Below are 230,686 nucleotides of genomic sequence, written 5' to 3' on the forward strand. Positions count from 1 at the left end.
AAATTATCTGGCTTATTTAAAGTTAGTCTTGTAGCAGCGGCAATGACATTAGCAGGTTGTGGTGGTGATATAGAAATTACACCAACGGTTAATGACAACAGCACCAGTACTGATAACAGTGTTAATAACTCAAATAATAGCAGCGGCGGTGGCACAAGCACTGAAGTTGAATGTACAAGCTATGAAACTGATGCAGGAACTGTTGAGGGTATATTCGATGGCCTAGATTGTTTATACAATGATTCATTTGCAAGCAAAAATATTCAAATCACTGCAAACTTAACGTTTAACGAATTACCAGGTGGTGGTGTTCACGTGTTTGATGATGCCCTGCTTTTTGGTCTTGATGGTGATACCTCTCAAGGTTTTGAGATCCCACAAAATGGTCCTACGCTTACAGTAAAACCTGGGGCAAAACTTGCTTTTAAATCAGGTGATGCAATTATTCGTGTTGCCCGTGGTGCAAAAATTCAGGCAATTGGTACTTTTGAAAAACCTATCGTATTCACTTCAGCTAAAGCCTTTGAGCGTTTAGATGCTGAAGGTAATGGTCCTCTTTATGCTGATTGGGGCGGCATCATTATTAACGGTAAGGGTATCACTAACGGCTGTACAGATGCAGAGCGTGATGCAGCCACGTGTAACAGACCTTCAGAAGGTATTACAAGTTATTACGGCGGTAATGATAACAGCGACTCTAGCGGTAACATTAAATTTGCAAAAATTTGGTACGCAGGCTCTGGCCCTAAAGTAGGCGGTGAGGGCGACGATTTAAACTCGCTCACGCTTAACGCTGTTGGTTCTGGTTCATTGTTTGAGTACATTCACGTTCACCAAGGTTACGATGATGGTGTAGAGCTTTTTGGTGGTGCAGCAAATCTTAAGCGCATTATAGTAACTGATTCACAAGATGACTCATTTGACTTTGACTCAGGTTGGCAAGGTAACGCACAATTTTTATATGCTATGCATGGCACTGTAACCCTTCCAGATGGCACTGTGGTTCATATGGGCAATGGTGGTTTTGAGGCTGATGGTATTAAAGGCGAAGCAACTGAGCAAGCACCTACATCAAACCCAACAATTGCAAACGTGACGGTAATTACAACTGATGGCTTATCAGTTCGTGATAATGACCCATCGATTGCTTTTAAATTTGATGACTCATTTACTGCGAATTACTATAACGTATTAATGACCAAAGATGTGGCAACGCAAACAAGCTGTATTAATTTTTCAAGTGATGGTGAGCGCCAAGCTGATAAAATTATATTTAACAGTGCGGTAATGAGCTGTGCATCAGAGTTTGCCGGTGAAGACAGCTTCGTTAGTGGCAGTGAGCCAGATTCACTAACTGCAACTACTAAAGCAGCATGGTTTGAAAGAGGCGGTATTAACCAACGTATTGGCGAAGGCGCTGATGTATTTGCTGAGAATGGTTTTGCAACTAACACTGCATCTACTGATATTACAATTGATGCTAACGATTTAAGCACATTAGATTCAGACTTCTTTGAATCAGCTCCTTATATTGGTGCGGTGTCTGATCAGGATACAGATTCTACTTGGTACAAATGGGTTGAAACGGCTGTTAATGCAGCACGTGCAGACTAATTAACTAACTAGTGTATCGATTATTCTGGGCGCCATTTGCAACTGCATTTTAGGCGCCCATTTTTTAACTGATTAGGGATCTGTAAAGATGTTAAATCAATATAGACTGCATAAATTGTCGTTGGCAATCGGTCTTGGTCTAGTGGCAGGTTCAGCTAATGTGAGCGCTGCCCAATTAGATCAAAGTGAAATAGAAGAAGTTGTTGCGGTAGGTACACGTTTACAAGGGAGTGCTGCTGCGGTTGTTGAAGAGCGGAAAAATCAAGCGTTTGTTGCCGATATTTTAGGTGCTGAGCAGTTATCTCGCACCGGCGACGGTGATGCGGCATCAGCACTTCGCCGTGTTACTGGTTTAACGCTAGTTGATGGCAAGTTCATTTACGTGCGCGGCCTAGGTGAGCGTTATTCAAGTGCGCGTTTAAACGGAGCGAATATCCCCAGCCCCGATTTAACCCGTAATGTTGTACCGCTAGATATTTTTCCTGCAAGTATTATAGAAAGTATGGCAGTGCAAAAGTCATACTCTCCTGATATGCCTGCTGCCTTTGGTGGTGGTAATATCGATATTCGTACAAAGTCAATTCCTTCTGAATTTACAGCGGGTTTTTCTGCGGGTATAGCCAAAGATACATCAGCAGATAAAGGGTTTACTTATAAAAGTAACGATAGTGATATCCCACAAATACTCAATGAGGCAATTGTAAAATACCGTGGTAATTTTAGTGTCAGTAATATTATTGACAGAGACAACTTGGTAGATACCGATTCAGCTACTCGCTCAGAGCAAGCAATCGCTATCAATAATCAGCTACTAAAATCTATACCGCGTGATTACACACTTAAAAATGAATCACTTGACCCAAGTTGGGATATAAAAGCGCATTTAGGTAATAGCTTTAATGAGCCATGGTTAGACGGGACTGTGGGCTTTTTAGTCTCAGGTGAATACGATAAAGAGTGGGATGCTTCAAATAGGCGCTCAGCAGTTATTGCACAAAATATCAGTGAAGACTGTGCCACAACGTTAGATACTGCAGAAGATGTTAGTACATCGTGTTTTAACACAGTGAAAGACTCTAAAGTAACGACCGAGAACGAGCGTTATAACGCAACACTGAATCTAGGTTACAAGCTAGATACCCACAGTGTTTCGTTTATGAGTTTATTTTTACGTGACATAGAAGATGAAACGGAAATTGCTACTTCGCAAAGCCCCGCAGGTAGTTCTGTGTTTACCATTGCTAATACTAACCAAGCAAACCGTACCCACGAGTTTATTTTAGAAGAGCGTACACTCACGGTTAATCAGTTACTTGGTCAACATACGTTTTTAGATTATTGGGGAATTGGTGCTGATTGGCAATATACACGTTCAAAAGCAACTACAGACATACCTACAAGCACAGATTTTAGGTTTCGTGACAATTACGATGATGCTGGTAATTACGTAAATTCGCAAATAACGGGTGATGACAATAGAGCTATATTTTCTTATATAGACATGGAAGATAGAGTGAACTCATACGGTGGTAATTTAACGCTTCCTTTAAGCTTTTCTGCTGTTGAAGTTGAGTTAAAAGGGGGTTTTGATGTCTCCGACCGCGCGCGTATTTATAACACCTCAAGCTTTGCGATGAATAACGGCACCGGACTTTCACTTGTTGTTGCCAATGACCCACTATTAGCAAGTAGCTATTTAACTGATGAGTTTATTGACGGTCAACGTATGTTGCTTGACTTTAATGAGCCTTCTGCGCCTGATGCAGATGACTATTTAGCTGGGCAAAAAATAGAGGCTGGTTACGGTTCGTTTGACATTATTTATGACAACCTGATTCGAGTTAGTGGCGGTGTGCGTTATGAAGAGTTTAAGCAAACGTCAATTGGTACATCAAGCTTAATTTTTACTGCGGATGATCTGAATAATTTTTATTCTGCGGATAAAATTGCAGCGGGTAGTATTCTTGAAGATGATTTCTTCACTGCACTTTCACTGACCTATTTAGGCTCAGAAAACTATCAGGTTCGCTTAGGATATGGTGAAACGGTAGTTCGACCTGACTTACGTGAGGTTGTGCCTGTGTCTTATTTTGACCCTCGTACAGATATTCGTACTTTTGGTCGCAGTGGCCTGCAAAGTAGCCCCATTAAAAACTATGACTTACGTTATGAGTATTATGGCGAAACAGGTGATTCGTTCTCTGTTGCTGCGTTTTACAAAGACATAGAAAAACCTATTGAAACTGTTTTACGTGTTGGCGATGAGGATTATTCTGCTACGTTTGTAAATGGTGAAACGGCAGAAGTGTATGGTGTTGAAGCTGAATGGCTAAAAGATCTTACATTCTTAACAGAAGGCTTATTTACAAGTGGTAACATTACGTTAAGCGATTCAGAAGCAAGTATTGATCCGGCGTTTGCGGGTAACTTAACTAATCCAACAAAGCGTATGACAGGGCATTCAAAGTACGTTGTTAACTTACAATTAAACTACGACTCAATGGATGGACAACACAGTAGTTCTTTAGTGTATAACGTCTCTGGTGAGCGTATATTAGCGGCGGGTATTGCAGGGCGAGATGATGCCTATGAGCAGCCCTTTAACTCATTAGACTTAGTGTATACGTGGTATCCTGATTTTAATTCTAACGTGAAGTTTAGAATTAAAAACTTACTTGATGAGCAGCAAGAGGTAACTCAGTCAGATATTATAGTACGCTCGAAAGAAATTGGTACTAGTTTTGATATTAGCTATAGCTATTCATTTTAACTAACTCTGGCCTAGGAAGGCGAATACAATAAAACCTAACGCCGATTAGCCCTATTTTACGATAGGGCTTTTTTTATCACTATGAAAAAAATTTAAGTTACAGTTTATTGACTAGTTTTAGTGTGCTGGTGGTGTTAGCTTAGGGCTGTAAAAATTAAATCTCACGCAATGAATTTTTAATTTTTAATGTATAGGCTCCTTTTATGAATCAAACAGTGGAACAAACAATGAAAAAAGTAGGATTAGTCGGATGGCGCGGCATGGTAGGCTCAGTGTTACTAGAGCGAATGAAACAACAACATGATTTTGCACATATCGACACCACCTTTTTCACCACCTCACAAGCAGGTCAGCTTGGCCCAGATTTAGCGGGTGCGGCCAAACCGCTTTTAGATGCCAGCGATATTTCTGAACTTGCAAAAATGGACATTATTGTTACGTGTCAGGGCGGTGACTATACCAATGCGGTGTATCCAAAATTACGTGAATCAGGTTGGAATGGCTATTGGATAGATGCCGCCTCTGCACTGCGTATGAGCGATGACAGTATTATCGTGCTCGATCCCGTTAACAAAGATGTGATTGAACAAGGGCTTGAGCAAGGCGTTAAAACCTTTGTGGGTGGAAACTGCACGGTTTCACTTATGCTATTAGCGCTAGGTGGTTTATTTGAGCACGACTTAATTGCATGGGTAAGCCCAATGACTTACCAAGCGGCGTCGGGCGCGGGGGCGCGCAATATGAAAGAGCTCATTGCACAAATGGGCGCTATTCATGCAAGTGTTGCGCAGCAATTAGATAACCCAAGCTCAGCGATATTAGAAATTGATAAAATAGTTAGTGAAAAAATGGCATCAAGGGATTTGCCTCAAGATCAATTTGGTGTGCCACTGGCGGGTAGCTTGATCCCGTGGATTGATGTGCCGATGCCAAGTGGGCAATCAAAAGAAGAGTGGAAAGCGCAAGTTGAAGCCAACAAGATTTTAGGCTCATCTAAACAACCGGTGCCTATTGATGGGTTATGTGTACGTATTGGTGCAATGCGTTGTCATAGCCAAGCGATGACCATTAAATTACGTGAAGACATTAGCGTAGAAAAAATAGAAGATATTTTAGCCTCGCACAATGAGTGGGTTAAAGTTATTCCTAATGAGCGCGACATTACCAGTACCGACTTAACTACAGTAAAAGTAACGGGTACGTTAAGTATTCCTGTTGGCCGCATTCGTAAATTGGCTATGGGACCTAAATATATCAGTGCCTTTACCGTAGGCGATCAGCTTTTATGGGGCGCCGCCGAGCCACTTCGCCGTATGCTTCGTATTATTGTTGACAATAAATATTAATTTTATTGTTAATTTAGGGCGTGTTGCTTTTGTGGATTTGAAATATGCTAATCCACAAAGGTAACGTGTGCTTAATTGGTATAGCCGCCTTCGTTTTTTCTAAGTTATATTGACACTTTAAATTTAGCGCTACGATTAAAGTGATTTCTAGCAAAGGTTAACAGGCTCTTGTTAGAGCGCTATTTTTATTAGGTTATTCCTTGCTCATTTGCTACCAACTTACTATATTCATAAAGGTTTCCTGTGGATTTACACTATGAATATATCAAAAAAATTAAAGCTCTCTTTTGCTTTGGCAATTGCACTTCCTTTACTTATTATCGCCGCTTTAGTGATATCGCAAACAAGGCAGCAAGCGCTGGATAATTTTGCTCAATTAAGTGAACGAGAGGCGCGTCAGGTCGATAATGCAATTACTATGTTTTTTGCTGAAATTGCAAAAAATGTTGATTATTTGGCCTCTCATAAAAATGTTATAAATGCACAGCGTGATGTAAAAACGCACATGGATGCCACTCGTGCTGTAATGCTAAATCATCCAAATCAAAGCCCAACAGAGCAAGCTGCGTTTAGGTTATTTGAACACTTTGGCCAAACACACCCAGGCCTAGCTTATATTTATATGGGTAACGAGCAAGGTGGTTATATTCAATGGCCAATGGGTGAGGTTAATGCAAATTATGATCCCCGTGAGCGCCCTTGGTATACCACAGCAAAAAATGCTAACGGTAAAACAACGCGTACAAATGCATATTACTGGGCTGCGGATGATTTAGTTATTGTGTCAACGGTTAAAGCGATAATGGATAATAATCGTTTTATTGGTGCTCAAGGTATGGATGTATCACTGGGCGGCCTAACCGATATTATTTCTAAGATCAAACTTGGCGAAACTGGCTACCTAATGCTCATAGAAGATAGTGGCAATGTGCTTGTTGACGTAAAAAACCCGAGTTACCTATTTAAAGATATTTCTTCTATTGCAGATGGTAAATATGCGCATCTGGCTAAAAATGCTAAAGGTTTATTTGATATAAATATTGATAACACGCAGTATTTAGCTAATATCTACACGTCAAAAAAGTTAGGGTGGAAGTTTATTGGGTTAGTTGAAAAATCGGAGGTTATGAGTGTAGCTAACACCATGGCTTATACAATTTTAGTGATTAGCGCTGTGCTGATCGGTATTTTTATTGCGATAGCGAGTTACATTTCTAAATTAATATCCGCGCCCATTGTTGAAGTGAGTGATGGTTTAACTGAAATATCACAAGGTGGAGGCGATTTAACTCAACGCTTGGCTATTAAAACTAATGATGAGACCGCTAAATTAGCCACTAGCTTTAATTTATTCTTGAACCTTATTAGTGAACTTGTTCAGCAAATTAATGACTGTGCGCAAAATGTGAGTAAGACCTCATCACAAACCTCATCACAAGCATCACAATTAACAAACTCTACCAGCCAACAGCAACAAGCATTAGAAATGGCGGCAGCGGCCATTAATGAAATGGCTGCCACTGCCAATGAAGTTTCTAGCAGCTGTGCTAATGCAGCAGAGCTTGCTACGCAAACTCAGCAGGCATCTGATTTAGGCCAATCGGTTATTACACAAACGGCCGAAAGTGTTATTAAATTATGTGAAGTTATTAATAATGCGTCTGCTGATATTAGCCAGCTTGACGCTGAAAGTGAAAACATCATGTCTATACTGAGTGTAATACGTGGTATTTCGGAACAAACTAATTTGCTTGCTCTTAACGCTGCTATTGAGGCTGCTCGCGCGGGTGAGCATGGTCGAGGCTTTGCCGTTGTAGCTGATGAAGTACGGGCATTATCGCAACGAACCGCTGAGTCTACAGAGGAGGTGGCTTCACAGCTTGATAAGTTGCGCAGTATGTCCTCTAAAGTATCTAAGGATATGGAGCGCAGTATTGAAACGACTAATAAAACCGTGGAACTTGCGCATTCGGCACAACACCAATTTAGTGAGATCACAGCATCTATAGTCAACATTAGTGATTTGAATACGCAAATAGCCACAGCTGCAGAAGAGCAACAACATGTTGCAGAAGATATAAACCGTAATGTAACAGAAATAAAAAATGCAGCAGATGAAGTGAGTAATATTGCAGTTACAACGAGTGAAAACGGCAATGAAATGAATCGACTGTCTTCTATACTGACAGACTTGGTAGGCAAATTTAAAGTATAAATAATAGGGAAGGTGAATACTTGCGCTTACTTTGGGTTGTTTAATCCGCATGAGGTTTGTAATTGTGCGGACTCGATAACGACTCATGCTCTTTATCACCCTTCATTTAGGCAACAATCGTTAATTGCTTTTAGGCAAAATCTTTCGAGCAGCGCCTGTTTGGTATTAATACTGCATTATTGTCTATTTATGGGAAATAACCATAAACTTAGCCTTGCTTAAATACCAAACAGGTTGCTGTAAATTTAACTTTGAAAGATAATTAGACTCTGACTTTTACTTTTTAAGTAATTGTTTTAACTCTGCTAATTGTATTTTTAGCTCCTCCACTTGCCCTTGCGTAGCCGGTAAGTCATCACTGTTTGTTTGCTCATCTCGAGCATTACGGTGCTCTTGTGACATTACCTCTAAAATAGTCCCTACCATCATATTTAAAAATATAAATGCGGTTAAAAAGATAAAGGTTAAGTAATAAATCCAACTTAAGTTATATACTTCCATTGTTTCGTACATCACGTCGGTCCAGTCTTCGAATGTCGCGATCCTAAACAAAGTCAGCATAGAAATAGATACATCACCCCATAAAAATGAATTTATATGAGCAAATAACATACTCCCTATAGCAGCGTAAATATAAAAGATAACAAACATAAGTAGCGCAATATAGCCCATTTGCGGAATGGCTTTTATGAGTGAGTTAACTAATAAACGCAGTTCTGGGATCATCGACACCAAGCGTAATACACGAAATATACGCAATAAACGCGCGATAAACACACTTGAGCCAGCAGCAGGGTATAAACTTCCGACTACAATAATAAAGTCGAATATATTCCAGCCTTTAGAAAAGAAATCTTTAAATCCTTTGCCAGCAAAATAACGAATAATGAGTTCGATTAAAAAAAACACCGTTATGCCCATGTCCATCCACTGCAAGGCACGTTCGGCTGTAGGATGTAAAGAATAGGTATGTGCGCCAACTGTTAGCGCTGATATAATAATTACAGCGATAACAAATGATTGAAAAACTTTACTTTTATCTATACGCTGAAACAGCTTTTGTAACTGCGACAACATCATAATTTACCCTTAACAGTTATAAATACAAAACCTGTGCAATATACAGCAAAAATAACGCAAGTGAGTAGTTTTCCCGTTAAAATATTAGGATTTTTGAATGTTAAATAAAAAGTTAAAATATCTACTCTCGCTATCGGTAATATTGCTTTTAGCAGCATGTAACAGTAATAGCCGCTACCATGAAATTCAATCAGCGCGCTTAGGTGAATGCAGTCACATGGCTGATAAACAATATCATGAATGTGTTAAACAACAGCAAGACAGTTACAAAGAATTTAAAGAACAACAGGTTCGCGAGCAGCAATAAACGATGACCAAAACCCAAAAGCAGCTAGATAAACGTATTCGTCAGCAGTTAACCCTCGCTTGTGAGCAAATAAAAGATACTGTGGAGGGCTTTAGCTTTCTTACTCACTCGGCTGATTTAAACAATCTACCTTCTAAGTTTAGAGTAAGCTGTTATTTTATTGATGATATTGCACTAGAGCAGGCTAAACAAAAAAATCAGCTAGATTACATCGAGCAGCTTATTTGTAATGCGTTAGCCAGCTTGAACATACATATTAAAGCCAATGCCATTTCATTTTCTAAGCAGCCATAATGTGTACGATGGGTTTTGTTTATTCTTCACATTAGCTTGAATTATGCATTTATAGGGCCTTTAAAAGCTTTAATATGGAGTGATTTTATTAAGCAGGCTATAATCCCAAAAAATTGTAATAGAGAAATAATATGGCTGTTCCAACACGTTCACAAATAACACCCGGTACTGAAGTAAACATTGTGCTTAAACAAGATCAACGCAGTGGCACTTTAACTAACGGTATCGTAGAGCGAATACTAACAAAATCGCCAAATCACCCGCATGGTATTAAAGTACAGTTAGAAGATGGCCAAGTAGGTCGGGTAAAAGAGATCCTTACATGAATGAACTTACCTTAACCGAGTTTTGGCAATTAGTGACGGTAGATGATCGAACGGCTGATCCAGACTCTGTTTGTCAATCGCTTAAGTTGGCACTGAGCGATTTAACCGATGAACAACTGATTGAATTTGATAAACAGTTTAGTATTTGTATGCGCCAAAGTTATACCTGGGATTTATTTGGTGCAGCATTTGTTATGGCTGGTTGTAATGATGAATATGGTTTTTCAGAATTTAGATGCTGGCTTATTTCTCGTGGTGAAGCAGTTTTTAAAGCCGCACTAGAAAACCCTGATAGCCTAGCCCAGTGCACCCCACTTTATTTTTTAAATGAGCAACCTTATCCGTACCTAGATGAATATGATTTAATTGCAGGCTTTTTATTTGAAGAGCGTAACGATGATGAGTTACCGTTTATCCCATCAGGGCTTGAACAACCTAAGGGTAAGCGTTTTAAAGATAAGCCTAAGTTTTTAAAACAAAGTTACCCGCAGTTATTTGCTAAGTACTGGCAATAATCGACCATCTTTGACTTTGAATGCATTACTTAGGGTTTATGGGTAATGCATTTTCTTTCCCTTTTATGTAATAAAGCTTACGCCTAGTTTAATCGTATTTGTTGTTAGCTACGTATTTTAAGTTAGTATTTACGCAGCTGCTTATAGTAAGACAACTTCACATCTTTTATAGTAAATCTCTGTTATAGTTAATATTATATAAAGCGACATAGCCAAGCATGGTGACAGTTGCTCATATTTGATACACGAGGATAGAGCCTATAATGAAACTTTTCACACTGGTTTTACTGACCATAAGCCTTTTTAGCTATCATGCCGTGGCAGGAATGAGTAATAAAGCTCGTTTCATTCCACTTTTAAAAACTAAACTGGGTAATTATGAGGTGACCTCCAGTAACTCTGGGTTATGTATTAATAGCCGATTGCAATTTAATAATGCGAATGACCCCGAACAAGGCTTTAGCTTAGGTAAAGAGATTTTATTTAACTCATTACATAATGGAACTCGCACTATTGAGCAGCCCAATTACTGTTTTATTACCAGTACGCTTAGGTATAAAACTGATGGGCTTGAGAATAGTTTAAGAATGAGCCGCTGTGATAATCCTATTCACGAAAAATCCATTAAACAAAGTATTACTTTTTTAACCGATAATAGGCTTAAATACACATTAGATAACCCAAGTGTAGAATGCGAATTTATTAAAGTGGCAGACTAACACTGTATTTTTGGAATATCGCGCCAACGAGTCGTGTATTGCGGCGATAAAAAAGCCCTGTTCATATGCCAATGATCATTTAGTTGGCTGCTCGCCACACTAAGCATTCCTTTACCGTATCTATGGTTAATAGCATCTAAACAGCTCATTAGCTGTGGGTTATCGGTTTGCTTATCAAATAAATGATGCTGCTGAAACTGCTGCGGGCTGAGCTCTAATGCGCCCACACCACATTTATAAAATCGAATTCCCGGTTGATATATTTGCTCAAAACTCTTTGATACCGCACCTGCTATAACGCGGGTATCGTTAGTAGGCGGATCAAATTGATGCATAACTGACTTTTTATAAAAGGCGTGTTCATGTGATGAGCTGGCCGCAAAAATATAAATACGATGAGTTAGCGATTGTTGCGCTCTTAATTTTTGTGCAACTACACTAGCATGATTTATTAGGGCGGTTTTAACTGCATCGGGGTCGCAAAGTCGCTGACCAAAACTACGAGTTGAAAAAATAGCTTGTTTATCTTGGCGTACATCATCCCAGTTTAAACAGGTAATGCCGTTGAGCTCGTTAATTGTGCGCTCAAGCACCACACTAAATTGGCGACGAATAGTTTTTGGGCTTTGTTCAGCCAGTTGCCACGCGGTATGAATGTCCATGAGAGCCAGCTTTTTAGCTAAACGTTTGCCTACCCCCCAAACATCTTGGCATTGCATTCGTTGTAAAATAGTGCGGCGACTTACTTCATCGTCAATCACTGCAACACCATTAAAGCCAGTTAGTTTTTTAGCTGCATGATTCGCGGCTTTGGCTAAGGTCGGTGTTGGCCCAAAGCCAACTCCAACAGGGAGTTTGGTTTCACGCCATACTGTACGTCTAATTAGCTGCCCGTATTGGTGCCAATCGGTAATTAATGGCTGATAACCATTAAAGTGTAAAAACGATTCGTCAATACTGTAAACATGCTGGGTGTCACAAAAGCGGCCAATTACACTCATCATCCGGTCGCTTAAATTAGCGTATAGTTCATAGTTACTAGAGCGCACAACCACATTGTTTTGTTCTAGTAACTGCTTAACTTTAAAATAAGGGCCAAATTTAGGAATATTAAGCTTACGCGCAATTGGGCAGACCGCACACACACAGCCGTCATTATTGGTAAGCACTACCACAGGCTTTGAGCGAATGGCGGGGTCAAATACTTTTTCGGCACTGGCATAAAAAGCAACCGCATCCACTAAGGCATACATGTTAGTAACTCAGGGCTTTGTCGATGCAGCCTAATCGAGCGTGTAACCACGCCTTCAAGCTGAAACTCATCAGACTCAGTCAATTGCACCGGCTTATAAGCAGAAGAGGCCGATAGCAGACGCGCATTGGTTTTATCAAGTAACTTACATACAAATAAACCATTTAAATTAGCTACAATAACATCACCATCTTTTGGTATTTCAGCGCGGTCAACCAACAGTAAGTCGCCCTCAAAAATACCAATTTCTTGCATAGAGCACCCAGACGCTATCCCAATAAACGTGGCATCAGGGTGCTTTATTAATAACTCATCAAGTGAAACGCCAAGCTCTGTATATTGTGCTGCAGGTGACTCAAATCCGCATACACCGGCCTCTATATAAATGGGAATAACAAACATAAAACAACCTAAAACGCATATACTGTATAAGTGTACAGTATATGCGTTTTATATAAGTTATGCCAAGTAATGGATCTGCGATCAATCCATATTTTTGATCATTTGCTGAGCTGTATCTAAGAAGTCATTGATTTGCTGTGGGTTTAAGTTTTTACACATTTGCGCATTTACATGCTGCTCAGCGTTTAATAATTTGTCGTAAAGCGTGCACCCTTGTGCGGTAAACGACAGAATAAAACAACGCTTGTCATGCTCACTGGCATTTTTATGAATTAAGTTTAGCGCGAGCAGTTCTTTCACTAATCGTGCTATTTGGGCTTTGTCGCGTTGGGTTTGATTCACAATATCGTTAGCAGTGCACTGAGGTGTCGCTGCAATAATATGCAGACAACGCACATGCATCGCGTTTAATCCAAGCTCACCTGCATTAATGGCTTCGCGTATGGTAACGCGATAATTTTGCATTAAAGCAAATAATGTATTGGCCAATGAAGAGTTCATAATAAATCCATAATGGTTGACAAAGTCAATTAAATTGCTATAGTTGATTTTATCAACCAATGGGGCGTTGTGCAATTCATCATTTTAGTGAGGTAAATTTATATGGGTAAAAAAGTACGCAAAGCAACCGTATTAAGCACAAAGCAAATAACCCCACATTTACAACGCATTATTGTCGGCTCAGATGAGTTTAACGACCTGAGTGCCCAATACATTGGTAACTACGTTAAGGTGCTTATTCCACAAAATGGCCGCGTTGACTTTAATATTAAAACTACGTGTATGCGTTCATACACTATAAGACATGTTGATGAGCACACTGGTGCACTTACCCTCGACTTTGTGATAAATATGCACCAAGGTCCAGCAACTAATTGGGCTAAAGAAGCAAAAGTAGGTGATAAACTAGGTATAGCAGGGCCTGGCCCTAAAAAGTTGGATAACTATGAGCACCCACATTATATATTGCTTGGCGATTTAACTTCGGTTAATGCAATTAAAGGCTACGTGCAACAATTGCCTATAAACGCAAAAATTGACGCGATTATCCATGCACCAACAGATGATGATGTGATCAGCTTAGAATCTTCGCGTGATGTAACTTGGATAATAACAAATAACCCCAATACAGATATGATACACGCATTAAAATCTGTATCGCTTAGTGAACAACCGCCTATTGTATTTATGGCACTTGAAGCCGGATTAGTCCGTAAAGCAAAAACTATATTAACTGATGAATTAGCTATACCGCGCAGTCAAATTGTTGCATCGGGCTATTGGAAAAAAGGGCTTGATTCAGAAGCCTATAAACTAAAGCGTCAACACGCTGCCGCTAAAAATAGCTAACTTAATTGTTGAACGCTATTTAGTTTTTAAAAGGCAAGGCGTCTTGAATTGACTGTAATGCACACCCATCTCTTACCGTAGACTCATTATTTATGGTTAGCGCGCATTGCTATTTAATCTGGAGGTGCTACTTTGTTATCAACCATTCCTTTTTCGTTATTAGAACTGGCGCCTATGACCAAAGGTGCCACTGTGAGTGACACCTTAAATAAAAGTACAGCCTATGCACAAAAAGCTGATGAACTCGGTTTTAACCGTTTTTGGTTAGCCGAGCATCATAATATGCCTGGGATTGTTTGTGCGGCTACTTCAATTTTGGTGGGGCATATAGCCGGAAACACTAAAAAAATACGAGTAGGGTCGGGTGGAATTATGTTACCTAATCATGCTCCTTTAGTTGTTGCGGAGCAATTTGGCACCTTAGAAAGTTTATATCCAGGTCGAATTGATTTAGGGTTAGGGCGCGCCCCAGGTAGCGATCCTGTGACAAGTCGTGCATTAAATAACGATATCAGCCGTGCTGAAAACTTTCCTAATGAAGTGAGCGAGTTACAAACATTATTGGGCCCTTATGAGGGAACTAAGCGCGTGCGAGCAATACCTGGTGAAAACACCAATGTTCCCATTTGGCTTTTAGGCTCAAGTTTATTTAGTGCGCAACTAGCTGCTAAAAAAGGCCTCCCCTATGTATTTGCGGGGCACTTTGCACCGCGTTTTGTGCATGATGCAATAGCCTTGTATAAACGAGAGTTTAAACCATCAAATGTATTAGCTAAGCCTTATGTCATGCTGGCATTACCTTTAGTGGCTGCAGATACAGATGAAGAAGCACAGTACTTATCAACTACATCCAAGCAGCGGGTGTTATCGTTAATTAGAGGCGACGAGTTGTGGTTAAAACCCCCAGTAGAAACAATGGAAGGTTTGTGGAGCGAACAAGAGCGCGCTCATGTTGAGAGCTTTTTAGGGTTAAGTGTTACCGGTGGACCAGCCAGTATTAAACACAAGTTAGAAATGATTGTAAATCCATTAGGGGTCGATGAGCTTATATTCACCAACGACTTATTTGATAATGAAAAACGCCATAAAGCGCTTGAAATTTTAATGCAAATAAAACACGGATAAGCATTTGGTTAAGCAAGCGTACACTCAACGCTTGTTATGCTGTTAAACAGATTAAAGTTAATTGAGTCGTGGCCATTTTACATTATTTTAAAAAGTGGCAATGAAAAAGTTTATTCTGTTTTTTCAATAGAACTGATTTAAACAATCAATTTTAATTATGAATATTGAACGATTATTATAAGGGTATGCAACACAATTCAGCTAAATAAATAGGAAGGTAAAGCGTGAAATCTCAAAATAGTACGACACTCCATTCATGCAATAACTCAGTGCAACCAAAAGTAGCGCTGATAGCAGAAGGTGGCGGACAACGAGGGATATTTACCGCGGGTGTACTCGATGCCTGGCTAGAGCAAGAGTATGATCCATTTGACTTATTTATTGGCACATCTGCAGGCTCTCAAAACTTAACGAGCTATTTGGCGCGTCAAAAAGGCTATGCTAAACGCCTGATCAGAGGCCTTTCGCGTCATAAACGTTTTTTTCAATTAGGTCGCGGCTTAATGGGTAAACATATTGTTGACCTAGATTGGTACTTTGATAAAACCACCGAAGTAAACAGAGCGCTTGATTTTAAAACTGCAAAAGCCAGTTTAGGTGACCGTGAGCTATTAATTACTGCAACCAATGCCCGTGATCGCAAACCTTATTTTTTATCCCCAACAGGGGAAGGCCAACAATGGCGAGAGCTATTAAAAGCGTCAAGTGCACTGCCATTTTTATATAAACAAGGTGTAAAGCTAACGCCATGGTTAAATGCATTAGCCGCAAATGAATTAGGTAAGACCGAGATACAGTCAGAGTCTGATTTTTACTTAGACGGTGGCCTTGCCGCACCGCTTCCTGTACGCGAAGCCTATAATCGTGGCGCACGCAAAATTGTGGTTATACGCACCGTTGATGAAGCCTTTCAGGCTCAATCAGCATGGATAAGTAAATTAAAATCATTTGTTGAAGTATCTGGCTATTGCCCAAAAACAATAGACTACTTATTACAGCATGAGCAAGCCTACGAAGATGAGTTAGCATTTATTGCTAACCCACCAAAAGATGTAGAAATAATTCAAATTTTTGCAAATCAAAAGCTTTATAGTAAGTTATTAGGAAGTTCAAATGATGACTTACGATTTGACTATAAACTTGGTTTAGCAGCAGGCCATAACTACTTAAAAAACCATCACCCAGATCAGGATGATTATAAACACAGCTACATAGCGTAGCTGTTTGTTTATCAGCAGCAAGATAATAAATCAGCATTTACTGTGTTCTCATGGCAGTCATTTAGCCGTGAGAAATATTCGGTTTTTTACCTCGAAAATAATGCGCTAACGGTTATTAAAGCACGCGACTAATTCCTTTCTAAAACATTCCTTTTACATCAGCAATTACACTGCAATATAAATTAGTTTGTTGGGTGAATTTATATTCACCAATAAAGAAAAATAATTCACATCTAATTAGCTTTATTATAAAGTGGCTAAGTCTCTACTAAACTTAAACACTCACGTCGCTAAATTAATAACGTGGCAAATAATAATAAAAAGGAAGCCTGATGTTCGACACGCTGATCAAAAGTGTAAATAGCCTTTTATGGGGCGAAGGCCAAGTACTCATTTACATTTTACTTTTTGCTGGCATATGGTTTTCTGTCCGCTTAAAAGCTATTCAACTCGTTAAATTTACACATATGTTTAGCTTGCTAAAAGGCAGCAGTAAGTGTGATAAAAATAACATTAGCTCTTTTCAGGCGTTATGTACGGGGCTTTGTGCGCGTGTTGGTACTGGTAATTTAGCCGGTGTGGCTGTTGCTATATCACTTGGTGGAAGTGGCGCCATATTTTGGATGTGGGTGATTGCCATACTGGGTATGGCGACTGGTTTTGCAGAAAGCATCCTTGGGCAAATTTATAAAATTCGTGATAGTAATGGCGATTTTAGAGGCGGGCCTGCCTATTACATTCAACAAGGTTTAGGCAGTCGTGGCTTTGCCATTGTTTTCGCTTTATGCTTATTTTTAGGTTACGGCTTTACCTTTAGCGCCATGCAAACCAACACCATTACCGATGCGCTTAATTATGCCTTTGAAATTCCCACACACTATTCCGGCATCGTGATCACTTTGTTAGCCGGTTCAATTATTTTAGGTGGATTTAAAGCCATTGCCCGTTTTGCTGAGCGAGTAGTCCCTGTTATGGGCATCGTGTTTGTGCTTGTTGCTGTGGTAATTACACTGATTAACTTTACCCAAGTACCCAGTATGCTAAAAGATATATTTTTATCCGCGTTTGGCTTACAAGAAGCAGGCGCAGGCGCCATGGGGGCGGCGATTAAAAACGGTATTCAACGGGGGTTATATTCAAACGAAGCAGGCGCAGGTAGTGTGCCGCATGCATCGGCAAGTGCCAGCCCCATCCCTAACCACCCGGTTACTCAAGGTTACATACAAATGCTAGGCGTGTTCTTTGACACCATTGTACTTTGTAGCTGTACCGCGGTTATTATTTTATTGGCCGATGTGAACATAAGCGGCGAAATGGAAGGCATTCGTTTAACCCAAAGCGCTATGACCTCACACTTAGCGCAAGGCGGCGTGTATTTTGTAGCCGCTGCCATTACTTTATTTGCTTTTACCTCGGTGGTTGCTAACTACGCCTACGCCGAAAGTAACCTCCACTTATTTAAGCTCGATAACAAAGTAGGGCGCGGTATTTACACTTTGCTTTATTTATCAATGATGTTGTGGGGCGCATCAGCCACCTTAAAACAAGTATGGGATTTAGCTGATATTGCTCTAGGGTTAATGACAGTAGTGAACGTAATCGCTATTATACTACTCACACCGACTATTTTGTCTGTTACTAACGACTACCACGCACAAAGAGACAAAGGCATAGAGCCTGAATTTAAGGTAAAAAACGTAAAAGTGCAGGGCAAATGTGAAGACGGAATTTGGGATTAAGATTAAAGTTTAAAAGTTATATATTGCATAAGTATTCATTTTAAGTTTGGTTTTAACAACATTAAACTGCGACTCTACAGGTAGTATTTTTAGATGATCGACATTTATGCAGGTAAAACTGCAGCAAAAATAATAAACGAACAAGGGTTTAAACCTGAGCTTTTTACCTCGTTTTTAGGGGCAAGTGGTGGCCCTAAATGGTTTACTTTATTTGGTTTAGATAAATATATATTTGGCGAATTTTTTAAACACCGTACTCAACCGCTTAATTTAATTGGCTCATCTGCAGGGGCTTTTCGTTCAGCCTGTTTTGCACAAAACGATCCAGTTGCAGCCATTAAGCGGTTAGCAAAATCGTATTCGCAAACCCGATACTCTAGTAATAAACCCACCCCAACTGAAATTACCACTAAAGCCCGCGCATTATTAGATGATGTATTTGGTGATGATGGCGTAAATGAAATTATAAATAATCCGGTATTTAAAGCGCATTTTATTGTCGCAAAATCTAACGGCTTTATTGCCAGCGAACATAAATTAATACAGCTTTTGGGTTTATCAAAAAGTTATATGCTTAACCGCATTAATCGAAAATTATTAGGTAGTCAGTATGAGCGTTTTATTTTTGGCTCGCCCAATAGTAATTTAAGTATTACCGACAGCTACAATTTTAAAACACAAAATATCGCACTCACACAAACAAATTTAAAAGATGCGTTACTGGCATCAGGTTCTATACCACTAGTAATGCAAGGCATAAAAAATATTGTAGGCTCGCCACAAGGTATGTATCGCGATGGAGGCATTATTGATTACCACTTTGATTTAAAAATTAATAATCCAGGCTTAATTTTGTATCCGCATTTTAATTCAGATCCAAAAGCAGGGTGGTTCGATAAAAATTTAAAACGAAAAGTCGCATCACAAAATTACGACAACGTGGTGATGATCACCCCATCAAAAGAATTTGTAGCAAGATTACCGTACGGAAAAATTCCAGACAGAAACGACTTTACTGATCTTGATGCCGACACGCGTATTAAATATTGGAACACCGTGTTTAGTGAAACAGAAAAATTGGCTGAGGCGTTTGATAATAAATTAAACAACACGAGGTTTGATTTATTATCATATTAGTTATTAAATGACTGACAACTGACAACTGACAACTGACAACTGACAACTGACAACTGACAACTGACAACTGACAACTGACAACTGACAACTGACAACTGACAACCCATAAATTACGTTATGTTAAATTGAGTGATTTAAATTAAAGTGGGCGTAATCCATAAAACTAGCCCACTTATAGTAGGGTTTTGAGGTTTTAATTTAGCTCAGAATCTACCCAAAATTTAGTACCTTTTAAAACGGCTTGCAGTGCAAGGCCGCTTTCGGTTAAAGAGTAAACAGTAACTTGGTCAGCAATAGCTTCGGCAACTAAAGCGCCACCTTTATCTTGGTATTTTGCAGCAGCATCGGCATTACCACCGAACGCCCAACCATGTTTAATAAATCTATTTAACGCTGCTTGATCGTGAAAAACCATCACAATATTGAAATCTTTAACACCTAAACCTAAGCCTAAACCAGCTTCACCCATGTTCATATAGGTCGACTTACCTGTTAAGTTGTTTTTTACTACACCATACCCGCCACCAAAACTGGCTAAAATAACGTTTACATTGGCATTATCAAATACAGCATAACCGGCAGAGTTTGCAATTTGAGTTTTAACATCTGGTTTTTTTTCGTATAGAGCAGTTAATGTATTCGATTTCATACTTTGTACTAAAGCACGTTTTTCTCCAGGGGAAGCACTGCCTGTAGTAGCGCAACCTGTTAATAAAACGCTAATAACGAACATGCTCAACAGAAGTAATTTTTTCATGATTTTTCCTTTAATAAGGTATATGGTTAATAAATCTGCGTTTAGCATAAATATCAAAAATTCATTATGTCCAATACTAGACAGTATCGGACTTTAAGGTTAACCTATAAGTCTATTATTTTCTTATATATTTTACTATTATGCTTGTTGCTCTGGTCGATACATTAAAACAATTACGTTATCAAATGGCTCATCTTGAAGATAATACACTCTCATCAGAATATCCAGAACTAGCCTCTTTTATACAGCAAGTCAGCTTGACTGTAACTGAATCAAAGGCTGATCTTAATTTTTTATACCAGTTTTTATATGTTTATGGCCGAAAATCTGAGGCAACCTATAGTCGTTTTCGTAATGAGTTGGAACGTTTTTATTTATGGTCATGGCTTATAGCTGAAAAATCTGTATTTGAACTTAAGCGTGAAGATATTGAAGCCTATGTTGATTTTATGGTTGAACCGGATAAAAAATGGGCATCTACATCTGTTCAATGGCGTTATAAAGATGAGCAAGGAATTCGTCGGTTAAATCAAAATTGGCGCCCTTTCATGTTAAAAGAATCTATTGCGAGTCAGCAAACATTATCGGCCATGTTTACTGCCCTCAATGTATTTTATAAATTTGCTATTTTAGAAGAAAAAACCTTTGCTAATTTTGTACCTGTTGTTAAAAAAAATAGTCCCTACTTGGTTGTGCAATCGCAAATACAAATCCCCGATACATTAAGTGATATTCAATGGGAATATGTATTTGGTGTTACCCGAGATATATGCGAAAAAAAACCAGAGTATGAAAGAAACCTATTTACCCTCGCCTGTTTAAAAGGACTCTACCTTCGAATTTCAGAATTATCAGAGCGACCACAATGGTCACCTGTTATGTCTCATTTTTGGCAAGATAATGATGGCTTTTGGTTTTTACGAATAATGGGCAAAGGAAATAAATTACGCGATGTAACATTAAGTGATGATTTTCTTGAGTATTTAAAACGTTATCGCTTGTATCGAGGCTTGCCTGCTCTGCCCCGCGTTGATGAGTCAGACCCGCTAGTTCATAAAATTCGTGGTCAGGGTGGAATGACCGTAAGACAAATTCGCAGATTGGTACAACAAAGTTTCGATATTGCGCAACAATCTTTACTTGATGATGGATTTAAAGATGACGCGGAACAATTAGAAGCGGCCACTGCGCATTGGTTACGCCATACGGGGGCAACGCATGACGCACAAACTCGCCCTTTAAAACATTTATCTGAAGACTTAGGCCATGCAAAAATTGCTACAACCGATCAAATTTATATTCAAACAAATATAAAAGAGCGGGCTAAATCTGGAATTAAAAGGAAAATTTAATGGAATACTTAGTGATCTCATTTATTGGCGTTTTATTTTTAGTTTATTCCTTAACATTTCGCCAACTAGAAAAAACCGAAGTAACGGGGCCAATGTTTTTTGTAATTGGTGGGATATTGCTTGCCACACTTTTACCTAACGAAAGTAGCAGAATAAAAACCGGCATAGATTTTTTACTGCCATTTATTGAATTAACACTCAGTATATTTTTATTTTCTGATGCGGCTAAATCAAAATTAGGTGTTTTAAGGCATAGCTTTCAGTATCCGAGTTTACTGTTATTTATCGCCCTCCCCTTAACGTTATTACTTGGGATTGCCGTTGGGTTATTTTTGTTTGCCGATTTATCTGTTATTCAAGCGGCGTTACTTGCAATAATATTAACGCCTACCGATGCGGCGTTGAGTAAAGGGTTATTGGCAAGTACGCAGGTACCTGAAAAAATTCGTGAAGGAATAAATACCGAAAGTGGTTTGAATGATGGTTTATGTGTTCCTATTTTTTTAATATTTATATTACTGGCAAAAAATCCTGAATCTGCAATCACAGCAACGCAAACGTTAAGTGTGTTTGGCAGAGAACTTGGTTTAGCCTTATTAATAGCCTTTACAAGTACCGCTATTTTTATTCCGTGTTTAAATTTTGCAATGAAGCGGCATTACTTTGCGCAAAACACGAGTCCTTTTTTATTATTAGGTTTTGCAATGGCGGTGTTTTCGATTACGCAATATTTTCATGGCAGTGGATTTATTGCGGTGTTTGTTGCGGGTTTATTATTTGATAAATACGCCACTACTAAAATAAGCAAAGAGTTGATAGAAGACTCAGAGCATATTGCTGACTTTACTTCTTTAATGATCTGGTGTTTATTTGGATTTGTATGTGCTTATTTAGTTTTACCTAAATTAAATTTAGCGATAATAACGTATGCATTATTAAGTACGACTTTAATTAGAATAATACCGGTTATGCTGTCATTGCAATTTACAGCACTAACAATTAAAGAGCGTTTTACATTTGCTTGGTTTGGGCCAAGAGGATTGGCCTCAATTGTCTTTACCTTAATGGTAATAGACACACAAATAGAAAACAAATTTCAAATTGCGACCATTGCCATGACAACAATTTTATTTAGTGTGTTTATTCACGGTGTTAGTACAAAACCAATTGCAGACAGTTTTGCTAAAAAAAACTAAATAAATATAAAAAATAAAAAGGCGTAACTTAATAATAAGTTGCGCCTTTTTATTTTGCAGCTTACTTAATTAAAATTATTAACCAAGCACTTTTGCCAGTAACTCTATCGGATGCTTGGGTTTAAACTTTTCATAACGTTTAACTTGGCTGCGGCACGAAAAACCCGTTGATAAAAGTTGCTCAGGGTTATTTTTATCAACAATAGGCTTCCAACTCATTTCGTAAAGCGCTCTTGAATTATCTTGGTTTTGCGCTTCATGGCCATACGTACCTGCCATTCCACAACAACCCGTATTTGTAGTGTTTAATGTTAAACCAAGTTCATCAAAAATAGTTTTCCAAACACTTGCCGCTTTTGGTAAAGCGGTTGTTTCAGTGCAGTGGCTCAATAATGTAAATTCAGTATTTAAATTTTGTTTAGCCGTTAACTGTTTAAACGATTGTGTTTCTAACCATTCATGGGCAAGTAGCACATTAAAATCACCACGGTTATTTTCTAAAATTGTATTATATTCATCGCGATAACACATCACCAAAGAAGCATCTAAACCTACTAATGGCGCATTGATTTCGTTAAGTTGATTTAGAAATTCTGCAGCATTTTTAGCTGTCACTTTAAACTCATGTAAAAAACCTTTCACATGTTGAGGCTTACCATTGGGTTTAAATGGTAACAACATGGGTTTTTTTCCAAGCTGTGTGATCAGTGTAATAAAGCTCTCAACCAATTCGGCTTCGTAAAAGCTGGTAAATGGGTCTTGAACAATGAGTACATACTCATTTTGCTCATTGGCGCTTAACTTTTTAAGTAAATTTAAATCAAATTTTTGCGCTTTGTTTATACGTTTACCGAGTGCCGGAATACTTAGCTGTGGGGTATCAACATAACCGACCGTTTTTTTAATAATACTACTAACCAATGATGTTTTTACAATTGAGTTAATAATCCGAGCAAACTTTGCCATTAACGGTGCGCTATTTTCGATATTACCCACTAAATAATCTTTAAGTGGACGCGCATAATAACTATGGTAATAATTTAAAAAGCGAGCTCGAAAAGTTGGTACATCTACCTTTATTGGGCAAGCGGTAGTACACGCTTTACATGCTAAACATTCGTCCATTGAGGCTTTAACTTCGTGAGAAAAATCGTAAACGCCTTTATTTTTTTCACGGCTATGAACAAAGCGTTCCCACCAAGTGATCACTTCACCTTTGTTTAGCTCTTTTTCTACTTCAAGCAAATTAACATCTTTTGACTCTTGAAGTCGTAACCATTCACGCATTAAACCCGCGCGACCTTTAGGTGAGTTACGACGATCGCCGGTCACTTTATACGACGGGCACATTGGCGAGTTTTCATCATAATTAAAACACAAGCCATTACCATTACAGGTCATTGCATTATTAAAACTGGTTTTAACATCAATAGAAATTTGCTTATCGAAGTAAGAACGTTTCTGCCCATCAACACTAACTAGTGAGTCTTTACTTTCAATAGGCGTACATATTTTACCGGGGTTTATTTTATTATTTGGATCAAAAACTGACTTTATTTTTCGTAATTGGGTAAATAAATGCTCACCAAAAAATTCAGGACCGTATTCACTTCGGTAGCCTTTACCATGCTCGCCCCACATTAATCCACCGTATTTTGCGGTGAGTTTTACTACCTCATCTGAAATTGTGCGTAGTAATTTTTCTTGTTCTGGGTCACACATATCCAGTGCAGGTCTAACATGTAATACACCGGCATCAACATGGCCAAACATACCATATTGTAAATTATGGCTATCAAGTAGCGCTCTAAATTCAACAATGTAATCGGCTAAATTTTCAGGCGGGACGGCAGTATCCTCGGCAAACGCGAGGGGTTTTTGGCTTCCTTTTACATTACCTAATAAACCCACTGATTTTTTACGCATTGCATAAATTTTTAGTATATCGCTTTTATCGCTGGTTAACTGATAGCCTATAACACCATTAGTTTGGTTTTCAACGCACTCATCTAATAATTTACATAAAGTGTCTACTTTGTCTTTTATGTCTTGTGGTGATACTGCGTTAAACTCAACCATGTTGAGTCCTTGCATATCTTTATTTGGTACATCGGTTATTAAGTCCGATACTGAATGCCAAATAATGTCTTCACGCGCAAGATTCAAAACTTTACTGTCAACGGTTTCAACCGAGGTAGCACGGGCATCAACCAAAAACGGTGAATGGCGAAGTGCAGAATCAAAACTGTCATATTTTATATTGATGAGTGTTTTAAATTCAGCAATGGGTGTTAAGTTAAGTTTTGCTTCAGTAACTATACCTAATGACCCTTCAGAGCCCGTAATTAATCGGCTCATATCAAAAGTTTGTAAGTCTTCACTTAGTACATGCTCTAGGTCATACCCAGTTAAGAAGCGATTTAATCGTGGGAATTTGGCTAATATAGCGTCGCGTTCACTAATTGAAATATCTAAAACTGTTTTGTATATTTGCCCAATTAATGAGTCTTGATCGGCAATTATTTTTGCTTTTTCTATGTCTATTGGGCTGGTAGACATTGCTGTGCCGTCGAATAAATACGTGGTTAGCCCTAAAACATGGTCGCTTGTTTTGCCATAAACTAATGAACCTTGGCCAGATGCATCTGTACTGATCATGCCGCCAATAGTAGCGCGGTTACTGGTAGATAAATCGGGTGAAAAGAAAAATCCATACGGTTTTAAAAAGTCGTTAAGTTGATCTTTTATCACGCCAGTTTGGACTCGTACCCAGCCTTCTTCTACATTTATTTCGAGGATTTCACGCATGTAACGTGATAAATCAACCACAATACCTGGGGTTAAAGATTGTCCGTTAGTGCCTGTTCCGCCGCCGCGCGGGCTAAAAGTTAAAGACAAAAACGGATCATGCGATGCAGTTTGTAAGGCAATTTGAATGTCTTTTTCGCTTTTTGGAAAAATAACACCTTGCGGAAGCTGCTGGTAAATACTGTTATCGGTTGATGCAGTTAGTCTGGTTGCATAACTGGCGTCTGTATCTCCAGTAAACCCTTGATTTTTTATGGTATTTAAGTAATTTGCAACCAGGTAGGTCGCAGCATCTTGTTGTGTAATCGTTGCTATCATGGCGGCGCTTTTTAATGCATTTGTGTAATTATATCATGGTGATGGCTAATAGAAATTGAAGATTTTACAGTTTGTACACTCTTTTTAGGGAAATCTGAGCTGCTGTAATTATATTCAAGTTAAATGCCTACATTGAGGTTTATATGGAAAAACGACTAAAGCAGATCAGCACAACGCAGTTTATTTTACTCGGATTATTATTTGCTACTGTGTCAGGGCTCGCGTTAATATTTTTTGCAGGTTTAGAGTGTGTTTCTATGTATTACCCTAAATTGAGGAGTTATTTAACTTGGTGTTTAAAAGCACTTACTCGTTCATGTGCTTATTTAGATAAAAAATTAGCAAAACACACATTTTCGGCCATAAAAAATGCCAGCTGTTGCTGGCATTTTTTAACGAGCTAATTTACTTAGCAAGTTTGTCTGCTAAATATAACCATGTTTCTAGTACTGTATCTGGGTTAAGTGAAACAGAATCAATACCCTGCTCTACTAGCCATGCAGCAAAATCTTCATGATCTGAAGGACCTTGGCCACATATACCTACATACTTACCTTTTTCTTTCGCGGTTTTAATTGCCATAGAAAGCAGCTTTTTGATTGCAGGGTCGCGTTCATCAAATAAGTGCGCAATTAAACCTGAATCACGGTCAAGACCAAGCGTTAACTGAGTTAAATCGTTAGAGCCGATAGAGAAACCATCGAAGTATTCTAAAAATTCTTCAGCCATAAGTGCATTTGAAGGAAGCTCACACATCATAATTACTTTAAGACCATTTTCGCCACGTTTAAGGCCATGTTCTTCAAGTAATTCAATAACGCGTTTACCTTCTTCAAGGGTACGTACGAATGGGATCATGATTTCAATGTTAGTCATATCCATAGTATTTCTAACGCGTTTTATTGCTTCACACTCAAGGGCAAAACAATCACGGAAATCTTCAGAGATATAACGCGCAGCGCCACGGAAACCAATCATTGGGTTTTCTTCTTCTGGCTCGTATTGCTGGCCGCCCACTAAGTTAGCGTATTCGTTTGATTTAAAATCAGACATACGCACAATTACACGCTCTGGTGCAAATGCACAACCTAGAGTAGAAATACCTTCAACAAGTTTGCCAATATAGAATTCAACTGGTGATTCGTAACCGGCAATCATGTCAGTGATTTCGGCTTTTAATGCATCAGTTTGTGCATCAAAATTTAATAATGCTTTAGGGTGAACACCAATCATACGGTTGATGATAAACTCAACGCGTGCAAGGCCAACACCTGAATGTGGTAAACGTGCAAAATCGAATGCGCGATCTGGGTTACCTACGTTCATCATTACTTTCATTGGCAGTTCAGGCATTTCGTCAACACGTGAAGTAAGTACTTCAAAGTCTAAGATACCTTCATAGATGAAACCAGTATCGCCTTCGGCACATGATACAGTAACTTCTTGACCTGCTTTAATTAAATCTGTGGCATTACCACAACCAACAACGGCTGGAATACCTAACTCACGTGCAATAATCGCAGCATGACAAGTACGGCCACCACGATTTGTAACAATCGCCGCTGCACGTTTCATGATAGGTTCCCAATCTGGGTCGGTCATATCGGTAACTAAAATGTCACCTACTTGTACTTGGTCCATCTCTTTGATTGAATCAAGAACACGTACAACACCGCTACCAATTTTATGACCAATTGCACGGCCTTCAACAACAACATTGCTGCTGCCATTCAGTTGGAAGCGTTCCATTACGTTAGTGTCTTCGTTTGAACGAACTGTTTCTGGACGCGCTTGAACTATATATAGTTTGCCATCGTTACCATCTTTTGCCCATTCGATGTCCATTGGACGACCGTAATGTTTTTCAATGATTACAGCTTGTTTGGCAAGGTTTTGCACTTCTTCATCTGTAATCGAGAATTTGTTTGAAAGCGCTGGATCTACATCAACAATTTCTACTTGTTTGCCGTGAGCTTTGTCTTGTGAGTAAATCATTTGAATGGCTTTAGAGCCAATATTGCGACGAACTACAGATGGCTTGTTTTTAAGCAGCGTTGGTTTATGAACATAAAATTCATCAGGATTTACCGCACCCTGTACAACCATTTCACCCAAACCATAGCTTGATGTAATAAATACAACATCTTCAAAACCAGATTCAGTATCAATACTAAACATAACGCCTGATGCTGATTTATCTGAGCGAACCATGCGTTGAATACCTGCTGATAAGGCAACACCACGGTGATCGTAGCCTTGGTGAACACGATAAGAAATTGCACGGTCATTAAATAACGAAGCGAATACGTGTTTGATGGCTGTCATTACAGAATCAATACCAACAACGTTTAAAAACGTTTCTTGTTGGCCTGCAAAAGAGGCATCTGGCATATCTTCAGCGGTTGCTGATGAACGAACAGCAAATGAAACATCTGCAGTTGTGTCGCCATGTAGCTGGCTGTATGCGTCGCGGATTGCTTTGTCTAGACTAGGTTGGAATGGGGTATCGATAATCCACTGGCGGATATCGGCGCCGACTTTGGCGAGTGTGTTTACATCATCAACATCGAGTGTATCTAAAATGTCATGAATTTTTGCGTTGAGTCCTGATTGTTCTAAAAACTCGTTAAAAGCGTCTGAGGTAGTAGCAAAACCACCTGGGACTTGCACACCTGCGTTAGCTAAGTTTGAAATCATTTCACCAAGTGAGGCATTTTTACCGCCAACTCGAGGAACATCTTGCATACCAAGCTCTTGATACCAGAGAACGTATTCTTGCACGGATCTTTCTCCAAAAAACAAATTGTAGTAGTAACTGTGAGAGTTAAGAAAGAAAACCTTTTATAAAGGTCGCCACCATTCTACACTGGCAAACGTCCCCACGTAAACCGTGATACACTGATTTTAAAATTAAATGCAATAAAAAAGAGGCTTTATGAGAACTGCGTTTTATATTTCAGATGGCACAGCAATCACATCTGAAGTGTTTGGTCATGCGACTTTATCTTTATTCCCTGTCGAATTTAATCATAAAACAATCCCTTTTGTAGAAACTGAAGAAAAAGCGCATGAAATAAAAGCGCTTATTAACGCCACGTCATCTAAGCAAGGTGAAAAGCCTTTGGTGTTTTTTACTTTTGTGAATCATAAGTTGTCTGAGATTATTCGCTCAGCGGATGCAGTTTCATACGATTTTTTAAGTACCTATAGTGAAAAAATTGAAAAAGAATTAAATGTGGCGCCAGTACCAAAAGTACACAGAACACACTCTATTCATGAAAAAAGTTATGATTTTAGAATTGATGCCGTTAATTACGCGTTGATGAATGATGATGGTGGCAACATTAAAAACTTTGCGGAGGCTGATATTATTTTAGTTGGCGTTAGTCGAAGTGGTAAAACACCCACCAGTCTTTATTTAGCGTTACAGTATGGCATTAAAGCAGCCAATTACCCGATCACCGAAGACGACTTAGAAAGCGAAGGTTTACCAAAATGCTTAGTGCCTTATAAGCATAAACTGTTTGGCTTAACTATTGATCCAGAGCGTTTGGCTGCAATAAGAGACAGACGCATGGCAAATTCAAAATACGCATCAATCAGGCAGTGTCGTATCGAAGTAAGAGAAGTAGAAATGCTGTATAAAAAACATAAAATTGCCCATTTAAATTCTACTCATCATTCTGTTGAAGAAATTTCAGCAAAAATCATTTCTGATACAGGCCTTGAGCGTCGTAAGTACTAACAAACTAATGTGTGATTTAAGCGCGTAATCACAGTTAATACACAAAAAAGCCGCTAAATAAAAGCGGCTTTTGGTATTTATGAGCGGGTATTATTTACGCGCATCTTTTAGTAAATCAGCTACTAAAAATCCAAGCTCTAATACTTGATCAGCATTTAAGCGTGGGTCACATTGTGTTTTGTAGCGCTGAGCAAGGTCATCGTCAGATAAACCGTATGCACCGCCAGTACACTCTGTTACATGTTGGCCGGTCATTTCTAAATGAACACCGCCTGCGTAAGAACCCTCCGCTTTATGAACAGCAAAGAATTGGCTAATTTCGCGCATGATATTATCAAAGCTACGCGTTTTGTAACCTGAGCTGGCTTTTTCAGTATTGCCATGCATTGGATCTGAGCTCCAAATTACTTTGCGACCTTCTTGCTGTACTTTACGCACCAGCGCAGGTAACTTCTCTGGTAATACATCCGCACCCATTCGCGTGATAAGTGTTAATCGACCTGGAATATTATCCGGGTTAAGTGCATCGATTAAACGGATAAGCTCATCTGGGTCCATACCTGGTCCAACTTTAACGCCAATTGGGTTTTTAATACCTTTAAAGAATTCAATATGAGCATGGTCTAACTGGCGAGTACGTTCACCAATCCAAACAAAGTGTGCTGAACAATCGTACCAGTCACCTGATAAATGGTCTCTACGTGTTAATGCTTCTTCGTAGCCTAGTAATAACGCTTCGTGTGACGTGTATAAATCAGTTTCTTTTAAGCTTGGCGCTATCGTTGAATTAATACCACACACTTCCATAAATTCTAACGCGTCTTGAATTTTGTCTGCAAGTTGTTGGTATTTTGCTTTTTGTGGATTAGCAGCAACAAAGCCCATGTTCCAACGGTTAACTTGATGTAAGTCGGCAAGTCCACCTTGTGCAAAAGCGCGTAGCAAATTTAGCGTTGCTGCACTGTGATGATATGCAGTCATTAAACGCTGAGGGTCTGGAATACGCGCTTCTTCAGTAAACTCAAAGTTATTTACTATATCACCACGATAAGATGGCAACGAAACGCCGTCTATTGTTTCTAAGTCGGCCGAACGAGGCTTAGCGTACTGACCTGCCATACGTGCAATTTTAACAACCGGGCACTTTCCACCATAGGTTAGTACTACAGCCATTTGTAAGATGGTTTTAAATGTATCGCGAATATTAGCGGCATTAAAGTCGTTAAACGATTCTGCGCAATCTCCACCTTGAAGTAAAAAGGCACGGCCTTCGCATACGTCTTCAAGTTGTTTAAATAAACTTCTTGTTTCTTCGGCAAATACTAAAGGCGGTGCACTTTTGAGTTGGCTTTCTACCGACTTTAATACGTCTTGATCTGGATACTGTGGTTGCTGCAGTATTGGCAGTTCTCTCCAGCTATTTGGGTTCCACGATTGCATGTTCATTCCTCATTCCTATTACCTGATGTAATGAAATTAACGTATGCAGTGTGCTTTGTTCAAGGAATAAATACACTATTTACCAATTATTTAGTTATTAGTTAAATTTTAATAAGATTTAAGAGGCTATTTTGAGTTACTTTTGATGAGCAAGTTTATAAAGTAAAAACAAATAAACATTTAAAAACAATAATCTAAGTAGGTAGAATGTGCATTATAATGGCTTGAGTAGAAGCTTAACATCTAAGCGATGGTAATACAGATAGTAATAGGAACACATCATACTTAATTTGCCCTAATGTAATCTTAACTTTACGGTTGATTTTAAAAAATAATGCTACTCAATTATGCGCTTTTAAATATTTATGCTAGCGCTGCACACAAAGCTGTGTGATCTAACTCCCCCCCTTCTATATACTTCCTTTAATTTAGTGTGTGAAAGCAATTAAATAAGCTATAAAGAACACATCATACTTAATTTAATTTTTGATATAACTTAGCAAAAGAATATAATTTAAATATATAACTACCAAAGAAAAAGGTTATTTGCGAAAATACCAGATAAGTAAGATGTGTTCTAGGTGAATAGCTAATGGTTACAAAAGTACAAATAAGAAGTCAGTTTGATTTACTCAATGAATTAACACTTTGCTTAATTGATGAGCTTAAAGAGGTTGGCTTTGCCAAAGCAGAGTATTTTCAATTACCTGAGATTAGTAGTACTGAAGAAAATATAATCCCTGAGTCTATAAACGTTTCAAAAATAACAGGGAAATTGGCGCATAAAGCAATTTTAAATGCTTTCTCAGATATGTATAAAAAGCCAGGGCTAAGCAGCCGAGTATTAAAGCGACACCCTGGTTTGCTAGTAATACAAGATGCGAATAAACAAGCCATTGTTGATCGCATAGCTCAAGTAAATAGTGCAAAAGCAGCTTTTAAAAATTGTATTTTAGCGATAGATAATAACGACGCGCGATTTGAAGCGGTGCATAATGCAATGCCAAATTTAATAACGCTTGCGGCGTATCGTAAAATTCATAGTGAAATTGAATCCCCTTTTTCTGTTCGCTTTACTTGGATGCATAAACACGCAACCAAAACACTTACAAAAAAAATGGCGCTTGAAATGTTAGAAAAATCGGCAGGCTATAAAAACCCGCGAATGATTGATCAGCAAAAATGGCAGTCACTGGTTGCACAAGAACAGGTTCGAGTAGCCAGTTTGGGTGAAAAAGAAAAATTGCGAATTAGGCGCCCTACTCGAGTTAGCCCTCAAGTTAATGTGAGGTACACTGCACAAAATCGCTATCATGTTAGTGCAGCTTTACCTTTTATACTAATTAACCCACAGCCCGACGTAAAATTTGGCGAACTACCGAGTTACCAAAAAACCTTATCGCATCCCCGAAAACGCGAATATGATTTTCTAGTGGACCGATTATATTTAGAACAAGTAACTAAATAAATTATGTTAAAAAGGCCACATTATGTGGCCTTTAATATATTTGTTGGTAAAAATGAATAGAATTACTTTTCTACAATTTCTTCCAGCTTATCTTCATCAATCAATACCGCATTTTCAACAATGCGTTTACCGCCTTGTATTTCAATACGCTTATTATGTTTATTTAATGCCAATATCTCATCACAAAATTGATCAGACGGATGCATTTCATAAGTGTAATCGACTATGTTGCCGGTTTTATCATCTTTAACATTGGTAATGCTATATTCAGATATTGCTCCTTTTTCAATTAAATCTTTCATCGTGGTTGTCATATCACGACGCAGTGCTTTTAATTTATTTTCGGTAATATCATCCGTTGAGTAAATAGAGCCATATTTTTCCATAATAGAAAGTAATCTAAAATGGTAGGTTTTTCCTGGTGCTGCATAACGCCATAAATGATATAAACGTAGCATCATCCAACGCGATAATCCGCGTTTTAATTCTTGTGCACTGTTAAAGTAATAACCTTTGTATTCAAGGTTATCAATCATGTTGTGTACAAATGCATTTAAACACGCAACACATTTTACGTTTCCGCCTTGGCCTTTCTTACCACTAAAGTGCAAAGACGATAAAAAGTTCATATTCGACTCGTAAAACGAATCATCAATATCAGAATTTTTAGTATCCGTTGCAGAATATTTAAAAGAAAGTTTAGAACCTTGCAATGCTTCAAGCGACTCTTTAATTTGAGGATATGGCATAGATTGACCAACCGCTTTAAGCTCTTGTGCTAATTCGTTCATAGAAAACACAACGGCATATTGAATACCGGACTTAAAATTAATTTTTACTATTTTACCTTTTGAAGCTAAACGAATAAGTGCACGCTCAACTTTTTCTTCTCTATCCGATGGCCAAACCAAATATTCTACATCTTCACCGTCTTTACGAGTACTGACCACAGCCGGTGTTATTTTTATCTCACCATCATATAAAATACCGTCTACTTTTTCAGATATTTTACGTGTAATAATGGTTTTTTTAGGAGCTTCTTCAAGTGGCAGTTTTTTATGTCCAGAGCGAACAAAACGTCCCCACAGATCATAATGGTTAAATGTGTTAGAGTAAGCGCGTAACCCATGGGCTGCATTTTCTATCGAAATTCGCACATCTTTATTATCTGTAAATAGTGCTAGGCTTTCGTTATCGATTGCACTTTCCACCCCGTGAATTTGGCCCCTAAGTGTATCAGGCAAGTTATCTACCGAGATGTTGACCTTTCGGCTCATGGTTTTTATTTCCGTTTTTATTGTGACAGCTAATAACAACACATAAAGCCACAAAAGTTAAATGTTTAAGTTAGTATAAAAGTGATCTGACTTCAAATAAAATGCTCAGATCAGTATTTTACTAAGGAAAACTTAAAACAGCGGTTTTCAGATCACATTTTTACTAACTGAGTGTTGATAAGCCAAATTTTTACTAACTAAATAATAATTTTGTCCATTACAAAGTGTTTTTTTTTATATTTTACACGACAAATTATATAAAAATTTTAAACCCCTGTGGATAAGCTTAGTTCGAGTTAGCATAGATCTGATCTGTACTTACTACAGATCAGATCTATACTAATTAAACCCTTCATTATCGCTAATGGCTAGTGCATAACTTTATAATTTACTTAGTAAAAATATGATCTGCATGGGTATACTTGTGAGTAACTCAGTGCTTAACCTGTGCGTAACTCAGGTCGTAAATTCTCGCTTAGTAAAAAGCTGATCTGCAAGTAGATAAGGATCTGATCTTAACCACGTACAATGCTGATCCACTATTTTTAATATTATTTATATAAATCATTACGTTATATATGTATTTTACACTCTTAGCCTTTAATACCTTATATATTTAACCATACTTAAACTTCTTTATTTATACTAAGCAATCTTAAAGGGGTAAAAATTATTTTATATGTCATGTATTTAAAAGACATGTCGCCTTAAATAGTTGTTTACAGCTAATTGAATGGACATTATACTAAACACCTAACTTTGAGGAATAAAGTATGTCTATCAATAAAAACGCGCTAGATACTTATCGACTTTTGAAAGCAACCGCAGAAGTTGCTGAAAAATCACTAGAAGGACGTATCCAACATTACCGCGCCCATCTTAAATCTGAAGAAAAAGAATTAAGAACTTACACCCAAAAAGCAGCAGCTGATTTACTTGGCTGTAATAATCGTACCTTAAAAAGACGCCATGACAATGGTGACTTTGACGATTTAAATATAAAACGCGGTGCAAACGGCCACTATGCCTACACCTTAGTTAATATTTTTGCTATGGCTGATATTATGGACATACAGCCTGATCACCGCGCATCAACAGACAAACTCCAAGTTATTGTTATCAATTCATTAAAAGGGGGTTGTGGTAAAACAACTAGCATGGTTAACATTGCTGCTGCGCTCGCTACAACCAACATTAAACGTTACCGCATTGGTATTATTGATTTAGATCCTCAAGGGTCATCATCAAGTTTTTTCCCATCTTCAGAGCCCGATCCAATTACCGTTGGTGATTTGATGCGTGATTGCATTGACCTTGATGAAGGTGAAACATGGCCAGAATTTGTGTCTAATTCTTTTTTACCTACACACATTCCTAATATTCGTGTTTTACCATCAGGTATGGATGACTTTTACTTTGAACACGAAACAGCAACATTACTCAAAGACACCTCTAATTATGAGCAAACACGCCATTACCACAAGCTATTAGAACGCGTGATAGAGCCGGTAAAAGATGAGTTTGATATCCTATTAATTGATACAGCACCAACGCTTAACTTTATGTTTTACAATGCATTAATGGCTTCAACTGCAATGCTTATACCGGTCCATCCGGAAGCGGTAGACTTTGATGCAAATAATAAATATTTAAAACGCTTAGGTGAGATTTATCATACTGTTGCCGCTCTTGGCCATGATGGTTGGGATTTCATGCAATTTTTAGTTACTAATTATGTGAAAGGCAATCACTCACAACGTGACATAGTTAAAGATGTTCGTAGTGCTTTTGGTCGCCAAGTAATGAGCTATCCTATTAATCATAGTTCAGCAATTACCGCCAGTTCTTCGTCGTTCAATACTATCTTTGACCAAAAAGCATCTGACAGCTTAGCAAGTAGAGAGTCATTAATGCGCGCACAAGAAAATATCAAAGATGTAGTTGATGAACTCGAAATGCTAATTCGTTCTAATTGGCAATCCACTCAATCTAAATTAAATACGCCTAAGTAAGGATGTTGACTAAAAATGGCTAAAAAACGTAAAAATGACACCCGCTTAGATCCCTTTGCAACCGCTGTTGGCAGTAGCAGCTTAGATGCCCTTTTAGAGCAAGCCAATGCAGGCGACGTTATCCGTATGCCTGCTCCTAGTGATCCTAACCGGGAAATAACGCTTGTTTGTAAAGTGATTGCTCACAACGAGATTGAAAACTCAACTCAGGTTTATGGTAAAAATCGTCGCGTACAAGCGCTTTTAAACGAAAAGTCAGTCGCAGATATTCTTCCTGCTATTAAAGAAGATGGCCGTAATCAGCACCCTGCCCTATTGTGGGAGCAAGGTGATATGAGCCTTGTATTAGCTGGCTCTAGACGTCGTAAAGCCTGTATTTTAGGTGGCGCAGACTACCTCGTATTGAGTTCTAGTGACTTTAGCGAGCAAGATGCCAAAGTACTTGCGGTTTCATCAGATCAATACATTGCCCCTAGTCTTTGGGAGTTGGGTCAAGCGTATCAGCAAACTAGAAACGATCTTATTCAACAAGGCAAAAAAGGCTCGTACCGTGAAATTGCTGTTATTGAAGGGGTATCGCATACAGCGATTGCTGATGCGATAAAAGCGTATGAGCAAATATCTGCAGATGTTATAGCCCTTTACCCAACAGCTAATCATGTTGGTAGAGAAGTTGCTAAAAAGCTGATTAACGCAAAGGAGCGCGATGAGGAAGCATTTAACGAGTTAGTTGTTGCACTTGCCAGCAATGATGAAATTAACGCCTTAGAAGCCGACGACAAGCGCGCTATGCTAATTACTAAATATCTAACTGCAGAGCCTAAAACAGCATCAAAACGTGAAGCTGTTTTAGAAAATGACTTTATTAGTGTGCAACGTAACCTTAAAAGTGGTGACGTTTCAATTAAAATAAATAATAAAGTGATGACAGACAAGCGCTTAGAGCAACTTACTAAGCTATTAAGTGCCTTTAATTAGTTAGTAATATCGTGATCTGTAAAAGGGGTTAGGTTAGTTAAATCATGATCCAGACCCCTTTGTTAGTTAGTAAAAATCTGATCTTTAGTGGCTTAAAAAGGCTAGAAACATGCTCTAAACCATCAAGGATCATATTTTTACTAACTAAACGGTCCCTTTTAATGCCATTTTGTACCTTGTTAGTAAAAACCTGATCTACGCTTAACTAAACTTCCTTTCAAAGTTAATTAGTTGTTTTTATTTTGTAATTTAAACGTGCTTTTTTAGTGAGCAAAATTAAACAATGATCGCCAATTCGCTATAAACCAATTTTTTACTAACCAATCAGATCCAACCAGTCTATTTTAAAAATAATATTGCTTTAGCTCAGCGCTGATAAGGCATATACTGGAAAAATTGTTTTTAAATTTTAATACTTTGAGTAACATGTCTGCTAACTTATCAAAAAATGATTTAATGGCTATTTTTGAAGAAATTAAAAATGAGCAGGCTACCCAGTTTCCTCTTTCTGAGCGATTCATAAAAAAATTGTTTAAACCTGCGGTATTAGCTAAAGGAAAATCTTATTACAAGAACGGTCAAATAAGCTGGTTAGAACATAACACTGATTTTTCTGTGATCGATTCTACCGTACAAGGTGATAAAGGCGTTGCCTTTAACCAACGAATTGAGATCAGTAAATTACCAACGGGTTATTCTATTGATACTCACTGCACTTGTAATCTCAAAACAAAATGCCGTCATTTAGCCGCTATTTTGTTAAAGCTCAAAATTGAGCACTCTGGTGAATACGGCGAAGACTATTTTATTAACGACTGGTTTAGTGAACTCAGTGCACTTAAAAATAGTAATCAGGCACAGCCTTCTCAAGTGCTACTTTTTGTATTAGACATTGAAAACAACAAGGTATTTTTAACTCCTAAAATTGCCAACTTTGACAAAAATAATAATTATTCATTAGGGCGTAACTTAACTGAGCAACAACTTAATAGCTTTGTTACACCAAGCGATTTGCTCGAAAGTGATTTTAGGTTATACAGCTGGATCCGATCACAAAATGCTGTGGGTAACATTGAACTAAAAGGTCAATGGGGGTTTAACGCCCTACAGCAATTATTAGCCACAGAGCGCCTGTTTTTACAACGTTCCCGAGTACCTATAAAAGCACAACCAGGCTTACCTCTTAATTTTATTTGGGAAAAACAAAAAGAGGTTACCCAGTTAAAAGTTCATCTAGATAAAATCCCTAATTGGGCGTTAATTAGAACCACCCCGCCTATTTACTTAGATCTAGATAATTTTAAGTTAGGTCGTATTCGTACGCCCTTAAGTGCTGACGAAATAGCTCATTTGCAAACAATACCTGCCCTGCACGATACCAATTTTGACCGAATTTATAAGCAGCTTGCTGATAACTTTGGCGCTGGTGTTATACCACACCCAACAAATACACCTAGTATCCCTGCTAAGTTGTTGAGTAATGCGGTGCTCAAAGTCAGTATGTCGGGTTCAGTTATGGCGATTTCGTTATTTTTTAAGTATAAAAATAAAAATTATTTAGCGGGTACGGCACCTGAAAATCTTATAAATAGTGCCTTTGAAAACACTGTTACTAATGAGTTAGTTAACTTAGGTTTTGATTTTTGTAAAGGGGGTTTACACAGCGAGTTTATTTTTAGTCAGGAGTCGGCTATTCATTTACATTGGCTAGTGTACGAGGTATTGCCGAGCTTTAAGCAACGCGGTTGGCAAGTATCGATGAGCAAAGTTAATATTGCTGTTACTAAAAACAAGGTGTCACTGCATGTTAATAGAGCGGCTGGTCATCAAATGCATAGCAAAGTTGTGCTAAATGATACCAAAGTTGCTGCGTTATTTAATGTAAATAATAAGCTGTATGAATCGTTAAACCGTCAAAGTGAATTATTTTATTACTATCCTGTTGGTCGTCAATTTGGGGTTATTGACAAAGCTGCGTTTAATTTACTGATTGAATTTAAACTGCGATTTGAATTTATTAAAACCCGTGACGAATTTAATATTCCGCTTTCATATTTACCTGAGTTAGTTCAGCACAGTGCAATTAATGTTGAGCTACATGACCCCTCACTAGAGCGCTACCTAGATGAGCTGAGCAACGACGCGCTACTCTCTCCTAATATTACTATTGATGGCTTAAACGACTCTGTGGTACTTAGAGAATATCAGCAAGAAGGAGTTGCCTGGCTTAATTTTTTAAAGCGTAATCAGTTAGGTGGCATTTTAGCGGACGATATGGGCTTGGGTAAAACCTTGCAGGTTATCGCTTATTTAGCAAGTTCATATAATACACCGCAAGCGGGGCCTACGCTTATTGTGTGCCCTACAAGTTTAGTGAGTAACTGGCAAAACGAAATTACCAAATTTGCTAAAAACTTAAAAGTGACGACTATTTTTGGTGCGCATCGCAATGACTCGTTACAGCATTTGGCACAAGCACAGTGTATTTTAACTACCTATCCTTTATTAAAGCGCGATATTGCCTATTACTCGCCACTTTATTTTGAAAACATTATACTTGATGAAGCCCAATATATTAAAAACGATACTGCTCAAGTGTCGCGTTTAGTAAAACGTTTAAATGCTGATTTTAAACTTTGTTTAAGTGGTACCCCAATTGAAAATAATTTATTTGAATTAAAGTCATTACTCGATTTTGCTATGCCTTCGCTTTTAGGTTCGCAGGCGCATTTTAAGCAACATTTTCAAGGCCCTATTGAACGCGAAAGTAACATTGAACGTGCAGAGCAACTTAAAGCGTTAATACTGCCGTTTATTTTAAGGCGCACTAAGGCTCAAGTTGCACAGGAGTTGCCGCAAAAAACTGAACTTGTAAAAGAGTTTGAGTTTGAACCTAAACAAAAAGTGATGTATCAAGGCATTACACGCGCGCTTGAAGAAAAACTCATTGATTTATTTGCCGAACAAGGTGTACAAAAAAGTAAACTTGCCTTTTTAGAAGCCTTGTTAAAGTTACGCCAAATTTGTTGCCATCCTGAACTCATTGAGCCTCAAACCGACGCTGCCAGTGCTAAACTAGAATGGTTATCGAGCCATTTACCTTTAATGTTAAGCCTTGGCCGTAAGGTGATTATATTTAGCCAGTTTACCTCTGCCCTTGATTTAATTGCTGAACGTTTAAATACGCAAAATATTAACTTTAGTATGCTAACTGGGCAAACGCGTCATCGCGATAAAGTAATAGACGAATTTACCAGTGGTAACACTTCCGTGTTTTTAATTAGCTTAAAAGCCGGTGGTACTGGGCTTAATTTAACCCAAGCCGATACCGTTATTCATTTTGATCCATGGTGGAATCCAGCTGTTGAAAAGCAAGCCACCGATCGTGCTTATCGTATTGGGCAAACAAATCCGGTATTTGTTTATAAATTAATTATGGCTAACTCTATTGAACAAAAAGTATTTCAAATGCAGCAAGATAAGCAAGCGCTTGTTGATGCATTATTTACTGAAAAATCAATGAGTTTTACCCAATTTGATGAACAACAAATGCTGTCTTTAATTAAAAATTAAAAATAATTTAAAAAATAATGACGAGCTTTTGAACTTATTCAAATTGTGGGCGTCTATTATAATGCTTGGTTAAATTGCAGTTTCTCCAAGTTTTCATGTTGATATCCCATATAGTAGTTACTAGACATAGTAATGATTAAGCCAGCCAGTTTAGCGCTGGCTTTTTTTTGCTTTATAAAAATTTTTTTAATTTTTTTGAACTAATCACACAGGGCATGAGTCTATTATTATGCTTGTAGTTGATATGTTGTTATACAAGTTTCATGTTGATTTCCCCGTTTAATTACTAAATTAGTAATGTTGAGCCAGCTGTTATAGCTGGCTTTTTTTTTAAATTATTTTGAACTAATTTAATTAGGCAGGGTCTATTATTATGCTTGTAGTTGATATGTTGTAATACAAGTTTCATGTTGATTTCCCTGTTTGATTACTAATTAAGTAATGTTGAGCCAGCTGTTATAGCTGGCTTTTTTTTGTGCTTAATTTAGTTCGTTACCCCTACTGCTAAAGAGCGTAATTCGTTATGATGGTATGTCTCTAAATTTTAAAAGTTTATTTTATGTTTACTTCGTTTTTATCTCATTTAGATTGGTTAAGTGTGAGTGTAGGTGCTGTAGCGGGCATAACTATTTGCACTGTTGTAGCAATGCAGTTAAGTAAAAAAATAAAGCGCCAATTGGCTGAGCAGCAGCAGCAATTATTGTTATTACAAAGTCAATATGAGCATACGCAAAAGCAATATTCTGCATTGGTTGAAGAGCACGACTTGTTGGGGCTCACCCATCAAGAGCAACGTGATCAGGCGCAGCATTTTAAAACACGTTTAATTGAGCAAGAAAAACAAAGCCAGCAATATAATCAATATTGGCGAAAAGCCGAAGCCGAGCTTACCGCTCTGCGTGAGCAATATAATCTACGTGATGTAGAGCTTAATAATATACGTACAACACTTGAGCAAAAGCAGCAACATTTTAGTGAGCAGCTAGCGCAGATAGAACAAAGTAAAGAAACACTAAAAAAAGAATTCGAAAATTTAGCTAATCAAATCTTAGAAGAAAAATCGCAAAAATTTAAAACATTAAATCAAGAGAGTATTGAACAGCTATTAAAGCCAGTTCAAGGTGAACTAAAAGGCTTTCGTGACAAAATGGAGTTGATACATGTTGAAGACTTAAAGCAACGTGCAGCGCTTAAAACTGAGCTATTACATTTACAAGCTAAAAGCCAGGCCATAACTGAGCAAGCCGATAAGCTAAGTAATGCGCTACAAGGGCAAAAGAAAACTCAAGGTAACTGGGGCGAACTCATGCTCGAAAACGTACTCGACAGCGCAGGCTTGCGTGCGGGCACTGATTACAAGCGCGAAGTATCGTTTAATACCGAAGATGGTCGTTTACGTCCCGATGTTGTGGTGTATTTACCGCAAGGGCGTCATTTAGTGATTGATGCAAAAACATCGTTAAATGCCTATACTCGCTATGTAAATGCCGAAACAGAGCTCGAATCTCAACAAGCCATTAAAGAGCATGTAAATGCAGTAACTGCCCGTATAAATGAGTTGGCCAGTAAATCCTATGACCGGTTACCGGGGTTAAACTCGCCTGAGGTTGTTATTATGTTTGTACCCATAGAGTCCGCCTTTGTAGAAGCACTTAAATACCAAAGCGACATATATCAACAAGCGATTGAAAAAAATATTTTGGTTGCTACCCCCACTACCTTACTAACCAGTTTAAATATTGTTAAACAGTTATGGCGTTTTGAAGAGCAAACTAAATACTCAAAAGAGCTGGCAAACCGAGCTGAGCGTTTTTATAGCAAGCTCAATGGGTTTTTAACCAGTATGGAAGGCGTGGGTAAACAGCTCGATAAAGCGAAAGATAGTTATGATAAAGCGTTTTCACAGTTATACCGTGGTAAAGGTAACTTAATTAAACAAGCCTCTGAATTTAAAGAGTTAGGGGTATCGGTGCAAAAAGAATTACCTCAAGAAAGTGTTGAACGCGCTCACTTGGAGCTTGATGAATAAACACCAATAATACGCTATAAGCACAGACGTTGTGCGTTTATGTAGCTAGTTATTTTAACTATGTGTAGGCATCATAATATAAATATTTTATTTGGAGCTTACACATGCAATACCCAAAGGTTTTCTTTTTATCTCATGGCGGTGGTCCATTACCGCTGCTAGGAGATCCAAGCCATACAGATATGGTGGAATGCTTACAAGTGGTTGCTGCTAAAATCAAAAAACCTAGCGCTATTTTGATGATCAGCGCACATTGGGAAGCTCAGCCTATTAGCATAACGGCTCACTCCTCACCGCCGCTTATTTACGATTACTATGGTTTTCCTGAGCAGGCGTACCAATTAACTTACCCTTGTGCTGGCCAGCCGCAACTTGCTAATTTAGTACAGCAAACGCTCAGAACACATAATATTGACTCAAAACTCGATTCACACCGTGGTTTTGATCACGGTATGTTTGTACCGTTAAAAATTATGTACCCGCAGGCCGATATTCCCTGTGTGCAAATATCCTTGCATCCAAGCCTTGATCCTCTGTTGCATATTGAGGTAGGCAAAGCACTGCAAAGTATAGACTACGATAATTTATTAATTATAGGCTCAGGCTTTACCTTCCATAATATGCGCGCGTTTGGTGTTACCCAGTCAAACGATATTAATTTGCAAAATCAGGTATTTGAAAATTGGTTGGTAAACACAATCACAGATCAAACATTAACCGAGCAACAGCGCGAACAGCAGCTATTAGCATGGTATAAAGCGCCTGCGGCACGCTTTAATCATCCCACAGAAGAGCACTTGTTACCGCTACATGTATGTTATGGCGCTGCTATGCGAGCAAGCAGTGAGGTATTTGAATTAAATATTGCCAATAAGCGAGCCAGTATGTATTTGTGGCAATAATAAAAAACACGCCAGACTTTGCTAGGCGTGTTTTTTGGTTCTACTGTATTTATTACAGGGGTTAAGCGTAAGCAATTACCATTTCATTTCGCCTTTATGAACTTTAGCGCCAATGCTCAGCGCCATAGGTAATGCAGCACTTGGGTATGTATTTGTCATTTTATCAATTAGTAGCTCACTGCTATTGCTACTTTGTTTAGCGTGTGCAAAATCCTTTAAATACTGGATTGCAAAGTCAATATTGTCAGCGTTTAGCTCAGTTCCTGCTTTCATATGCCCTGGGATCACAGTGATTGGTTTAAGTGCTTTCATTTCATTAAGTTGCTTTACCCATGCATTTTGCTCCGCTTGAGTTTGTGCATCGGCCATCCATAAATGAACATTCGCGTATACAGCTACATTCCCTAAAATGGCCTTGTTATCTGGGATCCATAAATAAGGACGATGGTTATATTCCCCTTTTGTGCCACGAATTTCTATCGTATGGCCTTCTATTTTTAAGCTATCACCATTAAAAGCCTTAGGTATAATAGGATTTTTGGGTGCATTTTCTCCCATTTTGGGCGTCCAAAAAGCAAGTTTACCCTGTAGCTTTGCCGCTATTTTTTGATGCACTGCGGGCGTAGTAATAACCTCTGCTTGAGGAAAAAGTTTTTGTAGTACTTCAGCGCCAAAATAATAATCAGGGTCGGCCTGGCTAATAAAAATAGTTTTTAATTGTTTGCCCGAATCAATTACTTTTGCAGCAATGCGTAGTGCATCGGCTTTAGTAAATCCGGTATCAATTAAAATTGCATCGGTACGGCCATAAACCAGCGTGGCGTTAACATGAAAGCTATTGCTGTCAGCGTTATACACATCAAGGGTTAGTGGGGTTTCGTCTGCAAGAGCAATATTGCTGGCTAATAGTGTACTTAATAAAAACGTGCGTAGGTTCATAGTATTCTCATCATTGGTTGCTAATGCGAGCATAATAAAGGTTTGATATGTTCAGAAAAACAACCAATAATAAGCATCATTATTTCATAAATCGTGCAAATACTATGGATAAACTCACCGCAGCGCAGGTTTTTGTGGATGTTGCCTACTCAGGCAGTTTTACGGCCACTGCCGAGCGCCTTGAAATGTCACGGCCTATGGTTACCCGACATATTGAATCGGTAGAAGCCTGGCTCAATACTCGTTTATTGCATCGAACTACCCGCAAAGTTACACTTACCACCGCCGGCGAGGCCTGTTTACCTGAAATAGAGCAATGGTTAGTACAGGCCAATCGTTTAGTTGAGCAAACAAAAAACCAGCAAGAGCTCTCAGGAAAAATACGTATAGCAACGAGTATGTCGCTTAGCTTTTCACAGTTAGCCCCTATATTTACACGTTTTATGAAACGTCACCCTAACGTGCAAATAGACATAGATCTTGAAGACTCAACCACAGACTTAATAGAGCAACGTGTTGATTTGGCAATACGTATTGCAGCCAATCCTGATCCTTCGTTAATAGGTAAACCTATTGCCGAGTGTGAATCTATTTTAGTAGCCTCAGCCGACTACCTTGCTGATTATCCGCCAATAACAACACCACAACAGTTAAGCGCTCATCAGTGTTTAGGCTATAAAAACTTCGACCGATATATTTGGCATTTACACAACGGGGATGAATTTCAATCGGTTGATGTTAAATGTAATTTAAGTGCAAACGAGGCCACCACATTACTCCATGCAGCCATAGCCGGTGGTGGTATTTCAGTACAGCCTACGTATTTGGCAAATCAATATATACTGGATGGTCGCTTGCAACGTGTATTAGCGCCATGGACATTAAACCCAATGAAAATATATGTGCTTTACCCTTCTCGTCAGCATTTATCGGCAACGGTAAGAGCACTAATCGACACGCTCAGTGAAGAATTTAAAAATCCAGCATGGTAATTAATTATAAAAGTTTGGGTTTAAACCATAGCTTTGTGCGTTAAGCATGCTGATATTATGTACGTTATTTTGTTACAGTAAATGTAATAAGCGCCTTAATCCATAAAGGTCAACAGACCCAAGGAACAATAACAATGAATCTGATCAAAACATCGGGCTTGGCACTGGCCATTGTTGCGGGCTTAGGCTTGCAAGCATGTTCAAGTACCAGCATAACAACCAACAATAATACAGCGATGAGTACCGTGAATAATCCATTAAGCCTAGCGCAAATTTATAAAGATAAAGAATTTAAAACCCAGCGTAGCACCTACTTTAAGTGGCTAGATGATGGTACTGGCTACACTGTACTTGAAGAGCGCGAAAGCGAAAAAGAAAAAGCAGATGATAACAACGCCGATGATGAAAAAGAGCACGGCGTAAAAGGCAACGACATTGTATTTTACAATGCTGACGGCACAGGCCGTAAAGTATTGGTTGAGTTTGAAAAGCTGTTGCCAGAGGGCGCAGACGAGGCATTGGCTATTGAAAGCTACCAATGGTCAAAAGACGGTAAATGGCTGATGGTATTTACCAACAGCGAGCAAGTTTGGCGTTCGCGCAGCCGAGGCGACTTTTGGTTACTTAACCTTGAGACAAACCAATTACAGCAACTTGGTGGTAAAGACGTTGAGCCAACTAAGTTAATGTTTGCTAAGTTCTCACCAGATAGCTCAAAAGTGGCTTACGTACGCGACAACAATATTTATATGCAAGCGGTTGGTAGTAACAATGTAACCGCGCTCACAACCGATGGTAACGCCACCATTGTTAACGGTAATTTTGATTGGGTATACGAAGAGGAATTTACCATTGCCGATGGTTTTCGTTGGAGCCCAGACAACAAATCAATTGCCTATTGGCAGCTTGATACCAGTGACGTTAAGTTTTTCACTATGATCAACAACACTGACGAACTGTACCCTACCCTAAAAGAATTCCCTTATCCTAAAGCGGGTGAAACCAACTCTGCCGTGCGTGTTGGAGTGGTAAGCCTTAGTGATAAACAAACCCGTTGGGCCGAGCTTGAAGGCGATAACCGCGACCGTTACATTCCCCGTATTAGTTGGGCAGGCACCGGTAATGAATTAATGATTCAAGATTTAAACCGCCCACAAAGCCATAACAAAGTCTGGTTGTTTGATTGGCAAAAGCAGCAACTGACTAAAATTTTAGAAGACAAAGACGATGCGTTTATAGAATGGTTTTATAAAGCCAACTGGTCAAAAGACGGCGAGTTTTTTATTTGGCATAGCGAACGCGACGGTTGGCGACATCTTTATCGTGTATCGCGCGATGGCAAAACTATTATCGACCTAACTCCAGGTGATTACGACATTATTGATATGCTTAGCATTAATGAAGATAAAAACGTGATGTATTTTATTGCCTCGCCAAACGATCCTGGTCAGCGTTATTTATACAGCACGCCGCTTGATGGCAGCAGCAAACCGGTACGAGTAACACCTGCTGAGTTTGAAGGTTCAAACAGCTATTACATGTCAAAAGATGCCTCATGGGCTATGCATACTTACTCACAATTTGGTACACCACCAATTAAGCAAATTATTAAAGTGAGCGATCACAGTAATGTAAAAACCTTAGTTGAAAATAACGAGCTGAAAGAAAAATTAGCTGAGCAAAGCTTACCAAAGCATGAGTTTTTTAAAGTAAACGCGCAAGATGGTACCGAGCTTGACGGCTACATTATGTTCCCTGAGAACATGGATAAAAGTAAAAAATACCCAATTGTGTTTTACGTATACGGCGAACCATGGGGTTCAACCGTGCAAGACCGCTGGGAAGGCAACAGTTACTTATACAAATCGTTACTAACGCAAAAAGGCTTTATTGTGGCATCGGTTGATAACCGCGGTACACGTGCACCAAAAGGGCGCGATTGGCGTAAATCGATTTATAAAAAAATTGGCTCCATTACTGTGCAAGACCAAGTAGACGCCCTAGATGCCATGGCTAAACGCTGGGATGTGATAGATACCGAGCGCGTTGGCGTATGGGGACACTCAGGCGGCGGTAGTTCAACCCTTAATTTATTGTTCCGCCATGGTGATAAATTTAAAGTAGGCATTGCCTCAGCACCGGTGCCAGACATTCGTTTGTACGACACTATTTACCAAGAGCGTTATGCGGGCAATCCAAATACCGATCCTGAGAGTTACGATAACACCTCGCCCATTACTTTTGCTAAAAACCTAACCGGTAAGTTATTGCTTATTCACGGCACAGGGGATGATAACGTGCATTACCAAGGCTCAGAGCGCTTAATTGACGAGCTTGTAAAGCACAACAAGCAGTTTGAGTTTTTCTCATACCCTAACCGCTCACATAGCTTACGTGAAGGTAAAGGCACCACCTTGCATTATCACACCATGATGGCCGATTTTTTTGAAAAGCACTTATTAAACAAGTAATCGCTTAAAAAAGTAAAACAATAAAAGGCGCACACTCATTAATAGTGTGCGGCTTTTTTAATCAAAATGTAACGGGGGTTTACAAGGCGTAAGTCGGAGAGAGTGCAACGAAACCCGACAATAATAAAAAATGACTTATACACTCAATGTCATCTAAAATAGCGAAGGCTCACCATGTTATTAGCCAGTTTTCAATTTCGATAACATCATCACGATCAAACACCATTAAACTTGAATGAGAGCGAGCATTAAAAGTTATTTTTTTTACTAACTCATTTTGTATAGATGAAAAGTAAGCCGGCGGGGATAGAGAGTCAACATCTGAGTTAATTAACAATACAGGCTTTTTAGTCTCAGTTAATTTAGGCAATAAATTTGTTTCTTGAATGGTTACTCCTGCCTCAAACATTGCTTGGTTAACAATATTATCAATCTCGCTATGAAAAAAATGACTAAGCAAAGGCGATTTATAAGGTAAGTACTCCTTAGCTGCAACGTCAAAACTCATCATTGGGGCAAGTAAAATAGCAGCGTCAACATATTCTGATGATAATAAGTTACTTGCAGTAAGTGCTCCCATAGAATGGCCGACTACAACAGTCTGGTTATTTGTTTGATTTAAAAGTGGTTCAGCAAGCAGTTCATTTAAAATGCCGTGCTCTTTTGCTGCAAATACAAATGCTTCAGTTGATTCACCATGACCAAAAAGATCTGGAATAATAACGTTCATACCAAGCGCTCTAAAATAGATAGCTGAAGCCATCATTGCTTCTTTACTGCCTCCATAGCCATGAAGTAATAAAGCAGTGCCTTCAAAACGATTAAATGTATCTGGTGTCATTCTGTGTGAAATTGTATTTTCTACATTATTACCAGTTGCATGAAGGTTGTAATAAACAGAACTCTCTTGCGAAAATTCGGCTGCTTGATAAGGTTCAGCAATCAGATATGTAATGCATTGAGTGGTACTAAAAGAGCAAAATTTTTGTTTTTCAAAGCCAATGTCGCTAGGTTTTGCTTTTATAAACTCCGCTTCAGAAAGATAGATACCGGGGTTTGACATGACGTAACTGCCAATTGAAGTACAGCCAGATAAAGAAAATATATAAAGTGTAACTGCTAATAGTTTGGTGAAATTTTCCATTTTCGCTTCATTAGTTAAACTTGAACATCAACACTTTAATTAAGCAGATAACGTCCTATGAGGTGGAGGAGGTTTTAGCCGTTAGTTAGGCATTTTTTTATTATTTCAAAGTACTTTAACAGTATCTTCTATCCACCTCAATTTTCTCAAGTAAATAAATCTGTTTGGCATTAGGTAGACACTTGCTTATTAATCAAAACCCAAATTTAGTGCTTAGTTACGACTTTGAGTTACTTTTTTATCTAAGCTTTATGGATTTAGGGGCTGAAATTTAACTCTCTTTTTTAATCAAAATGGTGCGGGGTTTTCAAAGGTTTTGTTTGAAATACAACAGCACCCAACACTAAGTATAGGAAGTCCATACTGAATGAAAAGTTATTTATCGAAACGGGCTAAGACGTTGTGTTTACAAGAAACTTTCATTAATCATCATTCCCTTGCTTTAACTCAACTTCCCAATCATTTCTTTAACTACTAAAAACTGCACTTGTCTTAACATTCTTAATTCCGCTGCGCGTACATCCGCAGGTGGCATATTTACAACTTCTTGGTATAAGTTATTAAATTCACTCTCTATATTATCTACAAAATAACTTAGCTGTTTTACTGCTGCAGAGCTAGGAATACCAAGCTCTTTTGCAAAAGCGATTACATCTGCTTTAGTAACATCACAAAAACGTTTTTTATTATTGATAGGAACTGACAGTGCTTCTTCTAGAGGGTTACCACCTTCTGAAACATAAATAATAGTGCTTAATAAATCATAAAATGGCGTTATTTGCGCAGACCCGCTTTCGTAGTAAAAGCTAATATTTTTTAAATGCGCATCCCCATTCCCGACTAATAAATTATAAATCACCCATTGATATAACTTGATGACCGTTGCCGCTTTAGGCCGTACGTTATTGAGTATTTTCTGGTATGTTTCAACCGTTGATGCAGAATATTTAGAGTGTCTGCTATAACTTAATAATTGGCAACTATCTATAATATGCTTGCGCTCTTGATCAGGATAACTTCCTACACGGTCAAAGCGCTCAACCAAATAGGCTGGCTCGGGTGTATAAATGAGCTGCACATTGGGTACATCAATTCCTAGGCGCTTGGCTAGTTTCATCATAAACCATTCATTGCATGTCGTTTGCCAATATTGGTCTGGCTCAGAGTGATCGGGTTTAAGTATATGAGTTGAAGGTGTGCCTTCATTTCCTTCAAATAATTCATCAGCGAGCTTAATAACTAGCATTTTATGCTGCGCGCCAGCAAGTGACATGCGGCTACTTTGGCGGATATTTAACGGTGCTCTGGGTAAGTTTTTAATTCGCCTAGATAGCTCGGCAAAGGGTAACGGTATTGCACTAGGGCTTGGAAAATCGACATGCTCTGGTAATAGCGTTAAAGCACCCGCAGACTCAATGCCGGATGCCGTAAGTAGAGCAAATGAATCCTCATGATCCACTTTCACTTCTTTTGCCAATAACTCACGTGCATTTTCTTCTGGCAGTAAATTATCAAAAAACTGCTGCACAGGCCGCGTAGTACCTGAATCTAAAATCACTTGCTCTTGTAATGGAATGCTGGGAGTTATTGCAAATTTATTAGCTGAGTTAAGCCAATCTTGATCGTATTTAAATGACCAAAAACCGTTACTATCTTGTAATTGGCCCATGAGCTGTTTGCCAGCATAAACATTGAGAGATCTATTATTCATGGCCTGCCACCATATTGCGGATTTGCGTTATTAATTTATTTTTAGCCTTTTCATCATGTTGAGGTATAACCACATCTATTTTTACCTCTAAACCTAAAGCTTCCATTAAATCGAACGCACGGCCGATTGATAAAGAGCCGGTGCCATTTTCAAAGTCACTGACCGTATTAATGCTGATACCGGAGAAGTCCCCTGCTGTTTTTTGATCAAGCTTTTGGCTTTTTCTCACAATACTTGCCAATTTACCTAATTGTTTTGCTGATTTTATCGTGACTTCCATTACCACCCCCCCTAATTCACAGTATTTTGTGAATAATAGATAAAACTGTTCAGAAAAGCCAATAATTCACAATATTTTGTGAATTACAAAAAGCATTAACTAAATAAAGAGTAAATTCACAGTATCTTGTGAATTTATTCCAAAGTAGACTTACAACCACCTTAATTCACAATAAACTATGAATTTAGGTAATTGAAAATTTCACTCTCTTTTTAATCAAAATGGTGTGAGGGGTTTACAGCTGAGGTCAAAGGTTAAAGGAACAAGGTCAAAGAATTTTAGTTACCGTAAGTTGGGTATAGTGAAACCAAACTCAACAAGGAAATACTGCTCAATAGGTAATAAGTGAATCGTTTATTGCTAAACATGGCTTGGAATTAGAGAGGCATTAAAAAAGTAGCATCCATGCCACTACAAGTGCGATATAAATAAAAACTAAGAGCTTAGTTGCGAAGGTTGATATTTATTAACGAGAATATGCTGCAAACTTTTAAGTGCTCGCTTTATCGCTTGCAGCATACTTCTTCCCTTTGTATTTACATTAATACTGGGTAGCCCTGGCAAAAGAATATTAATTTTGCATTGCTGCAAAGTGCCGTGGCGCTCACTCGAAAGATCATTTATTTGAATCTCAACTTTACGAATATTTAAAGCATGTTTTGCCAATTGGCTTTTTATCAACTTTAAAAGCGACATCTTTTCACTTGCGTTAATTATCTTATTTTTAACTGTAAGTTTTAGCTTCATGCAATTACACCTTTTAGTAGTAACTATGTTGCAGGCATGACTGTAATCTACTAACTTAGTGGCAAAGGAAAAAGCTGATTATTTCTTACTTTAAAACAGGTATTTTCGAATGATTACCAACATTAACTACAATCACTTATATTATTTTTGGCAGGTAAGTAAGCACGGCAGTATTGCAGCGGCGAGTAAAATACTTAATTTAACGCCGCAAACGGTCAGCTCACAAATTACTAACTTAGAGCAACGATTAGGAAAACCACTGTTTGTTCGCCAAGGCCGAGGCCTACAGTTAACGGAATTTGGCCATGTAACCCAGCAATACACCAATGATATGTTTGCTATTGCCCATGAATGGCTAGAAACCACGCAAGGTGATACCATGCAATACTCACGAACACTAAAGGTCGGTATTTCAGATGTGTTACCCAAATCACTGGTGTCGAAGTGGCTAGCGCCTTTAATTAATAACGACCGTATTTCAAACTTACACTGTATTGACGGCCAACAGGATGAGCTACTTGCACAAATGGCGATTCATAAGCTCGACTTAGTTTTAGCCGATAAACCGCTCGACAATACCTCGTCATTTAAGACGTTCTGCCATGAAATAGGCAAAAGCCAAATCGCTCTTTTTGGTAACGAAACATGGCATTCGCAATTACATAAGCAGTTTCCGCAATCTTTAAATAACAAGCCTTTAGTACTCCCCGCAAAAGAAAGCCCCGTTGCGCGGGCTATTTATTATTGGCTGCAAGAGCAAGAGATTGAAATGACAATAGCAGGCCATGTTGACGACAGCGCATTAATGAAGTCGTTAGGTGAGCAAGGGTTTGGTATATTTCCTGCGCCTATTTTGGTAAGAGCCGAGGTGGAGCGCCATTACGGCGTTAATTACATTGGTACAATTGATAATGTTTATCAGCATTATTATGCCTTTACGCCCGACAGGCTCATCAAAGACAGTATTTATGATGAATTTATAAAACACGCTCAAATGACGTAGATTTTAGTTAATCCTCTTAAGATGTTAAAGGTTAAAGGTTAAAGAGTTCGGACTCTAACGCTCAACACCGACGCGGGGTGAACCCGCTGCTACTAGTCGCTAATATTCTAGGTAGCAGCGGCTTTATGCCGCGTCTTTTTAAGGCTCATATAAATGCTCTTATCGAGTAAACATATTGATTGCCATTATTATTAATAAGCCGGCAAATATTTTCTTTATGGTTGAAACTGGCAAATAATGGGTGGCTTTAGCGCCGAGCGGCGCAGTAAACCATGAGGTGCATACAATACCCAATAAAGCGGGCAAATACACAAAGCCAGCAAACCCCTCTTTTAGGCTAAATAACTGGCTGCCTGAGCTGATATAACCCATTGAACCAAATAGTGCTATCACAATGCCTGAGGCCGAGGCGCAGCCAATGGCTTTTTTCATATCAATAGAAAAAAACGTCAGTAGCGGCACTAATACTGCCCCGCCACCAATACCTATCATGGCAGATAACCCACCGGTTATGGTCGTATAAACGCTTAGCAACCCTTTGTTTGGTAACGGGCGCGCTATTGCTGAATCATTCTTACCTGAAAAAATCATTTTTAGTGCAATTAGTACCACACTTACAGCAAATACCAAACGCACCACATGCTCGGGTAACAGCGCAGCCATAAAGCCACTAATAAGCGCACCAAAGGCAACGCCTGCCATAACCCAAGGCGCAATATCCCAGGGTACATTGCCATTTTTATGATGCGCAATAGCCGACGAGGTCGAAGTAAATAAAATAGAGGCCAGCGAGGTCGCAATGGCAACTACCACTACTTGTTCAGGTGGCAAAGCATTAAAGTGCAGTAATATCATGCTGAGTATGGGCACAATTACCAGCCCGCCCCCTATTCCTAATAAGCCTGCTAAAAAACCAACACCGCTACCTAATATGGCGCAGTATATAATTAACACTATTAAATCACTCATTCCTTTTGTCTCTTCTTATGTTAAGGGTTGTTATGCTCTGTGGCGGTGAGTTGCGTGTAAAAAACGTTTAATAAAACATCTAATCTCAGCAAGGTTTATTCGAGTATATCAACAACCGTTTATGTAAATGGCACTTTAAGTACCTATATGCATTGAATAATACTCACGTTTTGTATGAATAAATCACAACACCCGTAAAAACATCTAGAAATCTAGACTTCTAAATTGGCTTTTATGAGAGAAGCATAGGCCATTAGCTGACTTTACCCATTTAACTTTGTAAGAGAATGAATCTGGCTCATGTTTTACCTGAAATAATACCGTTTTTCTTCATGCTCTATTCCGCGTATAAATTTATTAACTCTGCACAGCACCATTACTGCTAACTCGTTAGTTTGGTTTAAACAGGCAGTAATAAAGCAGCAATAAATTTGATTGAAAGGAGACGGCTATGAGCACTGATCTTACATTTACTATTAAAAGTACTAACTTGGATGAAAACTACCATCCATCAAACAACACACGTATTACGACCAACTTCGCTAATTTAGCAAGGGGTGAAAGCCGCCAACAAAACCTGCGTAATACCCTAAAAATGATCAACAATCGTTTTAATGCAATGGCCAGTTGGGATAACCCACAAGGGGATCGTTACGAGGTTGAGTTAGAAATCATTTCAGTAGATTTAGATATTGCCGGCAGTGGCCAAGCATTTCCGTCAATTGAGGTATTAAAAACCAATATTATTGACCGCCAAACTAACGAGCGAATAGAAGGCATAGTGGGTAATAACTTTTCATCGTATGTGCGCGACTACGACTTTAGCGTGTTATTGCTTGAGCATAACAAAAGCAAACCGCAATTTAGTATTCCCGATAACTTTGGTGAGTTACACGGCAAGTTGTTTAAATGCTTTGTAAACTCAAATACCTATAAACAGCACTTTAAAAAGCCACCGGTTATTTGTTTAAGCGTGTCTGATAACAAAACCTATCAACAAACCGAAAACTTACACCCCATTTTAGGCGTAGAGTACCAGCCTAATGAGTCGTCGTTAACAGAGCAATACTTTAAAAAAATGGGCTTACAAGTGCGCTACTTTATGCCACCAAACAGCGTTGCACCGTTAGCGTTTTACTTTTTTGGTGACCTACTTAACGACTACAGCAACCTTGAGCTAATTAGCACCATTAGCACCATGGAAACGTTTCAAAAAATTTATCGCCCAGAAATTTATAACGCCAATGCCGTCGCAGGTAGCCGTTATAGACCGAATTTAAAAAATGACGACCATTCGTTAACGCAAATTGTGTATGACCGCGCAGAGCGAAGCCAATTAGCGGTTGAGCAAGGCAAATTTACCGAGCAGCATTTTATTAAGCCTTATCAATCAGTACTGCAGCAGTTCTCAGCAAGTATCGCGTAATCACACAACAAAATTAAAGGCAGCATTTATTATGAACAAACTATTACCCACTTCATCAGCAGGCAGCTTGCCAAAACCGTCATGGCTTGCTGAGCCCGAAACCTTATGGTCACCGTGGAAATTACAAGGTAGCGAGCTGGTAGATGGTAAACACGACGCCCTGCGTATTTCCTTGCACGAGCAACAAACTGCAGGCGTAGATATAGTCAGCGATGGCGAGCAAACCCGCCAACACTTTGTAACCACCTTTATTGAACACTTAAATGGCGTTGATTTTGAAAACCGTAAAACAGTTAAAATTCGCGATCGTTACGACGCCAGCGTACCCACAGTGGTTGGCCCTGTGTCTCGCACTAAATCGGTATTTGTTGAAGACGCCAAGTTTTTACGCCAGCAAACCAGCCAACCAATTAAATGGGCATTGCCAGGGCCCATGACCATGATCGACACCCTGTATGACGATCACTATAAAAGCCGCGAAAAACTAGCATGGGAATTTGCCAAAATACTCAACCAAGAAGCCAAAGAGCTAGAAGCCGCAGGGGTTGATATAATCCAATTTGATGAACCCGCTTTTAACGTGTTTTTTGACGACGTAAACGACTGGGGCATAGCCTGCCTAGAGCGAGCCATACAAGGGCTAAAATGCGAAACTGCCGTGCATATTTGTTACGGCTACGGCATTAAAGCCAACACCGATTGGAAGAAAACCCTCGGCACCGAGTGGCGACAATACGAAGAAGTATTTCCTAAGCTGCAAAAATCGAATATTGATATTATTTCGCTAGAATGCCAAAACTCACATGTACCCATAGAGCTACTCGAACTGGTACGCGGTAAAAAAATAATGGTAGGCGCAATCGATGTAGCCACCAATACTATAGAAACACCCGAAGAGGTGGCCAAAACCCTACGCGAAGCGCTTAAGTATGTAGATGCCGACAAGCTCTACCCCTGCACCAACTGCGGCATGGCCCCCCTGCCGCGTGACATCGCAAACGGTAAGCTCAACGCTCTTAGCAAAGGCGCAGAGCTAGTACGTAACGAGCTATTAGCAGGCATCTATTAGCAGTGAATGTAGCTTAATTTTAATTACAGCTGATGCCAAAAAGCCACACCTTCACACATGTTAAAATGTGGCTTTTTTAATCAAAATGTAACGGGGGTTTACACATCGAGGTTAAAGGTAAAAGGTGTTAGGTGAAAGGTATTAAGTTCGTTGAATATTGGTTGGGTTGAGTGCAACAAATTAGCTTAAGTAATCAAACCTAACCGAGCCGCTAGGTATTATCGATTGAGTGGAAAGTGCTATTTGGATGGCGTTAGGAGTTGCAATGTCTAAAGTCAAGATTTGAGCCAACTGGCTTCTTGAAAGCGTTTTCAGAAGCACACAAGCAGTTAAATAAGGATTGCCATGAGTGCTTGTAGCTTGGATAAGAAATGTGGGATTCCCTTAGAACTTGACCCAATTCATTCACTTTTTATTCTTATTTATTCCAATGGCAATTATCACTCGAGACAAAAAGCTTGTTGGATCTAAAAACTTTAAAGTCGAACGGGTAATTGTTTATATAAGCAGAAAACGTTAAGTAAAACACGTATTCGTCGCCTGATTTTAATTCAAACTCTTCATCATAAAAAACATCAAACTCTCGCTTTGAATATGGAGCTAGAACTAAACTCGTTACAGGTTCCTTACCTTCAAAACTAGAGAACTTGCTCTTTTTAGCATATTCCCAACGGGTGTAATGCTCTGAATATGATTTCTTTTGAACAACTTTAATGGCATTCGACTCCCAAATGCCGAGCTTGTTATTTGCACTTTTTATATTTACATAGGTACCAGTCATATTGTGAAACTTTACAGTAGCGTTGCCCTTAACCACTGAACAACTCACATCAATATAAACCTTATTGTACAAATCGATACTATGTTCAGCGGTCATGCTGAACATAGTGTGAGACGATAAAATAGCAACCCCCAACAGAATTAATTTCTTAGTCACTTATAACCTCTTATTTTGGAAAACAAAATCAAGTGTATAAACATTTTTATATTGAGCTGCTCTATCTAGCCTTTGACTGTCTAAAGAAGACAAAGTGGTCAAGACAAAGCAGTCACCCATTAGAAAGTTCCGGTCAAGCAGGCAGCTGTGTTTTCTTGATCTTTTTTATTCAAAAAACCAAATCTTGACTTCAGACATAAAGTTTATTGACTGACCCGTTATCCTCATTTTGCCTATTAGACAAAGTCTAAAGCAATAAGGTAAACCAGTAACCCCCTACTTTTAGCTATTACTTACTTTGATTGCTAATGAGCACTTATAAATTCAACAACGGCTATACCCTTCCTAAAACAACACGAATGTTCTTGATTTGAAAGCGCTGCTGATGTGTTACTTGATTAAAAACCACCTCGCCATGCGGTATTTTTAACCAAACCGTAACGGAGGTTTACAGTAACTGCTTAAAACGCGGTGCTTTTACTGTTTTTTATTAACTGATAAGGTGATTAAGCGAAGCAATAAAATTGCGTTTTAGTAACGATTTAAACAGGAGTCATTAATGGCAACTACACTGGCGTTTGATGTATACGGTACGCTTATAAACACTCATGGCGTGGTGTCGTTACTTGAAAATATGATTGGCGATAACGCGCACGCATTTTCAACTACTTGGCGTGAAAAACAACTCGAATACTCGTTTAGACGCGGCTTAATGCAAAACTACGTGCCGTTTTCGGTGTGTACTGAGCAGGCACTTAATTATGCGTGTTTACTGCACAAGGTAACTTTAAGCGATGAGCAAAAAGCACAGTTATTAGCACGTTATAAAACCCTACCCGCATTTGATGATGTAAAAGCAGGGCTTGAGAGCTTAAAAGCACAAAACTATCGGTTATTTGCGTTTTCTAATGGTGCGGCCAGTGCGGTAAATACCTTGCTCGAAGCGGCAGGTATAAGTAATTACTTTGAAGGCGTGGTGAGCGCCGATGACATTAAAACTTTTAAACCCAACCCCGGTGTTTATAGTCATTTTTTACGTCAGGCAAATTCAATCGGTGCTAATACCTAGTTGATATCGAGTAACCCGTTTGATGTTATTGGGGCGTTATAGCATGGTATGCGTGCTGCGTGGATACAGCGCTCAAGTGAGGCTATTTTTGACCCCTGGGAACTAACGCATACAATAACGGCGTGCGATTTACATGATTTAAAAACCAAGCTGGCCAGTAATAACCAATGATTTAGTGGGCAGGGGTTAAATTACACCAATGGAAGGCTAGGTTTGCGCTTACAAACCTAGCCGTTTTTTAGTCTTCAATTGCAATAGCGATTTCTATTTCGTTACTGTTTTTGTAATACTCAAAATCACTGGTGTAAGTACGCTCATAGCGGCAATCGTCAGAGCTGAAGTATTGCCAAATTTCGCCCCATAAATCGATTACTGCATCGGGCATTTCACCCTCACCTTTAAATACCAAATAACGCCCCGCTTGGGTGGTTACTTTTTTAGCTTCTGGAAGTGTAATTGATAAATTATCGCAGCAGGCAATTACGTCAAAGTCCCCAGTGAGATCGCTTTCGTAATTAGTATACACACCATACACTTTGGTGTTTTCTGTAAGGCTGTTGGCAAACTTTTCACTAAATTTTTGCCAAAGTTCAGCTATATTTGCAGTGCCAGCATTCATTTCATTGGCGTTGCAGGTTCTTACTTTTAAGCCAATTAAGTTCTGACTTGCTAATTGTTTTACTTCCATCATGACGTCCTTTAGCGTTAATACAAACACCAACGTAACAGAAAAACCGCCAATATTTTAAATTTTGTATTAAATATTTCATAAACAGTGATTATTAAGCTCAATTGCGTATTTATTGCTCATATTTAAATAGATTCCAATTTCTAAACACGGCTTTACGGGCGCTGATTTGGGTGCCCTAGCCTGCTTTTATTGCGTTAATAACGCTATGCATACGCTTTGCTAACGACCTATTTCGGTGATGGCACACATAAATATTTTCGCTAATTGGTTTGGTTAAATGATGTGTTTTAATAAGCGAAGGTTTATTAAAAGCACTTACTGCGTGTGCGGGTAAAACCGTAAAACCCAGCCCTAAACTTACCGGCTCCAGTATTAAACTTATTTGGTTAGAAAACCCCGTTTGCTTAATTTGATCAACATGTTCAAATTCTGGGAAATTTTCACTTAATAAAAGCTGTGCATGATGTTTTGCATCGGGGTGGCTAATAAAACCTAGTTGATTTAATGCGCTCCATGTTGGGTTTTTAATTGCGCCCGGAGTGACCAGTAGCAAAGGTTCTTGGCCTATTTTATGGCTGGTTACTTCGCTAAGGGCTGGCGCTTGAGTTAAAAAGCCAATATCGGCGCTGTGGTTTGCTATTGCTTGTTCAACACGGGTATTTGGAGCAAAGCGGTAATCTATAATTAGCTCCTTGTGCTCTACTTGCAGTGCTAATAGTTGATTGTAAAACTGCAGCCCGCAACTACCTGGCGACTGTATTTTAACTAAACCGCTGTATGGCGAGTCATCTTTTAATTGCTGCTCTAAAAATTGCCATTCTTTGAGTAACTGACTACCCTGCTGATATAAATTTTGCCCCTGTACGGTAAGGGTAAATTGTTTACCGTGGCGCTCAAGCAAGGCGCAATCTACTTGCTGCTCTAACTTTTTTATATGTTGGCTTACGCCTGACTGGGTCATATAAAGGCGCTCGGCGGTTTGGGTAAAGTGATTTACCTCAACTAAAGTACAAAACGTGTTTAACCAAGTAGGATTTATCATTACAAAATATACTTAAAATGATGATTAATGATAATTTTACTTAATGTTGGTCAGTTCGTAAACTCACTCCATCAACTAAACATAGTTAAGTAGGAGTATTTATTATGAGTCATACCTATCCACGTAGTTTTTCGCACATTGGTATTTCAGTTCCTGATGTTGAAAAAGCCGTAGAGTTTTACACCAAAGTAATGGGTTGGTACACCATTATGGAGCCGACTGTGATCACTGAAGATAACAGCCCAATTGGCGAAATGTGTACCGATGTATTTGGTCCAAATTGGGAAAAATTTAAAATAGCGCATCTTTCAACAGGCGACCGTATTGGGGTAGAAATTTTTGAATTTAAAGACCAAGAAAACCCTAAAGACAACTTTGAATACTGGAAAACCGGTATTTTCCATTTTTGTGTACAAGACCCAGATGTAGAAGGCTTAGCAGATCGTATTGTTGCTGCAGGTGGTAAAAAACGTATGCCAGAGCCACGTTACTACTACCCTGGCGAAAAGCCGTACCGCATGATCTACATGGAAGACCCGTTTGGTAACATCCTTGAGATTTACAGCCACAGCTACGAGCTTATATACAGCGCAGGCGCTTATTAAATTGCAACAGATATAAATCTAGCTTACTTAAGTAAAGGCCGCAGTGTCTATAACTGCGGCCTTTTTATACCTAAAAAGAGTACCTTGGGTTGATGTATTAGTGCTTATAACTCAGGGTCTTTGCTTATTAATAGTTTCCTACCAGTCAACTTAGTGTTCAGTAAGCTGGGCACAGGGTTGTAATGCTAACTTTTTCAGTTGTGTAATACAGGTAAGTATTAGGTCGCCATGCTGTTCTTCATTAAACAGTTCATAGAGCAGGTCAATAGAGTGCGCTAATGCACTCGCTGCTGCGCTTTTTTCGTTTAAAAAATGAAGCGTAGTATAGAGGCATTCTGTTAATGAAGTAATTTGTATCAATTGGTCTTTATCGACACATTTGTACATTTGCGCTAGCAGAGAAATGCTTTCAAGTGCAGTTCCTAAATACGGCAATGCTTGAGCAAATTGATAGCGTTTAAAAAGTGCTTCACCCGTTAATTGTGAATTTTGAATATCTATAATTGCTTGTTCTGGTTGACATAAAACATGTTGTTTGTGTCGAGCACATAAAAAAGGTAAGGCCATGGGACGTTCCATATCTGTTTATTTTTTAAGACTGTAAAACAGAAATCTCTAAACATCAAATGATAATTGTTTTTATTTGTATTTGTGGGTTTAAAGCAGTTTGTTGTGTATACTAATGTCATTGTTTTGATCCTTATTTTTATAAAAACCGATATGAAAAACCCATTTTTAGCACTTGTTTTACTCAGTGGATTATCAGGCTGCAGTATCAACACAGTATCAGTATCTCAAAATTCATCCTTGTATAATTATGGGCTTTATAATGCAAAGGGTCAGCGAGTTAATTCAATATTGTCAGAATCCACGCTTTTGAATGCCGATGTTGTTTTAGTTGGTGAATGGCATACGCATCCTGGCGTACATTTATTTCAGGCTGAGCTATTTCAGCAATTAAGCACACAAAGTAAAGCGCTTGCGCTATCGCTAGAGCAATTTAGCCGCGCTGATCAGCAAACGCTAAATCTCTATGTTGAAGGAAAAATAGGTGAACAATACTTAATTGATAATACCAACGCATGGCCTAATTATCAGAGCGACTATCGTGCGCTAGTTGAGTTAGCAATTGTAAATAATGCAGCGGTTATTGCGGCAAATGCACCTAAATATGTTGTAACCTGTGTTGCTCGCCAAGGTATTAATTACCTAGATAAGCTCGATGCGCAACAGCGCAGTTTTATTGCAAAAGAGATTGATATTTCGCCGAGTCCTTATAAAGAACGTTTTATGCAATCAATGCATCATGGAACGCCAAGCCAGAACGAAAATTTTTATGCTGCACAAGTTATATGGGACGAAACAATGGCTGAGTCTATTGTTGATTATATTAAGGAGAATAAAGGCTCGCAGGTTATGCATATAGCGGGTGATTTTCATGTTAAAGAGGGTCAAGGCATTGCCCGTGTAATTAAACGTTTAGCGCCAGAGCTTAATGTAGTATGGATATCGCCGGTTATAAAAGTAAAACCGCAGCATAGTGGCTATCAGTTACAGGTTAACCCCTTGCCTATACGTTATGTGCAAAAAGCGCATCAACAAGCGGCCTTTAAAAAACTCAGTAAACGAGGCGAGCAAACACAGTGCCGATAATAGGTTGACACTGTGTTTGTGCGATACGCTTTTTAATATTTACTTAAGCGTAAATGTGCCTTTCATCATGGCAAAGTGCCCAGGGAAAGAGCAAAAGAAAGTATAGTCGTTTCCTGCTTTTAATTTACTGGTGCTAAATGTAACTTCGGTGGTTTCACCGCCACCAATCACTTTTGTTGCTGCAATCACACGGGAGTCGTTAGGCTTTACATAATTGTTGCTCAGCCCAGCTGCGTTGCCGTCAGTTATTATACCTTGCATGTTTTGCTCGGTAGAAAGCACCCAGTTATGGCCCATAACATTGGCAGGTAATTTACCTGTGTGATTAAGTTTAACAGTGACTTCTTTGCAGCTTTTAGGTGCACTGAGAGATTTAGTCGAAAACTGCATCATATCGTTTGAATCTAGGCTTAACTTGCACTCGTCTGCATAAGCTATATTTGCACTTAATAAAAGTATGGCACCGGTTAATAACGCTGATTTTTTCATACTGTTTCCTCTAAATTATTGATGCTATTTCTAGCATGATTGGTTAAAGCTACGAGCGATTTTCGCACTGCTAATGGGCTATCGCACTCGGTTGTAAAATTAATAAAGTAATTGCGTTTTTGGCTTTGTATGTAAAAACCGTGAGGGAGTAAACCGCTCATAATAGGTTTCTTGTTAGATACTTTGTAATGCTGCATTAAGATCAGTGACATCGCGTCTTGATGATCTTCGTTCATATGTTCAATCATGCTTTGCTGCTGGTTTTCGTCCCATTTTTTTGGCGCACATTGCCACTCTTTTTGTTCGAGCCAAAATATTTTCCCAAAGCCGCCAATATAACGCACACGCACTACATCTAATTGCCATAAATTAAAATCGTGGGCTTTGCGATAGCTTGCAGCCTCTGGATACAAAGCGATATATTTGTTAATTAGCACTTCGGTTTGCTCCTTTGGCACTACACTACCATCGCCTACAAGCGTTACACGGCCATGTTCGTTTTGATCGCCATACTCTGCTGCATCAAAAATAGTGAGACTCATGCGTGAATCGTGTTTTAGGTTTTTAGTATGCTGGGCTATATCGCTAATAAAAAAGTAAACGCGGCCTTGCTCGTCACACATATAGGGCGTAACCGAGCCAAATGGATAACCGCGCAAGTTGTTTGAAATAGTCGACATAACACCTGTACTGTTTTTAAAAACCAGCGCTCTTGCTTCGTTTAATGCGTGTTCTCTCATAAAAACTCCTGACGTTGAGAAAAAACCATAGGTGCATTGTTATATGGATGAGCATTAACATGCAGTTTTATGGCGTACATTTGTTGTAAATTAGATTCTGTAAGTACCGTGTTTATTGGCCCACTATCGAGTACTTTCTTATCGTGTAATAAAATAGCGTCAGTGGCATAAAGGCTGGCTAAATTTAAATCATGGATTGCTATAATGGCGCTATTTCCTTGTTCAACAAACGCACTAACACAGCTTAGTAATGTGTGCTGATGACGCATATCTAACGCCGATGTAGGCTCATCAAGTAGCATCAATTTTGGTTGAGTTGAGTCGGAAAAAGCATTGAGCTGAGCCAGTGTACGTGCCATGTGTACCCGCTGTTGCTCACCGCCAGATAGTGCACTCATTCGTCTTGTTAGGTAATCAGTTAAATCCATTAGCGCAGCATACTGCTGCACTTTTTCGGCTTGCATTTTAATAGATTCAACATAGGGATAACGGCCCATAGCAATAAGTTCAAATACGCTAAAGTCAAATCCTATTTGGTTGCTTTGCATCATCACAGCACGTTGCGTAGCTAATTGATTATTTGTGAAAGCATGTAATGGTTTGGTATTAAAAAAAATGTCTCCATCAAAGTGATGCATACCCGCTAATGTATGAAGCAAAGTAGATTTACCGGCACCATTTTCGCCTATCAGAGCAACAAGTTGGCCTTTGCCAATGGTATTACTAATATTTTGTAAAATAGTGTGGTTTCCAAAGGCCACGCTTAGGTTATTAAATGTGATCATGACCAACCTCGCTTATTTTTAATGATTAAATAAATAAACAATGGCGCGCCAAGTAATGCGGTTATAATACCTATTGGGAGCTCCGCGGGCATAACAACTAAACGTGCTAACCAATCAGAAAGCAGTAAAACAATAACGCCAAGCACCATACAAAGCGCAAGCATATTTCGTAAATGAGGCCCCACCATTAACCGAGCAATGTGTGGCACCACTAAACCAACAAAACCAATTAAACCAGTTAAAGCAACAACAGCACCTACCCCTAAAGCAACTAATATGATTACATGTAGTTTAAGCTTGCTGGTATTAACACCCAAATACTGTGCTTGTGATTCGCCTATAAGCAGTAAATTCATTTGATCTTTTAATCGCCAAAGGCCTATTAAACTGATCAGCAGTAAAGGAATAGCTTGTACTATTGCGTTCCAGCTTGCTCCACCTAATGAGCCCATTGTCCAATAGTTGATTAGGCGTAACGCACTATCGTCGGCGTAAAAACTCAATAAACCAATCACGGCAAATGCTAATGCGTTGATTGCCACCCCCACTAAAATAAGGGTGGTTATATTAATTTGTCTTTGCTGTTGTGCTATTAAATAAATTAAAAAAGTGACTGATAATGCGCCTAAAAAAGAGGCATAAGGTAAATATTGCTGAGCATTAAAGTTAAATTGCTCACTTAATGCTATAAAAGCCACTGCGACCATCGCGGCGCCTGCACTAATACCAATAATAGAGGGATCAGCAAGTGGGTTGCGGCACAGAGCTTGTGTCGCTGCCCCTGTTTGTGCAAGCACTAGGCCTACTAAAACAGCCAACACAAAACGAGGCAGGCGTATTTGCATAACCACATTAATTTGTAGTGCGTCAAACTGCTTAAAGTGTTCAGGGGCCAGCCATGCAATAGCTAAACGCCAATCCCACCCTGCGGGCCCATAGCCGATGCTAAGCAGAGTTAACGCAAAAACACAGGTATAAGTTAACACCATCCATTTTTGTTTTTTACTTAATACCAAAGGGGTAAAACGGCTAAAAGTTAACGTGCTCATAAGCTTGACTTGTATTCATTAAGTTCGTTAATTGCAGTGGCTATACGTGGCGACATGCCAAGCGAAAGTAAGCTATCCATTACAAGTAAATGGCATTGCTGGGCGGCGGTTAATAAGCGCAACTGTGGTTGCTCGCAAAAAGCCTGCTTGCCACCCAAACTAGAAACAACGTGTGCAGGTGCCACTAAAAAATCAGACTGTTGTACTGCAAGTACTTCGGTATTGATGGCTTTAAAGCCTGAGTGTATAGCGGCTATATTGGTAATACCAGCATAATTAAATAATAGGTTAGGCACGGTTTCTTGGCCTGCTGCAACGAGCCCACGCTCATTGGCGGAAAGTAAGAAAAGTGCACTGTGGCTATCATTTTGTGATGCTTTTGGTAGTGATTTTTTGATTTCAGTAATGAGCATGTTCGCATTTTGGCTTGCGTTTAAATCTTTTCCAAGGTGTTTAATGAGTAAAAATAGTTCATCAACCGAGGTTGGTTTTTTATACTCGATAACATGAACACCTGTAGCTTCTATTTGTTTAAGTGCTTGTTTTCGTCCTGCACCTTCAAGTACTAATAATTTACTCGGGCGCATAGATAAGACGCCTTCAGCAGCCAGATCGCGGTAATAACCTACTTGCGGTAGTTGCGTTGCCTGCTGAGGGTACATACTTGACTGATCGACACCAACCAGTAATGTTTGTTTATCTAAAGCATAAATTATTTCTGTTAAGGTGCCCCCGGCACTTATTATTCTTTCTTTTGCAATCACAGGGTGAGTGAGCAAAACAAGCACACAAATGAGGTATTTCATAACGAACTCCAATTTTATTTTTAACGCATTATAACCAATTTAATCTAAATGAAAATGGTTATCATAATCATTTGATCTTATTTTTAGTTAGTTGTACTATCCCCTCACTAAATAATAACTATTATCATCTGGAGTGGAGATGACCCCTTTTCCTTTTAAACTTACAGTTATAGCAACCTTGCTAGCTGGCTCTGCCAATGCATTTGCTGAAGAAATTATTGGTGATCATATTGTTGTTAGTGGCTCGCGTTTTGAACAAAAACTAGAGGATGTCACTGGCTCAGTAACGGTTATCACTGAGCAAGATATTGAGCGTCAATTAGCAGTAGATTTACAAACCATGTTTAAATATGACCCGAGTATTTCAACTACTGGGAGTGGTTCTGGTGCACAAACACTCACTGTTCGTGGTGTTGGTGGTAACCGAGTTGTATTTATTAAGGATGGCCGACGCACTAATGATGGTTATGCAGGCGGAGGTGGATACCTCGTAGGTCGTAATTACTTTGATGTTGCAGGTGTTAAACAAGTTGAGGTAGCCAAAGGAGCTGCATCATCACTTTATGGCTCTGATGCATTAGGTGGTATTGTAGTAATAACGACTAAAGACCCTAGTGATTATCTAACAGATCAACAAAGTTTAGTTAAAGTTGCTCTTGGTTACCAAGGGCAAAATAATCAGCTAGCTGCTGATATTACAGCGGCAAAAAACATCGGAGATCTTGCTGTTAGCGCTGTTTATAGTCACCGTGATAGTGAAGAGGTACAAAACTTTGCAGAGGACTTACCAGGCTATGATGCGCGCTCTGATGCGTTAGTATTTAAGCTTGAACAACAATTTGATGAAAAGCGTACACTCAAATATACCCTTGACTACTTTAGTCAAACGATAGATCAAATAATCACCCCTGCCAGTCAAGAAACACAAGATAAAGATACAAACTGGTCACTTGCGCTTGATTATGATTCAACGATGAAAACAGCAGCCTTTGATAAATGGCATGGGCAAGTATCATTTAGCCGCTTCGAGCAACAAAGCGATCAAGTAAGTGCTGGTCGAGGGTATATTGATTATAACGATTACCGTTTCAATCAAGATATTCTGGGTATAAAAGCCGTATTTAATAAGCAAATCGAAGCGCAAAGCACGAATCATGAGTTAGTTTATGGCGTTGACTTAGATTTGTACGATACAACACGACCGCGGTTCAAAACACGTATCCTAGCAGATGGCACTGTTGATTTTACTAATGAAAAACAAAAAGCATTTCCTGGTGCCGATACCTCTTTAATTGGTGTTTATATGCAAGATAGTATTGCGTTTAAAGATACCGACTGGTCATTGGTTGCAGGTATTCGATATGATTATTATGCACTTGAAGCCAAAAAAGACACGCTGTATGAGGATGCAGGGCTTGATGATATTACTGAATCTGCGTTTTCACCGAAATTGGGTGTTATCTATCAAGTAGATGATAATTTATCATGGTATGGCCAATATGTTCGAGGCTTTAAAATTCCACCGCATGACCAAGCTTATCAAAGCCATGGTGTTGAGCCGTTTTATCAAATACTCCCTAATGCAGAGTTAGATCCTGAAAGTAGCGATTCATTCGAACTTGGTTTAAGGTATGCAAGCAGCGATGTAAGTGTAAATTTAAGTGCATTTTATGCTCAATACGATGACTTTATTGAAGCGGCTATCGCAGGTGTTGAGCCAACCTACATACCTAATGTGAATAAAACACTTTATCAATACCAAAACATTAGCGAAACCAAAATTAGTGGTATAGAGGCAGGGGTTGCTTTGTATGTAGCTGATGATATTTTATTAGAGGCTAATATTGCCTATGTTGACGGTGAAAACAAAGAAACAGATCAGCCACTTACTAGCATTAGTCCACTAAATGGCTCTGTACTAATTACCACTGAGCTAGGGGATATTAACTGGACTGCCGCTTGGCGTTTTGCAAAATCACAATCAGATGTTGTGCTTGATACTAATGGCAACAAAACAACACAGGGTCATGGTTATGGTGTGGTTGATTTATATGCAAATTATCAGTGGCAGGCATGGCAAATGAACGTTGGTTTACTTAACGTATTAGATAAGGAGTATGTGCCGTTTGAGCTTATTGCTGGCCAATCAGAAGGAGCAGATTTTAGTCAATACACTCAACCAGGACGCAATATTTCAGCGAGTATTAGTTATCAGTTTTAGTTAAAAAACAAAGCCGTATATAACTCCATTAATCTGCTTAAATAGTTGAACAAATCTAACGAATTAGATTTATCTCTAAGCAGATTGATATAAAAAGAGCACTAAGTAACCTGAACTTTGAATAATAAATCTATCTCAAGCAGCTATTTTCAGCGCTAACTGCGTTGAATCTAGCTGTTGGCGAGTATCGCCTTGTTTTTACTGGAAATCCCTGGCTTGAGAGAATAAGCATAAATATTACTTTTGACTCAATACGTTAGGATCTGTTGACCAGAGTTCAGGTTAATAATAAAAAAGGAGATAGTTAGCTCGCACAAGTTATGTTGCTCATATCAAAAGTATGCGTTAAACCGCTTGGGTTTTTATCAATGACCACGAGATTGTTTTTTTCAATGTAAAAAGTGTATTGGTGCATCCAGCTAAATTTAGCGATTTGTTTTAGCTCATAACGGCCGAAAGCAAGTGGACAATTTAAATACGCATAATGATAAGCCTTCCCCATTGCCCCTGGGTCTGCGGTGTAAATATAAATAGTACGATCATCAAATGTGCTTTGTTTATGAATATAATCAAGCCTTGATAGCGAAGTGCCGTTGAGCATAATACCTAAACACAATAAAGGAATTTGTACCACAGCAACGAGTGTGAAAATGATAAAGAACAGCCAGCGTGCTATTTTATTTTTGATTATGCTTTTAATTTTTTCAGGTTTGACGAAAAGCAGTATGAAACCCGTAATTACCAACACCAATTTTATATAAAGTAGATTATGGCTTAATGTATCCATAAGCCGTGGAGAGTGCCAATTTAAACCCCAAAGCACTCCACCATGCATGCTCTCCAAAAAGGGTAATAATAAACATGCTGAAATAAGTAAAATAACTAGCCAGCTATTATTGCTGCTTTTATCCATTGATATTTGTCCTTTAAATCTGACTGGATCGCTTGAATAGAGTGAGATATTTATAACATGGTTTTAAAATGCACTATAACTAAAGCGTCATAACACTGAGTTTATTTAACTGTAAAGGGGGTTAACAGCGACTTTGTATTAGCCAAAAAAAAGCGCCTTAACCACTACATTAAGACGCTTTGGATGAAAAGCTAAAATAGCTAATCGGGACTATGAAATTGTTAGAATTGATAGGCCAATGACATCTTAAATTGAGTAGGCGCACCCGGGTAAACCCATAATGCGTTGTAGCTACTTTGAGCATATTCTTCATCAAACATGTTGTTAACACTGATATTTAACTTTGTGTACTCGGTTAAGTTTAATTGGCTAAAAATACCAACTATCTGATAACTAGGTAAATTAAACGTTAAATCGGCGGCATCGCCTAAACGTTCACTGATATACTGATAACTGGCGCCTAGCTCAAGTTCTTTTCCAAGAATAGCCGTTTGATGGCTAAGCGTGAGGTTTAAGTTATTTTTAGGCACATTCACTAATGGGCTACCTTTTTGTATTGGTACGCCCCAATCAGCATTTATAATGTCGTTTGCAGTGCTAGCATCTATATAAGCGTAAGATAAATTAAACTTTGTAGTATCAGTGATATAAGTACTTAAATCGAGTTCAACACCTTGACTGTTTGCTTTACCAATAGGCGCTGAAAAGCCAACATTGACAGGGTCAGCCACTAACATATTACTCTTAGTGGCATCAAATAATGCAAGGGTGCCCTCTATACTTTGGTAGTTAAATTTAGCGCCAACTTCAATTGAGTCACTGTATTCAAAGCCAAATGGGTCGCCACTTGCATCTGTGCCACTTAATGGTAAAAAGCCTTCTGAATAGCTGCTGTATAAGGTTACAGCGTTGTTTAGCTCATATACTAAGCCTACTCGTGGGCTTATCTGACTCTCTGAGCTGCTTGAAAGCACACCGCTTTTGGTTTCTAAAATGTCTTGATCTACGCTATCGAATCTAAGGCCAACTAATAGCTTAAACTTATCAGTTAGATCCATTTGATCTTGAATGTATATACCATACGCTTTTTGTTGTTCGTTATTTTCATACAGTAAACCCACTTCAGGACGGGCAACGTTATAGTTAGGCTGATAAATATCAAGGGTATAGGTGCCATTACCGCCGCGATAACGTGAAAGTGCGGTGCGTAAGTCGTATTTATATGCGTCGGCTCCTATTAATAAATGATGCGTAATACCAGCGGTATCAATGTGCCCGCTTAACTCAAATTTAAGGCTGGTGTCATTCACTTCGTAATCACGGTAGCGCTGCTGGCGGGTAAGCGTACGGCCATCATTAAATAATGATTGGCGCGATGGTGAAAGTTCCGCATCAGATGAAAACCCTGTAAGAGTAGAGCTTTGATAATTAGCACCTAATACTAATGACCATTCATTGTTTATAGTCTGGTTTAAAGTCACTTGGTGACCACGTGAATAGACCTGCGTGTCGCCATCATTTGGGTTACCTAAATAGCGCGAGCTAGGGACAGTATTAAAATTATCATTAAGTACAACAATACCGCGGTCAAACAGCTGTGCTAAATCAACGTATTCAAATTCATAAGTGATGCTAGTTGATGAGTTTATTTGATGATAAATCGACGGTGTAATCACTTTTTTATGCGTGTAAACATCATCCCTGTAACTGTCGCTATCTTGCCATGCGCCATTTACTCTCAATGCGGTTGTATTGCCAATACTGTTTGTATAGTCACCTTCAACGCGATTAAAATTATCACTCCCTAAGCTCAGCTTTAGCTCACCCTGTTGGTCAAATTGTGGTTTTTTAGTCACGATGTTTACAGTACCACCGGGTTCAGAACGCCCGTACAGTGCAGAGCCTGGGCCTTTTAGTACTTCAATGTACTCAATGTTTGATACATCACGTGGGCCGCTAAAACCACGGCCACCACTAAAGCCATTAATTAAATAGCCCGATGGCATGTTTTCGTTACCCGATAACCCACGAATAGAAAAGCTATCCCATAATGCGCCGCTGTTATTTTTACGTGAAATACTGGCTGAAAAATCTAGTGCATCTTGTAATTGAGTTATTCCTTTTTGATCAAGTACTGTGCTATCGAGGATTTCAATTGATTGCGGCATGTGTTTTTGAGGAATATCGCCTCGGTAAGCTTGTTTATAGGTAACCGCAATTTTTTCTATTTGTTCATTTTGTTGTGCGATGCTAAGCGCACTCGAACTTAAGCAGGCCAAGTAAATCAATGAATACTTCATAAAGGTGCTTTTGGTAATGTTATAGTATAACTAAAATTGTAACATGTGTTACTTTATAACAAAATGTTTTTTTAAGAAACTACAAGCTATTTTTACGGTATTTATTTGGTGTCTCAGCAAATAGATTTTTAAAAGCATGTATGTATGCAGAGTCTGATGCATAGCCTAAATCAAGGGCTATTTCTTGAATTGATTTATTGCTCGCAAGTAACTGTAACGATAAAACCAGTTTTATATTTTGTCGCCATAGGGAAAATGACTGGTTAAATTCTTTAGCACAAATTCTTGAGAGTGTTCTTTGAGATGCACCGACTTTAATTGACCAATCTTGTAATGTTAATTTTAAATCTGGCTGTTTTTGTAGCTGACTGAATATTGTCATAAGTCGTCTATCTTTGGGGATCAACAAAGGGATTTCGTAACTATGGGTGATGGCTATTTGATCTCTAAAAACAGTTAGCAAGTTTGTTAATTCTTCTGCTGATTGTTTAGTTTTATTGAATAATAGTAAGATTAACTCTTTCACAAACGGAGTAAGTAAACATGACTTGGGTTCATTACTATATTTAATCGTACTATTAGGATTAAGGTAAACCGCTAAAAATTTCGTATCTGTTACAGCTATAGATTTATGAACGGTATTTGCAGGTATATATAGTAATGCATTGTGAGGAACTACAATGCGTTTGCTGCCAATACTTGATTGCAGTAAGCCACTATAAGGAAAGATTATTTGATGCCATGAATGGGAGTGATAGTCATCAACATAGCTAGAGGGCATATCAATTTTTTTAGTGATAAATTGGTTAGTGGCATTTTTTTTAATTAGCTCATTTGCATTCATGGTTGGCGAGTTATCAATGTTTTATGGCTAGTAATATAAAATAAGCCAGCCCAGTTTGATATAAAATAGTGAGCAAATAATGGTTAACAAGCGTTAAAAAATGCATATTCACTTTATTATTCATGAACATTTTGAAGCGCCAGGCGCTTATGAAGTCTGGGCTAAAATGAACGGCCATACGCTGTCTTACACCCGTATTTACTTAGCTGAACCCTTACCAAAACATGCCGATGATATGGACTTTTTAATAGTGATGGGTGGGCCACAATCACCCGCTACACAGCTTGATGAATGCGCCTATTTTGATAGCAAAAAAGAACAAGCCTTGATTGCCAGCGCCATTAGCGCAAATAAAGTGGTGTTAGGCGTTTGCTTAGGAGCCCAATTAATTGGTGAAGCGTTAGGTGCGGCTTATCAACCTAGCCCAGAAAAAGAAATTGGTAAGTTTGTGATTACTCTCACTGATGCGGGTTTGCATCACCCACTATTTAACCATTTTGGCACTGAGCTTAATGTAGGGCACTGGCATAACGACATGCCAGGGCTAACAAAAAGCGCCAATGTAATCGCATACAGCGAAGGTTGTCCAAGGCAAATAGTCGCTTATAGCGATTTAGTATTTGGTTTTCAATGCCACATGGAATTGACCACAGAGGTGGTTACCCTCCTCATTGCCAACGATGATTTAACCAATGCCCAAAACCATCGCTTTGTTGAAAAGCCCGAAAAGCTCTTAAGTCACGACTATAGTGAAATGAACAATAAGCTTTATACCTTCTTAAACAAGCTTGCTGCGCACTATTTATCTAAATAATACTTATTTACGTGAAAGTAAAATTCCAAATATTTACTTAGCCTGCTAACTAATGCTAAAATTTGCTGCATATTAACAAGCAAGAGTTCTTATGAGCAGCACTATTCCTTTTCATGAAACACTCGATTTAACCTTATGTGGCAATATGGGTCGAGTGCATCGCTTATGTCGAGAAGCGGTAACACTGGCGGTTGAGCCGCTAGGTTTAACTCAATCACGTTGGACGGCAATGATCCACTTAGACCATTTACCCTCAGGGGCAACACAGCAAGCGCTGGCTACCAGTTTAGGTATTGAAATGCCCTCATTAACGCGCACCATTAAGCAATTAGAGCAGCAAAATCTGGTTATTCGACAAGTTGATAAGCACGATAAACGTAGTAAAAAATTGTACTTTACCGATGAGGGTATAAAGTTATTAGAACACTTAAAAGAGCTAACAAGCGATATTAAACAGCGTTTATATGCCGGTTTAAGTACTGAGCAACTTGATGGTATGGCGCACAGTTTAGTGCAAATGGAAGAAAACGCGCGGCGTTGTATTGCAAACTTATCTGGAGATAAATAAGCATGACACCCGATCAAAAATTTGCCCGCTACGTTAAAGTTTCGCTTGTTGGTTTTATTGTTGTCTTTTTTTATTATATTGTTGCCGATGTATGGTTGCCGGTTACGCCACAAGCACGGGTTTATCATCCGGTTGTGCAAATATCGCCGCAAATAAATGGCCGTGTTACCCATGTATTGGTCAGTAATAACCAAACGGTTAAAGCGGGTGATGTATTATTTGAAATAGACAAAAACACTTACCAACTAGCACTTGAGCAAGCCCAGCTTGCCCTTGACGATGCCAAACTACAAAATAAACGCCTTGATACCAATGTAAAAGCGCTTGAGGCACAAATAAGTGCAGCTAACGCTAAATTGCATGAGCAGCAGCTATTAAAAAAGCGTGGCGAAACACTCTACAAACAAAACTCTATTTCGGAGCAAGAGCTTGAAAGCATTCGTGCTAATTTTGCCGCAAGCCAATCTAATTTAGCCGCATTTGAAGCACAATTGGCAGAAGCTGTTTTAGCGCGTGGCGACTCAGGAGAAAATAATTTAGCACTGCGTCATGCGGCCAATCAGTTAGCCCAAGCTGAGCTTAATTTATCTTATACGCAAGTGCGCGCTTTAAGTGATGGCGTTGTAGCCAATTTACAGTTACTTGAAGGTTCCTATGCGGTTGCGGGTAAGCCATTACTTGCTATTGTGGCAAGAAAAGCAGATTTAGTGGCTGATTTTCGTGAAAAGTCACTATTAAATATGCAGCCAGGCAGTTTAGCAAAAGTAGTGTTTGACAGCCGACCAGGTGAAGTGTTTGATGCTAAAATTGAAACCTTTGAAGCAGGTGTTAGTGACGGGCAACTTAGTGCGAATGGATTACTTAGCACCACCGAAACCAGCAACCGTTGGGTTCGCGATGCTCAGCGCCAACGTATTCATTTAGTGCTGCCAAATAACTCTCAGCTTATAAATAATATGCCCAGTGGCGCGCGTGCTACCGTGCAGTTATTACCGCAATCAGCATTTGGTCAATGGCTTGGTTCAGTACAGATCCGCTTTATTAGTTGGTTACATTACATTTATTAATGGGGCGAGTAATGACACACCAAGTTAGCCAAGCGCCACAACTCGATTCAAATGGCTTACGCCAAGCGCTGCGGATTGCCGGTGGCTGCACTATTGGTTTTACTTTATGTAAGTTAATGAATTGGCCAAATGGGATATTTTTTACAGTTTACCCTATGTTATTACTGGGTTTAGTGCCAAGTATTAACAAAGGCGTGATCCGCCAATTTGTTGCCAGTGCCGCTTACAGTGCTTTTATTGTGCTTATTTTGCAGGGGTTATTCTCGCATTTGCCAGTATTAATGACGCTCATTATTTTTGCTAGTTTTTGCATACTTTTTTATTTAATGAGTACCGGCGGTGCGTTTTTATTTGGTGCGTTAGGTGCGGTGAGTTTATCGATTCAGTTACATTTTGCCAGTTATGTTGATCAAGGAAGCAGCATTTACCCGCTTATTTTAAGTAATGGTGTGGCTATTTTTATTACTATTATTATTGCGCTCTTGATGCATGGCTTGTTTCCTGATGTGACAGCGCGACCCATGCGCGCTGTACCGCACAAGGATAAAGAAAGTATTCGTCACGAGGTGTTGTTATGCGCTAGCGTTGCGACTTTGTCGTTTGTGGTTTTTCAGGTACTTGATTTACAAGATTCAATTTCGGCGCAAGCTGCGTCTATATTAATTTTGTTTTCGTTGTGCTTTAAGGCTGCGGGCACTGCAAGTTGGCAACGTATTATTGGGACATTAATAGGCTGTAATGCCGCACTGGTTTCACAATTATTGTTATATAACCATAGTGATTTTTTGTTATTTCCAATGGCGATATTATGGATTCTCTCTTTTATATTTAGTCGATTTCATATTTTAGGCGGCGGTCCACCGGGTGTGGGGTTTGGCGTATTAACCACCTTTGGTATTTTGTTTGGTCAGTCGTTAGGCCCAGGGCAAGATTTAATATACAGCGCCATGTATCGATTTAGCTCGGTGGCCGTTGCGGTTACGGTAAGCTTAAGTGCGGTGTATGTAGTGCATCGAATCCTCAACCGATTTAGCGTTACCCGCCACCATACCTATGACTAAAACATCTTAAAGGCTGCGTTTGCAGCCCTTTAATCTGCTAAATTTTAATATTACCGCGTAGGGCTTTGGTTTGGCCGTGTTTGGTTTTTTTGTCCATGCGTTTACGCTGTGAGTTACGGCTAGGTTTGGTGGCACGGCGTGCTTTATTAACCTTAGTGGCGCTTAAAATTAAATCTTTTAGCCGTTTTAGCGCATCTTCTCTGTTGAGCTCTTGGGTGCGATGGCTTTGCGCTTTTATAATTAATATGCCCTCTTTAGTGATCCTTGAATCGTTTAAAGCAAGCAGCCGTTGTTTATAAAAATCAGGGAGTTTAGAGCGGTTAATATCAAAGCGTAAATGAATGGCACTGGCTACTTTATTAACATTTTGCCCGCCAGCGCCTTGCGAGCGAATAGCGCTGAGCTCTACTTCCCATTCATCTATGGTGACGGTATTTGAAATAGTTAACATTGTGCTCCGCTCTTTTTACAAAAAATGTATTGTATCATCACTATATTGAGTTGTACTAAACTCAGTTTGTAAATAATGATGTATCAACTTACGCTTAATATTTGCTGTAACCGTTTTTTAGTTCTTATATTTGGAGAAACATAATGAAAAAATTACTACTATCGCTGAGCTTGTTAGTAATGAGCTTCTCAGGTTTTGCACAAGATATTAATGAAGGTCAATTACAAAGCTATATCAAAGCATTACCTGCGGTTACAAGTTGGGCAAGTAATCAAGAGTCGTTAAAAGGCTTAGATTTAGGGAGTATGCTTGGCGCATCTGCAGATCAAACGGTTACTGAGCAAAGCTCGTTGGCTAATAGCGCACTTAGCATGATCAAACAGCAAGACTTATATAAAAGCTTTGCCAATGTAACTGGTCGATATGGTTTTACTCCAGAGCAATTAATTGCTGTAGGGACGGAAGTTTCAATGGCCTACATCGAAAACCTAAAAGCAGGTTTATCTGATGAACATAAAGATACCGCCAATAAATTATTAGGGGGGTTACAAAGCATGCAAAGTAGTAAAGATAAAGGCGTTAGTTCCTTAATGGGCTCGTTTGGCAATGCATCAAGTGCGGCACAATCGACAGAGCCTGTAGTCAGTGAAAACAACCTAGAACTTGTAAGTAACTATATGCCACAGCTGAAAAAGTTGTTTTCATTGCTGTAAACGTGATTGTGAATAAGGTGGCACTGACCACCTTTTTTCATGCTTACTTTTCTCGTTAAGTTTATACAATTGCTTCAGTTTTAATGTTGTAAACCCCCTTTACGATGATTTATTCATTGGCGCTAAAAATAAAAAGTAATAAATAAACCAAAATTTTACTAACGTTAAAGCTTCGCTTTGTTTAGCTGTTATTCTGTTTTTATCGGTTAATCGGATCAACCATTTACCAACTTAAGTATTGAATGATGCAATATTTGCGTTTAGTTAGCTTACCTTTGGTTGTTTATTAGCCTTTTTTTAATTTGTATCTGGCTGAGTTAGTAAAAAATCGGTTTATTTTAGCGATTTCAATAGGTAGTTAGTAAAATCATGATCTTTACGAGATTTAAAAAAACAACTAAAAATCATAAGTTTAAATTTATATTTAAGGAGCTACAATCCGTGTAACCATAATGGGAACTCGTGGTAATCGCTAATAATAATACTAAAACAACTTTATAAAGGCGTTTTGAGGCAGATATAGCCGTTTGTTTAGGTGCTTGTTTCAGATCACTATTTAACTAACAAGATTAAAGCCTTCTTTATGCTAATACAAATAAGAACTACTATCTTTTGTATTTGTTAGCGTTATAATACCGGCCATCTTTTTTAGCTACGTTTAAAAGGAATTTGCAGTTTATGCAGGCCTCAAACCGTCTTTTAGACTTTCCTAAACCCGTTTTTTCACTGTTATGGCAAGTTATACAACGCTTTAGCTACGAACTAGCGGTTTTATCACGTTTTTTTATTGCCATTGTTGGCGGGTATTTTTTTACAGCCGTCTGTGTGTCGCTATTAAGTGCAGTGGTGCCTGTACCTAAGGCTGATGCCGTGCTTTTAAGTGTGTCTGCGAGTATTTTAATTTATGCCCTCGTGTTTATTTATAGTTTTTATATTCATTCATTAAAAACTGTATGGATCAGTATTTTACTAAGTATTGCGGCGCAACTTTTGGTGTTGTCGTTAATGAAGGGGTGGTTATGAAAGGGAGTTTTTTTCGGTCAATGACGTGGTTACATACATGGGTCGGTTTACTCGTGTGTTGGTTACTGTATTTAATATTTTTTGCGGGTACTATTAGCTTTTATAGAGATGAAGTGAGCTTATGGAATCAGCCAAGTATACATAATATTGCGCCTCAAGTAGATCGTGTTGGCGCGCAAAAGCAACAAATAGCATCGGGCATTGAGTATTTGAATGCGCAAGCACCCAATGCACCAAGTTGGCGTATGACGCTTCCTGAAGAGCGAGTACCTTATTTAACTTATGGCTATGCTAAACCAAAAGAGCCTGGGCAGCGCAGAGCCTCTTTTGAAAACACCCGTTTAGATCCAAACACCATGCAGCCTTTAGCACCTTTTGTAGAGACGCGAGGGGGAAACTTCTTTTATCGTCTGCATTTTGATTTGCATTATATCGATGTAATAACAGCGCGCTGGATTGTGTGCCTTGCTAGTTTATTTATGCTAATTGCACTGATATCTGGTGTCGTCATCCATAAACGTATTTTTAAAGATATGTTTGTTTTTAGAGCTAATAAAGGCAGTCGTAGCTGGTTAGATGTGCATAATTTAAGTTCGGTATTTGCCTTACCATTTCACTTAATGATTACTTATACGGGCATTATCACGCTAATATTTATGATATTTCCATATCCTGCGCAAACCGTTTATGAAAACGGCATACGTGGACTTTTTAATGATGTTTCGCCCAGTAGCCCCGTAACAGAATCATTAAAAGGTGCTGCGCCGTTAGTGCCTATCAATACTGTTTTGGATCAGGTTTATACTAAGTGGCCCGATGCTGATATAACGCGTGTTATTATCAATAAGCCTAACCAAGCGGCTTCTACCATTACGGTTATGGTAAGCCCGGGTAAAGCACTAAGAGATCAATCACCCCGTTTGATATTTAGTGGAGCGAGTGGTGAGCTTGTTGCTCAAACTGATGACGAACTTACCGGCAGTAAAGCCCTGTATGAGTCGCTCAATTCAATGCATACAGGGCGTATTGCAGAACCATTACTACGTAGTTTATATTTTTTAGGCGGTATTGCTGGCTGCATTATGATAGCAACAGGCTGTATGATGTGGGCAAAGCGCTTACGTGAGCGTATGAAAAAAAATGCCCAACCATCATTGGGCTTAAAACTAGTCGAAGCACTTAATTTAGGCACGTTAATGGGATTACCCTTAGCAACGTCTGCGTTCTTTTTAGCAAATCGCTTACTTAGTAAAAATGCGATTGAGCGAGCGGATAAAGAAATACTCGCTTTCTTTTTAACTTGGTTATGTGTACTTATTATTGCTTTTATAAAGCGCGATAAATTGCAATGGTGTGTTTTGGCTGCCATAAATAGTATTGCTTGCTTTAGTGTGCCAGTGGTTAATGCGCTAACAACACAAGGTAATATAATCAGTTATTTACGCAATGAGCAGTGGGCCTTATTTATGTTTGATAGCCTGTTTTTATTGTTCGGGTTACTGTTTTTGTTACAAACCGGAAAATTACGTACTGCGTTGAACGCTAACAAACCTATTTCCATAAATACTCAGGAGCAAAAAATATGATTGCATTGCTTCCTTTTAGCTTATGTTTGATTGCTTTTAACTGCTTTGCACTAGCTAAGTTTAATCATTTTAAAGATGTTTTTAACAAGCGTCCTACTAAACAGCAGCGATTAATTTTATTGAGTATTGCTTGGATCAGTATTTTACTAAGTTTACTGCTTTGCGTGAATAAATTGCAGGGATATGGTGGTTTAGAGTTTTGCGGTTTGATGACTCTAAGTGCTTTAATTGTAATGGTTTTTTATAGTTTTTTGGTAAAATTTACCAAGCTTTTTAATCTATTAGTTGTATTAATATTGGCCTTGAGTACGTTATTTTTTGCTTTAAATGGGCTTTAGTTAGTAAAAAGCTGATCCCAAAAATAGGTCAGGATATTGGGCAAAAAAAATGGCAAGTTATTAGGGTCAAACGATCCTAACAGCTTGCCAATAAAAAGGGGGATAACCATTATGTCTTTCACTTGCTTGTTTCTTAACAAGTGCGGTTACTATAATCTTACATTGTTTAACTTAGCTTACAGTCAGGTGATCGTTTTATTACAGCTTAAGTTAAACAAAGTAAACCCCCTTTACAGTGGTTTTTGATTTACCCAAATAATTTCATTCGTATCAAAGCCAAGCGCTTTTACTTGGTTTAAAAAGTGCTGCTTAAGCTCATTATTAACTGTTGGCGTACGCGATAAAAACCATAAGTAATCTTTGCTATAACTGGTAATAAAGGCATATTGATAATTAGGTCGGTCTAGCTCAAAAATAATATAAGCACCATAAAACGGGCCAAAAAATGACACTTTTAAATGCCCTATATCGGCGTTTCCTACAAATTTAGCTAAGCCTTCAGCTTGGTCCCACTCTTGCTCTTTACTAATAAATCCTTTGTTTAATACCTTTACTGTTCCATCATCATTAATTGAATAGGTTGCTGTTACTTGCTCCATTCCTCGTTCAAAAGAATGGTCTAATCGTGCTATTTCATACCACTTCCCTTGGTATTTTTCTAAGTCAAAGTTTTTAATCGGAGTTATTCCTTCAGGAGCACTGGTACAGGCACTGAGTAAAAACACGGTGGTAACAAATAACACAGTTTTAAACGCGAGTTTCATGTTGTTTCCTTTTCTTTAGTAATTGCGATAGGATCGCTTTAATATTAAAGCAATTTATAGAACTTAGCATGAAAATTTGGGTTGATGCTGACGCCTGTCCTGTGGTCATAAAAGAAATTTTATTTAGAGCAGCACAGCGCTCGCAAACAGAAACAATACTGGTTGCAAATCATGCCATGCGCATCCCGCCATCAAAATTTATTAGCCGATTACAAGTATCATCGGGCTTTGATGTGGCTGATGATGAAATAGTAAAACGGGTTGAAAAAGGCGATTTAGTGATTACCGCTGATATTCCGCTGGCCAGTGAAGTGATTGATAACGGCGGCCAAGCGCTTAATCCGCGTGGTGAGCTTTACACGAGTGAAAACATTCGCTCATTACTCAATGTACGCGATTTTATGGATACTATGCGTTCAAGTGGCGTAGAAATGAGCGGTGGGCCGCCGCCACTAAGTCAAAGCGACAGGCAAAACTTTGCGAATAATCTTGACCGCATTTTAGCGCAAAATAAGAGTCGTTAAGGTGAGCTGCCAGTTTTTAGGGTTAGGTGATAACTCATTTAGTGTTGCCGTGTATGTGGCAAAAGCCCCCCCAATGCCTTACTTTGAAACACTTGCGCAGTTAGAGCCTGTAGTCAGTGGCCAAATAAACACTATAAACCAGCATTGCGGCAATGGCTGGCGCAAAGTATTTAATGTGTACGCTAAAGTACTGTTTGCCCTGCCAAGTGAGTATTATTCGTTTGCTAAACAAGCCGTGAGTTGGCAAGCATATCGCGATGAGCAGTTATTACAAAAGCATAGCGGTACTGCATTACTATTTAGTGCGCCGGTGCTTACTGAGCATAACAATCAATTGCACATTATAGCTGGGCGAACTCATGCTAAAAGCTTATTACAACAAGGTAAATTAAATGCCCAGTTTGAATGGCTTGATGATGAGTTTGCGATTGATAAAAGCCAGAACATTATTGTTTGCCCCTATTTTGACTACAGGCAGCTGAGTAATATTAAAATTGCCCGTTTAAGTGAGTTAGTGGCTCAGTTGCATGCAATGTAAGCTACTTTCGTTTTTTAGGTCAATGTTACGCTCAGTGTGTTAGCGCTATCAAATAGCATGAGCGAGCCCAAAATAAATAGGACGCATGCTGATGCACGGCCAAATTTTAGTGAGAGCGCCGTATTGTTGCTGAGGATTTTTCTGGCACTTACCCCTATTAACCAATATACCAGCGCACAGCCAATTAAATGAGTAATGCTAAGTACCTATAATAAGCTATCAGCCTTACCTGGTGTACAACATTTAACTTCAACCATTGTGATGAAAGACAGTGTAAGAGTGCGTAATTTGCATTTTTAACCGCTTAGACACTAAGTTTAAATGGTTAGTAGAATATGGCGCTGCAAAGCCTATAGCAGCGGGCTTAGCCTAAACAGGTAAAAATAAAGTGTAAATAAAGCTTGTTATAAAGTGTATTGCTGTTATCCTGCTTGCCATCGGGTTGATAGAAAGCCCTGTTTATTTGTAAGTACCACGTTGTTATTAGTAATAATCCTTCGCGATATCCTCAAGTTAAATGTTAGTTTTCTTCCTGTTAAACGCCTATTTAGGGCAATTTTTTATTTATTTTTTAGGATATTATTATGTCTAATACTACCACTGGTACAGTAAAATTTTTCAATGAAGCAAAAGGTTTTGGTTTTATTGAGCAAGAATCTGGCGCAGACGTTTTCGCACATTTCAGTGCTATCTCTGGCGACGGTTTCAAAACATTAGCCGAAGGCCAAAAAGTACAGTTTACTGTAACGCAAGGTCAAAAAGGCCCGCAAGCTGAAAACATCGTTTGCATCTAAATAGTTTTAATTGATGGGTTAGTGTTAACCCATCAATATTTATAAGTTTGAAAGAAGTTTTGTTTTATTTGTTAGTACCGAGTTGTTTTAGTAATAATCCTACGCGATATCCTCAAGTTAACTATTTTTTCGGCTCAATCGCCTCTTTTCAGGCACACTTTAATTAATTTTTAGGATACATATTATGTCTAATACAACTACTGGTTCAGTAAAATGGTTTAACGAAGCAAAAGGTTTTGGTTTTATTGAGCAAGAATCTGGCGCAGACGTTTTCGCACATTTCAGTGCAATTTCTGGCGACGGTTTTAAAACATTAGCTGAAGGCCAACGTGTACAGTTTACTGTTACTCAAGGTCAAAAAGGCCCGCAAGCTGAAAACATCGTTTGCATCTAATTATAGAGGGAGTGGGCTTTAAAGCGCACTCACCCCGCTTAAACTCGTGTTAAGCAATAAAGCTAATATCATTATGATATTAGCTTTTTTTTTGACAAAAATTTATACAACGTAACCGCTAAAGCCAAGCGCTTTAAAATAAAGCTTTGGAATACCAAATCCACATTCATTCAGTAGTTCACTAAAGCGCATACGATCTAGGGGGTAAAACTCTCTTTCGAGGTTATGCCCCATTTGAGTTTTGCCAGCTTCAGTTAAGCCTAATTGAGCACAGGTGTTTAATTGTGACTCACGCTCAAATGTTGTTTCTGGGCGCATTAAATCAGCAATGTAAAGATTCGCTCCTTTTTTAAGGTTAGCTTTAATGCTTTTAAGAATTTGTTTTTTGTCGCCGTTATCTTCTACAAAATGCATCACTAGTAAACATAATACGGCGTCTGCTTTCGCTTTTATTTTATCAACTGGGCTACATTCAATAGTGACACGGCTATCAATACCTTGCTCTGCAAAGCGTTGTTTTGCAATATCGAGCATATCACTAGAGGTGTCTTGGGCAGTAAACTGCCATTTAGGATTCATTTTTGCTAATGCTAATACTTCCTTACCTGTGCCGGCACCAATCACTAAAATGTGTGCATCGTCGCTTAACGTGGTTTGCAGTTGTGCATTGGTTAGTTGATGAAGTAGCTCATAGCCTGGGACTAAACGGGTAATGCGGTTATCATATTCTTGTGCTTCTTCGCCTGTGAAAGTGGGCATGCTGTCTCCTTAAATTACGTTTATGGTGGAGTATCCACCCGGTTTTTTAGCGACATGAATTTGCGTAGCAACGCGTTCGCTCATTTCACTTACATGTGAAATTACACCGACCTTTCTACCTTGCGCTTGCAATGAATCTAGCGCGTCCATGGCAATACTGAGTGTTTCACTATCTAGTGTTCCAAAGCCCTCGTCAACAAATAACGAGTTAATTTGCACTTTGTTCGAAGATAGTGAGGCAAGTCCGAGTGCTAATGCCAACGACACTAAAAACGATTCACCGCCAGATAGCGTATTGACCGAGCGTTGTTCATCGGCCATATCTCGGTCGATAATGGCTATATCAAGTGATTCTGCAATTGCAGTGAGCTCATAACGCTTATTAAGGGTTTTCAAATGGCTATTAGCATAATGCAGCAATATTTTGAGGGTTTGTGTTTGCGCTAAATTACGCATTGTTTTACCTGTGGCATCGCCTAGTACTTTATTAAGTAAATGCCATTGGTCGACCTGTTGCTTGAGCTGGCTCAGTTCAGCTTGTTTGCCCTCAAGCGCTTTTGCATTTTGGTTGTGCTGCTCTATCGCGGTGTTGATGGTGAGTAAGCTATTTTGCAATTGTGTTTGCTGGGTATTTAAGTGGTTTTGTTGCTCAATTAGCTGTGCTTCGCTTTGCGTTGGCTGATTATTTTGTTGATGCTGTTCATTAGCTTGTTGCTGTTGTTTTAACGCGGCACTGGCATCAACGACTGCTTGCGATAGTTGTTCGCCTTGTTTTAACTGAGTTTTAATATCGTCGTTGCTGATAGTTAGTAAAAATGTGACTTGTTCATGACTTATATCGCCATGAAGGGTGTTAAATTCTTTAAACCAGTCGTTGTAACGCGTTTCAAGCATCACTAACTCTTGGTTATTATCTGCTAGACGATGCTCAAGGTTTTTAAGCGTGATGGCGTGTTCATCGCGCTGTTTTACGGCACTGTCGTGTGCTTGTTGGCTGGCACTTAATTGGCTTTGGCAGTGCTCTAGCTGTGCTGACAGTTTAGCTTGGTAGTCATCGGCGCTAATAGTTTTGTTATCAAACAAGGCTAAGCGCTGTTGCTGCGTATTATTGTGCTGTTGCTGTGTTTGAGTTAATTCTTCATTGAGCGTGTTAACTCGCTGCTCTGCTTTGGTTAAAAGCGGTGTTAGTTGTTGTAACTGTACATTGGCGCTGTCGAATTGTTTTTGACTTTGTTCAAGCTGTGCTTGAATTTGCTGGTATTGTTCTACCTGCTGAGCTAAATCGCTAAGCGTTAACGAGCCTGCTTGCAATGCGTGCCAAAAATCACTGTGTTCAAAATGTAAATTGAGCTCTTTTATAAGCGCTTCGCTTTGAGTTGCTAGTTCATCGCATTTGTTATTAAGCTGAGATTGCTGATTGCTCAGCTCAACATGCTGTGTATTTAATTGTTGCTGTGTCGCTTGTTCTTTTTTAACAGTGCTTTGCAACTGGTTAACAGTTTCTTGCAAATTACTGAGCTGTTTTTGCGCCGAAAAATACTCTGTTTTTTGTGCACTTAATTGCTTATAAGTTTCATCAAGCTGCTCAACTGTTAACTCATTAAGCTCGGTTTTAGCCGCTTGCATGGTATTTTTAATTTCCAGCATTTTGGCTTGTGCATCACTAATGGCTTGGTTGTGCTGAGTATGCTCTGCCACCAAAACCGCGTGTTGTGTTTGGTGCTGATGAAGCTGTGTTTGAGCATCTTGGTGTTGCTGCTTTTCGTTATTATATGCATTTTCAAAGTCGGTTATTAGGTTTGTAAAAGGTTGGCTTTGATTGCTCGCGAACGGGTGCTCTGTAGCCCCACAAACGGCACACGACTCATTTGGAACCAGTTGTGCGCGTAAATGCTCAACATGCTCACTGGCACGAAGCCTCGCTTGATTAAGCGCTTGCTCTGCGTGTTTAAGTGCCTGCTCTTTGCTGGTTAAATGCGTAAGCAGCGTAGTTTTAGTGTGTTCACTGTAGTTAAGCTTTTCTGCTACATCGTTTTGCTGCTGCGTACGCTGTTTTAATTCTTGGTTGAACTGCTTATAGCGTGTGCGCTGATCTTTTAAATAATCAATGTTTTTAAGCTTACTGTCGCATTGTTCAATGTTAAATTGAGCGTGCTGCTGGTTTAGCTTATTTAGGCTTTGCTGCTGCGTTGTAAGCGTTTGCTCTGCTTGTTCGAGTTGTTTATTTTGCTCGCTAAGTTTTGCTGTGAGTATTGTTTGTTGCTCTGCGTGAGCCTGGGCTTGCTGCTGGGTTGTTTTTAGTTGTGTCTGAGTATTAAAAAACTGCTTAAAGCTATGATGAAAATAGTTCCAATCAGTTGCCAATGGCTTTAATTGACTCTGCTCGTTCAACCAGTGCTGATGCCCTGTGATTTGCGTTGTGGCTTGCTCTGCACTTATTTTGTTTTGTTGTAGCTGCTGTTGTAAATCACTTAATTGTTGCTGCTCTTTGGCGCTTTGTTGAGTCAGACTTTTTATCGTTTGGTTATATATTGCTAATTGGCTGTCGAGCTCTCGCGCTTTTGCAATCAGAGGCTCTGCCGTTAGCTTTTGTTGTTTTGCTGTATCTAATTCGTTTTGCTGTTTTTTAACGTTACTGGCTTGCTCGGTGATCAGCGCGTTGTGATCAAGCTCGTTTAATTGTTTTATTTGTGTATTTAACTGGCTATTTTGCGCTGTTAAGCTTTCACAGCGCTGGCGGTTATCTTTAATTTCAAGCGCACTTTGCGCTTGTTTTGCTTGCTCAGTTTGCGCTTTAACAGCATTGAGTGCGGCATGTGCTTGTTGCTCGTTTTGCTGAGCATTTTTTAATGTCAGCTCTAAGCTATGTGCTTGCTTATACCAATTAACGCCTTGCTCTGTCGTTGCTAAAGTTGTTTTAGTGTGTTCAATTTGTTGTTTTAAATCAGCCAGCGTTTGTTGTTTTTCACTCAGCTCATCGTCAGACAATAACGTATAACTGGCTAAACTTGCCGTTAGTAATTCAAATTTATCTTTAATAGCTTTGTTGCGCTCAAATATACGCTGCCCTATTCGACTAAATTTATCGGTGCCAGTCAGGCACTCTAAAAGCTGCGCGCGCTCATCGCCAGTGGCTTTTAAAAAGGCGGCAAACTCATGTTGTGCTAGTAGCACCGCACGGGAGAACTGCTCAAAGGTTAAACCTATTTTGTTTTCAATTGTTTTTAGGGCGCTACTTTTGTCAGCAATTAAGGTTTCATCGGGTAGGCTATGTAAAGTATGTTCGGCCACTTTAAGTTTGCCGGTTACTTTTTTATGCGTACGTTGAATACTATAACGTGCTCTGTAAAGTTGTTGATCTTGGCCACTAAAATCTACTTCGGCGTACCCTTCCCATTTGCCACGGCGCAATAAATTGCGGGCATCGTTAAGCTTAATGTTATCGCCATTAAAATCAATTAGGTTACCTTTATCGCCTTTCAAACGCGCAGTTTTTGTATAAAGTGCTAGGCAGATAGCATCGAGTACGGTGCTTTTACCTGCGCCTGTGTCTCCGGTAATGGCAAAGAGGCCTGCGTCTTTGAGTGGCGAGGCTAAAAAGTCGATTTCGGCATCGGCAATGGAGGCTAAATTATGAATACGAACAGCCGTTATTTTCATAGCAGTTGCTCCTGTTCAAGTTCTTCAATTACCTCGGTTAACAGTGCTTTTAATTCATTGGGTACGGTTGCTGCGGCCATATCTTTATCATTATTAAATGCTTGTTCGAGTAAGCTAATTGGGTTGAGCATTTCAACAAAGCTTAAATCTTCAAATACCGTTTCTGAGGAATTACTCACTTGCTGGTCACGAACTCGCTCTATGCCACAAAAATTAACCTGTTTTCCTTTAAGTGCTTGCTCAATTTGTTCTCGAAAGGTGGTATCGATATCACTTGATTTTAACTTTACTCGCAAGTAGGGGGCTATCTCATATTGCTCAGTATCAAGCGCTTTTATTTGCTCACACAACTGTGCTAAAGGTACACACTCCCCTTCTGGCAAAACAATGACTTCAGCTAAGCGCGGAATGTAAAGGGGGTTTACAGTGGTGTTTAATGGTTGATTTTCCTGTGCGCTAAACTCAACCACATTGACTTGGTGCGTGTACTTTCTTTCTGAAAACGACATGGGAATAGGTGTACCGCTATAACGTATTTGCTCATTTTTAGCGACTAACTGTGCTTTGTGTAAATGGCCAAGTGCAACATAATCGGCATGTGAGCCAAATACCGACGCAGAGATAGCCTCTTCACCACCAATTACTAAATTACGTTCCGAGTCACCGGAAATATTTCCGCCTTTTGCATGTAAATGACCCATAACAATTAAAGGGGTGTTTTCACTTTGTAATTTTAGTGCATGTTCAAGAGCGAGTTCATACGCTTTAGCAACCCCCTGTGCGTAGCTAGGGCCATCTTCGGTTTGACTAAGCGTACTTAGGTCACTGGTACGTAAAAAAGGCATAGCGAGTACCACAGCGCGTTTATCATGGTTATTAATCGTTATTACAACGTCGCCTGGTTCAGCAGGGTCAAACCGTCCTACTACATGGGTATCAAATTGGGCTAGTAAAGGCTGCGCTGCTAAAATACGATTTGCAGAGTCGTGATTGCCAGCAATAATAATAACATGCAACTTTGGACATTGTGTTTTGGCATTTTTTATAAATTGATAAAGTTGATTTTCGGCGCTAGCACTCGGTGTAGCAGTATGATAAATGTCGCCTGCAACAAGCAGTAAGTCTATTTGTTGGCTAACGAGCGTGGTTAATAACCATGAAAAAAAAGCATGGTGTTCATGGCGGCGATCATGTTCATAAAATTGCTGGCCTAGGTGCCAGTCTGAGGTGTGAAGAACTTTCATTTTGCGCTCTTAAAAAATCATAAGAGCGCCAATATACCCAAGGCAATTAAAGATGCAAGTATCGCCTTAGGTTAATGCATACCAAGTAATAAAAATAATCGGTAAGGTAATAAATGCCATTGTTAAAGGCCACTTAAATGCTTTGGCTTTTTTAGCATGTAATACTTGCAGCGCATTTGTTTCATTACAAGCAGCAACTTTATCAACGTACAGATAACCCGAGTTGATATATTGCTTACAACTTTGCACATCTGCTGGAATTGCAATTAGTTTTTGCTGCTTTTTTAGGACATAAAAATCCATAAACTCACCACACTTCTTACGATTAGTTAGAACAAAAAATATTTAAGAGACGCACTTAAAAATTCTCTTAAATTAAAAAAGTGGGCGATTCTAATTATAAACCATAGTAAAGATCAACCTAAAACTTTGCTATTTTGCTTTTTTAATAAAAATAGCTGTGTTTTTTGCTTTTATCTCTGTGTTTAGTGATAGTTACCGTGTTTTGTAAACCCCCTTTACAGTTTGTGTTTTTTATTTAGTTGCCGCTCAATTTTGTTATTAAAAATACTATCTACATACATTTTATAAAGGTCTGGAATATCACCCTATAAAAGTAGGGGTTTATCGCTATTTTATTGAAGCTGGGCAGTAAATTTGTCACAGTAGTATTACTAAATTCGATCAGGGTTAACAATGAAGAAACGTTTATTCACACTCAGTGCGGTAGTATTGCCTTTGGTAATGGCAAGTTCTGTACTTGCCTCATCTGTTGAGCAAACTAAGGGAAGTTATGTTGATAAGTTTCGCCAACTAGACGAAGCCCTGCCTACGCCTAATGTTTACCGCAGCGCAGCCGGTGCGCCTGGTGAAAATTACTGGCAGCAACGCGTTGATTACGATATTGATGTAAAACTCGATGAGCAAAAGCGTCGCTTAACGGGGAGTCAAACAATTGAATATAAAAATAACTCACCGCATACATTAAAGTACTTATGGCTTCAGCTTGATCAAAATATTTTTAAAAATGACTCAATTGCCGAAACTACACAAACATTTAAAAGTACCTTACAAAACGAGCCAGATGCAAAGCCCGCTAAGTTAAGCTTAGGTGATTTACGTCGTCAACAGTTTATGAACGACAATGAACTGGGTTATACCATCAGTAATGTTAAAGATGAAGACGGTAAAGCGCTGCGCGTTACTGTGGTTGATACCTTAATGCGCATTGATTTAAATACGCCACTTAAACCAGGAAGCGATGTTGAGTTTAGTATGGACTTTGCGTTTAACCTAGTTGAAGAAGACGCGGTAGGCGCACGTGCAGGTTACGAGCATTTTGAAAACGACGGTAACGATATTTTCTTAGTGGCACAATGGTTTCCTCGCTTAGCGGCGTACACCGACTACGAAGCTTGGACAAACAAACCGTTTTTAGGCAGTGGTGAATTCACCTTAGAGTTTGGTGACTACGACGTTGAAATTACGGTTCCTGCAGATCATATAGTATCGGCAACCGGTCAGCTTGATAATCCAGGTTCAGTATTAACTAATACTCAGCGCAAACGTTTAAAAGAAGCTGAGACAGCAAAACGCCCTGTATTTATTGTTACCGAAGAAGAAGCACTAGAAAACGAAAAAGCTGGCACAGATAAAACAAAAACATGGCATTTTAAAGCAGAGAATGTCCGTGATTTTGCTTGGGCGTCGTCGCGTAAATTTATGTGGGATGCCAAAGGCTATCACCAAGGTGGCGATGAACAACCATTAGTAATGGCTATGTCGTTCTTCCCTAAAGAAGGTGGCGACTTATGGAAGAAATACTCAACAGAAGCGGTTGTACACACTATGCAAGTGTATTCACAGTATTCATTTGATTATCCATACCCTACAGCGCAGTCAGTTAATGGTCCTGTTGGTGGCATGGAGTACCCAATGATCACCTTTAATGGCCCACGGACAGACTTACAAGAAGACGGAACACGTACTTACTCTCAAGCGGAAAAACGTTTTTTAATTGGTGTTGTTATTCATGAAATAGGTCATATCTATTTCCCAATGATTGTAAACTCAGATGAGCGCCAATGGACTTGGATGGATGAAGGCTTAAATAGCTTTTTAGACGGTGTTGCTGGGCGTGAGTGGGACCCAAGCATTCCATGGGGGGTTGAGCCGCGAGACATCGTTGCGTATATGAAGTCACAAACGCAAGTGCCTATTATGACGCAATCAGATAGCGTCCTTCGTTTAGGCCCTAACGCCTATACAAAACCTGCAGCTGCATTAAATATTTTACGTGAAGTTATTTTAGGGCGTGAATTATTTGATTTTGCATTTAAAGAATACGCTCAGCGCTGGAAATATAAGCGCCCTACTCCCGCTGATTTTTTCCGTACTATGGAAGAAGCGTCTGGCGTTGATTTAGATTGGTTTTGGCGTGGTTGGTTTTACACCACAGACCATGTTGATATCTCACTTGATAAAGTCTATCAATTACGTTTAGACACTAAAAATCCAGATATCGACTTTAAACGTTTACGTGATATTGAAGCGGATAAACCAACGTCATTATTTGTTGAACGCAATCGTGCCCAAGGTAAAAAAACCTGGGTTGAACAAAATCCAGATGTGACAGATTTTTACGACGAAAACGATCGCTTTACCGTAACTAACAAAGAGCGTAATGCGTATAACACGTTTTTAAAAGACTTAAAGCCGTGGGAGCGTAAAACGCTTGACCGCGCACTCGAAGAAGACAAAAACTACTATGTAATGGCGTTTTCAAATCTGGGTGGCTTAGTGATGCCAATTCTTCTAGAGTTAACGTACGAAGATGGCACTAAAGAAGAACGTTACATCCCTGCAGAGATTTGGCGCCGTAATCATAAAAACGTACAAAAACTGATTATTACTGATAAAAATAAACCGTTAGCGTCAGTAACTGTCGATCCTCGTTGGGAAACGGCGGATGTTGATGTAGAAAATAACCATTACCCTCGTCGTATTATTCCATCGCGTATTGAGGTGTTTAAACGTGAAAAGAGTAAAGCAAAAGTAAGCCGCGATATTATGCAAGATATTAAAACAGAGCTGAAAAAAGACGATAAAAATAACGATGAGGAGCAACAATAATGCGCTTTTTGCTTATTATTGTTTGTTTATTAATTGCTGCGCCAAGTATGGCGCATCAATTAAAGTCATCAGTTACAACGGTGTTATTTAATCAGCGTACGGATAATATTGAATTAATGCACCGCTTTTATTTGCACGACACAGAGCATGCTGTTGGTAACTTGTTTAAGGGCAAAGTTGATATTATTAACAACAAACATGACCAAAAACGTTTTGCCGAATATGTTGAGTCTCATGTTGCTTTACAAACCTTAAGCGGTGAGCCCCTCACCCTTAATTATGTAGGTGCTCAAGTTGATGGAAAGTTTTTTTGGGTGTACCAAGAGGCTGCGATCCCCGACAAAATTAAGGGAATTAGAATGAGCCATGGTGCGCTGAGAGATTTATGGCCTGCTCAGGTCAATATGGTGAATGTTGAAGGGCGAGGAAAAATTAAAACTCTCAATTTTAGTCAAGGCGATACCTGGCTTGAGGCACGATTTTAGCTAAGGTAACCATTATTGCGCACCTCTCTAGCGGGTGCGCACTTTCCTTTATAGCTGATCGAGTTAATAAAGTGTATCGTAAAATCTAAACTAAACATTATATAAACATAAACTATTAAGTCATTAAATTAGCTATAATATACTGAGTTATTTATATTTTTAGTAAAAGGTTTAGATAACCTAAGCCAAACTTAGCATACTGAGCTAATTATTTAGCGCAAGGAATGAAATGAAAACGCAAATTGAGGCAATCAAAGGTGTTATTTTTGATCTAGACGGAACTTTAGTATCATCAGAATTAAACTTTTCATTGATTAAGGCACAAGTAGGCTGCCCAGCAGAGCAAGACCTACTTGAATACATAGAACAGCTGCCTTCACCCTATATGCGTGAAGAAGCAATGAATATAGTGCATCAGCATGAGCTCTTAGATGCACAAACGGCAACGTTTTTACCTGGCGTTGTAGCGGCTGTTAACGCACTGCAAGCTAAAAACATACCCATGGCTATTGTTACACGTAATTTTGATAAAGCCGCTACATTAAAGCTACAGCATAATCCGCTACCAATTGAAACGGTGCTAACCCGAACAGACGCACCAGCAAAACCTGATCCGAGTGCTTTGTTAAAAGTGGCTACCCAGTGGAACCTGTCGGTAGATAATGTTATTTATGTTGGGGATTATTTGTATGACATTCAAGCTGCTCATAACGCAAAGATGCGTGCTTGTTTATATGCACCCGATGTAACCCCTGTATATGCTGAGCAAGCCGATTTTGTTATTCATGCGTTTGATGAATTGGTGTCATTAATTGACAATTACGCTGAAAAAGTGAGGGTCTGTTGACCTTTCAAGGTTGAATTTGCAGCAGTCTGTTTGGTATTTAGGCAAGGCAGAGCCTATGTGGTGTGGTTATTCCCCATAAATAGGCGATAACGCAGCATCAATGCCAAACAGGCGTTGCCCGGAGGGTTCTGCCTAGGGGCAATTAACTCTTTGTTGCCTACATGGATGTAGGTCTGTCTCTTATACACAAGTCTTTGAATATCGATAAATCTGTGATCTAATCGATCATCATCACTCATAGATTTATCGTATGCACATAAACACTTCTGAAGAATGGGCTCAATTAATTTTTGGTAATGCTAATTTAGGAGATCCGAGACGCACCCGACGATTAGCTCTACTAGCAAGCGATATGGCTGAGAATGCAGACAGCTCAATTGTTAAGGCTTCTGATACACCCGCAAAAATTGAAGCCGCTTATCGTTTCATTAGAAATGAGAAAATATCCCCTCAAGCGATTGCCGATTCGGGGTTCTCACAAACGAGTGAAGCGGTAAAGCAGTTGCCTTTGGTTCTCGCTATCCAAGATACGACAGGATTGACATTTAAACACAGTGTTTGTAAAGAATTAGGCGATGTGAACTGTGCAAATACATTAGGAAAACCATCAAAAACAAGAACGCTATATGCGCATTCAACTTTAGCAATTGATGCAGATACGGAGCACGTTATTGGTTTACTCGACCAATACTATTGGTTTAGGAAATCAAAGGTTAAAGGGACTAAAGATCAACAACAGCAACGCCCTTACGAAGAGAAAGAAAGCTATCGCTGGCAACAAACATTAATGGATATAAAAAACGTACAGGTGAATTATCAAATATACTTAACATCTGCGACAGAGAGGCTGACATTTATGAGTACATGACTTACCAAAAGATGAAGGGCATCGATTTTTAGTCAGAGCAAAAGAAAATAGAAAATTAATAGAGCCTCAATGCAATCTCAACCAGTTAATAGAAACAGCGCAGGGTCAGTGTTGTTACACTATTAATATAGCGCAACGTGCGGGAAGAAAAGCGCGTCAGGCCCGAATTACATTGAGCTATCAACCTATAACACTAGCCAAGCCTAAGCGAGTTCAAGGGCAAGAATCACCGACATTGAGTGTTAATGTCATTGTCTGTCAGGAAAAGAAAGCACGCAAAAAAATCCATTATGTTGGATTTTATATACGACAGAGCCCATAAACACAGCAAAAGATGCCCAGAAATTAGTAAGATACTATGAACTTCGCTGGCGTGTAGAGGAGTTTCATAAAACATGGAAAACAGATGGAACCGAAGTAGAAGATTTACGTTTGCAGCACAGTGATAATATTTTACGAATTGCGATCATTAAAGCGTTTATTGCTGTCAGGTTATTACAGCTGCAAAATATGGCGCAAAGGAGTGAATTAGACAAAGAAGTGAGATGTACAGCTTGTGTTAAAGAGATGACGTGGAAATTACTATGGGCAAAGGTTGAAAAGGATGTGTTGCCGGATAAAGTACCGTCTCTTCATTGGCTATACTATAGTTTAGCGAAATTGGGAGGGTGGTATGACAGTAAAAGAAATGGTCGAGTTGGCGTAAAAGCACTCTGGAAGGGGTGGTTGAAATTAGCAGAAATGGTCGAATCTGCCGAATTGTTAATATCAATTCAGCAGACAGAAAAGTTGTGATCAAGAGACAGGGATGTAGGTAAGGGGCGTGAGCAGGACGCGGAAGCTTTGCTCGGTTTTGACTTAGCCCACTAGGTTACAAATCTCGCGCCGCGATTAAATTGCCCCTAGTTTGAACAAATATCAATCCGCAAAGGTTAACAGACCCTGATTATGTTAAATTGAGCTTTGTTTTATTTATTTAATAACATGATGGGTATTATTTAAAATTAACTTCGACTTCTTTTGCTCAGCATAGCATGTTGAACCACTAGCCCAATACGGTTTGAATTGGTAAAATATCGCAAACCAAATGTATTCAATAGAGGCACAAGATGGGCAGAGCATTTGAAGTCCGCAAAAGTTCGATGGCTAAAACAGCCAACGCAAAAACTAAAGTAAATTCGAAGTACGGTAAAGAAATTTACGTTGCAGCGAAAAATGGTGAGCCTGATCCCGATGTAAATCTAACATTGCGTCGCTTAATTGAAAAAGCAAAAAAAGATCAAGTTCCTGCGCACGTAATTGAAAAAGCAATCGAAAAAGCAGCCGGCGGAGCAGGGGAAGATTACTCAACTGCGCGTTACGAAGGTTACGGCCCTGGTAACTGCATGGTGATTGTTGATTGTTTAACCGACAATCCAAATCGCACAATTAAAGATGTACGCTTACCATTTACTAAAACAGACTCAAAAATTGGTACGCCAGGCTGTGTTGCACACATGTTTGACCACCTTGCTGTTTTAGGGTTTGCAGGCGATGACGACGAAGTTGTACTCGAAGCGCTGATGATGGCAGACGTTGATGTAACCGATGTAGAAGCCGAAGGTGGTAAAGTATCGGTGTTTGCACCGCATACTGAGTACTTTAAAGCTAAAACGGCACTAGAAGAGGCATTTGAAGGCATTAACTTTGAAGTTGATGAAATTACCTTTGTGCCACAAGTACATGTTGAAATTACTGATGAAGAAGTCATTGCCAACTTTGATAAATTTATCAATATGCTTGAAGACTGCGATGACGTACAAAATGTTTATCACAATGCGACCATTAAAAATTAATTCGAATTGCTACTTTTTTAAAAATTTAACGGTAGTGAATAGTGGTTATTCACTACCGTTATAAAAAATTAGTAAAGCTGATTTTTTGTTTTTAGGTTAAGTTTTAAGTTAGTGCTGCGCTTTATATTTTAAGCGATAGCTGTGGAGCAGAGGCTCTGTATAACCGCTTGGTTGGTTGACACCTTCAAATACTAGAGCTAACGCCGCTTGATAAGCAACACTGTTAGCCAATGTTTGCTCATTAGTTGCCATAGGCGTGTAGAGGCTGTCATGCTCGTTTTGGCCATCAACAACCTTAGCCATTTTTGCCATTACTTTTTGTACTTGCTCTTTGCTACATACGCCATGATGTAGCCAGTTGGCGATATGTTGGCTTGAAATACGTAAGGTGGCTCTGTCTTCCATTAAACCAATATGGTTAATATCAGGCACTTTAGAGCAGCCTATTCCTTGGTCAATCCAGCGTACTACGTAACCTAAAATACCTTGCGCGTTGTTTTCAAGCTCGCTTTGAATATCTTCTTTTGACAGCGTTTCAGGGTTTGGCATGAGCGGCGGTGTAAGTAGGCTCTCTATGCTTGCTATTTGACGCGTGGCAATGCTTTGCTGCAGGCTAAATACATCAACATCATGATAATGCATTGCGTGTAATGTAGCGGCAGTAGGGGAGGGCACCCAAGCGGTATTTGCGCCAGATTGAGGGTGCGCTATTTTTTGCTCCATCATCATCGCCATTTTATCTGGCATTGCCCACATACCCTTACCAATTTGCGCTTTATGGCTTAAGCCACAGGCTAGGCCAACATCAACGTTGCGATCTTCGTAAGCGCTGATCCAAGGTTGTGCTTTAATAGCCGCTTTAGGCAGTACAACACCCGCTTGCATTGAGGTATGAATTTCATCGCCGGTGCGGTCTAAAAAGCCAGTGTTAATAAACACAACACGCTCTTTTGCTGCATGAATACATGCTTTTAAGTTGGCTGATGTTCGACGTTCTTCATCCATAATACCCATTTTAAGGGTGTTTTTAGGCAAACTCAGTGCCTCTTCAACCATACCAAACAAGGTATTAGCAAAGGCGACTTCATCAGGGCCATGCATTTTCGGTTTTACAATATTAATACTTTGCGCGGTTGAATTTTTAATCGTGTTTTTAGTGTTTAAATCGTGCAAAGCAGCTGTTGCGGTGAACATGGCATCCATAATGCCTTCAAACACATCATTGCCGCTAACATCAGTAATGGCTGGGTTTGTCATTAAATGTCCCACGTTACGCACAAACATCATACTGCGCCCTTTGAGGGTCAGTTTTTGGCCATCAAGACCTGTATATTGTCGGTCAGCTTGTAACGTGCGGTCGACCATTTTGTCGCCTTTTCTAAACGTTTCAACCAAGTTGCCTTGCATTAAACCAAGCCAGTTTTTGTAAACTTGTACTTTATCTTCTGCGTCTACTGCGGCAACCGAGTCTTCGCAGTCCATAATGGTTGTTAGTGCGGCTTCTAGCACCACATCTTTTAGCCCTGCTTTATCAGCTTGGCCAATAGGGTGGTGATGGTCTATTTGCAGCTCAACATGCAATCCATTGTTTTTAAGTAAAATAACACTCGGGTTTTGTGCTTCACCTTGATAGCCAATCAGTTGCTCAGGGTTTTTAAGTGTGGTGTGCGAGCTGTCTCGTAAGGTAATAGCAAGGGCGCCGTCAACAATAGAATAGTTAGTACTTTCAATATGCGAGCCATTTTCAAGCGGTAATGCTTTATCTAAAAACTGCCTAGCATAAGCCATTACTTTAAAGCCGCGAACAGGGTTGTACTGGCTGCCCTTTTCGGCGCCGTCGTCTTCGCTTAAAACATCGGTTCCGTATAAAGCATCGTATAACGACCCCCAACGTGCATTCGCTGCATTAAGCGCAAAGCGTGCATTACTAACTGGTACAACAAGCTGAGGGCCCGCTGTAAGCGCAATTTCAGGCTCTACATTTTGCGTTTCAATATTAAAGTGTTCAGGCTCATCAACTAGGTAGCCAATATCTTTTAAAAACGCTTGATACTGAGCTTGGTCAGCATTTTTATTTGCAAGATGGTAGTCATCAATTTGCTTTTGTAGCTGTTCACGCTTAGCCAGTAGTGATTTGTTCAATGGTGTAAGTGTTTGCACTATGTGGGCAAAGCTTTTCCAAAACTGGTGTTCATCAAGATGAGTACCAGGTAATAATTGTTTTTTAACAAATTCAGCAAGTTGTTTATCAACGCTGAGTCCTGAATGGGTGAGAGTGTGGCTCATAATTAATATCCTTAAACGGTCCGACAGTGTGCAATTTTTTATGCGCGTACACCTACCATATCGCAAAAGAGTGGCTTTGAATGCTTTTTAGCCATTCACTATATGTATAGCCGCAATAAAAACTATAAATTTACTAAATCTAAAAAATAAGCCTAATGTTTAATTAAGCGCTACAGAGCTAACGTGATGTAGTCACTCTCTCAACAATAAATATTAACACCCGTTCGAAGGACTTTATTATGACAACATATCAAGGCGAAACAGATACACTAGCAACATTATGCCAATCACAAGGCAGTGCATGGAAAACAATTAATCCTGAATACGCAACACGTATGCGTTTACAAAATCGTTTTCGCTCTGGTGTTGATATTGCACAATTTACAGCAGACATTATGCGTGAAGACATGGCTGCATACGATAAAGACACAAGCCAGTACACACAGTCTTTAGGTTGTTGGCATGGTTTTACTGCCCAACAAATGATGATGGCAATTAAGCGCCATCAAAAAACAACTAAGCGCAGTTACGTATACTTAAGCGGTTGGATGGTTGCAGCGCTTCGTTCTGAGTTTGGTCCTCTTCCAGATCAAAGTATGCATGAGAAAACATCAGTTCCGGCACTTATCGAAGAAATCTATACCTTCTTAAAGCAAGCGGATGCACGTGAACTTGACCACTTATTTAACGAACTAGACGACGCAAAAGCAAACGGCGGGGACGTTCAAGCAGTACTTAACAAAATTGATAACTTTGAAACGCACGTTGTACCAATTATTGCTGACATTGATGCCGGTTTTGGTAACGAAGAAGCAACTTACCTGCTAGCTAAAAAGATGATTGAAGCGGGTGCTTGTGCTATCCAAATCGAAAACCAAGTATCAGATGCTAAGCAATGTGGTCACCAAGCAGGTAAAGTTACCGTTCCTCATGAAGACTTTTTAGCAAAAATTAACGCAGTACGTTACGCGTTCCTAGAGCTAGGTATTGATAACGGTATTATCGTTGCGCGTACCGATTCACTAGGTGCAAGCCTTACGCAAAAAGTACCGGTTTCAAAAAAACCAGGTGACTTAGCAAGCCAATACAATGCATTTTTAGAAACAACCCCAGTAAACAGTGTTGATGATTTAAATGAAGGCGAAACAGCAATGAAGCTTAATGGTCAGCTTTGTAAGCCAACACGCCTAGACAATGGTTTATACCAGTTCCGCGAAGGCACTGAAAAAGACCGTGTAGTACTAGATTGTGTAACGAGCCTACAGTCAGGTGCTGATTTACTGTGGATTGAAACAGAAAAACCACATGTAAAACAAATTGCTGAACTTGTTAATCGCGTAAAAGAACAAGTACCAGATGCTAAATTAGTCTACAACAACTCACCATCGTTTAACTGGACGCTGAAGTTCCGTGAGCAAGTATACCAAGAATGGCAGGAAGAAGGTCGTGACCTGAGCGCTTACCCAAGTCTTGATGATAACAAAGCGCTTATGGCTCCAGAAATGGATGCAACAGAGCTTGCAGCAGCTGCTGACTTATTAGTACAAAACTTCCAACGTGATGGCGCACGTGAAGCGGGTATTTTCCACCACCTAATCACTTTACCAACGTACCATACAGCAGCATTAAGCACAGATATTCTATCTGAAGGTTACTTTGGTGACTTAGGTATGCTGGCTTATGTACGTGATGTACAGCGTCAAGAAATCCGTCGTGAGCAAGCGTCTGTTAAACATCAAGATCTTGCAGGCTCAAATATTGGCGATACACACAAAGAGTACTTCTCAGGTGAGAATGCACTTAAAGCCGGTGGTGAAGCTAACACCATGAACCAATTTTAATTCAACTAGATAGTGTTACTTAAGGGCCGCAAGGCCCTTTTTTTTATGCCTGCATAAAGGCAAAATTTAATAGATCAGTATTTTACTAGCTATTTGGTTAGTGAGAGTTTTCAATGCAATGAAGGTTAAAAGTGTAAATAAAATTTAAAGGATGTTTATGCTCGGCTGTGAGGGCTTTATGTTGATTACGCTTTGACACGTGTAAGCACAATAAATTACCCGCTTTTTACAGCGTATAGATCAGAGTTTAACTAACTGACTTAAAGCAGATCACGATTTAACTAGCTCCTCTTAATACAGATCAGATTTTAACTAACCATGCTAATAACGGCCATTTTTTATTATTAAAGAGGGGTATTTGCCTTTCTAACCCACAATTTGGCCACTTAAACGCTTAATTTAAAGGTTTTTAACTGGGGTTTAGAAAGTAATAAACCGATTTTTTACTAACTGCGGTAGGTTATAAAACATTTTTTTACTAACTGAGGGCTTATAAACAGTGACTCAAACCGAATTTTTACTAACTCAAAGTGGCTGAGTCAGTATAAACCGAATTTTTACCAACTCAGTTTGAAGCTAAGTCCGATATTTAGCTAAAGTATGTAAGGGATTACTCACATTATTGCTGTAAAGGGGGTTTACAGGGGGAAAGAGAGCTGTCAGCTTTCAGTCGTCAGCTATCAGATTAAAATTCAAAAGTTAGCAAGGAGAAAGTTAGCAAGTTGCAGCGGGTTTACTCCGTGTTATGGTTTTAGTAAATGACGCGGCATAAAGCCGCGCCTAAACTATTGACTCGCTGAAGCGCAACTACTTACTATGCTTATCAAACCACCACTGAATGTAAGCCACTTTAGTCATTAAATTTGATGGACGAGCAGTTATACCATGTGAAGCGTTTGGAATGCGCACCATCGCGGTATCAACCCCCTGTAATTTTAAGGCTTGATAAAACTGCTCTGTTTCTGAAATTGGCGTACGGTAGTCTGCTTCACCAGTCAGAAGCATGGTTGGGGTTTTAACATTGCTAACATAACTGATTGGTGAGCGCTTCATGTAATGCTCAATATGGTCCCAAGGTTTGCCCGGAAACCAATAATCGGCAAAAAATGGATAGAAGTCGGCAGTTAGTACAAAGCTGATCCAATTAATCACAGGCTTAGCAACCACGGCTGCAGCAAAGCGATCCGTATGGCTTACAATCCACGCGGTTAATACACCGCCGCCAGAGCCACCGGTTACAAATAACTTCGATTCATCAATAAACCCTTTTGCAATAAGCGCATCAACCCCAGTCATTAAATCATCGTAATCATTGCTTGGGTAATTATGATGAATGGTTTGCGCAAACTCTTTACCGTATGAATCACTACCACGCGGGTTCATATATAAAACTACGTTTCCTTTAGCGGCAAATAACTGCACCTCAGCACTAAAGTGCGGGCCATAATTAGCGACAGGGCCACCATGAATTTCAAGCACCAGTGGGTATTTTTTTGATTTATCAAAACCCGGTGGGTAAGCAACCCAGCCTTGTATTGGCAGCTCATCGTGGCTTGATTTTAACCATAGCTCTTCAACCTTGGCGAGCTGTTTAGTTTGTAGTGCATCTGAGTTTAAATCAGTTAAACGCTGTACTTTGCCACGTTTTAATGTAGCTACATCAGCAGGGCGCTGGGTATCGGCCAATGTAAATGCAACATGACCATTTTCACTAATATCGAAATCGCCACCGGAATAAGGGCGACCAAACGCAACACTGCCTATTTTTTCGGTAATCACTTTGCGTTTGCCACTTCGAGGTTGATAAGCCAGCGCAGTTTGCCCTTCATCGGCATAGCTAAAATAAAGCCCTTTTGAGTTCGCACTCCACTTAATTTGGCCAACACTTCTATCAAAATCGGTGGTTAGGCTTTGAGTATTCCCTGTTTTTAAATCGCGAATATAGAGTTGGGTGTTTTCGTAATTAGTACGCTTGTCGTCATACCCTGTATAGGCAAGGTATTTGCCATCAGGTGACACTTTAGGTTGTTGATCAGGGCCATTACGATTGGTCAATGCAGTGATTTCTAAGGTATTTAAATTAAGTTCATACACTTCACTATTGGTTGGTTTAAGTGCATGTTCAAAATGTCTATTAGCAGAAAAATACAATGTTTTACCGTCTTTACTAAAACTGACTTCCCCACCGTTATTAAAATTATCGCTGGTGAGTTGTTGAGCATTACCCCCATTGGCATCAAGTATAAATAATTGGCTAAATCCTTTTTCAGTATAACCCCCGCCATCGGCACGATAATAAACATCGTCAATATATTTAGCAGGCTCTGCCCACGTAGCACCTTTTGGTTTTCCAGGTAAGCTGATAGGTGCAGACGTCGCCATTGGAACAAACATACTAAATACCAGCTGGTTTGAATCAGGAGTCCAACTTAGTGAGCTTGGATTGCTAGTTAAATTACTAACCTTAGCGATAGCCCCTGTTTTTAACCATTTAATATATATTTGGTTGCTACCATCTCGGTTTGATATGAAAGCAAGTCGCTGTCCGTCAGGAGAGATTACTGGCGAGTAATCCATATATACACCAGAGGTTAATGGTTGTAGTTGCCCTGTGCTGTAATCAACAGACCAAATATTACCTACTTTACGGTCGGTTTTAATATCCATGCGGTTGCGGACAAAATACACGGTTTTACCGTCTTCTGTTATGTCTATTTGGTTGGCATATTCAAGATTAAAGATATCTTGAAGTTGTAATGTATCGGTATTGGCAACAGCTAATTGACTGCTGCCCAGTATAAGACTCATAGCTAAGAGCGTTTTCATTATTTATCCCTGTTTTAAATCACTGCTCTATTTATAGGGTAGGAGAGGAATAATTAACAGTCAGATGCGACGAAGCCAGTATTTAAAACTACCAATGAATGAAGGTGAGAAAAGAAAGTAAAAGCTGTAAAGGGGGTTTACAGCTTAGAGGGAGTTATACGCTTGCGCTGCAAAGAGCCTTAATGTCTTCAATAAGCGCAACACCTTGGGCGTTATCACCGTGGACACAAATACTATCGGCGTTAAGTTTTAACGATTTTCCTGACTGGGTAGTCACACTGTTACTAGTTAAAAGCTGCTTAACCTGAGCTAATAATGTGTCTTTACTATGCACGCTGCCCGGTATATTTCGTGCTACTAATTGCCCTTGGTCAGTGTACTGCCTGTCTGCGAACGCTTCTAAAACAAGGGTTAGTCCAAGATGACGTGCCATTGTATGGTGGTGTTTAGCATTGGCCGTGGCCAGTATCATTAATTTTAGATCAGCAGGGTAACTGGCAACCGCCCCCATAACAGTGGTAAGCAGTTGCTGGTTTTTCATCATGTCGTTATATAGTGCACCATGGGGTTTGACATAGCTAAGGGTTAACCCTTGTGCTTTCGCCATGCCATCAAGGGCGGCTATTTGATAGTGTAAACACTGAGTGAGCTCGGCCACACTCAGGTTCATTGAGCGTCTGCCAAATCCTTGTTTATCGGGGTAGCTTGGGTGAGCGCCAATCATCACATTATGCTGTTTAGCGAGCTTTAGGGTGTTAGCCATAACATTCGGATCGCCCGCATGAAAGCCACAGGCAATGTTTGCCATATCAATATGCGGCATTACCTGATCATCAAGCCCCATTTTCCACGCGCCAAAGCTTTCACCTAAATCACAATTGAGTTTCATATTAGTGGCTCTTTGATTGTTTAATAGTTACCGGTAAGCTGCCTTTAGCAGGGGCTTGACCGAGTAATACTTTAGCAAGTGCTGTAAATGCAGGCCCAGATACTTGCTCGTTTTTGTCTACGTCAATATTATAAGCATATGAAGCTAATACTGCATCGGCAGAGTCGCCAAACTGCGCAATATCATAAGGGGCTCGCAAACTAATAAACACGGTGGGTATTTGTTGCTTATTAGCCATTTTAAGTAATGATTCAAGCGCTTTAGGTTGCTCTGCGTTATTGAGCGCAAAGTCTGGGTTATCGGCTAAATCATCCATCCCGCCAATTTCCACCGCGCTTTGGTTTGGCGAAGCATTGCCCGCAATGACTATGTCTGCTTGGTTAATATTATGCTCAGCTTGTGTCGGGTCAAACCCTTGCAAACTACTGCAACTATAAATTAATTTATGCGTGCTCAAGCTTGCTAGGGCTTGTTTTATAGCCATACATTTACGTGTATCGGGCATTATAATATGAATGTGTTGGCCAGCAGTGAGCTTAAGTGGCAAGGTGTTGTTGTTATTTTTTATTTGGGTGATCGCCGCTAATGCCAGTGATGCTTCTAATTCGCGATGTGCTTTATTACCAATAATGTGCTTAGCATTGGCTAATGCTTTAATGGGATCAGATAAAGCGTTTGATTTAAATTTACGTTTAAGCGACGTAATGCGCTGTGCTGAATACGCAATTTCCTGTGCGTTAAGTTGCTCTGATTTAACCGCACTGACTAATGACTCAATGAGAGCATCGAGCTTTTTAATGTCATCTGGCGTTCTAATCTCTATCGGCATAAGTGCAATATCAACCCCTGCGGCAAAGGTGTTTATAATTGCTTGGGTTGGACTAAAAAAGTGACTAATACCTGCCATATCAAGTGCATCGGTCACCACTACGCCTTGATAGTTAAGCTCATCACGAAGAATATCGGTCATGATTTTACGTGACATGGTTGCAGGCTTGATCATTTGTTTGCCATCAACATTAGTTAAGGTACTGCTATCGAGCTCAGGGTATTGAATATGCGCGGTCATTATCATGCCCGGACTATGCTGCTCAATAATGTGTTTAAAGGGTGCTAAATCTTGTGCGTAAATCACCTCTTTTGAATGCATCACTTTAGGCAAGCCAGTATGACTATCTACATTCGTGTCGCCATGTCCTGGAAAATGCTTTAGTGCGCTAATAATGCCATTTTTTTCAAATTCACTCACTTGTGCGGCACCTAATGCTGCTACATCATTTGGGTTTTCACTAAAAGAGCGGACATTAATGACCGGGTTGTCTGGATTCATGTTGACATCAACGGTTGGCGCGTAATTGACATTAATACCTAAAGCTGAGAGCTCAGTGGCCAATACTCGTGCGGTTTGGGTGGCAAAATAAGTACCATGCTCAGGGTAGGTTGCACCAATTGACATATTACCGGTAAACGAAGTGGCCACATCACGTGGCAGTCGTGCTACGCGTCCACCTTCCTGGTCAATTGAAATAAAAAGCGGTAAGCCTGATTTAGAGTGAGACGCAGCTTGTTGCAGTTGCTGATTAAGGCTAATTATTTGTTCTATGCTTTGGGTGTTTTCGGAAAATAAAATAACCCCACCAATATCATAACGGCTAATTGCTTTAGCGAGTTCATCAGGTAGCTCAGTGAGTGCCGTTCTACAACGCTTACTGCTTCCTTGATGGCAAAAATAGCGTAAATCGAGCATAAGTTTTTGCCCAAGTTGCTGTTCAAGCGACAGCGCAGAATCGGCAAAAGAAGATTTTATTGGCATGAAACATCCGATTAAAAAAACAGAAGACGACAACAGGTACTTATTTAGCAACACACACCTCAAGGCTAAATAAAAATAAAGTGCATGCAGCTTAACGATTATTGAGCTTAACTGCAAAACCCGACATATATAATAAATGTCATTTTATTGTTCCAAAAATAACAAAAATTAGGCTACTGAGTTCAATTTCTGTATTATATACGCGTGTAATATAACAGCCGTTTTATTTGTTTAGGGTGATATTAAATTTGCGTCTTTCTTTTCCTTTTCAAGTTACCTTAAAATTAAGGCAGCTCATTTTGTTTTTAGCACTTTCGGCCGTTGTTATGGCGCTCGGTAGTAGCTTTTATTTTATTTATCAAGTACAAAAAGAGCAATTGATTAATTACACCCTAAAAAGTAATTACGCTTATGCAAATAAACTGGCCTCAGCAACAAATAATTTTTTAGAGTCTGCACTTCAACAGTTGGCATATTCTGCAAAAATAATAGAAGCAGATCTAGATAATAATGTATTGTTAGAGAATGAAGTAAAGCGTCTTCATTTGCAAACCAATAGCTTTAACTCAGTTGTTATTAACAAAAATGGCATAACGGTGGCAACCTCGCCTTATTTACCGAATGTGCTCGGCGTTACATCTTCCTCTATAGGTGCACAACAAGCACTTGCAAAAAAACAGCCACTGATCAGTTACCCATATGTATCACCTGAGGGTAATTTAATTATTTTTATTACAAGCCCACTTTTTGATAAAAATAGTGAATATATCGGTTACATTGGTGGTACTTTGTATTTAAAAGAATCTAATATTCTAAGTGAGCTATTAGAACAAGGTTATTATTCTGGTGGTTCGCACATTTATGTTGTCGATGCGAACAAAAAGCTAATTTACCATCCCGATAGCAAACGCATTGGTGAGCAGGTCAATAATAATTCAGTGATCACTGCTGTACTAAGTGGCTCTTTAGGGAAAGAATTAGTAAAAAACAGTGAAAATGTATCTATGTTAGCAGGGTATGCCCCTGTAAAAATAGCCAACTGGGGAGTTGTTGTTCAGCGACCATTAAAAGACACACTCGCCTATTTAGATGTGTTAGGGGTTGAAATTTTTAAACGCATCACTCCCTTAGTGCTTGTTATGCTTCTGGCTACAGCTCTTTTAGCGCACTTTATTTCAAGGCCCTTAAAGCTCTTAGCTGACAGCTCACATCTATTAAATGACGAAAACAGTGCTAATAAATTAAAAGATATTAAATCATGGTATTTTGAAGCGCAGCAACTTAAAGCAGCGATGTTAGAGGGCGTGAATATACTGCAGTCGCAAATGGGCCAATTACGCCAAGATGCACTCACCGACCCGCTGACTGGCGCGCATAACAGGCGTAGTTTAAATATACTGCTTGAAAAACTAATGGATAAGCATATTCCGTTTGCAGTTTTGGAAATTGATATCGATTTTTTTAAACGTGTCAATGATACATTTGGTCATGACGTGGGTGATGAAGTGTTAAAAGCACTGACCGAAGTTATACAAAAAGTATCACGTAAGCATGACATTGTTGCACGCACTGGTGGGGAAGAGTTTTTACTCGTACTACCTAATGAGGACAGCGACAGCGCGTTTGTTATTGCAGAGCGCTTACGCAAACAAGTTAAGGCAACCTCAATGCCCAAAGTGGGTCATATTACTATATCGATTGGTATAGCCATTTGGCCGCAGCACAATGATGATATTGATCAAGTATACAAATGTGCTGACAAAGCGCTCTATCATGCAAAAGAAACGGGCCGTAATAAAACCGTCATTGCCAGCCTAAATTAAATTTTTTTAAAAAATTAATTTACCTTAAGTTTTATTTAAGTTTCGCCTATTTAATTCTACCTATAGATTTAATATAGGTGATGCTTTTATAAAACTAGCTCTACAACAATCATCACTAGCACTTTTTCAGCCCGCAGTTGAGACTTATCTTGGCGAAGACTTTGTGGGTATTGGCCCCAGATTTATAGGTTTACACCGCTTTGATGGACAAAAACAATTAAAGTGGGAAGCCGGTTTTATTACTGAAATCAGCCAGTCAGAGAAAAATCATAGCGTTAGAATGGCACTAGAATTTGAATTTTGAGCTCTTTAAACAAGTACTTAATTTATAAAGCATGCAACTTAAGTTATTTTATAAATTAAATCGCATAAAGGGTTGACTTGATTCTGTAACTCTATATAGTGGGCTGCAGCTAGAAAGAAAGCATGATAGTTTATAAATCTCCATTTCGTTGTTGTATAAGTAATACTTGTAGTACCGTCCTGAAGTTTTTAAGTACCATCTCATTTTTTGCTACACCGCCCATTAGGGCACAATTTAATTTTTTATATCAGGAATAATACTATGTCTAACATCGTATCAGGTACAGTTAAGTGGTTCAACGAGTCTAAAGGTTTTGGTTTTATCGAGCAAGAAAACGGTCCAGACGTTTTCGCACATTTCTCAGCAATCAAAAGCGAAGGTTTCAAAACTTTAGCTGAAGGCCAACGTGTAGAGTTTACTCTTTCACAAGGTCAAAAAGGTCCTCAAGCTGATAACATCACAGCTGTATAATTTTACTTTTTAAGTAAAATGAAAAAAAGCGCTTAAGGCGCTTTTTTTGTGCCTGAAATTTAAGAATACCTCCCCACCATCTGTAAATTTATACCAATTCGCTTAATTAAGCGGTCTATTTTGAGGCAGGAAAAACGGGTTGATAGCTAGGCAAAAAATTCGCTATTTAGTTGTTCTAAATGAGAATTTTTTAACACAGATAGCGACACGTTTAGCCCCGCAAAATGATTGAGTATTATTGCGGATTGGTATTATTAACTATAGTCATTCTCAGATCATCTGCTATTTTTAACATTATAAACAGTGCTATAAATTAATGGTCTCTATGGGTTTTTTGGGTTAAAGTTTATACTTAAATCACAGGAGGTGTTTATTTTTAAATTTACATTATTAGCGTTAGGGTTGATATTTAGCCATAATATTCAGGCTAATGAGCCTAAATTGGTTATTTATACCGAAAGCTTTGCCCCTTACAATTTTCAAGATGAAGCTGGGCAGCTAGCGGGTATTAATTATGACATAGTGAAAGAGGCTTGTGCTCGTGCCGCACTAGAGTGTGAATTTATTATGTTACCTTGGAAACGTGCTTACCAGTTAGTGCAAAATAACCCACACTCAGCCATCATTTCTTTGGCAAAAACCCAAGAACGTATTCCGCTTTTTGAATGGGTCGGACCTTTGGTATCGAGCCAAACCTACTTTTTTAAATTAAAAACCAGCGACCATATTGTAATGGACGATATTTCACACGCTAAAAACTACTCGTTGGGCATAGTCCGAGGCGACATTTATGAAATGCTGGTGCGTCGACTCGGGTTTGTTACCGATAAAAACTTACTACTGTTTAGTGAATCAGACTCATTTATGCGATTGTTTTTTAAAAAACGCATCGATTTAATTATTGGCTCTGACTTTACTATTGATCATCAAACTGAGCCATTTGGGTACTCTAGGGATGACTTGGTGAAGCTCAAGCAAATTCATGTGGATGAGCTTAAAGGCAACTATATTGGTTTTAATAAAGCCGCTTCACCTGTGGTAGTGAAACGCTTTAATCAAGCACTTGAGCAGCTTAAGGCTGAGTCTGGCTATGAACCTTACATTAAACGTTATGTAAAAAATTAAGCGTTTAGACCATAAGCACAGAAAAACTGAAAAAGTTCCCGCTTAATAATGCCTATATTACCTCTTCACAGCCATTCATTCTTGTTAACTTCGCTATATTTTACACTCTCAAGTGCCTTGTAACCTTGTAAAGGGCTAATAAGTAAATACTTCTGCAGTTACACAGTTATTCATATTTTTTAGTGAGTGCAATGATGGCTTTGCTAGGGAATTTTTTAGGTATGAATTGTTGAGAGTTTAGAAAGTAACGGCTATAAAAACGATAAAAGGGCCTTGCGGCCCTTGGTGAAGTATCGTTCAAGTCAGATAGTGCTTTAACCCCTTAAAGCGCTATCCTATTGTTTTGCAACAGAGGGATCGTCTCATTAAGTTTCTAAGCTAGCGAGAGGAAAAACCCAGCAATTGCTGCGCTCATAAGGTTAGCCATAGATCCTGCTAACACTGCTCTGAGCCCTAAGCGTGCGATATCCTTTCGCCGACTAGGCGCCATACCGCCTAATCCACCTAGTAAAATGGCTATCGATGATAAGTTAGCAAAGCCACACAAAGCAAAAGTAACAATTGCTTGTGTATGCGCACTTAACGTATCGCGATAATTTATAAAGTCTAAGTAAGCAACAAACTCATTTACTACTAACTTTTGACCAATAAAGCTGCCGGCTAAAATTGCCTCATTCCACGGTACACCTAATAACCATGCAACAGGGGCAAACAAGTAGCCTAAAATTTCTTGTAGCGTTAATGTTGGGTAATCAAACAACCCACCAATACCGCCTAACAAACCGTTTAATAAAGCAATTAATGCAACAAAAGCAAGTAGCATTGCACCTACATTAAGTGCCAACTGCATACCGTTTGACGCACCTGATGCTGCTGCATCAATAACATTAACCGGTTTGTCGTCGCCTAAATCTATATCGGCTAAATCATCTTTAGGTGTTTCGGTCTCTGGCACTATCATTTTTGCCATTAAGAAACCACCAGGCGCCGCCATAAAGCTGGCCGCAATTAAGTACTTAAGGTCTACACCAATAATCACGTAACCGGCCATTACAGAGCCAGCCACGGTGGCTAAGCCACCAACCATTACGGCAAACAATTCCGATTTGGTCATTGTCGCAATAAACGGTTTAACTATGAGTGGCGCTTCAGTTTGGCCAACAAAAATATTTGCTGTGGCTGAAAGCGACTCTGTACGCGAGGTTTTCAATAGCTTTTGTAAACCACCGCCTAAAATTTTAATTATCCAATCCATAATGCCAAGGTGGTAAAGCACAGCAACAAGCGCTGAGAAAAATACAATTACTGGCAATACTTGAATGGCAAAAATAAACCCGAGTGTATCTTGCGATGCCAATGGGCCAAATAAAAAGCTTATACCATCGTTAGCAAATCCAATCACCGAAGACACGGCGCGAGACATACTCGCTAATACATTTTTTCCTGCTTCAAAAAACAGTACAAAACCGCCGATTGCAATTTGTAAAGCAAATGCAATGCCAACGGTTCTTAATTTAATTGCCTTGCGATTCGTTGAGGCTGCAAAGGCAATGCCTAGTAGCACTAGCATGCCTACTAAGCTCATAAATGTTGTCATACAAACGTTTCCCGTTGTTATTCTTGTAAAATATATTTTATTTTACTTTTTATAATATCAATCGCAACGCGATTCATACCGCCTCGAGTCACAACTAAGTCAGCGTTATGCTTTGAAGGCTCAATAAATTGATAAAACATCGGTCTAACAGTTGCTTGATATTGCTCAACAACAGATTGTAATGTTCTGCCTCTTTGTTCCATGTCGCGTTGCATTCGGCGCATTAAACAAATATCCAATGGTGTATCTATAAACACCTTGATATCAAATTCTTTATTAAGCGCTTTATCACTCAGTAATAAAATACCTTCTACAATGAGTATTTTAGCCGAAGCCACACGGCGCGTTTTATCGCTACGTGTATGCTGGGCATAATCATATGTTGGTACTTTAACAGAGTGGCCATTACGAAGTTGCGTTAAATGCTCAAGCAATAGCTCGTGTTCAAATGCATCAGGATGGTCGTAATTCGTTTGCGTACGATGTGCCATCGGCAAATGCGATTGATCCTTGTAATAAGCATCTTCTTCAATAATGGCGATAGCGCCTGGTTCAAGCTCATTTACCAATTCATTGTAAATAGTTTGGCTAAATAGAGATTTGCCTGACGCCGACGCGCCTGCAATAGCTATAATAGTTCGTGTCACTAAAGTTCTCACCCACACAGAAGGATATATTGTTGGTAGATCACAATAGCAAAAAAGACACGATTAATCTCTTTTGCTTCGCTTAAGAGTGCAAATTTATAATGTTTAGGTTTTATGAAACAGGACTTATGTCCTGTACGGAAAATTCGAAGAGCAGATAAAGTAACCACCTAGAACAGATGTGAGGTCACAATGGCAAGAGCAATTATCTTAATGGCGGATAGTTTAGGAATTGGCGCAGCACCCGATGCAGATAAATTTGGTGATGTTGGTGCTAATACATTCGCACATTTACTCAAGGCATATTATGACGAGACTGGCAGTAAGCTTTCGCTTCCTAACCTTTCAAAATTAGGGTTAGTGGCTGCATGTGAAGCCGCTGGTAAAGAACCCTGTTTAGTTGCTGAGCGACATGAACCACAATGTGCATGGGGTTACGCAAAAGAGCTTTCAAGCGGTAAAGACACGCCATCGGGTCATTGGGAAATGGCAGGCGTGCCAGTGTTATTTGATTGGGGTTACTTCCCTAAAACACAGCCGAGTTTCCCACAAGAATTTGTAGACGAGTTTATTGCTCGCACTGGTATTCCGGGCATTTTAGGCAATTGCCATGCCTCAGGTACCACGATTTTAGAGCAGCTAGGTGAAGAGCACGTAAAAACAGGTAAACCAATCTGTTACACCTCAGCTGACAGTGTGTTTCAAATAGCCGCGCATGAAGAATCATTCGGCCTAGAGAAGCTTTATCAAGTTTGCGAAATCGCACGGGCGCTGCTTGATGAAATGAATATAGGACGAGTGATTGCGCGGCCATTTTTGGGTTCAAACAATCAAGACTTTGCCAGAACAGGTAATCGTCGTGATTATTCAGTATTACCGCCATCGCCAACATTGCTTGATGTACTTGCAAAAGACGGTGGCGAAGTGATTAGTATTGGTAAAATTTCAGATATTTATGCGCATCAAGGCATTACTCAAAAGCATAAAGCGCCAGGGTTAATGAACTTGCTAGAAAAAACCCGCGAGGTGATGGCGACTGCGCCGGATCACAGTTTGATTTTTACCAATTTAGTTGATTTTGATGAGAAGTTTGGTCATCGTCGCAACCCCATTGGCTATGCTAAAGCGCTCAAAGAGTTTGATGACTACTTACCCACTATTTTAGGGCAATTAAAGCCTGATGATTTATTAATGATCACCGCCGATCATGGCTGTGACCCGACCTTTCCAGGGTCTGAGCACACCCGCGAATATGTGCCAGTTATTGCCTATCAGCCAGGGATGAAAAATACCCCGCTGGGTGAACGCAATAGCTTTGCTGATATCGGTCAAACACTTGCGCAATGGTTTAACTTAAAAGCGTTAGAATATGGTGATGGCTTTATTGATAAGCTGAACACAGTTAAATAACTTAAAAATACGCTCGCTATTTTTAAAGTAATAGGGCTTTTAGCCAAACAAAAGGAAAACAATCGATGAGTACTCCGCATATCAGTGCAAACGTAGGTGATTTTGCCGAAACAGTATTAATGCCAGGCGATCCGCTACGTGCACAATATATTGCTGAAAACTTTTTAGATGATGCAGTGCAAGTAACCGGCGTACGTAACATGTACGGCTTTACTGGAACATACAAAGGTAAGCCAGTGAGCATTATGGGTTCTGGCATGGGCATTCCTTCAATGTCAATTTATGCTCGTGAGCTTATAGTAAGCTTTGGCGTTAAAAATATCATTCGTATTGGTACCTGTGGTGGTATTGGTAGCGATATTAAAATTCGCGACGTAATTTTTGCACAAGGTGCAAGCACCGATTCAAACGTAAATCGTGCCCGTGTTCGTGGTACTGACTTTGCTGCCATTGCTAACTTTGACCTACTTTTAAACGGCGTAAATGCGGCTAAAAATTTAGGTATTGATGCAAAAGTAGGTAACGTATTTACTACGGATACTTTTTATCAAGCAGACGACACATTTTATAAAGATCTAGACAAACTAGGTGTACTCGCTGTTGATATGGAAACAGCTGGCTTATACGGCGTAGCAGCAGAATACGGCGCAAAAGCAATGGCATTATTTACCGTAAGCGACCATGTGATCACCGGCGAAGCAACACCTGCAGATGAGCGTCAAACCACGTTCAACGAAATGGTTAAAATTGCCCTAGAGTCAATTTAATTAACTAAATAACCTGAACTTTGGTTAAGAGATTTATTATCCAGAGTTCAGGTTAAATACGACAGTTCCTTGGTAACGTATTCACTAAGTTTTGGAGACACGCCCAAAGTGAAGTGAGACTAAACCCCCAAAGCCGCATTTTATGCGGCTTTTTTTATGCCTGGAACGTGCGAGCCAAGGGTTACGGGTTACGAGCGACGAGCAGCGAGCTAGTGTAAACAGCCTAAAACCTAAAACCTAAAACTTAACCCCGGATTAAAATTAAAATAGTCTAGACATACTAGGGTAGAGTAGTATTAGGCATAATAACTATCTCAAAAGAGTAAAATTTGCTATGTTTGGTTTTAATTGTATTTTGCGGTGGCTTTAGGAAACTATGAAATTTTTATTACCCTTTTTGGCGTTTTTATTTTCCAGTGTAGCATTGAGTATTAATGCTACAGAGCCGCGAGTGCAGGCAAATACCTCAGCCATTAAACACGCCAAGGATAGCGCTGTAACTGAGCAAAAAGCGGCGCCCGAACAAGGTGAGCTCAGCACATCGGAGCTGCAAACACCACCGGTAAAAAAAGTGACAGTTGAATCAAGTAAAGCGGATGATTCTAAAGTATTCGGTAGCGAATTAACAAAGCCAGTTGAACAGCCTAAAAGTAAAATTAACAAAGCCCAAGCGATAGCAGAGGCTGAGCAAGCCTTAACGCAAGCAAAAAATGCACTTACAGAAAAACAGCGAGACAAAGCAAAACAGTCTCGAGAGTCACTTGCAGTTATAGAGCAATTGGTTAATGCTTATAACGCGCGTAACATTGAAGAATTTATACGTTTGTATGATGAAGATGTTGAGTTTTATATTTTCCCAAATGAGCTATTATTTAAAGGTAAAAAAAAATTAATAGCGCGTTATGGTCTTATGTTTAAAAAGCTTAAATGCATACATTCATCACCTATAAAGCGTATTGTGCATGGTGACATTGTTATCGACCATGAGTTATCAGAAACCTGCTCAACCGATGCGAACGTAATAGATAAACGCTCAGAGCTTATTTCAAGCTATCAAATTAAAGATGGCAAAGTGATTAGGGTATTATTTTTTAGGTAATTATTAATTATGCAGTTAAGTGACGAGAAAAAAATTCGTGTAATGTATCGTGTAGAGCCCGGCTGTTTAGGCCCTGAGGGCGCAGGCCATATTGAAGACTTTTGTCGCTTTGCGAATAAGCATATTAAGTCACCTTATTATGCGCAATTATTATTTTTACCCCGATTCGACAAGCAAAAAGATGAGCGGCAATACAGCGTTAAAAACCGCAATTTATCTCAAGTGCAGGCCAAAGCATATTTGAATCATTTTGAAATTAACATAGAAGACTTTGAAGAGCAGCTCGACGAGCTGCTCACTAAAGCAATAGATTTATATTTTAAACGCTAGGGTCTGTTGACCTTTGCGGATTAAAATTTGTTCAAACTAGGAGCGGTTTAATCGCGGCGTGATGTTTGTAACCTAGTGGGCTCGATAACTGCTCCTGCGTTATTCTACTGGCTTACATCCATGGTGGCAACAAAGCGTAAATCGCCCCTAGGCAGAACCCTTCGGGCAGCGCCTGTTTGGCATTGATGCTGCGTTATCACCTATTTATGGGGAATAGCCACAACACATAGGCTCTGCCTTGCCTAAATACCAAACAGACTGCTGCAAATTTAACCTTGAAAGGTCAACAGACCCTAGAAATACTTAGTCTTCTTTGGAAACAATAGCATTAAAGCTGTCGTTGTCATGTAGGCTTGCAAACGCACTTTCGTGAAGTAGCTCGTTGCGTAAATTAGGTGAGTATTCTAGCGCCATTTTTATATCAGCAAGCGAATCGGCATGTTCATGTGTTAACGCGTACGCACAAGCACGTTGCCAATATGCATACCCATAATCACTATCTATATCAATTGCCTGGTTACAAAGCTTAATAGCTTGCTCAGTCTCATTTAGTTCTAATAAAGCATCGGCCTTATAGGCAATAGCCTCTACATCTTCTGGCTTGCGTTTTAAAATTTCATCAAATATTTCAATTTTATTTGCAATATCACTTTCAAGGTTTGCCCGCATCCATAACGAATGAACTTCGTTAGTGATCGAAATGCGCTCCTGGTTACTGAGTATTTCTTCAGAGCGTACTCGCAGTTTTTCTTCTAAAATCTTTAAGCGATCTTCATACTCGTCAGTGATAACACTCACTCGGGTGTTTACTATGTCTTCTACTTTGTTTTTCACATCACGTAATGAATTCCAGCCTACTAGTACCAAAATAGAAGCGGTGGCGGTAATAATAAAAAATACATTATTTATGGTATCGGTAGTATAAGTAATTGCGCGGTCTGCGGTATCAAGCTGGGTGTGAGTAACTTGTTTGGTTACGTCTTCGCGAAGTTTTTGTTGATCTTGGCGCACCGACTTTAATTCATCAAGAATATAACGCTCAAGTAATGGCTTATACATCGGCTCTTTTAGCTGTGCTAATTCACGTTGGTGTTGCTCGTCTAATGAAGCGGTACTTTTATCAGCAGCTTGAACCGTAGACGAAAGAGTACCAGTAAGTACAATAAGTAGTAAAAAATAAAAACGCATTAATATGCCTAGTTAAAAAATGAGTTAATCGCTTTGCCAACTTTAACATGCACGCATCAATGGTACTAGGGGCGGTATGCTATAACAAAAAAAACCAGCTCAAAATGAGCTGGCCGAAAACTACATCAACAATGTCAAAGGGAACAATAGGAGATAAGGTATATATTAAAGCAGCCTACCTGAATAATTACTTAATTAGATTCAAATAGTTTGAAACAAGAAAAAAATAAAGGTGCATAAATAACTTATACACCTTTTATAACTATAATTTCATGGCGAAGGGGGGAATATTCCAATGTGCACTTAAATAAATTTAAGTCACTTTCAAACCCTTCAAATTACATTACGTGGCTACATTTAATTACGATCATCTTTTTTATAAAAAGTTTTAAATTATTTAAGCGCAGCTTTGTTAGTGAACATCGTATTTATCAATGATTGCAATCGTATTAAGTCATTACTTTGCACTGGCGTAATGCAGTAGGTATACGTATATTAATAAAAGAGACCAAACACGTCATTAACACGATGACAAAATAGTAAAAACTTCCTCTAAAGAGATGTTTTTATTTGTATTTAAAAAGGAGCTCAAAATGAGTAATCATAAAGCGGGTCAATGCCCGGTTATGCACGGCAGTAATACTACAACAGAATATACCAATACAGATTGGTGGCCAAACTCACTCAATTTAGACATTCTTCATCAACACGATAAAAAAAGCACCCCCTACGACAGCAGCTTTAACTACGCACAAGCGTTTAAAACGCTTGACTTAGAAGCCGTAAAAACCGATTTAAAAAACTTAATGACTCAAAGCCAAGCATGGTGGCCAGCCGATTGGGGGCACTATGGTGGCCTGATGATCCGTATGGCATGGCACTCTGCGGGCTCGTACCGTTTAGCTGATGGCCGAGGCGGCGGTGGTACCGGTAATCAACGTTTTGCACCCCTTAATTCGTGGCCAGATAACGCCAATCTCGACAAAGCACGCCGCTTATTATGGCCAATCAAAAAGAAATATGGCAACGCACTTTCATGGGCCGATTTAATTATTTTAGCCGGTAATATGGCGTATGAATCAATGGGACTAAAAACCTTTGGTTTTGCCGGTGGCCGTGAAGATATTTGGCATCCAGAAAAAGATGTTTATTGGGGTGCAGAAAAAGAATGGCTTGCGCCAAGTGATGAACGCTATACCCATGTTGATAAACCCGATACCATGGAAAACCCACTAGCGGCTGTACAAATGGGTTTAATTTACGTAAATCCAGAAGGGGTGAACGGCCAGCCCGATCCACTTAAAACCGCCGAGCAAGTGCGCGAAACCTTTGCACGTATGGCAATGAACGATGAAGAAACCGCAGCCCTAACGGTAGGTGGTCATACAGTAGGTAAAACGCATGGTAACGGCCAAGAATCTAATCTAGGGCCAGAGCCAGAAGCCGCCGACGTACACGAGCAAGGCCTAGGCTGGAATAACCATAAAACTCGTGGCATTGGCCGCGATACTATGACCTCAGGTATTGAAGGCGCATGGACCACTTATCCAACCAAATGGGATAACGGCTATTGTTATTTACTACTTAACTATGACTGGGAGCTTACAAAAAGTCCCGCAGGGGCATGGCAATGGGAACCGGTTAACATTAAAGAAGAAGACAAACCCGTTGATGTAGAAGACCCATCGATTCGTTTAAACCCAATCATGACCGACGCCGACATGGCAATGAAAATGGACCCCGCGTATCGTAAAATTATAGAGCGTTTTAATAACGATTTTGAGTACTTTACTGACGTATTTGCCCGCGCTTGGTTTAAGTTAACCCACCGCGACTTAGGACCAAAATCACGTTATTTAGGTGCCGATGTACCCAGTGAAGATTTAATTTGGCAAGATCCTATTCCTGCAGTTAATTACACCCTAAGCGATACTGAAATTAGCGAACTAAAAGCGAAGCTACTTAACTGTGGCATTAGCGAAACCGACTTAATTAACACCGCATGGGACAGCGCGCGTACCTACAGAGGCTCAGATCACCGAGGTGGCGCCAATGGCGCGCGTATTCGTTTAGCACCGCAAAATACGTGGCAAGGTAACGAACCAGAACGGTTAGCGAATGTACTTAGCGCCCTTGAAAAACTGCAAGCAAGTTTAGCTAAACCTGTCAGCTTAGCCGATTTAATTGTACTAGGCGGCACGGCCGCAGTTGAGCAAGCGGCTAAAAAGGCGGGGGTTGATATAACCGTACCGTTTGCGCCAGGACGAGGTGATGCAACTGCTGACATGACCGACGCAGAATCGTTTGACGTACTCGAGCCCATTCACGACGGTTTTAGAAACTGGCTGAAAAAAGATTATGTAGTGTCAGCCGAAGAGCTACTTTTAGAGCGTAGCCAATTAATGGGGTTAACTGCACCAGAAATGAGCGTATTATTAGGCGGAATGCGCGTACTAGGCACTAACTATGGCAACAGTGAACATGGCGTGTTTACCGACAACGTAGGCGTACTGAGTAACGACTTTTTTGTTAATTTAACCGACATGAATAACCGCTGGGAGCCAGCATCTAAAGGCGAGTACAACATCGTCGACCGCGCAAGCGGTAAAACAAAGTGGACCGCCACCCGTGTTGATTTAGTGTTTGGATCAAACTCAATTTTACGGGCATTGGCAGAGTTTTATGCACAAGACGACAATAAAACTCGGTTTGTACATGACTTTGTTCATGCTTGGGTAAAAGTAATGAACGCCGACCGATTTGATATTAAATAAACCCAAGTAACAATTAAAGAGGGAGTAGCGATACTCCCTTTTTTTATATTATTTAAAGGTTAAAGGTTAAAGGTTAAAGGTTACGGGCAACGGGCTGCGAGGCGCGAGTATAGTTTAATACCTAGGCCTGAATATAAAATCGCTGCTACCAATAATTATCACCACGTAGCTGCGGGTTTATCCCGCGTTTTTGTGTTTAATAACCTAGGTCTGACGCGATATAAAATTGCTGCTACGAAAGACATTTTCTGCTAAAAACAATTTTTGCACCACAGAGGTTCTCGAGGCGCTTTGCGCTGCACAGAGATGGAACGGTATTTTTTAAGCATTTCTCTGTGAACTCTGTGTTCTCGGTGGTAAATACATATTTAAGTTTAACTCTGACGCGATATAAAATTGCTGCTACAGGATAGTAGTTGGCTTTTTTATTTCTTCTAAAAACACCGCGCCTCTTAATCTCTGTGGTGAATAAATCACTTAAAACCTATTTGCACAAAGAGCAAAGAATGAGGGCAAATGAGCAAACAAAAAATAAAGCTTTTTTTTGCCTTTTTATCAATATATTACCAATCGCGTTTTAATTGATACTAAGCACAACTCTGCCGAACCCCGAACCCCGAACCCCGAACCCCGAACCCCGAACCCCGAACCCCGAACCTAAATTACAGGCACAAAAAAACGGCGCTTAAACAAGCACCGCTTTTAAATGGTTTAGGTTATTTCTTTAACCTTTAACCTTTAACCTTTAACCTTTCACTTAAGCTACTTTATTTTCTTCGCAGCTTGCTAGGTACTCGTCAAATGTGCCTTGAAAGTCAATCACTTGCTTGTCTTTAATATCAACAATACGGGTTGCCAGTGACGATACAAACTCACGGTCGTGACTTACAAAAATCAGCGTGCCTTTAAACTCTTTTAGCGCATTGTTAAGCGCTTCAATGGCTTCCATATCCATGTGGTTTGTGGGTTCATCCATTATCAGTACGTTAACGTCTTGCATCATTAACTTACCAAATAACAAACGGTTTTTTTCACCACCTGAACAGTTACGGGCTTTTTTATTCGCATCGTCCGCGGTAAACAACAAACGCCCTAACATGCCGCGCACCATTAAATCGTTATGTTTAGCGGTACGCCATTGCGACATCCAATCAAACAGCGTTAAATCGTTATCAAAATCTTTGCTGCTGTCTTGTGGGCAATAACCAAACGTGGCATTTTCAGACCACTTAACTTCGCCCTCGTTGCTTTTAAGTTCGTTAACCAAACAGCGTAAAAAAGTCGTTTTACCTACCCCGTTTTCGCCTATAACCGCCAGTTTAGCACCGGCTTCGAGGAGCAAATCACCACCGGTAAATAACGTTTCGCCATCAAACCCATGGCCAAGCTTGGTTAGCTCAAGTGCTTGGCGATACATTTTTTTGCCCTCGTCAAAACTTAACGACGGAGTCATTCGACTCGATGCTTTAACTTCATCAAGTTTAATTTTGTCCATTTTTTTAGCCCGTGAACTCGCTTGTTTCGCTTTAGAGGCGTTAGCACCAAAGCGATTCACAAAGTCTTGAAGTTCGTCTATTTCAGCGCTTTTTTTCGCGTTTTCAGCAAGTAGCTGTTCACGTTGTAAGCCTGAAGCTTCAAGGTATTTTTCGTAGTTACCTGGGTAAATACGCAGCTCACCGTAATCAATGTCGGCCATGTGAGTACATACCGAGTTTAAAAAGTGACGGTCATGGGAAATAATGATCATGGTGCATTTACGTTGGTTAAGCTCATTTGCAAGCCACGTAATGGTATGAATGTCTAAGTTATTGGTTGGCTCATCAAGCAGTAAAATATCAGGATTAGCAAAAAGAGCCTGTGCTAATAGCACCCGTAATTTCCAACCTGGGGCTACGTTTGCCATTAAGCCATAATGAAATTCTTTATCTATACCCGCATCAAGCAGTATTTCTTCTGCGCGGCTTTCTGCCGTGTAACCGTCCATTTCAGCAAAAACGCTTTCAAGCTCGGCCACTTTCATGCCGTCTTCTTCGCTCATTTCGGGCAGCGAATAAATACGGTCGCGCTCTTGCTTTACTTTCCAAAGTTCAACATCGCCCATAATGACCGCATCAACCACACTGTATTGCTCAAACGCAAACTGATCTTGGCTTAGGTTACCTAATTTTAGCCCCGGCGTAATAGACACATTACCTGCACTGGGTGTTAGCGCACCGCTTAAAATTTTCATAAAAGTCGACTTGCCGCAGCCGTTAGCGCCAATTAAACCGTAACGGTTACCGTTACCAAATTTAGCTGAAATGTTTTCAAACAACGGCTCTGCGCCAAACTGCATGGTGATATTTGCGGTGGAGATCAAAAAACGTAATCCTAGAAAAATACTGACAGGGTTATGGGCGCAGCAGGTGCGAAAATAGACCAAGCAATAGGTGTAAATAAGGCGGCAAATTATACAGGCCAAGCATACTAAAGGCTAGCCTATTTAAACGTTAACTCACTTGATTGTTTTTAAGTACGGCTTTATTGTAGTAAAAAATATCAAAAAAGAGTGAGTTATGTCGCCCGCAAAAATTCGTAGCGAAGTTATAAAACTTAGCAAGCTAAGTGCAAAACAGCCAGATTATTACTTTATTCAGGGTTACTTTTTAGGGTTAGGCTTACTGCCCGACATAATAATGCCCAGCCAATGGCAGCCAGACCTACTAGGTGAGATTAATTTTACAACAGACGCTGAGTTAAAGTACCTCGAAAGCCTGATGGAAAATTACAATAACAGCATGCAAAAAGTGATGAGCGAAGACTTTAAAATGCCCACTAAATGCAGCTTATCGAAAACTGACTACCGCGATTCACTCAAAGCTAATATGCCATTACCTAATTACTGTAAAGGGGCATTACAGGCACTTAAGTTTATTGACAAACGCAGCCTAAACAAACACCAAAAAGAGGTGCTAGCAAGTTTGAATACAGTACTTAATGCGTTTAGCTCTGAGCAAGCTGCAGTGAAAAAATTTGCTGACAACCAAGGCCTAGCGCAAGCCTATAAAAAGAATTACACCTACTTTGTAGCCGATGTGCTTTATAGCGTTCGTTTTATTGAAGACACCAGCTGGAGCGATGAAGACGAAGCCGCGTTTAATGAACAATTTTTAGAAGAGTATGCACACCAACACGGCAACGATGATTTTGATGCCGTTAAAATGATTGACGACGAAGTGATTGATCAATTAATGGAAGCAATCCTTAGCGACTTTACCCCCAGCGCGTTTGAACCGATAGAGGCGTTACTTGAACTGTTTGAGGGTTTGATAACAGAGCAATACATAGCACAAAATCAAGGCCACTTTTGGCTGAACCACGAAACACGCCCTTATATGATGCTACGGGCGCACCGCGCACAAATCAACGCGTTACAAGGTAATATACAACTTGCCATGGATGAATTTGAAACGCTGTGGCAACTAAACCCCATGGATAATCAAGCGAACCGCCATTGGCTAATGAACTGTTACATAATTAAAGGCCAGTGGCAAAAGCTAGATGCGTTTTTAGCCGACTTCGACAGCGAAGAGCTCCATGCCACAGCAAGCCGCGCCCTGAGTGAGTTTCATAAAAATGGTGATTCTAGCCAAGCTAAGCAATACAAAAAGCAGCTTAAACAGCTTAATAAGCATTTTATAAAAATACTCACCGGGCAAGAAAAACTAAAAAATGACCAAATTGAGTTTTACAGCCCAGGCAGTAAAGAAGAAGTGGGTATTTATCTAGAGTCACTCGGTAAGCAAGCCTGGATAGCCACCGAAGGCAGCTTGTTTTGGTTACGCAAAAAGATCTAAAAAAGTGAAAGGTTACGAGCTACGGGTTTCGGGCGACGGGCTGCGGGTTACGGGTTTTGGGCTGCGGGTAGCGAGCTAGTACAGACAGCCTTGCACCTAAAACCTCGCGCCTCGAACCTAAAACCTAGAACCTAGAACCTAGAACCTAAAACCAGACCACTTGTAGGACGTGCTTTAGCGCGTCAATATTGGTTTAAAGCGCAGCGCCGAGATGTTGGCAACGGGCAGCGAGCTACGGGCTGCGGGTTTCGAGCTAGTACAAACAGCCTTGCACCTAAGCCTCAAACCTCGTGCCTAGAACCTCAAACCTCAAACCTCGCGCCTCGAGCCTCAAACCTAGCACCCGCGTGGGCTCAATCTTTAATCAAGCTGCGCAATAACACTTGCTAAACGTTTTATATCTGTATCGCTGATATCGGCAAAGCGCTTAAAGTGGCTCGGCCATTGCTGGATATAGCCTTTCATTTGACTGATTATTTTTGTCGCCTTTGCCCTCGTTAAACCAAAACGTTTAGCTTGCGATAATAAATTGTCGATACTGGCATATCGGCCATCATCGCCAAGTCCTATACCATGTTGTTTTGAGTTATTGATTGGGGTGATGTCGTAAGCTGGGCTTAAGCGCCATGTTTTATCAGCAAAGTGATACAAAAAAGCATGGTTACGGCTGTGATCGTCAGTATTGCCAATCAGCGCATTAAACACCATGCGCTTGTAAAGCTCTGTTGCATCATCAGCATACTCACCAGTATGGTGGCGAATAAACTCAGCCAATTCACCGTAACTGTAGTAAGTTGCTAAATCACTGAACGCCACTTTAGGCTTTTGCAGCAAGCTATTGGCGCTTAAAAAGTGATGAGTTGGTAAACCATTACTTACATCAAAGCGCTCAACCAGCAGTACATCACCGTTTTTAGTTTCATGAATTTGGGTATTTGCACTACGGATACCTAGCTCTTTCGCCATACACATGGCAGCGTGTTCGGCCCTGACTAGGTTAAACAAATCGTCTTGACGATTAAATTTAGCCAAATAAAGCTTGCTGCCAATTTGCACTGAGGTTTTAGGCCTTGCTCCCCCCATGCTTTGGCCAAACTCAAAGGCTTTTTTAGCCTCATTTGAAATAGCTTTATTAGCAAGGAGATCGTCTTTTGCTTGATTTAGTAAAGTTAAATCAGCCAACGTATTTTTATTGGTTTTATGTTTAGACGCACTGCGCGATAAGCTAAATACCAGTGCGCCAACGCCATAGCCCGAGCCTGCAAGCAAAAACTCCAACTCGTTTTGTGGTTTGCTCGTATGCAAAGATAAAATCAGCTTGCGCCCCCACGAATCAGCGCCCGCATCACTTAATACCCCAAATACACCTTTATTAGCGGTATAACTGACAATGCCTGGCTGTAAAGGCAAATGAATGGGATCAAGCGCAAAGGCATCTGCGCGAGCTAGGTAACTTTTACCATAGTTAAACTCCCCACGGCCTGTTTGCGTATTTAATTTAAAAAAACCACAAATAATGGGGTTGTCTTCTAACCCATCAATAAACACATAGCACTCAGAAGTCATCGTTAATCACCTGTGTTTTATTGGTTTTACGTTGCCGTGCATTATAGCCACCTACATCAGCAGCTAATTCGTTAATTTCATCGAGCAGTGACCCTTGTAATTGCAACACCACAAGTGCTTCAAACAATATATCACTTTTAACCACGTCACCTTGCTCAAGCTTTTGCACCGTAGAGCGCGATACGCCAATCATCTTGGCAAAGGTGCTCTGCGTATAATGCAAAGTACGGTGCTGGCGAATTAAATCCCCCATACGCTGCGCTAGTTTTAATGCGTGTTTAGATTTCATTAATGATTACCTATGCAGTCATTAGGTTGCTAATGATTAGTTTAGCGGTATTTTATGTGTTTGCAAGGTGATTTAAAAAACAGCGCAGAGATGTCGGCAACGGGCTTCGGGTTTCGAGCTGCGGGCTACGGGTAGCGAGCTTGTGCAAAAAGCCTAGAACCTCGTGCCTAAAACCTAAAACCTAAAACCTAAAACCAGACCACCTGTAGGGCGTGCTTTAGCGCGTCAATATTGCTTTAAAGCGCAGTGAATGAGGGTAAAGAAAAAGGCGACGAGCAACGAGCTACGGGTAGCGAGCTTGTGCAAAAAGCCTAGAACCTCGCGCCTAGAACCTCGCGCCTAGAACCTAGAACCTAAAACCTCAAACCAGACCACCTGTAGGGCGTGCTTTAGCGCTTTATTGTCGCGTTGGCGACGGCAACCAAAGGGCAGCTGCCGCCGACCGCCCTTTGGAATCCCACGGCGCACCCGAGGATCACACTGATTCCTCAAGTTAAAAATTGATGTGAACGTAATCGCCGTGTATTTGCCATCCATGGCGAAGTCACGGCTTAATTTGCATCCATGCAACTGATTACTCACCAATTTATAATTTTCGGATGTGATCACGGGGAAGTGGAGCGGGTCTTAGCATTATTTTAGAAGTTAGCCACCATGTAGGTTAAGGTTTTGTCTCTTTATGTTATTCTTGAACCCTCAAATGAAGGATTAATTAAATGATATATCTCGATACAGCCGCCTCATATCCAATTTTACCAGAAGTAAAAAAATCCCTAATGGATGCATTTGAGAGCTGCTATGCCAACTCTGCTTCTAGCCACTTCTTAGGCGAATCTGCATTAGCCAAGGTCAATGAAGTAAGAGAGCTCTTAGCAGATGAAATAGGAGCCTTTCCTAGCGAGATTGTATTCACTAGCGGTGCCACTGAATCTAATAATGTAGCTTTTAAAAGTATGTTATTAGGTGATGAAACCCTCAGGAACAAAAAACACATAGTGATCTCTTCAATTGAACACAAATGCATTTTTGCTATATGTGACTACTTTCAAAATTTAGGGTATGAGATTACGCTTGTTGACCCTGATGAGAATGGCGTTATTAAAGCTGAGAATGTTAAAGCTGCTGTAAGAGAGGATACAGCTCTCGTATCTATAATGCATGTTAATAATGAGCTAGGGACAATTAACCCGATCAGCGAAATTGGGGAGTTTTGCTTTTCAAAAGGTATTTTATTTCACTCAGATGCAGCTCAAAGTTTTTGTAAAACAGAAATTGACGTTGATGATATGAATGTTGATGTAATGTCATTCTCTGCGCACAAAGTTGGTGGACCTAAAGGAATTGGTGCTGTTTACATTCGCGACCTTAGAAAACGAAACTTATTACCTGTTATACATGGAGCAGGACAAGAAGAGGGTTTGCGAGGTGGAACAGTCGCAACACCATTAATTATTGGTTTTGGTAAAGCTATTGAAGTGTTTCAAGAGGCGTATAGTTATTTTAAAAATGAAGATCCAAAATCTTATTTTTTGAAAAAGTTAAATGAAAATAAAATTGAACATACTGTAAATGGTAACGGTAGCACGCTACCCCATATCCTTTCCCTGTCCTTACAGAAAGCTAATGTAAGCTTACTAGTACGTGATAATGAAAATTCTCTGTGCCTTGCTCAAGGCTCAGCTTGTTCCTCGAAAGAAATAGAAGCTTCACATGTTTTAACTGCTTTAGGCTTATCTAGAGAACAGGCGGAGCATACGTTTAGAATTAGCTTTACTCATGAAATCACTTGTAAAGACATTGATTTTTTAGTTCAAGCTATAAAAAAAGCGGCTATTTAGCCGCTTCGTATTATTTATAACATGTCACACAGGCTCCACCGCCTTCTGCTTCGTCATAAATATCATCTAGCTCGTTAAACTCACAATAACCTTCAAAGTCACCTAACAGCGCATTACGGCGTTTTTTCTTGTTAAAGCGAGCAACTTTTTTCTCGTGATTTTCAATAATACGTTTTTGTACTGCAGGGTCTTCTAATGTTTCTAATGGCTGACCTTGTCCCATCCAGTAAAAACGTTCACCAACGGTCGTATTATTGTCATCGCCTTTTTCAAAAGCTTTTGCTTCTTCAAACAAGTCAGGGTGCTTTTCCATAAGCTTAACCCATTCAATTTTTCTTTGATAAAAGCAAAATGTACATCCAGAGCGAGAGCGCCATTTGTAATATTCCGGCAGTTCTAAACCGTTTCGCTGTAATATATTCTCTATATCACTTCTTACTATGCCATGCTCCCTAAATGGAAAAACTGATTCGATTGGTTTTTCAATTGTCATGTAGCCAACACGTTCAGGTTCATCTGCTCTTATGCCAACATAGTTCTTTATTTTGTAACCATCTTTAATAAAGCTATCTAACCACTGTTCAAATGGTTTTAACTTCATCTGAACAGTACACCAACGATCACGTTGAGAAGGTAAGTAGTTACCATGCTCTTTTAGAAGGTGTGCAAAATCTTTTTCGCCACGACCCTCTATGTTATTTAAAGAGCGTGCATTTAAACGATGAATATACCCCAACTTTTCTTCAAGTTTATCAATAAACTCATTGGTTTCTGGTAGCTCATAACCTGTATCCGTAAAGAAATACTCTACATCTAAATCCGGGTAGGTTTCTTTAACAAATAACGCTAAAGCGCTACTGTCTTTACCACCAGAAAGTCCTAGTACGTGTTTAACTTTTTCAGTCATCAGTTACCTCTGATCCACTTTGATCCATCAATTTAGTTAATAAACTGGTTAGTGTAGCAAGTTGTTTCTCTTTAGGCATATCAGCGATAGATGTTTGAATATTATCAACAGCAGTTTTTACATCGTTATCTCGTTCTAAATCGTGCCTAATAAATCCACCAAACTCTTGATGATTTCCGTCATTATCAGTAGTAATAAATGCTAGCGGCTTAGAATTACCTTGAGTTTGAATATTACCAAACGATTCAATGCGTCTAAACTGTACACATAAGTTTTGTAGTTCATCTAAACCGTTACGAAGGTGTTTATCAGTCCAATTACGTTCTGGTGTTCCTGCAGCTAAATTAATAATAAACTCAAATTTAGTTTTACCATCTATGTGCTGTGAAATACGCTTAGCAAGTTCTTTGACGTTCGGGCGCTTTGCAACTTTCTCAACAAAGTCACATCGCTCTTTTAAGGCCTGATTAAAATCTTCACCTAACATTTGAATAATAATCTGCTTAAAACCAGTTAGTAAAATATCGTGCTGAGCACTTAAATCTTCTATAGCAGTTTTAAGATATAGAGCCAGCTTTTCTTCGACTTCAGCATCATCTTTTTTAAAGCCAAATACTGCAGGTAGATCATCTAAAATTAGTTTGTAAGGGTCATTTGCCGCAATAACTTTATTTCTGAAATCACGGGCTTGCTTTGTTAAGCCATTACCTTCATCACCAGTAAAACTTTCACCGCTGGTTTTTTTTACCCATGTTGGTAACTTATGAACTATCCCCACAATATGCTTAGCTATGTTTAATATTGCAGCGTCATTTTTAACTTCGCCAAGTGTTGCTTGGGCTAAGTTATCTAGCAAGTGGCTTTGTATTTCAGATATTTCAAAATATCGAACACCAGCTTCATTCGGATGCTTATAAATTTTATTAACTAACTCTTCATCTAGCTCTGGTATAAAAATAAACTGGTTGGTTGAGTCCCAATCATAAAAAGCAACTTGCCCTTCGAGTGATTTTAATAAAGCTAAGCCATAAATTCGACATAAACCCGCCGTTAACCCAAAAGGAGGTAGCATCCAAAAATCATAAAGTTCAGCTAAAGTGACTTGTTTGTTTTTGGATTTGTTTTTTATAAAATCAAAGCCGCTTTTAAATAACTCATGCATTTCAGGGTTCGCTTTTTGCGATTCCTTACTCCACTCACTTGGGAATAAAAACCCTTCTGAAGTTTCACAGTGCCAACCTTTACTTTTTAAACAAGATAGGTAAAGGCCCTTTTCAGGTGGAAAAGCCTTTTCGTCAAAACCGAGATCTTTCTTATCACCTTGTTCAAACATGGCATTCATTAACTTACGGATAGCACTGTTTGCACTACCAGAAGGCTTTGAACGGTTAACTAGCTCGTTTATTACTACTGGTGACTTGCTAAATAGCTCATTTGCAATTTTTGAGGCGATAGATGTTAAAGGTGCCTTTTCTAACTTTTTACCGCAGTGGAACCAGTCTGCATTTTTATATACGTATTGAAGCTCATGATCAACATTCGACTGCGCAAACTTAATTCGATTCTCTAGTTCATTTTTTGCAATAAGGTCATGAGCTATTTTTTTCTCGTCTTTGAGTATTTGTTTTAAAGCAATTAACTCAATAGCAGCATTTTTAAGGTTTGAAAAGTCTGCAAACTTTCCAACAATACTGAAAGGCATTGCCTCTTCATGAGGTTTAAGTGCTTTAGCAATATCTTCATTTACACATAAAATAAACGTAGCAAATGCTTCACCTGTTTTAGGTTGGGTAACAAATGGCTTGATAAGAGCAGCATCGTATTTGTTTATCAGCTTTGTTGTTGCCCAGCGCATAGTTCCGGTTTTATGGTAATGTGCTGTTGCTAATATATTTTGCGGCATATCACATATTTCAGTCCAATCCACACCATAACTTATGGCTTCAATACGTTCGTTGATTAGGCTATTTATATCGATATCACTACCTTGGAACACAAATAAAGCATCGTGTTTTTGGCGATAAATAACAACTGTCCAAGTCTCTAAGTCAATCAAAGATTGCATTATTTCAGCAGCTTCGTATCCCCGACTAATAAAATACTTTTTTATAAAATCACGTTTAGCATGTAACTGGTGATGAAAACCAAAAATAGTTAATAGAGCAATTAGCTTCGTAATAGCGGTATGTAGTTCGCCACCTTTTTGTTCAGCTCTATAAATTGCATCACAACCTTCTAGCCATGCTTTACTATCTTGTGAAGTAACAATTAAATGGTGTAAATTATGGTGTAAATAGTCCCAATACAATTCAGGGCGATACAAATTTAGCGCTTCATTAAGTTCGCAATATTCTGTTTCTAAAAATTCCCTAAATCCATATTTCTCATGTGACGCTAAAAAGCCGAACAAACTACGCTCATTTTGAGAAAAACGACGACGAGAAACAGGGCCAAGTAATAAACTAACTATAGGATCTAGCGGTAACGTATTAGTTAATGCATCAACATTTTTGTTTTGATTTGCGAACGCCGAGCTTACAACTTCGACTAGCTTTCCATACTTTGATTCAATAGCTTTAACTACTTTTGGGGCTCTAAATATTGAGTCGCCTACAAGTACTAAAGATTCATCAATTGAAGGGTTAAAGCTTAAATCTCTATAGCGGCCTTGAACTTTACTCCATTCTTGCTGTGTTTTAACATCTTTATTCTTAGCGTAATCAGAGAATGCTTGATGTAAAAAGCCAACCAGTAATACAGGGCGTTTTACTTGTTGAACAATATCAGCGAGAGACTGAAATAAATGTAAGTCTTTATTTGCACGCGATTGATAGTCTAAAGCTTTGCCCATTTCGTCGAGCAAAATTAAAACGCCGTCTTCGTTATCATTTTGCTTTTGTAAAATAGATTTAATTTTTGCTAAGCACTTATCATCATCAAGAGCGAGTATATCTTCTGCATTAAACTTGATATTAAACGCTTTCAATAGGCTTATTAGAATACTATTTGCGGGGGCTTCAAGGCCACAGACATGCTTAATGGTTTTCCAACCATTAGTAATTTTAAACCTATCATCAAACCCAGTTATTACTTTTTGAGAATTATTAAGCTTGTTTAAAGCGTAACTACGTTGTTCTGAATCTGTAGAAAGCAAGCAAGATAAAAATAAGGCTATAGTCGATTTACCAGAGCCATAAGGGCCAGTGATTGTATAGGCTCTTTGTGTACTGCCCTCAAACTCACGGCTTACAGTATCAAGTACATTGATAGCCGTTCCATGTACGATAAAGTCATCTATAAAGGGGGTTAGGTTAGCACTATCAACATCAATGCGAGTAGAGCTTTTATATCGTTGATTTATTTCAATAATAGATTCAGACATTGTATTTGCCGTAATAGTCATTTAAGTATTTGATAGTATTGTTTTTTACTGAGTCAGATATATTTACTTGTCTTAACCCTAATGAATCGACCCATGATATTTCTTTGTTAGTATGTTGCTGAGCTTCGTCGAGTTTTTGCCCTAGGCCAGCCTCAGATAATCTAAATACTCGGCCAGGCGAGCACGGTTTCGTAAGTAACGAATCAAAATCAACAGTGCTTACTTTTGATTCAGTTGTTTCTACTTTAAAGAATTCAAGTAACGCATAAATAAATACTTCAATAGGTAACTCAGGCCTTTCAGTTAAATTACTGACATAAAAAGAGCGGCCGTTATCTTGTACTAAATTAAGCTCAGCAAGAGGGGAAGTGAAGTGATCTTCATCTATCTTCTTCGCTGTAGACTTAACCTTTTTGCTGTACATATTTAAAAAACAATCCATGTCTTTTTTTATAGTAGTAATATTACCTACTTCACTTTTAACAAGACGTTTAGAATCTTCATAGCAATCATCAATCAATTTTGATTTTTCAAAATGCTGAACATTTGAATAATTAAAAAAGTATCGGTATGCAGTTAGGTGCTCATCATTAAAGTTTAACCAAAAGTGCAATAACCAAATAGAGCCAGGCAATTCGAGGTAAGGATCTTTGCCGTTGTCACCAAACAAAAACTGCCCTTTGTTTATCGTCACATTATGAAAGGTTTTATTATTTCTTCTGTCGCTTTCTATAATGCCGCTCGACTCAGCCCAATACTGAATCGCTTTAACCATATTTTTACCAACACCAAGCTCTACGATAGAATGACGTATACTTTCTTCGTCAGAACTTGAAAAATTACCATTTGAATTCAAATGATTAACCGCTTTGAATAGCCATCCATAGCGCAGAGGGAATGTATCGTGACCTGTAAACTTAGCTTTCATTGCTTTTTGAGTGCCTCTGGAGAAATTGTCCAAGCAGCGATATTAACGTGAATTAAGATTAAGAGGAAGGCTTCTAGGCAATTAAACAACAAAAAACTGTACCTTTATACAGTTTTATTGAATTTATCTCAATTCCCTTGTAGAGATAAGGGCTTTATTGTAAAGTTTTGAATATAAAGATAAATAATTAAGTGGTCTAGCCTAGTTCCGTACCTATAATTAAGAGATAATGGAAGCTATCACATTGATTTATATTAAAGGACTAAAATATGCTTACTGAAATTTTATCAAACTTCTCTGAAGATGAATTGTTAAGCTTTCTTCCTAAAAATTCAATAAATTTCGCACTTCAACTTGATGCGCAAGACAATCAGGTCTCAGAGGCCAATTCATATAATAAAAATAAACTTGCCGGAATAGTTGCGAGTGTTAAACAAGTCGATTTTATTTTTGACTCGCGACTTCGAAATAAATTAATTGAGCGCTTATCAGCAATGCAGCTAGCTGAGCTCTTTCCTAGTTTTGAACTTCAAGCGAAGCAAGTAACTGCCAATCATTACGATGCAGTAATAAGTTGGGCGGATGAAAACCCTGATAAATTTGCTGCTCTAATAGGTCTATCTAAATTATATGAAAGTCAATTAGCACAAGATAACGATCTAGAGAGTATTACTCATATAGCTCCTAATTATGGTTTATACCCTTATCAGCAAAATATTAGTAAACAAGTATTTACTGAACTTGAACAGCACAAAAAACGAGTTTTAATCCACCTACCAACAGGTGCAGGTAAAACACGCACAGCAATGAATATAGCTGCGGAGCACTTAAGGCAATCTGAAAATAACTTGGTTCTTTGGCTTGCAGATAGAGAGGAACTTTGTTCGCAAGCTTATGTTGAATTTTCTAAAGCATGGCAGTCACTAGGTAATCGATCGACCTCTATTTACGGCTTTTACTCAAGTTCCACGGAGAGCTTAAGTGGTATTGATTCCGGGTTTGTCGTTGCTGGCTTACATAAATTTTTAAATTTACGAAAAAGCGATTCTAGGCAATTACAACTTTTATATAGCAAGTTAGCTGAAAAAGTAACATTAGTAATTTTTGATGAAGCCCACAAAGCTGTTGCCCCGAAATTTCAAGAAGTTGTTCAAGACTTTATTGATGATCAGGCGTTTCATGCTGACTTAATAGGTTTAACAGCAACCCCAGGAAGAAGCTACTCTGAGGATGGATTATCTGAAGAAGACGCCCGCTTAGCTAACTTTTTCAACAACAATAAAGTATCAATGCAAATTTCAGGCTATCTATCACCTATAGATTACTTGGTCGAGAAGGGGTACTTAGCTAAAGCTAATTTTAAATCATTAAATTATGATCATTCAGGTATTGCTGCATACGAATTAAGGGATGCAGGCGGGGTTGAGACAATGATTACATTAGCAAATAACATAGAACGAAACCGACAGATATTAAAAACTATAACCGATGAATGTAAGCTTGGATCTCAAATCATTGTTTTCGCTTGTACAGTTGAACACGGAATAAACTTAGCAACAGCACTTGCATATCAAGGTATTAAAGCAGCTTCTATCGATAGCAAAAACGACACGTCTGAAAGTCGCAGAGCAAAAATAGCGCAATATAAAAATGGTAGCTTACAAGTTCTGGTTAATTTTAATGTACTAACGGCAGGGTTTGATGCTCCTAAAACTAACGTGACCATAATAGCTAAACCAATGAACTCCTTAGTCCAGTATTTACAAATGGCGGGCCGTGCCATGAGAGGTTATAAAAGCGGCGGTAACAAAGAATGTAGCATTTATACAGTTATGGATAACATACCTGAGTTTCAAAGTATTAGCCTCGCATTTGGTTATTGGAATGATATGTGGGCAGAAAAGGAAATAAAATAATGAGTAATAGATTTTTAAGTGCTGAGACCGTTATTGAGTCATTAAGGGATAATGGTTACAACAATACAGCATACGCGCTGGCCGAGTTAATTGATAATAGCTTACAAGCAACCGCAACTCGTGTAGAGGTTGGCTTTATAGAAGAACAACTAAAAGCCCGTAAAAATTATACCGTATCAGAAATCTCCCTTTGGGATAATGGTGTGGGTATGGATATCGACACTCTTCGGGTGGCTATGCAATTTGGCGGCGGTACGCACCGAAAAGATACAGGCGGCATGGGGAAATTTGGTATGGGATTACCAAACTCTTCTATCTCTCAATGTAAACGTGTTGATGTATGGAGCTGGCAAGCAGGTGGGGAACCTCATCATACTTACTTAGATGTTGATGAAATGAAAAGTGGTGCGCTTGAAGAAGTGCCAATACCCATCGCAAAAGCAATACCAACTAAGTACGAAAAAGCATTTTTTACTAAAAAGCCAGAATCTGGCACGTTAATTATTTGGTCTAAGCTTGACCGCCTAAGTTGGAAAACGGGCAAATCAATTTATCGCCACTGTGAACATTTAGTTGGTCGAATGTACCGTAACTTCATTAGCGACGACAATATAAAAATAGAAAGTATTACTTATCGTAAATCAGCAGATGACAGACTTGATGTTTACGATAAAGAAACTTTTAAAGCAAACGATCCAATGTATCTCAAAAAGAATACTTCACTCCCTGAATTACCTGGGAGCTATAAAAATGAAGCTTTTTTTGAAAAAATGGATGAAGAAGTTATTTCTGTCGAATATATTGATGAAAATGGTGAACCTAAACGAGATGATGTAACCATTACTACCTCAATGGTTAAGAAGAATATATCAAATCGAATATTGAAAGACACAGTTGGTAAGTTAGGTGGCACAACTTGGGGTAAGCATTGTAGTAAAAATGTAGGCGTTTCAATTGTTCGTGCTAATAGAGAGTTAGTCTTAAGAGACTCATTTCTGACTTCGGCTCTGAGAGAAAGTAAGGGGCGTTTTATTGGTATTGAAGTATCTTTCCCGCCAACGCTCGATTCTGTTTTTGGTGTAACCAATAACAAACAAGATGCAATACGATTAATCCCTTACGATATGAAAACAATCTTTACTCAAGCAGGGTTCGACTCTGAGCAAGAGTACTTAAGGGATCTCGAAGAAAATTCTGATTCACTATTACAAGTTTTAAAAGTTGTTGCGGTGATCAGAAAGCATGTTTCTGCTTTAACAAAAGCGTTAGATACAATAAATGTAGAAGGTAAAGCTGTAAAAGGTGAGGAGCCTAAAACTGTTTCAGAAGGAGCGGCTTCTAAAGCAACACAAGGTTCTGCGCACCGTGAAACTCACGGTCATAAAACAAGCGATGAACCAACTAAAGAGTTAAAGAAAGAAGATGTTGTTGATCATCTTACAAAAGCAGGTGGAATGAGCAGAGAAGAAGCAGAAGAAAAAGCGGAGCGCCTCATCCTAACCGGAAATCGTTTTTTAATTGAAGATGTTGCTCGGGATTCTGAAGCCTTTTTTGACGTATCAACAAGTAAAGGTTTAACGCTTGTATTATTTAATACCAACCATATTTTTTATCAGAAGCTAGTAAGCAAGCTTGATGGTGATGAACTTGAGATAATGCAAACTACTATTGCAGGTTTTGCACGAGTGATGAATGAAACAACTGACGAAAAACGTTTGAATTATTTAAACACAATTCGCAGAGAGTGGGGACTTGTGATTAGTGAGTTCCTTCAAGGCCCTGAAGATGATGTGGACGACTTCTAATGTCGAGCTTAATCTCAAATACTGAACTCACATCACTGCTAGAATCAATACTTCCTAGTTGTAATGAGTTAACAATTATATCTGCTTTCATGACACAGCCAGCTACACGCTGGCTGAGTTCGTTAATTTCTAACAACAAACCTAAAGTGCAATTAATTGGTCGTTTCACGCCAAATGATTTTGCAAAGGGTGCAAGCGATTTAAATGCACTTCGAGATTGCATTAACAATGGCTACCAAGTCAAAGCACTCGTAAATCTGCATGCAAAAATTTATCAAATAGATCAAGACACTATTTTTAATGGCAGTGCTAATTTAACGGGTAAAGGGTTAGCGCTAGTTAATGACGGAAATTTAGAGTCGTGTAGCAGAGTTAATGCGTGCGAACAATCCAAAGTATTCATAAATAAAATTGTCGAGTCTGCAACTGAATTAACTATAAATATGCTTGATAAAATGCAAGCTTATTTAGAGCAATTTGAAGATACAGATAAAGCTGAACTTCTTGCGGTATGGCCTGAAGAGATACTGCCACAAACAACAGAACTGTTTGTATCAGACTTCCCGTTAGGTAAACCAGGCGCTACTTTGAATGAATATCGACTAAACCCATCATTACCATTTGCTCAAATTGAATACGCTAAAGATGACTTTTTATTAGCTTCAACTTTGTTTAAGCAAACAAAAGCATACGTTTGGCTAAAAACACAAATTATGGAAAATCAGTCAGAACGAGACTTAGGTTTTGGGCAAATATCAAGGTTGCTGCATTATGGATTGTCAGATGACCCTGCACCTTATCGGCAAGAAATTAAAGATCTTCAGGCAAATTTATATTTGTATCTCAAGCTCTATGCGAGCGATGAAGTTGAGATTTATATACCTGGTAAAAGAAGCGAAGTTTTGAGAATTAAAAAGGATTAACAATGGATTTAAAAGGCGCGAAAATTGTAAATTTTTATCAGATTAGTGGTGATGTACAATCTGAAGCATTAGCAGTTAATAAAGTTAAAATTCCTCATTATCAAAGGCCATATAGCTGGGATAAAGAGATGGTAAAAAGATTGATTGAAGACTGGCATAGCCAAGATGAAACGGAATATTTTGCAGGCTCAGTTGTAACTGTTGCTGATATGGAAAGAAAAACTCATGACCTAATAGATGGACAGCAACGCTTCACTACCATTTTTTTGACTAATTATGTTCTTTTCTTACTTTTACGTGTGACTACAAGACAAGCTATTGCTCAATCAAAGATATTACATTTATCGAAACTTTTCGAACAACTTCAACAGTCTAGTGAATATCTTTTTAATAATAAAATAGAACAGTTTGATGGGAATGCACTACTTGAGGAATTTCAGAGCATAGAAGAAATGGATGATGGAGATAAGGAAGATGGTAGGAATAATTTTTCTACTAAATATAGAAACCTAGTCCATCTACCTGAGCTAATGGAAGATAGCAGTGATTTTCAAAATGTCCACAGAGATGAATTAACTACTTTTATAATTAAGCACTCAATGCTCTTAACATATGATAGAAAGTCATTTAATTCACAATTCTCAAAAGCTCTATCAAACGTATATATTACTTTAAATGATCAAAACAAGCCAAGGTTACGAATAGTAGAGGAAGATTTAACTAAAATTGAAAAACAATATACAAATGCAATCCAACAAATATTCGATTCTTTCATGGTACTTAACACAAAAGATAAACCTTTTGAAATTGCAAAGTCTCTTATTGATAAGATATCTTCGTTCTTGCACGAGATAAAGTTATGTGTAGTACAAACTGGTAACCCGAAAGATGCATATACTTTATTTGAAGTGCTCAATGATCGCTCAATGGATCTGGCTGATTTAGATTTAATTAAAAATCAGTTCTATAAGAAGTACTGCTTGAAAAGTGAGGAATGTGATAGTGTCATTGACGCAAAAATAGAAACTTTAGAAAATCAATGGGGTGATGAAATATACAGTGACACTGCTGACTATCGTAAAAAGTATATTACGTTCTTTGCCACAGCCTTTATGAGCGGTTCAACATCTATCGGTTATAATCAAAATGATAAGTATAGAGAAGAGGTGAAAAAGTACTTAGAAAATCAGAATGCATATAAGTCGCAAGATATAACAATTGATTTTAATATTTTCCAAGCTTGTAGAATAATCGTTAACACCTTTGAACTTAAAGATCGAGAAAGAGAAAAATTAGCTTTAAAGGCTGAATACAATAAAGATAGAAGCCCTGCTTTTAAATTAATATCACTTTTATGTGCACTTAAATACAATGGTGTTATGGCTGGGTATTTTTGTCTTATCCTAAAATACATACAAAACCATATTTGCTCTAACTTCAGACCTAATAAAGTTCAAAGCTTTCTGGATGAGCTTATTGAAAATAAGAATAAAGAACAGTTTGGAAAACTAAATAGCCAAGCCATAAAGCTGTCTCATTTAGCATTGCTTCATAAAGATTATAAAGGGGCTAGAGAAATGGGTAATCGTTTGCTAAGTCAAAATAATAAAACTTCTTCAAACGTATACTATTCTGATTTGAATCCTCTGAATGATGAGAATAAAGATCTCTTTTATTCTTGGCTAGATAGCTGGCAATATAACTCTTCTGATATTAAAGTTAGGGTACTTTTCGCTAAGCTGTTATCAACCTCTCTAGATGCTGACAAGCTAGCGGTTAAAAGCATCAATATAGGAATCTCAGAAGAGGAAGTGTCGAAGTTGCACTTAGATCACATGGAACCAAGGGCTCCGGAACAATCTAACATCACAGCCTATTTTGCAGATGACTCTCGTGACTACCATGTAAATTCAATAGGGAATATGTTTCCATTACCTCAAGCACAGAATATAGATAAATCTAATAAGCCATTTTCCGAGTCGTTTAGATACCTTGAAAATTCAGGACTCGGTGGACATTGGATTACTCAAAAAACACGAAAAATATTTGATGAGAATAATGATAACAATGTACCGAAGCAAGAGTTTTTCACAAAACGAAAAACATTATTAAAAGAAAAGTTTTATGAGTCACTAAAGTTAGATTAACTTTTATATACCATAGAAACGATATTGCTTAAGAGTAAGTTTATTTGTTGATAGCAACTCATTTAAATGTTTAAAAAATATTGTTTTATCTTTCCTAAGGTTAGGTGTTTCTTTATTTAGGCGTTTATTAAACGCCTTTTGTTTTTTATAGTCCTCAAACGTATCGTCAATATAATCAATTTTATTAAGAAGTAGTGGGCGCTTTTCCTCAATAATGTAATCAAAAAAGTCTACATCTTGCTCTCCCATTTTTATTTTCACGCGCTCTTTAAGCTGTGGAAGAGGGGAGTCATAAAAACCTTCATATCCAAGTAGTGTGACTTTACCTGAATGTATGTGAATTTTAATAAGCTGAATATCATCAAGCTCACCATACATTTGCAGGGCTGCGCCTATATAGACGCGAAGTACTAGAGGTAATAAGGTGATAAAGTCCTTATGTAGCGTTAGTGAGTGTGGTAGCCCATTTTCAAAGTCGACTTTACCTGCAGGTAATATCTTCTCAGCTTCTAGGCACAATGATTCAATTAATCTACTATCTGCTATTTGAAAAAGCAGTTCAGTGGCTTGATGCTGCGCTATTTTGTAAGTGTCGAAGAATGCTTTTATGTCACGCTTTAAGTCTTCTGGTTGCTGTGTGTAAGGTTTACGCTTTTCAAACATAGCAAGTGCAAAGTAAAGCAGTAAATCTTCTTTTCGCATTGTTTCAGCTGTTTTTAGCTCGTCTTCTTCAAACCACTTTAAAACAAGTTGTAGCGCTTTTTTATTGGAGCCAATAATCTCTTTTATTTTGTCACTTTGTACAAACTCATTGTTAGCTGGGCAGCGGCCAAGGGTTAAGCATGTGAGCCAAAACGATTCAAAAAGCTGCTGATGCTGCGTAAATAAAATTCGTGCTTGTTCTTCATTTACGGGTTCTGGTGCTGTTAGGTGTTGCCACTTATAAGTACGTTTATGGCGGTTTTGTAAAAAGTGTTGTTCGAGCTGCTTATCTTTAAATATGTAATAAATACCAGGGGCAACAGCAATCGCGTTTTCGTCAACGCTTATTTCTATAAACGCTTTAAGCTCAGCTTGCGTATAGTATTTTTGAAAAGTATTTCGGCTTGTAATCACACCGTCTTTATAAAGCTGAAACTGACTAACGAGTGATTCGTTACCTAACATTGCAGACACAACCAATAGCTTTTGTGAAAGCTCCCATGCACTTAGTAGCGCTTCTATCCGCTCATCACGGTCTTCTATTACATTTATTACAAATCCAATATTAACAATGTCAGAAATAACTTTATCTGCATCGGGGCGGTAGTTTAAATCCCAACCTAGTGCATCTATTCCATGGGCCTCAAGCTCTCTTAAATCATCACCTCGGCCACAGCCGTAATCAAAAATTGAATAGTCGCCATTTAAAAATCCGTTTTTAGCTAATGTTTTTAGAGGTGCTGATAGTTCATGGCGAACAATTGCAGTTAAATGCCTGTCGATTGTTTTGTCATCATTAGGGCTTTGTAATGCAGAGCTACGAAACAAACGGCCATCAACTAGCTCATACCCTTTTTTAGCAATTAATCGCTCCCACGAGCCTTTAAAGCCAATCATACGCGTGTTTTCATATAAACCGGCTTGCTCACCTTCAGCAGTTAAGTCACAAAATAATTGGTAGTGCTTATTAGTTGGCGAAACCATGGTTTCTTTTCGGTGTAATATCGGCGGGTTTTCGCTGTTATCGTATTTAGTAATTTTATGCGACAGTTTTGCTAAATCAACAGTAACACTTTGCTTTAGTGCTGGGTAAGAGTCTTCATAAAATGTAGGGTAACTTAACAGCGAAAGCCTAAAGTCGTTTTTAAATAGCTTTAAGAGATCGTAATCGGCTTCATCTACTTTAAGAGCTTGAGCAACAACCTTAATAAATTTGACTAACTCAGCAGGTGCATCAGCAAATGCATCTTTATGAAAATAGATTGCATCAGGTAGCTTTTTGGCTGTTTTTACTTTCTTTACAAGTTGCTTAAATTGCTCTGCGTTCATAGGTTAATAATTTGCTAAATGTAGTGCCTGCACTTTACAGGGATTTAATGTATCCAAACTATATAGCCCATCTTGTTGATTTACAATGCAAGGGCATTCAGCGATATAAAAATCAATACCGTTAGGTGTTTTTATACTCCGTAAATAAACAGGCACAATTGGCATAGATGAAGGCAGCTTTTGTATTAGGCTTAAACTAGGGTAAAGCAGTTTATGTTTGGCTAGTGAATCAAATTTATCGCCATGTTTTGCTTCAATCACAAATAAGTGCTCTTTACCGTCCCGCTTAGCAACAAATACAGCATCGATTTCAACTTGACCATTTATATGTTCAAGAACGACGTTTTCGTTAGCGAGTGGCTTAAAGTTAAATGTGAATGTACTTTGCCCCGTTGCTGGCACTACTATGGTTTTGTCATCTTTTAAGTTAAGTGCTTCAGCCATTAACCCTGATGCTATAGCTAGATTTACAACTGAGGTTTCAGTTACTTTTGGTAGGAGTTGAAAGGCAAATAAGCTGCGAATTGATACGTTTGGTAAAAACAGCTCAGGGTGTAATTGACCAAACAAAGCTTGGTCATTAAAAAAGAAAGCGTTTACATCATTTGTTTTTACAAGTGAAAAATAAGTTTGATTTGAAGCTGGGCGGGAGCCAAGCCTTAACACCATGGTATTTTGATCTCTTAAAATTTTTGGCAATTTTTTTAATGAATCAATAGATATTGAAGCTGCTGTATTTGCTTTTAAATTATTAGCGTTCGCATAGTCTTGGAAGCCCTGCGGGGATGATACGTTTTGTTCTTTTGCTTGCATTTCTTGCAGTAAATCGTGAAATATCACTTATTGATCCTTAATTTCAATAAAATAAAAATACGCCCGCCCGCGCTTTTCAAACTTAAGCTCGCTACGTTCGCGGCGGTGCATTAACTCACAGCCTGATATTTTTAGATGTTTAATGGCCTCTTTACTCGAAAGCCATTTGCGCTGTTGGTTTTGAGCAGCCATTAAAATTACCCAAACAGTTAAGATAATTTAATATACATAACGCTTTTAATAACAACAAATTTACAGGCGAGTGCCAAGACAATTCCCCGTGATCACACCCGAAAGCTAAAAATTGATGAATAATCACTTGCATGGATGCAAGTTAAGCCGTGACTTCGCCATGGACGGCGAATACACGGCGTTTACGTTCATATCAACTTTTAGCTTGAGGAATTAGTGTGATCCTCGGGGCGCCGAGAGATTCCAAAGAGAAGTCGGCGTTTACTTCTCTTTGGTTGCCGTCGCCAACGCGACATAACTAAAAATTTGCAATTAAAAAAATTGATCGCGATTTAAGTTTTGCTTAATTACTTGTGTAATTAACTGCTCGTAAATACCTATTTGCTGCATTAAATCGCTCCCTGTTAGTGAATGTTCAGTTTACTAAAAAATGCAATGTAAACAAGCATTAACTCACTATTGAATTAAAGGCCGCTGTTAAGACAATTCCCCCGTGATCACACCCGAAATTGAATTAATGATGAGTAATAGCAGCGCATGGAGGCGCGTTAAGCTGTGACTTCGCCATGGACGGCGAATACACAGCATTTACGTTCATATCATTAATTTAAATTGAGGAAATAGTGTGATCCTCGGGGCGCCGAGAGATTCCAAAGAGAAGTCGGCGGTTACTTCTCTTTGGTTGCCGTCGCCAACGCGACATGTATTCATAAAGGCGTCGAGCATCGAGCGTCGAGTTGCAGGAAGCGGGCTTCGAGCTATTTAAAGCTGTGCTTTTCGCGTTAGTAAGCTGCGTGTTTAGGGGATAATTTTTTACGTTGGTGGAAATTTATTGCTTTGACGCGCTAAAGCACGACCTACATTTTAAGCTGAATTTATAGCCCGTCGCTCGCGGCTCGTCACCCGAAGCTTTGCTTTCTCATTTACCCTCATTGTTTTCTCTTTGTGCAAATTGATTGTAAATGATGTATTCACCACAGAGATTAAGAGGCGCTGCGCTTTAGAGAAAGAATATAAAGACCGCGTCAGCAAGCTTAATGCCTACGGTAGTAACAGGAGCTTGCTCGTCGCCCGCATTGTTTTTATCTTATCTGTGTAGCGCCGCGCCGCGGTGAGCTCGGTGGTAAAATTGGTTTTAAGATAATCACGGCTAAAGCCAGTTCCTACGACAGTAAAAGGAGCTAGGTGTTAGGATTTGCTCGTAGCTCGAAGCCCGTCGCTCGAAGCTAATAATTTAAAACAATTACAGTTAAAGCGCGTTCCTACTGGTGATAGATACCATTAAGATGATGTAATTACATCAACTAAGTGTCGTATGTTTGCATTGTTTAGATGTCGTATGTTTGCTATATTTTATCTAAGCAACGAGGGTAATTAATATGACAATAGCAAGTAAAGTAACCACAAGAATAAATCGCTCTAAGCGTTATGTTTTTGAGCGCGCTGATTTTGCTGATATTGCAGGTTACGACCAAGTTGGCCGTGTTTTAAAAAAGCTAGTTGATAGTGGCCAGTTGTTACGTATTGGTTATGGGCTTTATACTAAAGCGCGAGAAAATCGCATTACTGGTAAGTTAATGCCAGCTTCACCTGCGGGTGCAGATGGTGTCATTTTAGAGGCTATTGAAAAACTGGGCGTTGAGTACCAGTTTGATGAATTTACACAACGCAGTCTTAATGGTGAAAGCTTACAAGTTCCCGCTTCATTTAAAATAATGACCAATAGCCGATTTAAGCGTAAAATTGTTGTAAATAACAGCGCTATAAATGCGAGTTGATAGCGATTTATTTTTAGATGTAGCGGATGCTCTTGGTATGGGTAATCCTGCCATTGTTGAAAAAGATTACTATGTAGTTGCATTACTTAAGCTACTTTGTGAGTTATCTTTTGATACGCATTTTTTAGTTTTTTCAGGTGGTACGGCATTAACAAAGTCAGGCATTAAAACTCATCGAATGTCTGAAGATGTTGATATAAAAATCATTCCCAAAGATTTAACTGCTAACACGTCTAAAACTAAAAGAAGAAAGGCTAGAAAAGCGCTCCACTTACAGTTAATTGCTGCAATTAATTCACATGATTATTTTTCTGTAGAAAATACTCCAACTGTTTTTGATGAATATCGATATCAACAAATTGATATTCGCTATCCTCAAGCCCATTCAAAAGCCCCATGCTTACGACCGTTTATTAAATTAGAGCTTATTGAAACGTTACTTTTTGATAACGTACAAAGCCGCAATATATCTTCTTTAGTGAACGAGGTAACTCAACAGGCACCTGAAGTGCCGCTGATGGATTTTTCTAGTATTAAGAGTACACAAGCTGAAAAGTTAGTGTCTATGCTTAGGCGAACAGCGAGCTTTGCACGTGATAATAAAAGAGACGATGATCCTGCGCTAATTCGCCATATTTATGATACATATTATATTCAACACGCTGGATTGGCGAATGTTCAAGATGTAGTACCTTTAGTTCAAAAAGTCATCGCGGAAGATATTACCCGTTACGGTAATCAGCATTTAGAGTTTATGGCAGAACCGATTATTGAACTTAAGTTTGCTTTAAACGTGTTACAAACTAATTCACTCTATGAAACGCGCTTTAATGAATATGTTGTTCCAATGATTTACGATAGTCATAAATTGGTGTGGCAAGAAGCATTTGATGTATTCAAATCATTTTGTAAGATTGTTTTGAATGATATCGAGCTTTAACCATCAAATTTGAAAAGCGCTGTATTTTCACAATCACTACGCACTAATGCTCGGGGCGCCGTGGGGTTCCAAGGGGCGGTCGGCGCATTAACTTAGTAAATAGCGCCCCTTGGTTGCCGTCGCCAACGCGACATGTTCCTGTTTTTAATGTATAAAGAATACGTTGTTATTACAGGAACTCGTCATGGATGATTTTTTAAACCAAGGTTTAAGCCTTTTAGTTATTGTTGGTAGTGTTTACTCATTACTTGGCATTTTGTTTTTTCGTATTTGGTCACATCAACGCAGTGCTAAACTTCCTATCGAACGTCATAAATTAAAACGTGTTGCCGCTCAAACTCTAAGTGAACAAGTCAATGATAATATTGTTGATGTTATAGGTTTAATTTTCTTGTCTGCTTTAATTGTTACAATGCCTTTTGCTATCAAAGGGATTGCTGAAGTTTTTGCTAGCGGCAAGTTTAATTACTTCTTAATTATTATGATCATGTTGGGTTTAGCCTATGTAGCAAGAAAGCTGTGGTTTAAATCAAATCACTTAATAAAACTAAAGCTTGGGCGTGATGCTGAACTTGCTGTTGCCTCTGAACTTATAGAGTTACAGTCACACGGATACCAAGTATTTCATGATATACAAGCTGATGGTTTTAACATTGATCACTTAGTCGTGGGGCCAAATGGTATTTTTGCTATTGAGACCAAGGGTAGGCACAAGCGAATAAAAGACGATACAAATTACAAAGTTAAATTTGAGAATAATCATTTAGCATTTCCCTCTTGGTTTGAAAGTAAGCCGTTAGAGCAAACTCAAAATCAAGCAAACTGGGTGAACAAATGGCTATATGAAGCAACGGGTTTTAACACTCAAGTTTTCCCTGTTTTGTGCTTTCCTGGTTGGTTTGTTGAACTAAAGCAGCGCCCACTGTTTCCAATTGTTTCGCATAAACAAATAGTGAAAACGATTCTTTCGATGCGACAAGTAAATTTAAACCAAGAGCAGCAACGTGCGATTTGTTATCAAGTGGTTCAGCGTTCACTGCATGAAAGTAAAGCAATTTAAAAGCTAAATAGTTTAAGCCTGTAAGTTACGTATGTAATTATTAAAATAATAGCCTTGAAATGTTACTTAAAATCAATATGATGAGCACAAAGTTAGAATATGGAAGTTCCAGTCAGATGGTAGCCTTTTTTAAAAAAAAGAATAATACACCAGAGCCACTAAATATTATTTGTCCTGCGTGCACAGAAGAAAATACACTTGAGTATGGAGCACATATAAACTGTAATAAATGCGAAAAAACATTTGCTGGCCATACTTATAAACGTTTTAAAAAGCCGTTACTTTCGGTTAAAGCAGCTTTATTTATAGGGGCTGTAGGAGCATATAAGGTAGATAAAGAATTTTTAGAACCTAAGCGATACTCTACAGGGGCAATTGTAGAAATAGTAAGCTTTTGTGCAAGCTCAGACACAATTTTTAGTAAAGCTTCGCAGAGGGTTACTGCTAAAGCTTGTATATGTGCTTTAGACGAAACGATGAGAGAAGTACCCGAGTCAGAACTAGCTTCAAACGCTAAGTTATTTCAGACCTCTTTTGTGAATAATTTAAAACAATGTAGATAGCGATACTTGCGTATCGCTATCCGTTCACTTTATTTTGACTTGGGTGCGTTGTTACCTCGCCCTTTTCCTGATGGCTTACCTGTTTTGCTAGGGCCATTAGGTGGAGCTGGACGTGGGCTTTGCTGGTTACCTGCAGCAGCTCTTTGAGCTCGAGCAGCAAAGCTGCCCTTTTCAACTAAGCCGTTGTTAGCTTTTGCTTCTGCTGCTTGGATTCGTGCAGCGGCACTTTGATTCATATTTTTCATGATATTTTCCTTATTTAACTTAAATGTAAGCTCTCCGCTTTGAGAGCAAAATCATCTTAAATAGGGTGCTGGGACAAATTGGGACAGAAAATGGAAAAACACGAAGAATTACAAAAAAAAATTAAATTTATTATAAATGAGCTTGGTTTAACTCAAATTGAAATGGCAAAGCGAGTTTATTGTGAGCGTTTTGAAGATGACGACTCTGAAGAAATACGTAAATTTACAGAAACATTTCGCCAAAATTTAAAGCGAAAAGCAAAGGCAGAATTACTTGAGAGCTATTTAGCTAATATCGCAAATCTACGTGAATTTAAGAATTCAGATTTAGCTTTTTCTAATCCTTTAGATCTTGGTTTTATACCTTTAGATGTTAAAAGAGCACTGCAAGAACTATCTAAGGAACTAGTAAATAATATAGATTCAGAGAGTAGTAAGCTTTAGCCTGACAAGTTACGCGACGCGAGTAAGTGGAAGCATGGATGCTGACAGTAACCCAGTTTCATGGATGAATTATTTGCAGCAGAGTCAACCTTAAAAATCGTTCGCCCCTTGGTTGCCGTCGCCAACGCGACATGTATTCATAAAGGCGTCGAGCATCGAGCGTCGAGTTGCGAGAAGCGGGCTTCGAGCTATTTAAAGCGGCGCTTTTCGCGTCAGCAAGGTGTGTGTTTAGGGGATAATTTTTTACGTTGGTGGAAATTTATTGCTTTGACGCGCTAAAGCACGACCTACAATAAATCCGGATGTCAATCATACCCGCAGGCGGGAGTTTACCTCGTGCGTTTAACTTAAAAAACAATTTTTGCACCACAGAGGTTCCCGAGGCGCTTTGCGCTGCACCGAGGTGGATTAATATTTTTTAAGCATTTCTCTGTGAGCTCTGTGTCCTCGGTGGTAAATATTTATTTAGGCTTAATCTGACGCGATATAAAACCGCTGCTACAGATCTATATTTGGCTTTTTATTTCCTCTAAAAGCGCAGCGTCTCATAACCTCTTTGTGAATAAATCACTTAAAAACTATTTGAACACAGAGAAGACAACGGGCTTCGAGCGACGAGTAGCGAGCTTTACAAACAGCCTGATATCAGCCCTGAACCTAGAGCCTACTCTATTTAGCGCAGCGTCTCTTAATCTCTGTGGTGAATAAATCACTTAAAACATGTTTGCACAAAGAGAAGACAATGAGGGTAAATGAGAAAATATAAAAACAGGGGTTAGGTTTTACCATCCCCCCGTAGCTCGTAGCCCGAAACCCGCGATCCAAACATAAAACGCGCAGCATAAAGCCCCGCCAGGTTAGTCGGCTAAGGCGCTATGTCTAGGCTGATAAGCGCCGTTATTTAAGGCGTCAAAATAGGTTTGGTAGCGGCCTGTTTGTTTAAATTTTTCTAGTTGTTGATTGAATATTGAGCGTAATTGTTCGCTATTTTTGTTGTTCTTTGGAAATAACAAAAAGCTTTGATTTATTAATAATGGCTTTGAATGATGGTTTATAGAATCTACAAGCTTGGGTAATTTACTGGTTAAGGTGAAATAGCCTACACTTTGCTCTTCGGCAAAGGCATCAATACGGCCCATGGCTAAGCGCTTAAAATTTTGCTCTGTTGTACTAACGCGTGACATGTCGAATACACCTTCTTTTTCGGCTTTATCAAATTCTTTGCCGTAGCTGTAGGCAAGGCCGCCGCCGAGTAATAAACCTTTTAAATCTTTAATTGATTGCCAATCAAACGGGTGTTGCTTGTGATAAAAAAATACAAAGCGCTCATTGAGCACCGGATCGCTGTATAGATAGTCGTCGGTGCGCTGTGGTTCAAACATCCACACGGCAGTGGCTGCGTATTTGTCATTTATGGTGTCGTGGTAAGCGCGTGGCCAAGGTAAAAAGGTAAAGTTAACCTTGATGTTGGCTTGTGCAAATATATCGGTTATTAGGTGTGCAACTACGCCTTGGTGAGGAAGATCTTTACTTAAAAATGGGGGCCATTCACCGGCACTCATATTGATAGAGGTGGTGATAGTGTGGTTTTTATTTTCAAGATGAATTGTGTCTATTGCGTAGGTGTAATTACTTAACAAGGTCATCAGCAATAAAGAGGCGGTATAAATAAGGTATCTTGGTTTGGCTGATAACATAACATTCATGTGTATAGGTTTTTCCTTACTATAGCTTTTTCTGGTGTAAGTGGCTTTGAATATTGCTTAAATAATAAGCTATCTTAAAATGCAGCCACTGAATGTAAGCTTAAGAACATAACCATGGTCTGAAAACCTATTTCACTGTTCCTAATTTCACTATTTCTTATAGTACCTTGTTATTCTTTTGTTTGCATGTTTTTTGCGCGTTCTTCGGCATCTATTAGTGCTTGTGATTTTGGGGCACGTTGTTTTTTTTCTATTTTTGGTTTTTCGGGTGAGTTTGGATCCCAACTTTCATCAAGGGATAGGTTAGCAAATGGGTTGCTGCTTTGCTGTGCGTTGTCTGGTTTACTTGGCACTTTAGGCGCCGCTTTTACCTGCTCTGCTTCTAGGGATGTTTTTTTAGCCTTTAGCGGTACGTTAGGGTCGAAAGTACGTACCTCTGGCTCTTTAAAGTCGTGCTCAGTGATTGTGTTTTGTAATGGGTGCTGCTTTTTAGGTGGATGCAAATCTACCTTAGGTTGAGCGGGTGTAATGGGCTCAGGTGTAACCTGTGAAGAAGTTATAGGCGCTTTGTTTTTAACCGGTATAACCGGCTCGCTGGCTTGCTCAACCGGGTTGCGCTTTATTTTAGTTTGTTTGGCGTGAGGGTCATAATCTCGTATTTGTGGTTCAGCAAATTCAGCTGCATTTTTTATCCGTTCTAAGGTTGCTTTAGCGGCCGCTTCAAACTCAGCCGTGTTAGGTTCCGGCTTTACTTTAACTGTGCCCATTTCGCTTGTATTTGATATTGTTGAAGGGCTTTCGGCTGCTGTGTTTGGCTGATCAGGGTGTGCTATAGGGTGGGCTGTTTTATTGATATGACTTTGATTATTTTCTGTCTTTATTGGAGCGGATGCGTTTAAGGGCACACTGCTATTAGCCGATTGTTTATTTTGCTTAAGATTACGCAGGCGTATTAATACCGCAACCGTTATTAACACGACTAACAATAGTGCCACACTCGATAATACTAGCGCTCTAATGCTGGACTCTTTAGCTGTTGAAGAGGCAATGACTGCTGATTGCTCACTGGCTTTTATAGTCATAGGTACAGCTGTTTGTGCTGGCTTAACAGTGGTTGTTTTTACCTCTGGTGACGTATTTTTCTCCGCTTTTGATAACACACTGGCTGGTGTTTTATTTGGTTGTTCATTTTTTACAGCAGAGGTGTTTTGTTCAACCACTGCTGTTGGGGTAACGTGTGATTCATCAGGCTTTGCCGTGGCTAATGCCGCAGTTGTATTATTTTTAGTTTGTTTGGTGTTTTCAGAGGCAATAGGTTGCTCAGTTTCAGAGGGCATAACTGAAATGGGTTTAGTTACTGGTGGATTAACAAACTCAGGCGGGGGTTGCTTAATAACAGGCTGCAATTTAGGTGCTGTCTGAGTGTTTACTGCTGGTGGGTTAGTGCAGTTTTTTTCAAAGTCGCGGGCGGCATTGCGGTATTTACGGCTGGCTTTGTTATGGCTGTGTTGCTGCATTTCTTGTTTTATAAGAATACACATGGCTTCGTTATAAGCGGTACTACTGGCACTATAAAACAAAGCCAAACAAAAAAGTAAGCAACTCAGTAACGGTTTCATAAAACTCAAAAGCGATTAAACATCAATGCGCTAATTTTAAGCGTAAAGTGAAAAATTATCTAGAAGCGTTAGTCAATTACCATTAAACTTCGGTACTCGTCGTAAGCAAATTGGTCGGTCATACCGCTAATGTAGTCTTGAATAAGCCTGCATCGATAATAAAATTCGTAGGCGGCAAAGTGGTCAGGCTCTTCTTGCATTGCATTTATGGCATGTTGGTAGCTACTTAAATGCTTTTTGGAGAGCTTTTTAACTAGTCTCGATTCTATTAATAAGCGGGTATCGCCATGCAGTGCGCGTTTAAAGTCATCGCTGCTCAATAGCAGTAAAGGTTTATAGCAATCGAGCAGGCCATTAATGATACGGTAGCCCTGCAGTTCGAGTTTTTCTACTTCTTTATGGGAAAATACATGCTCAAGCGCGACCTGTTTGAGTGCTTGGGTTACTGCATGCAAGTAGCTACGATCTTCTAATAATGCATGGTTAAAATCGCCATGATAAATTGGCTCTATATTTTGTATAAAGCGTTTTGCGCCATGGTTTACTAGCGGGTGCAGTAATGACACGCGTAAATAAATAAAAAATTCACTATTAAAATTAAAGGGCTGGGCTTGAGCGCGTTCAATGGCGTAGTTTATAGCGTCATCCACAAAGCTTTGGTGCTGGGTGTCGGTAATGGCTAAATTAATCAGTGCTTTATGATATTGCTTTTTCAGTTGCTCACATAAATATTGAGTGCTTAATATGTCTTTTTCGACCGCGTCTTCTATATCGGCAAGGCAGTAAGAAATGTCGTCGGCGGCTTCCATAATGTAGCTTGCTGGGTGGCGGCAGTAGGGCTCTATTTTTAGTTCAGTTTGCAGGGCTTCTATAAAGTTTTTTTCGCTGTAGTAATACCCTACTTTTTTCATAATGTAGTTTTTATTTTGAGGGATATCTTGCTTGGCTAAGCTTGCAGGGCGAGTGTATTTTAAAATTGCTGCACTTTGGCTGTAGGTTAAATTAAGGCTAAGCAGTGAGTGAATAATGCGTATGCCTTGTGCGTTTCCTTCAAAGTGACAAATATCGTGAGCTAAGTGCTTAAAAATAATGCCAATACTGCTATGAGGCGTTTGGCAACGTGATGGTGTGATACTGGCTAAATTGGTATTAAACCAGTTATTTATTGCCGCTTCGCCAAAGTGACCAAATGGCGGGTTACCAATGTCGTGCATAAGGCAGGCCATTTCTACTAAGCTTTCTAGGGGGCGCTCTAATCCGTAGAGGCCATAGTCTTTTTGTTGCTGATAGTTTAAGTTAGCAAAAATGCGCTGCACTATAAACCGCCCAACTTGTTGTACTTCAAGGGAATGGGTTAACCGAGAACGTACCGCTGCATTTCGCTCAAGGGGAAATACTTGGGTTTTTTGTTGCAGCCGACGAATGGCAGCACTGTTAATAATACGACCACGATCGCTTTCAAGCGCCATTTGTAAGTTAGCTGTAGTGCGCTGCATACGGGCAGGTGTAATCTTTGTTTTAAAGTCGATCATGGTCGTCCTTTTTGGTTTTTATAGTTAAATGTTAAGATTTCTCTAACAGCTTGTATATTATTAATTTTAATTATAATTTTCACTTCAAATTAAGCTGTCATTCATATAACCTGTTAATACACAACTATTCTTTTCAGGGAGTTAAAGCCTTTTGGCTGAGTGAGCATGATGCGTCTTTCAACTTATATCAATATTTTATCAGTCAGCATGTTAGCGATTTTTTTATCTGCATGTAATAGTACTCCTAAAACAGTTGCGACTGATCCTGTATCAGTTAAAGAGCAACAAGCCTTAAGTGCCCGAGCAGACGCTATGGCAGCACGTGGTTTTTACCAAACTCAGTTAGGTAACATTAACTATTTAAGCGAACGCCAATGCAGTAACTTTAATTTGCAAAGCCACCGTGGCTCAATTCGTTACCCCGAAAACTCTTTGAATGCGGTAATTGACGCCATTGATAATAATTTTGATGTAATAGAGATAGATGTACGCCTTACCCGTGATGATGTATGGGTTGTTCATCATGATGCACGCACTGGTCGGGAAACCGGCACTGTGGATAATAAGCAACGTAAAATAGAGTCTATTCGATATGCTAAGGAATGGGGCTTTTTACGCCACAGAGATCAGCAAACGGGGCTGTTAACGGGCGATGTTCCTCCTTCATTTAAAGCGTTGGCCACTACATTTTCCCGTTATCGTAAACCGCATCAAAAATTAAATATTGAAATTAAGTCTCGCGCGTCGGTTGCAGATTTAAAAATGCTCGATTATTTAGCGTATCAATATATAGGTACAAATAATTATTTTTTTAGCAGTTTAGAGCTGCGAAACTTAACGCATTTGCGCGATATTAACCCCGATATTTATATGATGTATATTCAGTCACCTTCAAAGGTATCAATGAATAAGTTGGCCGCAGATTTAAAGCGTGGCGCGCAGAACGATCCTATTTATGAGCGTAACAAAGAGCAGCTAGCGAGTATGCAGTCGTATGCTAATCGTCGTCACCGCGAAACGCGTTATGACCGTCCTGTAAAACTTGACTCGCTGGCACAGCAATTAAAAGGTAATTTTGGCTATGTGTTAGATATTCGCCATTACAAACAAAGTGCTGCGCAGCTAAAACCCAGCGCCAATGCCCGTAAAATTAATATTGCGACGTATTCAATAAATGGCCATGACTACCATGAGCAAAGTTTATTAGCACAAGCAAAGCGATTAAGGCCAGACTCTGTGATTATTGATGACAGCGTATATGGTTTTTGTTCGGTGTTTGGTTTGCCTGCTGTAAAACCTTACCAAGGTACACACCCTATAGCTAAACAAATTGCAAATTTGCCAAACGATTTAGATTTAATGCGTTTAGATGAACTGTCTGCGTATCAGGAAAATCAACTGTATCCTGCTATTGGTGGCCAGTTAAAGTCACTTAATGCTATTTCTTATCGGATCAAGCCGGCAGCTGTTGTACCTGTGCCTAATCTTGAAGTTGGCGCACGCGAGGCTGATGAGAGCTTTAGCTTAGAAACCGATCCTGCTGTTGAGCTTGAACTTCGTAAACAAAAATAATAAGCATATTTTAAATGACAACAACACTAAAACCATTTTGGTGGCGCCTATTACTGCTGCTACTCGCTACTTTATATTTATTACCCGAGGCTATTTTTAACGCGCAGTTAGTGTCGTTAGTCGGCTTAGGAACTCCTTCAACTGAGGATTTAGAACACCTAGAAATTTATGGACGAGCGGTATCTGGGGTTGGCGTTGCATTATTACTTGCTGATTTTTTACCTAAAGCCATGGTGGCAAAAGTAGGCCGCGGTGTTATGTCGTTAATTGCTTTGGTGTGTTTGGTTTGGCCGGTGGTATTTTATGGCCAAAAGTATGCAATCGAAAAAACCTTAATTGAGCCTTCTTCTGCACAGCAGCGACAATTTGCTGTTTATAGCGCGGCACTTAGAGATGCCTTGGCTATTAATTCTATAAAAGTGAATGATTTAAATTATGACACCAATCAGCTTCATAGCTCTGAAAACTTAACCTTTTTAGCGCTTTTTGGCGGTTTGTTATACGGTGATGCGGCATTATCTGACAACCTTGAGCAAGATAAACGAAAAATTATTGCGTCGTTTGTACAAAAAAAGGCATACCAAGACTTTGATAAGCATTATGACGAATATAGCCAACTTTATGATGAGTTAGTGGGGAAATACAAAACATATGCCAGTGGGAGTAAAAAATATAATCAAACATTGGCAGAAATTGATCAGCGCGAGCAAGGTTATTGGCAACAAGTTGAACAGCAAATAAATGATGGCTGGGGCAAGTATCAGCAAGCGCAAAAAGCGCACATTGCTAAAGCCTCAGCACGAGCACAAAAATATGGTCCTAAAATATACGGTTATCATAAGCAAGTAGCTAACTGTTCTGAGCGTTATAAAAAAAGCAGCCAAAAGGATCGCCGTAACCGCTGTTATGAGCGAGCGGGGGCTGATTATCGCAGCGCTATTTTAAAAGCGGGAATTGGCTATATTGAGCCTGATTATTGGCTTATTGTTGAAGATATTTCGGCAACAGAAAATGCAGCCAGTAGTTTGTTAATGGGATTTTTAACTGGTGGCGTTTATACCGCGCTGCAAGCAGCTAGCCTTGCTACAGGTGGTGACGGTGGCATTAAAGATAAGCGTTATAAATACACGGATGACCCTGATCATTATCAATTACGCTTTTTACAACATCCAAAGTTTGCGCAGTTATTTGTTACTGACACGGGATACGAATTTGGTATTGATAATTTAATTACCTTCCGCGCTCATCAAACCACGGCTAAAAAGTTACGCACTCATTTTGCTGCAAAAGGATTAACGCTAAGTAGCCATTGGCGCATTAACGAGCGGGCGCAATTTGCACAGGCCGTTGCCGATAAAGTTACTCATGAGGCAAATAGCCAGTGGCGTAATGAAATGGCTAAACATGGTTTGAGTTTAGCGCCTAATTTGTCGTGGGTGGCGTTTCAGTTACACCCTCAAATACAAGCGAAAATAGCGGACCGAATGGGCGATTTATATGTAAACAATATTCGCGCTGATTGGAACAAAAAAAGTTTTAAAGAGCAGGTGCTAGATCCAAATATTGAAAAACGAACCAATAGATATTTAGCCATGCTAAATAGCGCCGAAGGTAAATTTGTAGATGGTGGTGAGTATGCTGAGTATGGCAAACAAGCATTGCGTTCGGTGATTATTCCGCCTATTTCGATGTCATTGTCGTTATTTTTAATATGCCTTACGTTCAGTAAGTTGCCGCTTAAGCTATGGCAGCTTATTAAGCCTGTTGATACAACACGTAAAAAACACCCTAGTGCTTTACTGCAAAAACTGATTATGCCTGCGATTATTTTAATTGCACCTGTGTTATTTATTAGTAATAGCTTTACTAAAGATGAGCAAAGCCCGGTTAATTACTTTTTGACTAAAGTTGAGGAGTCGAGTAATCCGGTATTTAGTTATGCGATCCGCTGGACTTTACATGCGCAGCCTGTGTTGCATCCGTTAGGGTTGGCATTTGAAGAGACCTTGGGTATTTATGAGCGCTTTACACCGCTTAGTCATGCACTTGCTAAGGTTGATATTTTACGCCACGGTGATGCATCGCTAAGTGCTGAACAACAGCAGCGTAGGCAGTACATGGTAGAGCAAAAAACGAAACTAACCATTACAACTAATGTACCTAATGCAACTATTCGTATTATGAATATTGGCCCTAAATACCGCCCTGGTATGGTGCTTAACGCAAGCAGCTACGATATTCAAATATCGGCTCCTGGTTATAAGACGTATCGGCGTTGGCATCAACTTGATGCCGGTGAGTACACTCTTTCTATCGCGCTAAACGCACAGTAATTTTTAGGAATAAGATGCAACATTGTCAAAATACTATTTATGCTAACGATCACTACTGTTGTGATTGTGGGGATATTTTAATGCAAAAGCGTGAGTTACTTACTGCTGAAGATATACATCCGCAGTTGCTCGATGAAGTTAAACAGCAGTCACCTGATAGTGAAGTGATCACTGGGGTGATCAAATCAATGTATTATTACAAGCGTCGTTATGTGAGTCGAACCGATAATATGCTGTATGGTTTTTGGTGGTTGGCTGTTGAGGACAAAAATGGTTTAGTCCATGAGTTTAATATTGACGCTGAGAAAGACGTGCTTGCTAATTTAAAAAAAGGCGATGTGATCAGTGCTTTTCAAACTAAGCCATTAGTACTCACCCATAGTTTTGCAAGTAATGACGCCAAGGATGTGGTAAAAAACAATCGATTCATCCCCATAGTTATTGCACACTTAGAGCAAAGCCAGCATCGCTGTTGGGATAAAACAATTGACCGTAATTATACCGGTGGCACCGTGGCATGGTTGGTTGGTTGTTAGTTTGATTATGCTTGGTTGCTTACTGGGCTTTACGCCACTTACATTTTTGCCTGCAGCTATGGTTACCTTGCCGGTGTTAATTGGTCTATTTATGTATGAGTACAAATATCATAAAAAGGCTAAAGCGCGAAAAGAAGCTCATTATGATGCCATATTTGCAGCCTCAGAGACGCTATTATCAACGAGCAAATATCAATTAGGTTATCATTTACAAATGCGCGAACCGGCTAAATCAGATGTTATTTGTTTTAGTTGCCAGCAACGAATTAGCCAAGATGCGGCACATTGCTATTGCTGCGGTGTAAAGCAAGCGGTATTAGACGTACCTAAAGCATCCGCCGCCGAGGATGAGGCAACCTTAGTCGGTGCCACTAAAAATGAAATCGCTACCTTAACTAAGTCGGTAACGATTGCCGATTTAGAGCAAGCATTGATGTTGGAATACAGTGGTGATTATCAAACCGATTATATGCATAAAAATGTGCTGGGTCGCGATGAGAAAGGGCATATTTTTCACCGCGCTATTTTAGGTAAGGTGATAGATAAAGATCAGCGCTCAAACACTCTACAAACTCAGCAAGCGATCACCACGACTGAAACTACGCGCGTTTATCGTGGTGGTCACCATGTTAATACTTATGAAGAAAAAACGACTGAGATACATAGACAGCGTAATACCTCACTTAAAGGGGAGATTATGCTAGAGACTAGCGATGGCAGCCCTTATATGTTTTATGCGGGAGAGGACTTACTTGGCTCTGTGGATGTTGGCGATTGGCTTTTTTACGCTTATAGCCAAGTTGATACGACTCGGTACAATTCTTATTATCGAGAGTATGCTTACAATATTAGTAAAGATAGATGTTATTCAACAAATACGGTAACCAACTTTGGTATGCTTTATGGCTATAACATGATGGTATTACTTGGTTTGGTGGCCGCTGGAGTAACGTGGTATTTAGATTCAGAGGATTTTTATCCTTTGTTGAATACGATGTTACCAGAGTCATTAATTATTAAATTACAAAATTACCCTGATATTGTTCAACATTTAGATATGCTACCTATGGCTTTATACGGCTTGATATGTGTTGTATCAATGGTGTTAGCGTGTATTTATAGCATGCGAAATGCCGCTAAATTACGTAAAAGTGTTAGCAAGTTAACCTTGATGATCACACAATTTAAAAATAACTATGCTAGCGTGCTTGAGCAAATTAAAAAACTAACTTAATTAGGAATGACTATGCGTTTAATGCTTGTTGTAATGCTGCTATTGGTAAGTCCTTTTGTAAAGGCCGCCAAAGAGCAAACAGTGGTTATGATTTCTATTGATGGCTTGCGTTGGGACTATATCGAAAAACACGGTGCCCCCAATTTAAAAGCTATGGGGGAGCAAGGTGTGAGAGCACAAAAAATGCTGCCAGTATACCCATCGAAAACGTTTCCTAATCATCTTTCTATTATCACCGGTTTATTGCCTGTTAATCATGGCATTGTTGATAATAAATTTTGTGATAAAGCACGTAACAACGAATGTTACAGCATGGGGAAAGGGCTTAAAGATAGCACCTGGCTAAGCGGTACGCCCTTGTGGAATTTAGCGAAAATGCAAGGTTTAAAAACCGCTGTTTATTTTTGGCCTGAATCGGATGCGCGCTTTAATGGTATGACCCCCGATTACTATTATCATTACTCTAAAAGCGGTGATTACCAAGACCGAGTTGATCAAATTATTCAGTGGCTTAGTTTACCTAAAGCACAGCGTCCGCGTTTTGTAGCGAGCTATTTTTCGTTGGTTGACAGTATGGGGCACAAATATGGGCCAGATGCGGTGCAAACTCGCGATGCCGTTAAACAACTAGATGCGCTTATGGGGCAGTTACACACGCGTTTAAATCAGTTAGGGCAAGAGATCAATTTAGTGATTGTCTCAGATCATGGTATGGCGCAGGTTGATCCCGAGAAAAGCATTGTGGTTAATAGTTTGCCAAAAGATGATAATTTTATGGTTGTTAATACCGGACCTCGCTTACTTATTTACACTAAAGCTGATGCAGTAAATGCAGATGTAGCTGCATATAAAGTACGATTAAATGCGGCGGCTAAAGGGCGCTATACGGTACTTACCGATGAACAGCTTGCAGGTTATCATTATAATAAAGGTAGCCGAGTGGGTGATATTATAGTGCAAACCACAGCGCCTGCGGTGTTTACTGATGCAGGAAAAGCGCCTTACTTAGGAACGCATGGTTATGCATATACTGACGATATGGCCGCTGCATTTATTGCCACGGGGCCTGCTTTTGAGAAGGGGCTAAATATAGAATACGTTAATAGTTTAGATATTTATCCTGTACTTGCTAAGGTAATGGGGTTAAAACTGTTAAGTAAAACCGACAGCGATGGCAAAAGCTTAATGCCTGCGGTGAAATAAAAAATTATTAATACAGCAGTGTGCTTGCTTAAAAGCACACTGCTTTAAAAACCTACATTTCGCTGTTACTCAATAGCGCCAATAATTGCTCTTTAGACATTTGCCCTGCATCGCCGCTGCCGGCGAGTACTTTATCTGCGAGTGCTTGTTTATGTTCGTGCAATTGCAGGATTTTTTCTTCAATGGTATTTTGTGCGATCAACCGGTACACAGTCACGGGGCGTGTTTGCCCTAGGCGGTGCGCGCGATCAGATGCTTGTTGTTCAACCGCAGGGTTCCACCACGGATCCAGATGCAGCACATAATCAGCCGCCGTTAAATTAAGCCCTGTGCCGCCAGCTTTTAAGCTGATCAAAAATAGCGGTGCATGACCTGCTTGAAATTTATCGACTTGTTGTTTGCGTTTGTGTGTACTCATGCTGCCATCAAGGTAACAATAATCGATGCCGCGTTTTTGTAAGCGTTTTTCAAGTAGTTTTAATACATCGACAAATTGGCTGAAAATCAGCGCTTGGTGGTTGTTCTCTAGTAATTCTTCAATAATCGCTTGTGCGGTGTCGAGTTTACTCGATGGTAACTTGCTGTTTTCTAATAACAACTGCGGGGCAATACACGCGCGGCGTAATTTAGTTAATGACGCTAAGATGCTAATGTATTGGCTGTCTTTTTGATTGGCTTGTTCAAGCGCGTTTAAACGGGTTGCTTCGTACAGTGCTTGCTCTTTTTCACTTAATGCAAAAGTTAAGTTTATTTCGGTTTTCTCAGGTAACTCGGTCAATACTGTTTGTTTGGTACGGCGCAGGATAAATGGCGCGATCAGGGTTTTTAGGGTGTCGGCTTGTTGTTGGTTTTTATCGGCGTTACCAAAGCGCTTTTTAAATACGGGCAGGGTGTGTAAAAAGCCTGGCATTAAAAAGTTAAACAAGCTCCACAGTTCTCCTAAATGGTTTTCGATGGGCGTGCCAGAGAGCGCAATTTTAAATTGGCCATTAAGTGCAAAGGCGGCTTTAGCGCGTAAGCTCAAGGGGTTTTTAATGGCTTGTGCTTCATCAAAGACAATAGTAGCAAAAGAACATTGCGCCAGTTGTTCTCCAATCAGCGGCAGTAAACCATAACTGACGATCACTAAATCGTGTTTACCAGCTGTTGCGATAATATCAGCGCATGCCGCGGCGTTTTCGATGATTTTTACATTCAAGGTGGGTGTAAATCGCTCGGCTTCGACTTGCCAGTTATGACATACTGATTTTGGCGCAACCACCACACTGGCACCTAAACTACTGCGCATGTGTAACACGGTTAAGGTTTGTAAGGTTTTACCCAGCCCCATGTCATCGGCTAAACACGCATTGAGTCCCCAGTTGGCCAGTTGCATCAGCCATTTAACCCCAACAACTTGATAGTCTCGTAAAATGTGGACTAAATGTGCAGGCAAGGTAGGGTCGATAGTTTGCTCAAATTTAGCTAAACGGGTTTTCCAGCTTTCGCCAAATGTGACATCACCTAAGTCGGCAATTGTTTTATGTAATGGCAGGGCGCGAGCATTTGCAATTCTGAGTTCATCGCTTGGGTTTTGTTTATCAAGGGATTGCATCCCTTCTAAACGATTTAACAGCTTAGTTAAACGCTGATCCAATAATAATGAATGACCTTGGGAAAATTCTAAAATGCTGCCACGGCGCGGGGCTTTAAGCAGGGTTTGTAATTCGTATACTTGGCCACTGGGCAATGAAAGCGTGCCACTGACACTTAACCAGTCATTATCATCATTGAGGTTAAGCGACAAGTGCTGGCTTTTAGCTACTTTCATGTTTTGGCTTGTTTCGTCCCAACTTAAAACTAAAGACTGCGCTTTTTGTGCCGCTTCAAGTCGCTCAATTGCTTGGCTTATATCTTGAGGTAAATAAAACTGCTGTTGAATTTGATTATGTTGCGGTGATTGCCGATCAGCAAATACGCCGGCCATATTTTTGAGTAATTGTTTAAACGCTTTTTGCTCTGCTTTTAAATCTCGTTTAATAACAATACTGTTGGTTTGATCATCATTAATATGTGTGAGTGTCAAAGCTCCCATACCGGGTTCAACCCATGGGCCATCTACGCCGTTTGGCATGGCATAAAAATTAATGTTGATCCCTAATTGGGTAAGCGCTAACACTGCGGCAAATTCACATAAACCTTGGCGCACGTTGTTGATATGGGCAAACTCGGTACGTTGGCTGCTAATGTGATGCTCGTTAGCCAGTACGTGTAATGCGGCATTTAGTTGTGGCAGTTTTTCTTCGGTTAAATTATTAGGTTGTTGCTCTAATAATTGCAGTAATTTTAGCTGTTTTTCATCAATGGCGAATACTTGGTAACAGTTCGCATGGCTGTGGGTAAGTAAAAAGTCATTGTTTACATCGCTGATGCTCGGTTGCATTACTAGGCGATAGCAATTATTGGTGTCTTGCGCAATTTCAATGACAAACTCGCCTTTTATCAGCTTAAGTGGTTGTCCTTTATGATCTTCAAGGTCTTTAAACCCTGTTAGTGCGTGTAATACCGCAGCCGTTGCGCGTATGTCGTGATGACCAAAACCCACATTTGTAGTGAGCATTTGTATTAAGTTACGATCGGCGCTGGTTAATGCATCTTGATAAGGATTATAAGTAAGTTCTAGAGTGTTTACTTTACGGCCTTTGGTCCATTCGCCTTTTGTATTGAGTTGCTGTACTTTTGCCTTAATGAGCGGTGAATCTAAATGGGTTAAATCCAGTTGCCATATGATTCGTTGCTGCGCAGTGGGTGTATCAATTTGGCTAATATCATTAAGCCAACGTTGCCACTGAGGGACGCGGGTAAAATGTTGTAATAAACCCGTGTTAGGTAATGGGGTGTCATCGCTAAGCCAATTAATTAAGTGTTGGCATTGCTCAGCTAACCAGTGTTGATGCGCACTTATTGCGCTATTGAGCTGTTTTAACAGTTCGGTATCGCCCCTTAGATGGTTTACCTGTTCGTCTGTGGCGTTTTTAATAATTGCCAGCAATAAACAAAATAATGGCGCTAATGCATTCGGGTTACTAAGTAGATTATTTAAGCTGTTGCTTAAATCATGGTTTTGATAGGTAGCTAAATTATCTTCCAGCAAATAATCAATCGCTTGGCTTGTGTGGCTTAATTCCCCTAGATTTTTTCGATACCATTTTCGACACGTATTGAGTTGTTTAATATCCGCTGCGGTCGCACTAATAAATAGACATACAGTATATAGTAATCCGGTGATCTCACTCGGGTAGATGCCTTTGCCAAAATTTTTTCTAAATGCGGTTAAAGCGCTTTTATATTGTAGCAAAGCAACATCAATACACTCACCCTTGATGGCATTGGTATTTGCTTCATAAAAAGTGGCTAAAACACAGTCTCTTTTATCGTTTAACAATTCAGCAAAATTATTTTTTTGTAATAATATGGCTAAATTCTCATTCAGATAAATGCGTTTTTTAAGCTCAGTTGCAGGCAATGTTTTGGCAATCAAATTTGGCCATGCATGCTCACTGGTGAGGTTGAAAAATTGACCGCGGATAAAGTCATCCAAGCAAAGCTGTTGCCATTGCTCAGGTAGGCATTGCCATAATTGTTCGCTGTATGGTGATTGCGCTAGCAAGTTAACAAAATGTCTATCAAGCTCAAATGATAAATCACCGGACAGCGGCTTTTTTCCGCTTTCGGCGCGATTAATATCATTAAATAGCAGAAGCAAAAAGCGCATGGCTTTATCGTGGTAATAAAGGTTTCTTTTAGACTCGGTTAAAAAAGCATGCAATAAAACGTGCTGGTGTTTTATAACATTTATAGCAACATAAGCAACAGCGTTAACTGATATATAAAAGCTTGTTCTGTAGGAGAGCTTCGAAATTAAATTTTTAGATTCGAGGTGGTTAGCGTATTTAGCGACTTCAGCTCGAGAAAACGAATAGCCTTTTTTAATGTGGCGATAAAGACGTGAAGTGACCTGTTCAACAGAGCCCTCATAGCCGTACGATGAGCCATTTATTATCAGTGCGAGTAAGACACACAGTTGTTTTTGGTCGTCATCAGTTGTGGCGGGCGGCAAAGTGCTTAATGGCATAAAATTTATAATTAAAGTCGCTAATAATTGCAGCCAGTATAGGTTTCAGCTGAGGGAGTTACAACTAATAAAGAGTGCCCAAAAGGTCGCGATTAGGAGTTGTTAAACTTGAAAGGTCAACAGACCTTAGTTGCAAAGTATAAAGAGGCAAAGTATGTTGTAACGCCAATTTATTAAAAGAGAAAAGTATGGCAGGGACTGATCAGTTACTTAGTCGCATTATGGCAGGGCTTGTTGCGGTTATTATTGGTTTTTCAAGTTCTATCGCATTGATTTATCAGGTAGTGATCACATTAGGTGGCACAGCTGAACTCGTGGCAAGCTGGATATTGATGCTAGGGCTAGTAATGGGTATTACGTCGATTGCGTTGTCGCTTTATTACAAGGTGCCTATTTTAATTGCATGGTCGACCACCGGTGCTGCGCTACTCATTTCTAGTGCACAAGGGTACAGCCTAAATGAAGCAATCGGTGCTTTTATGCTATCAGCCTTGTTGGTATTGGTGTCTGGTGTTACGGGGTGGTTTGCAAAAATAATGAACCGCATTCCCAGTGAGTTGGCCTGCGCCATGTTAGCAGGGGTACTCGTTACATTTGGCATTGATGTATTTAATTTTATGAACGATATGCCCTTGGTGATTGGTTTAATGGTGGTGGTGTACTTTATTGGCAAGCGCTTTTTTGCTCGTTTTGCAATGCTTAGTGTGTTGTTAGCGGGTATATTTTTAGCCTGGTATATGGGAAATATTAACCCCAGCGCAGTGTATTGGCAGGCAAGTAGTTTTACTTATATTGCGCCAAGCTTTAGTTTACAGGCATTTATAAGTATAAGTATTCCTTTGTATATTGTGACTATGACCTCACAAAACTTACCCGGCTTTGCTATTTTAAAGGCACATAACTATGAGGCGCCTATATCATCGTCATTAACTGTGACCGGGTTAATAAATTTAGTAACGGCACCATTTGGTACATATTCTATTAATTTAGCAGCTATAACGGCTGCTATTTGTATGAGCGATGAGGCTGATAAAAATCCCGATAAACGTTACTGGGCGAGCGTTGCCGGCGGCGTGTTTTACATTATTATGGCGTTATGTGCGGCGATGTTAGTAGCGATTGTAGCAAGCCTGCCACAAGCATTGGTATTAGCATTGGCAGGTATTGCACTGTTTGGTACTATTGCAAATAGTTTGCAACAGTCTTTACACAGTCCCGAATATACTGAGGCGGCAATTATTACCTTTTTAGTCACTGCCTCAGATTTAACGCTTTGGTCAGTCGGCTCTGCGTGTTGGGGTATCATTGCAGGGGCAATTACTTTAATGGTAACCCGTAAGAGCTAAGAGCAGCTTTTAGTTATCAGCCGTCAGAGAAGTGATACAAGATAAAGCGCGAGATAAACTCACGCCTACAGGCAACCACCGCGCTTGGCTAATCTTTTGCTGATCGCTTACAGCTAAAACCTAACCGCTGCTCTTCCCGTTTTTATAGCATTGGTTTTAATACATCAAACATGGCGTCTATGTGATCGTCACGGTCGTTTAATGCGGCTATGTAACGGTACTTTTCGCCGCCAGCATGTTCAAAAATCTCTCTGTTTTCACCTTCTAATTCTTCAAGCGTTTCGAGGCAGTCGGCGCTAAATGCAGGGCTGATAATAGCCACATCTTTAATGCCTTCACTGGGTAAACTTTCGAGGGTTGCGTCTGTGTATGGTTTTAGCCATTCAGCTTTACCAAAACGACTTTGGAAAGTGGTAATAACTTTGTCTTTGTCTAGGCCTAACTTTTCAACTACCAAGCGGGTGGTTTGTTGGCACAAGCAATGATACGGGTCACCATTATCTAAAAACTGTTTAGGCATGCCATGGTACGAAAACACCATTTTTTGTGGCATACCGTGTTTTTCTAAATCTTCACTAATGCTATTGGCCAGTGACTCAAGATATGCAGCGTTTTTGTGATACCCATTTATAAAGTGTAGCTCTGGCACCCAGCGCCATTTTTTTAATACATTAGCCACTGCATCAAACGTTGAGCCTGTGGTTGGGCTTGAATATTGTGGGTAAAGTGGCAATACAATAATGCGGGTTAAGCCTTTATCTCTGAGCTCTTCAAGGCCCGCTTCGATGGATGGATTACCATAACGCATTGCCATAACCACTTCGGTATTGGTATAGCCATGTTGTTTTAATAGCGTGTTTAATTTAAGGCTTTGCTGGCGTGTAATATGGGTAAGCGGCGAGCCGCTTTCGGTCCATATGCTTTTGTATAATTTAGCTGAGCGTTTTGGACGAATGCGTAAAATAATGCCATGCAAGATGATCATCCAAATAATACGAGGAATTTCAACAATGCGCGGATCAGATAAAAACTCGCGTAAGTAAACACGCAACGCACTTGCTGTTGGGGCATCGGGACTGCCTAAATTGGTCAGTAATATTCCTGTTTTTTGGTTAAAACGCCCGTCGTGGGGATTGTCGGTAACGGCAGAAAATCGCGACACGTTGTGCTCCTTCAAGCAAAGTAATTAGAAGTAACTATTAGGCTTAGTATAACGGATAAAAGAGTATATTAGATCAATCATTTAGCCAATTTAACCATAATTCTAAATGGGGTTGGCTTTTTGGCTTCAAGTTGTTGTAGTTTGGCTATCGATTTAGCATTAAAAATATGTTCTTTGGGTAAAAGCATAATACCTGTATGACTGTGCATAGCGTTTGCCAGAATCATGTTTTCTTTAAGTTCTTGTGCGCTAATAATTTTTATAGAGCCAATTGAGCTGTCAGAGGCAATGAGTTTAGCGTGACTGGCTACAAGTGCCTCTACAATGCGCGGGTGATATAAGTTGCCACTTTGATCTTTGATATGAACGAGTGCAAATTCGTGGCGTTTTTTTGTGGTGAGTAAGGGATCACTTTGCTCGTAACTCTCCCAATAGTCGCGAGAAACACTCAATACCATGGCGCCAATAGGAATATCATTTTTAGCAAGCCCTTTAGGAATACCATTGCCATTGTAACGTTCAAATTGATGATAAATTGCATCCGATACATCGCTTAAGTGGATTGCGGGCATAAGCATTAATTGCGACATACTTGGGTGTGTGTAAAACGCTTTTCGCTGAGCTTCGTTGAGTTTGTTAATAGGCTTGTTATAAAGCTCAGGATCCATGGCAAGTAAACCGATTTGAGCCAAATACCCTGCAATAGGGGCAAGTTCAATGCTTTTTTCAGATATATTGAGGTAGCGTGCAATTTGAGTACATGTACCGGCTATGTTTTCTGCTCGTTTACCATCGAGGTAAGGGTTTGCATTAATAAAGTTATAGAGTAATTCGACAGTTGATTTATGCTCGTTTTTTTCTCGTTCATTTGCTATTTCAAGTTTTTTCAGCACGCTTCTGATTTGGTTTGTGCGCTTGTCGACCAGTTGCTCTAAATTACTGTTTAGCTCTTTTAATTGTTGATTTTGTAAATTGACATGTGCTTGTAAAATTTCATTTTGCTTTTTTAATCTAAATCTTTCGACCGCTGATTTTATAACACTGATTAAGTGATCATTTTGCCAAGGCTTTTGCACATAAGCATGAATACCGCCTTCGTTAACGGCGGTGATTGTTGACTCTAAATCTGAGAAACCAGTTAACAGAATACGCTGCGTATCGGGGGCGATTTTTTTTGCTTGAGCTAAAAATTCAGCACCACTCATTTGTGGCATACGCATGTCGCTTATTACAACGTCAAATTGTTTTTTTTGCATTTTTTCAAGCGCATCATGACCGCTTGTCGACACATTGACATCAAATTTATATTGGCGTAGCAAACGGACTAAAGACTTAAGCACATTCGCTTCATCATCTAAGCATAATATACTGGGCGACTGTTGATTTAGTTTTTTAATTCCGTCTATATCTTGCATTACAAAACGCCAATAAAAAAGTCTATGTTTAAATTTAGTCTAAGGGCAGTATGTAAACAACTCTTTTGTTAGGAATTATTAATTTTTATTGATTATAAAGTACGACATTGTTGGCTAAATGATTTAATTTTAAAGTTAATGGTCAGGCGGTTATTGCTCAATCGTTCTTTTGCGCAAAACATAAAGAGCATCTATATTTTAAAGTAATATTCTTAGCTTATGTGAGAGTCTAATGGCAATACCAATAACAATTGCAGACGATTCAGCGTTGTCTCGAAAAACCATTCGCAGAGTGCTCCCAGCTGATTGGGATGTAACCGTTCATGAGGCAAAAAATGGCGTTGAGGCGCTAGAGGCAGTAAACAATGGCTTAGCCGAGGTGCTATTTTTAGATTTACAAATGCCACAAATGAATGGCTATGAGGTGTTACACGAACTGCATGATAAACATAAAAAAACAATTGTTATTGTTATAAGTGCTGATATACAACCCGAAGCGCAGGCGCTGGTTAATTCTTTAGGCGCATTTAGGTTTTTAAAAAAGCCTATATCTGCTGAGGAGCTCAGTGATACGTTACAAGAGGTTGGATTATTATGATTACCCTAAGCGAAGAGGAGCAAGATGCGTTACAAGAAATAATGAATATTTCTATGGGGCAGGCGGCGGATGCACTGGCCCGCTTAATTCAGACAAAGGTTGCGTTGTCTGTACCGGCTATTGAAGCGTTGTCGCCTGAGGCGTTTCAGGGCATGCTTGAGGGGTTAAAAAGTAGTTGGTCTGCTAGGCAGTCATTTGTTGGTTCGATTCGGGGTGAGGTTATAACGAGTATTCAAAAAGAAGGGTGTGAAGCCCTTGCCGATATTATGGACTTTGATTTACCTCTAGATAAAGCGGCAACAGAAGAGCTAGTGCTAGAGGTAACTAATATATTGTCAGGCGCCTGTTTACAAGGTTTTACCAGCCAATTGGAGTTAACCACCCAGTTAAATATGCCAGCTTTTTATTACCCTGAAAATGCAATAAAAAACATAGATTGGTCATCGGTTTTAGTTATAGAAGTCGACTTTAAAATAGAGCACATGAAGTTTGATGCGCGTGTACTTATTGGTCTTAGCGAAGGCTCTATTGAACAAGCGCTCATTCCTATACGCGCCTTACTGGAGGAGTGATGGACGAGGTAGAGTTTGAGCGCGTTATACAGCAAATGCCAATGGGTGCTTGTATCATAAATGAACAGTGTATAATCACTTTTACCAACTCTGCTTTTTTTGGAGGGCTAACCACCCGAAACGATCATTTAACGGGGCAAAATCTACTCACAATTTTTGCTGAACAAGCACGCTTTTTAAAACGTAAAATAGACAGTGTTTTTGTATTAAAAAATCCTAGTTTTAGTTACTGGCAACAGCGTCCTCATGTATTTCCCATGCGCAGTACTCGGCCAATCACTGGCGATGAGTCGCAAATGTATCAAAACGTACAATTTATGCCTATTATTAATCACAATGGCGATGTAGGCCATGTGTGTATTGTGGTGACAGACGTTACCGCCGAAGCGAGTTATTTTATGCAGCAAACGGCATTAAAAAATGAGCTTGAACGTGATCATAAAAAACTTAAGCAATTGCATGATGAACTTAAAACTGCGCAAAAACAAATGCTGCAATCTGAAAAAATGGCGTCAATTGGTCAATTGGCTGCGGGGGTTGCACATGAAATTAACAACCCTATTGGTTTTGTGCGCTCTAATTTAGAAACGCTCAATGATTACATGGATAAATTAATAAAAACGAATGAAACACAAAAAAAAATCATCTCAAAACAAGCCGAACCACGATTTATAGCGCTACTTGACGATGTATACGAAAAAAACGGTATTGCATTTATTTGCGAAGATTTACCTGAATTAGTCGAGGAGTCGTTAGAGGGGACTGAGCGGGTACGTAAAATTGTAAATGGGTTACGTGATTTTGCATCACCGGATAATGAAACTTGGTGCGAAGTGAATTTAAGTGCAGAAATAGGCTCAGCATTAATCGTGCTCGAAAATGAAATAAAATACAAAGCAACAACTGCGGTCACCTTACCTGAGGAAGATATTGTTTTTTGGGCAAAGCCCAGTGCCATTAGGCAGTTATTGTTTAATACGATGATCAATGCGCTGCATGCAATGCAACCTATGGGGGTGTTAAGTATTGAATGTGGTTATAATAATAAAGATATTTTACTGAGTATATCTGATACAGGGTGTGGCATAGAGCCTGATGATTTGGCGCGAATTTTTGACCCTTTCTTTACCACCAAAGACGTAGGAAAAGGCACTGGGTTGGGGTTGTCTGAGGTGTATGCTACAGTGCAAGAGCATCAAGGAGAAGTAAACGTAACAAGTGAACTTGGTAAAGGCACCTGTTTTGAATTTACTTTTAAAGCCGATTTGCGGTAATTTTGGTTAGGATCTGTTGACCTTTCAAGGTTAAACAGGCGCTGCCCTTCGGGTCCTGCCTAAGGGCGATTAAACCGCTCCTAGTTTGAACAAATTGTAATCCGCAAAGGTCAACAGGCTCTAAAGTTATTCTTTAAAATATAACAATAGACTTTTATTCTGTCGGATCTAACCGGTATTCCGCACCCATTTTAAGAATAAATTTTCTGGTACTTTTCACCTAAGCAATCAATGATGGTCTGATTACGCGTTTCTAAATTGGCTACCAATGCCGTTTTGTCTGGTAAATATATAACCGCTATTCCTTCAAAGCATTGGAATACCCAACGCGCTGTAGGCCGCTGCTCGGGTTTGTACTTCATACTTGGGAAGTAGCAATTTTTCTCGACTAAGGTTGTACGAATTTGATGCTCTAAGCCCGCATATACCATTAAGCAGCAGGTCATCACCATCAATAGCGCTTCAATACGCTCCGGTTTTTTAAGATAAATGGCGCTCGTTAAGAAGTCGGGGCTTTTAAGAAGCGAAAGCCTTTTTCAACATTCTGTTGGGCTTTGTAACTGCTCAGCAAGCTTGCCATATCAAGCCCCTCACTGACATCATTGGTGGCAATAATGAACAGTCCAAGTTGTTCTAAAGCGCTTTGCCGCGAGGCTAGAGGTGTGTATAAATTGCCCGTGATTTGATACTCAATGCGTGTTGGTAACTCGCCTAACTTAGGTCGTCCGGCACTCGCATAAACAGCGACTTCTGTTACTTGCGCGTTGACATTACATACCGCTTGCTTGTCTTGCCATTTTATAAGGGCGGTTTGCGCATCTTGTGCGCAGGCAAAGCGTTGTTGGCCTAACAGTTTGAAGTCTTTTCGCGCTTGCTCGCCCGCTTTTAACATGCGCTTGTTCAAATTGTGTTGCTCACGCTTGTAAGCTTGTTCACTGCGAATAAGTAGCCACTTTTGTTTGACACCACCATACTCGCTGTCATAACTGACGCCTTCATAACCTTGAGAAATAGGTGTAAACATCAAGGTTGGAGCTTGTTTGATCAGTGCCTTCGCTTCTTTGAGTGTTTGCGGTACGCGAGTAATAAATAATTGGCCTTGCGCGTCTAAATCCTCAATCGTTTCTTTCACATAAAGCGCAGCATCCGCCACTAAATAACGGCTCGCTTGCGCGGCTTTTAAACTGCCAATATGCGCTTTTACAATCTGCTTGAAACCCTCCATATCATTACTGTTGCCACTGGCCGGTTTCATGTATACGGGGATCCCAGACTGATTCTCACATATAAGATTTAATATCACTTGATTAAGCTCAGGTCGATGATCGCGTGAATAACCTCTGGCTATACGAATGTGCCTCGGCTCATCGTCCTCAGTGGCTTGACCATCATAATGGAAACTTGTCGAGTCAAGATGCAAAGCTTCAGTTGCCAAACCAAGCTTAGTAACAACGGCTTCGCCTAACTGTTGATACAAGTTGGAAACACCATATTCGTACAAACTATCTAAGCATCGTCCTAGCGCATCATCGTTAATATGCTCAGGTAACACGCCTTCACCAATGAGCCGGTCGACAGGCTTGTTTCTGAAGTATTCGCTATACATATGTAAGGTTCGGCCAGTAAAGCCAAGACCATTTAAGACCATTGCAGTCACCAGTTGGCCACAACTGATTTTACGCTCGGGAGCCGCGCCCCTAAAGCCTTATCAATAATATCAGCAAAACCAAGACTATGACAAAAACCAGCGACGAGACCATGGTGGTCGAGTATTTTAGAATAAGGAACAGGCATAATATTGTGCTCTCAAAAGAGAGTAATAGATCAAAACTCGGGATCGGCGTCAAGAAGTTTTTTTAACAAAAGGCAAAATCATGCTCAGTTATTGAACGATTTTAATTCAAAAATAGAGTGCGGAATGACAGATCTAATATTGAGAGCGCGCTGTTAGTTAATGTCGGTTTTTTTGGTAAGGTAATATAAAAAACAGTCCCTTGATTTAACTGACTTTCAACACGAATTTGGCCACAGTGTTGCTCTATAATTGCTTTACTTATAGCCAGCCCTAACCCTGTGCCTTGGCCTATTGGTTTTGTGGTAAAAAAGGGTCAAAAATTTTATTTAATTTGACGTTATCAATTCCACTGCCATTATCTGCAATAGTAATATAAGCATTTTGTTCATCGGCTTCAGTGGTAATACTGATCACGCCTGCTTTGTCACAAATAGCTTGAGCGGCGTTAAAAATAGATTTAAGAACACCTGAGATAGCTGGGTCGAACGTCCGGTGATGATGATTGGCTCTGTGGTGTAGTTTTTTTAACATGTGCGTTGTATTTTATTTCGTTCCAGGCAACACGTAATGTACTGTCAATAAGCTCTGCAATATCAATCTCAGCAATTTGCGTTTGATCCGGATGAGCAAATTGTCTTAACCCTTGCACAATTTCTTTAACACGATCAGCCCCTTCACTCATTTCACTAATTATATCGCTAGAGTCAGTTTTTAATTCATCAAATTGATAATGCTGTAGGGCCTGTGTTAATGGTTGTTGCGCTATGTCCTTGTTTTTTAAGCTCACTAATTAAGCCGATGAACTGATCAATATTATAAGCTAAATTTTGGATGTTACTGACTATATAGCTCAAAGGGTTATTTATTTCGTGAGCAACGCCTGCAGCCATTTGTCCTAATGAGGCCATTTTTTCTGAGTTTATTAATATTTGCTCTATGTTATGTTGCTTTTCTTCCATCTCTTTTTGTTTAACTAGCAGGTTTCGTTTTTCAAATTGTGAAATCGTATTACCAGCAAAACTGACAAAGCGTTGCATTAGGGTAATATCATGTTGATTAAACGCCCCGATCGTCTCGGAAAAATATAGAGCTGGTAGCTTTGTGTGCTTGTGCTCACAGGGGTGGTGAGCATTGCATGCTGCGAATGCCAAAAGAATCTGTTACTTGCCAATCTGGGAGTTGGTGTAAATTAAATACATTTTTAATGTCTCTGTTGGGTTTATCTAATATTTTCAGTTTTGCAATTATTTCATTGCTTTGCGGGTGTGATGCTGTGATTAATGTAGAGGTTTTATCATTGGGATTAATTTTAATTAAAATAGCGGCAGAAAAAGCAATCGCTTGCTGCAAAATATCAAAAACTCGGTGAGTAAGGTTTCAGTTTTGTCGTTTTTATTATTGCATCTAACCCATTTAATATAAGGCTATTAAATGCACGGTTTTCTTCAAGTGCAAGATTATGAACTTGTAATAAGTGGAGTTTCTCTAATAGTATTTCGTTACTGTTCATGCAGGACCACCAAAATCTCACATGCAATCATTAAATTGCCGTGTTTACTTGTTGAATCGCTGAATGTACCAAGTTCACCGAAGGTGAACCCCATAATAAACGGGGTATTCGGTAATTGTGCCTCGATAGACTGTTTTACCTCGTTCATCGCATTTTTAATTGATAGCATACAACCGCCGCAAAAAATAATAATGGCACCGGTAATATTGTTTATAGCGTGGAGCTCTGCCAATTTAGTCAATGAATTAACAACAATATCGCCTCGTTTGATTAATTGCTCCGGGCTACCTGAGGCAAGATAGACAGTGTCGCCAATATTTAGATTTGAGAATAATTCAAGCGTACCATTTTCAGCAACTGCTGGGTGACTGAGCAGTAACCTAGGTATCTCGTCATCTAAAGAGAGGGCTCTCGCTAAAGGGGTCATTGTTGATTGCGCAAGTATATTTCCTGCTGCCAAATGTGCTAGCCCTAAATTTTCTCGCCATTGGTTATACACATTAAATGCAGGTTGGTGATCAATCGTTTTTAATAAGCGACCATCAACGTCTGTAACTGTGCCCTGCTGGTCTGTTTTATCATAGCCTGAGCTAAACAAACCAAAGGTTTCTACACTTGGGTATAGCACCGCAACAATAAAGCCCTGTTGGTATACGCTTTCATTGTTGCTGAAACACCACTTTGCTGAAATATCATTATCGGCGCAGCTGCCACCAAAAATAGGAATGCGCTTTCCTATTACATCTTGAATGCCTTGCAGAACGGTTTCTTCGTTGCCAGGTATTTGAAAGCACCAAACCATTTTGGGTGCGAGTCCTGTTTTACCTGCATTAGCAATGGCTTTTAATACGGTTTGAGAAGCACTTTGTCTTATGTTTTCGCTTGAATCGCAGCTAGCAACACCATAACAACCCTGAGCGTCTTTAATGGATAATAAACTAATGCTTTGCTCGCTTAATGATAGGTTTTTTCAGTTGCAGAGCCAAGACAAGAGGAAATGAGTAAGCAATTATGCGTATTTTTTAAAATGCTTGGCTGTGTGTTTATAAGGTAGTTAATCGTATCTGTTGTTGCAAACCCAAGGAGCAAGTCGGGTTTGCCTTTAGTAAATTGATTTATAGGCTGTATAAATTTATCTATATCGCTGCTGTGAGCATGAAAAGTATCAATGGCGAACATAGATGCTCCTTGTGATGGCAATGGTCGAAAAGTACGTTTAAATTATTAACCATTAAAAATTTAGTCTAGACTATTATTTAGTAGTTTGCGTTTTACTAGGGTAATAATGTCACTGATGTCTTAAGTACCTTGCACGTCGCTTTTGTTGTTAAACTTATGTTATTATAGGTTTAATAACAAGCTAAAAATAAAAGTGTGCTAAAAACAGTAAAACCGAGTGAAATTGCGAGTTCCTGCTGTTGAGACAGCTGGTGGGTTTGAAGTTGCTGTACTAATACCTTAACAACCTCAGTTAATTTATCTATGTCTGGGCTAAGTGGTATAGAGGTGATTCGCTTTATTCGTTCTCACGAAGATTTTAGAGATAGTAGCCATTGGTTATTTCGGGGGCTTAAACTCAATTAATTGATGCCGTTAATACGGGGGATGTACATACATCTAATCCATTTAGTAACGATGCATTGATAAGCAATGTTAATAATTTAATTGGCGATATAACTCTTTTGGGGGTAAAGAATGGCTTGTCGAGTATTGTTAGTAGACGATGAACCCAATGTACTAAAATCTTTAAAGCGTGTACTTGTTCGAACAGGGTATCATGTTGTCACTGCCTCTAGTGGGGTTGAAGCACTTGAAATACTAAAGTCCAATCAAATTGAACTTATCATTACTGACTTTAGAATGCCCCAGATGAATGGCGCCGATTTATTACGACAAGTTAAAAATAATTGGCCCGATTGCGTAAATTTAGTGCTGAGCGGTTACGCTGATTTTAAGTCAGTGGTTGAGTTATTAAATCAGGGATTAGTATTTCGCTTTTAGAAAAGCCGTGGATTGATAGTGAGCTATTGGAGAATATTAGCGAAGCGCAAATGAAATACGAACAACGCCGAGCTAAAAGAGTCAGAGAGCAGTTATTAATAGCCAGTATGTCGGCATTAGTAGAAATAGATAATAACGGCATTATTATTCGTTGTAATGCACCCGCCGCTACCATTATTCCCGATATTCATTTATACGAAAACAAACACTTAGCCAATTTAGATGCCATGCACGACAAATCAGTAAGTCAGTCATTTGTTGATAAGCAAAGTAGTGCACTTTTTATTAATTATGCTAACACCTCAGATCTCACTAAAAGCGAAGAAGTTATGATAGAGCGTTGTTTATCTGACGATTTTTGCCAGCTTTTAAAGTTATCAACTCACACAAAGAGCGTGAGTAATTGTTTTCAGCTTTCAAGCGCACAGTCCGTTGTGACTAACGAGTCTGACTTTTACCATCATTTGACACTTAGCGAAGCGAATAAAGAATATTTTGCTTTAGTGTGTGTTGATATTGCACAATTTCAATTAATCAATGATTTGTTAGGGCCAGAAGATGGTAGCTACCTTATAAAATTAGTTTTAAAAGTGCTGAAAGGGGTGTCTGACAAACCGGTGAAAATTCTTCATAAAAGCGCCGATCGGTTTGTAGTGTGTGTTCCTGATATTAAATCAGATAGTGAAATTTTAATTGATCTAAATAAAGCAATGGATGAACTGAGTAAAATACTACCAAGTAAGTATACGGATGCTCAGGTGCGGCTTTATGGTGTGTATGGGTTGTTCCCCGAAGATAATCTAGAGGGAAAAGAACTCGTTAACCAAATGCAGTTAACTATGAATTACCAAGCAGGTGAGCAGCAGCGTATTTTTCTCGCTTTGATCCTGAACTAGTCGCAGATTATAAAAAGAATTTTGAGTTAAGCCGTTTGTTATTAACTGCGGCAAGTAAAAATGAAATGTCATTGCGTTTTCAACCAAAAATTGACACTAAAACAGGACAAGTGTTTAGTGCCGAAGTATTAATCCGTTGGTATGAGCCGAAAAAGCATGGCTGGGTTGCACCGGATCACTTTATTCCGATAGCCGAATGCGATGGTCAAATTATAGCAATTGGGCGCTGGGTTATTTCTCAAAGTTGTAAAACGCTAAAATATTGGGCAGATAACCACATTGGCGTACGTGCGCTGGCTATTAATTTGTCTGCAAGGCAATTAAAAGATGATCCAGAGTGGATTGATTACATGCTTGAATGTTTAACGATTAATGGGTTAGAGTCATCACAGTTAATGTTTGAGTTAACAGAAACCTACTTAATAGATGATTTTAGTGCCTGTGAACAACAGTTAGTTAGGTTGAGGGAGCTAGGGTTTAAGCTATTAATAGATGATTTTGGTGTAGGTTACTCATCACTTGGCTACCTTTCTAAGCTGCCAGTAGATGGTGTTAAATTAGATAAAAGCCTTATTACTAATATTGAGTCGTCTTTAGCGATGCAAAGCATGGTTCGTAATATCACGCGTATGTCACATGATCTAAACCTAAAAGTGATAGCTGAAGGCGTTGAAACAGCCTTCCAATGTGAGTTAATTAAAAAGTTAGGGTGTGACTACATACAAGGTTATTACTATTGTAAGCCTTTAGAACAAGATGATTTTTGTCGTTATTTAGACCATTTAAATAGTCAAGGTGTGCAATGAGTTCGATAGCGGTAGTCATATTAGATGACGATGCTTTTTTATTAAAAGTATTACAAAGAACTATTCAACGAAGTTTTGAAGATGTTGAGATTATGACAACATCGGACATAGATGAGTTTTGGCAACTGTTAAAGACCAAGGATGACATAGATTTAGTATTGAGTGATTATTTAATGCCACAAATGAATGGGCTGGATGTTCTAGAGCAATGTATTTCACAAAACCCCTATCCTGTAAGGGCATTACTTACCGGTGATATGTCCCTCAGTACCATGATGCGACAGCCAAATGTCGTTCATGCATATTTGGCTAAACCGTTTAATCAAGCAGATATCACTTCACTTTTTAATAATGTAGCAGCATTAAAGTCATTGCCCTTTGCCTTTAATGTGCGCAGGCAGTTAGGGGCTATGATTAGCTTTCCTGTTTACCCAATCATTTTAAAAGAACTCAGAGACTTAGTACAAAGTAATGAGTTTGATTTACATGATATTACGCATGTTGTTTCTCAAGAGCCCATAATAACGGCTAAATTATTACAACTTGCAAATTCGGCTTATCTTGGCTTTGTTAGGCCAACATCGTCAATAGATGAAGCAGTATCTAGGCTTGGAACAACGATATTAATGGCTATCACCACTTCTTTATTGGTGGGCAAAAATTTTGAATCATCCATTCCTACGGCTGTTCATGAAAAGCAATTGGATATAGCTGCGAATTATGCCAGTTGTGTTAAGCGTTTTGCTAAACAAGTGGGTTTTGATTTGCACGATCAAGAGCTATTATTTTCAGTGGCTTTATTGAGTTTTGTTGGCAAAATTATTTTACTGTCTCAAGGCGAAAGTGAAGCGTGTATTGAATATGAAAAACTATGAGTGATCAATATACTTGTTCTCACTTTATTTCGGCCTATGTTTTAAAGTTGTGGGGATATGACACTAATATGTGTAGTTTACTGATGAGCTGCCACGATTTGGCAGGTACTGATGATAATACGCTGATCCCGCTCAATCATACATTATTTATTGTTAGACAAATTTTATTTTATGCACAAACACCTTCGCAGCTGCGTTTATATTGTGAGTTCTACGAGGTAGACGCGACACTCTGTAAAGTTATTAGTGAATTTGATTGGGAAAGTTATCTCTTAACTTAATGGTGCATAAAATAGATCTGCAAAATAGCCCGAATTCCAATAATCATCTCTTCACAGACTTTTCTGCTCCTCCTTCCCGCTTTGTATTTTATCGACTTTAGTTCAGGGTCTGTTGACCTTTGCGGATTACAATTTGTTCAAACTAGGGGCGGTTTAATCGCCCCAAGAGGTTTGTAACCTAGTGGGCTCGATAACTGCTCCTGCGTTATTCTACTGGCTTACATCCCTGTAAGAATAAGTAAAAACCGAGCAAAGCTTCCGCGTCCTGCTCACGCTCCTTACCACCATCCATGGTGGCAACAAAGAGTAAATCGCCCCTAGGCAGAACCCGAAGGGCAGCGCCTGTTTGGCATTGATGCTGCGTTATCGCCTATTTATGGGGAATAACCACACCACATAGGCTATGCCTTGCCTAAATACCAAACAGACTGCTGCAAATTTAACCTTGAAAGGTCAGCAGACCCTAATGAAAACCCCATAAAACATTATTTAAAGTATGTTTTTTACCCTACTTGTGGGTAGAAAACATACAAGCGGGTTGTTTTTAGTAATTATGAATTAAATGGCATTGCTAACAATGTGTTAACTTCTTGAGCTTGATATTAAAATGCTACTTTGGTTTAATTTTGAGCTATTAAGGGTGTTATTTTTCTGTTTTTGAGTGAATTTGCATTTTTATGCTAATTTTATCATATTTTTGTTTCTTTTTATTTGTGTATGTTGCTAGGATGTTGTCAAAGGCTTGCAAGAAAATGCCTTAATAAATTATATGAACACACAAAAACAGGGTCCTCATTATGTCAACATATCCTTTAAATACATTGGCCGTCGCGGTTGCTTTTGCATTTGGTACACCAAGCATAGTTAATGCTCAAGAAGTACCCGCTAAAGCTGAAAAAAATATCGAACAAATATCGGTGTTAGGTTCGCGAGTGTCTAACAGAACTGCGACTGAATCGTCATCACCGATAGATTTGATTGACGCGGATGATTTAAACAAAGGTGGCTTTACTGAGCTTGGGCAAAGCTTGCAAGCTACAGCGCCGTCGTTTAACTTTTCACGTACACAAGTTTCTGATGGTTCCGATTTATTTCGCCCAGCAACATTACGCGGCTTACAGCCCGATCAAACGTTAGTTTTAGTAAATGGCAAGCGTCGTCATAATCAATCTATTTTTGGTTTAACCAGTACCGTGGGCGGTGGCTCTGCGGGCACTGATATGAACGCGATCCCGCTTATTGCGCTAAAAGGGGTTGAGGTGTTACGTGATGGTGCAGCAGCGCAGTATGGCTCAGACGCGATTGCTGGGGTTATTAACTTATCACTAAACGATTCAACTGATTTAACCACAGGTTATGTGCAATACGGTGAAACGGCGCAAGGCGACGGGGAAACAATTTCTGCAGGTTTAAATCGTGGTTTTGAATTAGGTAATGAAGGTGGTTTTATTAATTTATCCCTTGAGTATCGTGATGCAGGCAAAACCAACCGCGCAGAGCGAGATACCGGCGGTTCACTGAATGTCGCGCCCGGCACTTTATCGGAGGAAGTACGTTGGGGACAAGGTAATGCAGAGAGTGAGTTCACTTCGGTATTTTACAATATGGCATTGCCGATGGGTGAAGGAGAACTTTACTCATTTGGTGGTTATTCTAATCGTACAGCATTGGGTAACGGTTTTTATCGTAACTTTAATGAAGCGTCTAAAAACGTAATTCAAGTTTATAGTGATGGCTTTTTACCAAAAATAGACAATGAAGCACAAGATATTTCGGTATCGGTTGGTTTTAAAGGTGAAATTAACCCTGATTGGACCTACGATGTTTCAGCAGTGTATGGTGAAAATCAATATGACTTTACCTCACGCAATACCTTAAACGCCTCTTATGCGGCTGAGTATTTATTTAATAATCCGGGCGCAAGTGATGCCGATATTGCTGCAAATGCAGGACCAACTGAGGGATATTCGGGTGGTTTTCGATTTGATCAAACAACATTTAATATGGATTTGAACGGGATTGTCGATATTGGCCGCAGTGAGCCTGTATACGTGTCAATGGGTGCTGAATACCGTAAAGAAAACTATGAAATTGTTCCAGGTGAAGAAGCGTCATATGCGTGTGGAACTGCCAATACAGATACCTCATACCCATCAGTGAACGATCCGAGTCAATTTGCACAATGTGGTTTTCAAGCCTATAACGGCCTTCGCCCTGAGGCATCAAATAAAAGTGACCGCGATAGCTACGCCGTTTATATTGACGCAGAAACCATGGTTACCGAAGCGTGGAATATTAGCGGTGCACTTCGCTATGAGGATTTCTCTAATGCGGGTGACGACATAATTGGTAAAGTGGCCACACGTTATGAATTTAATGATGACTTTGCGGTTCGCGGTGCATTATCAACGGGCTTTAGAGCGCCGTCGCTACAGCAAAGTGGGTATACGGCGTTTACCACAAACTTAGGCTCGGACGGCACGTTAAGTCAGTCGTTTACCGCTACAACGGGCTCTGCATTTCCAGCTGCTTTAGGTGTTGATAACTTAAAGCTAGAAACATCAACGAACTACAGTGCGGGCTTTGTTTATGATGTGACCAGTGATTTATCGTTAACGGTGGATTTTTACCGTGTAGAAATTGAAGACCGTATTACACTGGGCAGCTTGTTATCGGCTGATGATGTGGCATTTAGTCCTGATGCAGTTGCCGCGCTACAGGCAACGGGTGCAGTACAAGCGAACTACTTTTCAAACTCAGTGAATTCGACAACGCAGGGTGTTGACATTATTGCGTCCTATCGCACTGATTTATATGACGGTAATTTCTCTGCGACGTTTGCCGGTAATTTAAACGAAACTAAAATTGACAGTGTTAATGCAGCACCGGGTATTCCTGAAAATGTAGCACTTGATGATATTCAAAGTAGCTTTTTAACTGATGGGCAGCCGGGCGAACGTGCAACGCTAACGTTTGATTATGAGCGTGACGCGTATAGCTCAATGATCCGCTTTAATTACTTTGGCGAAACCGATGTGAAGTATTTTGGTAATGACCATATTGAACTTGCAACAGATGGCTCATTTAAAGCAACCAGTACGGTAGAATCAGCCGTATTAGTGGATTTAAATGTAAGTTATCAAATTAACGATATGTTTACGTTATCGGTAGGTGCAGACAATGTATTTGATGAAACACCGGATGAATTAGGCGATGATGAAGTATTAAACGCTATTTCAAATGGGGCATTTAAATACCCGTTACGTGCCGTACCCTATGGCTTTGATGGTCGCACTTACTACGCAAAAGTAAGCTTTAGTTTTTAATTTTTAGGTTAAGTTAAACCAGCAAAGGCGCCGTTTATAACGGCGCTTTTTTTATGGCTAAAATATATATTTAAAACAGCATTAAAAATGATTGCATGCTTGAAAATTAAGCATACAATCGCCATCATTAACACAGTGGGATATATATCCCTCGTTATACTCATTTTATTAATAGGAAAAAATAAATGGCGAAAAAAAGCAAAGCAAAAGCGGGTAACAAATCCGCAGTAGACACTGGGCGCGGCGTAATAAAACACAACGCATTGGCAGCACTGGTAACCTCTAAAGTATTTAAACCACAAGTGGTTAAAGCTAAAAAAGGTAAAGGCTCGTTTAAACGCAGCAACAAACACGCAGGACAAGCGTCCTATTTAATCGCGGCTTAAATAGCACCGATCAAATAGGGCTTTTATTGCGAGTTGGCTAAGTGTTTGTTGAAATAAGGCTGGCTTCGGGCTTCGGGCTTCGGGCTACGAGTCACGAGCAGCGAACACAACCTAGCGCCTAGTTGCTTCCCTAGAACCTAGCGCCTTTAACCTACTCTTTCAGCGCAGCGTCTCATAACCTCTTTGTAAATAAATCACTTAAAACATGCTTGCACAATGAGAAGTGAGTGAGGGTTAATGAGAAAATATAAAAACAGGAATGCTCTTCCCGTAGCTCTTAGCCCGCTATCAAAATATGAAGGGCGCGGTAAGCTTTAACTTACCGCGCTTTTATATTATTTAACTAGCATCCATATACCAGCTGCTATCATAAATAGGTTTTCGGTTAATGAAATAAAGCCAAGTGGTACATTGCTATCGCCGCCAACACAGGCACATTTAAGTTCGCGTTTGTCTATATACACGGCTTTAATCACGGATATTGCGCCGACACTACCAATAAACAACGAGATAGGTGCAACCAAGTAAATCGGAAGTGCTGCAATCATGGCCACGCCAACAAAAGCTTCTAAAAATGGGTAAACATAGGCATAGGGGATCACTTTCATTGCGAGTAAATCGTAAGTGATAAAGGAATTTGAAAAACTGCTTAAATCTTGAAGCTTTTGAATGGCCAGTACCGCCATGGTTAATGCAACAAATAACTCAAGCGTATATACGTTTAACCCTGCACCGCTCAACGAAAAGGCTAAACTTAGCAACAAGGTAACCGCGAAAATAGCAATGACCGGCGTATACGTTGTGCCTTGTTGGCCTGCGGGAGATTTATTAAAGTACTCTCTGAGTTCATCATAACCACCGATACGCTCATTATCTATAAATGTTTGTGGTGTTGTTTCTACGTCGTATTTTTGCTTGAAGGCATCGGTATCGGCTCTTGAGGTGAGTAATTGATCGTCTACTTCAAAGCCTTGACGTTCAAGTAAATCTTTAGATTTTAAACCAAATGGGCAAATATGTTCATCGGTTGCCATTCTATACAATTGGGCTGACTTGGCCATAATTTACTCCTGTATATTTATACCAATTTGCAATAATACTTAACTAAGTGAATCGGTATCAGAGAGGTGAACTGAGTTATGTAACCTTGAAAGATCAACAGACCCTAAGTGTAAAATTTACAACATGCGCCGTTTTATTGTTAATAAACTCAGTAGTACAGGCTATATATTCAAAGATCAGGCCGCTTTTATTGCTTTAAGCGCTGAAGGTGGGGGCTTGCAGCGCGCGGCAGCTAATTAATTATAAAGTTAAAGGAGGGGCCGTTGAATCTCTGACAACCAGTTCTGGTGTGTATAGTTTAATAATATCGCGGTCATTGCCATTGCGAATTTGCGCTATTAACAGGCTGGCTGCATCTTCAGCAATTTTATTATTTGGCTGATGAGCTGTGGTGAGCTTTGGCCATGTTTGGCGTGAGAATGGGCTATCCTCAAACCCTGTGATTGAGAGTTCACTGGGGATATCGATATTCATTAATCTGGCAGCAAACAAAGCACCTGCGGCTATTTCATCGTTACATGAAACGATAGCGGTTGGCCTGTTTTGTTGATTAATAAGTGTTTTAGCACCCTCAACCCCGGATTCAAATGAGTATTCGCCATCAATAATTAAGCTAGGATCTATAGTAATGTCGTATTGTTTTAAAGCCGCCTTGTAGCCCTCTAAGCGCTCTTTGGTGGAGTTATGTTCGCTGCCCCCAGCTAAAAAGCCAATGCGTGTGTGGCCATTATTTATAAGGTGTTCGGTAATCGATTTAGAGGCGAGGTTATCGTCAATCATAATACAGGGCGTTAATGAGTCAGGCGCGTCGTGCCCCGATAAAATACGCACAACTTTCAGGTCAAGCTGTGTCAGCTTTTCAACAAAATGTGGCATCTCTGAAAATGGCGGCGTGAGTAAAATACCGGCAATTCGGGTGCGTTTTATCATGCTGGTTATTTCGTCAATAATATGTGCTTCTTTGGCATCGCATGGGTGAATAAGTAGTTCAAACCCTTGCTTTTTACACGCATCTAAAATGCCGTTTTGCATATCTATAATATAGTAGGCATTTGGATTGTCGTAAATGTAAGCAATGCTGTAAGCTTTTGTTCCTGCGAGACTTCTTGCAGCAAGGTTAGGCTGAAAGTTCAACTTTTTAACCGACGCCATGACTTTCTCACGGGTGTTGTCACGCACCGAGGTTTCGTTATTTATTACTCGTGATACCGTTTTTATTGATACCCCGGCATCTTTTGCCACGTCGTTTATTGTTGTTCTCATAGGCTTAATAGACCTTTACATATCATTTTGGGTACTAATTTATCTTTATCGGTTAACAACTACAGCAAAAGCAGTTAACAGTGCTCGGTTTTTATTATTTGACGGCTAAATTATAAAGACATCATTGAATATTAACAGTTAATTTATACGCCTTTCTTGTGAGAATGGTAGATAAAGTTTTAGGTAATAATTTAGTAATATTTAAATTTAATTTAAATACAATAGTTTAAAAGAATATTAAGCACATACATGTAAATTTTTTGTATCTTTTTTACCCTTCTGTGTAGCTATAAAAGAAAAAAAAGGATACATTAACAACTTAATGACAGCGTTGTCATAAGTTGGTGCGCGCTGTTAATTATTATTTAAACCCTAAGGTAGCGGATTGTGTGCGCTAAGGTGGCAATTGCTAGATGTGAATAGTGATTGATTTAAAAGCATAAAATATTTTTTAGCTGATGGTACATTATAAACAAACCACTCTAAGAATGAATGCATTGAAAAATCGGTTTAATTTTTAGCATTTGAAATAGGTGCTTAAGTGACTAAGTTAATACAATAGAGGAAAGTAGCGAATGAAGATTAAATCATTACTGACAGCATGCTGCTTAGCACTGGGTTTGAGTGCGTGTCAGGGCAATGTTGATGAACAAAATACGGTATCGGTTCAGCTAAGCCCCGCAAACGACAGTGCGGTGGAGTTACTTGCTAATACCTTACAAATAAAATATCAGCAAGTTGATAACCGCCCATCAGCACAGTGCGATCCAGATATAGAAAATGGTCACTGTTTTAAAGCAAACTTACATTTAACTGCCAACTCGGCGATTAACGTTGACCAATGGAAAATTTACTTTAGTCAAATTACGCCAATACAAAAGTCGGTTAGCGATGAATTTACTATTAAACACGTTAATGGCGATATGCATGTAATTGAGCTTAAAGAGGGATTTACTGGCTTTAAAGCTGGTGAAACAAAAACTATTACTTTTTATGCGCATTTTTGGTCATTATCGCAAAGCGACGCTATTCCTAACTATATCGTGGTGAATAAAAATGACACCGCTAAAGTGATTGAAAGCACAAAACCTAAAATTGATCCAGAGACAGGGTTAGAGGTATTACCACATGTTATGCCTTACACTGACTACGAACGTCAGTTCAAGCGCACTGCAAATGATAAAACTCAGTGGCTTAGCGCTGAGCGTTTATTTGAGCGTAATGAGAAATATGACTTTTCAGCTTATTTAACGTCGCAAAATCAAGTAAGCAATATTATTGCCCAGCAAATTATTCCAACCCCACGTTTTAGCGAATTTAGTCAAACACAAACGCTGGATATAAGCCAAGGGCTTAATATTAACTATGCAGGCTTGAATAAAACATACTTGTCTGCTGCAACACAAAGGTTGGTATCACTTGGTATTAATTTAAGCGATGATGCAGCGGCAATTAAAGTGACGTTAAATTCTACAGTGAAAAATGATGAATTTGATGGCAGTTATAAATTAGCGATTAAAGCCGATGAAATTGTGATTGATGCTGCTGATGAAACAGGCATTTTTTATGCCTTGCAAAGCTTAGCGAGTTTATATCAGGTTAACAGTAATGTGTTACCAGTGGGGGAGGTGATTGATGCACCCCATTATCAGTTTAGAGGTGTGTTGGTGGATGTGGCGCGTAACTTTCGCGACAAAGGCTTTATTTTAAAGTTACTTGATCAAATGGCTGCTTATAAACTCAATAAGCTGCATTTGCATTTAGGTGATGATGAAGGCTGGCGTTTAGAAATTCCATCACTGCCAGAACTCACGGATGTGGGAGCAAAGCGTTGTTTTGATCAAAGCGAGCAGCAGTGTTTAATGCCACAATTGGGCGCAGGGCTTGATACTTCAAGTGCTGCAAATGGCTATTATTCGGTCGCTGACTATCAAGAAATACTTAAAGCAGCGAGTGCGCGTCATATTCAAGTGATCCCATCGCTTGATATGCCGGGGCATTCTCGCGCTGCAATTAAATCCATGCAAGCGCGTTATAATAAATACATAAAACAAGGCGATAAACAAAAAGCCGAGCAGTTTTTACTGTATGACCCGCTTGATACTACCGTGTACTCGTCGGTGCAGCATTATAACGACAATACCATTAATGTGTGTTTAGACTCATCGTATGCGTTTGTTCGTGAAGTAATGGAACAGGTAAAAGGGATACACAGTGATGCCCAGCATCCGTTAACGCGTTATCACATTGGCGCCGATGAAACTGCAGGTGCATGGATTGAGTCACCGGCTTGCGATGATTTTATTAAACACAATAAGTTAAATATTACTGATGCGAGTCAGCTAGGCAGCTATTTTATTGAACGTATTGCTAATATGTTAGCTGATATGAATATTGAAACCGCCGCATGGAGCGATGGCTTATCGCATACAAACCCACAAAATATGCCAGAGGTTGTGCAAGGTAATAGCTGGGATTTATTAATGTGGAATGGCCATCAACGCGCCCATGAATTTGCTAATAGAAATTGGCAAGTGGTGATCTCATCGCCAGATGTGCTGTATTTTGACTTTCCTTATGAGGCAGACCCCCAAGAGCACGGTTATTACTGGGCTTCAAGGCATATAAATACTGAAAAGATTTTTCAGTTTATGCCAGACAATTTACCCATTCATGCTGAATTTTGGCTCGATCGAGAAGATAAACCTTATGTAGCTGATGACACGTTAAAGCATGATGAGCAAGGCAAGGTCGTATCAGCGCCTTTGGCAAAAGATAAACGCTTTGTGGGTATTCAAGGGCAGTTATGGAGTGAAAATACCCGCACCAACAATATGGCCGAATATAAGCTCTTCCCACGGTTATTATCGTTGGCACAAAGAGCATGGCATAAAGCAGATTGGGCGGTGCCGTATGATCACAATGGCTTTGTTTATAGCCAACAAACAAATCGCTTTAGCTCAGCATTAAAACAGCAGCGCGATCAGCAATGGCAGACTTTTGCAGCCACAATGGGGCTAAAAGAGTTTCCTAAGCTAGAAATAGCTGATGTGCATTATAGGCTTGCAAACGCGGGCGCTAAAATTGATAACGGCATGTTGCACGCTAATATTGCATACCCTGGTTTAGTGATTGAATACAAACAAGGCAGTGGGCAATGGCAAACCTATAAGCAGCCGGTCAAAGTAACACAAGATGTATGGGTTCGCTCTAAAACCCCATCAGGCAGTCGTGTTAGTCGAAAGCTTAAAGTAACGCATCGTTAAGGTGCGTTTTTCCTTAACTTATACCGATTTTATTAAAAACATGAACATTCTAGCGGATTAAGTAACTCGCGACTGCGTTAAAAATTATTTATATAGAACAACTATATATCATAATTTTCGCCTAATTATCGACTTGTTTTCTTGTCGCTATAATAGATCACTAATTTAATGCAATTGGAATTATTGAAGATAAAAGACGTTATATATTTGTAAATAAAAATAATGACAACGCTGTCATTTGTGCTAGTATAAGATTCATACAGTATGGCAGTCCGGTTTTATTTTCAGTGTTTTGCAAAACGGTCGAACAAATTAAGAGGCAAAAATGATCACCAACAATATTAATCACAATCAACTCTTTGTGGGGATCGATGGCGGTGGCACTAAATGTAAAGCAATTATCGTCAATAGCTGTAATGAAATAGTAGGCACCGGTGTGGCAGGCCCAGGTAACCCGTTACATGGGTTTAATCAAGCAACTCACTCTATTGAGCAATCAGCGCGTTTAGCATTACAAGATGCAGGGCTCAAAGAGACGCCTTTATCTGCATTAATCGCAGGGGTTGGCCTAGCTGGGGTTAACTTGCCAAGTTTGCATAATCAAATGACGCAGTGGCAACATCCATTTAAAACTATGCATTTAACGACTGACTTATTAATTGCTTGTATGGGTGCTCATCAAGGTAGTGATGGCGCAGTGATGATTGCAGGTACTGGCTCGTGTGGATTTTCATACGTTAACGGTCAATCGTTTATGATTGGCGGTCATGGTTTTCCTCATGGCGATAAAGGCAGCGGCGCATGGATAGGCTTTACTGCGTCTCAGCAGGTGTTGTTAAGCTTAGACAAATTAATCCCAAGTGGTGTACTCACTGATTTGGTCATGAAATATTTAGAAGTGCGCGATGCAATGCAACTTGTTGAAGTAATTGCCAATAAACCAGCCGCCTTTTTTGCGCAACTTGCAGGTTGTGTTTTTCAATCAGCACAAGCGAACGATGCCATTGCGATTGCTATTTTAAAAGAAGGTGGCGCGTACTTAAGCGATATAGCACGCCGACTATTAGATAAAAACCCACCAAGGCTTTCGTTTATTGGTGGCTTATCAGCGGCAATGACGACGTGGTTAGACACAGATATACAAGCTATTTTATCAGCCCCATTATCGTCACCAGAAATGGGATCAATTCTTTACGCTAAACAACAGCACGTTAATTACAGTAGCCAGGAGTTATGATGTTTAACACCCTAATGGAAAAAGAAGCGGCGCAAACGCCTAATGTTATCAAGCAGCAAATTATGGCCAACCAACCTTTAGTGGAAAAAATTGGTCAAAAGCTTCGCGATATAGCCCCTAAAGTAGTGATGATGATTGGCCGTGGTTCGTCCGATCACGCGGGCGTTTTTGGTAAGTATTTAATTGAAATTGAAGCGGGTGTACCCGTCAGTTCTGCAGCACCTTCAGTGGCGAGTGTCTATGGTAAAACCTTAAAATTAGATGGCGCTGTGGTTATTGTTATTTCTCAATCAGGACGCAGCCCAGATATTCTCGCTCAAGCAAAAATGGCGAAAGAAGCGGGCGCTTATTGTATTGCACTGGTTAACGATGAAGCGTCACCATTGCAAGACATAGTCGATGATTTTGTTCCTCTTAAAGCCGGTGATGAAATTTCGGTAGCGGCAACAAAAAGCTATTTGGCAACGTTGTCGGCATTGGTGCATATTGTTGCTAATTGGACGCAAAATGAGTCATTATTACAAGGGCTTAAAGAGCTGCCTAGCGCGCTTGATGCAATGATAGATTCGCCAACTCAGTTACAGCCTAGTGAGTTTGCAAACATTAAGAACATGGTGGTATTAGCCCGTGGTTTAGGGTTTTCTATCTCAAAAGAAATGGCACTTAAGCTTAAAGAAGTGTGTGCTATTCATGCTGAGTCATTCAGTAGTGCAGAATTTTTACATGGTCCGGTAACCTTAGTTGAGCAAGGGTTAGTGATTTTAGATTGCTCGGTTGATGATGAAACTAAAGAGTCACATCAGCAACAAATTGCTGAGGTCACAAAACGCGGAGCACAGGTTATTAGCCTAAATCAACAGGGTATTGAAGTACACCCTCGATTAGCGCCATTTTTAGTATTGCAGCGTTTTTATCTTGATGTGGCAAAAGTAGCACTAAGCCGTGGTTTTAATCCTGATGAGCCTAAGGGGCTTAAAAAAGTAACAAGGACATTATAAATGTCAGTAAAACGTATTCATGTAGCAGAGTTTTTTGATGGCGAGCAATTTGTTAACGACAAAGTGTTAAGCATTGATGCGGGTATTATTACGGCAATAGATGATAACGTGCAACAGGCAGACGAGCACCTAACGGGGTTAGTTGCGCCAGGCTTTATTGACCTACAAGTTAATGGTGGCGGTGGTGTATTGTTTAATCGTACTAGCAGTGTTGCTGGGGTTAAACAAATGCTGCTGGCACATGCCAAGTATGGCACAACCGCCATGCTGCCGACCTTAATTACCGACACGGTTGAAGTGATGCACCAAGCAGCCAATGTAATTGCAGACGCAATCGTTTTGCAGACTCCCGGTATTATTGGCATTCACTTTGAAGGCCCGCATTTATCAGTCGCAAAAAAAGGCGCTCATAGCGCTGATTTTATTCGCCCTATTTCTGATCAAGAATGGCAGGTGCTATCGCGCCAAGATTTAGGCAAGGTTGTAGTAACGGTTGCACCTGAAAATGTTTTGCCAAGTGACATCACTAAAATGCGCGATTTAGGCATACACGTTTGTTTAGGTCATACCAATGCGAGTTTTGCACAGGCTCAACAAGGCGTTGATGCTGGGGCAACCGGATTTACGCATTTATATAATGCTATGTCGCCATTACAGGGGCGTGAGCCAGGTGTTGTAGGCTGTGCATTATTAAACGATGACACCTATTGCGGCCTAATTGTTGATGGGCATCATGTTGATTACGCTGCATGTCAGCTTGCGTTAAAAGCAAAGCCAATGGGGCGTGTTTTTTTAGTCACTGATGCGATGCCACCAGTGGGTACCAATGACACCGAATTTGCTTTTTTTGACCGTACCGTCAGCTTAGATAATGGTAAGCTCACCTCTACCACGGGTGAACTGGCAGGATCCGCGCTTGATATGGCAACGGCAGTAAGAAATACAGTAACCCATTTAAAGCAGCCATTAGCGCAAGCGCTTAATATGGCAAGTTTATATCCTGCTCAGTATTTACAGTTGCCCGCCACACACGGGCGATTAATACCGGGTAGTCCAGCAGATTTTGTACAATTAAACACACAACAACAAGTCATTAGCACGTGGATTGGCGGCGCTCAGGTTTGTTAACAACATAATAAATATAAATAAAGGAAAATAACATGACAACCAATGTTATGGATACGTCCAAAAATAGTAGCGTGGTCCCAATGGCCATTGTTGCGGTATTATTTTTTATACTGGGCTTTGCTACTTGGCTTAATGGCTCATTAATGCCGTATTTAAGTCAAATTTTACAGTTAACCCCATTTTAAGGGTCGTTAATTTTATTTTCCTTTTATATTGCTGTCACCTTTACTGCGCTTCCCTCGGCCGTGTTAATTAAAAAAGTTGGCTATAAAAACGGTATGGCGCTGGGTATGGGATGTATGATGCTAGCGGGTTTGATGTTCATTCCTGCTGCTATGTCACAGTTTTTTCCTCTGTTTTTATTAGCCCAGTTAGTGATGGGGGCAGGTCAAACTCTATTACAAACTGCGGTTAACCCTTACGTAGTGCGTTTAGGGCCTGAAGAGTCGGCTGCTGTACGTATTAGTATTATGGGTATTTTAAATAAAGGCGCGGGGGTTATCTCACCTATGGTATTTACCGCCTTAATTTTAAGCAACTTTACCGGTACGGTAGGCACAGAGCTGAGCCAAGAGCAAGTTGATGATATGGCCAACGGCCTTATTTTTCCTTACTTAGGCATGGCACTATTTATTGGTTTATTAGCCTTTGCGGTTAAAAAGTCACCGCTCCCTGAACTTATTAATGATGGCGTTGAAGCTATAAATAATAAAGGTGAAATACGCGAAACCTTGTCTCACCCAAACTTAGTATTAGGTGCCATTGCTATTTTTTTATATGTGGCGGTTGAGGTTATTGCAGGTGATACCATAGGTACTTTTGCACTATCGCTGGGAGTCGAAAAATATGGGGTAATGACCTCATACACTATGATGTTTATGGTGTTTGGTTATATTTTAGGTATTTTACTTATCCCTAAATTTATTTCTCAGCAGAGCGCTTTAACCGCATCGGCTGTATTAGGGATTGTTATTACATTATGTATTTTACTGCTCGATGCACAGTCGTTTGTTATTGCCAATGCGTTATTGGTGCCTTTAGGCGGCGCTAATTTACCGGATGCTTTATTACTTATTGCCTTTTTAGGTTTAGCTAACGCTATTGTTTGGCCAGCGGTTTTCCCATTAGCGTTATCGGGGTTAGGTAAACTTACTAGTACTGGCTCTGCACTTTTAGTTATGGGTATAGCAGGCGGTGCATTTGGCCCGGTTTTATGGGGGCTATTGAGTGGTTTTACTTCACTGCAAACAGGTTACTCTGTATTGTTACCGTGTTACTCTGTATTGTTACCGTGTTACTTATTTATACTATTTTATGCGGTGAAAGGCCATAAAATGAAAAAGCAATAACATTCACCAGTTATCCCTAGCTCAGTGCACTTTGCAGTATATAAAGTGCACTGATTATAGGTAGAGCTATCAGCTTAATCGTGTTACTTTTAGTTTTATCCTGCCGGCATTGGCGCCATAAAAACGACTTAAGTCATTAGCAAATGGGCAAAACTCGCCCGATTTTTTAATGGTTATTTCAACGCCTTCTGCAATTTCAAACGCATGTTCATCGCTTTGCCCAACTGTACCAATTAAACTAAACCACTGCGCGGTAGGTAACCGCCTAAATGGTTCAAGTAATGCCATGGGGATTTCTTTAACGCCGAGTTGTACATTATCGCGATGCCATCCAGAAGGTGGGCACTTTATACCATCGTCATACCAAAATTGGTTAGGATAAGGTGTAAAGCGATAGGTCGCACCTTGGGCAAGCATTAATCCTGTGGCGTTATAGGCTTCACTGGCATACACCATTACATCTTGACTTTGATCAACGCTAAGTAAACTCATATTTTGGTTGGTTAGCATTATATGGGCACTGAGTCCCATAAAGTTTAACGTGCTGTCGTCGCTGTAAATCATTTTATAATGTAAGTTTTTTAACGATTCAGGACGATAGCTGGTTAGTTTATTAATTCGCTGTGCAACACTGTGATGTATTAATGGGGCGACGTGGCTGATTTCATCGTCAATTAATACACAGCACTGCCTATCAACAAGTTTAAAAAATGGGTTTAACCAAAAGTAATTTTGCTGATGACTTAACGCCAGTGGATCGGGAATAACAGTCACATCGTCTTGGGCAACTAAGTTACTCTCAGGTAAAAGGTTTTCGTAGTCTATGTCATGACTGGTTAGCAATGAAACCGACAGCGGCTGAGCAATAAGCCATTCAAGTGTATAACGCAAGCAAATATCAGCAAGTCCATCGCGATAATAGCCACCCCCCACATCGGAATGCGCTCCGGCAAACCACAGCTCGGTAATGTTAGCTTGTTGATTCATTAAAGTGGGTTCAAAGGCGCGGCGCTTTTCATCAAGTGCAACACAGTGCAGTGCTTGAGTAATATTATTGGCAATAGTATGGTTTTCAAAAATAACGTGCTCAGCGCCGCGGGTGGCTTTACTTATCTTTGACAAGCCAATTGAGGCCACTGTATCAAATACACATAAATACACCTGCTCGGTAATTAATGGCTCTAAGCACTTGGCAAAGCGCCGTGCCAATGCTGCACCTCGACTAAAACCGGTTAGTAATACTGTATCGCCACTTTGGTAATGTTGTTTAAAATCATTAATAGCTTGGCTTAAAATACTCGCTACATCGTCTGAGCGTGGTGCGAGCGTTTGATTTAAAAGTCGTTTTAAACGGCTGCCCTTAGTACCTATTCCTTGATAATAAAAACTTAATTGCTGTTTAAAAGGGGTAATAGGGGATTCATCAAGTTTACCACCAAATAATAAGTGTAATTTTAAAATGTTAGAGATACTGACGTCTTCTTTATAGTTCTCAGTGCTAAATTGATCTGCATCTCGGGGTTCACTACCTGTACCATCAAAATTAAAAATCAGCGTTTTGACCGTCATGGCATTTATCCTAAAAATTTTCTTATACTTTATATAGCTAATATTAAATATTAAAGACAGTGGCGTGTTTAACACTCACTGATTTTAATGCAGTTTCATTTTAGGACGAACTACTCGTAGCACTTTTTCGCTGATCCACAAAGCAAAGGTTTTAGCACTGCCATGAATAGCGCGCTGATGCATTCTATATAATGAAATATACATAAAGCGGGCAATTTTGCCTTCAATAAAAAAGCTATTACTGGTTAGATTACCCATTAAGCTGCCTACCGTGCTGTAGCGCGATAAGTTGACCAGTGAGCCATGATCGTTATATTCAAACTTTTTAAGGGGCTGCTGGCGTAGTGTGGCAATTAAGTTTTTTTCAACGCATTGTGCCATTTGGTGTGCCGATTGAGCGCGTGGTGGCACTTGCGTACCATCATCTTGCGTAAACGCGCAGCAATCACCAAGCACATATATTTGTGGGTCAAGGTTGCTTTGTAAGTACTCGTTTACTTTTATTTGGTTATTACGAGTCAGCTCAAAAATACCCAGCTCTTTAATAAAGTCAGGTGCTTTTACGCCCGCCGCCCACACCATAATATCCGCGTTTATTTGCTCATCATCATTGGTGATAAAGCCATGTTCGGTTGCTTGTTTAACTTGGGTATTTTCCCGAACGGTGACGCCTAATCTTAATAACTCACGCTTGGCTGAACTGGCAATTCGCTCAGACAGCGCCGGAAGAATCCTGGGGCCCGCTTCAATAAGATGAATATGTAAACGCTTGGCCGACATATTGGTTAAACCGTATATTTTTAGTAAATCAGAAACATGATATAGCTCAGCCGAGAGCTCAACCCCAGTTGCTCCACCGCCAACAATGGCGATGTTTAATGAGTGTAATGGGTCATCGTCTTGATGAAGGCGAGTAAAGTTATCCAGCAGCGCGTGTTGAAAGCGCGCTGCTTGTTGATTTGAATCTAGGTAAAAACAATGCTCTTTAATGCCTGGAGTATTAAAGTCGTTACTCACACTGCCAATAGCAATAACTAAATGATCGTAGTGAACGGTGCGTTTAGGTAATATTTGATGCCCTAACTCGTCATATAGAGGGCTTAAGGTAATGGTTTTATTATTGTTATCGAGGTTGCAAAAGGTACCAAGTTGAAAGTTATAGTGATGTTTGGCAGCATGCGCGGAGTAAACAACCCCATCTAAATCGGCATCAATAGAGCCAGTTGCAACCTCGTGCAATAACGGTTTCCATATATGAGTGCGATTTTTATCGATGAGTAATATATTTGCGTGTTTTTTCTTTCCTAATTTGTGCCCTAATTGAGTTGCTAGCTCCAGCCCACCAGCGCCACCGCCGATGATGACGATTTTTGGTATGGTTATATTCATGACAATGCCCTTAAAAATAATATACCGAAGCAATTTCTGTACGTTGATTTTTAAAATGACTTGGGTATCAAAAAATTATTTTGGCAAAGCACGTTTTTATGGGGCTATAGTGTGCGCCTAATTAAAGGATATGTCAGCAATAAATCACGTCATTTGATGTATACTGATATGCAAATATTTCATCTACTGCGCATTTACAGCATTTATGGGCACCGACATAAAAAGGACGCTTTTATGAGTACATCGCTAGTTCAGTCTCTTGAGCAACATTTTGGTTTTAATCAGTTTAGGGCAGGGCAACAACAAACCATAGAGCAGCTGCTAAATGGCCAATCATCACTGGCAATATTTCCTACAGGATCGGGTAAGTCGTTGTGCTATCAACTCACTGCGTTACATTTACCGCATTTAACGCTGGTGGTATCGCCGTTATTGGCCTTGATGAAAGATCAAATAAGCTTTTTAAACAGTAAAGGCATTTATGCCGCCAGCCTCGACTCAAGCCAAGACCAAATGCAAAGTAGCACTGTAATGAACGACGTACGAAGTGGTAAAGTTAAAGTGTTAATGGTGTCGGTTGAGCGCTTTAAAAACGAGCGCTTTAGGGAGTTTATAAGCCAAGTGGCGCTTTCTATGTTGGTTGTTGACGAAGCGCATTGTATATCTGAATGGGGGCATAACTTTAGACCCGATTACTTAAAACTACCTCGTTACCGTGAAGAGCTAAATATTCCGTTAGTGCTACTATTAACCGCTACCGCCACTAAAAAAGTAAAACGCGATATGGCCGAGCGATTTGCTATTGAGCCACAATGTATTGTGCAAACGGGGTTTTATCGCGCTAATTTAGATTTAAATGTGCTAAGTGTTAAAACGGCGGATAAAAACAATGAGCTTACTAAAATTGTCCGTGCGCAAACCGGCCCGGGTATTGTGTATGTCACGCTGCAGCAAAGTGCTGAGCAAGTAGCCAATATGCTCAGCACACAAGGGTTGCACGCGGTGGCGTACCATGCAGGGCTTGAAGACACCCTACGCGGGCAAATTCAAGACGATTTTATGGCAGGCAAAATAAATGTAGTGGTTGCTACCATTGCTTTTGGCATGGGGGTTGATAAATCAGATATACGCTTTGTGATTCACTACGATTTACCTAAATCAATAGAAAACTACAGCCAAGAAATTGGTCGTGCGGGGCGCGACGGTAATCCTTCAAATTGTTATACCCTGGCTAATTTAGATGGCTTAAATACAGTAGAAAACTTTATTTACGGCGATACCCCAGAGCTCAGTGGAATTGAATATGTCATCAACGATATTCGTCAAGCCCAACAGCAATGGGAGATGCAAGAATACAGCTTATCAAGCGAAAGTAATATTCGCCAGCTTGCCCTTAAAACCTTGTTGGTACAGCTTGAAATGCAAGGCGCAATAACACCGCAGTATGCCTACTATGCCGATTTTAAATATAAGTTTTTGGTTGATAAAACGGCCTTACTCGGCCACTTTGATGCCGATAGACAAGCATTTTTACAGCAAATTTTTAGCCATACCGATTTTAAAAAAATATGGGGCACACTTAACTTTGATTCTCTCACTCAAGCCGCGCAGGTTGACCGTAAACGTGTGGTAGCAGCGCTTGATTACTTAGCTGAAAAAAACCTTATAACCTTAGAAACTAAACGTATTACCCAAGTGTATAAAGTGCATAGCGAAGTGATTAATAACCCTACTCTTGCCCAGCAGTTACATGATTACTTTAGTGATAAAGAGCAAGCGGAAATAAAACGTATTGCTGCCTTGGTGCGCTTTTTTGAGCTGCAATCTTGCTTAAGCTATAACTTAGCCCGTTACTTTGATGATGCCAATGCGCCACAGCAATGTGGACATTGCTCTGTGTGCCGTGGGCAGGCGGTTAAGCTTGAATATTCACTCGCTCCTACAAAGATTGATACAGCGCTTATATACCAAAAAGTGGATGAGTTTTTAGCCCACATGGCAACTAAAGGCGTGCACAATGTGGGGATTGAAACCCAATGCCGATTTTTAGCGGGAATGAGCGTGCCGTTATTTGCGCGCAATAAAGTGCGCCAACTAAGCGGTTTTGCATTGTGCGAGCAGCAGCGCTACAGCGAAATAAAAGCGACATTACTCGCCCGTTAATGCAATTGACCGTAATTGCTGTATCCTAGTGGCTTATTCAAAAAAGTAAGTCACTATGTCGCACATTGTTATTCCTGTTAAAAATATAAACGCAGCGCCAACGCCCGTAACCTGTGCTAATTGCCAAGCTTGTTGCTGCCAATTAGAAGTACGCATTGTGACCGACACCGGTGTGCCATTTAATTTTATTGCTTATGATAAATGGGGTAGCGAAGTAATGAAACGCGCTGATGATGGCTGGTGCGAAGCACTCGATCGTAACACTTTAATGTGCTCTATTTACGAACATCGTCCTTTAGTGTGTCGCGAGTTTGAAATGGCATCGGATGAATGTATTACTGAGCGAGAGTTAGCGGGTATATACAACGCGGGCTAATAAGCCCGCGTTAATGGTTGTTAACCAATCGATAGTTGTGCGCTTGGGTATCTTAATTTTTTACTGCGTGGACTTGCTAAAAAATAGGCGATTGTTAGCGGACCTATTCTGCCCATAAACATTAAAAACATAATGATAAATTCACCTATTGGTGACAGCGAACTTGTTAAACCTCGGGATAAGCCAACAGTGCCTATGGCTGATACCGCTTCGAATGCAATATCAATAAAAGGTGCATCTTCAACCAATAATAAAGTGAAAATAGCAAGCCAGGTAACCCCTGCCGAAATAATGGTTAATGCTAATGCTTTATAAACGGTTTCTTTGTCTATTTCTCTGCGTAATACTGTGATCCCTTTGTCACGTCTGAGGTAGCTGTAAGTGGCTAAAATTAAGACAATAAAAGTGACCACTTTAATACCACTGGCGGTACTTAATGAGCCGCCACCAATAAACATAAGCATCATAGTTAATGCGGTGCTGGCATTTCTTAACTCTTCTATGGCAAGCGTATTAAACCCTGCTGTGCGTGGCGTTACAGCTTGAAACCAGGCTGCTAACCATTTACCAAGTTCACTTAATGGTTGCAATGTATTGGGGTTATTGTATTCAATAAAATAGATCAGCAGTAGCGCAACCACATTAATAACAACTGTACCGAGGATCATTAATTTACTGTAAGTACATAGTTTTGCCCAACGCTTCGATTTATATAAGTCCATCCACACGGTAAAACCTAAGCCACCAATTATAAACAAAGCAGTAATCGTAAGGTTAATCACAGGGTCGGCCACATATGCCATTAAACTATTAGGACTCAATGCAAAGCCAGCATTATTAAATGCACTAATAGTATAAAACACGGCATGTGCAAATGCTTTTAGCCAACCCATTTCTTGGCCCCAATATAAGGTTAAAATGATAATGCCAAGGCTTTCTACTAGCAGTGAAAATAATAAAACCGATTTAGCAGTGCTGACCAAAGTAGAAGTATCGGTTTGATTATAGGCTGCTTTAGTAATGGTTTTTTGCATAAATCCGACTTTGTTACCAAGCGCTATCAGTGTGACCACTGCAAACGTCATCAGTCCTAAACCACCGAGTTGAATCAATAGTGCAATAACACCTTGCCCAAAGGCGGTAAACGCAGAGCCGGTATCCACAACAACCAACCCGGTTACAGTAACAGCAGACGTTGCCGTGAATAAACTTTGTTCCCAAGAAATAGGAATATGTGCAGCAAAAGGGAGTTTAAGTAATATTGCACCCAGTAATATTAAAAAAATAAAACCAGTGCTTAATATAACCGGAGGGGCGGCGTTTAATTTTTTATTTCCTCTTGGCTTTCGCTCAATTGGAGTGTGTAGGGGATGCCACTGAACCATAGTTTATACCAGCCTTGGTGCAATATGTTTTAATTCAGCTCTATTACCTGTTAATAGTAAGCTATCGCGTTCATTCAGGCTAAAGTGATGTTCGAGTTTTACAAATGTTTGTTTGCCGCGTTTTACCAGTAACGGCTCTATTTCGCCTTTAAGATCTTTTAATAGTTGGCCAATGGTAACACCGTGTAAATTAGGTTTTATATGAACTTCAACAACATACAATCCATTCCCTAAGGCTATATAATCGTTCACCATCGGGTAATTAAGCGCTTGTGCAACGCGCACCCCCATTTCTTCCTCAGGGTGAATAATGCGTGTTACACCCAGTTTAGAAATTATCGTATGGTGGGCTTTAGTACTCGCTTTTACCCATATTTGCTCAACAGCTAAGTTTTTTAATGCAAGCGTGCACAGAATGCTCGATTGCATATCTTCCCCAATCGCCACTAAAACAGCCTGACTACTCGCTAAATCAAGCTCTTTAAGTGCGGCTTCATCGGTGGAGTCGCAAACGACGGTTTCAGATAAATGCTCAACATACTTTTCGGCGAGTTTTGGGTTGCTATCTACGCCAGTCACTGTATGCCCTAAATGAATTAATTCAAGACTTGCGGCGATCCCAAATCGTCCTAGTCCGATCACTGTAAAGTGTGCCATGTTCATTCCTAGATTAAAATTAAAAGAGAGAAGTAGTAAAGAGTAAATTGGTCAATAAGCATTAAATATATAGATAGTGAGCATCTATATTTTTATAAAACAGGAATTTTATTTAACCTGAAATACGTATTACCGCTTCTGCTTTAGTTAGAATATGACTAAATGCAATGGAAAAGTCAGCGCTGGGTATGAAGCTTTATAAAGATTTAATGAATAGAGTAAAAAACTTTATAAAAATTTTATAAAGTTAACGTTAAAAAGACAGTAACCTAGTCTGGCAGTAGTAGAGGAATGACGAATGAGCCAATTACAGGCTAAATCAAATAGGTGTAAAGCATTTTTTTTAGCGGTAGCTATGCCATTAATTGTGGCTATGGTTATTTATCCTTTTAAAAACTGGTTTACCACCACAGACATTGTAATGCTGCAGTTGTTATGGGTTACATGGGTTGCTGTGCGAAGCAATCGCCGAGTCGCTGCCTTAACCACTTTGGTGAGTGTTGCCTGTACTGACTGGTTTTTTGTTTTACCCTATTTTACTTTTCATATTGAAAACATTGAATATTTAGTAACCTTTACGGTTATGCTTATTGTTGGGCTGGTTATTAGCCAGCTAGCAGGGGAGCTCAATACTAAAGTCAGAGATGTGCAATTACATGCCAGTAATAGCCGCACCTTGTATGAACTGGCTAAGGAGTTAAATAGCCTAGATACACTGGATGAACAAAAAAAGCATTTTGAGCAACAAATAGGCGAGCACTTAACTACATTGTGCACATTTACACCAACCTCACCTAAAGGTAACAGTGAATTTATGTTGCTAAGTGAAAATAATCTAAATTTTGGAGGGTTTATTTTTGCAAAGCCCCTTACGCAGGAACAAAAAGCCTTTGCTGATACCGCTATTTCGCTGCTTTATCAAGTACATGAAAAAACGTTATTACGCCAGCAGTCGGCTGCTATTTCGGTGCAAGCGGAATTAGAACGCGCTAAAAATGCACTTTTACGTAGTTTGTCACATGATTTACGTACACCACTGGCAACCATTATGGGCGCATCCAGTATGCTTGCAGATGATGAAATTACCCTAAATGACAGCGTGATAAAAGAGCAAGCGAGTAATATTTATGAGCAAAGTAAAATACTTAATCAGCACTTTGATAAAGTCATGGAGTTAAGCCGAGTTAATAAAATGGGTGAAAACCTATGTTGGCAAACAATAAACTTACAAGCATTACTAAGTGAAGCCAGAGCTCGCAGACAGCAGCAACTCACTCATTTTGTTATAGATACCAATATAGACGCTCAGTCAAAATGCGCAGGGGATGTCACTTTGCTTGAAATAGCGCTGGCTAATATGCTCGAAAATGCATGGCGTTATGGTGATGGGAAGGTGAGCGTTGAATTTACGCAAAGTAGCAATCAGCAAAAGGTACGTTATCAGTTACGACTTAGTAATAACGTCATCACTAAAGCGCAAACAAGTAGCGATGAAGGCGTTGGGCTGGGCAGCATCATTTGTGACGTAGTGGCTAAATTTCACCAAGGTACGTTTACACTAAACATTAATAACGAGACACACATGGCGTATGCAGAACTAATGTGGGAGAAAAATAATGGCTAAAATCTTGGTGCTAGAAGATTCTCCTCCTTTACAGAGCTTTTTAAAAACGTTACTGCAAGCCAGTGGTTATCAGGTAAGTATATGTGACAAAGGGCTCGATGGCTTTGCATACTTAAGTGAACAAAGTTTCGACCTTGTATTATTAGATTTGGGGCTATTAGACATGGATGGCCAAGACTGGTTAATTGAGTATCGCCAATGGAGTACTTTGCCCGTTTTAGTGCTTTCAGCACGTGATGGCGAGGTTGAAAAGGTTACCGCGCTTGACAATGGGGCAAATGATTATATTACCAAGCCATTTAGTGCCAATGAATTACTGGCGCGAATTCGTGTCTTATTGCGCACTCAAGGCCATCCAAGTATCGCATTTACCTGTGGCAACATAAAAATAGATCCTCAAAAGCATCTAGTTACTGTGGCTGCAGTTGAGGTAAAGCTTACAAAAAAAGAGTACGCTATACTACTAATGCTGTTTCAAAATAAAGATAAAGTACTTACACATAACGCTATTTTAAGTCATGTTTGGGGTGAACAGTATATAAATCGCCCTGAATATGTGCGTGTTCATGTGGCTCAATTAAGGCAAAAGTTGGAGAGTAACCCCGCTAATCCAAAACATATTTTAACGGAACCCGCCGTAGGCTATCGTTTACTTGATTGAATATTGACATGCTTATATTTGAATAAGTAACACAATGCTTATAGTAAAAATATAAGCATTGCATCATTTAGCCGTATTTTGATTAAGTGTTTATACCGCTAGGTATCAATACCTATCTAGCTCACCGCTTGTTAAACATTTCTACTAAACTGATTTGCCCAGAAAGTTTTTATAGTCTAGTTTTTATGCTTACTAGTGTAAACGTTTAGGAAGCGGGCTGAGTCATTTAAGCCTGAATTGATGTCAGTACCACTAAAACATTCCTTGCATGGAAAAATGCTACTTTATCTTGCATTGCCCGTTATGCTAATCATTACAGGCATGTTGAGCTATGCGTACTTAAGTAGCCTTGAGCAGGTTACGACCCAGGCTAAGCTAAATTTGAGTCAAACGGCTGATACCATTGCTGCGAGGGTCAATGAGGAAACGCAGTTAGCCGTTCGTACTACACAAGTCATGGCGTTAGCGCAACAAAACGGATTGTTTGGAAGTAGAGAGGCAAGTGTTGAGCTAGTGCGTAGTGTACTTAAAATGAATCCTGCATTTGTTGGTGCCTCTTTTGGTTATGAACCCAATGCAGACAATCAAGATAACGCATATATAGACGCACCTGCGCTAAAAGAAGGCCGTTTTGTAAATGAAAATGGACGTTTTTTACCTTACTGGTATCGTGATTTTAATGATGCTGAACAACTCTTACTTGAGCCTTTAGTCGATATGCAGACGAGCCTCTATTACCAAGGAGTGCGCCAACAATTTTTACGCGATGGTAATACCAGCACTATGATCACTGAGCCTTATGTTTATGAGGGAAGAATGCTCGTTGAGCAAAGCACACCCATTATTATTAATGGTGAATTTGTAGGAATAGCAACGGTAGACAGAGCACTGGCTGATATAACAACATTTTTAAAAACAATTAAACGACAATCTAAAATAGATGTTTTGTTACTCAGCCAACAAAATAAGGTTATTGCATCTACACTTAACCCCTCTGAGTTAATAACTAAAGCTATAATGGATACAGACTATGCCAGTTTAGCCAAAAAGCTAAAATCACGAGTGCACACAACAGAAGTGATTGCCGCAAGCGATCCATTTGATTTTGAAACGTATTATTTTGCTCAAACACAGGTCAATACAGGCGATTGGACTGTAATAGTACGCCGCTCTGAGGCCGATATTATTGGCCCTATTCAAGCACAATTTCGGCCATTATTAGTCACAGCCTTTGCAAGTTTACTACTGGTTTTTTTACTCTTTTGGCATTTTATTAATCGAACAACCAAACGGATTAACATTGCAATTGATGCTGTTGAGCGATTAGCCAGTGGCGATTTATCTATTAATGTTCATAAATATATGAACAAAAAAGATGAGTTGGGCACTATGTTTAAAAGTTTTGAGCGTTTAATTAAAGCCAGTAAAGAGATTGACCAGGTATGCTCTGCCATTGCTGCAGGGGACTTTTCTAAAATGGTTTCCAAGCGCAGCGCTCATGACAGTTTAAGTGATTCTATTAATTTAATGTCGGCTAAACGCCATGATGCTGAACAGGCTTTAGTTAAACAAACAATAGCGCTTCAACGTACCCAACAAGAATTGGTTGAAGCAGAAAAAATGTCATCTCTTGGTAGTTTAGTTAGCGGTGTGGCACATGAGGTAAACACACCCCTAGGGGTATGTGTAACGGCGACATCTCATTTAAGAGAAATGTTAATTGATACTAAAAATAAAGTGGCTTCTGGCACCTTGAGTAAAACGCAATTTAGTGAGTTTATTAGCGAAGTTGATTTAAGCTGTGACATTTTACTAAAAAACATGCAGCGCGCTGCAGATTTAATAAGCAGTTTTAAACGTGTAGCGGTTGATCAAACAACCGAAGAATTACGTAATTTGTATGTAAGTAGTTATTTTAATGAGGTGCTAAAAAGCCTCTATCATACCCTTAAAGCAACACCGGTTGATATTACCATTAGTGCAACGGAGCCTGAGCCAGAAGTGTATTCTGATCCTGGTGCCTTAGCGCAAATTTTCACTAATTTAGTAATGAATTCAATTATTCATGGCTTTGAAAATGGCAGCCAAAAAGGGCAGATAAGTGTTCATATCGAGTACTCAGACTCTGTTTGTATTCATTATCAAGACAGTGGTCAAGGCATGACAGATGAAGTTCAGAAAAAAGTGTTTGACCCGTTTTACACCACAAATAGAGCGGGGGGCGGCAGTGGTTTGGGGATGAATATTGTTTATAACCTCGTAGTTCACCGCCTGAAAGGGCAAATTGCAGTAAAGCAAAAAGAATCCACAGGCGTTTATTTTTTCATTCAATTTCCGGTAACGCCACCGAAATAATTAATAGCAGGGTGTGTCTATGGAGTGGTTACAAGATGATGTAGTGACAGATAAAGCGGTTGCTAACAGTAATGCTAAGCCATGGAAAATCTTAATTGTTGATGACGATGACTCGGTGCATCAAGTAACTCAACTTGCAATGAAGCGCTTTGAATTTGAGCAACGCCCTGTTGAACTACACAGTGTTTACAGTGCATCTGAGGCGAAAGAGAAACTACAAAGCTCAGAACGTTACGCATTAATTTTACTAGATGTCGTAATGGAAACAGAACATGCAGGATTAGATCTGGCACGATTTATTCGCCAAGACTTACAAAATGTGTATAGCCGAATCATTTTACGAACAGGGCAGCCAGGGGTTGCACCTGAGCGCAGTGTTATTCGCGATTATGACATTGATGGCTACAAAGCGAAAAGCCAACTGCACAGCCAAGATCTTGAATTGATTTTTTACACTTCTTTGCGCGCCTATCGTGATATTTGTATGTTACAAACTCACCGCTATAATTTAAAAAGATTAATAAAAGCAATTTCTACTATTACTCAAATTGGCGATTTAGTTGAGTTTACCTCGGTTGTAATGGAAGAGTTAAAACTCGTATTGAATATGAGCTCGGCCAATTTGTATATTGATGCGCCTAAGGTATTCGGTATTTGCCAGTTAGATGAAAAGTTACAAATGATTCAAGGGGAGGTCTCTGGCATCCATTTATTCACAGGCAGTGGTATTGAGAGTATTCCTAAAAAGCATCAAGAGTATTTTCTTCGCGCTAAAAAAACGAGGCAAAACTTTATTGATGAAGATCATTATGTTTATTTTCATCATTCACAAAAAGGCCTTGATTCAATACTTGCATTTCAATCATTACAACCGGTTAAAAAAGAAATAAAACAATTAGTCGATCTATTTTTAGGCAATGTTGTTCTAACATTTGAAAGTTTACTATTAGCTAATTCAATTGAAGAGACCCAGCAGCTGGCTATTTCGCTGATGGGAGGCGCCATGGAGTCGCGCTCTAAAGAAACCGGCTCACATGTGATCAGGGTAGGCTTATATGCAAAATTACTCGCGCAGCTTCATAATCAAAATCAAGCGTACTGCGACAAAATTAGCCTAGCTGCGCAACTGCATGATGTAGGTAAAGTAGGCGTTCCTGATTTAATTTTAAATAAGCCAGCTAAACTAGATGCTGACGAATGGGAAATTATGAAACAGCATACTACCAAGGGGTGGGAGATTCTTAAAGGGACGGCTAACCCTGTTATTGATATGGCTGCAAATATTGCGATTGATCATCACGAACGCTGGGATGGGACAGGTTATCCGCATGCTAAAAAACACCAAGAAATTAGCTTAGAGGGGCGTATTACGGCAATTGCTGATGTATTTGATGCGTTATGTTGTCGTCGTTGTTACAAAGAACCTTGGAGTATGGATGAAGCAAAAGCGGAAATAATTAAAGGCTCAGGTAATCATTTTGATCCAAACTTGGTTGCACTTTTTGAAGAGAATTTTAATGATTTTAAACAAATCTACCTTGATAGACCTGAATAGCAAAGCGGGTATCGCTTTGACTGTTTGTCCACAATCAAAGCGAAGACTAAGTTAGTCGTACTTGGCTTCTAACTCGTTAGCGGTGTGAAATTTTTCATGAGAGTGTAATTGCTCATCGTATTTAACAAGGTTTTTAAAGTGCTCTAGTTGGCCTGCATTTTTAACGATTTCAATAATAAACGACATCATAAAGTCGGCACCGGTTAGGGTGTCGCCCACTAAATAACGTCTACCTTCAAGACGGCTATTAAAGTAACTAATTACTTTTGCGGTTTCCGCATCGGCGTAACCTTCTAAAAACTGCGTTTTCGCGCCATCTTTTTGCACAAACATTTTAAGTAAAAGCGGTAAAATTGCTGAACTTTCTGCAAAATGTAGCCATTGCTGGTAGTCAACGTAATCAGGGGTGCCTGCTTTTGGGGCAAATTTACCTTTGCCATATTTAGTGATCAGGTAATCTGTGATAGCGCCAGACTCGGCAATCACTAAGCCATCATCTTCTATAACTGGCGATTTACCCAGCGGATGCACATTTTTAAGCTCATCAGGGGCTAAAAAAGTCTCAGTGTTACGTTGGTAAGCAACAATTTCGTAGTCAACTTCAAGCTCCTCCAGTAGCCAAATAATACGTTTAGAGCGAGATTTATTTAAATGGTGTAGTTTAATCATTATTTTCCTTACTTGACTGTGCTGTTTCACAACACAGCCAGTGTTTTATTATAGTGGGCTGTTTATTTTGACAACCGTTTTACCAAAGTTTTTACCACTGATCATATCGTTAAATGCACTGATAGTGTTTTCAATGCCTTCTACCAGATGTTCGCGGTATTGAATTTTTCCGTCTTGTAGCCATTTTTGCATGGCGTGTGCAAATTCGTCATAGCGGTGGCCGTAGTCATCAAAAATAATAAAGCCTTGCATTTTTATACGCTTAGTTAGCAATTGCCCCATTAACATGCCCATGCGGTCGGGGCCCTCAGGCAAGCTGGTCGCATTATATTGCGATACTAAGCCACATATAGGAACGCGCGCTGAGGTATTGAGTAAAGGCAGTACGGCGTCAAACACTTTTCCGCCCACATTTTCATAATAAACATCAATGCCTTGGTTACATGCTTTTTCTAATTGCTCGGCAAAGTCATCGGCTTTGTGATCAATACAGGCATCAAAGCCCAGTTTTTCAACGCCATGAGCACATTTTTCGCTACCACCGGCAATACCTACCACTTTACAGCCTTTAATTTTCGCTATTTGACCAACCGTTGCACCGACAGGCCCCGTTGCGGCTGCAACGACCACGGTTTCACCTGCTTTAGGTGCGCCAATATCTAACAATCCCATGTAGGCAGTAAAACCAGGCATACCCATAATACCGAGTGCATAAGATGGATTTTTAGGCTCTTTGCCTAATGACATTAAGCCTTCGCCGTTAGAAATAGCGTAAGTTTGCCAACCTGTGTACGCTAATACCCATTCGCCTTCGCTAAACTTATCATTTTTAGACGCTTCGACTTGGCACACTGTAGCGCCTACCATTACCTCACCAATTTCTACAGGGTCGGCATACGATTTAGCATCGCTCATACGGCCACGCATGTAGGGGTCTAATGATAAGTAAATTGTACGCAGCAGTACTTCGCCCTTTTTTAACGATGGAAGTTCTTTGCTTTTAAATTCAAAGTTGTCATTGGTAGGGGCGCCATGTGGGCGCGAGGCTAAAGTAAATTGACGGCTAGTTGTAGACATAAGAATCTCCGAATGAAAAAACATTTAATTCTGTTAAACAATAACCAGCATTAATAAAAATGCGAAGATAGGGAAACTGAATACGTTACGTATCAAAGGAGTTTTGGGCGCATGGATGATAATTCAACCTTTGCAAACATTTAATTACTGTTTTTAGTTTGCAATGTGGCTTTTGGTATTTGTACATGGTTACTGACACTATATTGTAAATGAGCCGCTGACAAACGAGGTAAGCGGTTAACGCTCACATAATATTTAACAGGCTAACCGCTATTACTTTATTTTAAAGTCCTCTAATATACGCATAATAATTATAATTTATCTATGCGAGTCACTATGCATCCTCATATAGCCGCCCTTTATAACAGCGCTCAAAAATCCAGCCGATTAATTATTGGCCTAATGAGTGGTACGTCTTTAGATGGTTTAGATGTGGCATTGTGTAAAATAACTGGAGCGGGTTTGCATACCCAAATAGAGGTATTAAAATTCACCACGGTTAAGTACAACGACGAGTATAAAACTAAAATAAAACAGGTGTTTGCTAAGCGCGAATGTGATTTAGAAGTTGTGACCTTGTTGCATCCGTGGGTAGGTAAACTCCATGGTACTATGGTTAATCACTGCTTAGCACAGTGGCAAGTAAATCCAGCCGATATAGATGTAATAGCAAGCCACGGGCAAACCATTTACCACTGCCCGCAATCACAGCATAACCACCCTGATTTTGAAAATGGCACACTACAAATTGGCGATAGCGACCAAATAGCCGTTACTACAGGTATTACGACTATAGGCGATTTTAGACAAAAACATATTGCCGCAGGGGGAGAGGGAGCGCCATTGGCTGTTTATGGCGATTATTTGTTTTTTGCCAGCCCAAATGAAAGTCGTATTTTGCTCAACATAGGGGGCATTGCTAATTTAACATTTTTACCTAAAAACGGTGATACTGCAGCGGTCTTTAGCTCTGACATTGGCCCTGGTAATACGATGATGGATGCTTATGTACAGCGCCATTTTACTTCAATGCATTACGATAAAAATGCACAGCTTGCAAAAGCTGGTAAAGTAAGTGAGCAATTACTACAGGCGCTATATAACAATGCTTTTTTTAACCTAACTATGCCTAAAACTACGGGCCCCGAAGTATTTAATTTAACGTACCTACAAGATGCACAAACTCGCTCAAACACACATAATTTAAAGCATCAAGATGTCCTTGCCACGCTTAATGCCTTTTCCGCTCAAGTGATTAGTGAAGCAATAAACGCTTGCACTCAAAATACCGCAAATTGTGTGGTGTATGCCAGTGGGGGAGGCGTGCATAATCCGCTACTTATGAGTCAGTTAATTGCATTATGCCCAACGGTTAAAGGATTTAAAAACACGCAACAACTAGGCGTTAACCCCGATGCGAAAGAGGCTGTGCTGTTTGCTATTTTGGCAAATGAATGTATTGCAGGTACTGCTCATTATTCGGTAAGCTCAGCACTGGGTATTCCAAATATAACGATGGGCAAAGTGAGCTTTTCGGATTAAAAAAAAGATAACAATGAGCTACCAATATAGGCTATAGAGTGACGAAGTGAGTGTTTTTTTTTGGGCGGTATTTGTTTATACGCCGCGGGTATGTAGCCAAGTTTATAGGCGTTTATAGAGACATCAAATTGAGCGCTATCTTTAAGTGTGCCGTGTCGCCCGTGCAACAGTATTTGTAAAACATAGTCATCGTTTGTTGTTATTTTATCAAATGACAATTCAATCTTGCCACGCTCTAAGTCTAATTGGGTCAAAGAATAGGTGACTAAATAACAAGCGTGGCGTTGTGTTAAATGTGTCGCACTCAATGAAATAACATCGTCTTCGTGTGCATCAGTTGGCAAAATGCATGAAAAAACAATCTTATGCTGCTCATCCGCATTAAGCACTAATGGATCGTATTCCATATTATGTGCCATGGCTGCAGAAAGTGGGTCTTCAAAAGATTGCAGTGCAAACGAAAGTTGCACTAAAGATGGTTTCATGTGATCTAGTCATTAAGTGGATATTGTTGGTTATTATCTACTAACTAGATTGCAAAATTATGACTGTGGAAAAAACCAGCAAAATAGTATTCGACTCTACATATTATAATCCCTAAAGTATAACTGTCAGAAAAATAGAATAAATTGACACTTTGCAAGTTAATGCTCTAAGCTGTAATTCAAAAATAATGGAATTTAATGGAATGAGATTTCTTCAACGACCATTTTTTTGGTTTTGTGGTATTAGTGTTACTTTAATCATTGTATTAATCGTTGCACTTTTGCAGGTGGAACAACAACGTGAAAATATGTTTTCAGCAGAGCTTGAGCATCTGCAACGAAGTAATACTCATTATTTACAGCAAATAAAGTCGCAAGTTCAGCAAAAAGCGCTCACCTTAGCTGAACTTGTCAGTGCTAATTCGATGATACGTAATCGTGTTATTGAAAGTGCACATATTTACATTTCAGCACAAAGTGAGCCAGAAAAGTCCAATCAGTTAGAGGCTGTTCGTCAAGCTGCATTACCAGAACTTTTGTTACAATGGGATGCCTTGCAAGCTGACTTTGTTAAGCAGCTACATATTCATTTGGCACCTGATGCTTTTACATTGCTTAGAGCACACAAACCAGAGCGCCATAGTGATCAATTGGCAGCTGTACGGCCATTAGTTATGTCAGTCCTAGAGCAAGGTAAAGCATTCTCAGGTTTAGAAATCGGCAGGCATGGGTTGGGCGTGCGCGCTGTGGTGCCTGTAAAAAATAATAATCAAAAAACAGTTGGGGCTATTGAGGTTGGTTTAGGTATTAAAGAATTAATAGCGCAACAGCAGTTGTCGCTATTACACCAAAATGAAACTAATACGGGTGTATTTGCTTTGTTTTCTCAAGAAGCTGTAACGGTAATGTTTGATAAACAACCCTTTAACAACAATAGCGCGTGGGTTTTTGAGAAGTCAGCTGAGGTTAGTCGTTTAGATTGGTTGAAACCAGATTTGCTACCAAATAATATAAATTCGCCTCAAGCATTACGTGTAGAACAAGATAATCAGCACTTTTTAATTACGCTAGTACCTTGGCATAGCTATAAACAAAACACCAATGAATCTGCACAGGTTGTATTTGCTGTTTGGCAAGATATTAGTGACCTCGTTGAACAACAGCGCCGGCAAAGTATTTTTATTTGGAGTGTTTGGATTTTATTTGCATTACTAAGTTCTATATTGATTGCGTTCTTTGCTCGGCGCTTACAATCATCTACAGTGCAAACCTTAAAAGCTCAACAGCATCAGCTGCGTTGGTCGGAGCAGCGTCTAAATGCTTTGTTTAGTTTGTCTCCATTACCCATATTGTTAAATAAATTAGCAGACGGCACTTTTATAGAGTCAAATAAAGCCATGGAACAACTAGTTGGTTATACTGAGGATGAGATAAAAGCGCTCAGTTATTGGGACTTAACCCCAGAGCGTTATGCTGAAGATGAGCAGCGCCAACTTGAATTATTGAATACAACAGGTCGATACGGACCTTATCGTAAGCAGTATATACATAAAAATGGCCATTTAATTGATATTGAACTTAACGGCGTATTATTTGAAAACCCGGCAGGAGAAAAAATGATATGGACTATTATTCAAGATTTAACCCAGCGTAATCAAATTGATAAAATGAAAGACGAGTTTATTTCAACCGTGAGTCATGAGTTACGTACACCGCTCACGTCTATTTCTGGCTCTTTGTCTTTAATACTTTCTGGTGCAACAGGAGAGCTAAACGATAAAAGTAAAAAAATGCTCACGATAGCGCAGCGCAACAGTCAACGGTTAAACTCTTTGGTTAATGATTTACTCGATATTGAAAAGCTTTCAGCTGGAAAAGCACACTTTATGCCAGAAGAAGCTGATCTTAAAATTGTAATTAATGAGGCTGTAGAGCAGATAAAGCCGTTTGCCAATACTTATCAAATAACAATAAAGGTTTCGTATATCGATGCTGCTGTTGTATTTGTCGATGTGCTGAGAATTCATCAAGTTTTAACTAATTTATTATCTAATGCGATTAAGTTTTCTAATACGGGCTCTCAAATAGATGTCAAAGCCGAAATTGTAGGAGAAAACGTATGTATTTCTATAACAGACTCTGGGGTTGGCATAACCGAAAAAGAAATCAATAGTTTGTTCCAACGGTTTAAGCAGCTTGACAATAGCACAACAAAACAGCAGGGTGGAACAGGCCTTGGCTTAGCCATTTGTCGTGAAATTGTGCATCAGTCTGGAGGAAATATTGGTGTTGAAAGTGAACTAGGTAAAGGATCGCGTTTTTGGTTTGAGTTGCCACTATTAGCAGATTCTAAGAAAGTAATTACGTCTGAAAAAGTACTCATTATTGAAGACGATGCAGATATAGCCAGCACTTTAAGGGCTATGCTCGAACATGAAGGTTTTTTGACTGACTGGGCACCTGATTCAGCGCATGCATGGCAATTATTGACACAAAATACGTATAGACTGATCACGCTTGATTTACGTTTGCAGCAAGAGCATGGCAGTGACTTTTTTTTCCGTCTACGGCACAACTTAGAAACTCAAAATTTGCCTGTTTTGGTTATTTCCGCCTATTTAGAAGAGGGTAAATTACAATTAAGTGCAATTGCCAATGCAATAGACTGGCTCGAAAAACCAATAGAGCAAGATAAACTCGTAGAAAAATTAAGTAATTTACTCGACAACACACAATGGCAAAACGACGCACGTATATTACATGTAGAAGATGACAGTGACATTGTAGAAATAGTAAAAATACATTTACAACAAAAATGTCGCTATTATCATGCAAAAACGCTTAACCAGGCGCAGGTTATGTTAAGTCAATACCAGTTTGACTTAGTATTATTAGATATAGGTCTGCCTGATGGTAGTGGCTGGGAGTTGCTGGCTGATTTAAAAAAATTAAACTATGATATACCTGTCGTAGTATTTTCTGCCCAAGACTGCTCGGTTCATCAACGCAACAAAGTAAGCGCTTCGTTTGCAAAATCGCGTGTAGAGCCCAAAGAGCTAGTAGAACGCATAAAAAACTTGCTAAATTAAAAAGGGGTTTACATGGCGTTAAAAAAAATAATGCATGTTGAAGATGATGAGTGTATTCGTATTATAGCTGAAATGGCATTAACAGAGGTGGCGGGGTTCGAAGTCTTAAGCTGTGATGGCGGGCATGCTGCTCTAGAACAAGTTGAAGCGTTTGCACCCGATTTAATCTTGTTAGATGTTATGATGCCAAAAATGGATGGTTTACAAACACTACTTGAACTAAGAAAAATTCCTTCTATTGCTACTACACCTGTTGTTTTTATGACAGCAAAAATTCAACAGTCTGAAAAACAACAGTACCTTGACGCGGGTGCGATAGGCGTAATAGACAAACCTTTTGAGCCAATGCAACTAGGCGATAATTTACGTTCACTTTATCTAAATGCACAAAAAAGTTAATGACGATAAATGTGCTACTTTTTACTTTTAACGAGACATAAATATAACCATTCACAACTATAACAGACCCTAGTAAATGTATAGCAGCTAGTTTTCTTAGAGGTACATTTTGCCGAATATATAGAGGTACAACAATAGAAGCTTTTGATTGATGATTTTTGCATTGTGTTACCTAAGGTTAATGAGCTCATTTTTAATGCTATCTAATATTTGTCATCAATCGATAAATGAATAATAAATTATTTAATTTTGTAATATATTGGTACTGACTTACGTCACTACGCTTTTTACTCTACATACAGAGCTGATAAAGGCAATGCACAGCAATATTTTAAAATAGGCGGTACAGGGGCTTTGTTATATGTACAATTTTTACTGTGAATTTGACGGTTTAAAAGGATTTGGTGGTTAAATGACAAACGCTAAAAAAAACAATTACGCAGAGCGTTTTAAAGCACTACAAACGCAGTTTTTTGATGGTTTAGATGAAAAAGTTACTGCGTTAAACTGGCTTGGTATACAAGTGGTAAACGGTGAGGCTGCGAAGTTGGTTGATATCATTGCGTTAAGTCATCAGTTAGCGGGATCCTGTGGCACTTTTGGTTTTGAGGATTTAGGTAAACAGGCGCGACAAATAGAGCAATACGCGTTAACGCTACAAGCGAAAAATAACGTTGAGGACAAACAGCTAAGTAAACTAACGCAGTGCATAGATAAATTTAATAAAAATATAAAGCAGCAAAAAAGTATTCCCTGCGCATTTGACGATATCACTGCAGACTCTGAGGTTAATAGAAGTATTTGGCTATTGGCTATTAGTGAGCCGCTTAGTAAGGAGTTGGCGCTGCAATTATCTGCATTTGGTTACGAGGTGGTGTTTTTTTCAAATATTGAACAGTGTATGCAGCAACTTTTACATTCTCAGCCTTCACTTATTTTTGCATCAGTACAATTAGACGCAGATAAAAAATCTATTTTTTCGCATACCGATTTCTTGGCATATATTCGCGATAAGTCGATTGCGTTTATGGTGTATTCAAATAAAGATGAATTTGATTTAAGAGTCGCAGCAGTGCGCCACAATGCACAGGCTTTTTATGTGTCGCCACTCGATACCCCTACCATGATAGGGCGCATGTCTGACCTTATGAATTGTGAGTCAATAACCGGACGAGTATGTATTATTGATGATGATATACTATTGGCACAGCGCTATGCTTTAACATTAGAGTCAGCAGGTATCGAGTCATTGGTAATTACTAATGTAGAAAACATGGTTAAGCAAATATTGCAGTTTAATCCTGATTTAGTTTTATTAGATTTAAATATGCCTAATTTTAGCGGTCCTGAACTTACCGGTGTTATTCGCCAGTATGACGCACTTAAAAGCTTATCTATTGTGTACCTGTCAGCTGAGTTAAATGAGGACAAACAGTTAAGTGCCATGGCCTTTGGTGCTGATGACTTTTTAAATAAACCTATTGGGGATCGACAATTAATCGAGTCTGTCAAAATACGTCTTAATCGCAGTAGAGAGTTGCGCAATTTAATAGAAAAAGATGCCATGACGGGCTTGTTAACTCACAGCACCATACAAGAATCGGTTGAGCAAGAGTTTGAACGCGCTAAACGCAGTAATACGACGCTAAGTATTGTTATGATCGATATTGACCATTTTAAACGTGTAAATGACCGCTATGGTCATGGGTTGGGAGATGTTGTTATTACCACGCTGGCAAATATGCTAAAGCAGCGAATACGTCGCAGTGACAAAGCCGGGCGTTATGGTGGCGAAGAATTTATACTTGTTTTACCTGAGTGTTCAAAAAAATATGCAATAAGTTTAACACAAACAATTTTAGATAATTTCAATAAGCTGTTGTTTAATGCCGAGAACGAAAAATTTAACTGCTCTTTTTCTGCAGGTGTTACCTCTACTGAAGAGCAGTTTGAAAGTGCGGAAGAAATGTTTAATTCTGCAGATAAAAGATTATATTATGCTAAGTCAAATGGACGTAATAAAGTGGTGAGTGACTATTAATTCTACTTACTCGTACACTGATTTAGAAAGAGCTGCAAATTAACCTTGAAAGGTCGACAGACACTAATTTAAGTTACATGAATAACCGCTTTGGTATGGAATACGGTGATAAAGCTGTTAAAGCATTTGCTCAATCGCTAGAGGTTCAATTTAAAGCGCCATTTTTAGTGTTTAGGAACAGCGGCAATGAGTTTTGTATTATCACACCCTCAAAAGAAAGCGAAAACAAGCCTGATTTATTTGAAACTACATTAAAGTTAGCGCTGCGCTATTATGAAAAAAACAATAATGAACGGCCGATAAATATTTGTGTGGGAATTGCAAACTACCCTGAACATGGAAGTAAAAAAGGTAAACTAGTGCGCTGTGCACATTTAGCTAACCAATGGGCTAAAGATACAGGAAAGTGGCTGTGTTATTATCAATCGGATATTGAAATTGCGTATTTACGGCGTGTAAAAATAGAAGAGCGACTTGCCATCGCCTTAACCAATAAAACATTGTCTATGGTGTATCAATGCCAAGTGGATGAGCAAGGTAAAATTCTTGCGATGGAAGCGTTGGTGCGTTGGAAAGATGATGAGTTAGGTATGGTCTCACCTGCCGAATTTATTACTATTGCCGAGCAAAGTGATTTAATTTATAAAATAGGTGACTTTGTTCTTGAGCGTTCCATTAGTGAATTTGTAACAATGCAACAGCACAGTAATACGTCTTTAGAGTTGGCAATCAATATATCGGTGATGCAATTTAAAAGTGGCGCTTTTATACCCACTTTATTACGATGTTTGCAAACATATGATCTTGCCCCACAGAGTATTGTGTTAGAAATTACAGAATCTTTATTTATGGATAATTTAGATAATGTTGTGGACACTATTAAAAGTTTAAAATCGCAAGGAATACGTTTTTCAATGGACGACTTTGGCACAGGGTATTCTTCTTTGAGCTTGTTACGTAACTTACCGATTGACGAACTTAAAATAGATAAAAGCTTTATTGATGACATTTTAACTGATCCTAAGTCAAATAGTATGGTGCAAAGTATAATTGCGATTGCCAACAGCCATAACTTAAGCGTTATCGCTGAAGGCGTTGAAGAGCAAGCACAATTTGATATATTAGTTGATATTGGCTGTAAACGTTTTCAGGGGTATTACTTTTATAAACCAGTCGGATCTTCAGCGGTTAGTGAATACTTACAACAATGTAAATAAATGGGTAAAAATTTATGTACATTGGTATTAACCGTTTATTTATTTACTCTTTATAAACGGTAGTTGCTCGGTTTAGGCGATCGTTCACTGCGGCCCATTCAACGTTTACAGGCGGCTTTTCAATGTAAATAACTGTTGGCGACGTTTCATCAACAAGATGCAGCGTTTTATACATGTTTTTAGCATACTCTACAGGGCAACTACTGAGCTTGGTAATGCGATGAGGCGCAATATGGCTTGCTAATAAGTGTTGCTGTGCAGCTGTTGAATAAATTAAATACTGTACTTGTTCATCCGTTATTTTACTCAAATGGCTGTCAAAATCGTCAGTATTAATCAGTATCGCTGGCGCATGGGGCTGATAATGAGCTTTTACGTTGCCTGGTACCACTTCGTTGTGTGCAAGCGGAGTCGCAACATTCAGTCCTGTTTTTTGTAAAATGTCAGCAGCATTAATTGGCCCTGGGCGTAAAATGCGTAATTGATCAGTGGTGGCATCAACAATTGTTGATTCAATACCCACATCACATTGCCCGCCTTCTAACACCGCGCTAATTCGGCCATTTAAATCGCCCATAACATGGGCTGCATTTATTGGACTGAGTTGTTTATAGCGATTAGCTGAGGGAGCTGCAAGCCCAGTATTTAATTGTTTTAAAATGGCTAAAAATTGAGGGTGAGCAGGTACTCTAAGCCCAATAGTGGGTAAACCGCCAGTAACAGGACTATTTAAATTATCTTTAGCATTTAGTATCAGTGTCAGTGGCCCAGGCCAAAACGCGTTTGCCAGCGTAATGGCCGAGTCACTTATGTCTTTTGCCCACTGCTGCATATGAGTTTTATCGGGTATGTGTACAATTAATGGATGGTTTGTTGGACGACCTTTAGCGGTAAATATTTTTGCAACCGCATTAGCATTAGTTGCATCGGCCGCTAGTCCATACACAGTTTCTGTCGGTAAAGCGACGCATTCACCGGCTTTTAACAATGCCACTGCATCAATAATACAGGTTTCATTGTTTAATAATTGTGTGGGTTGGTGTAATTTCATGATGACTCTTAAGGATTACAAAATTGGCAATACGTAGCATCAGCAACGTGTTTGTCGCTCGTTTTATTATAACAATAATGGCAATTGTCGCATACTAAAGTGGTTGTTTTAACTTGCGGTGTTGGCATATTACATAGCTCGCAAGGTAAACCTGCGACTTTAGCTTCCTCTTTAGCAATATAGCTGACAACCGATTAGCCAAATTATTCGCAAAGCTCAACAAACCCTAATTAAACACTAAAGTTTTGTCTCAAAACACTGATACGCTAGGTAGTTCAATCTCAGGTTAAGGATAATCATGGTTAATAAAGCGCTCGGTAATTATGCTAATTTAAGTGGGTTGCTTGCTCAATCTGCTAGTAATTCGTATCAAACACGTGTTCCTACAGGCTTAAAAACGAGTGCTGATTTAGTGCCAAACACAGCAACAATTACTGATGAAATGCTCAGTCAGTTTAGTGACCAACAAGTCGATGAAATTCTTAATCAACAATTATCCTCGTTACTCACGATTTCCAGCACACCCAGTGGCTCAAATTATAAACTCTCCAGTGAAGAGGTTGCGCTGCGAACGGTTATTAGCTCTGCGCAAGAGGGTCTATTAAAAAATGAACGTAGCGATCAGTTAATTGAGCGTTTAAATAGCTCGGTAAAAAATATTCAAGGCGCTTATGCTAATACTAGTGATATTTTATCTAGTTTGGGGCAACTTGGGTTCAATTAAAAAACGTTTTTAGCGTCTAGTCAGCAGCGTGTTGAACGCTCACTTGACCCCTTGATGGAAAGTTTTAACCGCGAGCGCTATGAAGATGGTGATAACTATGGATTTGAGCTTTCGGTAAAAACCAAAGAAGGTGATGTTATTAAAATCACTTTTCATTCTGCGCAAGGTTACGATGAAGAAACCGGCGAAACCACTGACGAATTTAGTGTAAGTTATAAAGTAGATGGCGACTTATCTGAGGCTGAACATCAGGCATTAACGCAAGTACTTTCTGGTGTAGGCGAAATGGCAGATGAATTTTTTAAAGCTAAACAAAGTGCTTACAGTCGTTATGTACCCGCAAACCAAGCCGATTTAGATTTAAGCTTTTTAAGCAATTTTGATAATAAACAGCTTTCGGGTTTTGATTTGTATTTTTCAACTTCAGAGGGCAATACTGCCGATGCTGATGGAGCGCTCCTTGGAAAAGACAATGAGCTTAATTTAAGTTATACCCTTGATGAAGATTCCCAGCAGCAACTACTCGAATTTGAATCGGTAAACGGACAAAACAATATTGATTTTTCGCTCGATATGTCAACCATTGGCACGCAAGACAAAAGCCAAATGCAGCAATACATAAAAGCGCTTGATAAAAGTTTAGAAGATAGCCAGCTCAATAGCTCAGAGAAAAGTACGCGTTCAGCGTTTGGTGACAAAAGTGATGAAGTGATGAAACAAGGGCTCGCTGTTTTTAAAAGTGCGTTTAGTAGTATGTCATCAGCCGCTGAGCGCTATAGCCAAATAGAGTCAGTTGCTACACAGCAGTTTACTAACGGACGCGAGCTAGTCGCTGATTTGGTTGACAATATGATCACCCGTGATCCACGTTATCAAGGACTAGGAAGTAGTGATAAAAACTCCCTAGGCGACGGGATTTCTAAGTTAGCTGACTTTGATGCAAAATTCTCTTTTGCAATGGATCAAGGTGATTACATAGCAACAAGCACCACAAAGCTGAGCCAAAATACAGAATACCAAAAGTCAGCAGGATTAACTGGGGTTACTCAAGATAAAGCGGCGAGCACGCGTTTTAATTATGAAGAAGGTAACCGCTCTGACATCCCCCCTGATTATTATGACAAACAAGAAAGTTACACTATTGGTACCGCTGTAAAAGACAACGAATTGGTTGGCCTTGATCAGGCCCATGAGGTGGATGTAGATAAAAAAGTGTATCAGTTTAATCCCGAAATATCTCAATACGAGCTAAAACCGGTATTCCGCACCCATTTTAAGAATAAATTTTCTGGTACTTTTCACCTAAGCAATCAATGATGGTCTGATTACGCGTTTCTAAATTGGCTACCAATGCCGTTTTGTCTGGTAAATATATAACCGCTATTCCTTCAAAGCATTGGAATACCCAACGCGCTGTAGGCCGCTGCTCGGGTTTGTACTTCATACTTGGGAAGTAGCAATTTTTCTCGACTAAGGTTGTACGAATTTGATGCTCTAAGCCCGCATATACCATTAAGCAGCAGGTCATCACCATCAATAGCGCTTCAATACGCTCCGGTTTTTTAAGATAAATGGCGCTCGTTAAGAAGTCGGGGCTTTTTAAGAAGCGAAAGCCTTTTTCAACATTCTGTTGGGCTTTGTAACTGCTCAGCAAGCTTGCCATATCAAGCCCCTCACTGACATCATTGGTGGCAATAATGAACAGTCCAAGTTGTTCTAAAGCGCTTTGCCGCGAGGCTAGAGGTGTGTATAAATTGCCCGTGATTTGATACTCAATGCGTGTTGGTAACTCGCCTAACTTAGGTCGTCCGGCACTCGCATAAACAGCGACTTCTGTTACTTGCGCGTTGACATTACATACCGCTTGCTTGTCTTGCCATTTTATAAGGGCGGTTTGCGCATCTTGTGCGCAGGCAAAGCGTTGTTGGCCTAACAGTTTGAAGTCTTTTCGCGCTTGCTCGCCCGCTTTTAACATGCGCTTGTTCAAATTGTGTTGCTCACGCTTGTAAGCTTGTTCACTGCGAATAAGTAGCCACTTTTGTTTGACACCACCATACTCGCTGTCATAACTGACGCCTTCATAACCTTGAGAAATAGGTGTAAACATCAAGGTTGGAGCTTGTTTGATCAGTGCCTTCGCTTCTTTGAGTGTTTGCGGTACGCGAGTAATAAATAATTGGCCTTGCGCGTCTAAATCCTCAATCGTTTCTTTCACATAAAGCGCAGCATCCGCCACTAAATAACGGCTCGCTTGCGCGGCTTTTAAACTGCCAATATGCGCTTTTACAATCTGCTTGAAACCCTCCATATCATTACTGTTGCCACTGGCCGGTTTCATGTATACGGGGATCCCAGACTGATTCTCACATATAAGATTTAATATCACTTGATTAAGCTCAGGTCGATGATCGCGTGAATAACCTCTGGCTATACGAATGTGCCTCGGCTCATCGTCCTCAGTGGCTTGACCATCATAATGGAAACTTGTCGAGTCAAGATGCAAAGCTTCAGTTGCCAAACCAAGCTTAGTAACAACGGCTTCGCCTAACTGTTGATACAAGTTGGAAACACCATATTCGTACAAACTATCTAAGCATCGTCCTAGCGCATCATCGTTAATATGCTCAGGTAACACGCCTTCACCAATGAGCCGGTCGACAGGCTTGTTTCTGAAGTATTCGCTATACATATGTAAGGTTCGGCCAGTAAAGCCAAGACCATTTAAGACCATTGCAGTCACCAGTTGGCCACAACTGATTTTACGCTCGGGAGCCGCGCCCCCTAAAGCCTTATCAATAATATCAGCAAAACCAAGACTATGACAAAAACCAGCGACGAGACCATGGTGGTCGAGTATTTTAGAATAAGGAACAGGCATAATATTGTGCTCTCAAAAGAGAGTAATAGATCAAAACTCGGGATCGGCGTCAAGAAGTTTTTTTAACAAAAGGCAAAATCATGCTCAGTTATTGAACGATTTTAATTCAAAAATAGAGTGCGGAATGACAGCTAAAAAAGGAATTAAAAGAAACAACCACCAGTGAGAGTAATATTCGTCTTATTAACGATATTTGGCTTGAAAAAAATGAAGATAGCCATCGAATGGAAGAAAAAAAGCGCCTCAGTGGTGTAGGCGCGCAGAACGAGTTTAGAACAACATCAAGTTATTCACATACGCAATTAGTAACCTTAATCGGTGATTTAGACAAACTAGCACAAAACAAAGAAGCTGAGCGTGAGTACTTTGCTGTGCTATCGCAAGTGAATAATTTTATGGATAAAAATAAATAAACGCCGAGACCCATACCATTTGATATGTATGGCCTCTTAGAGGGGCCAGTCAGCGGCATCTAAATCATCTAATTGTGCATCACAGTGCGCATTGCCTTGCCATTTGGTGGTATATTCACCGTGTGGGTCGTACTGCTGGGTTTGTTTTGCCAAATTAAAGTGTCGACCACCGCGCGGGTCGACTCCAACACCTGCAATGTATTGCCAATTCCCCCAGTTTGATGCCACATCGTAATCTATTAATTGTTGCTCAAAGTAGGCTGCGCCATAGCGCCAGTCTAGTTGTAGTTCGTTGACCAAGCAACTGGCTGCAATTTGTCGTGAGCGATTGGTAATAAACCCCGTTGCGTTAAGCTCTTTCATAATCGCGTTAACCAGCGGATAAGGGGTACTACCTTGGCACCATTTAGCAAAACGGTTCGGGCTAAAAGTGGTGAGTGGCGAGCTTTGTTTTTTACCTTTAAAGGTAAAAAGCTGATGCTTCACATTAATGGCATGCCACTTGAAATACTCACGCCAGAGCAATTCAAACTTGATCCAGTAAGTTGATTCGTTTGCTCCATGGCGCGCTTCATAAGCATCTACTGCACAAAAAATTTGCTTGGCACTAATACAGCCAAAAGCCAGCCAGCTACTAAATTTAGTTGAGTTATCAAAACCATCAAGATCATTACGAGTGACTTTATAGCTGCTCGGTAAAGCTGATGAAAAGTACTGCAGACAATGTTTAAGTGCGGCAAGATGCCCACCTTGGAGTAAAGGATTTCCTGCTGGCAGTTCTGATATAGGCTGTTTAGCACATAAAATAATAGGCGGTGGAAGTCTTTTTGCTGAGAACGGCACTGCGGATAAAGTGATATCAGTGGCTTCAATTTTTTTTCTAAAGGGTGTAAAGCCGGTAGGTAAGCTTGCAAGCTCAAAGGGGAGTTGCTGTTGTTGGTATAAGGTATCTTGCATCACAGATTTAAATACCACAGTGGCGCATTTCGATTTAAGTGCGCTAATTTGGCGTTGTTCATAAACGCCTATTTGCTCGCTATATACAACTTCATTAATGCCAAGCTCATTAATACGCTGTGTTAATACCGTTACCGGATCGCCTTCTAAAATATGCAAGGTTTGGCCAAGCCCTAAAACAGACTCCTGTAGCTCATAGAGGCTTTGCTTTAAAAAGCGTTGTTTGTGGATGCCATAGGGTTTTTGTTGGTAGTTATTGCTTTTGAACCAAGCAGGATTGATCACAAATACGAGATCAAGTTCACATTGTTGTTGTGATAAATCAGCTAAAATTGCATTGTCATCAATGCGCAAATCATTTTGCAGCCAATATAAGGTGCGCTTTTTCATTCATGTGTCCCGTGGTTAAAATAAAAGTAAGTTTTGCTTTAATACTCATCAGCACAATCCGCAGATTAAGAGCATCAGTGTTCTCACTGAACGCAAAAAACTACATGTTTTACGAACAAGTTAGACTTTACGATTAAATATAATTGGTATTCTAAGACTATGCGAATATAGCGCAGGAGTGACTCATAGCAAAAAACCTTGTAAAGGCGCACTCTACAAGGTTTTAATTTTGGAGCTTAGAGCTCTAAGATTTATTGCGGTTTTCTTTACTAAACGCGCGAATTTTACGTTTTTGCGACAGGGTGACTTTATTAGTGCGCCCTGCAAATGGGTTATCGCCTTCTCTAAATTCAATTTTGATTGGCGTACCCATAATTTTTAGCGCTTTACGGTAGTAGTTCATTAGGTAGCGTTTGTAGCTATCAGGTAAATCATGCACTTGGTTACCGTGAATAACGATACGCGGCGGGTTATAGCCCCCAGCATGGGCGTATTTAAGCTTAACACGACGACCACGAACTAGCGGCGGCTGGTGATCAGCTTGTGCCATATCCATAATACGGCGTAGCATTGCTGTGCTTATACGCTTAGTTGCAGATTCGTACGCTTCATCAACGGATTCAAATAAATGGCCAACACCGGTACCATGAAGGGCAGAGATAAAATGTAGGCGGGCAAAATCAATAAACCCTAAACGACGATCAAGCTCAGTTTTAATACGATCTTTTACGTAGTTATCTAGGCCATCCCACTTGTTAACGGCAATAACCAGTGAACGACCTGAGTTAAGCGCAAAACCTAATAAGCTTAAATCTTGATCAGAAATACCGTCGCGGGCATCAACAACAAGTAGCACGACGTTACAATCTTCGATTGCTTGCAGTGTTTTAATCACCGAGAACTTCTCGACTACGTCGCTTACTTTTTTACGTTTACGCACACCCGCTGTATCGATAAGAATATATTCTTTATCGTTTCGGGTCATTGGTATGTAAATTGAATCGCGAGTTGTGCCAGGCATATCGTAAACAATTACACGGTCCTCACCTAGTATACGGTTAGTAAGGGTTGACTTACCAACATTAGGGCGACCAATAATAGCCAGTTTTATTGGTTTATCAGCAAAGGCTTGGTGATCCGTATCATCTTCTTCACCTTCTTGATATAGGTCGATAAGCTCTTCATCGTCATCGGCTACATCTTCATCAAGTGCGGCAAGTTCTGCAATAACAGGCTGAAGCGTTTGCTCAAGTAGTAAGGTAATACCACGGCCATGAGCGGCAGCAATATGATGAACCTCGCCAAGCGACAACTGATAAAATTCAGCACAGTTTGAGTCAGCATCAATACCATCGGTTTTATTAGCAACAACAAAGCTTTTCTTTTCTTGCTTACGTAAGTGATTAGCAATAGCTTGATCAGCCACAGTCATACCTACACGAGCATCAACTAAAAATAAAACAATATCTGCTTCTTCAATGGCGAGTAATGACTGATCAGCCATTTCGGTTTCGATGCCTTCTTCTGAGCCATCAATACCGCCCGTATCTACCACGATAAATTCAAAGCCGTCATAATTTGCTTGGCCATATTTTCTATCACGCGTTAAGCCTGGAAAGTCGGCAACGAGTGCATCACGGGTACGTGTTAAACGGTTAAATAATGTGGATTTGCCCACATTGGGTCGCCCTACAAGAGCGATCACGGGAAGCATAAACTACCTCTTTAAAAAACAACAAAAGGCTTCGCAGTGCGAAGCCTTACAAAAAATAATTAACTATTAGTGCCTTACACTAATAGTAGTCAGTTAGTTTGGTATTTTTACCGCGCTAACTTCACCATCGCGGGTGTATAAAATCAATTTATCGTCAGCGACAACAGGCTCAACAAAAAAACCTGAACTGTCAAAGTCTTCACGAGATACTAGCTCGCCAGTGTCTTTATTTAACCAATGCAAATTGCCTTCTTGATCACCTAACGCTAAATAATCACCGGCAACCGCTGGGCCTGTTAAGTACCAGCCACGTAGAGCGGGTTGGCTCCAACGTTCAATGCCCGAATCTTTATCAAGTGCGTAAACAACCCCGTTACTGTCTACAACATAAATCGTTTGCAAATCCATGCTAATTTCACGGTAGCTACTATATTCACGCTTCCACACAACATTACCTGAGCGAATATCAACAGCCGATAAGTTACCGTTGTATGCAATTGCATAGGCAAATGCGCCGCTAATAATTGGCTGGGTGTCTACATCTACTAAACGTTCAAATTCCGACGCACCTTTTGGTACTGCAATTTCTGCACTCCATGCAGAGTATCCGTTTTCTGAGATTAAAACGCTTAGTTTACCAGTTTCAAGTCCAACTAATACGCCACCATTAGCGACTACTGGCGAACTTTGACCGCGTAAGGTAAGTGCTGGCACTTCTTGCTCAAAACGCCAACGCTCTTCACCCGTATCTGGATGTAGAGCAAGTAACTTACCTGATGCTAAATTAACAAAGATTAAGCCATCGCCTGCTGCCGGTTTAGAAAGCGATTCACCGGGTACTTTCTTTCGCCATACTTCTTTACCAGTTTCACGATCAAGTGCCACTACATAGCCGTGTTCAGAGCCTACATATATTTTACCATAGGCTTGTAATAAACCACCTGATAATCTTGCACTATCGTTATCGCTCCAGGGCAAAAATGACGTATCTTTACGTACGTCGGTTTTCCATAGTGTATCGCCATTATCAACGGATAAGGCTTCTACTTGTCCTTCGCGGCTAGCCACATAAACTGTTCCTTTATGAACAGCGGGTGAAAGGCGAGAGAAATAATGTTCCACACCATTGCCAATAGACTCTTGCCATACGATTTCGGTTTTAAACTGGTTAACGATCTCAGGAAGAACGAGTTCATCTTCATCATCACTTGATGAGCACCCCATGAGCGTTGCCATGCAAAGTGCAAGGGTGGCGGTTGTTATTTTTTTCATGCCTAAAACCTTATGCCGCTGGGCTAGTTACTGCTAGGTCATCTAACTTAATTTGTAATAGAGGATTGCTGGTTAATCCACCGGCATCAACTGCGGCTTGATAAGCCACGCGTGCTTGCTCTTTATTGCCTTGTTGAGTGTAAATATCACCTTTTAATTCTGCAACATTTGCATTAAATGCTTCTGGCAGCGGTGAGTTTAACGTGGTTAATGCCTCATCGTATTGTTGTTGCGCAATTTGCACACGCGCTAAACGCGTAGTGGCAATCGCTTTTAATTGAGCGTTATTTACATTTGATACAATCCAACTTAGCTTTTCATTTGCTATATCTAATTTTTGTGCATCAACCGCTTCTTTTGCAGCAACAAATGCCGCTAACGTGGCGTACTGAGTGTCTTTATTTTCGCTGATAAAGGTATCAGCAGAGGCTAATACGTCATCACTTTCAACAAGCTTAGTGTAGGCATCAGATGCTTGCTCTGCCGTGGTTATTTGGTTTTGGTTATACGCTTTCCAGCCGTATAAACCACCTAAACCAACAATAACACCTAGCGCAAGTGATAGGCCGTTTTCACGAAAAAAGCGTTTAATTGCTTCTGCTTGTTGTTCTTCTGTTGAATAAATTTCCATGCTTACCTCTGTTAAAGCGCTTTACTCGCTGCGCTTTATGTAATTTAGCTATTAATTAGTTCAGCAAGTAGCGCTTTAGCGTGTTCTAATTCTAATGTGACTTGTTCTTTACGCTCACGCAAATACTTAATGGTCACAACGCCTTGCTCTAATTCATCTTCACCGATAATAACCGCGACTAATGCATCGCTTTTATCAGCACGTTTTAATTGTTTTTTAAAGTTACCACCGCCAGCATGCACCATTACGCGTAATCCGGGTACATCATGACGTAACGTAGATGCAATAATAGGTGCTTGAATGCTGGCTTTGTCGCCCATGGCTGCTAAATATACATCAGCACTACGGCGTATGTCACCCACACATTCAAGTGCTTGAAGCAGTAAAACTAGGCGCTCTAATCCCATTGCAAAACCAACTGCTGGGGTTGATTTACCACCTAATTGCTCAACTAAGCCATCATAACGACCACCGGCACATACAGTACCTTGTGCGCCTAAGCTATCGGTTACCCATTCAAATACGGTACGGTTATAATAATCTAAACCACGTACTAGCTTTTCATTAACCGTGTATTTGACGCCTGCTGCATCTAATCGTTCACATAAATTTTCAAAATGTTCTTTTGATTCAATATCTAAATGCTCAGATAATTTTGGCGCATCGACTAGAATTGCTTGTATATCTGGATTTTTAGTATCAAGAACACGCAGTGGGTTAGAGTACATACGACGTTTAGAATCTTCATCTAGTACGTTGGTATGTTGTTCTAAAAAGGCGATTAAGGCATCACGATATTGAGCGCGCGCTTCATTTGAGCCTAATGAATTAAGTTCTAAACGCACATGCTCGCTTATGCCAAATGCTTCCCAAAGTTGTGCCGTGAGTAATATCACCTCAGCGTCTATGTCGGCGCTGGCAATACCAAAGGTTTCTAAGCCGAATTGATGAAACTGACGGTAACGACCTTTTTGTGGGCGCTCATGGCGAAACATCGGGCCCATGTACCAAAGGCGTTGTTCTTGATTATATAACAGGCCATTTTCATTACCTGCACGTACACACACTGCTGTCCCCTCAGGGCGCAGAGTTAAATTATCACCGTTACGATCGGCAAAGGTGTACATTTCTTTTTCTACAATATCGGTTACTTCACCAATAGAGCGCTTGAATAGGTCGGTTGATTCTACAATTGGAAAACGAATTTCTTGATAACCAAACGATGATACGGTCTCGCGTAAAATGTGCTCTACTTTCTGCCAAACTTGCGTATCGCCTGGCAGGCAATCGTTCATACCGCGAACTGCCTGAATTTGTTTTGCCACTGATAAATCCTAAATCTGTTTGTATGCAGTCTGAGACTGCAATCACGTAAAACTAAAAATCGACCCTGCATTATAACCTTAACTGTAAGGTAATTGCGAGTGTAGCGGTGTGTATGTAATTTGTACTACGTTATGAGGTTGCTACTAAAAAAGTCAATTAAATGCATATTGCTGCGAGTTTAAATCAATCGACAATTTTTATGTCGATAGGGGTTTGTTTTTGCTTTTGCTCGATAAAATCGCGTACATAGCCTTCGAGTTGATCAACAATATTATTGTTATCAATACGGGCTTTTTGGCGTTCACCATTTATGTATAAGCCTGAGCGACGGTTTGCACCAGCAAGGCCTATATCACTCACTAGCGCTTCACCTGGGCCATTAACCACACAGCCAATCACTGACACAGAAACCGGTTCAATAATATCTTCTAGACGTTCTTCAAGCTGGTTCATGGTGCTTACCACATCAAATTCTTGGCGTGAGCAGCTCGGACAAGCAATAAAGTTAATACCACGCGAGCGAATACGCAGTGATTTTAATATATCAAAGCCAACTTTTATTTCTTGTACAGGGTCTGCCGCTAATGATACACGTAATGTATCACCAATGCCCTCGGCAAGAAGCATACCTAAGCCAACAGCTGATTTTACAGAGCCTGAGCGCATGCCGCCAGCCTCAGTAATGCCTAAATGCAGTGGCTGGTCGATTTCTTTAGCAAGCAAGCGATACGCGCCTACCGCTAAAAATACGTCTGATGCTTTTACCGAGATTTTAAATTGATCAAAGTCTAAGCGGCGTAAAATATCTACGTGGCGCATTGCCGATTCTAATAAAGCCTCTGGGGTGGGTTCACCGTATTTTTCTTGCAAATCGCGTTCAAGTGAGCCGCCATTTACGCCTATTCGAATGGGAATGTTATGCTCACGGGCCGAATCAACAACCGCTCTAATACGCTCTTCGCTGCCAATGTTGCCTGGGTTGATACGTAAACAATCAACACCGTATTTTGCTACTTTTAATGCAATGCGATAGTCAAAGTGAATATCGGCGACAAGGGGGATCGACACTTGTTCTTTAATACTTTTAAATGCCTCAGCAGCATCCATAGTCGGTACTGATACGCGAACAATATCAGCACCAGCGTCCTGAATAGCTTGAATTTGCGCTACAGTGGCATCAACGTCCATCGTGTCTGTGTTGGTCATCGATTGCACGGCAATAGGTGCACCATCACCAATAGGAACATTACCCACATTTATACGGGTGGATTTTCTGCGTTTGATAGGAGATTCTGAAAACATCGCGACTACTCTGCTAATGGTAATTTAAATTTAGCTAAACGGTTTCTGGGAAAGGCTGAAATATCAACTGGCTCACCATTTAGGGTAATATTAACAACATGATGCTTACCTAATACTACTGAAAAAGGCGCTACTCCAGTTAGTGTCATTTCATAGCCTGCTTTTTTTACTCCAAAAGCCACTTTGTCATCGTTGGCATCATGAATCTCTACCCAACTCTCATCGTTAAACATCATAACAATAGTGCTTAAATCATTGTTCTCTGGTGCACTGGCGTTTTGCGTATCATTCACTGGCACGGCTTGAATTGTTGGCTGCTCAATTTGCAATACTTGATTGTCTAACTCTTGCGAAGAACCACTGCTATCAGAGTGAGTTTCTTCAGTTTCCTCGATTAGCTGTTTCGCGTCTTGTTGCAGATTATTGAGCGAATTATTAGTATTTATTATTGTTTTAGTATTTTCGTCTATGAGTGTCGTATTTTGCCACCACCATACGGCAGAAGAACCAATAACAATAGCTAATATTAAATAGCTTACAATCATTAATCGGCTATCGTGTGCTTCTTGTTCTGTACGACGCGAAAAGCTTTGCATATCAACAAATTTATCTGGATCATTAAACGTAGGTAGCATAGCCAATATAGGACTGCTATCAATATCTAATACACGGCAATAATTTTTTATATAGCCTTTTGCAAATGTTTTTGCACCTAAAGAACGATATTCGTCATTTTCAATATGCTGAACTTGTGATTCAGTTAATTTTAATAGCGAAGCAATAGTTTTAATACTGATATTTGCATTTTCTCGATGCGTTTTTAGTATGTGTCCTACAGAGGATTCTTCGCTTTGAGGTTGTATATTATCTTCTTTCATAATAAGTATGAGTCTGGGTCCACTATTAAGAGTTTATGTCCTGGCTTGAGCGCTATATCTGGACTTAATTTATTCCACCGTATTAATTGGTCAATCAATATTTTATTTTGAGTGGCAATGTTATTAAGGGTGTCATCAGCTTTGATTTCATAAAATATATTTGGATTATTTAAATATATTTTTTGTCCGCCTACTATACGATCTGATTCTTTTAAATTATTCCATTGCAAAAGTTTTTTTAGTTTAACATTGTATTGTAACGAAATACTAAAAAGGTTTTCTCCGGGTCGAATAATATGGAACGGTATTGTTATGTCTTCTAGTATCGGGTTAAGTAATTTATGTTGTAACTGATTACTTTTTTTTCTTGTATCCTCTGGCTCTTGCCTCTTATTAGTTATCTCTTTTGAAGCTATATCTGGCTCGTTAAATACTACCTGATTTTTTGTTTTAACTGATTTATATGTTGTTTTTTCTTGGGTGTTTGGCTCAATTAAGTTTGATTGGGGCTCACCAAAATAGATAGTTTTGAAATCGGTGTTGTTATCTATTGAGCTATCAGTGCTCACTTCGTTTATAGTATTCTTTTTTCGAACAATCTTTATCTTAGGTTTGATAATGGCTTGATTGTTTTTACTACTATTTCTTTGTAATTCATTAAGTTGTGCTTGGCGATATTTTTCACTCAGCACTTCAAATTCTGTTTGTTTAATTTGGTTATTAAGAATAGCATTAGCTTGAACACTATTTGGGTAAGTTTGTAAAATAGTAGCCGCAATTTTCTCAGCTTCTTCTATTGCGCCCATGCGTTGTTTAATTAAATAGTTCAGTAATAATGCTCGCGATGAAACCTGTGCACTATCTTCATAGCGCTTTAATAAGTTACTGGCTTTGTATAAGTCACTTTTTGCGTAATACAAAGCAGCTAAACTTATAAGTGTTGAGGCTCTTTGTGAACTGTGATTCAGTGCTTGTTGAAAATAGCTCTCTGCGCTGGTGAAGTCGTTAGACTCAATGGCGCACAGGGCTAAGTTTTCATAGCTTTGCGCAACACGAATATAACTAGGTACTTCAATGGCTTTTAAAAACTGTTCTGTGGCGCGATCATACTCATCAATACTACATAAAAACGTACCGTAGTTATTTAGGGTATTCGGATCGTCTGGTTTAATAGCTAGCGCTTTTTGATAAGCCTTGTCGGCGAGTGCGTTTTCACCAACTTGTTGATAATAATACGCTAGAGAATAGTGAACTTCGGGTAAGTTAGGGGCGTATTCAGCGGCACGTTCTAGGTTATACTTTGCTTGAGAGTTATTACCTGTCTTGAGGTACTGTAATGCTAAAGCAATACGCGTGCGAGCTGCGCCATTATTGTTGAGTTTGTTTTCTGGAACAGGCTTATTACTGCCGTTATAACTGTTTTCAGTAACACAACCACTCAAAAGTAGTGTTGATAGTGCTAAAGCAAGTAAAGATCGCATTACTTTGTCTCTTTATTTATTTCTATAGACCCTATCTTACCTAAAAGCTTTTGTGTTGCATCATTTATTTAAAAATAAACGACTTATCACAAAAGCTCTAGATTAGCAAATATTAGGCGTGATGAATGTTAACTGAGATTTTGTTATCGTCGCGCATTTTCTTTTTTGCCATGCGTTTAGTGCGGTCAACTACATCACCAGCTAATTGACCACAGGCAGCGTCAATGTCGTCCCCTCGTGTGCGACGAACAATACAGGTAATGCCTGCAGCTTGTAAAACTTTAGAAAAACGGTCAATTCGGCTGTTGCTAGACCGTGTATACTCATTCCCCGGGAATGGATTAAATGGAATAAGGTTTACCTTAGAGGGCGTACCTTTTAGGGTTTTAACCAGTTCATGTGCTTGGTCGGTGCTGTCGTTTACGCCGTTAAGCATAACGTATTCAATAGTCACATCTTTATTAGCTTTTGAGCCATCGATATAACGACGACAGGCTGCTAAAAACTCTTCAATTGGGTATTTTTTATTAATAGGCACTAAAATATCACGCAGCGCGTTATCAGGTGCGTGAAGTGAAATGGCCAGCGCAACGTCGATTTTT

Annotated in this window: 182 protein-coding genes and 6 pseudogenes (2 of these 188 cut by a window edge); 107 read left to right on the top strand and 81 right to left on the bottom strand. The window is 39.6% G+C overall.

The features are described 5' to 3' along the window. From KG708_RS11390 to KG708_RS11405, 4 genes are all read left to right on the top strand, one after another. A protein-coding gene (locus KG708_RS11390; RefSeq protein ID WP_213609881.1) for a hypothetical protein crosses the window boundary here: on the top strand, window positions 1-1,614 show its 3' portion. 3 nt of this gene lie to the left of the window's left edge; the window shows 1,614 of its 1,617 coding nt (coding positions 4-1,617); its start codon lies beyond the left edge, outside the window; its stop codon occupies window positions 1,612-1,614. 88 nt (window positions 1,615-1,702) lie between these two features. After that, on the top strand, window positions 1,703-4,384 hold the full coding sequence (locus KG708_RS11395) for a TonB-dependent receptor plug domain-containing protein (protein WP_213609883.1): 2,682 nt from the start codon (window positions 1,703-1,705) through the stop codon (window positions 4,382-4,384). A gap of 203 nt (window positions 4,385-4,587) precedes the next feature. Then, window positions 4,588-5,730, top strand: coding sequence for an aspartate-semialdehyde dehydrogenase (gene asd, locus KG708_RS11400; protein ID WP_213609885.1), 1,143 nt, complete (start codon window positions 4,588-4,590; stop codon window positions 5,728-5,730). A 256-nt stretch (window positions 5,731-5,986) separates the two neighbouring features. Continuing rightward, window positions 5,987-7,945, top strand: a complete 1,959-nt coding sequence (locus tag KG708_RS11405; protein WP_213609887.1) for a methyl-accepting chemotaxis protein — start codon at window positions 5,987-5,989, stop codon at window positions 7,943-7,945. A 276-nt stretch (window positions 7,946-8,221) separates the two neighbouring features. On the opposite strand, the gene KG708_RS11410 is transcribed toward KG708_RS11405, so the two are convergent. Continuing rightward, a complete protein-coding gene (locus KG708_RS11410; protein WP_213610216.1) occupies window positions 8,222-9,022 on the bottom strand; it encodes an ion transporter in 801 nt (266 codons plus the stop codon). Window positions 9,023-9,122: 100 nt separating this feature from the next. Between KG708_RS11410 and KG708_RS11415 the strand changes: the two genes are divergently transcribed. The 5 genes from KG708_RS11415 (at window position 9,123) to KG708_RS11435 (ending at window position 11,186) form a co-directional block, all read left to right on the top strand. Continuing rightward, window positions 9,123-9,332 carry a hypothetical protein gene (locus KG708_RS11415; RefSeq protein WP_213609889.1) on the top strand — a complete coding sequence of 70 codons (210 nt, stop codon included), beginning with the start codon at window positions 9,123-9,125 and terminating at the stop codon, window positions 9,330-9,332. Between the two features lie 3 nt (window positions 9,333-9,335). Beyond that, on the top strand, window positions 9,336-9,626 hold the full coding sequence (locus KG708_RS11420; protein WP_213609891.1) for a hypothetical protein: 291 nt from the start codon (window positions 9,336-9,338) through the stop codon (window positions 9,624-9,626). A gap of 131 nt (window positions 9,627-9,757) precedes the next feature. After that, on the top strand, window positions 9,758-9,952 hold the full coding sequence (locus KG708_RS11425; protein ID WP_213609893.1) for a YwbE family protein: 195 nt from the start codon (window positions 9,758-9,760) through the stop codon (window positions 9,950-9,952). Next, window positions 9,949-10,467 (top strand): DUF4240 domain-containing protein, encoded by a 519-nt coding sequence (locus KG708_RS11430; RefSeq protein WP_213609895.1) that lies wholly within the window; start codon window positions 9,949-9,951, stop codon window positions 10,465-10,467. The genes KG708_RS11425 and KG708_RS11430 overlap by 4 nt, the downstream gene beginning before the upstream one ends. 263 nt (window positions 10,468-10,730) lie before the next feature. Continuing rightward, a complete protein-coding gene (locus KG708_RS11435) occupies window positions 10,731-11,186 on the top strand; it encodes a hypothetical protein (protein WP_213609897.1) in 456 nt (151 codons plus the stop codon). On the opposite strand, the gene KG708_RS11440 is transcribed toward KG708_RS11435, so the two are convergent. The 3 genes from KG708_RS11440 to KG708_RS11450 form a co-directional block, all read right to left on the bottom strand. Next, complete coding sequence (locus KG708_RS11440; protein WP_213609899.1) at window positions 11,183-12,439, bottom strand: Y-family DNA polymerase; 1,257 nt, start codon at window positions 12,437-12,439, stop codon at window positions 11,183-11,185. The two genes, KG708_RS11435 and KG708_RS11440, sit on opposite strands and share 4 nt — an antisense overlap. Then, on the bottom strand, window positions 12,427-12,840 hold the full coding sequence (umuD, locus tag KG708_RS11445) for a translesion error-prone DNA polymerase V autoproteolytic subunit (RefSeq protein WP_213609901.1): 414 nt from the start codon (window positions 12,838-12,840) through the stop codon (window positions 12,427-12,429). The genes KG708_RS11440 and umuD overlap by 13 nt, the downstream gene beginning before the upstream one ends. Before the next feature lie 81 nt (window positions 12,841-12,921). After that, window positions 12,922-13,341 (bottom strand): MarR family winged helix-turn-helix transcriptional regulator, encoded by a 420-nt coding sequence (locus KG708_RS11450; RefSeq protein ID WP_028834599.1) that lies wholly within the window; start codon window positions 13,339-13,341, stop codon window positions 12,922-12,924. Between the two features lie 102 nt (window positions 13,342-13,443). Here KG708_RS11450 and KG708_RS11455 point away from each other — a divergent pair, with 102 nt between their 5' ends. From KG708_RS11455 to KG708_RS11475, 5 genes are all read left to right on the top strand, one after another. Continuing rightward, a complete protein-coding gene (locus tag KG708_RS11455) occupies window positions 13,444-14,190 on the top strand; it encodes a siderophore-interacting protein (protein WP_213609903.1) in 747 nt (248 codons plus the stop codon). Between the two features lie 132 nt (window positions 14,191-14,322). Next, window positions 14,323-15,315, top strand: coding sequence for an LLM class flavin-dependent oxidoreductase (locus tag KG708_RS11460; RefSeq protein WP_213609905.1), 993 nt, complete (start codon window positions 14,323-14,325; stop codon window positions 15,313-15,315). 224 nt (window positions 15,316-15,539) lie between these two features. Then, window positions 15,540-16,535, top strand: coding sequence for a DUF6363 domain-containing protein (locus tag KG708_RS11465; protein ID WP_213609907.1), 996 nt, complete (start codon window positions 15,540-15,542; stop codon window positions 16,533-16,535). Window positions 16,536-16,867: 332 nt separating this feature from the next. Further along, window positions 16,868-18,274 carry an alanine/glycine:cation symporter family protein gene (locus KG708_RS11470; RefSeq protein ID WP_213609909.1) on the top strand — a complete coding sequence of 469 codons (1,407 nt, stop codon included), beginning with the start codon at window positions 16,868-16,870 and terminating at the stop codon, window positions 18,272-18,274. A 93-nt stretch (window positions 18,275-18,367) separates the two neighbouring features. Further along, window positions 18,368-19,411, top strand: coding sequence for a patatin-like phospholipase family protein (locus tag KG708_RS11475; protein ID WP_213609911.1), 1,044 nt, complete (start codon window positions 18,368-18,370; stop codon window positions 19,409-19,411). A 193-nt stretch (window positions 19,412-19,604) separates the two neighbouring features. On the opposite strand, the gene KG708_RS11480 is transcribed toward KG708_RS11475, so the two are convergent. Continuing rightward, the gene (locus KG708_RS11480; protein WP_024602477.1) at window positions 19,605-20,168 is read right to left on the bottom strand and encodes a YSC84-related protein; all 564 of its coding nucleotides are present in this window, start codon (window positions 20,166-20,168) and stop codon (window positions 19,605-19,607) included. A 140-nt stretch (window positions 20,169-20,308) separates the two neighbouring features. Here KG708_RS11480 and KG708_RS11485 point away from each other — a divergent pair, with 140 nt between their 5' ends. Continuing rightward, window positions 20,309-21,520, top strand: coding sequence for a tyrosine-type recombinase/integrase (locus KG708_RS11485; RefSeq protein WP_213609913.1), 1,212 nt, complete (start codon window positions 20,309-20,311; stop codon window positions 21,518-21,520). Continuing rightward, complete coding sequence (locus KG708_RS11490) at window positions 21,520-22,716, top strand: cation:proton antiporter (RefSeq protein ID WP_213609915.1); 1,197 nt, start codon at window positions 21,520-21,522, stop codon at window positions 22,714-22,716. Before KG708_RS11485 ends, KG708_RS11490 begins: the two co-directional genes overlap by 1 nt. 78 nt (window positions 22,717-22,794) lie before the next feature. On the opposite strand, the gene KG708_RS11495 is transcribed toward KG708_RS11490, so the two are convergent. After that, a complete protein-coding gene (locus KG708_RS11495) occupies window positions 22,795-25,842 on the bottom strand; it encodes an FAD-binding and (Fe-S)-binding domain-containing protein (RefSeq protein ID WP_213609917.1) in 3,048 nt (1,015 codons plus the stop codon). A 143-nt stretch (window positions 25,843-25,985) separates the two neighbouring features. On the opposite strand from KG708_RS11495, the gene KG708_RS11500 reads away from it, so the two are divergent. Beyond that, entirely contained in the window at window positions 25,986-26,246 is a 261-nt protein-coding gene (locus KG708_RS11500) for a hypothetical protein (RefSeq protein WP_213609919.1), read from the top strand. Window position 26,247: 1 nt separating this feature from the next. Here the strand turns inward: KG708_RS11500 and ppsA are convergent, their stop codons facing one another. Beyond that, entirely contained in the window at window positions 26,248-28,623 is a 2,376-nt protein-coding gene (ppsA, locus tag KG708_RS11505; RefSeq protein ID WP_016898933.1) for a phosphoenolpyruvate synthase, read from the bottom strand. Between the two features lie 154 nt (window positions 28,624-28,777). On the opposite strand from ppsA, the gene KG708_RS11510 reads away from it, so the two are divergent. Continuing rightward, on the top strand, window positions 28,778-29,587 hold the full coding sequence (locus KG708_RS11510) for a pyruvate, water dikinase regulatory protein (protein WP_008464475.1): 810 nt from the start codon (window positions 28,778-28,780) through the stop codon (window positions 29,585-29,587). Between the two features lie 90 nt (window positions 29,588-29,677). Here KG708_RS11510 and KG708_RS11515 read toward each other — a convergent pair whose 3' ends face one another. Then, window positions 29,678-31,027: a class II 3-deoxy-7-phosphoheptulonate synthase gene (locus tag KG708_RS11515; protein WP_213610217.1), complete on the bottom strand. Its 1,350-nt coding sequence runs from the start codon at window positions 31,025-31,027 to the stop codon at window positions 29,678-29,680. Window positions 31,028-31,619: 592 nt separating this feature from the next. On the opposite strand from KG708_RS11515, the gene KG708_RS11520 reads away from it, so the two are divergent. Next, the gene (locus KG708_RS11520) at window positions 31,620-32,495 is read left to right on the top strand and encodes a DNA replication terminus site-binding protein (protein ID WP_213609921.1); all 876 of its coding nucleotides are present in this window, start codon (window positions 31,620-31,622) and stop codon (window positions 32,493-32,495) included. Between the two features lie 62 nt (window positions 32,496-32,557). On the opposite strand, the gene KG708_RS11525 is transcribed toward KG708_RS11520, so the two are convergent. Continuing rightward, complete coding sequence (locus tag KG708_RS11525; RefSeq protein ID WP_013463357.1) at window positions 32,558-33,772, bottom strand: hypothetical protein; 1,215 nt, start codon at window positions 33,770-33,772, stop codon at window positions 32,558-32,560. Window positions 33,773-34,545: 773 nt separating this feature from the next. Between KG708_RS11525 and KG708_RS11530 the strand changes: the two genes are divergently transcribed. The 5 genes from KG708_RS11530 (at window position 34,546) to KG708_RS11550 (ending at window position 43,266) form a co-directional block, all read left to right on the top strand. Beyond that, the gene (locus KG708_RS11530) at window positions 34,546-35,784 is read left to right on the top strand and encodes an AAA family ATPase (protein ID WP_033103177.1); all 1,239 of its coding nucleotides are present in this window, start codon (window positions 34,546-34,548) and stop codon (window positions 35,782-35,784) included. Between the two features lie 15 nt (window positions 35,785-35,799). Then, a complete protein-coding gene (locus KG708_RS11535) occupies window positions 35,800-36,762 on the top strand; it encodes a transcriptional regulator (RefSeq protein WP_013462769.1) in 963 nt (320 codons plus the stop codon). A 426-nt stretch (window positions 36,763-37,188) separates the two neighbouring features. Continuing rightward, window positions 37,189-40,335: a DEAD/DEAH box helicase gene (locus tag KG708_RS11540; RefSeq protein ID WP_213609923.1), complete on the top strand. Its 3,147-nt coding sequence runs from the start codon at window positions 37,189-37,191 to the stop codon at window positions 40,333-40,335. Window positions 40,336-40,894: 559 nt separating this feature from the next. Then, window positions 40,895-42,364: a DNA recombination protein RmuC gene (gene rmuC, locus KG708_RS11545; RefSeq protein WP_213609925.1), complete on the top strand. Its 1,470-nt coding sequence runs from the start codon at window positions 40,895-40,897 to the stop codon at window positions 42,362-42,364. 104 nt (window positions 42,365-42,468) lie between these two features. Continuing rightward, window positions 42,469-43,266, top strand: coding sequence for a class III extradiol ring-cleavage dioxygenase (locus tag KG708_RS11550; protein WP_213609927.1), 798 nt, complete (start codon window positions 42,469-42,471; stop codon window positions 43,264-43,266). A 75-nt stretch (window positions 43,267-43,341) separates the two neighbouring features. Here KG708_RS11550 and KG708_RS11555 read toward each other — a convergent pair whose 3' ends face one another. Then, complete coding sequence (locus KG708_RS11555; RefSeq protein WP_301003391.1) at window positions 43,342-44,205, bottom strand: MBL fold metallo-hydrolase; 864 nt, start codon at window positions 44,203-44,205, stop codon at window positions 43,342-43,344. A gap of 104 nt (window positions 44,206-44,309) precedes the next feature. Here KG708_RS11555 and KG708_RS11560 point away from each other — a divergent pair, with 104 nt between their 5' ends. Beyond that, complete coding sequence (locus KG708_RS11560) at window positions 44,310-45,197, top strand: LysR substrate-binding domain-containing protein (RefSeq protein ID WP_213610219.1); 888 nt, start codon at window positions 44,310-44,312, stop codon at window positions 45,195-45,197. Between the two features lie 134 nt (window positions 45,198-45,331). Then, window positions 45,332-47,668, top strand: coding sequence for a S9 family peptidase (locus KG708_RS11565; RefSeq protein ID WP_213609929.1), 2,337 nt, complete (start codon window positions 45,332-45,334; stop codon window positions 47,666-47,668). A 169-nt stretch (window positions 47,669-47,837) separates the two neighbouring features. Here the strand turns inward: KG708_RS11565 and KG708_RS11570 are convergent, their stop codons facing one another. The 4 genes from KG708_RS11570 to KG708_RS11585 all read right to left on the bottom strand — a co-directional run bounded on the left by KG708_RS11570 (window position 47,838) and on the right by KG708_RS11585 (window position 51,550). Then, complete coding sequence (locus tag KG708_RS11570; protein ID WP_213609930.1) at window positions 47,838-48,812, bottom strand: alpha/beta fold hydrolase; 975 nt, start codon at window positions 48,810-48,812, stop codon at window positions 47,838-47,840. Window positions 48,813-49,254: 442 nt separating this feature from the next. Next, complete coding sequence (locus tag KG708_RS11575) at window positions 49,255-50,523, bottom strand: HipA domain-containing protein (RefSeq protein ID WP_213609931.1); 1,269 nt, start codon at window positions 50,521-50,523, stop codon at window positions 49,255-49,257. Then, window positions 50,516-50,803, bottom strand: coding sequence for a helix-turn-helix domain-containing protein (locus KG708_RS11580; RefSeq protein WP_213609933.1), 288 nt, complete (start codon window positions 50,801-50,803; stop codon window positions 50,516-50,518). Before KG708_RS11580 ends, KG708_RS11575 begins: the two co-directional genes overlap by 8 nt. Window positions 50,804-51,238: 435 nt before the next feature. Beyond that, window positions 51,239-51,550: a hypothetical protein gene (locus KG708_RS11585; RefSeq protein WP_213609935.1), complete on the bottom strand. Its 312-nt coding sequence runs from the start codon at window positions 51,548-51,550 to the stop codon at window positions 51,239-51,241. A gap of 109 nt (window positions 51,551-51,659) precedes the next feature. On the opposite strand from KG708_RS11585, the gene nhaR reads away from it, so the two are divergent. Further along, window positions 51,660-52,553, top strand: coding sequence for a transcriptional activator NhaR (gene nhaR, locus KG708_RS11590; RefSeq protein WP_213609937.1), 894 nt, complete (start codon window positions 51,660-51,662; stop codon window positions 52,551-52,553). Between the two features lie 159 nt (window positions 52,554-52,712). On the opposite strand, the gene KG708_RS11595 is transcribed toward nhaR, so the two are convergent. Next, window positions 52,713-53,522: a sulfite exporter TauE/SafE family protein gene (locus KG708_RS11595; RefSeq protein WP_213609939.1), complete on the bottom strand. Its 810-nt coding sequence runs from the start codon at window positions 53,520-53,522 to the stop codon at window positions 52,713-52,715. 451 nt (window positions 53,523-53,973) lie between these two features. Between KG708_RS11595 and KG708_RS11600 the strand changes: the two genes are divergently transcribed. Both KG708_RS11600 and KG708_RS11605 read left to right on the top strand, forming a co-directional pair. After that, on the top strand, window positions 53,974-54,948 hold the full coding sequence (locus tag KG708_RS11600) for a DUF1852 domain-containing protein (RefSeq protein WP_213609941.1): 975 nt from the start codon (window positions 53,974-53,976) through the stop codon (window positions 54,946-54,948). Window positions 54,949-54,979: 31 nt separating this feature from the next. Continuing rightward, on the top strand, window positions 54,980-56,017 hold the full coding sequence (locus tag KG708_RS11605) for a methionine synthase (protein WP_213609943.1): 1,038 nt from the start codon (window positions 54,980-54,982) through the stop codon (window positions 56,015-56,017). Window positions 56,018-56,435: 418 nt separating this feature from the next. Here KG708_RS11605 and KG708_RS11610 read toward each other — a convergent pair whose 3' ends face one another. Then, the gene (locus tag KG708_RS11610; protein ID WP_213609945.1) at window positions 56,436-56,954 is read right to left on the bottom strand and encodes a hypothetical protein; all 519 of its coding nucleotides are present in this window, start codon (window positions 56,952-56,954) and stop codon (window positions 56,436-56,438) included. Between the two features lie 559 nt (window positions 56,955-57,513). Here KG708_RS11610 and KG708_RS11615 point away from each other — a divergent pair. Continuing rightward, window positions 57,514-58,194: pseudogene (locus tag KG708_RS11615) on the top strand (haloacid dehalogenase type II). A gap of 67 nt (window positions 58,195-58,261) precedes the next feature. On the opposite strand, the gene KG708_RS11620 reads toward KG708_RS11615, so the two are convergent. Then, a complete protein-coding gene (locus tag KG708_RS11620) occupies window positions 58,262-58,711 on the bottom strand; it encodes an effector binding domain-containing protein (RefSeq protein WP_213610221.1) in 450 nt (149 codons plus the stop codon). A 178-nt stretch (window positions 58,712-58,889) separates the two neighbouring features. Next, on the bottom strand, window positions 58,890-59,756 hold the full coding sequence (locus tag KG708_RS11625; protein ID WP_213609947.1) for a LysR family transcriptional regulator: 867 nt from the start codon (window positions 59,754-59,756) through the stop codon (window positions 58,890-58,892). A gap of 104 nt (window positions 59,757-59,860) precedes the next feature. On the opposite strand from KG708_RS11625, the gene KG708_RS11630 reads away from it, so the two are divergent. Then, window positions 59,861-60,361, top strand: a complete 501-nt coding sequence (locus tag KG708_RS11630) for a lactoylglutathione lyase family protein (RefSeq protein ID WP_008130525.1) — start codon at window positions 59,861-59,863, stop codon at window positions 60,359-60,361. Window positions 60,362-60,511: 150 nt separating this feature from the next. Here KG708_RS11630 and KG708_RS11635 read toward each other — a convergent pair whose 3' ends face one another. Further along, a complete protein-coding gene (locus KG708_RS11635; protein ID WP_213609949.1) occupies window positions 60,512-60,928 on the bottom strand; it encodes a hypothetical protein in 417 nt (138 codons plus the stop codon). Window positions 60,929-61,033: 105 nt separating this feature from the next. On the opposite strand from KG708_RS11635, the gene KG708_RS11640 reads away from it, so the two are divergent. Then, window positions 61,034-62,014, top strand: coding sequence for a ChaN family lipoprotein (locus KG708_RS11640; RefSeq protein ID WP_366513608.1), 981 nt, complete (start codon window positions 61,034-61,036; stop codon window positions 62,012-62,014). 39 nt (window positions 62,015-62,053) lie between these two features. On the opposite strand, the gene azu is transcribed toward KG708_RS11640, so the two are convergent. The 5 genes from azu to KG708_RS11665 are packed head-to-tail and all read right to left on the bottom strand — an operon-like array spanning window position 62,054 to window position 65,883. After that, entirely contained in the window at window positions 62,054-62,503 is a 450-nt protein-coding gene (gene azu, locus KG708_RS11645; RefSeq protein ID WP_213609951.1) for an azurin, read from the bottom strand. Next, a complete protein-coding gene (locus KG708_RS11650) occupies window positions 62,500-63,243 on the bottom strand; it encodes a DUF2470 domain-containing protein (protein ID WP_213609953.1) in 744 nt (247 codons plus the stop codon). The genes azu and KG708_RS11650 overlap by 4 nt, the downstream gene beginning before the upstream one ends. Further along, complete coding sequence (locus tag KG708_RS11655; protein WP_213609955.1) at window positions 63,240-64,028, bottom strand: heme ABC transporter ATP-binding protein; 789 nt, start codon at window positions 64,026-64,028, stop codon at window positions 63,240-63,242. The genes KG708_RS11650 and KG708_RS11655 overlap by 4 nt, the downstream gene beginning before the upstream one ends. Further along, window positions 64,025-65,077: an iron ABC transporter permease gene (locus tag KG708_RS11660; RefSeq protein WP_213609957.1), complete on the bottom strand. Its 1,053-nt coding sequence runs from the start codon at window positions 65,075-65,077 to the stop codon at window positions 64,025-64,027. The genes KG708_RS11655 and KG708_RS11660 overlap by 4 nt, the downstream gene beginning before the upstream one ends. Next, window positions 65,074-65,883 carry an ABC transporter substrate-binding protein gene (locus KG708_RS11665; protein ID WP_213609959.1) on the bottom strand — a complete coding sequence of 270 codons (810 nt, stop codon included), beginning with the start codon at window positions 65,881-65,883 and terminating at the stop codon, window positions 65,074-65,076. The genes KG708_RS11660 and KG708_RS11665 overlap by 4 nt, the downstream gene beginning before the upstream one ends. A gap of 139 nt (window positions 65,884-66,022) precedes the next feature. Here KG708_RS11665 and KG708_RS11670 point away from each other — a divergent pair, with 139 nt between their 5' ends. After that, window positions 66,023-68,104: a TonB-dependent hemoglobin/transferrin/lactoferrin family receptor gene (locus KG708_RS11670; RefSeq protein ID WP_213609961.1), complete on the top strand. Its 2,082-nt coding sequence runs from the start codon at window positions 66,023-66,025 to the stop codon at window positions 68,102-68,104. Window positions 68,105-68,408: 304 nt separating this feature from the next. On the opposite strand, the gene KG708_RS11675 is transcribed toward KG708_RS11670, so the two are convergent. The 3 genes from KG708_RS11675 to KG708_RS11685 form a co-directional block, all read right to left on the bottom strand. Next, window positions 68,409-69,017 carry a hypothetical protein gene (locus KG708_RS11675; RefSeq protein ID WP_213609963.1) on the bottom strand — a complete coding sequence of 203 codons (609 nt, stop codon included), beginning with the start codon at window positions 69,015-69,017 and terminating at the stop codon, window positions 68,409-68,411. Window positions 69,018-69,238: 221 nt separating this feature from the next. Continuing rightward, the gene (locus tag KG708_RS11680; RefSeq protein WP_213609965.1) at window positions 69,239-71,317 is read right to left on the bottom strand and encodes a TonB-dependent siderophore receptor; all 2,079 of its coding nucleotides are present in this window, start codon (window positions 71,315-71,317) and stop codon (window positions 69,239-69,241) included. A gap of 79 nt (window positions 71,318-71,396) precedes the next feature. Further along, window positions 71,397-72,161, bottom strand: a complete 765-nt coding sequence (locus KG708_RS11685) for an AraC family transcriptional regulator (RefSeq protein ID WP_213609967.1) — start codon at window positions 72,159-72,161, stop codon at window positions 71,397-71,399. A 100-nt stretch (window positions 72,162-72,261) separates the two neighbouring features. Here KG708_RS11685 and KG708_RS11690 point away from each other — a divergent pair, with 100 nt between their 5' ends. The 4 genes from KG708_RS11690 to KG708_RS11705 all read left to right on the top strand — a co-directional run bounded on the left by KG708_RS11690 (window position 72,262) and on the right by KG708_RS11705 (window position 75,671). Beyond that, window positions 72,262-72,975, top strand: a complete 714-nt coding sequence (locus KG708_RS11690) for a type 1 glutamine amidotransferase (RefSeq protein WP_213609969.1) — start codon at window positions 72,262-72,264, stop codon at window positions 72,973-72,975. A 91-nt stretch (window positions 72,976-73,066) separates the two neighbouring features. Beyond that, on the top strand, window positions 73,067-73,543 hold the full coding sequence (locus KG708_RS11695; RefSeq protein WP_213609971.1) for a MarR family transcriptional regulator: 477 nt from the start codon (window positions 73,067-73,069) through the stop codon (window positions 73,541-73,543). A gap of 2 nt (window positions 73,544-73,545) precedes the next feature. Then, window positions 73,546-74,610 carry an HlyD family secretion protein gene (locus tag KG708_RS11700; protein ID WP_213609973.1) on the top strand — a complete coding sequence of 355 codons (1,065 nt, stop codon included), beginning with the start codon at window positions 73,546-73,548 and terminating at the stop codon, window positions 74,608-74,610. Window positions 74,611-74,621: 11 nt separating this feature from the next. After that, window positions 74,622-75,671, top strand: coding sequence for a DUF2955 domain-containing protein (locus KG708_RS11705; protein ID WP_213609975.1), 1,050 nt, complete (start codon window positions 74,622-74,624; stop codon window positions 75,669-75,671). Between the two features lie 37 nt (window positions 75,672-75,708). Here KG708_RS11705 and arfB read toward each other — a convergent pair whose 3' ends face one another. Next, on the bottom strand, window positions 75,709-76,122 hold the full coding sequence (gene arfB, locus KG708_RS11710; protein ID WP_213609977.1) for an alternative ribosome rescue aminoacyl-tRNA hydrolase ArfB: 414 nt from the start codon (window positions 76,120-76,122) through the stop codon (window positions 75,709-75,711). 143 nt (window positions 76,123-76,265) lie between these two features. On the opposite strand from arfB, the gene KG708_RS11715 reads away from it, so the two are divergent. From KG708_RS11715 to KG708_RS11730, 4 genes are all read left to right on the top strand, one after another. Further along, window positions 76,266-76,835 (top strand): short-chain dehydrogenase, encoded by a 570-nt coding sequence (locus KG708_RS11715; RefSeq protein WP_213609979.1) that lies wholly within the window; start codon window positions 76,266-76,268, stop codon window positions 76,833-76,835. 678 nt (window positions 76,836-77,513) lie between these two features. Next, window positions 77,514-77,858 (top strand): hypothetical protein, encoded by a 345-nt coding sequence (locus KG708_RS11720; protein WP_213609981.1) that lies wholly within the window; start codon window positions 77,514-77,516, stop codon window positions 77,856-77,858. Beyond that, complete coding sequence (locus tag KG708_RS11725; protein ID WP_213609983.1) at window positions 77,855-79,444, top strand: PepSY-associated TM helix domain-containing protein; 1,590 nt, start codon at window positions 77,855-77,857, stop codon at window positions 79,442-79,444. The genes KG708_RS11720 and KG708_RS11725 overlap by 4 nt, the downstream gene beginning before the upstream one ends. Next, entirely contained in the window at window positions 79,441-79,782 is a 342-nt protein-coding gene (locus KG708_RS11730) for a DUF3325 domain-containing protein (protein WP_213609985.1), read from the top strand. Before KG708_RS11725 ends, KG708_RS11730 begins: the two co-directional genes overlap by 4 nt. 230 nt (window positions 79,783-80,012) lie before the next feature. On the opposite strand, the gene KG708_RS11735 is transcribed toward KG708_RS11730, so the two are convergent. Beyond that, window positions 80,013-80,546, bottom strand: a complete 534-nt coding sequence (locus KG708_RS11735) for a lipocalin family protein (RefSeq protein WP_213609987.1) — start codon at window positions 80,544-80,546, stop codon at window positions 80,013-80,015. 68 nt (window positions 80,547-80,614) lie between these two features. Here KG708_RS11735 and KG708_RS11740 point away from each other — a divergent pair, with 68 nt between their 5' ends. The 4 genes from KG708_RS11740 to KG708_RS11755 all read left to right on the top strand — a co-directional run bounded on the left by KG708_RS11740 (window position 80,615) and on the right by KG708_RS11755 (window position 82,796). Next, window positions 80,615-81,070, top strand: coding sequence for a YaiI/YqxD family protein (locus KG708_RS11740; RefSeq protein WP_213609989.1), 456 nt, complete (start codon window positions 80,615-80,617; stop codon window positions 81,068-81,070). 1 nt (window position 81,071) lies between these two features. Next, entirely contained in the window at window positions 81,072-81,608 is a 537-nt protein-coding gene (locus tag KG708_RS11745) for a hypothetical protein (protein WP_213609991.1), read from the top strand. 584 nt (window positions 81,609-82,192) lie between these two features. Next, a complete protein-coding gene (locus tag KG708_RS11750; RefSeq protein ID WP_008463923.1) occupies window positions 82,193-82,402 on the top strand; it encodes a cold-shock protein in 210 nt (69 codons plus the stop codon). Window positions 82,403-82,586: 184 nt separating this feature from the next. Then, window positions 82,587-82,796: a cold-shock protein gene (locus tag KG708_RS11755; RefSeq protein WP_007377377.1), complete on the top strand. Its 210-nt coding sequence runs from the start codon at window positions 82,587-82,589 to the stop codon at window positions 82,794-82,796. 102 nt (window positions 82,797-82,898) lie between these two features. Here KG708_RS11755 and KG708_RS11760 read toward each other — a convergent pair whose 3' ends face one another. The 4 genes from KG708_RS11760 to KG708_RS11775 all read right to left on the bottom strand — a co-directional run bounded on the left by KG708_RS11760 (window position 82,899) and on the right by KG708_RS11775 (window position 88,762). Then, window positions 82,899-83,555, bottom strand: coding sequence for a class I SAM-dependent methyltransferase (locus KG708_RS11760; RefSeq protein ID WP_076922557.1), 657 nt, complete (start codon window positions 83,553-83,555; stop codon window positions 82,899-82,901). A gap of 9 nt (window positions 83,556-83,564) precedes the next feature. After that, entirely contained in the window at window positions 83,565-87,215 is a 3,651-nt protein-coding gene (locus KG708_RS11765) for an AAA family ATPase (protein WP_213609993.1), read from the bottom strand. Further along, window positions 87,212-88,459 carry an exonuclease SbcCD subunit D C-terminal domain-containing protein gene (locus KG708_RS11770; protein ID WP_213609995.1) on the bottom strand — a complete coding sequence of 416 codons (1,248 nt, stop codon included), beginning with the start codon at window positions 88,457-88,459 and terminating at the stop codon, window positions 87,212-87,214. Before KG708_RS11770 ends, KG708_RS11765 begins: the two co-directional genes overlap by 4 nt. Window positions 88,460-88,525: 66 nt before the next feature. After that, window positions 88,526-88,762, bottom strand: a complete 237-nt coding sequence (locus tag KG708_RS11775) for a hypothetical protein (RefSeq protein ID WP_213609997.1) — start codon at window positions 88,760-88,762, stop codon at window positions 88,526-88,528. 393 nt (window positions 88,763-89,155) lie between these two features. Here KG708_RS11775 and KG708_RS11780 point away from each other — a divergent pair, with 393 nt between their 5' ends. The 6 genes from KG708_RS11780 to KG708_RS11805 all read left to right on the top strand — a co-directional run bounded on the left by KG708_RS11780 (window position 89,156) and on the right by KG708_RS11805 (window position 95,626). Continuing rightward, on the top strand, window positions 89,156-91,591 hold the full coding sequence (locus KG708_RS11780) for a M1 family metallopeptidase (RefSeq protein ID WP_213609999.1): 2,436 nt from the start codon (window positions 89,156-89,158) through the stop codon (window positions 91,589-91,591). Then, window positions 91,591-92,076 carry a DUF6702 family protein gene (locus tag KG708_RS11785; protein WP_213610001.1) on the top strand — a complete coding sequence of 162 codons (486 nt, stop codon included), beginning with the start codon at window positions 91,591-91,593 and terminating at the stop codon, window positions 92,074-92,076. Before KG708_RS11780 ends, KG708_RS11785 begins: the two co-directional genes overlap by 1 nt. Before the next feature lie 229 nt (window positions 92,077-92,305). Beyond that, window positions 92,306-92,923: an HAD-IA family hydrolase gene (locus KG708_RS11790; protein ID WP_213610003.1), complete on the top strand. Its 618-nt coding sequence runs from the start codon at window positions 92,306-92,308 to the stop codon at window positions 92,921-92,923. 250 nt (window positions 92,924-93,173) lie between these two features. Next, window positions 93,174-93,791: a transposase DNA-binding-containing protein gene (locus tag KG708_RS11795; RefSeq protein ID WP_213610005.1), complete on the top strand. Its 618-nt coding sequence runs from the start codon at window positions 93,174-93,176 to the stop codon at window positions 93,789-93,791. A 255-nt stretch (window positions 93,792-94,046) separates the two neighbouring features. Then, window positions 94,047-94,586, top strand: a complete 540-nt coding sequence (locus KG708_RS11800) for an IS4 family transposase (RefSeq protein ID WP_213610225.1) — start codon at window positions 94,047-94,049, stop codon at window positions 94,584-94,586. Between the two features lie 314 nt (window positions 94,587-94,900). Continuing rightward, window positions 94,901-95,626: a YebC/PmpR family DNA-binding transcriptional regulator gene (locus KG708_RS11805; protein WP_213610007.1), complete on the top strand. Its 726-nt coding sequence runs from the start codon at window positions 94,901-94,903 to the stop codon at window positions 95,624-95,626. A gap of 108 nt (window positions 95,627-95,734) precedes the next feature. Here the strand turns inward: KG708_RS11805 and KG708_RS11810 are convergent, their stop codons facing one another. Next, on the bottom strand, window positions 95,735-97,912 hold the full coding sequence (locus KG708_RS11810) for a malate synthase G (protein ID WP_213610009.1): 2,178 nt from the start codon (window positions 97,910-97,912) through the stop codon (window positions 95,735-95,737). A gap of 239 nt (window positions 97,913-98,151) precedes the next feature. On the opposite strand from KG708_RS11810, the gene KG708_RS11815 reads away from it, so the two are divergent. Then, window positions 98,152-99,753 (top strand): isocitrate lyase, encoded by a 1,602-nt coding sequence (locus tag KG708_RS11815; RefSeq protein WP_013462827.1) that lies wholly within the window; start codon window positions 98,152-98,154, stop codon window positions 99,751-99,753. 807 nt (window positions 99,754-100,560) lie between these two features. Here the strand turns inward: KG708_RS11815 and KG708_RS11820 are convergent. From KG708_RS11820 to KG708_RS11830, 3 genes are all read right to left on the bottom strand, one after another. Continuing rightward, on the bottom strand, window positions 100,561-102,579 hold the full coding sequence (locus KG708_RS11820) for a S9 family peptidase (RefSeq protein ID WP_213610011.1): 2,019 nt from the start codon (window positions 102,577-102,579) through the stop codon (window positions 100,561-100,563). A 154-nt stretch (window positions 102,580-102,733) separates the two neighbouring features. Further along, the gene (locus tag KG708_RS11825; protein WP_213610013.1) at window positions 102,734-103,468 is read right to left on the bottom strand and encodes a 5-oxoprolinase subunit PxpA; all 735 of its coding nucleotides are present in this window, start codon (window positions 103,466-103,468) and stop codon (window positions 102,734-102,736) included. A gap of 1 nt (window position 103,469) precedes the next feature. Beyond that, complete coding sequence (locus tag KG708_RS11830; protein ID WP_213610015.1) at window positions 103,470-105,281, bottom strand: glycoside hydrolase family 3 protein; 1,812 nt, start codon at window positions 105,279-105,281, stop codon at window positions 103,470-103,472. 326 nt (window positions 105,282-105,607) lie between these two features. On the opposite strand from KG708_RS11830, the gene KG708_RS11835 reads away from it, so the two are divergent. The 4 genes and pseudogenes from KG708_RS11835 to KG708_RS11850 all read left to right on the top strand — a co-directional run bounded on the left by KG708_RS11835 (window position 105,608) and on the right by KG708_RS11850 (window position 109,004). After that, on the top strand, window positions 105,608-107,104 hold the full coding sequence (locus KG708_RS11835) for a sensor domain-containing diguanylate cyclase (protein ID WP_213610227.1): 1,497 nt from the start codon (window positions 105,608-105,610) through the stop codon (window positions 107,102-107,104). A gap of 124 nt (window positions 107,105-107,228) precedes the next feature. Beyond that, window positions 107,229-107,408, top strand: a pseudogene (locus tag KG708_RS11840) (hypothetical protein); the annotation flags it as partial. 261 nt (window positions 107,409-107,669) lie between these two features. Continuing rightward, the gene (locus tag KG708_RS11845; RefSeq protein WP_002959120.1) at window positions 107,670-107,879 is read left to right on the top strand and encodes a cold-shock protein; all 210 of its coding nucleotides are present in this window, start codon (window positions 107,670-107,672) and stop codon (window positions 107,877-107,879) included. A 366-nt stretch (window positions 107,880-108,245) separates the two neighbouring features. Beyond that, complete coding sequence (locus tag KG708_RS11850) at window positions 108,246-109,004, top strand: transporter substrate-binding domain-containing protein (protein ID WP_213610017.1); 759 nt, start codon at window positions 108,246-108,248, stop codon at window positions 109,002-109,004. A 373-nt stretch (window positions 109,005-109,377) separates the two neighbouring features. Here the strand turns inward: KG708_RS11850 and KG708_RS11855 are convergent, their stop codons facing one another. Both KG708_RS11855 and udk read right to left on the bottom strand, forming a co-directional pair. Next, window positions 109,378-110,601: a NupC/NupG family nucleoside CNT transporter gene (locus KG708_RS11855; RefSeq protein ID WP_213610019.1), complete on the bottom strand. Its 1,224-nt coding sequence runs from the start codon at window positions 110,599-110,601 to the stop codon at window positions 109,378-109,380. Window positions 110,602-110,618: 17 nt separating this feature from the next. Further along, window positions 110,619-111,248 carry a uridine kinase gene (gene udk / locus KG708_RS11860; protein WP_213610021.1) on the bottom strand — a complete coding sequence of 210 codons (630 nt, stop codon included), beginning with the start codon at window positions 111,246-111,248 and terminating at the stop codon, window positions 110,619-110,621. A 192-nt stretch (window positions 111,249-111,440) separates the two neighbouring features. Here udk and KG708_RS11865 point away from each other — a divergent pair, with 192 nt between their 5' ends. The 4 genes from KG708_RS11865 (at window position 111,441) to KG708_RS11880 (ending at window position 114,854) form a co-directional block, all read left to right on the top strand. Next, complete coding sequence (locus KG708_RS11865) at window positions 111,441-112,658, top strand: phosphopentomutase (protein WP_213610023.1); 1,218 nt, start codon at window positions 111,441-111,443, stop codon at window positions 112,656-112,658. A gap of 65 nt (window positions 112,659-112,723) precedes the next feature. Beyond that, complete coding sequence (gene deoD, locus KG708_RS11870) at window positions 112,724-113,425, top strand: purine-nucleoside phosphorylase (RefSeq protein ID WP_213610025.1); 702 nt, start codon at window positions 112,724-112,726, stop codon at window positions 113,423-113,425. 376 nt (window positions 113,426-113,801) lie between these two features. Continuing rightward, window positions 113,802-114,524 carry a nuclear transport factor 2 family protein gene (locus tag KG708_RS11875; protein WP_213610027.1) on the top strand — a complete coding sequence of 241 codons (723 nt, stop codon included), beginning with the start codon at window positions 113,802-113,804 and terminating at the stop codon, window positions 114,522-114,524. 9 nt (window positions 114,525-114,533) lie between these two features. Further along, on the top strand, window positions 114,534-114,854 hold the full coding sequence (locus tag KG708_RS11880; RefSeq protein ID WP_213610029.1) for a hypothetical protein: 321 nt from the start codon (window positions 114,534-114,536) through the stop codon (window positions 114,852-114,854). A 303-nt stretch (window positions 114,855-115,157) separates the two neighbouring features. Here the strand turns inward: KG708_RS11880 and KG708_RS11885 are convergent, their stop codons facing one another. Continuing rightward, window positions 115,158-116,042, bottom strand: a complete 885-nt coding sequence (locus tag KG708_RS11885) for a tetratricopeptide repeat protein (protein ID WP_213610031.1) — start codon at window positions 116,040-116,042, stop codon at window positions 115,158-115,160. Between the two features lie 593 nt (window positions 116,043-116,635). Between KG708_RS11885 and katG the strand changes: the two genes are divergently transcribed. Then, window positions 116,636-118,816 (top strand): catalase/peroxidase HPI, encoded by a 2,181-nt coding sequence (katG, locus tag KG708_RS11890; protein ID WP_213610033.1) that lies wholly within the window; start codon window positions 116,636-116,638, stop codon window positions 118,814-118,816. 757 nt (window positions 118,817-119,573) lie between these two features. Here the strand turns inward: katG and KG708_RS11895 are convergent. Beyond that, window positions 119,574-121,175, bottom strand: a complete 1,602-nt coding sequence (locus tag KG708_RS11895; protein ID WP_213610035.1) for an ABC-F family ATPase — start codon at window positions 121,173-121,175, stop codon at window positions 119,574-119,576. Between the two features lie 196 nt (window positions 121,176-121,371). Here KG708_RS11895 and KG708_RS11900 point away from each other — a divergent pair, with 196 nt between their 5' ends. Continuing rightward, a complete protein-coding gene (locus tag KG708_RS11900) occupies window positions 121,372-122,652 on the top strand; it encodes a UPF0149 family protein (protein ID WP_213610037.1) in 1,281 nt (426 codons plus the stop codon). A 360-nt stretch (window positions 122,653-123,012) separates the two neighbouring features. On the opposite strand, the gene KG708_RS11905 is transcribed toward KG708_RS11900, so the two are convergent. Beyond that, complete coding sequence (locus KG708_RS11905) at window positions 123,013-124,218, bottom strand: type II toxin-antitoxin system HipA family toxin (RefSeq protein ID WP_213610039.1); 1,206 nt, start codon at window positions 124,216-124,218, stop codon at window positions 123,013-123,015. After that, a complete protein-coding gene (locus KG708_RS11910) occupies window positions 124,208-124,507 on the bottom strand; it encodes a helix-turn-helix transcriptional regulator (RefSeq protein WP_213610041.1) in 300 nt (99 codons plus the stop codon). The genes KG708_RS11905 and KG708_RS11910 overlap by 11 nt, the downstream gene beginning before the upstream one ends. Before the next feature lie 716 nt (window positions 124,508-125,223). Between KG708_RS11910 and KG708_RS11915 the strand changes: the two genes are divergently transcribed. Beyond that, window positions 125,224-126,345 carry a cysteine desulfurase family protein gene (locus KG708_RS11915; RefSeq protein WP_213610043.1) on the top strand — a complete coding sequence of 374 codons (1,122 nt, stop codon included), beginning with the start codon at window positions 125,224-125,226 and terminating at the stop codon, window positions 126,343-126,345. A gap of 10 nt (window positions 126,346-126,355) precedes the next feature. Here the strand turns inward: KG708_RS11915 and KG708_RS11920 are convergent, their stop codons facing one another. From KG708_RS11920 to KG708_RS11930, 3 genes are read right to left on the bottom strand one after another with little or no spacing between them, the layout of a single operon-like run. Next, window positions 126,356-127,252, bottom strand: a complete 897-nt coding sequence (locus tag KG708_RS11920) for a phosphoadenosine phosphosulfate reductase family protein (protein ID WP_182760588.1) — start codon at window positions 127,250-127,252, stop codon at window positions 126,356-126,358. Then, complete coding sequence (locus tag KG708_RS11925) at window positions 127,245-130,634, bottom strand: hypothetical protein (RefSeq protein WP_213610045.1); 3,390 nt, start codon at window positions 130,632-130,634, stop codon at window positions 127,245-127,247. The genes KG708_RS11920 and KG708_RS11925 overlap by 8 nt, the downstream gene beginning before the upstream one ends. Continuing rightward, the gene (locus KG708_RS11930) at window positions 130,627-131,562 is read right to left on the bottom strand and encodes a DUF4007 family protein (RefSeq protein WP_213610047.1); all 936 of its coding nucleotides are present in this window, start codon (window positions 131,560-131,562) and stop codon (window positions 130,627-130,629) included. The genes KG708_RS11925 and KG708_RS11930 overlap by 8 nt, the downstream gene beginning before the upstream one ends. Window positions 131,563-131,831: 269 nt before the next feature. On the opposite strand from KG708_RS11930, the gene KG708_RS11935 reads away from it, so the two are divergent. Genes KG708_RS11935 through KG708_RS11950 form a run of 4 tightly spaced genes read left to right on the top strand, consistent with a single transcriptional unit; the run spans window position 131,832 to window position 138,353 of the window. After that, window positions 131,832-133,478 carry a DEAD/DEAH box helicase gene (locus KG708_RS11935; protein WP_213610049.1) on the top strand — a complete coding sequence of 549 codons (1,647 nt, stop codon included), beginning with the start codon at window positions 131,832-131,834 and terminating at the stop codon, window positions 133,476-133,478. Further along, window positions 133,478-135,283, top strand: a complete 1,806-nt coding sequence (locus tag KG708_RS11940; protein ID WP_213610051.1) for an ATP-binding protein — start codon at window positions 133,478-133,480, stop codon at window positions 135,281-135,283. The genes KG708_RS11935 and KG708_RS11940 overlap by 1 nt, the downstream gene beginning before the upstream one ends. Then, window positions 135,283-136,206, top strand: coding sequence for a phospholipase D-like domain-containing protein (locus KG708_RS11945; RefSeq protein WP_213610053.1), 924 nt, complete (start codon window positions 135,283-135,285; stop codon window positions 136,204-136,206). The genes KG708_RS11940 and KG708_RS11945 overlap by 1 nt, the downstream gene beginning before the upstream one ends. 2 nt (window positions 136,207-136,208) lie before the next feature. Beyond that, entirely contained in the window at window positions 136,209-138,353 is a 2,145-nt protein-coding gene (locus KG708_RS11950; RefSeq protein WP_213610055.1) for a DUF262 domain-containing protein, read from the top strand. Between the two features lie 3 nt (window positions 138,354-138,356). On the opposite strand, the gene KG708_RS11955 is transcribed toward KG708_RS11950, so the two are convergent. Genes KG708_RS11955 through KG708_RS11965 form a run of 3 tightly spaced genes read right to left on the bottom strand, consistent with a single transcriptional unit; the run spans window position 138,357 to window position 141,389 of the window. Further along, entirely contained in the window at window positions 138,357-140,384 is a 2,028-nt protein-coding gene (locus tag KG708_RS11955; RefSeq protein ID WP_213610057.1) for a DNA phosphorothioation-associated putative methyltransferase, read from the bottom strand. A 3-nt stretch (window positions 140,385-140,387) separates the two neighbouring features. After that, window positions 140,388-141,224, bottom strand: a complete 837-nt coding sequence (locus KG708_RS11960; protein ID WP_213610059.1) for a hypothetical protein — start codon at window positions 141,222-141,224, stop codon at window positions 140,388-140,390. Then, the gene (locus KG708_RS11965; protein ID WP_213610061.1) at window positions 141,225-141,389 is read right to left on the bottom strand and encodes a hypothetical protein; all 165 of its coding nucleotides are present in this window, start codon (window positions 141,387-141,389) and stop codon (window positions 141,225-141,227) included. It abuts the gene before it with no gap. 1,379 nt (window positions 141,390-142,768) lie between these two features. On the opposite strand from KG708_RS11965, the gene KG708_RS11970 reads away from it, so the two are divergent. The 4 genes from KG708_RS11970 to KG708_RS11985 all read left to right on the top strand — a co-directional run bounded on the left by KG708_RS11970 (window position 142,769) and on the right by KG708_RS11985 (window position 145,730). Next, window positions 142,769-143,167 (top strand): DUF6088 family protein, encoded by a 399-nt coding sequence (locus tag KG708_RS11970; RefSeq protein WP_008113525.1) that lies wholly within the window; start codon window positions 142,769-142,771, stop codon window positions 143,165-143,167. Next, window positions 143,157-144,107, top strand: coding sequence for a nucleotidyl transferase AbiEii/AbiGii toxin family protein (locus KG708_RS11975; protein WP_213610063.1), 951 nt, complete (start codon window positions 143,157-143,159; stop codon window positions 144,105-144,107). Before KG708_RS11970 ends, KG708_RS11975 begins: the two co-directional genes overlap by 11 nt. Before the next feature lie 184 nt (window positions 144,108-144,291). Beyond that, window positions 144,292-145,167 (top strand): nuclease-related domain-containing protein, encoded by an 876-nt coding sequence (locus KG708_RS11980; RefSeq protein WP_213610065.1) that lies wholly within the window; start codon window positions 144,292-144,294, stop codon window positions 145,165-145,167. 59 nt (window positions 145,168-145,226) lie between these two features. After that, window positions 145,227-145,730 (top strand): hypothetical protein, encoded by a 504-nt coding sequence (locus KG708_RS11985; protein WP_213610067.1) that lies wholly within the window; start codon window positions 145,227-145,229, stop codon window positions 145,728-145,730. A gap of 29 nt (window positions 145,731-145,759) precedes the next feature. Here the strand turns inward: KG708_RS11985 and KG708_RS11990 are convergent, their stop codons facing one another. Further along, complete coding sequence (locus tag KG708_RS11990; protein ID WP_213610069.1) at window positions 145,760-145,975, bottom strand: hypothetical protein; 216 nt, start codon at window positions 145,973-145,975, stop codon at window positions 145,760-145,762. A 90-nt stretch (window positions 145,976-146,065) separates the two neighbouring features. Between KG708_RS11990 and KG708_RS11995 the strand changes: the two genes are divergently transcribed. Next, window positions 146,066-146,419, top strand: coding sequence for a hypothetical protein (locus tag KG708_RS11995; RefSeq protein WP_213610071.1), 354 nt, complete (start codon window positions 146,066-146,068; stop codon window positions 146,417-146,419). A 60-nt stretch (window positions 146,420-146,479) separates the two neighbouring features. Then, window positions 146,480-146,698, top strand: coding sequence for a hypothetical protein (locus KG708_RS12000; RefSeq protein WP_213610073.1), 219 nt, complete (start codon window positions 146,480-146,482; stop codon window positions 146,696-146,698). A gap of 578 nt (window positions 146,699-147,276) precedes the next feature. On the opposite strand, the gene KG708_RS12005 is transcribed toward KG708_RS12000, so the two are convergent. The 3 genes from KG708_RS12005 to dgt all read right to left on the bottom strand — a co-directional run bounded on the left by KG708_RS12005 (window position 147,277) and on the right by dgt (window position 151,276). Beyond that, window positions 147,277-148,125, bottom strand: coding sequence for a transporter substrate-binding domain-containing protein (locus KG708_RS12005; protein WP_213610075.1), 849 nt, complete (start codon window positions 148,123-148,125; stop codon window positions 147,277-147,279). 170 nt (window positions 148,126-148,295) lie between these two features. Beyond that, on the bottom strand, window positions 148,296-149,744 hold the full coding sequence (locus tag KG708_RS12010) for a hypothetical protein (RefSeq protein ID WP_213610078.1): 1,449 nt from the start codon (window positions 149,742-149,744) through the stop codon (window positions 148,296-148,298). Window positions 149,745-149,812: 68 nt separating this feature from the next. Then, window positions 149,813-151,276 carry a dGTPase gene (gene dgt / locus KG708_RS12015; RefSeq protein ID WP_213610080.1) on the bottom strand — a complete coding sequence of 488 codons (1,464 nt, stop codon included), beginning with the start codon at window positions 151,274-151,276 and terminating at the stop codon, window positions 149,813-149,815. Between the two features lie 165 nt (window positions 151,277-151,441). On the opposite strand from dgt, the gene KG708_RS12020 reads away from it, so the two are divergent. Genes KG708_RS12020 through KG708_RS12040 form a run of 5 tightly spaced genes read left to right on the top strand, consistent with a single transcriptional unit; the run spans window position 151,442 to window position 158,154 of the window. Next, window positions 151,442-152,848, top strand: a complete 1,407-nt coding sequence (locus KG708_RS12020; RefSeq protein ID WP_213610082.1) for a glycerophosphodiester phosphodiesterase family protein — start codon at window positions 151,442-151,444, stop codon at window positions 152,846-152,848. Window positions 152,849-152,862: 14 nt separating this feature from the next. Then, window positions 152,863-155,181: a carboxypeptidase regulatory-like domain-containing protein gene (locus tag KG708_RS12025; RefSeq protein ID WP_213610084.1), complete on the top strand. Its 2,319-nt coding sequence runs from the start codon at window positions 152,863-152,865 to the stop codon at window positions 155,179-155,181. A 14-nt stretch (window positions 155,182-155,195) separates the two neighbouring features. Then, a complete protein-coding gene (locus tag KG708_RS12030) occupies window positions 155,196-155,717 on the top strand; it encodes a hypothetical protein (RefSeq protein WP_213610086.1) in 522 nt (173 codons plus the stop codon). Beyond that, window positions 155,668-156,951: a hypothetical protein gene (locus KG708_RS12035; protein ID WP_213610088.1), complete on the top strand. Its 1,284-nt coding sequence runs from the start codon at window positions 155,668-155,670 to the stop codon at window positions 156,949-156,951. Before KG708_RS12030 ends, KG708_RS12035 begins: the two co-directional genes overlap by 50 nt. A gap of 12 nt (window positions 156,952-156,963) precedes the next feature. After that, on the top strand, window positions 156,964-158,154 hold the full coding sequence (locus KG708_RS12040; RefSeq protein ID WP_213610090.1) for an ectonucleotide pyrophosphatase/phosphodiesterase: 1,191 nt from the start codon (window positions 156,964-156,966) through the stop codon (window positions 158,152-158,154). Window positions 158,155-158,206: 52 nt separating this feature from the next. Here the strand turns inward: KG708_RS12040 and KG708_RS12045 are convergent, their stop codons facing one another. After that, the gene (locus tag KG708_RS12045) at window positions 158,207-162,268 is read right to left on the bottom strand and encodes a DEAD/DEAH box helicase (RefSeq protein ID WP_213610092.1); all 4,062 of its coding nucleotides are present in this window, start codon (window positions 162,266-162,268) and stop codon (window positions 158,207-158,209) included. Between the two features lie 188 nt (window positions 162,269-162,456). On the opposite strand from KG708_RS12045, the gene KG708_RS12050 reads away from it, so the two are divergent. Then, window positions 162,457-163,614 carry a benzoate/H(+) symporter BenE family transporter gene (locus KG708_RS12050; protein ID WP_213610094.1) on the top strand — a complete coding sequence of 386 codons (1,158 nt, stop codon included), beginning with the start codon at window positions 162,457-162,459 and terminating at the stop codon, window positions 163,612-163,614. Between the two features lie 142 nt (window positions 163,615-163,756). Here the strand turns inward: KG708_RS12050 and hemH are convergent, their stop codons facing one another. Both hemH and KG708_RS12060 read right to left on the bottom strand, forming a co-directional pair. After that, a complete protein-coding gene (gene hemH, locus KG708_RS12055) occupies window positions 163,757-164,776 on the bottom strand; it encodes a ferrochelatase (RefSeq protein ID WP_213610096.1) in 1,020 nt (339 codons plus the stop codon). Window positions 164,777-164,853: 77 nt separating this feature from the next. Further along, the gene (locus KG708_RS12060; RefSeq protein WP_213610098.1) at window positions 164,854-166,191 is read right to left on the bottom strand and encodes an HD domain-containing phosphohydrolase; all 1,338 of its coding nucleotides are present in this window, start codon (window positions 166,189-166,191) and stop codon (window positions 164,854-164,856) included. A gap of 232 nt (window positions 166,192-166,423) precedes the next feature. Here KG708_RS12060 and KG708_RS12065 point away from each other — a divergent pair, with 232 nt between their 5' ends. The 3 genes from KG708_RS12065 to KG708_RS12075 are packed head-to-tail and all read left to right on the top strand — an operon-like array spanning window position 166,424 to window position 168,635. After that, entirely contained in the window at window positions 166,424-166,789 is a 366-nt protein-coding gene (locus tag KG708_RS12065) for a response regulator (RefSeq protein WP_213610100.1), read from the top strand. Then, complete coding sequence (locus tag KG708_RS12070; protein ID WP_213610102.1) at window positions 166,786-167,361, top strand: chemotaxis protein CheC; 576 nt, start codon at window positions 166,786-166,788, stop codon at window positions 167,359-167,361. The genes KG708_RS12065 and KG708_RS12070 overlap by 4 nt, the downstream gene beginning before the upstream one ends. Next, window positions 167,361-168,635: an ATP-binding protein gene (locus KG708_RS12075; RefSeq protein ID WP_213610104.1), complete on the top strand. Its 1,275-nt coding sequence runs from the start codon at window positions 167,361-167,363 to the stop codon at window positions 168,633-168,635. The genes KG708_RS12070 and KG708_RS12075 overlap by 1 nt, the downstream gene beginning before the upstream one ends. Window positions 168,636-168,826: 191 nt before the next feature. Here the strand turns inward: KG708_RS12075 and KG708_RS12080 are convergent. The 4 genes and pseudogenes from KG708_RS12080 to KG708_RS17655 form a co-directional block, all read right to left on the bottom strand. Beyond that, window positions 168,827-170,429: pseudogene (locus KG708_RS12080) on the bottom strand (IS1634 family transposase). A 101-nt stretch (window positions 170,430-170,530) separates the two neighbouring features. Further along, window positions 170,531-171,940: pseudogene (locus KG708_RS12085) on the bottom strand (ATP-binding protein). Then, window positions 171,930-172,883 (bottom strand): FIST N-terminal domain-containing protein, encoded by a 954-nt coding sequence (locus tag KG708_RS17840; RefSeq protein WP_366513611.1) that lies wholly within the window; start codon window positions 172,881-172,883, stop codon window positions 171,930-171,932. The pseudogene KG708_RS12085 and the gene KG708_RS17840 overlap by 11 nt, the downstream one beginning before the upstream one ends. 11 nt (window positions 172,884-172,894) lie before the next feature. Beyond that, complete coding sequence (locus KG708_RS17655; protein WP_301003395.1) at window positions 172,895-173,119, bottom strand: hypothetical protein; 225 nt, start codon at window positions 173,117-173,119, stop codon at window positions 172,895-172,897. A gap of 516 nt (window positions 173,120-173,635) precedes the next feature. On the opposite strand from KG708_RS17655, the gene KG708_RS17660 reads away from it, so the two are divergent. From KG708_RS17660 to arfA, 7 genes are all read left to right on the top strand, one after another. Continuing rightward, complete coding sequence (locus tag KG708_RS17660; protein WP_301003396.1) at window positions 173,636-173,941, top strand: response regulator; 306 nt, start codon at window positions 173,636-173,638, stop codon at window positions 173,939-173,941. Between the two features lie 26 nt (window positions 173,942-173,967). Further along, entirely contained in the window at window positions 173,968-174,837 is an 870-nt protein-coding gene (locus KG708_RS17665) for a diguanylate cyclase (RefSeq protein ID WP_301003397.1), read from the top strand. 65 nt (window positions 174,838-174,902) lie between these two features. Next, window positions 174,903-175,643 (top strand): EAL domain-containing protein, encoded by a 741-nt coding sequence (locus tag KG708_RS17670; RefSeq protein WP_301003398.1) that lies wholly within the window; start codon window positions 174,903-174,905, stop codon window positions 175,641-175,643. Next, window positions 175,640-176,518: an HDOD domain-containing protein gene (locus KG708_RS12100; RefSeq protein WP_301003399.1), complete on the top strand. Its 879-nt coding sequence runs from the start codon at window positions 175,640-175,642 to the stop codon at window positions 176,516-176,518. Before KG708_RS17670 ends, KG708_RS12100 begins: the two co-directional genes overlap by 4 nt. Then, the gene (locus KG708_RS17675; protein WP_301003400.1) at window positions 176,515-176,799 is read left to right on the top strand and encodes a hypothetical protein; all 285 of its coding nucleotides are present in this window, start codon (window positions 176,515-176,517) and stop codon (window positions 176,797-176,799) included. The genes KG708_RS12100 and KG708_RS17675 overlap by 4 nt, the downstream gene beginning before the upstream one ends. Before the next feature lie 797 nt (window positions 176,800-177,596). After that, window positions 177,597-180,125 (top strand): TonB-dependent receptor, encoded by a 2,529-nt coding sequence (locus tag KG708_RS12105; RefSeq protein ID WP_213610106.1) that lies wholly within the window; start codon window positions 177,597-177,599, stop codon window positions 180,123-180,125. 185 nt (window positions 180,126-180,310) lie between these two features. Then, a complete protein-coding gene (gene arfA / locus KG708_RS12110; RefSeq protein WP_213610108.1) occupies window positions 180,311-180,511 on the top strand; it encodes an alternative ribosome rescue factor ArfA in 201 nt (66 codons plus the stop codon). A 335-nt stretch (window positions 180,512-180,846) separates the two neighbouring features. Here the strand turns inward: arfA and KG708_RS12115 are convergent, their stop codons facing one another. Together KG708_RS12115 and KG708_RS12120 are read right to left on the bottom strand one after the other, a co-directional pair. Beyond that, the gene (locus KG708_RS12115) at window positions 180,847-181,572 is read right to left on the bottom strand and encodes a glutaredoxin (RefSeq protein WP_213610110.1); all 726 of its coding nucleotides are present in this window, start codon (window positions 181,570-181,572) and stop codon (window positions 180,847-180,849) included. A gap of 241 nt (window positions 181,573-181,813) precedes the next feature. After that, complete coding sequence (locus KG708_RS12120) at window positions 181,814-182,836, bottom strand: LacI family DNA-binding transcriptional regulator (protein ID WP_213610112.1); 1,023 nt, start codon at window positions 182,834-182,836, stop codon at window positions 181,814-181,816. Between the two features lie 575 nt (window positions 182,837-183,411). Between KG708_RS12120 and KG708_RS12125 the strand changes: the two genes are divergently transcribed. The 5 genes and pseudogenes from KG708_RS12125 (at window position 183,412) to nagP (ending at window position 190,814) form a co-directional block, all read left to right on the top strand. Continuing rightward, window positions 183,412-186,102, top strand: coding sequence for a family 20 glycosylhydrolase (locus KG708_RS12125; RefSeq protein ID WP_213610114.1), 2,691 nt, complete (start codon window positions 183,412-183,414; stop codon window positions 186,100-186,102). Window positions 186,103-186,427: 325 nt separating this feature from the next. Then, window positions 186,428-187,339 carry an N-acetylglucosamine kinase gene (nagK, locus tag KG708_RS12130; RefSeq protein WP_213610116.1) on the top strand — a complete coding sequence of 304 codons (912 nt, stop codon included), beginning with the start codon at window positions 186,428-186,430 and terminating at the stop codon, window positions 187,337-187,339. Beyond that, a complete protein-coding gene (gene nagB-II / locus KG708_RS12135; RefSeq protein WP_213610118.1) occupies window positions 187,339-188,337 on the top strand; it encodes a glucosamine-6-phosphate deaminase NagB-II in 999 nt (332 codons plus the stop codon). Before nagK ends, nagB-II begins: the two co-directional genes overlap by 1 nt. Then, the gene (nagA, locus tag KG708_RS12140; RefSeq protein ID WP_213610120.1) at window positions 188,338-189,465 is read left to right on the top strand and encodes an N-acetylglucosamine-6-phosphate deacetylase; all 1,128 of its coding nucleotides are present in this window, start codon (window positions 188,338-188,340) and stop codon (window positions 189,463-189,465) included. Between the two features lie 32 nt (window positions 189,466-189,497). Further along, a pseudogene (gene nagP, locus KG708_RS12145) lies at window positions 189,498-190,814 on the top strand (N-acetylglucosamine MFS transporter NagP). 69 nt (window positions 190,815-190,883) lie between these two features. Here the strand turns inward: nagP and KG708_RS12150 are convergent. Beyond that, complete coding sequence (locus tag KG708_RS12150; RefSeq protein WP_213610122.1) at window positions 190,884-192,383, bottom strand: DUF2235 domain-containing protein; 1,500 nt, start codon at window positions 192,381-192,383, stop codon at window positions 190,884-190,886. An 84-nt stretch (window positions 192,384-192,467) separates the two neighbouring features. Next, window positions 192,468-193,772 (bottom strand): NAD(P)/FAD-dependent oxidoreductase, encoded by a 1,305-nt coding sequence (locus KG708_RS12155; RefSeq protein WP_213610124.1) that lies wholly within the window; start codon window positions 193,770-193,772, stop codon window positions 192,468-192,470. Between the two features lie 234 nt (window positions 193,773-194,006). On the opposite strand from KG708_RS12155, the gene KG708_RS12160 reads away from it, so the two are divergent. Next, window positions 194,007-195,935 carry a RecQ family ATP-dependent DNA helicase gene (locus KG708_RS12160; RefSeq protein WP_213610126.1) on the top strand — a complete coding sequence of 643 codons (1,929 nt, stop codon included), beginning with the start codon at window positions 194,007-194,009 and terminating at the stop codon, window positions 195,933-195,935. Between the two features lie 55 nt (window positions 195,936-195,990). Continuing rightward, the gene (locus KG708_RS12165; protein WP_213610128.1) at window positions 195,991-196,311 is read left to right on the top strand and encodes a YkgJ family cysteine cluster protein; all 321 of its coding nucleotides are present in this window, start codon (window positions 195,991-195,993) and stop codon (window positions 196,309-196,311) included. 20 nt (window positions 196,312-196,331) lie between these two features. Here the strand turns inward: KG708_RS12165 and KG708_RS12170 are convergent, their stop codons facing one another. Together KG708_RS12170 and KG708_RS12175 are read right to left on the bottom strand one after the other, a co-directional pair. Then, window positions 196,332-197,696 (bottom strand): TrkH family potassium uptake protein, encoded by a 1,365-nt coding sequence (locus KG708_RS12170; RefSeq protein WP_213610130.1) that lies wholly within the window; start codon window positions 197,694-197,696, stop codon window positions 196,332-196,334. A gap of 3 nt (window positions 197,697-197,699) precedes the next feature. Continuing rightward, complete coding sequence (locus tag KG708_RS12175; protein ID WP_213610132.1) at window positions 197,700-198,353, bottom strand: TrkA family potassium uptake protein; 654 nt, start codon at window positions 198,351-198,353, stop codon at window positions 197,700-197,702. Between the two features lie 298 nt (window positions 198,354-198,651). Between KG708_RS12175 and KG708_RS12180 the strand changes: the two genes are divergently transcribed. The 4 genes from KG708_RS12180 (at window position 198,652) to KG708_RS12195 (ending at window position 204,548) form a co-directional block, all read left to right on the top strand. Further along, window positions 198,652-199,977, top strand: coding sequence for a DUF4118 domain-containing protein (locus KG708_RS12180; RefSeq protein WP_213610134.1), 1,326 nt, complete (start codon window positions 198,652-198,654; stop codon window positions 199,975-199,977). After that, window positions 199,970-200,638: a response regulator transcription factor gene (locus KG708_RS12185; RefSeq protein ID WP_213610136.1), complete on the top strand. Its 669-nt coding sequence runs from the start codon at window positions 199,970-199,972 to the stop codon at window positions 200,636-200,638. Before KG708_RS12180 ends, KG708_RS12185 begins: the two co-directional genes overlap by 8 nt. A gap of 240 nt (window positions 200,639-200,878) precedes the next feature. Continuing rightward, window positions 200,879-202,993 carry an ATP-binding protein gene (locus KG708_RS12190; RefSeq protein ID WP_301003401.1) on the top strand — a complete coding sequence of 705 codons (2,115 nt, stop codon included), beginning with the start codon at window positions 200,879-200,881 and terminating at the stop codon, window positions 202,991-202,993. 19 nt (window positions 202,994-203,012) lie between these two features. Next, complete coding sequence (locus tag KG708_RS12195; protein ID WP_213610137.1) at window positions 203,013-204,548, top strand: HD domain-containing phosphohydrolase; 1,536 nt, start codon at window positions 203,013-203,015, stop codon at window positions 204,546-204,548. A 51-nt stretch (window positions 204,549-204,599) separates the two neighbouring features. Here KG708_RS12195 and KG708_RS12200 read toward each other — a convergent pair whose 3' ends face one another. After that, entirely contained in the window at window positions 204,600-205,217 is a 618-nt protein-coding gene (locus tag KG708_RS12200) for a glutathione S-transferase (protein ID WP_213610139.1), read from the bottom strand. 48 nt (window positions 205,218-205,265) lie between these two features. Then, window positions 205,266-206,294, bottom strand: coding sequence for an NADP-dependent oxidoreductase (locus KG708_RS12205; protein WP_213610141.1), 1,029 nt, complete (start codon window positions 206,292-206,294; stop codon window positions 205,266-205,268). Between the two features lie 336 nt (window positions 206,295-206,630). Between KG708_RS12205 and KG708_RS12210 the strand changes: the two genes are divergently transcribed. Next, a complete protein-coding gene (locus KG708_RS12210) occupies window positions 206,631-207,836 on the top strand; it encodes an anhydro-N-acetylmuramic acid kinase (RefSeq protein WP_213610144.1) in 1,206 nt (401 codons plus the stop codon). On the opposite strand, the gene KG708_RS12215 is transcribed toward KG708_RS12210, so the two are convergent. Then, window positions 207,833-208,321: a hypothetical protein gene (locus KG708_RS12215; protein WP_213610146.1), complete on the bottom strand. Its 489-nt coding sequence runs from the start codon at window positions 208,319-208,321 to the stop codon at window positions 207,833-207,835. The two genes, KG708_RS12210 and KG708_RS12215, sit on opposite strands and share 4 nt — an antisense overlap. 203 nt (window positions 208,322-208,524) lie before the next feature. On the opposite strand from KG708_RS12215, the gene KG708_RS12220 reads away from it, so the two are divergent. The 4 genes from KG708_RS12220 to KG708_RS12235 all read left to right on the top strand — a co-directional run bounded on the left by KG708_RS12220 (window position 208,525) and on the right by KG708_RS12235 (window position 215,067). Beyond that, complete coding sequence (locus tag KG708_RS12220) at window positions 208,525-211,410, top strand: response regulator (protein WP_213610148.1); 2,886 nt, start codon at window positions 208,525-208,527, stop codon at window positions 211,408-211,410. 12 nt (window positions 211,411-211,422) lie between these two features. After that, on the top strand, window positions 211,423-211,809 hold the full coding sequence (locus KG708_RS12225; protein WP_213610150.1) for a response regulator: 387 nt from the start codon (window positions 211,423-211,425) through the stop codon (window positions 211,807-211,809). A gap of 412 nt (window positions 211,810-212,221) precedes the next feature. Next, on the top strand, window positions 212,222-213,850 hold the full coding sequence (locus KG708_RS12230; protein WP_213610152.1) for a diguanylate cyclase: 1,629 nt from the start codon (window positions 212,222-212,224) through the stop codon (window positions 213,848-213,850). Between the two features lie 77 nt (window positions 213,851-213,927). Continuing rightward, window positions 213,928-215,067, top strand: a complete 1,140-nt coding sequence (locus KG708_RS12235) for a GGDEF domain-containing phosphodiesterase (protein ID WP_213610154.1) — start codon at window positions 213,928-213,930, stop codon at window positions 215,065-215,067. A 43-nt stretch (window positions 215,068-215,110) separates the two neighbouring features. Here the strand turns inward: KG708_RS12235 and KG708_RS12240 are convergent, their stop codons facing one another. Continuing rightward, window positions 215,111-216,118: an L-threonylcarbamoyladenylate synthase gene (locus KG708_RS12240; RefSeq protein WP_213610156.1), complete on the bottom strand. Its 1,008-nt coding sequence runs from the start codon at window positions 216,116-216,118 to the stop codon at window positions 215,111-215,113. Window positions 216,119-216,126: 8 nt separating this feature from the next. Then, window positions 216,127-216,297: a DUF6671 family protein gene (locus tag KG708_RS17845; protein ID WP_366513612.1), complete on the bottom strand. Its 171-nt coding sequence runs from the start codon at window positions 216,295-216,297 to the stop codon at window positions 216,127-216,129. 119 nt (window positions 216,298-216,416) lie between these two features. Here KG708_RS17845 and KG708_RS12245 point away from each other — a divergent pair. Continuing rightward, a pseudogene (locus tag KG708_RS12245) lies at window positions 216,417-218,096 on the top strand (hypothetical protein); the annotation flags it as partial. 19 nt (window positions 218,097-218,115) lie between these two features. Here KG708_RS12245 and KG708_RS12250 read toward each other — a convergent pair. Further along, window positions 218,116-219,720, bottom strand: a complete 1,605-nt coding sequence (locus KG708_RS12250; RefSeq protein WP_213610159.1) for an IS1634 family transposase — start codon at window positions 219,718-219,720, stop codon at window positions 218,116-218,118. A 224-nt stretch (window positions 219,721-219,944) separates the two neighbouring features. Here KG708_RS12250 and KG708_RS17685 point away from each other — a divergent pair, with 224 nt between their 5' ends. Beyond that, window positions 219,945-220,133, top strand: a complete 189-nt coding sequence (locus KG708_RS17685; protein WP_301003404.1) for a hypothetical protein — start codon at window positions 219,945-219,947, stop codon at window positions 220,131-220,133. 36 nt (window positions 220,134-220,169) lie between these two features. Here KG708_RS17685 and KG708_RS12260 read toward each other — a convergent pair whose 3' ends face one another. The 9 genes from KG708_RS12260 to KG708_RS12300 all read right to left on the bottom strand — a co-directional run. Next, window positions 220,170-221,480 (bottom strand): DASH family cryptochrome, encoded by a 1,311-nt coding sequence (locus KG708_RS12260; RefSeq protein ID WP_213610161.1) that lies wholly within the window; start codon window positions 221,478-221,480, stop codon window positions 220,170-220,172. A gap of 244 nt (window positions 221,481-221,724) precedes the next feature. Beyond that, the gene (gene der / locus KG708_RS12265) at window positions 221,725-223,194 is read right to left on the bottom strand and encodes a ribosome biogenesis GTPase Der (protein ID WP_213610163.1); all 1,470 of its coding nucleotides are present in this window, start codon (window positions 223,192-223,194) and stop codon (window positions 221,725-221,727) included. 93 nt (window positions 223,195-223,287) lie between these two features. Beyond that, entirely contained in the window at window positions 223,288-224,466 is a 1,179-nt protein-coding gene (gene bamB, locus KG708_RS12270; protein ID WP_213610165.1) for an outer membrane protein assembly factor BamB, read from the bottom strand. 10 nt (window positions 224,467-224,476) lie between these two features. Continuing rightward, a complete protein-coding gene (locus KG708_RS12275; RefSeq protein WP_213610167.1) occupies window positions 224,477-225,097 on the bottom strand; it encodes a tetratricopeptide repeat protein in 621 nt (206 codons plus the stop codon). Window positions 225,098-225,141: 44 nt separating this feature from the next. Next, window positions 225,142-226,422 carry a histidine--tRNA ligase gene (hisS, locus tag KG708_RS12280; RefSeq protein WP_213610169.1) on the bottom strand — a complete coding sequence of 427 codons (1,281 nt, stop codon included), beginning with the start codon at window positions 226,420-226,422 and terminating at the stop codon, window positions 225,142-225,144. Window positions 226,423-226,606: 184 nt separating this feature from the next. Then, window positions 226,607-227,725, bottom strand: a complete 1,119-nt coding sequence (gene ispG / locus KG708_RS12285; protein WP_213610171.1) for a flavodoxin-dependent (E)-4-hydroxy-3-methylbut-2-enyl-diphosphate synthase — start codon at window positions 227,723-227,725, stop codon at window positions 226,607-226,609. Window positions 227,726-227,730: 5 nt separating this feature from the next. Next, complete coding sequence (locus tag KG708_RS12290) at window positions 227,731-228,603, bottom strand: RodZ domain-containing protein (protein ID WP_213610173.1); 873 nt, start codon at window positions 228,601-228,603, stop codon at window positions 227,731-227,733. Further along, window positions 228,600-230,084: a type IV pilus biogenesis/stability protein PilW gene (gene pilW / locus KG708_RS12295; RefSeq protein ID WP_213610175.1), complete on the bottom strand. Its 1,485-nt coding sequence runs from the start codon at window positions 230,082-230,084 to the stop codon at window positions 228,600-228,602. The genes KG708_RS12290 and pilW overlap by 4 nt, the downstream gene beginning before the upstream one ends. A 112-nt stretch (window positions 230,085-230,196) precedes the next feature. Beyond that, window positions 230,197-230,686 carry the 3' portion of a bifunctional tRNA (adenosine(37)-C2)-methyltransferase TrmG/ribosomal RNA large subunit methyltransferase RlmN gene (locus KG708_RS12300; protein ID WP_213610177.1) on the bottom strand. Its footprint extends 641 nt past the window's final position, so only the last 490 of its 1,131 coding nucleotides appear in the window; the start codon falls outside the window, past its right edge; it ends in the stop codon at window positions 230,197-230,199.

This window comes from Pseudoalteromonas sp. (genome assembly GCF_018402495.1).
Taxonomy (GTDB): domain Bacteria; phylum Pseudomonadota; class Gammaproteobacteria; order Enterobacterales; family Alteromonadaceae; genus Pseudoalteromonas.

Bases quoted from the DNA above. Each gene is read 5' to 3' on its own strand.
- KG708_RS11405 (WP_213609887.1), top strand. From the start codon at position 5,987: ATGAATATATCAAAAAAATTAAAGCTCTCTTTTGCTTTGGCAATTGCA.
- KG708_RS11565 (WP_213609929.1), top strand. From the start codon at position 45,332: ATGAATCTGATCAAAACATCGGGCTTGGCACTGGCCATTGTTGCGGGC.
- KG708_RS11880 (WP_213610029.1), top strand. From the start codon at position 114,534: ATGCAGTTAAGTGACGAGAAAAAAATTCGTGTAATGTATCGTGTAGAG.
- KG708_RS11830 (WP_213610015.1), bottom strand. From the start codon at position 105,281: ATGCCAATAAAATCTTCTTTTGCCGATTCTGCGCTGTCGCTTGAACAG.
- KG708_RS11485 (WP_213609913.1), top strand. From the start codon at position 20,309: ATGCTTGTTGCTCTGGTCGATACATTAAAACAATTACGTTATCAAATG.
- KG708_RS11705 (WP_213609975.1), top strand. From the start codon at position 74,622: ATGACACACCAAGTTAGCCAAGCGCCACAACTCGATTCAAATGGCTTA.
- KG708_RS11825 (WP_213610013.1), bottom strand. From the start codon at position 103,468: ATGAAACTCAATTGTGATTTAGGTGAAAGCTTTGGCGCGTGGAAAATG.
- KG708_RS11750 (WP_008463923.1), top strand. From the start codon at position 82,193: ATGTCTAATACTACCACTGGTACAGTAAAATTTTTCAATGAAGCAAAA.
- KG708_RS11530 (WP_033103177.1), top strand. From the start codon at position 34,546: ATGTCTATCAATAAAAACGCGCTAGATACTTATCGACTTTTGAAAGCA.
- katG (WP_213610033.1), top strand. From the start codon at position 116,636: ATGAGTAATCATAAAGCGGGTCAATGCCCGGTTATGCACGGCAGTAAT.
- KG708_RS11510 (WP_008464475.1), top strand. From the start codon at position 28,778: ATGAGAACTGCGTTTTATATTTCAGATGGCACAGCAATCACATCTGAA.
- KG708_RS11770 (WP_213609995.1), bottom strand. From the start codon at position 88,459: ATGAAAGTTCTTCACACCTCAGACTGGCACCTAGGCCAGCAATTTTAT.
- KG708_RS12205 (WP_213610141.1), bottom strand. From the start codon at position 206,294: ATGTCTACAACTAGCCGTCAATTTACTTTAGCCTCGCGCCCACATGGC.
- KG708_RS12290 (WP_213610173.1), bottom strand. From the start codon at position 228,603: ATGAAAGAAGATAATATACAACCTCAAAGCGAAGAATCCTCTGTAGGA.
- KG708_RS12260 (WP_213610161.1), bottom strand. From the start codon at position 221,480: ATGAAAAAGCGCACCTTATATTGGCTGCAAAATGATTTGCGCATTGAT.
- KG708_RS11930 (WP_213610047.1), bottom strand. From the start codon at position 131,562: ATGAAAGCTAAGTTTACAGGTCACGATACATTCCCTCTGCGCTATGGA.
- KG708_RS12120 (WP_213610112.1), bottom strand. From the start codon at position 182,836: ATGAGAACAACAATAAACGACGTGGCAAAAGATGCCGGGGTATCAATA.
- KG708_RS11780 (WP_213609999.1), top strand. From the start codon at position 89,156: ATGAAGAAACGTTTATTCACACTCAGTGCGGTAGTATTGCCTTTGGTA.
- KG708_RS11945 (WP_213610053.1), top strand. From the start codon at position 135,283: ATGTCGAGCTTAATCTCAAATACTGAACTCACATCACTGCTAGAATCA.
- KG708_RS11700 (WP_213609973.1), top strand. From the start codon at position 73,546: ATGACACCCGATCAAAAATTTGCCCGCTACGTTAAAGTTTCGCTTGTT.
- KG708_RS12020 (WP_213610082.1), top strand. From the start codon at position 151,442: ATGATGCGTCTTTCAACTTATATCAATATTTTATCAGTCAGCATGTTA.
- KG708_RS11570 (WP_213609930.1), bottom strand. From the start codon at position 48,812: ATGGAAAATTTCACCAAACTATTAGCAGTTACACTTTATATATTTTCT.
- KG708_RS11785 (WP_213610001.1), top strand. From the start codon at position 91,591: ATGCGCTTTTTGCTTATTATTGTTTGTTTATTAATTGCTGCGCCAAGT.
- KG708_RS12240 (WP_213610156.1), bottom strand. From the start codon at position 216,118: ATGAAATTACACCAACCCACACAATTATTAAACAATGAAACCTGTATT.
- KG708_RS12190 (WP_301003401.1), top strand. From the start codon at position 200,879: ATGTCAGTACCACTAAAACATTCCTTGCATGGAAAAATGCTACTTTAT.
- KG708_RS11425 (WP_213609893.1), top strand. From the start codon at position 9,758: ATGGCTGTTCCAACACGTTCACAAATAACACCCGGTACTGAAGTAAAC.
- KG708_RS12200 (WP_213610139.1), bottom strand. From the start codon at position 205,217: ATGATTAAACTACACCATTTAAATAAATCTCGCTCTAAACGTATTATT.
- KG708_RS12180 (WP_213610134.1), top strand. From the start codon at position 198,652: ATGAGCCAATTACAGGCTAAATCAAATAGGTGTAAAGCATTTTTTTTA.
- KG708_RS11650 (WP_213609953.1), bottom strand. From the start codon at position 63,243: ATGAGAGAACACGCATTAAACGAAGCAAGAGCGCTGGTTTTTAAAAAC.
- KG708_RS12045 (WP_213610092.1), bottom strand. From the start codon at position 162,268: ATGCCATTAAGCACTTTGCCGCCCGCCACAACTGATGACGACCAAAAA.
- KG708_RS12010 (WP_213610078.1), bottom strand. From the start codon at position 149,744: ATGAAACCGTTACTGAGTTGCTTACTTTTTTGTTTGGCTTTGTTTTAT.
- nagB-II (WP_213610118.1), top strand. From the start codon at position 187,339: ATGTTTAACACCCTAATGGAAAAAGAAGCGGCGCAAACGCCTAATGTT.
- KG708_RS12230 (WP_213610152.1), top strand. From the start codon at position 212,222: ATGACAAACGCTAAAAAAAACAATTACGCAGAGCGTTTTAAAGCACTA.
- KG708_RS11500 (WP_213609919.1), top strand. From the start codon at position 25,986: ATGGAAAAACGACTAAAGCAGATCAGCACAACGCAGTTTATTTTACTC.
- KG708_RS12215 (WP_213610146.1), bottom strand. From the start codon at position 208,321: ATGAAACCATCTTTAGTGCAACTTTCGTTTGCACTGCAATCTTTTGAA.
- KG708_RS11935 (WP_213610049.1), top strand. From the start codon at position 131,832: ATGCTTACTGAAATTTTATCAAACTTCTCTGAAGATGAATTGTTAAGC.
- KG708_RS11835 (WP_213610227.1), top strand. From the start codon at position 105,608: ATGGCGCTCGGTAGTAGCTTTTATTTTATTTATCAAGTACAAAAAGAG.
- KG708_RS12250 (WP_213610159.1), bottom strand. From the start codon at position 219,720: ATGCCTGTTCCTTATTCTAAAATACTCGACCACCATGGTCTCGTCGCT.
- KG708_RS11455 (WP_213609903.1), top strand. From the start codon at position 13,444: ATGGGTAAAAAAGTACGCAAAGCAACCGTATTAAGCACAAAGCAAATA.
- KG708_RS11900 (WP_213610037.1), top strand. From the start codon at position 121,372: ATGTCGCCCGCAAAAATTCGTAGCGAAGTTATAAAACTTAGCAAGCTA.
- KG708_RS12065 (WP_213610100.1), top strand. From the start codon at position 166,424: ATGGCAATACCAATAACAATTGCAGACGATTCAGCGTTGTCTCGAAAA.
- KG708_RS11755 (WP_007377377.1), top strand. From the start codon at position 82,587: ATGTCTAATACAACTACTGGTTCAGTAAAATGGTTTAACGAAGCAAAA.
- KG708_RS11515 (WP_213610217.1), bottom strand. From the start codon at position 31,027: ATGCAATCGTGGAACCCAAATAGCTGGAGAGAACTGCCAATACTGCAG.
- KG708_RS11990 (WP_213610069.1), bottom strand. From the start codon at position 145,975: ATGAAAAATATGAATCAAAGTGCCGCTGCACGAATCCAAGCAGCAGAA.
- KG708_RS12165 (WP_213610128.1), top strand. From the start codon at position 195,991: ATGTCGCACATTGTTATTCCTGTTAAAAATATAAACGCAGCGCCAACG.
- KG708_RS17660 (WP_301003396.1), top strand. From the start codon at position 173,636: ATGGCTTGTCGAGTATTGTTAGTAGACGATGAACCCAATGTACTAAAA.
- KG708_RS11535 (WP_013462769.1), top strand. From the start codon at position 35,800: ATGGCTAAAAAACGTAAAAATGACACCCGCTTAGATCCCTTTGCAACC.
- KG708_RS11480 (WP_024602477.1), bottom strand. From the start codon at position 20,168: ATGAAAAAATTACTTCTGTTGAGCATGTTCGTTATTAGCGTTTTATTA.
- KG708_RS11740 (WP_213609989.1), top strand. From the start codon at position 80,615: ATGAAAATTTGGGTTGATGCTGACGCCTGTCCTGTGGTCATAAAAGAA.
- azu (WP_213609951.1), bottom strand. From the start codon at position 62,503: ATGAAAAAATCAGCGTTATTAACCGGTGCCATACTTTTATTAAGTGCA.
- KG708_RS17655 (WP_301003395.1), bottom strand. From the start codon at position 173,119: ATGTTCGCCATTGATACTTTTCATGCTCACAGCAGCGATATAGATAAA.
- KG708_RS11605 (WP_213609943.1), top strand. From the start codon at position 54,980: ATGAACAAACTATTACCCACTTCATCAGCAGGCAGCTTGCCAAAACCG.
- KG708_RS11815 (WP_013462827.1), top strand. From the start codon at position 98,152: ATGACAACATATCAAGGCGAAACAGATACACTAGCAACATTATGCCAA.
- arfB (WP_213609977.1), bottom strand. From the start codon at position 76,122: ATGTTAACTATTTCAAATACCGTCACCATAGATGAATGGGAAGTAGAG.
- nhaR (WP_213609937.1), top strand. From the start codon at position 51,660: ATGATTACCAACATTAACTACAATCACTTATATTATTTTTGGCAGGTA.
- KG708_RS11520 (WP_213609921.1), top strand. From the start codon at position 31,620: ATGGTTACAAAAGTACAAATAAGAAGTCAGTTTGATTTACTCAATGAA.
- KG708_RS11855 (WP_213610019.1), bottom strand. From the start codon at position 110,601: ATGACAACATTTATGAGCTTAGTAGGCATGCTAGTGCTACTAGGCATT.
- KG708_RS11940 (WP_213610051.1), top strand. From the start codon at position 133,478: ATGAGTAATAGATTTTTAAGTGCTGAGACCGTTATTGAGTCATTAAGG.
- KG708_RS11695 (WP_213609971.1), top strand. From the start codon at position 73,067: ATGAGCAGCACTATTCCTTTTCATGAAACACTCGATTTAACCTTATGT.
- KG708_RS11980 (WP_213610065.1), top strand. From the start codon at position 144,292: ATGGATGATTTTTTAAACCAAGGTTTAAGCCTTTTAGTTATTGTTGGT.
- KG708_RS11470 (WP_213609909.1), top strand. From the start codon at position 16,868: ATGTTCGACACGCTGATCAAAAGTGTAAATAGCCTTTTATGGGGCGAA.
- KG708_RS11720 (WP_213609981.1), top strand. From the start codon at position 77,514: ATGCAGGCCTCAAACCGTCTTTTAGACTTTCCTAAACCCGTTTTTTCA.
- KG708_RS11885 (WP_213610031.1), bottom strand. From the start codon at position 116,042: ATGCGTTTTTATTTTTTACTACTTATTGTACTTACTGGTACTCTTTCG.
- KG708_RS11970 (WP_008113525.1), top strand. From the start codon at position 142,769: ATGACAATAGCAAGTAAAGTAACCACAAGAATAAATCGCTCTAAGCGT.
- KG708_RS12185 (WP_213610136.1), top strand. From the start codon at position 199,970: ATGGCTAAAATCTTGGTGCTAGAAGATTCTCCTCCTTTACAGAGCTTT.
- KG708_RS11660 (WP_213609957.1), bottom strand. From the start codon at position 65,077: ATGAGCACGTTAACTTTTAGCCGTTTTACCCCTTTGGTATTAAGTAAA.
- KG708_RS11690 (WP_213609969.1), top strand. From the start codon at position 72,262: ATGCATATTCACTTTATTATTCATGAACATTTTGAAGCGCCAGGCGCT.
- KG708_RS12040 (WP_213610090.1), top strand. From the start codon at position 156,964: ATGCGTTTAATGCTTGTTGTAATGCTGCTATTGGTAAGTCCTTTTGTA.
- KG708_RS12030 (WP_213610086.1), top strand. From the start codon at position 155,196: ATGCAACATTGTCAAAATACTATTTATGCTAACGATCACTACTGTTGT.
- KG708_RS12005 (WP_213610075.1), bottom strand. From the start codon at position 148,125: ATGAATGTTATGTTATCAGCCAAACCAAGATACCTTATTTATACCGCC.
- nagA (WP_213610120.1), top strand. From the start codon at position 188,338: ATGTCAGTAAAACGTATTCATGTAGCAGAGTTTTTTGATGGCGAGCAA.
- KG708_RS11680 (WP_213609965.1), bottom strand. From the start codon at position 71,317: ATGAAGTATTCATTGATTTACTTGGCCTGCTTAAGTTCGAGTGCGCTT.
- pilW (WP_213610175.1), bottom strand. From the start codon at position 230,084: ATGCGATCTTTACTTGCTTTAGCACTATCAACACTACTTTTGAGTGGT.
- KG708_RS11475 (WP_213609911.1), top strand. From the start codon at position 18,368: ATGATCGACATTTATGCAGGTAAAACTGCAGCAAAAATAATAAACGAA.
- KG708_RS11635 (WP_213609949.1), bottom strand. From the start codon at position 60,928: ATGGCCTTACCTTTTTTATGTGCTCGACACAAACAACATGTTTTATGT.
- arfA (WP_213610108.1), top strand. From the start codon at position 180,311: ATGGCGAAAAAAAGCAAAGCAAAAGCGGGTAACAAATCCGCAGTAGAC.
- KG708_RS17670 (WP_301003398.1), top strand. From the start codon at position 174,903: ATGTCATTGCGTTTTCAACCAAAAATTGACACTAAAACAGGACAAGTG.
- KG708_RS12070 (WP_213610102.1), top strand. From the start codon at position 166,786: ATGATTACCCTAAGCGAAGAGGAGCAAGATGCGTTACAAGAAATAATG.
- KG708_RS11495 (WP_213609917.1), bottom strand. From the start codon at position 25,842: ATGATAGCAACGATTACACAACAAGATGCTGCGACCTACCTGGTTGCA.
- KG708_RS12170 (WP_213610130.1), bottom strand. From the start codon at position 197,696: ATGGTTCAGTGGCATCCCCTACACACTCCAATTGAGCGAAAGCCAAGA.
- KG708_RS11965 (WP_213610061.1), bottom strand. From the start codon at position 141,389: ATGGCTGCTCAAAACCAACAGCGCAAATGGCTTTCGAGTAAAGAGGCC.
- KG708_RS11920 (WP_182760588.1), bottom strand. From the start codon at position 127,252: ATGACTGAAAAAGTTAAACACGTACTAGGACTTTCTGGTGGTAAAGAC.
- KG708_RS11715 (WP_213609979.1), top strand. From the start codon at position 76,266: ATGAAAAAATTACTACTATCGCTGAGCTTGTTAGTAATGAGCTTCTCA.
- ispG (WP_213610171.1), bottom strand. From the start codon at position 227,725: ATGTTTTCAGAATCTCCTATCAAACGCAGAAAATCCACCCGTATAAAT.
- KG708_RS11730 (WP_213609985.1), top strand. From the start codon at position 79,441: ATGATTGCATTGCTTCCTTTTAGCTTATGTTTGATTGCTTTTAACTGC.
- KG708_RS11735 (WP_213609987.1), bottom strand. From the start codon at position 80,546: ATGAAACTCGCGTTTAAAACTGTGTTATTTGTTACCACCGTGTTTTTA.
- KG708_RS11985 (WP_213610067.1), top strand. From the start codon at position 145,227: ATGTTACTTAAAATCAATATGATGAGCACAAAGTTAGAATATGGAAGT.
- KG708_RS11845 (WP_002959120.1), top strand. From the start codon at position 107,670: ATGTCTAACATCGTATCAGGTACAGTTAAGTGGTTCAACGAGTCTAAA.
- KG708_RS11975 (WP_213610063.1), top strand. From the start codon at position 143,157: ATGCGAGTTGATAGCGATTTATTTTTAGATGTAGCGGATGCTCTTGGT.
- KG708_RS12225 (WP_213610150.1), top strand. From the start codon at position 211,423: ATGGCGTTAAAAAAAATAATGCATGTTGAAGATGATGAGTGTATTCGT.
- KG708_RS11820 (WP_213610011.1), bottom strand. From the start codon at position 102,579: ATGAAAACGCTCTTAGCTATGAGTCTTATACTGGGCAGCAGTCAATTA.
- KG708_RS11655 (WP_213609955.1), bottom strand. From the start codon at position 64,028: ATGATCACATTTAATAACCTAAGCGTGGCCTTTGGAAACCACACTATT.
- asd (WP_213609885.1), top strand. From the start codon at position 4,588: ATGAATCAAACAGTGGAACAAACAATGAAAAAAGTAGGATTAGTCGGA.
- KG708_RS11550 (WP_213609927.1), top strand. From the start codon at position 42,469: ATGCAATACCCAAAGGTTTTCTTTTTATCTCATGGCGGTGGTCCATTA.
- KG708_RS11925 (WP_213610045.1), bottom strand. From the start codon at position 130,634: ATGTCTGAATCTATTATTGAAATAAATCAACGATATAAAAGCTCTACT.
- KG708_RS11725 (WP_213609983.1), top strand. From the start codon at position 77,855: ATGAAAGGGAGTTTTTTTCGGTCAATGACGTGGTTACATACATGGGTC.
- KG708_RS11685 (WP_213609967.1), bottom strand. From the start codon at position 72,161: ATGAATGCAAATGAGCTAATTAAAAAAAATGCCACTAACCAATTTATC.
- KG708_RS12220 (WP_213610148.1), top strand. From the start codon at position 208,525: ATGAGATTTCTTCAACGACCATTTTTTTGGTTTTGTGGTATTAGTGTT.
- KG708_RS12075 (WP_213610104.1), top strand. From the start codon at position 167,361: ATGGACGAGGTAGAGTTTGAGCGCGTTATACAGCAAATGCCAATGGGT.
- KG708_RS11410 (WP_213610216.1), bottom strand. From the start codon at position 9,022: ATGTTGTCGCAGTTACAAAAGCTGTTTCAGCGTATAGATAAAAGTAAA.
- KG708_RS17685 (WP_301003404.1), top strand. From the start codon at position 219,945: ATGGAAGAAAAAAAGCGCCTCAGTGGTGTAGGCGCGCAGAACGAGTTT.
- KG708_RS11490 (WP_213609915.1), top strand. From the start codon at position 21,520: ATGGAATACTTAGTGATCTCATTTATTGGCGTTTTATTTTTAGTTTAT.
- KG708_RS12025 (WP_213610084.1), top strand. From the start codon at position 152,863: ATGACAACAACACTAAAACCATTTTGGTGGCGCCTATTACTGCTGCTA.
- KG708_RS11955 (WP_213610057.1), bottom strand. From the start codon at position 140,384: ATGAACGCAGAGCAATTTAAGCAACTTGTAAAGAAAGTAAAAACAGCC.
- KG708_RS11775 (WP_213609997.1), bottom strand. From the start codon at position 88,762: ATGGATTTTTATGTCCTAAAAAAGCAGCAAAAACTAATTGCAATTCCA.
- KG708_RS11600 (WP_213609941.1), top strand. From the start codon at position 53,974: ATGAGCACTGATCTTACATTTACTATTAAAAGTACTAACTTGGATGAA.
- KG708_RS11595 (WP_213609939.1), bottom strand. From the start codon at position 53,522: ATGAGTGATTTAATAGTGTTAATTATATACTGCGCCATATTAGGTAGC.
- KG708_RS11795 (WP_213610005.1), top strand. From the start codon at position 93,174: ATGCACATAAACACTTCTGAAGAATGGGCTCAATTAATTTTTGGTAAT.
- KG708_RS11670 (WP_213609961.1), top strand. From the start codon at position 66,023: ATGACCCCTTTTCCTTTTAAACTTACAGTTATAGCAACCTTGCTAGCT.
- KG708_RS11525 (WP_013463357.1), bottom strand. From the start codon at position 33,772: ATGAGCCGAAAGGTCAACATCTCGGTAGATAACTTGCCTGATACACTT.
- KG708_RS11435 (WP_213609897.1), top strand. From the start codon at position 10,731: ATGAAACTTTTCACACTGGTTTTACTGACCATAAGCCTTTTTAGCTAT.
- KG708_RS12150 (WP_213610122.1), bottom strand. From the start codon at position 192,383: ATGACGGTCAAAACGCTGATTTTTAATTTTGATGGTACAGGTAGTGAA.
- KG708_RS11865 (WP_213610023.1), top strand. From the start codon at position 111,441: ATGGCAAGAGCAATTATCTTAATGGCGGATAGTTTAGGAATTGGCGCA.
- KG708_RS11540 (WP_213609923.1), top strand. From the start codon at position 37,189: ATGTCTGCTAACTTATCAAAAAATGATTTAATGGCTATTTTTGAAGAA.
- KG708_RS12195 (WP_213610137.1), top strand. From the start codon at position 203,013: ATGGAGTGGTTACAAGATGATGTAGTGACAGATAAAGCGGTTGCTAAC.
- KG708_RS17675 (WP_301003400.1), top strand. From the start codon at position 176,515: ATGAGTGATCAATATACTTGTTCTCACTTTATTTCGGCCTATGTTTTA.
- KG708_RS11620 (WP_213610221.1), bottom strand. From the start codon at position 58,711: ATGGAAGTAAAACAATTAGCAAGTCAGAACTTAATTGGCTTAAAAGTA.
- KG708_RS11560 (WP_213610219.1), top strand. From the start codon at position 44,310: ATGGATAAACTCACCGCAGCGCAGGTTTTTGTGGATGTTGCCTACTCA.
- KG708_RS11905 (WP_213610039.1), bottom strand. From the start codon at position 124,218: ATGACTTCTGAGTGCTATGTGTTTATTGATGGGTTAGAAGACAACCCC.
- KG708_RS11790 (WP_213610003.1), top strand. From the start codon at position 92,306: ATGAAAACGCAAATTGAGGCAATCAAAGGTGTTATTTTTGATCTAGAC.
- KG708_RS12100 (WP_301003399.1), top strand. From the start codon at position 175,640: ATGAGTTCGATAGCGGTAGTCATATTAGATGACGATGCTTTTTTATTA.
- KG708_RS11625 (WP_213609947.1), bottom strand. From the start codon at position 59,756: ATGATAAATCCTACTTGGTTAAACACGTTTTGTACTTTAGTTGAGGTA.
- KG708_RS11430 (WP_213609895.1), top strand. From the start codon at position 9,949: ATGAATGAACTTACCTTAACCGAGTTTTGGCAATTAGTGACGGTAGAT.
- KG708_RS11555 (WP_301003391.1), bottom strand. From the start codon at position 44,205: ATGAACCTACGCACGTTTTTATTAAGTACACTATTAGCCAGCAATATT.
- KG708_RS11420 (WP_213609891.1), top strand. From the start codon at position 9,336: ATGACCAAAACCCAAAAGCAGCTAGATAAACGTATTCGTCAGCAGTTA.
- KG708_RS12275 (WP_213610167.1), bottom strand. From the start codon at position 225,097: ATGGAAATTTATTCAACAGAAGAACAACAAGCAGAAGCAATTAAACGC.
- KG708_RS11805 (WP_213610007.1), top strand. From the start codon at position 94,901: ATGGGCAGAGCATTTGAAGTCCGCAAAAGTTCGATGGCTAAAACAGCC.
- dgt (WP_213610080.1), bottom strand. From the start codon at position 151,276: ATGATCGACTTTAAAACAAAGATTACACCTGCCCGTATGCAGCGCACT.
- rmuC (WP_213609925.1), top strand. From the start codon at position 40,895: ATGTTTACTTCGTTTTTATCTCATTTAGATTGGTTAAGTGTGAGTGTA.
- KG708_RS12160 (WP_213610126.1), top strand. From the start codon at position 194,007: ATGAGTACATCGCTAGTTCAGTCTCTTGAGCAACATTTTGGTTTTAAT.
- KG708_RS11995 (WP_213610071.1), top strand. From the start codon at position 146,066: ATGGAAAAACACGAAGAATTACAAAAAAAAATTAAATTTATTATAAAT.
- KG708_RS11910 (WP_213610041.1), bottom strand. From the start codon at position 124,507: ATGAAATCTAAACACGCATTAAAACTAGCGCAGCGTATGGGGGATTTA.
- KG708_RS12105 (WP_213610106.1), top strand. From the start codon at position 177,597: ATGTCAACATATCCTTTAAATACATTGGCCGTCGCGGTTGCTTTTGCA.
- KG708_RS11415 (WP_213609889.1), top strand. From the start codon at position 9,123: ATGTTAAATAAAAAGTTAAAATATCTACTCTCGCTATCGGTAATATTG.
- der (WP_213610163.1), bottom strand. From the start codon at position 223,194: ATGCTTCCCGTGATCGCTCTTGTAGGGCGACCCAATGTGGGCAAATCC.
- KG708_RS11950 (WP_213610055.1), top strand. From the start codon at position 136,209: ATGGATTTAAAAGGCGCGAAAATTGTAAATTTTTATCAGATTAGTGGT.
- KG708_RS12115 (WP_213610110.1), bottom strand. From the start codon at position 181,572: ATGGCCAAGTCAGCCCAATTGTATAGAATGGCAACCGATGAACATATT.
- KG708_RS12000 (WP_213610073.1), top strand. From the start codon at position 146,480: ATGGATGAATTATTTGCAGCAGAGTCAACCTTAAAAATCGTTCGCCCC.
- KG708_RS11765 (WP_213609993.1), bottom strand. From the start codon at position 87,215: ATGAAAATAACGGCTGTTCGTATTCATAATTTAGCCTCCATTGCCGAT.
- KG708_RS11395 (WP_213609883.1), top strand. From the start codon at position 1,703: ATGTTAAATCAATATAGACTGCATAAATTGTCGTTGGCAATCGGTCTT.
- KG708_RS11585 (WP_213609935.1), bottom strand. From the start codon at position 51,550: ATGAAGCTAAAACTTACAGTTAAAAATAAGATAATTAACGCAAGTGAA.
- KG708_RS11915 (WP_213610043.1), top strand. From the start codon at position 125,224: ATGATATATCTCGATACAGCCGCCTCATATCCAATTTTACCAGAAGTA.
- KG708_RS11575 (WP_213609931.1), bottom strand. From the start codon at position 50,523: ATGAATAATAGATCTCTCAATGTTTATGCTGGCAAACAGCTCATGGGC.
- KG708_RS12125 (WP_213610114.1), top strand. From the start codon at position 183,412: ATGAAGATTAAATCATTACTGACAGCATGCTGCTTAGCACTGGGTTTG.
- KG708_RS11875 (WP_213610027.1), top strand. From the start codon at position 113,802: ATGAAATTTTTATTACCCTTTTTGGCGTTTTTATTTTCCAGTGTAGCA.
- KG708_RS12175 (WP_213610132.1), bottom strand. From the start codon at position 198,353: ATGGCACACTTTACAGTGATCGGACTAGGACGATTTGGGATCGCCGCA.
- KG708_RS11665 (WP_213609959.1), bottom strand. From the start codon at position 65,883: ATGAAATACCTCATTTGTGTGCTTGTTTTGCTCACTCACCCTGTGATT.
- KG708_RS12210 (WP_213610144.1), top strand. From the start codon at position 206,631: ATGCATCCTCATATAGCCGCCCTTTATAACAGCGCTCAAAAATCCAGC.
- umuD (WP_213609901.1), bottom strand. From the start codon at position 12,840: ATGTTTGTTATTCCCATTTATATAGAGGCCGGTGTATGCGGATTTGAG.
- KG708_RS12050 (WP_213610094.1), top strand. From the start codon at position 162,457: ATGGCAGGGACTGATCAGTTACTTAGTCGCATTATGGCAGGGCTTGTT.
- KG708_RS11810 (WP_213610009.1), bottom strand. From the start codon at position 97,912: ATGAGCCACACTCTCACCCATTCAGGACTCAGCGTTGATAAACAACTT.
- KG708_RS11630 (WP_008130525.1), top strand. From the start codon at position 59,861: ATGAGTCATACCTATCCACGTAGTTTTTCGCACATTGGTATTTCAGTT.
- deoD (WP_213610025.1), top strand. From the start codon at position 112,724: ATGAGTACTCCGCATATCAGTGCAAACGTAGGTGATTTTGCCGAAACA.
- bamB (WP_213610165.1), bottom strand. From the start codon at position 224,466: ATGAAAAAAATAACAACCGCCACCCTTGCACTTTGCATGGCAACGCTC.
- KG708_RS11675 (WP_213609963.1), bottom strand. From the start codon at position 69,017: ATGGATAAAAGCAGCAATAATAGCTGGCTAGTTATTTTACTTATTTCA.
- nagK (WP_213610116.1), top strand. From the start codon at position 186,428: ATGATCACCAACAATATTAATCACAATCAACTCTTTGTGGGGATCGAT.
- KG708_RS11580 (WP_213609933.1), bottom strand. From the start codon at position 50,803: ATGGAAGTCACGATAAAATCAGCAAAACAATTAGGTAAATTGGCAAGT.
- KG708_RS11760 (WP_076922557.1), bottom strand. From the start codon at position 83,555: ATGCCCACTTTCACAGGCGAAGAAGCACAAGAATATGATAACCGCATT.
- KG708_RS12155 (WP_213610124.1), bottom strand. From the start codon at position 193,772: ATGAATATAACCATACCAAAAATCGTCATCATCGGCGGTGGCGCTGGT.
- KG708_RS12235 (WP_213610154.1), top strand. From the start codon at position 213,928: ATGAATAACCGCTTTGGTATGGAATACGGTGATAAAGCTGTTAAAGCA.
- KG708_RS12060 (WP_213610098.1), bottom strand. From the start codon at position 166,191: ATGCAAGATATAGACGGAATTAAAAAACTAAATCAACAGTCGCCCAGT.
- KG708_RS11440 (WP_213609899.1), bottom strand. From the start codon at position 12,439: ATGTATGCCTTAGTGGATGCGGTTGCTTTTTATGCCAGTGCCGAAAAA.
- KG708_RS11450 (WP_028834599.1), bottom strand. From the start codon at position 13,341: ATGAACTCTTCATTGGCCAATACATTATTTGCTTTAATGCAAAATTAT.